138 protein-coding genes, 1 other RNA gene and 1 pseudogene are annotated in these 163850 nt (G+C 34.1%); 105 read left to right on the top strand and 35 right to left on the bottom strand.

Translation table 11 applies throughout. The annotated features are described in order from the left end of the window. Window positions 1–1030: 1030 nt before the first annotated feature. A complete protein-coding gene (locus tag QO200_RS03655) occupies window positions 1031–1369 on the top strand; it encodes a P-II family nitrogen regulator (protein WP_371536482.1) in 339 nt (112 codons plus the stop codon). 35 nt (window positions 1370–1404) lie between these two features. Next, window positions 1405–2607, top strand: coding sequence for an ammonium transporter (locus QO200_RS03650; RefSeq protein ID WP_371536480.1), 1203 nt, complete (start codon window positions 1405–1407; stop codon window positions 2605–2607). Between the two features lie 572 nt (window positions 2608–3179). Here QO200_RS03650 and QO200_RS03645 read toward each other — a convergent pair. After that, window positions 3180–3344, bottom strand: coding sequence for a DNA polymerase ligase N-terminal domain-containing protein (locus QO200_RS03645; RefSeq protein ID WP_371536497.1), 165 nt, complete (start codon window positions 3342–3344; stop codon window positions 3180–3182). Window positions 3345–3693: 349 nt separating this feature from the next. On the opposite strand from QO200_RS03645, the gene QO200_RS03640 reads away from it, so the two are divergent. Beyond that, on the top strand, window positions 3694–4797 hold the full coding sequence (locus QO200_RS03640) for a DUF3667 domain-containing protein (RefSeq protein ID WP_371536477.1): 1104 nt from the start codon (window positions 3694–3696) through the stop codon (window positions 4795–4797). A gap of 92 nt (window positions 4798–4889) precedes the next feature. On the opposite strand, the gene QO200_RS03635 is transcribed toward QO200_RS03640, so the two are convergent. Continuing rightward, a complete protein-coding gene (locus QO200_RS03635; RefSeq protein WP_371536474.1) occupies window positions 4890–5204 on the bottom strand; it encodes a hypothetical protein in 315 nt (104 codons plus the stop codon). A gap of 333 nt (window positions 5205–5537) precedes the next feature. On the opposite strand from QO200_RS03635, the gene QO200_RS03630 reads away from it, so the two are divergent. From QO200_RS03630 to QO200_RS03605, 6 genes are all read left to right on the top strand, one after another. Further along, window positions 5538–5798, top strand: coding sequence for a heavy-metal-associated domain-containing protein (locus QO200_RS03630; protein ID WP_371536471.1), 261 nt, complete (start codon window positions 5538–5540; stop codon window positions 5796–5798). A gap of 150 nt (window positions 5799–5948) precedes the next feature. Continuing rightward, window positions 5949–6281, top strand: coding sequence for an ArsR/SmtB family transcription factor (locus QO200_RS03625; RefSeq protein WP_371536468.1), 333 nt, complete (start codon window positions 5949–5951; stop codon window positions 6279–6281). A gap of 18 nt (window positions 6282–6299) precedes the next feature. Further along, window positions 6300–6770, top strand: coding sequence for a DUF6428 family protein (locus tag QO200_RS03620; RefSeq protein WP_371536466.1), 471 nt, complete (start codon window positions 6300–6302; stop codon window positions 6768–6770). Between the two features lie 18 nt (window positions 6771–6788). Next, window positions 6789–7421 carry a low molecular weight phosphatase family protein gene (locus tag QO200_RS03615; RefSeq protein ID WP_371536464.1) on the top strand — a complete coding sequence of 211 codons (633 nt, stop codon included), beginning with the start codon at window positions 6789–6791 and terminating at the stop codon, window positions 7419–7421. 1 nt (window position 7422) lies between these two features. Then, a complete protein-coding gene (gene arsB, locus QO200_RS03610) occupies window positions 7423–8493 on the top strand; it encodes an ACR3 family arsenite efflux transporter (RefSeq protein ID WP_371536463.1) in 1071 nt (356 codons plus the stop codon). A gap of 267 nt (window positions 8494–8760) precedes the next feature. Continuing rightward, window positions 8761–9189 carry a cytochrome c oxidase assembly factor Coa1 family protein gene (locus tag QO200_RS03605; protein WP_371536460.1) on the top strand — a complete coding sequence of 143 codons (429 nt, stop codon included), beginning with the start codon at window positions 8761–8763 and terminating at the stop codon, window positions 9187–9189. 22 nt (window positions 9190–9211) lie between these two features. Here QO200_RS03605 and QO200_RS03600 read toward each other — a convergent pair whose 3' ends face one another. Beyond that, complete coding sequence (locus QO200_RS03600) at window positions 9212–9586, bottom strand: hypothetical protein (protein ID WP_371536457.1); 375 nt, start codon at window positions 9584–9586, stop codon at window positions 9212–9214. Between the two features lie 242 nt (window positions 9587–9828). On the opposite strand from QO200_RS03600, the gene QO200_RS03595 reads away from it, so the two are divergent. The 13 genes from QO200_RS03595 to QO200_RS03535 all read left to right on the top strand — a co-directional run bounded on the left by QO200_RS03595 (window position 9829) and on the right by QO200_RS03535 (window position 25283). After that, window positions 9829–10872, top strand: coding sequence for a glycosyltransferase family 9 protein (locus tag QO200_RS03595; protein ID WP_371536454.1), 1044 nt, complete (start codon window positions 9829–9831; stop codon window positions 10870–10872). A 215-nt stretch (window positions 10873–11087) separates the two neighbouring features. Next, complete coding sequence (panB, locus tag QO200_RS03590; RefSeq protein ID WP_371536452.1) at window positions 11088–11906, top strand: 3-methyl-2-oxobutanoate hydroxymethyltransferase; 819 nt, start codon at window positions 11088–11090, stop codon at window positions 11904–11906. A 96-nt stretch (window positions 11907–12002) separates the two neighbouring features. Beyond that, entirely contained in the window at window positions 12003–12692 is a 690-nt protein-coding gene (locus tag QO200_RS03585) for an RluA family pseudouridine synthase (RefSeq protein ID WP_371536449.1), read from the top strand. A gap of 73 nt (window positions 12693–12765) precedes the next feature. Then, window positions 12766–14094 carry an aldehyde dehydrogenase gene (locus QO200_RS03580; RefSeq protein ID WP_371536447.1) on the top strand — a complete coding sequence of 443 codons (1329 nt, stop codon included), beginning with the start codon at window positions 12766–12768 and terminating at the stop codon, window positions 14092–14094. Next, entirely contained in the window at window positions 14085–14822 is a 738-nt protein-coding gene (locus QO200_RS03575; protein ID WP_371536445.1) for a nitroreductase family protein, read from the top strand. Before QO200_RS03580 ends, QO200_RS03575 begins: the two co-directional genes overlap by 10 nt. 42 nt (window positions 14823–14864) lie before the next feature. Continuing rightward, window positions 14865–15635: a hypothetical protein gene (locus QO200_RS03570; RefSeq protein WP_371536443.1), complete on the top strand. Its 771-nt coding sequence runs from the start codon at window positions 14865–14867 to the stop codon at window positions 15633–15635. Between the two features lie 792 nt (window positions 15636–16427). Beyond that, window positions 16428–19829, top strand: coding sequence for a PAS domain S-box protein (locus tag QO200_RS03565; RefSeq protein WP_371536440.1), 3402 nt, complete (start codon window positions 16428–16430; stop codon window positions 19827–19829). A gap of 83 nt (window positions 19830–19912) precedes the next feature. Next, the gene (locus QO200_RS03560; protein WP_371536438.1) at window positions 19913–20773 is read left to right on the top strand and encodes a neutral zinc metallopeptidase; all 861 of its coding nucleotides are present in this window, start codon (window positions 19913–19915) and stop codon (window positions 20771–20773) included. A 228-nt stretch (window positions 20774–21001) separates the two neighbouring features. Beyond that, window positions 21002–21400: a hypothetical protein gene (locus QO200_RS03555; RefSeq protein ID WP_371536435.1), complete on the top strand. Its 399-nt coding sequence runs from the start codon at window positions 21002–21004 to the stop codon at window positions 21398–21400. Window positions 21401–21673: 273 nt separating this feature from the next. Then, a complete protein-coding gene (locus tag QO200_RS03550; RefSeq protein ID WP_371536432.1) occupies window positions 21674–22960 on the top strand; it encodes a DEAD/DEAH box helicase in 1287 nt (428 codons plus the stop codon). A 376-nt stretch (window positions 22961–23336) separates the two neighbouring features. Next, entirely contained in the window at window positions 23337–23678 is a 342-nt protein-coding gene (locus QO200_RS03545) for a DUF3024 domain-containing protein (RefSeq protein WP_371536429.1), read from the top strand. A 236-nt stretch (window positions 23679–23914) separates the two neighbouring features. Further along, the gene (locus QO200_RS03540) at window positions 23915–24556 is read left to right on the top strand and encodes a hypothetical protein (RefSeq protein WP_371536426.1); all 642 of its coding nucleotides are present in this window, start codon (window positions 23915–23917) and stop codon (window positions 24554–24556) included. 439 nt (window positions 24557–24995) lie between these two features. Further along, window positions 24996–25283: a hypothetical protein gene (locus QO200_RS03535; RefSeq protein WP_371536424.1), complete on the top strand. Its 288-nt coding sequence runs from the start codon at window positions 24996–24998 to the stop codon at window positions 25281–25283. Window positions 25284–25369: 86 nt separating this feature from the next. Here QO200_RS03535 and QO200_RS03530 read toward each other — a convergent pair whose 3' ends face one another. Together QO200_RS03530 and QO200_RS03525 are read right to left on the bottom strand one after the other, a co-directional pair. Further along, the gene (locus QO200_RS03530; protein ID WP_371536421.1) at window positions 25370–26068 is read right to left on the bottom strand and encodes a pseudouridine synthase; all 699 of its coding nucleotides are present in this window, start codon (window positions 26066–26068) and stop codon (window positions 25370–25372) included. Between the two features lie 257 nt (window positions 26069–26325). Further along, window positions 26326–27861 (bottom strand): YifB family Mg chelatase-like AAA ATPase, encoded by a 1536-nt coding sequence (locus QO200_RS03525; protein WP_371536418.1) that lies wholly within the window; start codon window positions 27859–27861, stop codon window positions 26326–26328. Window positions 27862–28043: 182 nt separating this feature from the next. On the opposite strand from QO200_RS03525, the gene QO200_RS03520 reads away from it, so the two are divergent. The 10 genes from QO200_RS03520 (at window position 28044) to QO200_RS03475 (ending at window position 40968) form a co-directional block, all read left to right on the top strand. After that, window positions 28044–28328: an FAD-dependent oxidoreductase gene (locus tag QO200_RS03520; RefSeq protein ID WP_371536415.1), complete on the top strand. Its 285-nt coding sequence runs from the start codon at window positions 28044–28046 to the stop codon at window positions 28326–28328. A 5-nt stretch (window positions 28329–28333) separates the two neighbouring features. Further along, complete coding sequence (locus QO200_RS03515; protein ID WP_371536494.1) at window positions 28334–29224, top strand: NAD(P)/FAD-dependent oxidoreductase; 891 nt, start codon at window positions 28334–28336, stop codon at window positions 29222–29224. Between the two features lie 381 nt (window positions 29225–29605). Next, the gene (locus QO200_RS03510; protein ID WP_371536412.1) at window positions 29606–31078 is read left to right on the top strand and encodes a sodium:solute symporter; all 1473 of its coding nucleotides are present in this window, start codon (window positions 29606–29608) and stop codon (window positions 31076–31078) included. Continuing rightward, entirely contained in the window at window positions 31059–31493 is a 435-nt protein-coding gene (locus tag QO200_RS03505) for a GNAT family N-acetyltransferase (protein WP_371536410.1), read from the top strand. The genes QO200_RS03510 and QO200_RS03505 overlap by 20 nt, the downstream gene beginning before the upstream one ends. Before the next feature lie 6 nt (window positions 31494–31499). Continuing rightward, window positions 31500–32654 (top strand): amidohydrolase, encoded by a 1155-nt coding sequence (locus QO200_RS03500; RefSeq protein WP_371536407.1) that lies wholly within the window; start codon window positions 31500–31502, stop codon window positions 32652–32654. After that, window positions 32644–33795 carry an alanine racemase gene (gene alr, locus QO200_RS03495; RefSeq protein ID WP_371536405.1) on the top strand — a complete coding sequence of 384 codons (1152 nt, stop codon included), beginning with the start codon at window positions 32644–32646 and terminating at the stop codon, window positions 33793–33795. The genes QO200_RS03500 and alr overlap by 11 nt, the downstream gene beginning before the upstream one ends. After that, window positions 33795–34868, top strand: coding sequence for an alanine/ornithine racemase family PLP-dependent enzyme (locus QO200_RS03490; RefSeq protein ID WP_371536402.1), 1074 nt, complete (start codon window positions 33795–33797; stop codon window positions 34866–34868). Before alr ends, QO200_RS03490 begins: the two co-directional genes overlap by 1 nt. Before the next feature lie 169 nt (window positions 34869–35037). Further along, window positions 35038–38043, top strand: a complete 3006-nt coding sequence (locus QO200_RS03485; RefSeq protein ID WP_371536398.1) for an amidohydrolase family protein — start codon at window positions 35038–35040, stop codon at window positions 38041–38043. Window positions 38044–38074: 31 nt separating this feature from the next. Next, window positions 38075–39379: an amidohydrolase family protein gene (locus tag QO200_RS03480; RefSeq protein ID WP_371536394.1), complete on the top strand. Its 1305-nt coding sequence runs from the start codon at window positions 38075–38077 to the stop codon at window positions 39377–39379. A gap of 275 nt (window positions 39380–39654) precedes the next feature. Continuing rightward, a complete protein-coding gene (locus tag QO200_RS03475; protein WP_371536391.1) occupies window positions 39655–40968 on the top strand; it encodes an ammonium transporter in 1314 nt (437 codons plus the stop codon). A 212-nt stretch (window positions 40969–41180) separates the two neighbouring features. On the opposite strand, the gene QO200_RS03470 is transcribed toward QO200_RS03475, so the two are convergent. Genes QO200_RS03470 through QO200_RS03460 form a run of 3 tightly spaced genes read right to left on the bottom strand, consistent with a single transcriptional unit; the run spans window position 41181 to window position 45858 of the window. After that, window positions 41181–43214, bottom strand: a complete 2034-nt coding sequence (locus QO200_RS03470) for a cytochrome c biogenesis protein CcdA (RefSeq protein WP_371536389.1) — start codon at window positions 43212–43214, stop codon at window positions 41181–41183. After that, the gene (gene tilS / locus QO200_RS03465) at window positions 43214–44524 is read right to left on the bottom strand and encodes a tRNA lysidine(34) synthetase TilS (RefSeq protein ID WP_371536388.1); all 1311 of its coding nucleotides are present in this window, start codon (window positions 44522–44524) and stop codon (window positions 43214–43216) included. The genes QO200_RS03470 and tilS overlap by 1 nt, the downstream gene beginning before the upstream one ends. Window positions 44525–44571: 47 nt before the next feature. After that, the gene (locus tag QO200_RS03460; RefSeq protein WP_371536386.1) at window positions 44572–45858 is read right to left on the bottom strand and encodes an anthranilate synthase component I family protein; all 1287 of its coding nucleotides are present in this window, start codon (window positions 45856–45858) and stop codon (window positions 44572–44574) included. Between the two features lie 242 nt (window positions 45859–46100). On the opposite strand from QO200_RS03460, the gene QO200_RS03455 reads away from it, so the two are divergent. Beyond that, complete coding sequence (locus QO200_RS03455) at window positions 46101–46478, top strand: DoxX family membrane protein (protein ID WP_371536384.1); 378 nt, start codon at window positions 46101–46103, stop codon at window positions 46476–46478. Between the two features lie 70 nt (window positions 46479–46548). Here QO200_RS03455 and QO200_RS03450 read toward each other — a convergent pair whose 3' ends face one another. The 3 genes from QO200_RS03450 to QO200_RS03440 form a co-directional block, all read right to left on the bottom strand. Then, window positions 46549–47088 (bottom strand): lipocalin family protein, encoded by a 540-nt coding sequence (locus QO200_RS03450; RefSeq protein ID WP_371536382.1) that lies wholly within the window; start codon window positions 47086–47088, stop codon window positions 46549–46551. A gap of 142 nt (window positions 47089–47230) precedes the next feature. Further along, window positions 47231–48634, bottom strand: coding sequence for a dihydrolipoyl dehydrogenase (gene lpdA, locus QO200_RS03445; protein WP_371536379.1), 1404 nt, complete (start codon window positions 48632–48634; stop codon window positions 47231–47233). Window positions 48635–48789: 155 nt separating this feature from the next. Then, window positions 48790–49248, bottom strand: coding sequence for an Lrp/AsnC family transcriptional regulator (locus QO200_RS03440; protein ID WP_371536377.1), 459 nt, complete (start codon window positions 49246–49248; stop codon window positions 48790–48792). Window positions 49249–49407: 159 nt separating this feature from the next. Here QO200_RS03440 and QO200_RS03435 point away from each other — a divergent pair. Together QO200_RS03435 and QO200_RS03430 are read left to right on the top strand one after the other, a co-directional pair. Next, window positions 49408–50040: pseudogene (locus tag QO200_RS03435) on the top strand (MarC family protein). A 17-nt stretch (window positions 50041–50057) separates the two neighbouring features. Further along, entirely contained in the window at window positions 50058–51260 is a 1203-nt protein-coding gene (locus QO200_RS03430; RefSeq protein ID WP_371536492.1) for an aminotransferase class I/II-fold pyridoxal phosphate-dependent enzyme, read from the top strand. Between the two features lie 264 nt (window positions 51261–51524). On the opposite strand, the gene QO200_RS03425 is transcribed toward QO200_RS03430, so the two are convergent. Then, complete coding sequence (locus QO200_RS03425; RefSeq protein ID WP_371536374.1) at window positions 51525–52565, bottom strand: PLP-dependent cysteine synthase family protein; 1041 nt, start codon at window positions 52563–52565, stop codon at window positions 51525–51527. A 69-nt stretch (window positions 52566–52634) separates the two neighbouring features. Continuing rightward, window positions 52635–54695 (bottom strand): S9 family peptidase, encoded by a 2061-nt coding sequence (locus QO200_RS03420; protein WP_371536372.1) that lies wholly within the window; start codon window positions 54693–54695, stop codon window positions 52635–52637. Window positions 54696–54837: 142 nt separating this feature from the next. Here QO200_RS03420 and QO200_RS03415 point away from each other — a divergent pair, with 142 nt between their 5' ends. Further along, window positions 54838–55158: a YbaB/EbfC family nucleoid-associated protein gene (locus tag QO200_RS03415; RefSeq protein WP_091086995.1), complete on the top strand. Its 321-nt coding sequence runs from the start codon at window positions 54838–54840 to the stop codon at window positions 55156–55158. A 66-nt stretch (window positions 55159–55224) separates the two neighbouring features. Here the strand turns inward: QO200_RS03415 and QO200_RS03410 are convergent, their stop codons facing one another. Then, a complete protein-coding gene (locus QO200_RS03410; RefSeq protein WP_371536370.1) occupies window positions 55225–56244 on the bottom strand; it encodes a low specificity L-threonine aldolase in 1020 nt (339 codons plus the stop codon). Window positions 56245–56335: 91 nt separating this feature from the next. Here QO200_RS03410 and prfB point away from each other — a divergent pair. Next, window positions 56336–57437 (top strand): peptide chain release factor 2 gene (gene prfB, locus QO200_RS03405; RefSeq protein WP_371536368.1). Its coding sequence is split into 2 segments (ribosomal slippage): window positions 56336–56398 and window positions 56400–57437, totalling 1101 coding nucleotides; the frame shifts between segments, so codons are not numbered across the junction. A 125-nt stretch (window positions 57438–57562) separates the two neighbouring features. Here the strand turns inward: prfB and QO200_RS03400 are convergent. Then, window positions 57563–58279 (bottom strand): L,D-transpeptidase, encoded by a 717-nt coding sequence (locus QO200_RS03400; RefSeq protein ID WP_371536365.1) that lies wholly within the window; start codon window positions 58277–58279, stop codon window positions 57563–57565. A 454-nt stretch (window positions 58280–58733) separates the two neighbouring features. Between QO200_RS03400 and QO200_RS03395 the strand changes: the two genes are divergently transcribed. The 3 genes from QO200_RS03395 (at window position 58734) to QO200_RS03385 (ending at window position 62961) form a co-directional block, all read left to right on the top strand. Further along, window positions 58734–60116: an NAD-dependent succinate-semialdehyde dehydrogenase gene (locus tag QO200_RS03395; RefSeq protein ID WP_371536362.1), complete on the top strand. Its 1383-nt coding sequence runs from the start codon at window positions 58734–58736 to the stop codon at window positions 60114–60116. Window positions 60117–60171: 55 nt separating this feature from the next. Continuing rightward, window positions 60172–62136: an aconitate hydratase gene (locus QO200_RS03390; RefSeq protein ID WP_371536361.1), complete on the top strand. Its 1965-nt coding sequence runs from the start codon at window positions 60172–60174 to the stop codon at window positions 62134–62136. Window positions 62137–62262: 126 nt separating this feature from the next. Beyond that, window positions 62263–62961, top strand: a complete 699-nt coding sequence (locus QO200_RS03385; protein WP_371536359.1) for an energy transducer TonB — start codon at window positions 62263–62265, stop codon at window positions 62959–62961. Between the two features lie 72 nt (window positions 62962–63033). On the opposite strand, the gene QO200_RS03380 is transcribed toward QO200_RS03385, so the two are convergent. Next, window positions 63034–63945, bottom strand: coding sequence for a phospholipase A (locus QO200_RS03380; RefSeq protein WP_371536357.1), 912 nt, complete (start codon window positions 63943–63945; stop codon window positions 63034–63036). A 185-nt stretch (window positions 63946–64130) separates the two neighbouring features. Here QO200_RS03380 and lpxD point away from each other — a divergent pair, with 185 nt between their 5' ends. The 6 genes from lpxD to QO200_RS03350 all read left to right on the top strand — a co-directional run bounded on the left by lpxD (window position 64131) and on the right by QO200_RS03350 (window position 71787). Further along, window positions 64131–65129, top strand: a complete 999-nt coding sequence (lpxD, locus tag QO200_RS03375) for a UDP-3-O-(3-hydroxymyristoyl)glucosamine N-acyltransferase (RefSeq protein ID WP_371536355.1) — start codon at window positions 64131–64133, stop codon at window positions 65127–65129. A gap of 153 nt (window positions 65130–65282) precedes the next feature. Then, window positions 65283–66911: an acyl-CoA carboxylase subunit beta gene (locus QO200_RS03370; RefSeq protein WP_371536353.1), complete on the top strand. Its 1629-nt coding sequence runs from the start codon at window positions 65283–65285 to the stop codon at window positions 66909–66911. Window positions 66912–67230: 319 nt separating this feature from the next. Next, a complete protein-coding gene (locus QO200_RS03365; protein ID WP_371536350.1) occupies window positions 67231–68502 on the top strand; it encodes a hypothetical protein in 1272 nt (423 codons plus the stop codon). Between the two features lie 208 nt (window positions 68503–68710). Continuing rightward, window positions 68711–69226, top strand: coding sequence for an N-acetyltransferase family protein (locus QO200_RS03360; protein ID WP_371536347.1), 516 nt, complete (start codon window positions 68711–68713; stop codon window positions 69224–69226). An 81-nt stretch (window positions 69227–69307) separates the two neighbouring features. Next, complete coding sequence (locus tag QO200_RS03355) at window positions 69308–70888, top strand: S41 family peptidase (protein ID WP_371536344.1); 1581 nt, start codon at window positions 69308–69310, stop codon at window positions 70886–70888. Window positions 70889–71160: 272 nt separating this feature from the next. Continuing rightward, window positions 71161–71787 (top strand): hypothetical protein, encoded by a 627-nt coding sequence (locus QO200_RS03350; RefSeq protein ID WP_371536341.1) that lies wholly within the window; start codon window positions 71161–71163, stop codon window positions 71785–71787. A gap of 256 nt (window positions 71788–72043) precedes the next feature. Here QO200_RS03350 and QO200_RS03345 read toward each other — a convergent pair whose 3' ends face one another. Together QO200_RS03345 and QO200_RS03340 are read right to left on the bottom strand one after the other, a co-directional pair. Then, complete coding sequence (locus QO200_RS03345; protein ID WP_371536338.1) at window positions 72044–73090, bottom strand: AMP-binding protein; 1047 nt, start codon at window positions 73088–73090, stop codon at window positions 72044–72046. 15 nt (window positions 73091–73105) lie between these two features. Further along, window positions 73106–74041 carry a lysostaphin resistance A-like protein gene (locus QO200_RS03340; protein WP_371536335.1) on the bottom strand — a complete coding sequence of 312 codons (936 nt, stop codon included), beginning with the start codon at window positions 74039–74041 and terminating at the stop codon, window positions 73106–73108. Window positions 74042–74153: 112 nt separating this feature from the next. On the opposite strand from QO200_RS03340, the gene arsC reads away from it, so the two are divergent. Together arsC and QO200_RS03330 are read left to right on the top strand one after the other, a co-directional pair. After that, the gene (arsC, locus tag QO200_RS03335) at window positions 74154–74495 is read left to right on the top strand and encodes an arsenate reductase (glutaredoxin) (RefSeq protein ID WP_371536332.1); all 342 of its coding nucleotides are present in this window, start codon (window positions 74154–74156) and stop codon (window positions 74493–74495) included. 92 nt (window positions 74496–74587) lie between these two features. Then, window positions 74588–77062 (top strand): TonB-dependent receptor domain-containing protein, encoded by a 2475-nt coding sequence (locus tag QO200_RS03330; RefSeq protein ID WP_371536329.1) that lies wholly within the window; start codon window positions 74588–74590, stop codon window positions 77060–77062. A gap of 130 nt (window positions 77063–77192) precedes the next feature. Here the strand turns inward: QO200_RS03330 and QO200_RS03325 are convergent, their stop codons facing one another. After that, complete coding sequence (locus QO200_RS03325) at window positions 77193–77441, bottom strand: hypothetical protein (protein WP_371536499.1); 249 nt, start codon at window positions 77439–77441, stop codon at window positions 77193–77195. A 175-nt stretch (window positions 77442–77616) separates the two neighbouring features. On the opposite strand from QO200_RS03325, the gene fumC reads away from it, so the two are divergent. Further along, entirely contained in the window at window positions 77617–79014 is a 1398-nt protein-coding gene (gene fumC / locus QO200_RS03320) for a class II fumarate hydratase (RefSeq protein ID WP_371536327.1), read from the top strand. Between the two features lie 119 nt (window positions 79015–79133). Here the strand turns inward: fumC and QO200_RS03315 are convergent, their stop codons facing one another. Continuing rightward, window positions 79134–80336 carry an NAD(P)-dependent oxidoreductase gene (locus QO200_RS03315; protein ID WP_371536324.1) on the bottom strand — a complete coding sequence of 401 codons (1203 nt, stop codon included), beginning with the start codon at window positions 80334–80336 and terminating at the stop codon, window positions 79134–79136. 245 nt (window positions 80337–80581) lie between these two features. Between QO200_RS03315 and QO200_RS03310 the strand changes: the two genes are divergently transcribed. Further along, window positions 80582–81778, top strand: a complete 1197-nt coding sequence (locus tag QO200_RS03310) for a serine hydrolase domain-containing protein (protein ID WP_371536323.1) — start codon at window positions 80582–80584, stop codon at window positions 81776–81778. 94 nt (window positions 81779–81872) lie between these two features. Further along, window positions 81873–82269: a transfer-messenger RNA gene (ssrA, locus tag QO200_RS03305) on the top strand. 420 nt (window positions 82270–82689) lie between these two features. Here the strand turns inward: ssrA and QO200_RS03300 are convergent. The 3 genes from QO200_RS03300 to QO200_RS03290 form a co-directional block, all read right to left on the bottom strand. Further along, complete coding sequence (locus tag QO200_RS03300; RefSeq protein WP_371536320.1) at window positions 82690–85029, bottom strand: patatin-like phospholipase family protein; 2340 nt, start codon at window positions 85027–85029, stop codon at window positions 82690–82692. 337 nt (window positions 85030–85366) lie between these two features. Continuing rightward, on the bottom strand, window positions 85367–85837 hold the full coding sequence (locus tag QO200_RS03295; RefSeq protein ID WP_371536317.1) for an OsmC family protein: 471 nt from the start codon (window positions 85835–85837) through the stop codon (window positions 85367–85369). A 51-nt stretch (window positions 85838–85888) separates the two neighbouring features. Further along, window positions 85889–86458 carry a redoxin domain-containing protein gene (locus QO200_RS03290; protein ID WP_371536315.1) on the bottom strand — a complete coding sequence of 190 codons (570 nt, stop codon included), beginning with the start codon at window positions 86456–86458 and terminating at the stop codon, window positions 85889–85891. A gap of 309 nt (window positions 86459–86767) precedes the next feature. On the opposite strand from QO200_RS03290, the gene QO200_RS03285 reads away from it, so the two are divergent. Next, window positions 86768–87625, top strand: coding sequence for a DMT family transporter (locus QO200_RS03285; protein ID WP_371536313.1), 858 nt, complete (start codon window positions 86768–86770; stop codon window positions 87623–87625). A gap of 76 nt (window positions 87626–87701) precedes the next feature. On the opposite strand, the gene QO200_RS03280 is transcribed toward QO200_RS03285, so the two are convergent. Further along, complete coding sequence (locus QO200_RS03280) at window positions 87702–88469, bottom strand: XRE family transcriptional regulator (protein ID WP_371536311.1); 768 nt, start codon at window positions 88467–88469, stop codon at window positions 87702–87704. Between the two features lie 134 nt (window positions 88470–88603). On the opposite strand from QO200_RS03280, the gene dinB reads away from it, so the two are divergent. Continuing rightward, complete coding sequence (dinB, locus tag QO200_RS03275; protein WP_371536309.1) at window positions 88604–89761, top strand: DNA polymerase IV; 1158 nt, start codon at window positions 88604–88606, stop codon at window positions 89759–89761. Next, window positions 89761–92808 carry a DNA polymerase III subunit alpha gene (locus QO200_RS03270; RefSeq protein ID WP_371536306.1) on the top strand — a complete coding sequence of 1016 codons (3048 nt, stop codon included), beginning with the start codon at window positions 89761–89763 and terminating at the stop codon, window positions 92806–92808. The genes dinB and QO200_RS03270 overlap by 1 nt, the downstream gene beginning before the upstream one ends. A gap of 437 nt (window positions 92809–93245) precedes the next feature. Here QO200_RS03270 and QO200_RS03265 read toward each other — a convergent pair whose 3' ends face one another. Continuing rightward, complete coding sequence (locus QO200_RS03265) at window positions 93246–94823, bottom strand: GMC oxidoreductase (protein ID WP_371536303.1); 1578 nt, start codon at window positions 94821–94823, stop codon at window positions 93246–93248. A gap of 215 nt (window positions 94824–95038) precedes the next feature. On the opposite strand from QO200_RS03265, the gene QO200_RS03260 reads away from it, so the two are divergent. The 3 genes from QO200_RS03260 (at window position 95039) to QO200_RS03250 (ending at window position 96599) form a co-directional block, all read left to right on the top strand. Then, window positions 95039–95326 carry a hypothetical protein gene (locus QO200_RS03260; RefSeq protein WP_371536300.1) on the top strand — a complete coding sequence of 96 codons (288 nt, stop codon included), beginning with the start codon at window positions 95039–95041 and terminating at the stop codon, window positions 95324–95326. 87 nt (window positions 95327–95413) lie between these two features. Further along, window positions 95414–96001 (top strand): hypothetical protein, encoded by a 588-nt coding sequence (locus tag QO200_RS03255; protein WP_371536297.1) that lies wholly within the window; start codon window positions 95414–95416, stop codon window positions 95999–96001. A 37-nt stretch (window positions 96002–96038) separates the two neighbouring features. After that, window positions 96039–96599, top strand: coding sequence for a DUF1003 domain-containing protein (locus QO200_RS03250; protein WP_371536294.1), 561 nt, complete (start codon window positions 96039–96041; stop codon window positions 96597–96599). A gap of 57 nt (window positions 96600–96656) precedes the next feature. Here QO200_RS03250 and QO200_RS03245 read toward each other — a convergent pair whose 3' ends face one another. Further along, a complete protein-coding gene (locus QO200_RS03245) occupies window positions 96657–98540 on the bottom strand; it encodes a M1 family metallopeptidase (RefSeq protein ID WP_371536291.1) in 1884 nt (627 codons plus the stop codon). 419 nt (window positions 98541–98959) lie between these two features. On the opposite strand from QO200_RS03245, the gene QO200_RS03240 reads away from it, so the two are divergent. Further along, the gene (locus tag QO200_RS03240) at window positions 98960–103135 is read left to right on the top strand and encodes an MBG domain-containing protein (RefSeq protein ID WP_371536288.1); all 4176 of its coding nucleotides are present in this window, start codon (window positions 98960–98962) and stop codon (window positions 103133–103135) included. Window positions 103136–103219: 84 nt separating this feature from the next. On the opposite strand, the gene QO200_RS03235 is transcribed toward QO200_RS03240, so the two are convergent. Further along, window positions 103220–104800: an NADP-dependent glyceraldehyde-3-phosphate dehydrogenase gene (locus tag QO200_RS03235; protein ID WP_371536285.1), complete on the bottom strand. Its 1581-nt coding sequence runs from the start codon at window positions 104798–104800 to the stop codon at window positions 103220–103222. 60 nt (window positions 104801–104860) lie between these two features. Beyond that, a complete protein-coding gene (locus QO200_RS03230; protein ID WP_371536282.1) occupies window positions 104861–105172 on the bottom strand; it encodes a rhodanese-like domain-containing protein in 312 nt (103 codons plus the stop codon). Between the two features lie 297 nt (window positions 105173–105469). On the opposite strand from QO200_RS03230, the gene QO200_RS03225 reads away from it, so the two are divergent. The 3 genes from QO200_RS03225 to QO200_RS03215 all read left to right on the top strand — a co-directional run bounded on the left by QO200_RS03225 (window position 105470) and on the right by QO200_RS03215 (window position 108310). Then, entirely contained in the window at window positions 105470–106096 is a 627-nt protein-coding gene (locus QO200_RS03225) for a Crp/Fnr family transcriptional regulator (protein WP_371536280.1), read from the top strand. Window positions 106097–106170: 74 nt separating this feature from the next. Next, window positions 106171–106959: a sulfite exporter TauE/SafE family protein gene (locus QO200_RS03220; RefSeq protein ID WP_371536277.1), complete on the top strand. Its 789-nt coding sequence runs from the start codon at window positions 106171–106173 to the stop codon at window positions 106957–106959. A gap of 76 nt (window positions 106960–107035) precedes the next feature. After that, window positions 107036–108310 carry an FAD/NAD(P)-binding oxidoreductase gene (locus QO200_RS03215; protein WP_371536274.1) on the top strand — a complete coding sequence of 425 codons (1275 nt, stop codon included), beginning with the start codon at window positions 107036–107038 and terminating at the stop codon, window positions 108308–108310. A gap of 77 nt (window positions 108311–108387) precedes the next feature. Here the strand turns inward: QO200_RS03215 and cydB are convergent, their stop codons facing one another. Both cydB and QO200_RS03205 read right to left on the bottom strand, forming a co-directional pair. Then, window positions 108388–109464 carry a cytochrome d ubiquinol oxidase subunit II gene (gene cydB, locus QO200_RS03210; RefSeq protein ID WP_371536272.1) on the bottom strand — a complete coding sequence of 359 codons (1077 nt, stop codon included), beginning with the start codon at window positions 109462–109464 and terminating at the stop codon, window positions 108388–108390. A gap of 6 nt (window positions 109465–109470) precedes the next feature. Then, entirely contained in the window at window positions 109471–110802 is a 1332-nt protein-coding gene (locus QO200_RS03205) for a cytochrome ubiquinol oxidase subunit I (RefSeq protein WP_371536270.1), read from the bottom strand. A 228-nt stretch (window positions 110803–111030) separates the two neighbouring features. Between QO200_RS03205 and QO200_RS03200 the strand changes: the two genes are divergently transcribed. The 17 genes from QO200_RS03200 to QO200_RS03120 all read left to right on the top strand — a co-directional run bounded on the left by QO200_RS03200 (window position 111031) and on the right by QO200_RS03120 (window position 122973). Then, entirely contained in the window at window positions 111031–112449 is a 1419-nt protein-coding gene (locus tag QO200_RS03200; protein WP_371536267.1) for a rhodanese-like domain-containing protein, read from the top strand. A gap of 106 nt (window positions 112450–112555) precedes the next feature. Further along, a complete protein-coding gene (locus QO200_RS03195) occupies window positions 112556–112777 on the top strand; it encodes a DUF2892 domain-containing protein (protein WP_371536265.1) in 222 nt (73 codons plus the stop codon). Window positions 112778–112779: 2 nt separating this feature from the next. Beyond that, window positions 112780–113079, top strand: a complete 300-nt coding sequence (locus tag QO200_RS03190) for a DUF202 domain-containing protein (RefSeq protein WP_371536263.1) — start codon at window positions 112780–112782, stop codon at window positions 113077–113079. Continuing rightward, window positions 113072–113908 (top strand): methyltransferase domain-containing protein, encoded by an 837-nt coding sequence (locus QO200_RS03185; RefSeq protein WP_371536261.1) that lies wholly within the window; start codon window positions 113072–113074, stop codon window positions 113906–113908. The genes QO200_RS03190 and QO200_RS03185 overlap by 8 nt, the downstream gene beginning before the upstream one ends. Then, window positions 113905–114111, top strand: coding sequence for a hypothetical protein (locus tag QO200_RS03180; protein WP_371536260.1), 207 nt, complete (start codon window positions 113905–113907; stop codon window positions 114109–114111). The genes QO200_RS03185 and QO200_RS03180 overlap by 4 nt, the downstream gene beginning before the upstream one ends. Beyond that, entirely contained in the window at window positions 114104–114409 is a 306-nt protein-coding gene (gene trxA / locus QO200_RS03175) for a thioredoxin (RefSeq protein WP_371536257.1), read from the top strand. The genes QO200_RS03180 and trxA overlap by 8 nt, the downstream gene beginning before the upstream one ends. Next, window positions 114406–114600: a DUF6132 family protein gene (locus tag QO200_RS03170; protein ID WP_371536256.1), complete on the top strand. Its 195-nt coding sequence runs from the start codon at window positions 114406–114408 to the stop codon at window positions 114598–114600. The genes trxA and QO200_RS03170 overlap by 4 nt, the downstream gene beginning before the upstream one ends. Before the next feature lie 63 nt (window positions 114601–114663). Further along, entirely contained in the window at window positions 114664–115257 is a 594-nt protein-coding gene (locus tag QO200_RS03165) for a TetR/AcrR family transcriptional regulator (RefSeq protein WP_371536254.1), read from the top strand. Beyond that, window positions 115254–116510, top strand: a complete 1257-nt coding sequence (locus QO200_RS03160) for a TolC family protein (protein ID WP_371536252.1) — start codon at window positions 115254–115256, stop codon at window positions 116508–116510. The genes QO200_RS03165 and QO200_RS03160 overlap by 4 nt, the downstream gene beginning before the upstream one ends. A 45-nt stretch (window positions 116511–116555) precedes the next feature. Continuing rightward, the gene (locus tag QO200_RS03155) at window positions 116556–117431 is read left to right on the top strand and encodes an HlyD family secretion protein (RefSeq protein ID WP_371536250.1); all 876 of its coding nucleotides are present in this window, start codon (window positions 116556–116558) and stop codon (window positions 117429–117431) included. Between the two features lie 86 nt (window positions 117432–117517). After that, the gene (locus QO200_RS03150) at window positions 117518–118123 is read left to right on the top strand and encodes a DUF2202 domain-containing protein (RefSeq protein ID WP_371536247.1); all 606 of its coding nucleotides are present in this window, start codon (window positions 117518–117520) and stop codon (window positions 118121–118123) included. 8 nt (window positions 118124–118131) lie between these two features. Further along, entirely contained in the window at window positions 118132–118620 is a 489-nt protein-coding gene (locus QO200_RS03145) for a c-type cytochrome (protein ID WP_371536245.1), read from the top strand. 11 nt (window positions 118621–118631) lie between these two features. Beyond that, window positions 118632–118919 (top strand): cupin domain-containing protein, encoded by a 288-nt coding sequence (locus tag QO200_RS03140; RefSeq protein ID WP_371536242.1) that lies wholly within the window; start codon window positions 118632–118634, stop codon window positions 118917–118919. After that, window positions 118919–119830, top strand: coding sequence for an ABC transporter ATP-binding protein (locus QO200_RS03135; protein WP_371536239.1), 912 nt, complete (start codon window positions 118919–118921; stop codon window positions 119828–119830). The genes QO200_RS03140 and QO200_RS03135 overlap by 1 nt, the downstream gene beginning before the upstream one ends. 3 nt (window positions 119831–119833) lie before the next feature. Then, a complete protein-coding gene (locus QO200_RS03130) occupies window positions 119834–120568 on the top strand; it encodes an ABC transporter ATP-binding protein (RefSeq protein ID WP_371536237.1) in 735 nt (244 codons plus the stop codon). A gap of 74 nt (window positions 120569–120642) precedes the next feature. Continuing rightward, on the top strand, window positions 120643–121749 hold the full coding sequence (locus tag QO200_RS03125; RefSeq protein WP_371536235.1) for an ABC transporter permease: 1107 nt from the start codon (window positions 120643–120645) through the stop codon (window positions 121747–121749). 99 nt (window positions 121750–121848) lie between these two features. After that, complete coding sequence (locus tag QO200_RS03120) at window positions 121849–122973, top strand: ABC transporter permease (RefSeq protein ID WP_371536233.1); 1125 nt, start codon at window positions 121849–121851, stop codon at window positions 122971–122973. 30 nt (window positions 122974–123003) lie between these two features. On the opposite strand, the gene QO200_RS03115 is transcribed toward QO200_RS03120, so the two are convergent. Together QO200_RS03115 and QO200_RS03110 are read right to left on the bottom strand one after the other, a co-directional pair. Next, complete coding sequence (locus QO200_RS03115) at window positions 123004–125148, bottom strand: response regulator (RefSeq protein ID WP_371536232.1); 2145 nt, start codon at window positions 125146–125148, stop codon at window positions 123004–123006. Window positions 125149–125229: 81 nt separating this feature from the next. Beyond that, window positions 125230–128565 carry a chemotaxis protein CheB gene (locus tag QO200_RS03110; protein ID WP_371536230.1) on the bottom strand — a complete coding sequence of 1112 codons (3336 nt, stop codon included), beginning with the start codon at window positions 128563–128565 and terminating at the stop codon, window positions 125230–125232. 193 nt (window positions 128566–128758) lie between these two features. On the opposite strand from QO200_RS03110, the gene QO200_RS03105 reads away from it, so the two are divergent. Further along, window positions 128759–128926: a hypothetical protein gene (locus tag QO200_RS03105; RefSeq protein ID WP_371536228.1), complete on the top strand. Its 168-nt coding sequence runs from the start codon at window positions 128759–128761 to the stop codon at window positions 128924–128926. Window positions 128927–129161: 235 nt separating this feature from the next. Here QO200_RS03105 and QO200_RS03100 read toward each other — a convergent pair whose 3' ends face one another. Next, window positions 129162–130886, bottom strand: a complete 1725-nt coding sequence (locus QO200_RS03100; protein WP_371536225.1) for a response regulator — start codon at window positions 130884–130886, stop codon at window positions 129162–129164. A 132-nt stretch (window positions 130887–131018) separates the two neighbouring features. Next, the gene (locus tag QO200_RS03095; protein WP_371536222.1) at window positions 131019–137426 is read right to left on the bottom strand and encodes a PAS domain S-box protein; all 6408 of its coding nucleotides are present in this window, start codon (window positions 137424–137426) and stop codon (window positions 131019–131021) included. 514 nt (window positions 137427–137940) lie between these two features. Here QO200_RS03095 and QO200_RS03090 point away from each other — a divergent pair. The 17 genes from QO200_RS03090 to QO200_RS03010 all read left to right on the top strand — a co-directional run bounded on the left by QO200_RS03090 (window position 137941) and on the right by QO200_RS03010 (window position 153033). Further along, window positions 137941–138624, top strand: a complete 684-nt coding sequence (locus QO200_RS03090) for a DUF6799 domain-containing protein (RefSeq protein WP_371536219.1) — start codon at window positions 137941–137943, stop codon at window positions 138622–138624. A gap of 83 nt (window positions 138625–138707) precedes the next feature. Continuing rightward, window positions 138708–139595 carry a hypothetical protein gene (locus tag QO200_RS03085; RefSeq protein ID WP_371536217.1) on the top strand — a complete coding sequence of 296 codons (888 nt, stop codon included), beginning with the start codon at window positions 138708–138710 and terminating at the stop codon, window positions 139593–139595. A 46-nt stretch (window positions 139596–139641) separates the two neighbouring features. Continuing rightward, window positions 139642–141102 carry an NAD(P)/FAD-dependent oxidoreductase gene (locus QO200_RS03080; protein WP_371536214.1) on the top strand — a complete coding sequence of 487 codons (1461 nt, stop codon included), beginning with the start codon at window positions 139642–139644 and terminating at the stop codon, window positions 141100–141102. A 47-nt stretch (window positions 141103–141149) separates the two neighbouring features. Then, window positions 141150–141281, top strand: a complete 132-nt coding sequence (locus QO200_RS03075; protein WP_371536211.1) for a hypothetical protein — start codon at window positions 141150–141152, stop codon at window positions 141279–141281. A gap of 163 nt (window positions 141282–141444) precedes the next feature. Further along, the gene (locus tag QO200_RS03070) at window positions 141445–142758 is read left to right on the top strand and encodes a TolC family protein (protein ID WP_371536208.1); all 1314 of its coding nucleotides are present in this window, start codon (window positions 141445–141447) and stop codon (window positions 142756–142758) included. Between the two features lie 52 nt (window positions 142759–142810). After that, window positions 142811–143890 (top strand): efflux RND transporter periplasmic adaptor subunit, encoded by a 1080-nt coding sequence (locus QO200_RS03065; protein ID WP_371536205.1) that lies wholly within the window; start codon window positions 142811–142813, stop codon window positions 143888–143890. A gap of 182 nt (window positions 143891–144072) precedes the next feature. Beyond that, window positions 144073–147264 carry an efflux RND transporter permease subunit gene (locus tag QO200_RS03060; protein WP_371536203.1) on the top strand — a complete coding sequence of 1064 codons (3192 nt, stop codon included), beginning with the start codon at window positions 144073–144075 and terminating at the stop codon, window positions 147262–147264. A 75-nt stretch (window positions 147265–147339) separates the two neighbouring features. Beyond that, a complete protein-coding gene (locus QO200_RS03055; RefSeq protein WP_371536201.1) occupies window positions 147340–147645 on the top strand; it encodes a hypothetical protein in 306 nt (101 codons plus the stop codon). Window positions 147646–147660: 15 nt separating this feature from the next. Then, complete coding sequence (locus QO200_RS03050; RefSeq protein ID WP_371536198.1) at window positions 147661–147846, top strand: DUF2892 domain-containing protein; 186 nt, start codon at window positions 147661–147663, stop codon at window positions 147844–147846. Between the two features lie 275 nt (window positions 147847–148121). Further along, a complete protein-coding gene (locus QO200_RS03045; protein WP_371536195.1) occupies window positions 148122–148631 on the top strand; it encodes a hypothetical protein in 510 nt (169 codons plus the stop codon). A 175-nt stretch (window positions 148632–148806) separates the two neighbouring features. Further along, window positions 148807–149001 carry a hypothetical protein gene (locus tag QO200_RS03040; protein ID WP_371536192.1) on the top strand — a complete coding sequence of 65 codons (195 nt, stop codon included), beginning with the start codon at window positions 148807–148809 and terminating at the stop codon, window positions 148999–149001. 73 nt (window positions 149002–149074) lie between these two features. Continuing rightward, window positions 149075–149467 (top strand): hypothetical protein, encoded by a 393-nt coding sequence (locus tag QO200_RS03035; RefSeq protein WP_371536189.1) that lies wholly within the window; start codon window positions 149075–149077, stop codon window positions 149465–149467. Window positions 149468–149800: 333 nt separating this feature from the next. Then, entirely contained in the window at window positions 149801–150232 is a 432-nt protein-coding gene (locus tag QO200_RS03030; protein WP_371536186.1) for a hypothetical protein, read from the top strand. Window position 150233: 1 nt separating this feature from the next. Continuing rightward, window positions 150234–150692, top strand: a complete 459-nt coding sequence (locus tag QO200_RS03025; protein WP_371536184.1) for a MarR family winged helix-turn-helix transcriptional regulator — start codon at window positions 150234–150236, stop codon at window positions 150690–150692. 24 nt (window positions 150693–150716) lie between these two features. After that, window positions 150717–151349 carry a nitroreductase family protein gene (locus QO200_RS03020; protein ID WP_371536180.1) on the top strand — a complete coding sequence of 211 codons (633 nt, stop codon included), beginning with the start codon at window positions 150717–150719 and terminating at the stop codon, window positions 151347–151349. A 257-nt stretch (window positions 151350–151606) separates the two neighbouring features. After that, the gene (locus tag QO200_RS03015; protein ID WP_371536178.1) at window positions 151607–152146 is read left to right on the top strand and encodes a GNAT family N-acetyltransferase; all 540 of its coding nucleotides are present in this window, start codon (window positions 151607–151609) and stop codon (window positions 152144–152146) included. An 83-nt stretch (window positions 152147–152229) separates the two neighbouring features. Continuing rightward, the gene (locus tag QO200_RS03010) at window positions 152230–153033 is read left to right on the top strand and encodes an O-methyltransferase (RefSeq protein ID WP_371536175.1); all 804 of its coding nucleotides are present in this window, start codon (window positions 152230–152232) and stop codon (window positions 153031–153033) included. A 59-nt stretch (window positions 153034–153092) separates the two neighbouring features. Here QO200_RS03010 and QO200_RS03005 read toward each other — a convergent pair whose 3' ends face one another. Beyond that, entirely contained in the window at window positions 153093–153752 is a 660-nt protein-coding gene (locus QO200_RS03005; protein WP_371536173.1) for a hypothetical protein, read from the bottom strand. 418 nt (window positions 153753–154170) lie between these two features. On the opposite strand from QO200_RS03005, the gene QO200_RS03000 reads away from it, so the two are divergent. The 9 genes from QO200_RS03000 (at window position 154171) to QO200_RS02960 (ending at window position 163558) form a co-directional block, all read left to right on the top strand. Continuing rightward, window positions 154171–154857, top strand: a complete 687-nt coding sequence (locus QO200_RS03000; protein ID WP_371536171.1) for an ABC transporter ATP-binding protein — start codon at window positions 154171–154173, stop codon at window positions 154855–154857. 148 nt (window positions 154858–155005) lie between these two features. Beyond that, window positions 155006–155863, top strand: a complete 858-nt coding sequence (locus QO200_RS02995) for a RimK family alpha-L-glutamate ligase (protein WP_371536168.1) — start codon at window positions 155006–155008, stop codon at window positions 155861–155863. Window positions 155864–155917: 54 nt separating this feature from the next. Then, window positions 155918–156487: a cob(I)yrinic acid a,c-diamide adenosyltransferase gene (locus tag QO200_RS02990; protein ID WP_371536166.1), complete on the top strand. Its 570-nt coding sequence runs from the start codon at window positions 155918–155920 to the stop codon at window positions 156485–156487. A 163-nt stretch (window positions 156488–156650) separates the two neighbouring features. Beyond that, the gene (locus tag QO200_RS02985; protein ID WP_007138072.1) at window positions 156651–156872 is read left to right on the top strand and encodes a DUF2795 domain-containing protein; all 222 of its coding nucleotides are present in this window, start codon (window positions 156651–156653) and stop codon (window positions 156870–156872) included. An 84-nt stretch (window positions 156873–156956) separates the two neighbouring features. Next, window positions 156957–160304, top strand: a complete 3348-nt coding sequence (secA, locus tag QO200_RS02980; RefSeq protein ID WP_371536159.1) for a preprotein translocase subunit SecA — start codon at window positions 156957–156959, stop codon at window positions 160302–160304. Window positions 160305–160820: 516 nt separating this feature from the next. Then, entirely contained in the window at window positions 160821–161255 is a 435-nt protein-coding gene (locus QO200_RS02975; protein WP_371536157.1) for a hypothetical protein, read from the top strand. A gap of 162 nt (window positions 161256–161417) precedes the next feature. Further along, on the top strand, window positions 161418–162134 hold the full coding sequence (locus QO200_RS02970) for an endonuclease/exonuclease/phosphatase family protein (RefSeq protein ID WP_371536154.1): 717 nt from the start codon (window positions 161418–161420) through the stop codon (window positions 162132–162134). 215 nt (window positions 162135–162349) lie between these two features. Continuing rightward, a complete protein-coding gene (locus QO200_RS02965) occupies window positions 162350–162784 on the top strand; it encodes a hypothetical protein (RefSeq protein ID WP_371536151.1) in 435 nt (144 codons plus the stop codon). Window positions 162785–162961: 177 nt separating this feature from the next. Beyond that, a complete protein-coding gene (locus tag QO200_RS02960) occupies window positions 162962–163558 on the top strand; it encodes a transposase (RefSeq protein ID WP_371536148.1) in 597 nt (198 codons plus the stop codon). Window positions 163559–163850: the final 292 nt, after the last annotated feature.

Below are 163850 nucleotides of genomic sequence, written 5' to 3'. Positions count from 1 at the left end.
GGAATTCTTTCTTTTTAGGCTAACTAATATTTATGCCTAATTTTTATCGCTCCACAGGTTTTCGACTTGATCCAGTAGAACTTTAAAATTAGAGGAGAGAAACAACCAAACTGAATACAACAACCATCAGTATAAAATACAGGAAAAAGAAATTGAAGATCAGAAGAACTTTATTGCTGAACAAGAGAAAATAGAATCGGAAAGGATTGGAAAAGAAAGAAAGCTAGCCATCAATAATCGGCTTTCATCCATTAAAAATTTACTTACGGTCACACATTCCAATTTAAACAATTCCAAAAACGAATTAAATGATGCCCGAGAATTTCATTTTTTAAGAACAAATGGCGAACGCGAGGACGAAATTAGCTCAATAGCAAATAAAATTGTTTTTTGGCGGAATGAAATTGAAAAACTTGAAGATGAAATGAGTATGAAATATCTGGAACTTGAAAAAATACACTAATCCAATTCTCAACTTTTAGTAACTTCCTGTACTGCTATTTTTAAATCATAATCAAGAAACAGCCTTTATCCTAATCAGGATTAAAGGCTGTTTCTTTTTGCATTAAAATTTAAACAACACGATATCTTCACACCTAAAAATACACCAGAAGTCACAATTCCTAAAAATTACAATTAAAAAATTACTCACTAAATGTACTCATTTAAAAAAATATACTGTCCTTTAAAAAGCTTTAAAATAGTATATTTTATAAAAATAAAACATACGCCCCGTAAAAAATAGGGGGTATTGTTAAAAATATCAATTATGAATATTTCGATATTTCAGTCTAAAAATACCGAATAACTAAAATCAGGAAGCCATTTTTTGTAATTGATAATTCTTTCAAATATGGATCAAAAACATTTATTAATCTTTCTTCTCTTAAAGAAAAGTTAATAAATTCGTCAAAATCAATGACTGAAAATAGTATCAACAACGAATTAATTTAAGCTATTTAAAACGTTGGATCAAGAACAAAATAACAACCAAAACCAATTAATCAATATTAACTAAATTATTTATCTAATGAAAAAAATCGAAGCAGTTATTCGAAAATCAAAATTTGATGAAGTTAAAGAAGCTTTACACAAAATCGAAGTCAATTTCTTTACCTATTGGGATGTTACTGGAGTGGGTAATGAAAAAGAAGGGCATGTATACAGAGGAATAACCTATAGTACCACAGACATTCAACGAAGATATATTTCCGTGGTCGTTTCAGATCAATTTTTAGAGAAAACGATTGGTGCGATTTTAGAAGCGGCATCATCAGGAATGGTTGGCGATGGAAAAATATTTGTTTCTGAAATTCAAGAAACTTATAGAATCAGAACAAAAGAAAAGGGATCAGACGCTCTTAACTAACCAACCTCTATAACTAACTAATAAAAAAATATACTATGGATACGAATGCTGTATTAGACTTAATGTGGGTGTTAATCTGCGGAATTTTAGTGTTTTTTATGCAAGCAGGTTTTACGCTTGTAGAAGCTGGATTTACCAGATCAAAGAACACAGGGAATATAATAATGAAAAACTTAATGGATTTTTGTATTGGTAGTGTCGCTTTCTGGGCAATAGGATACTCATTAATGTATGGAGAATCAATACATTCTGTGATAGGAACTCCAAGTTGGTTTTTTGATACTGCTGCAGACATGCATAGTTTGTTTTTTCAAACTGTATTTGCCGCAACGGCTGCAACCATCGTTTCTGGTGCTATTGCTGAACGAACAAAATTCACTACCTATTTAATCTTCTCCTTATTAATGACTTTAGTTATTTATCCAATTTCTGGTAGTTGGGTTTGGAATGGAGGCGGATGGTTAGCACAAATGGGCTTTACTGATTTTGCCGGTTCAACTGTTGTACACTCAGTTGGTGGTTGGGCATCATTAGTTGCTGCTGCTTTAGTAGGACCTAGAATTGGAAAATATAATGCTGACGGAACCGTAAACGCAATACCTGGACACAATCTAACGATAGGAGCATTAGGGGTATTTATTTTATGGTTTGGATGGTTTGGTTTTAATCCAGGGTCACAATTAGCAATTTCTGGTGACAATGCTTTGAAAGTAGCTGCTATTTTTATCACAACAAATCTTGCAGGAGCTTCTGGTGCATTGGCTGCTATGTTCTTGACTTGGGCTGTGTATAAAAAACCAGATATCTCTATGACTCTAAACGGAGTATTGGCTGGACTTGTGGGTGTTACCGCTGGTTGTGCTGTTGTAAACCCAATGGGAGCATTCTTTATCGGACTTATTTGTGGTGGAACGGTTGTATTCTCAATTGAATTTATTGACAAAAAACTAAAAATTGACGATCCAGTTGGAGCTATTTCTGTACACGGTGTATGCGGCGCCTTAGGTACTTTATTAGTAGGTGTTTTTGCTACTGATGGTGGTTTACTTTACGGTGGTGGATTTGAAAAACTAGGTATTCAGGCTATCGGAGTGTTCTCAATAGCGGCATGGGCAATGGCTGCTTCCTTTATAGTTCTTTTTATTCTAAAGAAAACTATGGGATTAAGAGTTAGTAAAGAAGAAGAAATTGATGGTTTAGATATTCATGAGCATGGCTCAAATGTTTATAATGATTAACCCTTAAAAAAATGAAGTAAAACTCATATGTACAAAGCGCGAACTCTATAAAATACAACGCCAAATAATAAAAATAAAACCTGCAACAAACTACTTTTTTGTTGCAGGCTTTATTTTTTAAGATTCAGAATAATTAATGTGTTACTATTCTATCCGCTCTTTTTAAAAATCCTCTAACATAATATGTGACAACACCGTATTATCTTGTATCACTACATTGTTATAACTTGGATAGCCTTCGTTTTTTTATTAAAAGCCAGGCATTATCCTATGTTTCCTTAGTTTTACTAATGTAAATTTGCCTACAGTTTAAGTCCTTTCAGAATAATAGACAGCGCACTTTTTCAATATCAGGTATAAAAATGCTTTCTATCTAGCCTTCCTCAGGAGTACCAGTCAGCCAATACGTTCCTCTATCACATACTATCACTTTACCAACTCCATAATTTACTTTGAGATCCCGCCCACAAAATCATTGTAATCGTAAGGATGATTTTTTAGCCCCGCATTAGAGGCGTGAGAAACAATGAGTTTTTCTTTTTAGACTAACTGATATTTATGCCTAAATTTTGCTACTTCATAGGTTTTCGACTTGCTCCATGATCTCCTACCCTAATCGCTACTCTTTTATCAGACTGATTCATCGACAATCCTTTGGCTACAGCCCAAATTTTCAATACACCGTTCATTTTTAAACGGAAATCATAATGCAAAATTGATAAATCATGTTTTTGCACCACAAAGACCAACTTCTCTTTTGACTTTGCAATACCCCTTCTTGGCTCTAGTTTAGAACTAAAAGTAAGTTTTCGATGTGTTTTTTTCTAGAGACATATCACTTGCGATTTAGAATAAAACATTGATAAAAATTAAGATATTATATTTATGGATTAAAAATCTACTTTTGCATTATCTCTTAAGATCCAAAACATCACCTTCAACAATGCACTTTCATGAGGAATGTGCGACAGAATAGGTAGACTATTTATAAAAAATAACAGTATGTTAAATCTTGTGAAATTAATAAAAATACGTTTTAAAAGTTTAATAACTTTACAACTTGGAATTGATTCCTACTAATTGCCCATGTCAAAAGAAAAAATACGTCTAGATAAAATCTGCCTCAATTGCAATCATGCTGTCGATCAACGGTATTGTCCAAATTGCGGACAGGAAAACACCGTGAGTCGCAAGACTTTTCACCATATCTTTATTCATTTTTTTGAAGACTTAACACATTATGACAATTCGTTTTGGAAAACAATATTTAATTTGTTTTTTAAACCCGCCGCTTTAACTAAAGCATATATGGCCGGAAAGCGTTTGTCTTATTTGAATCCCATAAGACTTTATATTTTTATTAGTTTTGTGACTTTTTTAATGATCTCTTTGTTTCCTAATAATACGGAAAAAGAAATAACCACAACTGTAATAAAACACGAACAAATAATCATCCCTACAATTGACTCTTTACATATAGAAGAGAAAAGTGTGGATGGATTAACAAAAGTTGGAATATTATCGCAGCAGAATAATGATACCATAAAAAAAATACTACAGCAAACAGATAAAATTGATAAAATAAACCACAACCAGCCCAGTCCTTCGGTTCCTAAAAAAGAAGTGGCTGATTTTGGATATAAATCCATCATCGAATTAGATTCTATTCAGAAACATGGTAGTAAAAAGGCACAAGTAAGCGATACAGAATATTGGTTTCTTAAAAAGTGGCTGACCGTAAAAGAAGAAAATACAAACGAACAAATTATTGAAAAGTTCACTGATTCATTTGTACATAATTTACCAACTTTGTTGTTTATGTATATGCCAGTTTTCGCCTTTTTTTTATGGCTTTTTCATGACAAGAAAAAATGGTATTATTATGATAGTGGTATCTTTACCTTGCATTATTTTTCGTTTTTACTCTTACTAGTACTAACCCTATTTTATACCGATAAAATCTTTCCTTTATTTGAAAAAAACCAAGTTATGGAATGGGCTCACTTTAGTTTAAAGTCGCTAGGGATATTTTGGATGATCTACTATTTCTTTCCAGCGCACCGTCGTTTTTACGGAGACAAATTTGTAGTCTCCTTAGTCAAAAGCAGTGTGATTATCATTATTAATTTAGTTGTGATCACTTTTCTATTAGTACTTTTTGCATTGTACACCTACAATAATATTCATTAGTATCAGCAACTGACGTTTAGTTTTATGTGTGTCAATGTAATAAGTCAATATTAAGGACTAAGGTTCCACAAGCTATTTTGACTTTTAATTAATTATCCATTGTCTTCATCTAAATCATTATGATTATCACCACCAATGCTGTAATAGTTATTTTCTTCGTCCTCACTTCCTATCTTTTCTTGTGCATCGTCTAACTCTGAACCAGGAACATCTAAATCACTACCTGACATATCTTCCTCAAAACTTTTCTCGTTTAATTCTCTTTCGTTATTTATTTCAACTGGTATTTTCTTTTTGGTGATATCAGCAGGATTTATATCACCCTCTTTATGTCCCTTATTATAGATATCTTCACTTGGCGGATAGTTTAAAGATTCAAGATTTTTTTCTTGATCTGTTTCTTCCATTTTTAGAGATTTAGAGCTTGGTTTATTATCTTTATTTTCCATCTTTATTAAGGTTTAAACTTATTATTATTTAATATACTAAGTTAATCATTTTTTAATAAAACAGCTGTTCTATTTTTCTTTAAATAGTAACGGATAATTAACCTGCTACACTTAAAGTCTATTTGTTGCTAATTGAATAGTTACAAACTACTCCAATTTTCACAGTCATGCACAATTAAAAATAGCAGACTTATTTTTATAGTTTATACCTAATAAATCACTAATTTTAAACAGCCAAAAAAGTTCGTTTTCACGTGCTTTTATTATACTAATCTTAAAACAACAAAAAACATGAGTTTACTATCACAAAATATTATCCCAGGAAATCACGGTAAAATTTTTGGAACAAATGCTATGGAAGAAAAAGATTTAATAGAAATTAAAAATAGCCTATTAGAATTGGAGGGAATTAATGATGTAATCGTTAATATTGAAATTTTCCCAAGAGAATTTACGGTACATACTAAACAAATAGTTTCATTAACGGATATCGAAAATAAAGTAAAATCTGTAGGGTTCCATGCCATTCCAAAAGCCACGTTTGAGTTATAGTACTCAGTAATCAATTAAAACAGGACCAAAACCTGACTGTTTCAACACAAAAAAAGCACCTCCAAGTACTCTTTTTGTGTAAAAAAATAATTACTCTAAATTTGCTTGTCACTATTACTTATCGTAATATTGCAATATAAATATATAACGATGGGAATTACTAAAACAGAACATTTTACAGAAGAGCAAAATGAGCTAGCTATCTTAGCTAAAGCAATTGGCCATCCCGCTCGCATTGCCATCATTCAGCATCTGATAAAAGTAAATAGCTGTGTTTGCGGAGACATCGTAAATGAATTGCCTCTGGCACAACCCACCGTATCGCAACACTTAAAGGAATTAAAAAACGCCGGACTCATCAAAGGAAGTTTTGAAGGAAATGCTATTTGCTATTGCCTAGACGAAGAAGGCTTCTCTAAAATACGCGGTTTTTTCCAGCAAGTAAACACGTATTTAGAAAGCAAAAAAAATCAATGTTGTTAATTTTTAAATTATAAAAAAATGAAGTTATCAGAAATTAAAAAACAGCTAAGCACTTTAGAAAATGTTACTTTTCAATTGCCAAACGGCACTTATGTTCCAGAACATTTTCACGTCACTGAAGTAGGTTTGATCACCAAAAATTTCATTGACTGTGGTGGAAAAGTAAGAAACGAAACCGTGGTGAACTTCCAGTTGTGGGATGCTAACGATTTTGAGCACCGTTTAAAACCAAAGAAACTATTGGATATCATTACACTATCTGAAAAAGTTTTAGGAATTGAAGACTATGAAATAGAGGTCGAGTATCAAGCAGAAACTATTGGTAAATACGACTTAGGATTCAACGGAAAGGATTTTACATTATTGAACAAAAAAACTGCCTGCCTAGCAGAGGACGCATGCGGAATTCCGCAGGAAAAACAAAAAACAAAACTCTCTGAAATACCAACTCAAACGAACAGTTGTACTCCAGGAGGAGGTTGTTGTTAATTAAAACCTGCTTTTTATATGTCTCAATTAAAGACCAGCCTATTCACTTCGATAGAAAATGAAATTCGTTTTTTTAAATTCGAAACTATTTCTCCCGAACGTAAAACGGTACTATTACCTCTTATTGACTTTATCCAAGAGAAAGTGAGTAAGGAAAAAGAAGTCCGACTTAACTTTATTTGTACACACAATTCAAGGAGAAGTCATTTATCGCAAGTTTGGGCGCAAACAGCTGCAGCACATTTCAATGTGAAAAATGTATTTTGCTATTCAGGCGGGACAGAAGCTACGGCAGTATTCCCTATGGCAGCCAAAACATTAGAACAAGCAGGATTCCAGGTGAAACCCCTTTCTGAAGGTAAAAACCCCGTTTACAGTATCAAGTATAGTGAGAATGAACATCCTATTATTGGGTTTTCTAAAACTTATGACGACAGTTTTAACCCGCAATCCGCCTTTGCGGCGATACTGACCTGCTCACAAGCAGATGGTGGCTGCCCGTTTATTGCTGGTGCTGAGAAACGAATCCCAATTACTTTTGAAGACCCAAAGGCATTTGACAACACACCTCAACAAGAAGAAAAATACAAAGAAAGGAGCATCCAAATCGCAACGGAACTTTTCTACGTATTCTCACAAATAAAAAAATAATATGTCTGCAACTAATTGCGCTCCTGCAGTGAACAGAAAAAAACTTGGCTTTCTCGATAGTTATTTAACCCTATGGATATTCCTTGCCATGGCAATAGGAGTTGCCATTGGGAATTTTTTCCCTTCCAGTGGAGACTTTATCAATTCGTTTTCCAGCGGAACCACTAATATTCCCTTGGCAATTGGACTTATCCTGATGATGTATCCACCATTGGCAAAAGTAAAATACGAACAAATGGGAGAAGTATTTAAAAACACAAAAGTATTAGGTGCTTCCTTATTCTTGAATTGGGTCCTAGGCCCAATCTTAATGTTTGCCCTAGCGCTCATTTTCCTGAATGGCTATCCTGAATACATGATTGGCGTTATCCTTATAGGACTTGCTCGCTGCATAGCAATGGTTGTAGTTTGGAACGACCTTGCTGACGGAGACAGAGAATATGCAGCGGGATTAATTGCCTTAAACAGTATTTTTCAAGTATTGCTTTATAGTGTTTATGCTTATATTTTTATTACGGTACTTCCACCCTACTTTGGCTATACCGGTTTTGAGGTCAACATCAGTATTGGCCAAATTGCAGAAAGCGTTGGTATTTATTTAGGAATTCCATTTGCACTAGGAATCATCAGTCGATATGCTTTAATCTATTTAAAAGGCGAAGACTGGTTCCAGAATAAATACGTGCCTTTTATCTCCCCAATTACCCTTATCGCTTTATTATTCACGATTGTGATTATGTTTAGCTTAAAAGGAGAATTGATTGTTCAGATACCGATGGATGTGGTTCGAATCGCCATTCCACTAGTTATATACTTCACTTTGATGTTTGTTTTGAGCTTCATGGTTGGTAAATACTTTGGTGCCGACTATTCTAAAAGTACTGCTATTGCATTTACAGCAACAGGAAACAATTTCGAATTAGCAATCGCAGTTGCCATAGGTGTCTTTGGAATTAATAGCGGACAAGCTTTTGCCGGTGTCATAGGCCCGTTAGTCGAAGTCCCCGCATTGATAGCCTTAGTGAATGTTGCTTTTTGGTTTAGAAAAAAATACTATCCTACAACTGCATAATAATTAAATTATCCTAAAATATAAAGACCATCCTTTTATCGCAAAATAAGAGGGTGGTTTCTTTTTTAAGAGCTATTTCCCGTTATACGCTATATCTTTACACCTGCCGAAAAGGGCAGTTATAAAGGATGCCGCTTCTACCGGGGCTAGGGTATTTTGTATGAACATGACGCTTCAACTTATTCAAGCCCCAAATCTTCAATATAAAAAAACCGTTAAATTAGCACAACAGAACCTGTTTACTCAAATAAAACAAATTCAGTAATAATGGATAACGAATTAATTACTACAACAAGGTGGTGGAAAACAAATTGGAAATGGTTTTTACCAACTTGTATTATTACAATTGCCACCGCCCTGCTTGTAACAAGAACTATTAACGGTACTGTGACTGATTTTGCTCAAGCTTATTCTGACAATTCACTTTATAATAAAGCTATTCAAAAAGGTAATGCAAACCTAAGAGTAAAAGAAGTCCTTGGAGCAATCGAACCTATTGATAAGTTAGTCATTCTAGAAGGAGATACAAAATATACAAATGATAATACCGCTGTAACAATAACAATTAGAGTTAAAGGCAGCAAGGCAAATGGTAAAATGGATATTTCTGCTTATGAAAATGGAACAGAATGGGAGTACAAAAAAATAACTGTTCGAATAAAACAACCCAAAGAAGAAATTGCGATTATAAACTAATTTTATCGGGTTAAAAAAGCAATTACAGCTTTGTTGATTTACCCACCGTTAAATAGATGTGATTGTTGGGATATAGGAATTCCATCTTAGTGTTCTGTTTGTTAATTTTCATCTCTACATGACCTTCTGCATTTTCTAAGGAATAAAGCGTATAATTTGGATCTTGAGAATAGACCACAGCCTTGATGATTTTATATTTCAATTTCATATTGGTAAAAAAGAATACCACATCATCCTTTTTTCTGTCGACGAACACAAAGGAATATTCGTTTCCTGAAATGTCACATTCCCCTATCTTAAAAGGGAACTCGTCAACACAATAGCGCTGCACATTAAAAACCTGTTCTTGAGAATACACAGAACTAGACAGCAGCAACAGCAGGATAAAATACTTCATTTTTTTGATTTTTTTTCAATTGTACTATTCTAATACAATCCGCTGCAGTAATACAAAAGACATGCCATTAAAAAACCAAGCAGCAACAGAGCACTCTTCTTTTTTGCTTAAAGAGTCGGTTTACTTCTTTAGGATTTAAAAAAAAATCGTTTCTTTGAAAACTGTTTTACAACAGTTAAGAAAATTGTAAAACAACTGGAATTTGCATTAAAGTACAGATTAAAATAAATTTTAAATAAATCATGAGTTTAAAAAAAGACATTAACGTATTGAGACGAAAATTAATGCGTAGCCTTACTAAAAACGTTGGGAGTTCACAATTTGATAAAAATGTCGATTTGACCAAAGTGAAATTTAAAAAAATTTTAATTAGTAGACCAAACCCAAGATTAGGAAATCAGTTGTTAATTACTCCCCTATTACAGGAAGTCATTACAACCTTTCCTGATTGCGAAATAGATTTATTTGTGAATGGTGGATTAGCTCCCATTATATTTAAAAATTACACAAATATAAATCGAATAATTCAACTGCCTAGAAAACCTTTTAAGGATCTTACTAAATACGTTAAAGGATGGTTATCGTTAAAAAAGTACAGTTACGACATTGTTATTAATGTAGTAGAAAACTCTTCATCAGGAAGATTATCTGCTCAATTTGTGAGTTCAAAGTACAAATTTTTTGGCGATGATGTTGACGATATTCAATTAAAGCATAATCATTATAAACACATTGCAAAATATCCCGTTTACAACTTCAGACATTATCTAACCAAGCTTGGATTTAAAGAAAACAACAGTCCTATCCCTAATTTAGACTTAAAGCTAAGCGATTCTGAACTTGCTGAAGCAAAAAAAACACTGCAAAGTATTGTACAAAACAACAAAAAGACCATTTGCATCTTTACTTTTGCAACTGCAGATAAATGCTACTCTGAGTCATGGTGGGCACCTTTCTACGATCGTTTAAAAGCGGAATATTCAGACTACAATATCATTGAAGTACTACCCGTTGAAAATGTTTCTCAAATAGGCTTTAAAGCACCTACATTTTACAGTAAAGACGTTCGTGAAATAGGAGCTCTAATAGCAAATACAGAAGTGTTTATTGGTGCCGATAGTGGAATTATGCATTTGGCCAGCGCATCAAAAGCGACTACAGTCGGACTTTTTTCCCGTGATAATATCAACATGTACGCCCCTTACAATAAAAACAGTGTGGCCATAAATACCAACACTGAAAATATTGATAACTATATTACAGTATTAGACAAAATTTTAAGATAGTCTTGATTTTTAAAATTGACAAAAACTAGCAGAATCGATCTTCGCGAATTAAAAAAAACGAATTTAGTATTTGCTCTAGATTTGGAATTTCCCGATTTGAAAAACTAATTCCCTGAAAAGTTACTTTATAAAGATGGATTCGATGAAACTCGAATCCATTTTTTTGTTGCTTAATCATTTGTTTTATTACTTTTACAATTCATAAAAACATAACTATGTCTGTCGCAAAAAAAGATTATAAAAGAATTACCACTAAATCATTGATTGAAATGAAAGCCAATGGAGAAAAAATCTCTATGCTTACCGCTTATGATTACACCATGGCTAAAATTGTGGATACAGCCGGTATTGATGTGATTCTTGTGGGTGATTCTGCTTCAAACGTGATGGCTGGACATGAAACAACTTTACCTATTACTTTAGACCAAATGATATACCATGCCTCTTCTGTTGTTAGAGCGATAGAAAGAGCCCTAGTTGTGGTAGATTTACCTTTTGGAAGTTACCAGTCAGATCCAAAGGAAGCCTTGCGTTCATCAATTAGAATTATGAAAGAAAGTGGTGGGCATGCAGTAAAACTGGAAGGTGGAAAAGAAATTAAAGAATCTATTAAAAAAATATTAAATGCAGGTATTCCAGTAATGGGACATTTGGGTTTAACACCACAATCAATCTATAAATTCGGAACCTATACCGTTCGCGCAAAGGAAGAAGAAGAAGCAGACAAATTAGTTGAGGATGCTCAATTATTAGAAAGACTAGGCTGTTTTGCTTTAGTTTTAGAAAAAATTCCAGCACATTTAGCTGAAAAAGTTGCCAAAAGTATTTCGATTCCAGTAATAGGAATTGGTGCCGGTGGTGGCGTTGACGGACAAGTGCTTGTAATTCACGATATGTTAGGGATGAATAATGAATTTAGTCCGCGTTTCTTAAGAAGATACATGAATCTATACGAAGGAATGACGACCGCTATTGGTCAATATGTTGCTGATGTAAAATCGAGTGACTTCCCTAATGAAAAAGAACAGTATTAAAAACAGAATATCAACTCCTTAAACTATTAAGTTTAAGGAGTTGATATTTAAAGTCGATTATACTTTTCTTACAATACCTAAATTATAAAATTCATTTTGAAAATAATTTCAAACAAAAACAATCTCCAAGTCTTACATGAAGACAACCATATTATTGTGGTTAATAAACGAGTAGGCGATATTGTACAAGGCGATAAAACAGGAGACAAACCTTTATCTGAGGTCGTAAAAGAATATCTCAAAGAAAAATACAACAAACCAGGTGAAGTTTTTCTTGGTGTGGTGCACCGTTTAGACAGACCCACAACTGGAATTGTAGTTTTTGCCAGGACCAGTAAAGCACTACCTCGCTTGAATGAGTTATTTAAAAACAGGGAAACGCAAAAAACCTATTGGGCCATTGTAAAAAATAAACCTGCCAACTCTCAAGACAAGTTAATCCATTTCATCAAAAGAAATGAAAAAAACAATACTTCAAAAGCGCATATAAAAGAAGTTCCAGACAGCAAGTTAGCCAGCTTGGACTATACCGTTTTTAAGGAATTAAACAATTACTTTGCGCTGGAAATTAACCTTCATACGGGAAGACACCATCAAATTAGGGCACAACTTTCTGCTATAGGCTCTCCTATAAAAGGAGATTTAAAGTACGGTTTTGATCGAAGCAATCCTGACGGTGGCATCCATTTGCATGCTAGAAAATTAGTCTTTGTACATCCGGTATCTAAAGAAACATTATCAATCATTGCCCCAGTGCCTAATGAAGTAATCTGGAATGCACTATAATTTTAGTTGATTAAAAAATCATTATTAAAATTTAAGAATTAACTTGCATATAAATTAATTACCCCTATTTATAATGAACTATAAGACTAATATAGAATATAGAAAAGAGACTTTAACAAAACTGCTCAATAACATTATAATCCATGAAGATGATATCATTAAAGCATTGTATGATGATTTCAAAAAGCCTGCTTTTGAAGCAGTCTTAACGGAGACCAGTTATGTTATTTCTGAATTAAAAGACACTATTAAGAACTTGAGTAAATGGGCGAAGCCAAAAAGGGTTTTTCCATCGCTACTCAATTTTCCGTCCAAAGATTATATTTACAAAGATCCCTATGGAAAAGTATTAATTATTGCTCCATGGAATTATCCGTTCCAGTTGGCTCTTTGTCCTTTGGTTTCTGCAGTTGCGGCAGGAAATCAAGTCGTACTTAAACCATCTGAATTAACACTTAAAACATCTGCTATTATTGCTGAAATAATAGCAAAAACATTCCATGTCAACCATGTGGAAGTTATTCAAGGTGGTGTGGATGTGTCCAAAAATTTACTATCACAACGATGGGATTACATCTTTTTTACTGGAAGTGTTCCTGTTGGAAAAATAGTTGCGCAGGCGGCAGCACAACACCTGACTCCCGTTACATTAGAACTTGGTGGAAAAAATCCATGTATTATTGATGAAACTGCTAATTTGAAACTAGCAGCTAAAAGAATTGTTTGGGGAAAATTTATAAATGCGGGACAAACTTGTATTGCTCCAGATTATATCATGATTCAGAAAGACATGAAAAGCAAGTTTATCGACTATATGAAAGAGGAAATAACCGCTGCTTATAGCAATAAACCCGAAGAATCCCCTGATTTTGCCAGAATTGTAAATACTAAAAATTGGAGTCGACTAACAGAAATGATTGACAACGATAAAGTAATTTTTGGTGGACAAACGAACGAGTCTGAATGTTACATAGCACCAACGCTTATTGATGAGTCTGATGTTGACAGTCTTGTTATGAAAGATGAAATATTTGGACCTTTATTACCCATACTTGAATATTCCAGTACTGCAGACATACATGCCGTGATTTCAAAATATGAGAAACCATTATCCTTATATATTTTCACTGAGAATAAATCATTTGCAAATAAAATCATTCAAAATTACTCTTTTGGAGGAGGTTGTATAAATGATACAGTAGTTCATTTTTCAAATAAACGCTTACCTTTTGGAGGCGTAGGCCATAGTGGTATTGGTGCCTATCATGGATCCTTAAGTTTTGACACTTTTTCACATAAAAAGTCAATTGTAAAAAAAGCAAACTGGTTAGATTTACCAATGCGATATGCGCCTTATAAAGACAAACTAGCAACAATCAAGAAATTATTGAAATGGATCTAATCAAAGAGAAGTCAGTAAGCGAAGCAATAGAATACAGACGTTCTGTACGTGTCTTTAAAAAGGAAGCTCTTGATGATGAGAAAGTAAAAGAATGCATTCGTCTAGCTACTCTTGCTCCTACAAGCAGTAATATGCAGCTGTGGGAATTCTACCAAATTACTACAGCCGAAGTTTTAGAAAAAATTACGGAGGCTAGTTTTAATCAAAATGCAGCCAAAACTGCAAGCCAAATGATTGTCGTGGTAGCTAGAAAAGATTTATGGAGAAAAAGAGCACAGTCAAATGTAGCCTTTTTAAAATCTCAGTACGGAGAAAAATCACCTGTAGACTATTCGAAAAGAGAAAAATTTGCCCTGAACTATTATCAAAAAATTGTTCCTACGCTCTACTTTGACTTCATAGGAATTCTGGGTGCTCTAAAGTTTCTTATTTTTCAAGTCATCGGACTATTTAAACCTATTTATAGACAAGCTAGAAGAAGCGATATGCGAATAGTAGCCCAAAAAAGTGCTGCTTTAGCCGCGCAAAACTTTATGATTAGCATGGCCTCCATAAATTATGACAGCTGTCCTATGGAAGGCTTTGATTCTCTAAGGGTAAAAAAAATATTAAATTTACCAGCCGCAGCTGAAATAAATATGATTATAGGCTGTGGAATACGGGAAGAATCTGGCGTTTATGGTGAACGCTTCAGGGTTCCCTTTGAAGAAGTCTATTTTAAATTATAACCTCACTTTACAATTTTAAACCAATATAAAACCAACCAAAAAATGAATCAAAAAAAAGACCGAATAGAAGAAATAATACGCAATGGATATCAGTTGGATTTCGAAAAAGTTTTTAATAAAGCATTTGAAAATTATAAAAAAATAGCCCTATATGCGGGGCTTATGATATTTGTATTTACCGTTATCTTGATGACAATCGCAGCAAGTATAACTATAAGCCTTTTAGGGCTGGCAGCACTATCTCAGGAGTCTATGAAAGAGTTGAGTCTAAATCTAGAAAGCCTTAGCGGATTGAATCTAATTATCTACGTGGGAGCATCTGTTTTGTTTTCATCTTTAACTAGCCCATTAACTGCAGGTTTAATAAAAATGGCTTATTGCGCAGATCGAGATGAGGAATTTCACGTTTCAACCGTTTTTAGTTACTACACACCAAAGTATTTCTCTCAAATTTTTACAGCAACATTTCTAATTTTGCTAGTCAGCAACGGAGTATCAATGTTATTAAACTATAGCGGAGTTATTCTGGTGGGTCCTATGATCTCTGTTGCGGTATCTTTTTTTACAATGCTAACCATACCACTTATCATTTTCAGTGATTTAACAGCGGTAGATGCGATACAATATAGTTTTTCAATTGTACTAAAACAACCCCTAATCCTTCTTGCCCTGATAATTGTAGCTATTATAGGGGCAATGGTTGGCTTTATTGGATGTTGCATCGGAGTATTTTTCACAATACCCTTTGTTTACTCTATGTACTATGCAATGTACAGCGAAATTATCGGTTTTGATCATGAGGAGGAATTATAGAAAAAATTACAGACAACTAATTTGTTTTAAATAATAGGAAACGCGATTTTATTTATCATAAAATCGCGTTAATGTCATAAAAAAAACATTAAATTACCACTCTGTTATTTTCACTTCCTCAATTCAAAAAAAATATTCTCTATGGTGTTTTACTATAGCTTTTTTCATACGATTCTTTCAAACCATACCTCTTATTGCTGGCTATCCTCACCAAAAGCCATACTGTCTACTGCTGGCTTGATTGAAATGATTTTTTCAAATAAAACATCTTTATTGTGGGTTTTTTTATTAATTTTTATTGCCTTCTTATTTTTTACTCTTAACAAAACAAAAACAAAATTAAAGAGCACATTAATAGAAAAAAATAATGAAGAATATATACGCAATAAAGAATATCAACTCTATCTTCTCTTCTTTGGATTTGTAAATATTATAGCTGAAATTAATTATGAAATTTTTAGTGTAAGACCAAAAAGCTTATTCTTTTTTAATATCAGTACCGCTTTATTTTTTTTAATTATATATGTAATTAGTACCAAATCGGCTTTCCTTTTCCGGAACATACAAAGAATCTTCATTGTATTTTACCTGCTCTATTTTGGTTTGATATGTAAAAATTTACTTTTTGCACCGACCGATATCATACCTATCCTCGCTTTTATTGTAACTTTTTACTTTGCTTATACCGTTTTTAAACCTATAAAATTATATTGGTTTTTTGTAGCCTCCACTTTTTCATACATTGTCATTGTTACTTACTTAGAAATATTACCCATTAAAACAACTATTGCATTGTTCAATTTTTCTTTAATTGTTTTTACCATAAATTATATTCAGCATATTGTAGGATTAAATGTTAAAGACAAATTCCGTTTTTCTGATCAAATAATAAATAATGGAAACTCTCTTATTGTTGTATCTACTAGAAAAGGGGAAATTTTATTTTGCAGCGAAACGATTACTCCTATTTTAGGATATTCCGTAGATGAAGTTATGGGAATGTTATTTTGGAAGGTAACTGAAGATCCTGATTTCATTGGGGAAAAATTTCATACAAATACGACTTCCGAAAGAGTCTTTGTACGGAAACTAAAAACTAAAAGTGGAGCATACAAGCACATAGAATGGCATGATAAAAGATATTCTGAGGATCTAATAATTGGTATCGGGCATGAAGTAACGCAACAAATAGAAACACAAAAACGATATAAAAACATTGTTGAATCTGCCTATGATATAATTTATGAGCTAGACCGTGATGGTGCTTACGTTTTTATAAATAAAAATTCTGAAATAATCACTGGATTTAGTTTAACAGAATTGTATGCCTCGAAATTTAATCATTTAATCAAAGATAGTTTTAAACAAAGAGTTCTTGAATTCTATTCTAATCCCTCATTAGAAATGGAAAACTTTCCTACTTTAGAATTTCCAATTACTACTAAAGATGGAGGTGAAATATGGCTTTCTCAAAAGGTAACAATCAATAGAGATGAAAGCAGAAAAATAACTGGATATTCAGTTATAGCTAGAGATATTACCTTCTTAAAAAATATTGAAAAAGAAAAAGCAGAAAGACAACTAAAAAATCTAAAATACAGCGCTGCTTTAAAAGGGTTCACGGCAAAGAGTTATTCTAATAATGAAAGTTTAGAATACAAATTGCAAACAATTTTAGAAATCAGCTCTAAAACAATAGGAGTCAGTCGAGCAAGTTATTGGAATTATTTTGAAAACAGAATCAGTTGTGTACAACTATATGATTTTACAACTAATAAATTTTCAAGTGATCAGGAAATAACTAAAAAATCATCCCCAAAATACTTTTTAACGGTTGAAAATAAAATACAAATTGTCGCTTCAGATATATGCACAAATGAAATCACTATGGAATTATGTGGTGATTATATTTATGAAAACAATATTGTTTCACTGATCGACACTCCCGTTTTTATTAATGGTGAACTAAAAGGAATTCTTTGTATTGAAGCTACAGAAGAAACGAGACAATGGGATAATGAGGATATTAATTTCTCAAGATCTGTTTCTGATATCATTGCAATTGCGTTTGAGTCAAAAATGAGATTAGATATCGAAAACAGATTAACCTATAAAAGTGAATTGCTGGCAGCAATGACCAAGTGCACGGAGAAATTTTTAAATAGTAAAGATATCGATGCTATTTTTTCTGATGTATTGATCATTATGGGTAATGCCACTAAATCACATCGTGCCTATTATTATGAAAATGATTCCGCTACTAAACTAATAAGCCAAAAATACAGATGGATATTTAACAATACGTGTTTAACGCAAAATAATCCTAACCTTCAAAATATGCCTTATGCCTTTTTTGAAGAATTAATTGAACCCATATTAAATAATGAAATTTATGAGGCTACCGTATCAAAAATAAATAATTTGTCATTAAGAAATAAATTATTGAATGTCGATGTAACTTCGTTAATCCTTTTCCCAATTTTCATACATAATAGATTTCATGGCTTTTTAGGGTTTGATGACACCTCTGAAGAAAAGAAATGGACGGAAGATGAAGTTAACATTCTTCAAACATTAGCTCGAAACATTGCATCATCTATCGAACGTATCGCAGGAGAAACAGCAATTTATGAAAGTGAAGAAAAGTTCCGTTTGTTAGCTAATAATATACCGGGGACTGTTTATCTTTCAGAGAACGACGAAAAGTTTACAAAAATATACCTCAATGATGAGATTAAAAAATTAACAGGCTACGATAAAATCGAATTCTTGGAAAAAAGAATTTTTTATATCGACCTAATTCATCCTGAAGATTACCATAAAATACTTAGTGAGTCCAGAGACCATTTATCCAAATCTGAACCTTTCCATTTCACGTACCGAATCATTACTAAAACTGGTGAAATTGTCTGGGTAGAAGAATTTGGTGATGCTGTAATCAAGAATGGTAAAATCACTTACATTGAAGGTATAATGCTGGATATCACTAAAAAAAGAAGGACTGAAGATGCCATAAAAGGACTTGAATACGCTGAAGCGGCTAATAAAGCTAAATCAGAATTTCTAGCTAATATGAGCCATGAAATCAGAACTCCACTAAATGGAATCATTGGCTTCACCGATCTATTAATGAAAACAGAACTTGGAGAAGTTCAGGAAAAACATATGATTACCGTTAATCAATCAGCTCATTCATTATTAGGGATCGTAAATGACATCCTTGATTTTTCTAAAATTGAAGCAGGAAAACTTGATTTGCATATCGAAAAACATAAAATTAAATATATTTTAGACCAAATTATTGATCTAATCCACTATGAGTCCAATCAGAAGATGCTACACTTAGAACTCGTACTAGCTCCTGAAATACCAACCCATTTATGGATAGACAATATACGTTTAAAACAAATCCTAATTAACCTTTTAGCTAATGCAGTAAAATTCACGGAAAAAGGCTTTGTAAAATTAGAAATTTCAGTGATCAAAAATAATAAAGCCACTACTACAATCCGTTTTGCGGTGCTTGATTCTGGAATAGGGATTTTACAAGAAAATCAAAAGAAAATTTTTAAAGCATTTTCACAAGAAGATAGCTCCACAACTAAAAAATTTGGTGGTACTGGCTTAGGCCTTACAATTTCAAATAAGTTATTAGGACTAATGGACAGTCAGTTAAAACTCAGCAGTGAAATTGGAATTGGTAGTACTTTTTATTTCGATTTGGATTTAAAAACGTCTAATGATGTAGAAGTAGAATATACTCCTATAGATAATAAAGATATAGTTGATATTTTTACTATTCAAAACAATAAACGTTTGGAAGCATTGAAAATAATGTTAGTTGAGGACAATAAAATTAATATGTTATTGCTCAAAACAATTATTAAAAACGTCCTCCCCAAAGCAATTATTCATGAAATTCCGAATGGGCAGGTTGCTGTAAATGAGTATGAAAACATTATGCCAGATATTATCTTTATGGACATACAGATGCCATTAATGAATGGTTATGAAGCTACAAAAGCAATAAGAAAATTAAATACAGGCGCATCAGTTCCCATAATCGCTATAACAGCAGGAACTGGCTTAGAAGTAAATGAAAAATGTATTGAAGCAGGTATGAACGATTATATATCAAAGCCAATTATAAAAAGAGTAATAGAAGACGCAATAATAAAATGGACTTCATCATAGAGTTATGAAAAGTTTATTTTTGATTAAAAAATTAATTATCTTCGGTTCCTCTTTTATAAAAAAAGAATAAAAATTGAAATTATATGAAATGGCAAGGTAGACGTAAAAGTGATAATTTAGAAGATAGAAGAGGAATGTCTTCTGGTGGAAAAACAATTGTAGGTGGTGGAATCATCGGGATTGTAATCTTATTGTTAAATGTTTTTGGAGGTGAAAACGGTCAAATGGTGGGTAATATCTTAGAACAAACTCAAGGAAAACAGACTGCACCAACAGAACAAAGAGACCTAACAGCAAAAGAACTAGAAGAACAAGATTTTATTAATGCAATTTTAGTTGATAATGAAGATGTTTGGACGAAAATATTTAATAAAAACAACCTCAACTATAAAAAACCAAATTTAGTCTTGTTTACTGGTGGCGTTGAAACTGAATGCGGTAATGCAACCTCAGATTCTGGCCCATTCTATTGTCCTGCTGACCAAAAAGTATATATGGATTTAGCATTCTTTGAAGAATTAAAAACTCGATTTGGAGCTCAAGGTGGAGATTTCGCCACTGCTTATGTAATTGCGCATGAGATTGGACACCATGTTCAAACCTTACTAGGAACATCTAATAAAATGCGTGAAATGCAACAAGGAAAAAGTAAGGCTGAAGCCAATAAACTATCAGTAGCATTAGAATTACAAGCTGACTTTTATGCAGGCGTTTGGACACATTACAACCAGAAAATGAATGATATCTTAGAAGATGGAGATCTTGACGAAGCCCTGAGCGCTGCACATGCAGTAGGCGATGATGCTATTCAATCTAAAATGCAAGGGCATATTGTGCCAGAATCCTTTACACACGGAACATCTGAGCAAAGAAAATACTGGTTTATGAAAGGCTATAAAACGGGTGACATCAAACAAGGAAATACCTTTGACGAAATAAGATAAATTGTAATTATTCAATTTAAAGTTAAAAATCGGGACTCACTCCCGATTTTTTTTGTTTTTGAACTACTTCAAATGATAACAAATTTCATTTAAAACAAAATATCATACTATTCAAAATACCATTCCTCGACACTTTTCTTCCAATCGTCTCTATCAAAATACCTGTTGACTTATAAAAATCATTGCACTTGTTTATATCGATAATTTTATATCAAATAAGTGAACAATATGAAAAACACAAATCAACTAGGATTATGGATGGATGACACTGTTGCCTATTTAGTTCAATTTACCACAAAACCTTTTACAATTCAAACAATTGTGCGTGAGTTCCATACAGAAGATAAAAAATCAAATCTGATAAAAAAAATTTTATTGCTGAGTAGTTATAAAAAAACCGGTTTAAACATACACTATAATAAAATTGGGAAGGAGCTATTAAAATATGAGAAAATAATCCTCTTTGGTCCTTCTGAAGCAAAGCTCTATTTTTTTGATTTTTTAAATAAAGACGAACGTTTTTTGAACTTAAAAATAGAAGTCAAGGATGCTGATAAAATGAGTGTAAATGAACAGCATGAGTTTATAAAAGAATACTTTGGGAAACTTGATATTCTTAAATTATAATCCCATTTCATAGCTATACTGAAGTCCCAAAACAATTGTAACAAACTACTTTTATAATTACATTCTCGATAAAGTAATACTAAAAACAACTCCCCTATTTGATTTGGTATGACCATTCTGCTGCTTGCCTTTCTTTTATTAGATTGAAACGAAATAAATTTTATATTTAAACAAAGTCAAACAATCAAAAGCAGATGGGAAAAATAAGCAGTACCTTCGCGCCAACTTAAAGAAGTACTCAAAATAATAGTGTTTACTTCATAAACACAATTTATGTCATTCAACTCATTAGGCTTATCTGATGCTTTATTAAAAGCAATCAGCAAAAAAGGGTACACAACCCCTTCTCCAATACAACAAAAAGCGATTCCACCTATTTTAGAAGGTAAAGATGTATTAGCATCTGCACAAACAGGAACAGGAAAAACAGCAGGCTTCACGCTACCCATTTTACAGACATTATCACAAGGAAAACACTTAAGTCACAGACCTATTCGTGCCTTAATATTGACACCTACAAGAGAATTAGCTGCTCAAATATTGGCTAACATAAAAGAATACGGTGAATTTTTAGATTTACGCTCTGCAGTTATTTTTGGAGGTGTGAATCAAAAACCACAAGTGGCTCAACTAGGACAAGGGGTAGATATTTTAGTCGCCACACCTGGTCGATTAATCGATTTACAAAATCAAGGCCTACTAACACTATCTAAAGTGGAAATTTTAGTTTTAGATGAAGCAGATCGTATGCTAGACATGGGGTTTTTAAGAGATATCGAGCGCATACTGAAAGTATTACCTGTAAAAAGGCAAAACTTAATGTTTTCGGCAACCTTTTCAAGAGATATTAAGAAATTGGCGATGGGTATTTTGAATAAACCAGTTCAGGTTGAAGCTACACCAGAAAACACTACTGTCGATGCCATTACTCAAAAAGTGTATCCTGTTGCAAAAGAGAAAAAAACAGAGTTAATCATCAAGTTGATTACAGAAGGAAACTGGAAACAGATTTTGGTCTTTACACGTACAAAACAAGGTGCTAATAAACTTACTGAAGCTATGATTGGCGCTGGTATTCAAGCAGCAGCCATTCACGGAAATAAAGGACAAGGCGCGCGTACCAAAGCTTTAGCCGGCTTTAAAAACGGAAGCCTAACCGCTTTAGTTGCGACAGATATTGCAGCTCGTGGTCTAGATATCCCTTTATTACCACATGTTGTTAATTTTGAATTGCCTAATATTCCAGAAGATTACGTTCACCGCATCGGTAGAACAGGAAGAGCTGGAGCAAATGGAGAAGCGATTTCTTTATTTAGCCCAGACGAAACTACTTTTTTGCGTGATATCGAGAAATTGATTGGCCTGAAAATACCAACAGAAAATATCGCAGGTTTTGAGCCAGATCCGAAAGCATCGACTCAACCTATTAAACAAGGTCAAGGTAGACCACAACGCAATTCCACGCCAAGGAAACCAAAAACAGATTCTACAAACCGTAGCAGCAATAATAGCTTTGGCCCAAGACGTCCTAGTCAAAATAATGACAGACGTTCCAACTAAGAAATTAAATTTCCTTTTTTTAGGAGCAGAATGATTTCGTTTTTTTAGACGTCTTCTCCCGCTATACACTACAATCCTTGTGAGGGCTAAACGCTAGCCCACACAGGGATTTTCGTTTCTATCGGGGCTATGTAGAGCGCTTAATTTTCAATAATAACATTTTGCAAATACATCTCACAATTCTAAAACACTTAGATCATTTGCAATAAAAATATTATTTATATATTTGATACTAATTCGCTATGCTATAGCGGTTTTCTACCCTATGTTGGATGAATACTCGCTATAGAATATTGATTATTTGTAATTTAGGCGCAAGCTGCGAGACTGAGCTGAACTCAAAGAATAATGCAATATTTATAAATATGAATATCATATGAAAAGTACAATTGACAATGTAGAAATAGATGAAATTGAAAATTATCTATCCTACATTCGTCCGCCAAAAGAAATTAGAGAAAAACTTGACATTTCTTATCGAATAGAAAAACAAAGTGTAATTATTTTTGAAATTCGACCAAATTGGCAAGACGCAAATATTAAAATGCATATCGACATGGTTAAATCTACTTTCGTAAAAAAAGATAATAACTGGAAAGTTTATTGGAAACGAGCGGATTTGAAATGGCACTTATATAAACCAAATCCAATTGTTCCAAACTTACTCGATTTTATTAGACTAATTGAGAAAGATGAGTATGGTTGTTTTTGGGGATAATACGCCAACACCTAACATCGCATTTCCGTGCCCATTCCGATAATAAATCCCATTACATGAGCAAATAATGTGACTCCACATTCTTCGGAATGATAAAATAGTGTGTATTTATACTTAACTCTTAATCACCCCAACCATCCATCGCAATCCAAACTTCTATACTGAATCGCTTCCGTCGATTAAATTAAAACCTACTTATTTCTTAGTAGGCTTTTTTGTACATTTAAAAATTAAATTTGAAAAAACATATGGAAATTTACGGTGTACTAAAGTTTTTAAGTGATAATGCTAATTTAATCACCTCTTTTACAGCAATTGGTGCATTAGTTATATCAACTATTGCAATAATTAAGGCTAGTCAAGATAACAAGAAACAGATTATTGTTGGTAAATTAGAAGAAATATATGAACTAGTTTGCTACTTAATAGTAGAGTATGAAGAATTATATGAACTACTATTAAAGCTTGAAACTTGTGGTGCTGAAGACGACGATAACTATCTTGAAGCAATTGAAAATTATAAACTAGAACTAAAAAAAGTTAAGAAAAAAATAGATTTAAATGAATTATTCAACAAAATAATTCGGTTACACGTACTCGGCAATTCATATCTAAGTAAAGAATTAAGATTAGAAATACTTGAATATAACTTCCTTTTCGAATGTTTAATTACTACAGTTCAAAACTGCAAATTAACTAGAAAGAATAAAGACTATAACGAAGGTTTTCCGACAACTGAAAATATAAGAAGCTTAGCTAGTCAATTAGCTACTAAGTTAATAGAAAAAATTAACCTTGGTGATAACAGAAGAAGTAAACGTAGCGATTATAAAAAATATCGTGATAATGTATTTAAGCAAAAATTAAAAATAATATAAAAAATGAATTGTAAAACCACTCACCGGCTGCCGCGAGCGTCCCGCCCGTGAACACAATCTAAATTAATTTATATCTATCTCTAAAACAGTCTGGTCATCATTACCATAATCTCGTGCTGGCGCGATAGTGCGAATTTTCAATGCGTGCCCATTCCAATAATAAATCCCATTACGTCAGCAAATAATGTGATTCCACATTCTTCGGAATGACAAAATAGTGTGTACTCATCCTTAACTCTAAATTACCCCGATAGCGCGAGCGTCCCGCTCGTGAACGCTAACAAAAGTAAATAATTATAAATTTCTGATAGGCACGAGGAGGAAAGAAGTTGAAAGGTATTTTGAAAATCTGATATTCAATTAGCCCCCGTTTTTTATTCTAAAATATTTTGAAAAAGTGAATTTCAAATAAAAACAAAAATGAACTTAAATAAGAAAGATGAATACGATTATAAAATTAATTAGAAACAAAAAATTAGCTTTTAAAATCTCTTTATTTTACGTTTCATTAGGAACTTTATCGGTTTGTTCAATTTATCCAAAAGATTTATTTTATGGAGATTGGTCACTTTATGGATTACTATTTACATTTCCGGTATCAGTAGTTAGTTTTAGCTTTAGATATACAGAATCAAATTTATTATATCCAGTTTTTATAATACAGGTAATAATGCTTTTTACAACTTTCTTTTTGCTAAGTTTATTCATAAAAGACAAGAAAATCTGAAATCTGAAATCGGTTCCTCTTTATACTAAAAACAGTAGTTTCAAAATACAACACTAATTTAAAGCATCAATTTACAAATTAGTATTCTATTTATACTTATTCAAATCTAGCTCAAGAATAGTACCTACTCTGCTAAACTCTTCATTAATCTTTGCATTCAAGATTAGTTCTTCATTTGTTATTGGATGGTTAAAAATTAACTGATGTGCATGAAGCATCATCCCTTTCATGTCAAAATTCTCCAACCATAATTTATTTTGTTTGTTGCAACCATGTGGACGACTTCCTAAAATGGGATGAAAAATATGTTTGAAATGTTTTCGTAATTGATGCATACGTCCAGTTTCAGGAATCGCTTCTACCAAACAATATCGTGACGTTCGTTGATTATTAAATTCTAACTCAATTTCGGTACTTTGCAATCGATGAAAGTATGTTATTGCATTTTGTGTAATGCCATCATCATTGGTTAAATCATAATCAATCGTTAGTTCTTCGGGTGACCAACCACGTAAAATTGCTAAATATTTTTTTTCGACTTCGCGTGTGGCAAAACGATCATTCATAATTTTTAAAACTGCTTTATCCAACGCAAATAACAAGACACCAGATGTTTTGCGATCTAACCGATGAATAGGATAAACGTGTCGCCCTCCTATTTGATTTCTCAATTCTTGAATAGCAAAAACTTTTGCATCGCGCGCGTAAAATGATTTGTGGACCAACAATCCACTTGGTTTATTAATTGCTATAATATATTCGTCTTGGTAAAGAATTTCTAACATTTGGCAAAAATAAAAGAGATTTCGATAGAAATCTCTTTTATGACTTATTTATTTCTATACTTTTCTTTTTTCATTTTAGTTCGAGAAACAAAATAGAAGATTACAATTACTAAAACTGTTATTAAAATTGTACCCCCCGCTGGCGCAGATTTTCTATCCGTGCCCATTCCAATAATAAATCCCATTACGTAAGCAAATAATGTGATTCCTCATTCTTCGGAATGATAAAATAGTGTGTATTTATACTTAACTCTAAATCAACCTAACCATCCATCTCGATCCAAACTTCTATACTGAATTGCTTCGGCAATATGAGACGAAACTACGGTAGGAGCAGCATCAAGATCAGCGATAGTTCTAGCTACCTTCAAAATACGATCGTAGGCCCGAGCAGAAAGATTCAGTCGCTCCATCGCGGTTTTTAAAAGTTGTTTAGAAACATCATCAAGAGCACAATATTCTCTAATGTGCTTGGTGTTCATTTGAGCATTGTAATGTATGTTGTCCATTTGCTCAAAACGTGCGGATTGTAATTCTCGGGCTGCAGTCACTCTTTTTCGAATATCAACACTGCTCTCCGCCTTTTGATCATCGGATAATTTTTCGAAAGGAACAGGAGTCACTTCGATGTGAATGTCTATTCGATCCAATAACGGCCCTGAAATTTTACTCAAATAGCGTTGCATTTCGTGTGGTGAAGAAGTTTGTGGAGAATCTGGATCATTAAAAAAACCACTAGGACTTGGATTCATACTCGCAACCAACATAAAAGACGAAGGATAGGTAACCGTGAACTTCGCTCTGGATATAGTCACTTCCCTATCTTCTAATGGCTGGCGCATCACTTCGAGAACATCGCGTTTAAATTCAGGCAATTCATCAAGAAATAAAACTCCGTTATGAGCCATCGAAATCTCGCCTGGTTGTGGGTAACTTCCACCGCCCACTAAGGCCACATTTGAAATCGTATGATGCGGACTCCTAAACGGCCTTTGATTCATCAAGCCTACTTCTTTCAACTTTCCGGCTACACTATGAATTTTAGTAGTTTCTAAGGCTTCTCGTAAGGTCATAGGTGGCAATATACTAGGTAATCTTTTGGCAAGCATAGTCTTTCCAGCACCAGGAGGTCCTATTAAAATAATATTGTGTCCACCTGCCGCAGCGATTTCCATACATCTTTTTATAGACTCTTGTCCTTTAACATCGGAGAAATCAAATTCTGGAAAATCTAAATCTTTATAAAACTCGGCTCTGGTATCAATGGTAGTTGGTTCTAAATTTCCTTTTCCTTCTAAGAAATCGATAACCTCCTGAACATTCTCAACACCATATACGTCTAAACCCGCAACGATAGCCGCTTCTTTTACATTTTGCTTTGGAAGAAAAAAACCTTTAAAACCCTCTTCTTTGGCTTTGATGGCAATAGGTAAAGCACCGCGGATAGGTTGTAAACTACCATCTAGCGAAAGCTCGCCCATAATGATATATTTGTCGACATCGATCGCTTGAATTTGTTGAGATGCAACAAGGATTCCTATAGTTAACGTTAAATCATAAGCAGAGCCTTCTTTCCGCAAATCTGCAGGAGCCATATTGATTGTAATCTTTTTACCAGGCATGCTATATCCATTATTTTTTAATGCAGCAGCAATTCTATAGCTACTTTCTTTAATAGCATTATCAGGTAAACCCACTAAGTGGTAGCCAATTCCTTTATCAATATTCACTTCTACTGTGATAGTTGTGGCCTCAACGCCAAACACAGCACTCCCAAAAACTTTTACTAACATAAAGGATAATTTTATTAAAAATAATGAATTTTCGAATACCAAAATAAAAATTAATACAACTTATCTTCTAAATATTTAATCGCTCCATACTATCAATTTTGTAACAAATAAACATTATTACAAAACACGCACTTTCAACTTTTCATTAATTTTATAACTGCTAATTATAATCAAACGACATCATGGACTTAAAATCAGGATTACCATTTTGGCTCATAAAAAACGGGCTTAGTAAAGACTATTTGACTTTAGACAATGATATTGAAACTGAAGTACTAATTATTGGTTCTGGAATTACTGGAGCACTCAACGCACATTTTTTATGCGAAGCGGGTGTGAAATGTGTCATTGTAGATAAAAGAATGTCTTCTACAGGAAGTACTACAGCCAGCACGGCCCAGTTACAATACGAAATTGATACTTTTCTCTTTGATTTAATTGAAAAAGTAGGTGAAGAAAATGCCTAGAATCCATCTACACTTTAGAAAAAATCATAAAAAAGCTAAAAATTGATGGTGACTTTAATTGGAGATCCAGTTTATATTTAGCTTCAAATGCTGCTGGTTTAAATGATTTGGAAAAAGAATACGAAATTAGAAAAAAGCATAAATTACCCGTTACTTTATTAAACCAAAAACAGCTAAAAAGTAAATTCAATATTGACAAAAAAGCAGCGCTTTATAATGACTGTTCGGCACAGATAGACACCTTTAAGCTGTGCAATGAGATTCTAGATTACCATAAAAGGAATTCTGGCCTAGTAGTTTACAGCCATACCGATGTGGTCAAAATCGAAAATAAAAAGGATTACATTCTTGCCCATACAGCAAAGAAAAACACTATAAAGGCAAAAAAAATAGTCGCTGCTCCGGGGTTTGAATCTGAAAAACTATTAAATCAGAAAGTGATGCAACTGAACTCAACCTATGTTCTGGTAAGCAAACCTCTAAAGCCAGAGGATTTATGGGAAGAGAAATGTCTAATTTGGGAAACTGCCAGACCGTATATTTATATTAGAACTACTGAAGATAATAGAATAATGGTAGGTGGTTTTGACGAGCCTTTTCAGGATCCTGAAAGGAGAGACAAGCTCATGGAGAAAAAAAACGAAGCTATTTTAAAAAGATTTAAAAAATTCTTTCCCGACAGTAAGATCGAAATTGATTTCTATTGGTGTGGTACCTTTGGAGAGACTAAAGATGGGCTGCCATTTATCGGGGAGCACAAAGATCATCCCAATATGTATTTTGCTCTTGGTTATGGAGGTAACGGAATCACTTTTAGCGTTATCGCTGCCGAAATGATTAAAGACCTTTATTTAGGAAATCCTACAGATTCAGACTTATTTGCCTTTGATCGATAATCAAGATAATACAAAAATAACTTTAGTAAAAAAGGGAGTTAAAAACTACACTTAGGGCTATAAATCTTTATCATTTACAGCCCTGAATATTCTTCTGAATTCTCTATTTAAACTGCTGGAAATAAAATTCACAAAAGACTTTCCACAGCAGTTAATGGCTTTTCTATCGATTTTTGGATATATTTTCTTATATTTGCCGCTAATTATTTGCTTTTTCAGGGTTAAAAACGAATTATTATCAATAATTCTTACGACCAAATCTACGATTTCATATTCCTGAAATCAACTAGAAAAAACATACCTTTATTGCAGTTTGCTGCATCTTTTGCCTTTTGGAAAAATTCCATTTACAGGCTACTTAATAATCTGAAATAACAAGAAATGCACATTATAGATTATATAATCTTTGTCGTTTACATGCTGGCAATGTTAGGTGTTGGTCTCTACTTTTTTAATAAAAATAAAACTGCCGAGGATTTTTATGTTAGTGGAAGAAACATGAGTAGTTGGCATATCGGTTTGTCCGTAGTAGCTACTGATGTAGGGGGTGGATTCTCAATTGGTTTGGGAGGACTTGGTTTTACAATGGGAATATCAGGATCCTGGATGTTATTTACAGGACTGCTTGGTGCTTGGTTAAGTGCCGTTTTTCTGATTCCGAAAGTAAGCCAGCTGGGGCACAAATATAAATTTTTCACTTTCCCACAAATCTTTGGTCATTTCTACAATGGAAAAGTCGCTCTTTTAGCCGGAATTATTTCTGCCATCGGGTACATCGGATTTACTAGTTCTCAGGTTTTGGCTGGAGCCAAATTAGCATCGGCAACAATTGACGGTTTGAACATTCAGACTGCCTTAATTGTTATGGGAGTTATTGCAGTGGCTTATACTTCCATAGGAGGATTAAAAGCAGTGATTTACACCGATACGATTCAATGGCTAATCCTTATAGGTGGATTAGTTTTTATAGGAATACCAGTTGCCTACAATGCAGTTGGAGGTTACGATGCCATCAAAGCAACTTTAGATCCTAAATATTTATCACTGACCAATGTAACCTGGTACCAGTTACTAAATTGGTCTGTCACCATTATTCCTATTTGGTTTGTTGGAATGACGCTATACCAAAGAATTTATGCTAGTAAAGGGGAAAAAGAAGCAAAAAAAGCCTGGATAATTGCTGGAGTTTTCGAATGGCCCATAATGGCTTTCATGGGAGTTATTCTTGGAATGTTAGCCAAGGTAGCTGCAACCAAAGGAATGTTTGACGGAATTACAGATGCGGCCTCAATGGACAGCGAAATGGGATTACCTATATTACTGGCTACCATTTTACCGATTGGATTAATGGGACTAATGCTTTCCTCTTATTTTTCGGCTATACTTTCCACTGCTGACAGCTGTTTAATGGCTGCCTCTGGAAACATCGTTACTGATATTATTTCTAAATTTTCAAAAAAAGAGTTAACTCATAAAAAGGAACTTCAGCTTTCACAGATCGTAACACTACTAGTTGGTGTTTTTGCAATCTTATTGGCTTCCCAAATGCAAAACGTACTGGAATTGATGCTGTACTCCTACGCCTTTATGGTTTCTGGATTATTCATCCCCGTCTTAGGTGCTTTATTTTGGAAAAAAAGCCACCCAATAGCTGCTTTTTGGAGTATGCTTTTTGGAGGAGCAACGACAATTTTACTTATAATTACCGAAAATAAGTTACCTTTAGGTATAAAATTACCCGAACATTTAGACGCAAATATTTACGGAATCAGTATTTCTCTATTATTGTTCGTTACAATATCAATTTATCATCATAACAAAAAAGAAAAACAAAATGGAATTCAAAATAATTAATAGTACTTCAGGAGAAGACAAAACATATACAAATCAAATCATTGCTCAGTTTCTTTTTACTCACTTAGAAGAATACGGAGATAAAGTGGAAGACATTCTAAAATGCATCGCTTACGTTATGAATCCTGACAAAGGAGGAAATATAGTCGTAGGTTTAGACGATGATAAGATTGTTGGTGTCGTTATTCTAACCAATACAGGCATGAAAGATTTTATCCCAGAGAATATTTTAGTGTATATTGCTGTTGACAATAGCCAACGAGGTAAAGGATTTGGAAAGAAATTAATGCAAAAAGCAATCTCAATTGCTGAAGGAAACATAGCACTTCACGTAGAGCCAAACAATCCTGCTAAAGGACTATATGAAAAATTAGGTTTTACTAATAAATACCTAGAAATGCGTCTTATCAAATAGTCGAAAATGGAGAATTTAAACCCACGCTTAGAACGACTTGTTCTACTGCGAAAGGAACTACATAAATACCCGGAAGTTTCTGGAAAAGAAGTGGAAACTGCAAAAAGAATCACTTCTTTTCTGGAAAATTATCCTCCAGATGAAATCATAACAAATATTGGAACAACTGGAGTTATCGCCATTTACAACGGTGAAAAACCAGGAAAAACAGTATTATTTAGATGTGAGCTAGATGCCTTACCCATTGAAGAAATCAATACGTTTGAACATCGTTCGCTGAGTGATGGAGTTTCTCATAAATGTGGCCATGACGGTCATATGGCTATTTTATGTGGTTTAGCAACCCAATTACATCAACATAAACCGGAGACAGGTAGAGTCATTCTGTTATTTCAACCTGCGGAAGAAGATGGTAGCGGTGCGCAAAAAGTGTTTTTAGATACAAAATTTGAAAGATTTAAACCAGATTATGTTTTTGCCTTGCACAATTTACCTGGATATCCAAAAAATCAGATTGTTGTTAAAAACGACACTTTTACTTGTGCCGTGAATAGCATGATCATAAAACTGGACGGGGTAACCGCTCATGCCGGCGAACCTGAAAAAGGAATCAATCCTGCCTTAGCGATAGCATCGATTATTACTCAATTCAATACTTTTATTCAGGCTGATATTTCAAAAGAAAATTATTGTCTGATCACTCCTATTTATACTAAAATGGGTAAAAAAGCCTATGGCGTTTCTGCAGGAGCCGGAGAAGTCCATTTTACGGTAAGAAGCGACAGTAATTCTCAGATGAGAAAGATAGAAGCTACTTTAGAAAATATTGCCCAGGCTGTCGCAGATGAATATCGATTGAAATGCAGCATACAATGGACACAAAGTTTCCAGGCCAACGAAAATGATGAAACGGCCGTTAACTTCATCAAAGAAGCGGCCAAAGAAAATAAATTTGAACTAGTGGACAAACCTACCCCTTTTACCTGGGGAGAAGATTTCGGATTGTTTACTCAGCACTTTAAAGGAGCAATGTTCGGACTGGGATCAGGAACAAACACGCCAGCCTTACACAACCCAGACTACGATTTCCCTGACAATATTATTACAACAGGAGTATCTATTTTCCACCACATAAGCAAACAGATCACAAATGCATACTAATTCAACAATTGAACTTAATACCAGCGCTTATCAAAAGAATCTTTCTTTTCTTCGAACTACTTTTGGAAAAAAAGTACAAATTTCATGTGTTGTAAAAGGAAACGCTTATGGACATGGAGTTAAGGAAATTGTTACGATGGCCTATGCTAATGGAATAACTCATTTTTCTGTTTTTGATGTTCAGGAAGCGAAAACCGTAAAAGAAGAGTTAGAGAATAAAGCCACTGTTATGGTGATGGGACTCGTTCAAGACGAAGACATGGAATGGGTGGTCGATAATAACGTAGAGTTTTTTGTTTTTGATAAAGCCAGATTGACAAAAGCAGCTAAAACAGCAAAAAAACTCAATAAAAAAGCAATTGTACATATTGAGGTAGAGACAGGAATGCACCGTACCGGTTTTGAAAAAAACGAACTCAATGCAGTAATTGCTTTTCTAAGAAAAGAAAAAGAACATATTCTTTTTAAGGGACTTTGTACACATTATGCGGGTGCCGAAAGTATTGCAAACTATTATAGGGTCGATAAGCAAATTAAACGATTTGATGATATTTATCAATATCTTTGTAAGATTGACTTAAAGCCAGAAATTAAACATTCAGCTTGTTCAGCGGCATCAATTATGTTTCCCGAAACCAGAATGGATATGGTACGAATAGGAATCATCCAGTACGGATTATGGCCAAGCCCTGAAGTATTTGTCAATTATTTGAGTACAAAAAAGAATAAAATTGATCCTCTTCAAAGAGTTATTACTTGGAAAAGTAAAATAATGAGTGTAAAAAAGGTCAAAATTGGAGAATTTATAGGATATGGAACTAGCTTCCTTGCAGAAAGAAATATGAAAGTTGCAGTAATTCCCATTGGCTATTCTCATGGTTATAGTCGTTCTTTAAGTAACCAGGGAAGAGTTCTTATCAATGGACAACGCTGTATTGTAGTTGGATCTGTAAACATGAATATGATGACTGTCGATGTAACAAATATTGAGTCAGTGAAGAAAGACGATGAAGCAGTTTTAATTGGCTCCCAAAGTGACCTTTCAGTATCTGTAGCTTCTTTTAGTGATTATAGTAATCAACTGAATTATGAATTATTAACCAGAATTTCAAAAACGATTCCACGTAAAATTATAGAATAATGGCCTTTATAAAACTATACCGAAAAAAATTAGAGGAAAATTACACTTTCTTGAATAACATTTTTGAATCCAGACATATAGAATGGGGTGTTGTTACAAAGCTTCTTTGCGGTAATACAATTTACTTAAAAGAAATTATTGCATTGGGTGTAAGAGAAATGCATGATTCTAGAATTAGCAACTTAAAAAAAATAAAGGCGCTGGACCCTACCATACAAACCGTCTATATTAAACCACCGGCAAAACGAAGCATTGAAAATATTGTACGTTATGCAGATGTTAGTTTCAATACTGAAATCGACACCATAAAAATGCTCTCTAAAGAAGCACAAAAACAAAACAAGAACCATAAAATCATCATTATGATAGAAATGGGCGACTTGCGTGAAGGTGTAATGGGTGAAGAGCTAGTTGAATTCTACGGTAGCATTCTAAGCTTACCTAATATTGAAATTAGAGGTATTGGTACCAATCTTAATTGCTTGAGCGGGATAATGCCAACGCAAGATAAATTAATTCAGCTGAGTCTATACAAACAATTGATTGAAGCTAAATTTAACATTATAATACCATGGGTTTCTGGTGGAACTTCTGTAGCAATCCCTTTGATGCTGAAAAATGCACGTCCTCTGGCAGTGAATCATTTCAGAGTTGGAGAAGCATTATTTTTTGGTAAAGACCTTTTCACTGGCGAAACTATGAAAGGAATGCATAATGATGTATTCAAGCTGTACTCGGAAATTATCGAGATTACTGAAAAACCAGATACCCCAACAGGCGAATTAGGAGAAAGCGGAGTGGGTAATACCTATGTAATGGATGAAAACGCTGATTTAGGAGTTACTTCTTTACGTGCAATTTTGGATATTGGACTCTTAGATATGCAACCACAATATATTGAAGCAGAAGATCCAGATATCACTATCGTAGATGCTAGTTCTGATATGTTAGTAATAGACATTTCAAACTCAAAAAAGAATTATAAAATAGGTGATCTAATCTCTTTTAAGATACAATATATGGGAGCCTTATACCTTTTAAATTCAGATTACATCGAAAAAACTATTGGTTAGTATACCATTTAAAAATAACGAAGGGAAGATAAACAGCAGTTGTCTTCCCTTTTTTATTGGAATAAGCAGAAATTAGCCCTTAGATAAAATAAACAAGTGTTAATTGTTAGGTTTTTTAACATTTAAAGACAATTATTCAATACTTTTAGAAAAAATTAACAAAAAACTTATGAAAAAAATAGTTACCCTCATCTTTTTATTAATTTTTATACCAAAAATTAATGCTCAAGAATACTTTCCCACTAACGAAGGTGTTCGAAACAAAAACAACAATTATACTGCATTTACCAATGCCAAGATTTTTGTAACTCCAACACAAATAATCGAAAAAGGAACTTTGCTCATTCAAAATGGGAAAGTTATTGCGACTGGAACTTCAGTAAACATCCCAAAAAATACGATTACAGTAAACTTAGAAGGAAAATCAATTTACCCTTCTTTTATTGATATGTATACAAGTTTTGGAATGGAGAAACCTAAAAAAACAGAAGGTAATCGACAAAGTCAATCGTACGATACCAAGCGAGAAGGCTATTACTGGAACGAGCACATCCGTTCAGAAGTCAATGCTTACGATAATTTTAAATATGACCAACCAAAAGCCGAAGAGTTACTGAAAGCTGGATTTGGTGTGGTGGGCACGCATCTACAAGATGGTATTGCCAGAGGAAGCGGTTCATTAATTGCTTTAAACAACGATGATCAAAGTAATCGGTTATTAGCCGCTAAGATTTCTAATCATTTTGGTTTTACCAGAAGTGTTACTTCTAATCAAGCCTACCCTAGTTCATTAATGGGAATGATGGCATTATTAAGACAAGTGAATTACGATTTAAAATGGTATAAAAACGGTAATGCTGATACTAAAGATTTATCATTGACTGCCTTGGCTGAAAACGAAAAACTAATTCAAATATTTGCTACCGAAGACAAACTAAATAGCTTGCGAGCTTCAAAGATAGCTAAGGAGTTTGGTTTGAATTATATTATGAAGGGAATTGGTAATGAATTTGAAAGAGTTGAAGAGATTAAAAAAACTAATGCTCAATTTATTATTCCAATAAATTTTCCTGAAGCTTATGACGTATCTGATCCCAATCAGGCTAATCAAATGGAATTAAAAGATCTGCGCTTTTGGAATCAAGCCCCTACCAATCTTAAGGTTCTTACAGACAACGGAATCGTATTTGCCCTGACTACTGATAAATTAAAAAAAACAGAGGATTTTAGAACAAACCTGCTTAAAGCTATAAAATATGGTTTTGATAAAACAAAAGCATTAGAAGCATTAACAACAGTACCTGCTTCATTATTAGGAAAAAGTAATGAAATTGGAAGTTTGAAAACTGGAAACTACGCCAACTTTATTATCACCTCAGGCGAAATATTTAATGATGAAACTAAAATCTATGAAAACTGGGTTCAAGGGTCAAAATATGTTGTCAATAATATCAATGTTATAGATATTAGAGGAGAATACGATTTGGCTATCGCCGATAAAAACTACAAATGGAAAATTACTGGTGACATCAATTCTCCTAAATCTGAAATTAATTCAGCAGATTCTAAGAAATTAAGTTCTAAACTTTCGATTTCGAATAACTGGATTTCAAATGTGATAAAGTCAACAGATTCTACTCTAACAACTTTCACACGATTAATAGGATATGTAGAGGACGTTCAATCTCTTTCTGGTAAAGCAATTTTATTTGATGGAAACGAAGTAAAATGGTCCGCTAGTAAAACAGCCCCATTTGTGAAACAAGTGGATTCATTAAAGCTGCAAAAAAACAATGTTATTATGCCTATAACATTTCCTAATGAAGCTTATGGTAATCTTAAGAAATTAACTGCCGCAACTTTACTATTTAAGAATGCAACGGTATGGACAAACGAGAAAGAAGGTATTCTTGAAGAAACAGATGTTTTAGTTAAGAATGGAAAAATCGCCTCTATTGGTAAAAATATTTCAGATGCATCGGCAACCATCGTTGATGCAAAAGGAAAGCATTTGACTAGTGGAATTATCGATGAACATTCTCATATAGCCATTTCTAATGGAGTAAATGAAGGAGGGCACAATTCTAGTGCTGAAGTATCAATTCAAGATGTAGTCGATTCTGAAGACGTAAATATTTATAGAGAACTTGCCGGCGGAGTCACTACTTCACAGTTACTACATGGCTCTGCAAATCCTATCGGTGGACAATCTGCGATTGTAAAATGGAAATGGGGACAAGATGCAGATGAAATGTTGTATAAAAACCAACCAAAATTCATCAAATTTGCACTAGGTGAAAATGTAAAGCAATCCAACTGGGGAAATATAAACCCGACTCGTTTTCCTCAAACAAGAATGGGAGTTGAACAAGTTTTTACAGATTATTTTCAACGTGCAAAAGAGTATGAATTAACATGGAAAAACTATAATTCAAAAAAAGGCAAAGGAAATGCTCCAAGGGTAGACTTAGAATTACAAACCTTAGTTGAAATACTTAATGAAGAGCGATTTATTAGCTGCCATTCTTATGTTCAATCAGAAATTTTAATGTTGATGAACGTTGCTGATAAATTTAATTTTAGAGTCAATACCTTCACTCATATTCTGGAAGGTTATAAGGTAGCCGACAAAATGAAGGAACATGGAGCGGGTGCTTCCACTTTTTCAGACTGGTGGGCTTATAAATTTGAGGTAAATGATGCAATTCCTTATAATGGACCAATAATGCACAATGCTGGATTAGTGGTAGCTTACAATTCTGATGATGCTGAAATGTCAAGAAGATTAAATCAAGAAGCGGCAAAAGCAGTAAAATATGGAGATATTTCTGAAGAAGATGCTTGGAAATTTGTGACTCTTAACCCAGCGAAGCTATTGCACATTGATGATAAAGTAGGAAGTATAAAAGTGGGTAAAGATGCTGATTTAGTATTATGGAATAACAATCCATTATCTATATATGCTAAAGCAGAGAAAACTTTAATTGAAGGTATAGTATATTATGATGTTCAAAAAGATGAGCAAAAAAGAGTAGCTATTGCCAAAGAAAAAAACGAGTTAATCGGTCAGTTATTGCAAGAGAAAAACAAAGGTGCAAACACTCAAGAACCAAAAAGAAAAGAGAAAAAAGAGTACCACTGTGATAGTTTAGAACTTGAATTAATTGAATATTAAGAATCACGATTATCTAATAAATTAGAGCCAAATGAATACAAAAAGATATATAATAGTATTGGTATTAAGTTTATCAATCTTTGCAAATGCACAACAAACTCCTGCTCCAAAACAATCAAAATCAATATTGATTCTAAATGCGAAAGCGCATATTGGTAATGGACAAGTTATAGAAAATAGCGCTTTAGCTTTTAAAGACGGTAAAATTACCATGATCACTGATGCCACAGTAATCAGAATAGACAAAAGCGCCTACGATATTACTATTGATGCTAGTGGTAAAGAAGTTTACCCTGGTTTCATAGCTCCAAATTCTACATTAGGATTAGTTGAAATTGATGCCGTTAAATCATCTGACGATGAAAATGAAATTGGGCAATTTAATCCTAACGTACGAAGTATTGTAGCCTACAATGCAGAATCAAAAGTTATTGAAACCGTTAGACCTAATGGTGTTTTAATTGCTCAAATTACACCTCGTGGAGGGCGAATATCAGGCACATCATCTATTGTTCAGCTAGATGCGTGGACTTGGGAAGATGCGATTATGAAAGAAAACGATGGAATTCACCTAAATTTCCCATCAAGCTATAGTAGAAGTGGATCACGGTCTGAGCCAGGTAATATTGAAGAAAATAAAGATTATAAACCTCAAATCAATGAAATTCTTACATTCTTGGCAAATGCGAGAGCATATCAAGTCGATAATGTGAAAGAGAGAAATTTAATTTTCGAATCCGCAAAAGGATTATTTGATGGTTCTCAAACTTTATTTATTAATGCTAATGAAGAAAAACAAATTATCGATGCTGTTCAATTAGCTAAAAGTAACGGCATTAAAAAAATGGTAATTGTTGGTGGATATGAAGCTTATAAAACTGCCGAATTATTGCACGAAAATAATATCGGCGTACTTTTAAAAAGAGTTCATGATATGCCAGAACATGACGATGACGATGTTGATCTTCCGTATAAAGCAGCAAAATTATTAACAGATAAAGGAGTTGTTGTAGGACTAGAAAATAGCGGTTCTCATGAAAGAATGAATACTAGAAACCTACCCTTCTTAGCAGGTACCTGTGCTGCCTACGGTCTAGACAAAGAGCAAGCTTTACAATTAATCACTTCTAATACTGCAAAAATATTAGGAATAGATGCTCAATGTGGTACACTTGAAATAGGAAAAGACGCCACTTTATTCTTGTCTGCAGGTGATGCCTTAGACATGAGAACTAATAAAGTATCTCACGCTTTTATTCAAGGCAGAATGATTAGTCTAGAAACGCATCAATCTGTATTAAATAAAAGATACAAAGAAAAATACCACCAAAACTAGCTGTATCACAACAGCTTAGACTTGAATTCTAAAAACAGACACTTTACACCATAGTAAACTGTCTGTTTTTTTTAATTTAGAGCAAAACGATAAATTTCGGAATCACTTATTTCCGAATACATTAGTAAATCGTAAAATTTACTACTCAAATCAACCATACCGTTAAAAAAACAGGGGGTAAAACACCAAAAACATAAAAATAAACAGAATTACTTCAATATTATAAGGGATATTGAATGATTTTATACTTTTGTCAAAATTTAATTCTAAATAACATGAGAAAAATCGTTTTAAGTATACTACTGATTTCGCTTTTAGTAGTTACTCTATTTTCAACTTCCCTTCTATCTACAAATCCTCTTCCTGCACAAGCAACAGCTTTCGACACTGGGGATACAGCATGGATGATAGTTGCTACGGCACTTGTTTTAATCATGACGCCTGGTTTAGGATTTTTCTATGGTGGAATGGTAGGTAAAAAAAATGTAATCAGTACCATGTTACAAAGTTTTATGGCTATGATTATTGTAACAGTGCTTTGGGTTGTAATTGGATTTGGTTTATCTTTTGGGCCTTCAATTGGAGGTATTATTGGTAATCCTTTGCCTTACCTATTTTTCCAAGGCGTCAATATAAGCACCGCTTGGGTTACTGCGCCAACTGTACCATTTCTATTATTCGCTTTATTCCAAGCAAAATTTGCAATAATCACACCTGCATTAATCACTGGAGCCTTTGCTGAAAGAATTCGTTTTTGGGCTTATTTACTGTTCATGGTTTTGTTCATTATATTAATTTATGCTCCACTATGTCATATGACTTGGCATCCAGAAGGAATTCTATATAAGTTGGGAGTTCTCGATTTCGCTGGGGGAACCGTTGTACATATGAGTGCTGGTTGGGCAGCTTTAGCTGGTGCAATGTTTTTAGGAAAAAGAAAAACTCAGAAATCAAACCCGGCACGTATTACTTATGTATTGCTAGGAACTGGTTTATTATGGTTTGGATGGTTTGGTTTCAATGCAGGTTCTGCTTTAGGCGCTAATGGATTAGCTGTACAAGCTTTAGGTACAACAACTGTAGCTGCGGCCGCTGCCGGAATGGCATGGGTATTCTGGGATAAAATTCTAGGACATAAATTATCAGCAATGGGTGCTTGTATTGGTACTGTAGTAGGTTTAGTAGCTATAACTCCAGCAGCTGGATTTGTAAGTATGCCACATGCAATATTCATTGGTATTTTTAGTAGTATTGTTAGTAATATTGTAGTTAGTAAATTTCCAAAAGGTAAAATTGACGATGCTTTAGATGTTTTTGCTTGTCACGGAGTAGGTGGTATGACAGGAATGTTATTGACTGGAGTTTTTGCTTCAAAAGCAGTAAATTCAGCGGTAACAGATCAAGGACTTATTTTTGGTGAGACAACTTTATTTTTCCATCAATTAATTGCATTGGTAGGAGTATCTGCTTTTGCTTTTATATCCTCATATATATTATTCTTTATTGTGAATAAAATCACGCCGCTAAGAGTAAGTGAAGACAAAGAAGAGTTAGGTTTAGACATCTCTCAACACGGAGAATTTTTATAATAGTAATTATAAAAGACTTGTAGTAAGATAAACCTAGTGCAGAAAAAAATCCCAATCTAAATTCAGATTGGGATTTTTTACTTTATAGCGGTTATGTATTCTAATATAGTCCAATTAAAATCGCGCTACTTTCATGTTATACCGAAAAAACCGGCACAAGTTATAGGTATTATGCTAAATGAATTTAGACTACTTAATAAGTATAAATGATATTATTTCTTGAATTTAGAAATTCCTGCTTTTAGCCAAGTTCCATACTCGTCTATACTCACATAACTAATAGTTGGTTTTTCTTCATTTAAGCTATTACCCTCTAAATCCGTTAAAACATATAAAGGCTGTGTATTAGTTTTGTATTTTGATATCATAAAATCAGTCCACTTATCCCCTACTGTTTCAATTTCTGATCCAGTTGTTTTTGAGATAAATTGTTCGTCTTTAGGCAAATCTCGTTTGTCATCAACATATAATGATATAAGTACCACTTCATTGTTTAGAATAGGCAAAATCATAGTATCAGACCACACATTGTTTTCCATTTTTCTACAATTTACACAGGCATATCCTGTAAAATCAAGCATAATGGGTTTATTTACTGTTTTGGCATAAGCCAAACCCTTTTCATAATCATCAAAAACTACTATGCCATGAGGTCCACTTTTAGCACCTTCTGGCAAAATGATACTCGTAGCACTACTTCCTGATCCTCCTAATCCCGTAGGACTTTCACTGTACTCTAATGTAGGCGGGAAAGCGCTAATCATTTTTAAAGGTGCTCCCCAAAGCCCTGGAATCAAGTATATAGTAAAAGTTAATACTAACAATCCCATCATCAATCGCCCTACAGAAATATGCGTCAACGGACTATCATGTGGTAACGTAATTTTCCCGAATAAATAAAAGGCCAGTGTTCCAAAAATAGCAATCCAAATCGCTAGAAATACTTCTCGTTCCAATAAATGCAATTGCAATACTAAATCAGCATTCGATAAGAATTTAAAGGCTAAAGCCAATTCTAAAAATCCTAGAACTACTTTTACCGTATTCAACCATCCACCTGATTTTGGTAATGAATGTAACCATCCTGGGAACATGGCAAAAAGCATAAACGGTAAGGCTAATGCCAATGAAAAGCCAAACATTCCAATGATGGGAGCAATTCCCCCTTTGGAAGCGGCTTCCACTAATAGAGTACCCACTATCGGACCCGTACAAGAGAACGATACAATTGCAAGTGCCAAAGCCATAAATAAAATCCCAATAATCCCTCCTCTATCGGCTTGACTATCTACTTTATTTGCCCAAGAATTAGGTAACATAATTTCGAATGCACCTAAAAATGAAGCTGCGAAAACAACTAATAAAACAAAGAAAATAATATTAAACCACACATTAGTTGATAGCGCATTCAACGCATCAGCACCAAAAACCCAGGTTACTACAAATCCTAGAAGCACATAAATAACAATAATTGAAATCCCATAAATAATGGCATTTCTAATCCCCTTTGCTTTTGTTTTACTTTGCTTGGTAAAAAAACTAACCGTCATGGGTATCATAGGAAAAACACAAGGTGTCAGCAAGGCAGCAAATCCTGATAAAAACGCAATAAAAAAGATAGACCACAATCCTCTTTGTGTATCTGACTTAGGTTCTGCAGCCGCTTCTTTCTCAGGTGTAGCAACGACTATGTTACTTTCACCAAGACTCGGAGCTAATGAATCTGTCTTTATCGTTTCTGTTTCAGTAGTAGCTACAACAATAGCAGCGTCTTTTGGCACCGCGACCATAGCTGCGCTAACAGGTAGGCTAAAAGTAAATTTCTTTTCTAAATTGATACATACTTCTTTACAAACCTGATAATTCAACTCGGCTTCAATAGTTGAAGTCTTTGCATTCGTAACTTTAATAAGTTGTTTAATTTGAGCTTTATTTTGAAAAAAAGTTTCATTCACTTCAAAAATATCGTTGTAAGCCGTTTTAGTTTTACTTTCTTTCGCTTTCCCTACAAGAGTAAAATTACCTTTTTGGTTTTTAAAAAGAACTTCTAATGGCAGTGGCCCACCATCTGGCGTAAACTGGGAATACATATGCCAGTCCTTTTCTATTATTCCATCAAAAGTCAACAAATAGGTATTGTCTGATGTTTTTTCGATTTTTGTCGTCCATTTTACCGGATCCAGAATTTGAGCATTTACATTGGCAAAAGCCAAAAAAGTGATAAGGATAACTAATATTTTCTTCATTATTCTAATTCTATTTTTAATATATTTTGTGTTTTGTTATCAATTTTAAATCGCTCATCTTGCCTCACACCAACGACCCAAACAATTTCAGTTCCTGACCATAAGATCCAGACATTCTCTTTTTCTAACAACGATAATTTTTCATCTTTAAAAAGCTTACTCACCTTTTTAGATTTACCGTCCATACCAAAAGGTTGAAAATTATCTCCTTCATTCCACCTGCGTAAAACCAAAGGAAATTCTAATTTGTTTTGATCAACAAATATAGCCGTATTTGTAGGAATGTAAATGGCATCTACCTTACAAAGACTAAGTTTTAAGGGAATCTTAACGTCTTCAGTTCCTTCATCGATAAAATACTCCTCGTTACTATTACTTAAGTCAATTGGACTCAAGATTAATAAATCTCTATCTTTTAACAATCGAAACTCGGCCGAAAAAACATATTTCCCTGATTGGCTTTCGACTAAATCATAAATATCATCCCATGCAGAAAATCCAAATTCATGCAACCACTGGTATAAATAAGAGGTATAATTGGGTAATTTTCGCAATTGATTTAAATCAAAATAGATACCGTCCTCTTCTTGCTTCGCGACCTGCTGGTACACCATAATCGAAGCATCTTCAACCATGGCTTGTGATTCCTGCAAATAAGATTGCGTTTTTTGAAACGAAGAAATAAATTGTGGGTTTAGCTCTTTTAGTAAAGGAACTAAATCATGACGGATCTTATTGCGTAAATACTTATCGGAAGCATTGCTGCTGTCTTCTCTCCATTCTATGTTATTTTCATCGGCATAGTTTGCAATTTCTTCCCTAGAAAAAAGCAATAATGGACGTATAATTTTGTCGTTTTGTGCGGGTATTCCAACCAAACCTTCCAGCCCTGTACCTCTACTTAGGTTGATGAGGAATGTTTCTATATTGTCATCTGCATGATGAGCAGTAAGAACATAATCAAACTCTTCAGTTTCTAATAGCTCGTAAAACCAATTGTAACGCAAATCACGAGCTGCAACTTGTGTAGAAAGCTTGTAATCTTTGGCGAAAGCCTCAGTATCAAATTGGGTCAAAAACATTGGAATATTATTAGCACTAGCAAAATCTTGAACAAAATTTTGATCTCCGAAACTTTCTAATCCCCGTAATTGAAAATTACAATGAGCCAAAGCAACTGCGTAGTCTAGTCGCTTAAATAAATGAGCCATGACAATACTGTCTAAGCCACCACTAGTAGCCAAAAGAAGTTTTTTATTTTCTAAAAAGGGGAAGTTTTGAGCAATATGATTTTTGAGTCTATCTAACATAGTTCAAAAATAAAGATTAAAATTCAATATCGAATTATGAATGTCAATTATTGCAATACTTCACGCATTGCTTTTGCTTTAAGCAAACACTCTTCATACTCACTTTCTGGAATTGACAGCGCTGTTATGGCGCTACCTACAGAAAAGGACATATATTGATTTTCTTGATTGTATAAAATACTTCTGATGATCACGTTAAAATCGAAATCTCCGCTAGGTGTAAAATACCCCACTGCTCCACTGTACAATCCTCTTTTTGTTTCTTCTAAATCTTCAATAATTTTCATAGCCGAAATCTTAGGTGCACCCGTCATACTTCCCATGGGAAAAGATTTCTTTATAGCATCAACAGCGCCATATTGATAATCTAATCTGGAAGTAACAGTAGAAATCATCTGATGTACTTGCATAAAAGAATAAACACCACATAACTCAGTAACTTGTACCGATCCTTTTTGTGCGGTATGCGATAAGTCATTGCGCACTAAATCTGTTATCATAATATTTTCGGCCCGCTCTTTTGGATCTGCTGCCAGGAGATTCTTCGATTCTTCGTCTTTAATAGGATCTAAAAATCGTTTTGAGGTTCCTTTTATAGGTTGTGAAATAAGAAGTTCCCCCTCTTTTTTCAAATACCGTTCTGGTGATGCCGAAAGTAAAAACTGCCGGTTATTTTTAAAGAAAACGGCAAATGGAGGTTGAGAAATTTCGTTGAGTTTAAGAAATTTATCCAATGGATTTATAATCGTTTTTTCAGCATAAAATTCCATACAAAAATTAGCTTCGTACAAATCCCCCTGTTTAATATGGGTAAGCATTTTTGAAACCTTATCGAGATACTCTTCTTTTGAAATTCTTTGTTTAATTTCAACTGCTGCTGTTTGCAGTCCCAGGTCTGTTGTTTGCTGATGTATCTCATTGAAATCTTCCTCTAATTCATCATCACATAGGCTTAGATATTGAATTTCGACCTCATTCCCTTTCAACAAGAATATTTTCTTTGGTTGAAAGAAAAATAAATCAGAAAAATGCAAACCATCAAAATTATTCGATTGCAAAACCTCTACATTATTTTTTAATTCATAAGATAGATAACCAAACAACCAGTCTTTTGTCGTTTGCTGGTATTGTTTGAAATCCTCAAATGCATTATGATAGTCTGTTCTTATCGATGTAAAAGCATCTACTGCCACAACACAATCAAAACTGGAGTGTTGATGAGGATAATCATTACTATCCATAAAAACGACTTCACGAAACTGTTGCGACCAAATAAGTAGTTGTTTTTTAAACAATTTAGGATCTGAAATGGGCTTATGAATGGATGTTCTCAAGAAAATTTTGTCTTTAAAATTCAAAATTACAATAAAAAAAACCCTTTAATATGGCGTTATCAGAAAAATCAGTTGTTTTTTTCGTAAATTTACAATAACGCACTAGTATTAAAGTACTTAATAAAATTACGATTGTTTTTTTTCTGATAGAGACGGTAATAAAAGGGGAATATAGGGTTAAAATAAATGAGCTGTACCACATCAGAATATTTTAAATATTTAACCAATAAAACCTAGATATTATGAAAATTGCTACCATCATTATTCGAACTCTACTTGGACTACTATTTCTATATACTTCTATCAGTTATTTTTTCCACTTAAGCCCCGAGCCTGCATCAACAGGAGAATTCAAAGCATTCCAAGTTGGCTTAGTAGCCTCGACGTATTTATTTCCGTTAGCAAAAAGCGTTGAGCTATTGTGCGGATTATCGTTTATAACAGGAAAGTTCACGACATTAGCTAATCTTGTCATTTTCCCTGTAACCTTAAATATATTATTAATTAACTACTTCCTGACTCCAGAAAATCTTCCGCTCGCTATTTTTGTGTTTGTGGGGAATATATTCCTGATTTTTTCTCATTGGGAAAATTATAAAGGCTTATTTAAAGCTGACTAATTTTTTTATATAAAAAATAAAAACCGACTCTAGCTAAAAGTCGGTTTTGTTATTTGATGAATTCCTATTATTATTTAGTATGTTGCACCCATATTAAATCAGATGTTTTGTAACCAATACCTTCTGCTATTTTCAAATAGTCTGAGGTAACTTCTAACGGAATTGACTTTTCACGTGACAAAATCCATAAATATTTAAGGCTTTCTCCTGCGACCAAAGCGTATTTATACTCTTCATCAATAGCAATCACATTATAACCTCCGTAAAATGGCCCAAAAAACGACACTTTTAGCATAGCTACATCCTCGTCTCCCACAAACTTCGCTTTTCCGATGCTTTGTTTCCATTTGTCATTTTTCACATCATAACCTTTATTATCCACTTTTATCGTTCCATTGTCCTTTAATGAATATTCAGCTGTGGTATTGTTTAATCCTTTCTCAAATTTAAAATCCAATCTGGCGATTTCATACCACTTTCCCAAATATTTTTCTTTCTCGAAATTTTGAACTGCCTTTGCTTTCTCTGGAATCGTTTTACGTGAGCAGGAATTAAGAAAAACTCCTACTCCAACAAGTGCTAAAGCACCCACTATATGTCTCTTTTTCATACTAATTTGTTTTTATTAAAGATATTATGTAAACACCATTATGCTTTTATATAATTTAAATTAAAGCTTATAAAATTTAATCATTAAACAAAAAACCCGTCAAACATAGTTTGACGGGTTCATTAGTACAAAATCGTATAAACTATACGTGTAATGCTCTATTATCTGTAGCTGCTAATGCCGCTTCTTTGATCGCTTCCGCAAAAGTAGGATGCGCATGTGACATTCTTGAAATATCTTCAGCTGAAGCTTTAAATTCCATTGCAACAACTGCTTCAGCAATTAAATCAGCACAACGAGCTCCAATCATATGAACTCCCAGCACCTCATCTGTTTTTTTATCAGCAAGGATTTTTACAAATCCATCTAAATCTCCGCTTGCTCTAGCACGACCTAATGCTTTGAAAGGAAATGTTCCAGATTTGAAATCTACTCCAGAAGCTTTTAACTGTTCTTCTGTTTGTCCTACAGCAGCCACTTCTGGCCATGTATAAACTACACCAGGAATCAAATTGTAATCAATGTGTGGTTTTTGTCCAGCCAAGATTTCAGCTACCATAGCTCCTTCTTCTTCCGCTTTGTGCGCTAACATAGCTCCACGAACAACATCACCTATTGCATAGATATTAGGAACATTCGTTTGTAAATGATCATTTACTTCCACCATTCCTCTATCTGAAATTTTCACTCCTGCTTTATCAGCGTTTAATCCATCAGTGTAAGGACGACGACCTACAGCAACTAGAGAATAATCTCCTTCTAAATTGACTGTCTCTCCTTTGGCATTTTCTGCCTGAACAGTTACGATATCACCGTTTCTTTCCACAGACTTCACTTTATGTGAAACGTAGAATTTCATTCCTTGTTTCTTTAATACTTTGGTCAGTTCCTTAGACAATGAAGCATCCATTCCAGGAATGATTCGGTCCATGAATTCCACGACAGAAACTTGAGCTCCTAAACGTAAATATACTTGACCTAATTCAATACCAATCACACCACCACCAATGATGATAAGATGTTTTGGTACTTCTTTTAATTTTAATGCTTCAGTAGAAGTTATAATTCTTTCTTTATCGATTTTGATAAATGGCAAATTAGAAGGTTTAGATCCTGTTGCAATAATTATATTTTTAGCTTCCACTGTTTCGCTAGTTCCGTCCGCTTTTGCGATAGCAACGTGAGTAGCATCTACAAAAGAACCCAGTCCTTCTAGAACAGTGATTTTATTTTTGTCCATTAAATATTTCACTCCGCCAGATGTCTGGTCAACAACTGCTTGTTTACGAGCAATCATTTTCTCTAGGTTAATTTTTACGTCACCAGAAACTTCAATTCCGTGATCAGCAAAATGTGCTAATTCAGCATAATGATGTGAGGAAGATAACAATGCTTTTGAAGGAATACATCCTACGTTAAGGCAAGTTCCGCCAAGAACTGAATACTTTTCGATAATTGCTGTTTTGAAACCAAGTTGTGCACAACGAATTGCTGATACATATCCGCCTGGGCCAGAACCAATAATGACTACGTCAAATGAATTCATAGTATATTTATTTTTGTTGTTTTATTATAAAATGTTCCACAAAATTAAGGAATTAAGTTTTGTTTAAACTTTAATATTAAATATATTTTGTTAAGATTTTGTACAACAACTCATTTAATATTATGAAAACGATACGATCTTGACACTAAAATTCACTAAACTTCAACCACCGTTGTATTTTTAACTTCACTAATCATAAAAGTACTTTGAGTACTGCCAATATGCTGAAGGGTAGTCAACTTTGCAACTAAAAACTCTCTATAGGCTTCCATGTCTTTCACCACAATCTTAAGAATATAATCATAATCACCACTTACATGGTAACATTCTAAAACTTCTTTTAATTGCACCACCTCACTTTCAAATCTGGTTACAAATTCTTTGGTATGCTGGATGAGTTTTAGGTGACAAAAGACCACAAATCCTTTCTCAACCTTACCTTTATTAAGCAATACCACGTATTTATCAATAATACCTTCTCTCTCTAATTTTTTAATCCTTTCATAAACTGCAGTAACTGATAGATTCAATTTTAATGACAATTCTTTTGTTGTCTTTTTACTGTCTGTTTGTAATAATAAGAGAAGTTTTTTGTCTATTAAGTCTAAAGTCATTTTGTAGTTTTTTTGGCGAAAGCATGAAATATTCCATAAAAATAGAAATTAAATCTACACAACCTCATTTTAGCAACATAAAAAACTGAGTTTAGTCCCGATTATTGACAATAAAAACTATATAAACGTCCTTTACATTATAAATAGCACTGTTATATAATGGATGATTTTATCACTTTTAGCCTTTTGTGCCTTACTTCTTTCTTTACCCTAATCAATCCATTAGGTACGATGCCTATTTTTTTAACTATGACCACTGATTTATCAGAACAGGAGCGCAGAGTCACAGCAAAAAAAGCTTCCATAGTTTCCTTTATCATTATCGTTTGTTTTGCCCTATCCGGACAATTGCTTTTCAAGTTTTTTGGAATCTCCGTAAACAGTTTTAAAATAATGGGTGGCGTCATTTTTTTCATGATGGGAATGGACATGCTGCAGGCTAGATTAAATACTGTAAAAATCAAAAAAAATGAAGTAAAGAAATATGTAAATGACATTTCCATTACGCCTCTCGCAATTCCTATGATTTGCGGGCTAGGTGCGATAACAAACGCTATTGTTTTAATATAAGATGCTAACTCAATGTCTAAAATAGTGATTCTACTAGTTTCTATCGCGCTTGTAGTCTTAACCATTTACATCATTCTATTGAGTTCATCTAAAATTATAAAAGTAATAGGACAAACAGGTATAAATGTAATGATGAGACTTATGGGACTTATCGTTACGGTAATAGCAGTTGAATTCTTTTTTAGTGGCTTAAAGCCAATCATACACGATCTAATGCAATAACTAACTTAAAAAAAAATATTATGAAATTTAACCCCGCAGACAACATTCAGGACTTACAGTATTTTGGTGAATTTGGTGGTGTAAACCCATCTATTTCTGACTCTTCTACCTATACTTTTCTTTCGGCAAAAACTATGTTTGACACCTTTGAAGGCAATATGGAAGGCTGTTATTTATATTCCCGCCATTCCTCTCCCAGTAATTTATATTTAGACAGAGCCATGGCCGCAATGGAAGGTACAGAAACGGCAAACGTATCGGCTTCTGGAATGGGAGCCATCACACCTACTTTATTGCAACTGTGCGGTGCTGGAGACCATATTGTATCAAGCAGAACAATTTATGGAGGAACGTATGCCTTTCTAAAAAACTTCGCACCAAGGTTTGGTATCAAAACGACATTTGTTGATATCACAAAACTAGATGTGGTTGAGGCTGCTATAACTCCGGAAACGAAAGTATTGTATTGTGAAACGGTAAGTAATCCGTTACTAGAAGTGGCTGATATAGCTGGTTTATCAAAAATTGCTAAGAAACACAATTTGACATTGGTTGTAGACAACACCTTTTCTCCTTTATCTGTTTCTCCAGTTAAATTTGGTGCCGACATTGTAATTCACAGTTTAACAAAATACATTAACGGAAGCAGCGATACTGTGGGTGGAGTAACTTGTGCTTCACAAGACTTTATTAATCAGTTAAAAGACGTAAACAGTGGCGCCAGCATGTTACTAGGACCAACAATGGATAGCATGCGCTCTGCAAGTGTTATGAAAAACCTTCGTACGCTACACCTTAGAATCAAGCAACACAGTCATAATGCCGCGTACCTGGCAGAACGTTTTGAAAAAGACGGAATAAAAACGGTATACCCTGGTTTAAAAAGCCATCCAAGTCACGACTTATTTGCATCGATGATTAATCCTGAATATGGTTTTGGAGGAATGATGACATTAGACATTGGTTCTTTGGCGAAAGCCAATGCTTTGATGGAGCTTATGCAATCACGCAACTTAGGGTATCTGGCCGTAAGTTTAGGATTTTATAAAACATTATTCAGTGCTCCAGGAACCTCAACTTCGAGCGAAATTCCTTTAGAAGAACAAGCCGAAATGGGATTAACTGATGGTTTGATTCGTTTTTCAATTGGATTAGATAACGACATTGCAAGAACATACGAAATGATGAAAACCTGTATGCGAGAATTAGACCTATTATAGTCTAAGACTACTATAAAATAATTTTTTTAGTTTTTTTTTTACCAAAGCCTGCTTAAACGCCATTTAAGCAGGCTTTATTTATTTTGCCGCCAATTTTGCTTCCCTTTTACTAAGTTCTCAACAAACATACTTTTGTCGTGGTATAATATGACCATCCTGATTTACAATTGAAGTAATAAAAGCTTGCATTTTTAAAGTAACTCTAATTTTAAATACAAAAACTCCAGATTTCTCTGGAGTTTTGTTATCTATAATTGTAATTTTCTATTTTATAAGTTCGATTTTCTGAACCTCTTCTTGGTTTACACTATCAAAAAATCCTTGCTCGTGCATCCAATCATCACTATATACTTTACTCATATAACGAGAACCATGGTCAGGAAAAATGGCAATTACATTGCTCTTTTCGTCGAATTCACCATCTTCAGCATATTGTCTTATCGCTTGCAAAACAGCCCCAGAAGTATAACCTACAAATAAGCCTTCTTTTCTGGTTATTTCTCTTGCACAATGCGCACTTTCTTCATCGGTGACTTTCGTAAACTTATCGATAGTATCAAAATCTGTAGCAGATGGAATCAAATTTTTCCCTAAACCTTCAATTCTGTATGGATAAATCTCATCGTTGTCAAATTCTTTTGTTTCATGATATTTTTTCAATACGGAACCAAAAGCATCAACAGCAAGTACTTTAATATTAGGATTCTGCTCTTTTAAGAATTTTGCAGTTCCTGAAATTGTTCCTCCAGTACCACTACAAGCAACAAGATGAGTAATTTTACCATTCGTTTGTTTCCAAATTTCAGGTCCTGTAGAGTTATAATGTGCGTCAATATTTAACTGATTAAAATATTGATTGATATAAATTGACCCTTTTGTTTCTTCGTGTAATCTTTTTGCTACATTATAATACGAACGTTCGTCATCTGCAGAGACATGTGCTGGGCAAACATAGACTTTAGCGCCTAAACTACGTAGCATATCAATTTTATCTTTGGATGATTTTGAACTTACGGCAAGAATACAGTTATATCCTTTTATGATACTAACCATTGCAATACTAAACCCAGTGTTCCCAGATGTCGTTTCGATTATGGTATCACCCGGAGATAATATCCCTCTTCTTTCTGCCTCTTCAATAATGTATAAAGCGATTCTGTCTTTCGACGAATGTCCTGGATTAAAAGCTTCTACCTTTGCATAGAAATTACCTTCTAACTTTTCTGTGACTTTATTTAGTTTAATAAGAGGTGTATCACCAATTAATTCTAAAACACTATTGTAAGCTTGTATTTCTTCTTTCATAAAAAAATAGTTAGTCGGGGCGAATTTTATTACACCTCGAAACGTTGCAATTTAACAAAATTTTTTGAATTACTTTTTAATTTTCTCTAAATCTAACAAAAAACTAAATTCTTTTGCCAATTCTTTAAGCGCTTCAAACCTTCCAGATGCTCCTCCATGACCTGCATCCATATTCGTGTCTAAAAACAAAAGATTGTTATCTGTTTTCAAAGTTCTCAGCTTAGCCACCCATTTAGCGGGCTCCCAATATTGTACTTGTGAATCATGTAAACCCGTAGAAATATACATATTAGGATAAGATTGGGCTTTTACATTATCATAAGGAGAGTATGATTTCATGTATTTATAATACCTTTTAACATTTGGATTCCCCCATTCGTCATATTCCCCCGTTGTTAATGGAATTGTTTCGTCCAGCATCGTGGTTGCAACATCTACAAAAGGAACTTGAGCGATAACGCCATGGTAAAGTTTAGGCGCCATGTTTAAAATAACTCCCATCAATAACCCACCGGCTGAACCGCCTTCGGCATATAAATGTTTTGAAGAAGTGTATTTTTGTTCAATTACAAATTTAGAACAATCTATAAAGTCCTTAAAAGTATTTTTCTTTTTTAATAATTTACCACCTTCATACCATTGTCTTCCTAAATCTTCACCACCGCGAATGTGCGCTATGGCGTAAATAAAACCTCTATCCAACAATGATAATCTTGTCGATGAAAAATAAGCATCCATGGAATGCCCATAAGAACCATATGCATAAAGCAATAATGGATTTTTACCATCCTTTTTCAACCCTTTTCTGTATACCATAGAAATAGGTATCAGAGTTCCGTCTTTTGCAGTAGCCCAAACACGTTCTTCGATATAATTATTCTTATCAAAGTTTCCACCTAGCACTTCTTGTTCTTTCTTAACTTCCTTTTCTTTTGTTTTCATATTGAAATCAATAATCGAAGCAGGCGTCGCCATGGATTGATAGGCATATCGTAAAATATCTGTATCAAAATCAACATTTGCAGAAGCATGAGCAGTATAGGTCTCGCTTTCAAAAGGCAAATAATACTCCTCTTGCCCAGTCCAAGGAATGATTCTAATTTCACTCAAACCATTACTACGCTCTGAAACCACCAAAAAGTCTCTAAAAATATCAATATCCTCAAGTAAGACATCTTCTCTATGAGCAAGAACATCTTCCCAATTCTCCATAGCAGTCTTAGATTCAAGCGTTTTCATCAGTTTAAAGTTAGTCGCCTTGCCCTTGTTTGTAAGGATATAGAAATGATCTCCAAAATGAGAAATACTATACTCTAAACCTCTTTTTCTTTTTTGAAAAACCTTAAACTTCCCATTTGGATCGTCTGCTAATAAAGTCATAAACTCAGTAGTCAATGTGCTTGAAGAGCTAATCAAAATGTATTTCTTTGATTTTTCTTTCCCTACAGCGACATCAAAAGTATCGTCTTTTTCAAAATAAACTACTTCATCTTCTGACGTATTAGTTCCTAATTTATGTTTTAGAACCGTATCAGAACGCAAAGTCTCAGCATCCTGAGTGGTATAAAAAATAGTCTGATTGTCGTTTGCCCAAGTGGAATTTCCAGTTGTATTTTCAATTTTATCGCTTAAGATTTCGCCTGTTATTAGGTTTTTTATCTCCAAAGTATAAATTCTTCTTCCCACTAAATCTATTGCATAGGTAGCAAGCTGATTGTCATTACTGATACTCAATCCGCTTAGTTTGAAATATTTTTTGCCGTTTGCTAACTCGTTGCAATCAAGCATAATTTCTTCTTTTGCCGAAAGGCTTTCCTTTTTACGAGAATAAATAGGATAGTCTTTACCAGTCTCAAAACGGGTAATATAATAATAGCCATTATATAAGTAAGGAACTGATTCATCGTCTTCCTTGATTCTGGCTTTCATTTCCTCAAACAGGTCTTTTTGCAAATCCTGTGTATGAGCAGTCATTTTTTGGTAATATTCGTTTTCTTTATTTAGATAGTCAATAACTTCCGGATTTTCTCGATCCTTCAACCAATAATAATTATCAACCCTTATATCCCCGAATTTCTCTAGTACTGTTGGTATAATTTTAACTACTGGTGGTTGTATGTTTTCTGTCATTTTTTGAGTTTTCATATTTGTAAAGAAGGCACAAAAATAAACAAAGCCACTCTATAACGTATCGGTTTTTCATCTTATTTAACATTGCTTATTCCTTCAAAATGCGTAATTTCGTATTTCAATAATTTTTAAATTATCAAAAATGGATTTAATGGGAATGATGGGTAAGCTTAAAGAAACCCAACAAAAAATGGAAGAAACTAAAAAACGCCTGGATACTGTTCTCGTTGATGAGCAAAGTACAGACGGTTTATTAAAAGTTACGATTACCGCTAACAGAAAAATAAAATCAATCACTATTGCCGATGACTTATTGCAAGATAAAGAGCAACTAGAAGATTATATGATTTTAGTAATGAACAAAGCAATCGAGAAAGCAACTAAAGTGAATGAAGCAGAACTTGATGCTGTTGCAAAAATGGATATGCCAATGATTCCTGGGATGGATAATTTGTTCAAATAATCCAACATAGTTATAAGAATATGAATTATGAGTTAATTTAAAAACTCATAATTCATATTTCATCATTTACATCTTTGACAAGGTTTCTAATACATAAGTATGCATGACTTCTCTATAATCAAGATGGGTTACCATTCTCAATTTCCCCTGTCCCATAGAACTAATGGATATGTTTTTTTGTTTTAGTTTCTCAATTAAAACTTTCTCGCTGTAATTAGGCGCCAACGTAAATATCAAAATATTTGTTTCTACAGGCTCTACCTTTGCAACCCATTCTCTGGTATTTAATACAGACGCTAATTCTTTTGCACGTCTGTGATCTTCTGCAAGACGACTGATATTATTGTCTAAGGCATATAATCCGGCTGCAGCCAAATAGCCAACTTGACGCATTCCGCCTCCTAATATTTTTCGGATTCGTAGCGCACGATGAATCGTTGCCTTATCTCCTAATAAAACAGAACCTATTGGCGCACCCAAGCCTTTGGATAAGCAAACTGAAATCGTATCAAATAGTTTTCCAAATGACTTTGGGTCTTGTTTTTTGGCAATTAATGCATTCCAAATTCGGGCACCATCAAGATGGAACTTTAAATTATTAGCTACACATACTTCTTTTATTTTTGTTAATTCGTCTAATTCATAACAAGCACCACCACCTTTGTTGGTCGTATTTTCAACACAAACCAAGCTCGTTAACGGATTGTGATAAAATTCAGGGTCATTGATAGCTCCTGCTACCTGATCAGCAGTGATCATTCCGCGATCACCATCAAGCAAAGAAAAAGACACTCCACTATTAAAAGACGCACCGCCACCTTCATAAAGGTAAACGTGAGCATATTTATCGGCAATAATTTGCTCTCCTGGATTTGTATGTAGTTTTATTGCCGTTTGATTAGCCATCGTTCCTGAAGGGAAAAATAGCCCTGCCTCCATCCCAAAAATTTGTGCAATAGTATCTTCTAATTCTATTACCGTGGGATCCTGTTTGTACACGTCATCACCTACTTCAGCATTGAACATATACTTCAACATTTCATGTGTAGGCTTAGTAATTGTATCGCTAATTAAATTTATTTCCATTGATTTATTTTTTATTTCTAACACGGATAAGTCTTGACTTGTTCTTAAGTAAAAATTTTTCTTATTTTTGTCCCACAAAATTACATAATTTATGACAACTACCGAACAAATTAAAGGTATTGTAGAGCGCCTTGGTGCGTTGAGGAGGTATCTTTGACGTTGATGCCAAACTAATTGAAATTTCTAACGAAGAAGAAAAGACTTTTGCTCCAGATTTCTGGAATAACGCAAAAGAAGCTGAACTAATTGTAAGAAATCTTCGAAATAAGAAAAAATGGATTGAAGATTACGATAAAGCAGTCGAAATGACTGACGAATTGCAGTTAGCCTATGAATTCTATAAAGAAGGAGAACTCACTGCAGAAGAATTAGATGAACAATATAGTCTCATTGCAAATCATATTGAAGCCATCGAATTCAAGAACATGCTTTCAGACGAAGGTGATTCTTTAAGTGCTGTAGTACAGATTACTGCGGGTGCTGGAGGAACTGAAAGTTGTGATTGGGCCGAAATGCTCATGCGCATGTACATGATGTGGGGAGAAAAATATGGGTATAAAATAAAAGAACTGAATTTTCAAAAAGGAGAAGCAGCAGGTATCAAAACGGTCACACTCGAGTTTGAAGGGGATTATTCTTTTGGATACTTAAAAGGGGAAAATGGAGTACATCGTTTAGTACGTATCTCTCCGTTTGACAGTAATGCTAAAAGGCACACTTCCTTTGCATCCGTATATGTATATCCGCTTGTAGATGATAGTATCGAAATTGATATTAATCCTGCCGATATTGAAATTACGACTTCCCGCTCCAGTGGTGCTGGTGGGCAAAATGTGAATAAGGTAGAAACTAAAGTACAGCTTTTTCACAAACCCACGGGAATTCAGATTCAATGTTCAGAGACTCGCTCACAACAAGACAACAGACAACGAGCCATGCAAATGCTCCGTTCCCAGCTGTACGAAATAGAATTAAAGAAACAATTGGCTCAGCGCGCTGACATCGAAGCCGGAAAAATGAAAATAGAATGGGGATCGCAGATTCGCAATTATGTGATGCAGCCTTATAAATTAGTAAAAGACGTGCGTACTGGTTATGAAACTAGCAACGTCGACGGTGTGATGAACGGTGAAATCGATGAATTCTTGAAAGCTTATCTAATGATGATGGGACAAAGAGACGAAGAAGAATAATTTTTACTTCTATTAATCACGTTTACTTGTTTAAACTTAAAAAATCCTCTTACTTTCGTTTTTCGAAATGTTTAGAGGATTTTTTAAGTTTAATAGCTCTTTTTCAGCCGATGCTTTATTACTGTTTACAAACCGTTTTGTAAAACAGTAAAATTTCCCATAATAATTGAAGGGTTCAGTTTGGGATCTAACCAGTTTACTATCGACTTCATGTTGTCTTCATCAATTGCAACACAACCAGCAGTAAAATAAGGCTTTTTTACACCCAAATGAAAAAATATAGCACTCCCTTTCCCTTTTATAATTGGGTTTGTATTGTATTCGACAACCATACAGTATTTATAAGCATCATTCTTTAGAAATAGATTTTCATACGATTTCGCATTGGTAGCGCCTTTTACATAGGTGTTGTAATCCTCTGAATTAGGGTCATCAATCCATTTATCGTCGGCAGTGGTTTGTTGATTTTCAAGTAGCGTATTTAATTGCTTTTCATAAGAAAATAATTTACCTAAACGAAATACTCCGGTTGGAGACTTTCCGTCGCCTTCCTTTTTATTAAGTGGCGCTGCAAATCCATTTTTACCTATACCCACTTCTACGGGATCAAATTTCAATACCCAATTTCCATCCTTTTTCTCTAAGGCTACAAAAACAGCACTATAGCTTTCTGGCTGATAATTGTAAACTACCAGCAATTGCTCTACGTTTTCTAGTTTATCCCTATTATTCTCGGTGATTACTAATGCATTTTTAACTGTAATAGTATTGTCCTGAGCCTTTGAATGATTAGACGAAAACAATACTAAAGGTAAAAAGAAAAACTTATTTAAAAATCTCATGTCATTTTTGTTTTTTAATCTCAAGATTCAAGATTCTAAAAATACCTTTTTTTGATTAATCTAAACTCCTTTGATTACAATTTATCCTTAAAAATTTAATTGGAATTTTTGATAAAAATAAATACCAGCCACCCAGAAGCAAAAACTGTAAAAATAAATAAAACAATACCCATAAAGGACCTATTATTCTTGTTATCAAAACGTTAATGTTATAATGATGTAAGTTATTTCTAAAATTGTGTAACACTTTCTCTTAAATATAACGCTATCTTTGATATTCAACGGTTTTGCTTTACACTGTACAGCAATTTTATTTTAAAATAAAAACAACCTGCTTCGTAAAGCCCTCTAGTTAATTGTTGAATATTATACATGTTAAAACTATCTGTTTTGCATTATAAATTACTTTGGCAGACGCCAAAAAAATTAATCTTCTTTAAATATAAAAAAGATCATGTCAATACAAACAACAAATCCCGCAACAAACAAAGTCCTGAAATCATTTGATGAAATGACGGATAAACAGGTCGATCATGCTATTGCACAATCTTCAAACACCTTTCAGGACTGGAAAAAAACATCTTATCCAGAAAGAGCGGCTGTTTTAAGCAAAGTAGCTTCCTTGATGAGAGAGAATAAAGCGGCTTTATCAACTTTGATTACCTTAGAAATGGGGAAAATCCTTTCTCAAGCAGAAGGCGAAGTTGAATTAAGCGCTAATATTTTAGACTATTATGCCAAAAATGGCGAAGCGTTTTTAGCAGACAAAAAATTAGAGCCAGAGCTTGGCGAAGCCTTAATCCGATCAAGCCCAATAGGCGTTTTACTGGGTGTTCAGCCTTGGAATTTCCCTTTTTATCAAGTAGCACGTTTCATAGCACCAAATATCATGGTCGGAAATACCATCTTATTAAAACACGCCTCTATGGTTCCTCAATGTGCTATTGCAATTGAAGATCTATTTAAAGAGGCCGGAGCGCCAATTGGATTATACACTAATTTGTTAATTTCTGGGAAAAGAGCTTCAGGAATTGTTTCTGACAAAAGAATTAAAGGGGTTTCACTTACTGGTAGCGAAGCTGCTGGCGCAAGTTTAGCTACAGAAGCTGGTAAAAACATCAAAAAATCAGTTTTAGAATTGGGAGGTAATGATGCCTTTATTGTTTTAGAAGATGCGGATATTGACAAAACTGTTGAATGGGCGGTGATTGGTAGAATCAACAATAATGGACAAAGTTGTATTGCTTCAAAAAGAATTATAGCTGTTGAATCTATCGCCGATGAATTTATCGAAAAATTTACAGCCAAATTAGCGCAGTTAAAAGTAGGCGACCCAATGGATCCAAAAACAGAATTAGGCCCTTTGAGTAGTGAAGAAGCATTATTGCACTTATTAGACCAAGTCGAAAGATCAGTTGCTGCAGGAGCTACCGTATTATTAGGTGGTAAAAGAGTAGACGGACCAGGAGCATTTATGGAGCCGACCATACTAACAGATCTAAACCCAATAATACCAGCATATTACGAAGAATTATTCGGACCGGTTGCCTCTTTTTACAGAGTAAAAGATGAAGCTGCAGCAATTGTGCTAGCAAATGATTCCGATTTTGGTTTAGGAGGTTCCGTATTTACCAAAGATATCGAACGCGGAAAACGAATTGCAGATCAAATTGATTCTGGAATGCTATTTATCAATCACCCAACTTGGACACAAGCTGACTTACCTTTTGGTGGAACAAAAGGATCTGGCTACGGAAGAGAACTTTCTGAAATTGGAATTCATGAATTTATAAATAAAAAACTAATCCGTGTTAGTGGGTTATCTGATCCTTTCTAGAATGAAACAATACCTAGTATTTTTAATCATCTGAAAGCACATAAAAAACCAAAACATGTCCAAATTAAACGTAAGTCAAAAATTAATTCAGTCGCATCTTTTACATGGTGAAATGATTGCGGGTCAGGAAATTGGAGTCCGAATAGATCAGGCATTATTGCAAGATGCTACCGGAACATTGGTCCAATTAGAATTAGAAGCCATGGGGCTAAAAAAAGCCAAAATAGAAGTTGCGGTGCAATATGTGGATCACAACCTACTGCAAACTGATTCTAAAAATGCTGATGACCATTTATTTTTACTTTCGGCAGCACAAAAATTTGGCCTTTGGTATAGCCGTCCTGGAAATGGCGTAAGTCACCCGGTACATATGGAACGTTTTGGAAAACCTGGAAAAACACTTGTTGGATCTGATAGTCATTCTTGCGCTGCAGGATCTTTAGGAATGCTTGCCATCGGAACCGGTGGTTTAGATGTTGCCGCTGCTATTGCTGGTCAACCCTATTTTGTCAAAATGCCAAAAGTATTAGGTGTAAAACTCATGGGTAAATTACCAGATTGGGTTAGTGCGAAAGATGTTATTTTAGAAATGTTAAGACGCTATGATGTAAAAGGTGGCGTTGGAAAAATTATAGAATATTATGGTGAAGGGGTAAAAAATTTAAGTGTGATGGATCGACATGTTATTGCTAACATGGGTGCTGAACTAGGCGCTACAACCACTGTATTTCCTAGTGATGCTGAAACCAAACGGTTTTTAATTTCCCAAGAAAGGGAATCTGATTGGGCGGAATTAATTGCCGATTCAGAAGCAACTTATGATGAATACGCTGAAATTAATTTGGACGATTTAGTTCCTTTAATTGCCCTTCCTACGAGTCCCGGGAATGTTGTCCCTGTGAGCGAAGTTGCCGGTAAAACAATTGGACAGGTCGTTATAGGATCTTCAGCCAATCCAGGATTAAGAGATTTTTGGATTGCAGGAGCCATCGTAAAGGATAAAACGATTAACAGTGCTGTTTCTTTTGATGTCAATCCTACTTCAAGGCAAACGATTCAAAACATGCTGAAGAATTTTACTTTTGCTAATTTGATTACTGCCGGAGCACGGTTTCATCAATCGGGTTGTATGGGTTGTATAGGAATGGGACAAGCACCCGCTACCGATACAATAAGTTTAAGAACGATGCCACGAAATTTCCCAAGTCGATCTGGAACAGAAGATGATCAGGTTTATTTGTGCAGTCCTGAAACGGCTGCCGCATCTGCCCTAACGGGAAAGATAACCGACCCCAGAGATTTAGAAAAAATCTATGGCATGAAGTATCCTAAGTTTGAGAATCCTGAAATAGAAATCATCAATACCGATATGCTCGTGGCGCCATTAGAAGATGGATCAGGAGTTGAATTACATAAAGGACCAAATATCAAATCGATTCCTGAAATCGAAGCTTTACAGCAGGATTATCGAATTCCTGTCTTATTAAAAATGGGAGATAATGTTTCGACGGATGAAATTTTGAAAGCAGGAGCTGACGTACTGCCTTTAAGAAGTAATATTCCTGAAATCAGTAAATATTCGTATAGCGTGATTGACCCTAGTTTTTATGATCGAGCCATGAAGTCTAAAAAAGAATTTGGCGGACATATCGTTGTTGCGAAAGAAAATTACGCCCAAGGTTCCAGTCGGGAACATGCTGCTCTTGCTCCTAAATTTTTGGGACAAGTGGCTGTTATCGCTCAAAGCTATGCACGTATTGCTTGGCAAAATTTAGTCAATTTTGGGATTGTGCCTTTAGAATTCATAAACGCTTCTGATTACAACAAAATAGATCAGGGAGATTTAATTCGTTTTAAAAACCTCCGTGATGATGTCGTGAATAGAAATAATGTAATAGTAATAGTCGAAAAAGCGGACGGAAGCACTTTAGAATTTGAAACCAAACACAGTTTAAGTGATCGTCAAATTAATGTCCTTGCAAAAGGAGGAATTATAAATGATTTCAGAACGAAAATATAAATTTGTTGTAAGCAAATCATACCTATAATAAAACGAATCTTAAAAAAAATTATAATCCTACAGAAAAATTTATCTTTTTCTGTAGGATTTTTTTGTTATTTTTGAATATTAAATTAATCTTTTTTTATGAAAAAATCACTCGCCCTTCTTGTTTTATTATTGTCAGTTTCTTTTTACGGACAAAAAAAAATATATTACACTGAAGATTTTAAAGAATTGCGCTCAACTGAAGGGGCTACGTATTACAGCACTTATGAAGATACTAAAGAAGGCACTACCAGAACCACTTATTTTATAGATGGAACAAAACGTAATTATGATGAATTTTCAAATTTAAAAAAACGTATTAAAGATGGTAACTCTATAACTTGGTTCAAAAATGGAAATAAAGAAAAAGAGTTAATTTACAAAAAGGGGAAAATTGATGGTGTTTCAAATCTCTATTATGAAAACAGCCAAATCAAACGTAGTGAAAATTACAAAAATGGTGAGTTTATTGACGGGAAATGTTTTAATGAAAACGGAACTGAAATTACTTTTTTTCCTTATTACGTACAACCTGAATTCCCAGGAGGAATAAAAGAATTTTATAAATATGTAGCAAAGAATTTCAAAAGCCCTAATACCTCAAAAGGTATTATGAAAATTGAATTTGTTGTTGAAACAGATGGGACTTTAAAAGATATTAAAATGGTACAATGGATTAATCATGGCATGAGTACCGAAGCCTTAAGAGTTTTAAATAATAGTCCGTTATGGATTCCGGGAAAAATAGATGGTAAAGACGCCCGTGTTAAATACGGCATCCCAATTACGATTAATTAAAATTCAAATAAACAACTCTTAATGTTTAACTCATTTAATTTTAGCTCCTAAAATTAAATGAGTTATTTTTTTTTATAACCATTCAATTAAAGAAACTCCAACTCCCACAGTAGTTTGGAGATTGTTGTAATCAATCAGTGTTTCACCATAGCCGTGAGAAACTAGCAAATACCCCTTTAAATTATTTCTAATAGGGTATGACCATGAAAAGGCAGCATTCCCCCTTGATTTTGAATTAAAGTTGAGATTATGACTACCTACAAAAGATAAGATATTACCGTTTTTGGTATAGATTACATTCACATCTCCCCTACCTACGTAGTCTGCGATATCAGGATTGTCATCAATCGAAGCAGGCAAACGAAACCAAGGTCTCACTAACACAGTCAAATTGTTACGTTCAAATCCTGCATGCAGTATAATTCTGTTCCAGCTTCGGGAAAAAGGATCACTTTTACCATTAGATTCATGATTCAATGCAGCTCCCACCATTCTTGTTTTAAAACCAAACAACTTAAACTTCACAGGAAAATTTAAAATAAGTTCAGGCTCATAATTAACTTCTCTAAAGGGGCGAGAAAGTGCATTATTATATATTTGCCAATGCGATTTCTGAGTATATGCCACCCATAAATCACCATGTCCCCAGAAAATACTCTGCAAGACTTTAGTCTTAAAACTCAATTGAAATTTAGTCTCTACACTATTGTATTCAATACCTACAGGCGCTACGTAATCTGGATCTGTATTTCCAGATTCCGGCCGGTTATTAGGGTTATTCGACCACCGCGCAGGCAATACAAACATAGGTTTATAAGGAGTGATTAAAAAGGTACCTCTTACTGAAGTGGTATCAAGCTCCCATCTTTCCGTTAAATTTCGAAGTTGTGTTTTACTATTAAACAAGGCCTGAACCTGAGCATTTACGGTAAAACAAGAAAAAAGAAGCAGGAAAATAGAGAGTTTAATTTGAAAATATTTCATATTTTAGAATCAAAATTTAAGGTACAAAAATAGTAGTTTAGGATCTGATTACGTTATACTTTTATTGTAAAAAGTTATATAACTACTACTTTTGACGTTGTTAAAGTATTAGCAAACATTTGGAAATTTAAGTCTAAATCACTTTATTTGAGAATTGTACCATAACCCTTTCTATCACTAGCACTATGAAATCTTATACCGTCCAAGAAATAAATGAAGTCCTTAAAGGAGTCATTTCTGGAAGCACCTCACAAAAAATCACGGCACCTGAGCAACTAGAGGTTGCAACCGACTCTGAAATTTCATTTATTGGAAATAAAAAATACGAGAAACTTTGGTCATCATCTAAAGCTTGCGTTGCAGTTGTAAACGAGGACATTTCGATAGAACCGGGAGAAAACAGAGCTTTCATTAAAGTAAAAAATGCTGATTTAGCAATGTCTCAGGTTTTGGAACTTTTTGCTCATCCAATGCCCGTGTTTCATGTTGACATTCACCCAACGGCAGTAGTTGACAAATCAGCGACCATCGGAATTGGAACGAAAATAGGCGCTGGAAGTTATGTTGGGCCAAATGTAAAAATTGGAGAAAATGCAATCCTTTATCCTAATGTCACTATTCTAGATGAATGTACCATCGGTAAAAACACGGTATTATGGTCTGGAACAGTGGTTAGAGAGCGTTGTCACATTGGTAAAGATTGTATTATACACCCTAATGCAACTATTGGAGCAGATGGATTTGGATTTCGCCCTTGCCCTGAAAGAGGTTTGGTAAAAATACCCCAAATAGGAAATGTAACAATAGGTAATAATGTCGAAATTGGCGCCAACTCTTGCGTGGATCGTGGGAAATTCAGCTCTACGGTTCTAGGAGATGGTTGCAAAATCGATAATTTAGTTCAAATAGGTCACAACAGTAAATTGGGACGTTTTTGCATTATGGCAGGACACAGCGGATTAGCTGGTTCTGTAACTTTAGGAGATGGAGTAATTATTGGCGGAAGCGCCTCTATAAAAGACCATGCAACATTAGGTAGCGGAGCAATCGTAGGCGCTGGATCTGGCGTTACCTGTGATGTTCCTGCTGGTAAAACAGTGTTGGGTTATCCAGCAGTTGAGGCGCGTGATGCGCTGAAACAATGGGCTATTTTAAAACGATTAGTTAATGATTCCAAAAAATAAACAAGTAGATTTTATCATATTCATAAAAAAACAGGAGTTCGCTTCTGTTTTTTTTATTTTATCTCGAAATTAATTACAAAGTAACCAAAATAATAAATTTTATTTCGTTCGATTTTGTATTTTAGCATTAACTATTTATAACATTATTAAAACATGGATTTAAACTTCAATAAAAACGAAGATCACAATAAACTTTTATTGTCTCAATTAAAACAAAAAATTTCTAAAGTAAAATTAGGAGGAGGCGAAAAGAGGATTCAAAAACTGCATGGTGAAGGGAAAATGACAGCGCGAGAACGCATTGATTATTTACTTGATCCTAAAGCGAAGTCTATTGAAATTGGAGCTTTTGTTGGTGAAGGAATGTACGCGGATCATGGCGGATGTCCTTCTGGAGGTGTTGTAGTAAAAATTGGCTATATCGGCGGAAAACAATGTATTGTTGTCGCTAATGATGCCACTGTAAAAGCGGGTGCTTGGTTTCCTATTACCGCCAAGAAAAATCTTCGTGCACAAGAAATCGCAATGGAGAACCGCCTGCCAATCATCTATTTAGTAGATAGTGCTGGTGTTTATTTACCGCTTCAGGATGAAATTTTTCCAGACAAGGAGCATTTTGGACGTATTTTTAGAAATAACGCTCAAATGAGTAGTATGGGAATTACCCAAATTTCGGCGATAATGGGAAGTTGTGTTGCCGGAGGCGCGTATCTACCTATAATGAGTGATGAAGCCATCATCGTTGAAGGAACTGGTAGTATCTTCCTTGCAGGTAGTTATTTGGTAAAAGCAGCTATTGGAGAAAGTATCGATAATGAAACTTTAGGAGGTGCCACCACGCACTGTGAAATTTCAGGAGTGACAGATTATAAAGCCAAAGACGACAAAGACGCGCTTGACAAAATAAAAAATATAGTTGATAAAATTGGGGATTTTGATAAAGCAGGGTTCAGCCGAGTGAAACCAGCAAAACCAGCCTTAGATGAAAAAGAACTCTACGGTGTTTTACCAAAAGCCAGAAATGAACAATACGACATGATGGAGATCATCAACCGTCTTGTTGACAATTCAGAATTCGAACCTTATAAGGATGGCTACGGCCAAACCATAATTACAGGTTATGCCAGAATTGATGGTTGGGCAGTAGGAATTGTTGCTAATCAACGAAAAGTGGTAAAAACCAAAAAAGGGGAAATGCAGTTTGGAGGTGTTATCTATTCGGATAGTGCTGACAAAGCAACTCGTTTTATAGCCAATTGCAATCAGAAAAAAATACCTTTAGTTTTTGTTCAGGATGTTACCGGTTTTATGGTAGGATCTAAATCAGAACAAGGCGGAATCATAAAAGATGGTGCCAAAATGGTCAATGCAGTAAGCAACTCTGTAGTGCCTAAATTTACGGTAATTGTGGGGAATTCTTACGGTGCTGGAAATTATGCGATGTGTGGAAAAGCATACGACCCAAGGTTAATCTTTGCTTGGCCAAGTGCTGAACTTGCCGTTATGGGAGGAACACAAGCCGCAAAAGTACTGGCGCAAATCGAAGCTTCCTCATTAAAGAAAAGCGGTGAGGTCGTTGATGAAGCCAAAGAAAAAGCACTATTTGACAAAATAAAAGCAAGATACGACGAGCAGGTTTCTCCATATTATGCCGCTTCCAGACTGTGGACAGATGCTATTATTGATCCTCTGGACACTCGAACTTGGATATCTATGGGTATCGAAGCCGCGAATCACTCTCCAATAGAAAAACAATTTAACTTGGGTGTAATTCAGGTATAAAAAAACATTTTATATTTTTAGGAGCAGAACTACTTCGTTTTCAAAACAAGATTTCTCCCGCTATTCGCTGTATTCCCGCCAAAAAAGCGGGAGATGTCGCTACTATCGGGGCTATGTGATTACGGACTATTTTCAGAACCTACATATTTAAAAGAAAATAGACGCTCCATCTTTTATTGGAGCGTTCTTCTGTATATGTGAGAAAAGAATAACAATCAAGTAAAGTATTTTGTGTATTTCAATTTTAGAGTAGCTATACGAAGGTTCCTTTCGTAAAAAAAACATGTTAGTAATAATGTTAACCCAAAATCGTATATAATTGAAAAACAAAATTTTGAAAGGAATTAAATACTTTTTTATTCCTTTACTTTTATGTTTGCTTTACTCCTTCTCTGTAAAAACATACGACAACTACTCAGACAAAGAATATGTTCAATACTGGGAAGAAAATAAAAATTTGTTTGAGTCAGTTAGCCAGAATAAAACTTTAACCTTTAGAAACTTAGATGAGTATGTAAAGACAAACGATTTGTTCCTTTATGGCGAATTTCACGGAATAAAAGAAACGATAAAAATTGATTTTGAACTCATTGAGTATTTAAATAAGAATGCCGGAATGAAAATTCATTTGGCCGAGATCGATTTTAGTCAAGCTTATTTTTTAAATGAATATCTACAAACTGGAGACGAAAAACTTATTGATTACGTTTTAAACAGTTGGATAATCAATCATGGACACAATAATCTCGATTATAAAAACAAATGGATTCACATTCGTAAACTAAACGGTATAAATTCTAAAGATTCACAAATTAGAGTTTATGGAATTGATAAGGTTCAAAATATAAATATTACCAAGAATCACTTAAAAATTCTATTGTCTAAACTAAATCTTTCATCTGACATACCCCACGACGAGAATTTATTTTTAGAATGGGCAGAATATGAATTGCCAACACTGATTTCTTCAATAAATCTAAATTCCTCAACCATAGATTATGAGCGAGATATAGAGCATATAAGGAAAAATCTAGTTGACTATTCTAAAACAATGACAAGAGAAGATGTAATGTTTTTAAATTTCATTGACTTATACAAAAGATATAATTTTCAAGGACAAAAAATTTATGGGTGTTTTGGTGAAGCACACGTTTTACAAAAAGGAATGAATAAAAAAAATAATTTTGGAACACTTGTAAAAAATTTAAACTCACCTATCAAATCTAAAACGTATACTATTATATCACGGTATCTAGATAGCTATATGGATGCTCCATCAAAGTATTTACCCTTCTTTTTGAGAAGTAACAAAGAACACACAAAAACAGCCGTTTCTTGCGACAATCCTTTTTTTTTTTATCACTTCGGAATTTCCGATTTAAAAAAGATAACAAATGAAAATACTAATACATTTTTTGATATAAACAAACCAAAATCTCCTTATAAAAGTTCATTAAGAATAATTGAAAGCACAGGTTTATTAAGTCTAGTTTCGGGAATGAAAATTACAGATAAAAATACTTCAGCAACTGATTATGCACAAGGAGTAATTTTGATACGGAATTCTGATTGGGCTGAACCTTCGAAATAAAAAAACAAAATGAATGCTATAGTAATAATTACTTTATGTTTTTGTTCACTTGTAACAACTTTTAGAGCAATTTATCTTATTCTTACAAAAGAATTTAGAGGCTCTAAATCGAGCTGGATTCTTATTGTTATGATTGCTTTCGTTGGTCCTGTTCTATGGATTTTAAAAGGTAAAAAATTAGTTTCATCAACAAAAACCTCTCTTACTAATGACTCATCACTTTAGAAAAGCTACAACTTCAGAAATCCCTCAAATATGGGGCATTTTACAAAAGGCAATCGCACGCAGAAAAGAAGACGGCAGCAATCAATGGCAGGACGGTTATCCTAATCCGGACGTAATAGAAAATGACATTGATAAAAATGCCGGATATGTTTTGACCGAAGGAGATAGCATCCTTGGCTATTGTGCGTTATTAATCAATGACGAACCCAAATATCAAAAAATAGAAGGAAAATGGCTTACGAATGATGATTTTGTAGTATTTCATCGTGTAGCTATTTCGGAAAAACATTTAGGGAAAGGTTTAGCAAAAAAACTAATGAACTTAATAGCAGATTTTGCAATAAGCAACAACATCTATAGCCTTAAAGCAGATACTAATTATGACAACTTTGCCATGATGGCAATTTTTGAAAAATTAGGTTATAGCTATTGTGGCGAAGTGTATTTTAGAGGAAGCCCTAGAAAAGCATATGAGAAAGTACTACCAAAAACGAATTAGGATAAATTCAAGCAGACACGCAAAATTGCCGTTTCTTTGCATAATAGAACAACAAAAGACCGCAACCCTTTTTTAAAAACCATGAGAAAAATAATCCTATTCGTTTTTATTCTCCTATTTTTCGTCCAATGTAGTTCTGTAAAAAAACACAATAACCATTTAATGGCGCTGATACCAGTAGATCAGTTGAAATCGGATGTCGATTTTACGTATACGAAATTAAAAAATTTACATCCCAATCTTTATTGGTACATCAGTAAATCAGCTTTGGATTTTAAATTCGATAGTATAAAATCAACTATCACTCAACCTATTACTCCTCTTGCTTTTTATAAAAAACTAAGCCCTGTTGTAGCTGCAGTTAGACAAGGTCACACCTATCTCTATCCTGCTTCAAAACGAATGACGAAAAAGGAAACAAAAGCACTTGTAAAAAAAGGAATAGGCCCATTTTCTCAATTTGACTTTGATTTTTTTGACAACAAGTTGTATGTCGTAAACAATAGGTCCTATGACAAAAAAATACAATTAGGTTCTGAAGTGATTGCCGTAAATGGCACAAAACCATTGGATTTAATTCAGGAATACAACCGCTACTATAGCTCAGACGGTTACAATACCACTTTAAAAACCGCTACTTCAGGCAAACGCTTTACTTCTTATTTTACGGTAGAAAATGGCATTAAAGACAGCTTAACTTATACTTTAAAATACAACGACAGCGTTCAATTCATTACCATTAGACGTTACAAAGAAGATTCGATTAAAAAACAGGAACCAAAAGTTCGAAAAAGAGTGAGCAGCCTTGATAGAGCAAAATCAAGAGAAACCAGAAGAAAGAAAAGAGTAAATGGGTATAATCCAGATTTAAAAAATTACAACAGAAATCTGCATTTCATGGAAAAAGACAGTAGTGTCGCCATCATGAAAATTAGAAGTTTCAACAAAGGAGATTTCAGACCTTTTTACAAAGAAAGCTTTCGCAAAATTGACAACTATAAATCCAAAACCTTAATTCTGGATTTAAGAGACAATGGCGGTGGACGATTAAATGAAATTGTTGATTTATACTCTTATCTAGCCGACTCTACTTTTGTCTTTTTAGACAAGTCTGAGATAGTTTCCAGATCAAGTCTAATGGAAGGCGCTTATTTTAATGGCGGTTCCTTTAGCTTAAAAGTACTAAAAGCGATATACGCTCCGCTGCTCTACTCTTACTTGCTATTGACAGTTCATAAAGACGACACTGGCAAAAACTGGTACGCCACACATACAAGAGATCATAAATTGAATGCAAATCGCGTTCAGGGAAGAATTTATGTTCTGATAAACGGAGGGAGCTTTTCGGCTTCAAGCCTTATTTCTTCCAACCTAAAAAGTTCTAAAAGAGTAACTTTTGTAGGAGACGAAACGGGAGGAGCTTTTAATGGAACCGTAGCTGGATTTACTCCTGTCTTAAAATTACCCAATTCAAAATTAAAAATCAGAATCGGGATAATGATGATGGCTCCTCATCACAAAACTAAAATTAAAGGTCATGGCATTTTTCCAGACAAGGAAATCAGTTCTACCCTTGAAGATCGCCTGAAAGAAAATGACCCCGAACTCAACTGGATTTTAAAGGACATAAAAAAAGAGTTCTTAAAAAGCGATTCACAATAAAATAGTACTGATATTCGACCAAACCACTTCTTTTATAGTTGAAAGGCTAAAATACTACACACCTTCTTCAAATAAAATTCAAAAAATATTATTTTACAAGCTAAATTAACCCCCTGTTTACAAGTTGATTACAATAATATTTTCTATCTTTATGTACCTCAGTCTACCTTTTAAAGCACAAATTCTATTTTTGCTTTAGCCAATTTCATACTTTATTTTATGCAATACTAAAATCATAAGTGATTAATTTATTGAACTTCTAATATATAAAAATGAAAAAGTCAGCACTTTTATCCGTAATTACAATCCTACTATTTACACATTTAGCTGTTGCACAACAATTAGAGCATCAAACAGCAGTTCCTGATTATTCTAAAACATTGCTACTAGAGGGTGGATTAAACTTATCTCTTCCCGTTCATATCCAAATGTATCGTACTCATAGAGTTGGCGTTGGTATCAACATACGAGCTTCAAAGAAAATTTCTCCAAAAACAGAACTAGGTATTAGGGGAGAATATGATTATAGATTTGTAAGAAACATAGGATCAGACACTACTGGCACGGCTGAAGGAAGAGCTTTGCACAAAAATTTTAGCCTATTTGCTCTTAAACCAAACGTGCAATTTAGTTTTGGGCGAAATTGGTTCTTGGGTGCTGAAACAGGCGTGGGTTTTGCTATTTCAGATGAAAATAATAGAATTGGTCTTGGCTTTATATCCGAATATAATGGTGAAGCGCAGTTTGGCTCTTGCTCTGGAATATATCTTGGAAAATATTTTATTACTGGAACGAACGATCGAAAATTAGGCATATCGCTAAACCTAACCAACTTTATAGCTAAAGGTCATGCCGAAAACACACTCGGCTTGAAATTTAATTACTGTTTCTTGAAATAAGTTTCAAGAACAAAATAAGGAAAAATGCTATCGTAAAATAAGATCATTGTGATTCAAAGTTTAGAAAAAGCTATGTCTATATTTACGCACGTAGAAAAAATTGATACGATTAAAATTTCAACACAGATTAAATCATTTTAATGATAGGTAGAAAAAATGTAGAAACTAGAAAAACAAAAGACTTTAACTGGTTTTTTGACAAATAAAAAAGCATCATGAGTAGTACTCATAATGCTTTTTTTTATCAGAAATAAATTTAGATACTTTCTAACATTTCTTGTCTTTTTATTTTTCCGTTTTCTGTCTCGAAGAATTTATCAATATAAAAAACTTCTTTTGGCTTTTCATACTTATCCAATGAACTGTAAACATCCTCATCTAAAGGCAACTTTTCCCCTTCGATAACTAAAACTAGTTTTTCTCCTAAAATGGCATCTGCAATTCCACCCACAAAAAATCGGGAATGAATTCCATGTGATAATTTTTCTTCGATTTGCTCCGGAATCAATTTAATTCCACCGCTATTAACTACGTTGTCGATTCTCCCTAAAAGAATAAATTGATGGTCATTTATCAATTCTACTAAATCATTAGTGACAATAATTTCATCAGAAATTTTTGGCGCATCAATTACTAGACAATTTTTATCATTTTGTGAAATTTTAATGTTAGGTAAGATTGAAAAAGCCTTCTCTCCTACTTTTTTGGCAGCAATATGTGTTACGGTTTCAGTCATACCATAAGTTTCATACACTTCTGTCTTTCCTTTCAAAAGTTTTTTCTCCAGCGCCTTACTCATTTTTGCACCACCAACGATCAGTTTTTTTACATCTTTCAATCCTGCCAATGAATTTTCAGCTTGTAAAGGAACCATGGCTGCAAAATCATATTTAGTTTCATTCTTTGTTAATGGATGTGAACTTGGTGCTATAAAATCTACATCTAAACCCAGAATAAAACTACGAACCAGCATCATTTTTCCAGCAATATATTTAGTAGGCAAACAATACAATGCTTTATCTCCAGGACTTAATTGAAAAAAATCACCCGTAGCCAAGGCAGAATTTACCATCATTTGCTTGTTTGTTCGAATCATTTTAGGAGTACCTGTAGTTCCAGAAGTTTGTAAATCTATATAGGGTTTATCATCAAACCAATCCAATAAAAAATCACCTATCGACTTCTCAAATTCATCTCCTTCTTTTATTAAACAGTAAGACACTCTGCATAAATCTTGTTTATCCATTTGAAATCCATTCAATTTAAAATGATTGTGTACGTTTTTATAAGTTACTTCTTTCATTGTTAGGTTGTTATTTTAAATAGTGTTGCTTTCTTGTGTTTTTATTTTTCCAGTCAATTTTTCTTTCCAACCAGTCCACTGGTATTTCTTACTAAAGATATATAAAAGTATTGGGTAAATAACAATCACAGGTAATATTACGTCCAGTCCAGCTTCAGGTTCTGAAATATCTTTAAATATAGAATGTGTTTGAAAAGCAGACCAATCTGAAGTAACTAATAAAGCGCTCACTAGATTATTAGCCGCATGAAATCCTAAGGCCAGCTCCATTCCTTCATCCATCAATGTCAGTACACCTAAAAATAGTCCAGTTCCTATATAATATATAAAAATGACATTTCCCATTTTTGAAACCTCTGGATTAGAAAGATGCATCGCACCAAAAATAACTGAAGTCATTATTAAAGGAAACCATTTATTCTTCGACAGATTTGCGAAACCCTGCATTAAATACCCTCTAAAAACGTATTCTTCAGTACTAGTCTGTATCGGAATTAAAAGTACCCCGATAACGACTAATATCGCAAAAGGGACGGGTTTAAAATTCAATACAAAATCACCTGGATTCGTATAGTAAAAAAGTAAAGTTGAAATAATCGTAAAAGCAGACCATAAAGAAAAAGAGAAAAACACCCTTTTCCAATCTATTTTAGGCCTTGATGTTGTCACGGAACGCATCGTTTGTTTATGTACATAACGCACTACAAAATAGATACCAACCATGGTAAAAACAAATGAAATCAGAATGAGAAATAAAGTAAAATTGGGATCAAAAAATTGCATCAATTCTTTATTACCGCTCGGATAAGGTACTCCTTTTGTAACTGTTTCATAAATAATTGCCAACAGCAACGGAACCTGACCAACAAAGGAACACGTAATTATTATAACTGAACCAATTAAATATTTCCAAAATTTATTCTCTGAATTTACTCCTTGTTCTATAAACATGTATTATTTTAATTTAATTATATATGACTAGTTAGACGATCAAAGTTTACTTTTGTTCCCTCGAAACTACTTTATTTATTTTAATTTTCATTAACAAAGAAAAAACAATAAGATGATACAAATATACCATAATCCCCGTTGCGGAAAATCAAGAAACTGTCTCGCCTTTATAGAAGAGACAGAAAAAGAATATGAAATTATAAAATATCTAGACAACCCTCCTACCCTCAAAGAGCTAGAAGCACTGCTGAAAAAACTAAACCTTAAACCATTAGATTTAGTACGACAAAAAGAGAAAATTTGGATAGAAAACTTTAAAAATAAAGAAATGACAGAAGAAGAAATCTTAAAAGTGATGGTCGAAAACCCCATTCTTATAGAGCGCCCTATTGTGATAAATGGAGACAAAGCGATCATAGGCAGAGACTTAGATAAAATGGCCGATTTCCTATAATTAAGACATCGCTTTTTTTAACAGATTTTTGTGATTTGCACATTAAACCATATCAAAAAATTGTAGTCAAATTTGCATAACTAAAATTAGTAATGATGCAGCACTCTTTAAAAACCTTTTTTACTCTCACTTTATTTCTAACCTTTTTAATGAGTTTTGCTCAGCAAGGAGGTCCAATGGTAGAAAGAATTAAAATAACAGGAACTGTTATTGAAAAACTAAGCAAACAACCTCTTGAATATGCAACAGTTACCTTTATCAACTCTAAAAATGCTAAGGTTGTAGCTGGAGGTATTACAAATCCAAAAGGAGAATTCAATATTGATGTAAATCCAGGCATGTATACCATTAAAATTGAATTCATTTCATTCAAATCAATTGAATTAAAAGATAAAGCACTTAAAGCAAGTAGTGATTTAGGTACAATCGCATTAAGTGAAGATGCTGCTCAATTAAATGAAGTAGTTATTCGTGCAGAGAAATCTACTGTTGAGATTAAACTTGATAAGAAGGTCTACAATGTAGGTCAAGACATGTTGGTTAAAGGAGGAACAGTAAGTGATGTTTTAGAAAACGTTCCTTCAGTTACTGTAGATGTTGAAGGAAACGTAAGTTTAAGAGGAAGCGACAATGTTCGTATTTTCATTGATGGTCGTCCTTCAAATGCATTAAATATGGCCGAAGCTTTGCGTCAGATTCCCGCAGATGCTATTGATAAAGTAGAAGTAATCACTAATCCATCTGCTCGTTATGATGCTGAAGGTGGTGCTGGAATTTTAAATATCATCCTTAAAAAAGGAAAAAATCAAGGTTTTAATGGTTCATTCATTGCTTCAGTCGGAATTCCTGAAACCTATGGTTTAAGTGCAAACTTAAATTACAAAACTGAAAAGTTGAACTTCTTTACCTCAACAGGATATAGTTACAGAACAAATGAAGGAGCGGGATTAACTAATTCGCAATATTTCAATACTGACGGTTCTACTAGTAAATACATTGACGAAGAACGCGATACAAAAAGAACCCGAGACGGAATTAACACAAAAACTGGTGTAGAATGGTCAATCACTCCTACTACTTTTTGGACCAACTCTATAAGTTACAGAGAAAATGGTGGTAAGAATAAAGATTTAGTTAGCTATAATGCTTTTGATAGCAATAGAGCTTTCACTTCGACAAGCTACCGTTTAAATGATGGTAATGACGAAGGTAACGACTTTGAATACTCATCTAACTTAATTAAAAACTTCAATGATGAAGGGCACAAGTTAACGGTTGATGGATCGTATTCTAAAAGTAATGATAAAGATGATTCTACTATCAATGGAGTAAACACTACTTTTCCTGATCTATCTACCTACAGTACAACATTCAACAAAGAAGTTCAAAAACAATTTCAATTTCAAGCAGATTATGTTTTACCTATTGGTGAAGGAAGTCAGTTTGAGGCAGGATACAAAGGGAATTTCAATAACTTGAATAAAGAATATGATATCTTCTCTAGTGAAAATGGAAATAATGTTGGTAACTTTTTATCTAATACATTAGAATACAAAGAAAAAATTAATGCCCTTTATACCCAATATGGTTTCAAAGTAAATAAATTTTCTTACCTATTCGGTTTACGTTGGGAAGACACTAACATCGATGTGAACTTATTGGACACAAAAGAATACAACAATAAAAAATACAATAAGTTTTTTCCAAGTGCTTTTGTTAATTACGAAATTTCGGACCAAAGTAGTATCTCTTTGAGCTACAGTAAACGTTTATCTAGACCAAGAGGACGCTTTTTAGACCCTACTCCAAATATTTCAAGTAACATCAACATCTTTAGAGGTAACCCTGATTTAAATCCTTCTTTGACTGATAAATTTGATGTTGGTTATATCAAACGTTGGAATAAAGTTACTTTCAATACCTCTATGTATTTTGAAAACACAACAGATGTATTTTCATTTGTACGTTATGAAAGTGGTGAATTTGTAGATGGTACTCCAGTAATTCTTAGTACACCTATCAACATTGGAAAAGAGCAAAAATTTGGATTTGAGTTTACTTTAAATTACTCTCCAATAAAAAAATGGAAAATAAACAGCAGCTTCAACTTGTATAACACAAAAACAACAGGTGATTTTGTGTACACTAATTCACAAGACATTGTAATCACTGAAAATCTTGACAACAAAGCCTTTTCTTGGTTTTCTCGTGTGAACTCCCGTCTAACATTGCCTTACAACATTGAATGGCAAGCAAGTGGAATGTACTTTGGACCTAGTAACACAGCACAAGGTAAAAGTTTAGGTCAATATATGATCAATACTGCATTTAGCAAAGACATCTTAAAAGACAAAGCGACAATCGCTTTTAACGTAAGTGACATATTCAATTCGAGAAAAATGAAATCCGAAACTAATCTGTCTACTGTAAGTAACTATAGTGAGTTTCAGTGGAGAAAAAGACAATTCAATTTGTCATTCACCTACCGTTTAAATAAAAAGAAAACAGATAGAGATAAAAATGTGCCAAAAAACAACGAAGAAGAAGGTGGTGGGTTTCCTGGATAATAAATGATTTAATTGGTTAATTAATTCGATAAGTACGGGTTCGTTTCAATACGGGCCCGTATTTTTTTTCAAAAAAAGGCATAAAAAAAAGGACTCGTACAAACGGGTCCTATTTTATGAGTCAATCAAACTAAACTGATTGTTCTTTCTTTGCTTTTCTTTTCTCTTTATATGCTTCCCAAGTTGCGCCACCTACCCAATAGGATACGAAACTAACTAGAAAAAACATTAACCAAAATCCCATTGTTAGGATGGTTAAAAAAAGTAAAAAACCTAAGTACTGTGAAAATTCAAACATGTTTTCCGGAATTTTTGAATGTAAGTACAAATGTATGTTTATTATTTTTTCTTCGCAATAAAAATCCAATTCAATTTTCATAAAAAAGTATTTATCCGTATTTTTGAGCTGAATTTAAGGAGCTATTCCCGCTATCCGTTACAATCTTATATGCCAAACAATGGCATATAAGGATTTTCACTGCTATCGGGGCTAGCACATCAGGTTCATTTCCACAAATTAAATGTTAAACTAACACATACAAATCAACAATAAAATGAAATTCAGAATAGAAAAAGACACCATGGGTGAAGTGCAGGTTCCAGCTGATAAATACTGGGGAGCACAAACAGAACGTTCTAGAAACAATTTTAAAATAGGCCCATCAGCTTCTATGCCTAAAGAAATCATAGAAGGTTTTGCATATCTAAAAAAAGCAGCTGCATATGCTAACTGCGATTTAGGTGTTTTGCCTGTTGAAAAACGTGATGCTATCGCAGCTGTTTGCGACGAAATTCTGGCTGGCAAATTAGAGGATCAATTTCCATTAGTAATTTGGCAAACGGGTTCAGGTACGCAAAGTAACATGAACGTAAATGAAGTAGTTGCAAACCGCGCTCAAGTTCTTAAAGGATTTGAAATTGGCGAAGGCGAACAATTCATTAAAGCTAATGATGATGTCAACAAATCACAATCTTCAAACGATACTTTCCCAACAGGGATGCACATTGCAGCTTACAAAGCAGTTGTAGAAGTTACTATTCCCGGTGTTGAAAAATTAAGAGACACACTACACGCAAAAGCAACCGAATTCAAAAACGTAGTAAAAATAGGTCGTACCCATCTTATGGATGCTACCCCACTTACAGTAGGTCAAGAACTTTCTGGTTATGTAGCGCAATTGAATTATGGTCTAAAAGCAGTAAAAAACACCTTAGCTCACTTATCAGAAGTAGCATTAGGAGGAACTGCAGTTGGTACAGGACTAAACACTCCAGCTGGCTATGACGTAACAGTTGCAAAATACATTGCTGAATTTACAGGACATCCTTTTGTAACTGCCGAAAATAAGTTTGAAGCACTTGCTGCTCACGATGCGATTGTAGAATCACATGGTGCCTTAAAACAATTGGCTGTTTCATTAAATAAAATAGCTAATGACATTCGTATGTTGGCATCAGGACCACGTTCAGGAATTGGTGAATTAATCATTCCAGAAAACGAACCAGGTTCATCTATCATGCCAGGAAAAGTGAACCCTACACAATGTGAGGCTTTGACGATGGTTTGTGCTCAGGTAATAGGTAACGATGTAGCAATCACTGTTGGAGGGATGCAAGGGCATTATGAATTGAATGTTTTCAAACCAGTAATGGCAGCAAACTTTTTACAATCAGCACGTCTATTAGGTGATGCTTGTATGTCATTTGACGAACATTGTGCTCAAGGTATTGAACCAAACTACAAGCGTATTAAAGAATTGGTTGACAATTCATTGATGTTGGTTACCGCTTTAAATACTAAAATTGGATATTACAAATCGGCAGAAATCGCTCAAACTGCTCATAAAAACGGAACAACTCTTAAAGAAGAGGCTGTTCGTTTAGGGTACGTTACTCCAGAAGATTTTGATGCTTGGGTAAAACCAGAAGATATGGTTGGAAGTCTTAAATAGTTCTAATTGCAGTCATAAATTCAAAACCCTGCAATGTAACATTGCAGGGTTTTTTAATTTAATTTTATCTGTAAGCTAAAAGTATTGGAAGAAATGACCAGCCACTCTTAATTCAGAATCTATTTACCGTCTACATAATCCTGTAAATAGCTGAATCTTGGGGTCAATTTTCCTTTTTCAGTCATTTTGGCTCTAGCCAAAATCCCATCTTTATCATTATTAAAAAAGGCAGGAATAACATATTCCATAAACATTGTTCCAAAACCTTCGCTGGCATCCTTCGGCAATTCACAAGGTAAATTATCTACTGCCATAACTACAATCGCAGCAGGATGAAAAACATCTACTTCTTTATGTTCAGAAGGTAAATAACCATAAAATGGTTCCGCAATTGTGGATGATCTTAGCGTACATGCAACTGGGCCATTAATGTCACAAGACACATCCCCTACTACTTTTATTTTACAATCTTTTGATTGCAGTATGTCTTTGGTAATAATATTTGGCGCATCATTTCCATGAAAATGCCCTGTAATAACAATATCCGAAACTTTAGCAAATCGCTCAAAATTACTAACGTATTCTGTTGGATTTTGATAGAAATCATTGCAGTCTAAAACTTGCCCGTCTATCCTTTTATTATAATCTAACACTTCAATCTGTGTGTAAACAGGCTGCGCATAATTTTTAGATAAATAGTTTTCAATGGAAACCTCCTTAATCTTCATAGCATCCAGAATCTCCTTGACACCGCCACCTACTTTTCCTGTTCCCGTAATTACAAATTTTAACGGAGGCAAAACCAGTCTTTTCAAATGATTGATCAACTCCTCTTTTCCAGATAACGTTTCCGCTTTTGCTAATTTAAATAATCCAAACTTTAAACCGAAAGCACGAATCGTATTATAAGCACCTACAATTCCAGCATACCTACCAAAACCAATTAACCTACGGTTATTCTCGTTAACTATCGTTTCGTGATCATACAAATCAATGTTTTTTTCAAGAATAGCCTGTAGCAATTCTCTATTGTATGGCTGCTTTTTGATCGTATGTGAAAAAAAGAAATAAGACTTCTCAGGAATTAAATAATCCATTGGAACTTCTTTAACACCAAATAAAACAGCACAATCATTAATGTCATCAGCAACTTCTATTCCCAAGTCTTTATATTGCGCATCGGTAAAAATTCTAATGTCTGAACTCTCCACTTTGATGGTAGCCTCCTGATAAAGTTCCTTTAAACGCAGTAATTCATTAGGTGAGAAAACAACTCTTCTGTCTGGCGGACTTTTTCTTTCTTTTATAATTCCGAATTTCATATATATTTAAGGCTTTCGTTTTGACTTATTCTAATTTCGTAAAATCTAATTGTTACAAATATAACACTTTAAACTAAAATTGTTTGATTTTTATAAATTAAATAATCCTTCCATGTATTAAAAGCTGAAGCCCAAAACGATAGTAATAAATAGAAAAAAACTTTAATAAAATACTGTTAAGGTTTAAAAAAAACAATAACAACAAAGTTTGATTCTATATATTTGCGTTTCAACTCCACCATATAATGATCTTTATAAAAAAAGCAAATATACTACAAATACTCATGCTGACATTGGTTTTGAGTTCCTGTAAACAAAAGAATGAATCGACCAAAGTATTAGACCAAACAACTAAAACTAAAAAAGCTGAATTAATAAAAAAAGGCCCAAAACTTTCAGAAAGCTATATAGCTTCTAAGAAAACTTCAATCACTCATTTTTATAATAAAAACTGGCCCCATAATAGTCTCAACGGAGGCTTTCTGGTAGCTAAAAACGGGCAAATCATTTTTGAAAAATATGAAGGCTTAGCAAATAACAAAACTAAGGAGGCGATGAGTAGCACTACTGCACTCCATATTGCATCCGTCAGTAAAGTAATTACCGCAACCGCAGTCTTAAAATTAATAAATCAAAAAAAATTAAGTTTAGATCAAAAGGTAAATACCATCTTAAAAGAATTTCCATATCCTGACGTAACCATAAAAACGCTCTTAACCCATAGATCAGGGATGCGTAATTATGCCTATTTCACAGAAAAAAAAGGAATTTGGGACCGACATAAAACACTTACGAATCAAGATATTTTGACCATTATGGCGACAAAAGGGATTGATTTAGAATTTAAAACAGATACCCGCTTTAGTTATTGCAATACTAATTATGCCATGTTGGCATTAGTTATTGAAAAAGTGACTGGACTTCCTTATAAAACGGCAATGGAGCAAATTATCTTCAAACCTTTAGGAATGAACGACACCTATGTATTTGATTATGAAAAAGACAAAGAAACAGCTACTCCATCGTACAGAGGTAATTTTTCTAAAGTAAATTTAGATTATTTGGACGGTATATACGGTGATAAAAATATTTACTCTACACCCCGAGATTTATTAAAATTTGACATGGGGAGAAATTCTCCTGAATTCTTTCCCGCAAAACTTTTGGAAAAAGCCTTTATTGGGTATAGCAACGAACATAAAGGAAAAAATAATTATGGCCTAGGAATACGAATGATTAACTGGCCAACAGGACAGAATTTTTATTTTCATAACGGCTGGTGGCATGGTAACACTTCTGCCTATATTACCTTACCAAAGGAAAAAGTGACTATTATTGCGTTATCAAACAAATTCAGTCGTATGACTTATAAAGTACGAAATCTCTCCGCACTTTTTGGTGATTATCCTTTCAAATTAGATGATAACGGAAAAGAGGAATGATATTTGATGTTTAATATTGTGAATGCAAATGGCAGATTTCAGTTAAAATAGAATACCTTTGCACTTTCAAATTAATCCTTTGAATAATAAAAAAGGGGTCGACTGGTTTTGACAGCAAGTCGAATTGAAAAGTAAGCACGTGGAGAACTGGGACAATTCTCGTTAATAAAAGGTTCCAAAACACATACACGGCGAAGGAAACTACGCTCTTGCTGCATAATCTGAATTATAGTAAGATTAGCCTCGTCCCTATCAGATAGGGAAGCAGGATTTACCTCGAAAGCTTTGGTTTATAGCGGTCGATTAAGGTGAATCGTAAATTTAAACCTAGATTTCCATAAGCTTCGGGTGGACTTCGAAATAAAGGAGATAAGTATTGAGTGGCTGTTCCTGGCCTGGCTCACTATCGAAAATTCAATCAGGAAATAAACGTGTAGAAAGCCTTTTAGTTGCTTGTTTGGACCCGAGTTCGATTCTCGGCGACTCCACAATAACCTTTGTAAACGCAGTGTTTACAAAGGTTATTTTTTTTTAAGGGCCATAATGAGGGCATAGTTTTTAATATTACTTTTAGTATTAATCTCTAAATTATATAACGCTATTCTTAAAAATATACTCTTTCGCTTTACGATTTATATCTTCTTAAGTACTGACATCAATCTAGTTATCCAGCTATCAATTTCTGATTTATTAGAATACAAACGTTTTCCAGTTTTAAAATGCGGGATCGATTTCCCATGTACTAAAAATATAAATTGTTGCAACAACTAAGCTAAAGTACATTATCACTTTGAAGTATTTATTAAATCATTATAATTGCTTGCCGAGGCCCAATTCAACTTTTCTAGAGCTATTTCAATTCAATGTCGTTATTCACAAATATATACTAACTAAAGCTTCTTATAAAAAAATTAATTTGAACGATTTAATTGAAAACCTACACCAAAAAACAAACGTATTTTATTGACATCATTGACCCAGGAAATATCAAAATTTACAGGTCCTAAAATCGAATTGTAACCCAAAGTTACTCCTGATGAAAGTAAATAACTCTCCTCATTAAGATCTTGCCACTTTCCTTTAGCACTACCTACATTACTGATATATTCGTTGAAACTGTTAAATCCTAATACTGCAAAATCAACATGAGGAATGACATACAATTTTGTTTTAAAATTATACTGTAGTCCAAGGTTAAACTTCATAAATTGAGTAACCGAAAGCTCGGATTCATTAAGACCGGGTAAAATGAAATTATCGCTTCTGGGTGCTAGTTGGTTGCCACCAAGAAAATATTTTGCTCCGAGGCCAAAGTCAAAGAAAGATACGTCTTTATCCTTTTTATGATCCACTACGATAAAATTTGCAGAACCTCCAAATATAGCAGTGGCAGTGCTAGAAATAGACATGCGTTTTTCATAGTTAACTCCAAATTTAGTATAATTACTAGTAGAACCATCTTCAAGTGGTAAATTAGAATCCGAAAATTTAACCTCTATATCATTATATAAAGACCGACCAATATTAGCTATAAATAAAACTCCTTCTGTAGCATAAGAAGATTTGTTTAAAGTATTGTATATATAATGCGCATTCAACTGAACGACATTGAACGAATACGATTTAAGCTTGAAAAAGTTGTCTTCTAATTCTGGATCTACTTTGGGTTTTAAATGTGTATTTTGATAGTTCAAACCAAAACCAACGTAACTCGTCATGGATGTAATATTCCTATTAACTTGATTTTCAAACTCAAAAAAACGGAAACGGATGTCATCTACTTTTTCGCCACCAATGTAAACCTGCTGTGTTATACGTTGTCCTAAAGCCTCAGTACGCCACCACCAATCTCTATCACTTCCGAAATTTTTCTGGTGTTGTATTCTAAAGCGTGGTTGTTCTGCAATATCAAGAGTTAATAAAGAACGAGAGGCTGCACCTATAATATTTCTACCAGTATAATTCACTAATATACCTACACCATGGTAATCATCATAGTGTAGCGATCCTTTTACTTGATGTTTTGAACGCTCAAAACCGTTTAATTGCAGCCCTAATTTATCCTCATCAACTAAAGGCTCAAACGTTATCTGACTAAAAATTGTAGTTCCCATCGCTCTACTCACACCATCAACAATATCTTGTCTCTTATATTCTTTATTGGTTTGAATATTAGTTCTTGCTTTAACAAGAGCTAAATTAGTCTTACTTATGTCATTGTAAATAATAGTGTCTAATACAATTTTATCTTCTACGTGCGGCAATTGCACGCTACGCTGATTGTATTTTTTTAAGCGAATAGATAAAGCTACTAGCGCGTCAAGCTTATCAGCTACGGCTAACTTTCCTTCTTCATAAATTAGTTGACTTTTTTGAAAATCACTTGTGGTATAAGTCAGATGCTCTGTGTGATCTACAAGAATATCACATAATGCGCGGTTAGCCGGGTTTTTGATGTTACTACTTAACATTCCGGCCTGAAATAGCAAAAATGAAATATTTTCTAATTTGTCTTTGTCCATCATACCGTTACCCACGTCACTTCCTATTATTATTTCGGCTCCCATTTCCTTTGCAATATCAACTGGAAAATTGTTGAGCACGCCCCCATCGATTAATAGCGTTTCATTATAAGGAACTGCCGAAAAAACACCTGGAATTGACATACTTGCGCGCATTGCAAAAGCTAACGAACCACTTTTTAAAACCACTTCTTTTCCTTTAACAATATCTGTCGCCATTGCCCTAAACGGAATTTGGAGTTTATCAAAATCAGTGATGTCGTAACTTGGAAATGTTAACATCGAAATGAATTGTCGTAAATTTTGGTCGTTTAGTATAAACTTTCCTAACTTAATTTTACCTTTTACCCAATCTTGTTCGATTAAGTAGCGATTAAATTCTGTTTTCTCTTCAACACTCACATTTTTAAGAGATACACGTCCACCAATAAGTCTCTGCCATGAGATATTTTTTGTTAAAGTAGCAATACTATCTCCAGAATAACCCATGGCATATAATCCACCCACCACGCTTCCCATACTATTTCCTACTACTAAATCTGGAACGATTCCTAGTGAGTCTAGTTTTTGTAGTAAAGGAATATGCGCTAAACCTTTGGCACCGCCACCACTCAAAACCAAAGCTACTTTTGGTTTTCTATCTTGCGCTAAGCCTTTAGATGAAAAAGCGATAAAAGAAAATAATACAAAATAACGGATATATTTTATTGAGAATAAACTAATTTGCATAAGGTGTATTGCTTATAAATAAAAAAAGTCAGAGTAATGAAATTCAATGCGCATTTTTATTACGGTAATTCATTTTGGTAAAGAAAACAAATTAAAAATTAAATAGCACAAAAACTAAAAATTTACATCATCGAAACAAACAATATTATTTCATTTTTTGTAGAAGTAGTGATAAATACCATCCCTTTTTCTATTATATACAAGTAATCCTTTTCCCTACATTAACAATTTGTTAATAACATTATGTCTATTATAGCTGGGGTTCGATTGACAATGATCCCATTCACGCCACAAAAATAATTATAACCATTTGATTATTAGTCTTTTTTTTTACAATCTACACTACTTCACAACTAGAAAAATGCACAATGGGGAAATTGCAAGAATTAGCAATAAAGCAAAGTTCGTTTGCTTTTTTATGTAAACTTACTGCTTCGGTAACTTGTTCTTTATTTCGAATGATAACCTGAGGAAACAAGCGCACTTCAATAAATCGACCTGAACCATTCTCTGAAACCTCAAGCGTTGCCTCAGCCGCATCGGTATAAGACACCACTTCGATTCCGTTTTGAGCACAAACATATAAATACGACATCATATGGCAGGAAACGACGCTGCTTAGCAGCATATCTTCAGGATTATACAACGCAGGATCTCCTTTGAATGCTTTGGCAGCAGAAACATTTAAAATCGGTTTCCCTTCGATTGTTATGCTATGGCTTTTACTGTAAATTTTAGAAGTTGAAACCTCCTGATTTTCATTGGAAAACCAATTCAATTTTGCTTTAAATAGATGCTTGAATCCCATTGCCTTATTTTTATTTCAAAAGTAATAAAAACGGAGCGTTTTGTCTCCTTATTAGTTTTTTAGTAAATCATCTAATTTTAATCTGAACGCATCACTGTTCCAATCTGCAGGGCCTATTTTTGCTATTATCACATTCTTATGCTGATCAATTACATAAGTTGCGGGTATCGTTTCAGACTCCATATCTATAGGTGGATTAGAAACCGATTGAAATATAGGTAGCTGTAAATTTTCTTTAAGCAAAAAGGCATTCGCTTTTTCGAATGAATCAGTAGTCACAAATAAAAAGACTACTTTGTCCTGATAATCGGCATATAGTTTGTCCATACTTGGCATTTCGGCAATACAAGGCGGACACCATGTGGCCCAAAAATTAACGAAAATAATTTTTCCTTTATATTCTTCTAAGGAAACTGTATTTCCATTGCTATCGAGCAATTGCCATTGGTAAGTTGAAAGCTTTTTTTGTTCGCTTACTTCTATCGTTTTTGGAGAAAAGGACAGTAAACGACTAGCTTGTATTTTTAAAAAAGTCCCTAATGGACTAAACAAAAGCAAGCCTAAAAAGACAATAAAAGCAATATTTTGAAGCGTTGATTTTTTAGGTGTTTTAAAGCGCATTTTTTATTTTTTAATAAAGTTTAATGAAAGATTCCTTCAGAATATTTTTGGATTTGTTAAGAGCAATAGTATACCTAAAATTTTAGATTCAATAAAAATCATCAATGCCGTACCTATATTCAAAGCCGCAAATAACTTCTGTTTTATAGACTATCAATTAGCATGCTAATTTAGACTTTCTATTGTTTTTTTGTCGGTGATATATTTTACATAGTATCGTTCTCTTTTACTATTTAATCATTTATTACAAAGCCAACTGACACTATCATAAATTATGTATTTTTGCTTAGCAAATATCTGAAAAATAAAGTGAAAAATAAACTACTCAACATACCTCCAATACCAGCCGTACTTTTTGCAATAATAAGTGTTCAGTCTGGTGCCGCAATTGCAAAAAGTCTTTTTCCTGCTATTGGTGCAGCTGGAACCGCTTCCCTGAGAATTGGTATTTCAGCGATTATACTCTTCGCAGTTTACAGACCCAATTTATTCAAGATTACCCCTAAGCAATGGAAAGTTGTAATTCCCTATGGTTTGTGCCTAGGAGCTATGAATTTAATTTTTTACATGTCAATAGAAAGAATTCCCATTGGACTGGCAGTCACACTAGAATTTATAGGTCCTTTACTGGTGGCTGTTTTTGGTTCAAAACGTTTCATTGATTATTTATGGGTACTTCTGGCGGCAGCAGGAATTGTTTTGATTGCTCCATGGACAAATAACGGAATAAACGTTTTAGGTGTTTTATTGGCTTTACTGGCAGGAGCCTTTTGGGCTTTTTATATCGTTTTGGGAGGAAAAGTTTCAAAAGTAATGAAAGGCGGAGAGGCCGTTGCGACTGGAATGCTCTTTGCTTCGCTATTGATTGTCCCTTTTGGAATTATGGGAAACGGACTCAGTAATATCACACCTACATTTCTCTCTTTAGGAGTAGCGCTTGCCCTTCTATCCAGTGCTATTCCTTTTACATTAGAAATGAAAGCACTTGGCCAACTTCCTGCCCGTACATTTAGTATTCTAATGAGTTTAGAACCGGCAGCAGCTTCTATTTGCGCGCTGATATTCTTACAGGAATACCTTGCTCTTAACGAGGTAGTAGCTGTTGTATTTGTAGTAATCGCTTCCGTTGGATCCACACTTACGACCAAATCCCAAGCTAATGTATAGCTCCAAAAAAGAAATTTTTTTATTTATTTTTTTAAAATTGACATAAGCCAAGGCATCATTCTGGCGGTTCTGTTCTTTAATTAATTTTATTTCCCACTTCTCGAATTTCTTTCCGCAGTTCCCTAAACATATCCTTTAAACTCTCCGCACTCAAATCATCGGGTATAAATTCATTAGTAGCAATACTGCAGGCATACTGCCAAATTTCCAGAATCTCCGAAGCTTTAATCTCATAAGGCAAATAAATCGTATTGTCAGAATGCAGCATCAGTGCATTTTTTCCGTTTTTGTTCAATCGCTTGTACACTATTCCCTGACTTTTAGTGATTACGATATACGTTTTTCCGTCCATTACATCACCCAATCGTTCTACATATTGACCTACAATAAACGAACCTTTCTTATGTGGCGGCATGGAATCTCCATCTACAGGAAAGGCCCGGAATTTTCCGTTCCGTAAAAAAGGAAGCGAAATATGCTGCAGGCTTTCTATAAACTCCGGATCTGCATAACCGCTAAGATATCCTGCCTGTGCTTTATGAGGAACGATTTCTATAATATTTTCCCCTTGCTGGTCAACGGTTATCGGCAACAATATCCTGTTGTCTCCCAGTTTCAACAAGTCTTCAATAGGTATTTTCTGCACGTCAACCGAGAGTAAAATATCAATACTGACATGAAAATAATACGATATTCTCTTCAAAATATCATACGGAGGTTCAGAGCTGCCGTCTTCATATTTAACATACCTTCCTCTTGTTATTAAAAGATTTTGAGCCAGTTTTTCCTGAGAAATACCTTTCTTAATTCTTAGCTGTCTGATGTTGTCGGAAAATAAAGACATAGTAATTTTGTTATAATTTGTAACAGCAAATATACTTTATTTTGTTATAATCTGTGCTAATTTTGTAAATCAAATTTGCTAGGGAAGTTTTAGAATGAAATGGATAGATGTACAATTTGAAAAATAAAATCAGTATGACAAGGTCAATAGTACACATGGATATGGACACTTTTTTTGTGTCCTGCGAAAGGTTAACCAATACAAAATTAAATGGTTTACCGCTAATCATTGGAGGTGGTGATAGAGGCGTGGTCGCTTCTTGTTCCTATGAAGCCCGAACGTTTGGTGTTCGCTCTGCGATGCCAATAAAAATGGCACTGCGTCTTTGTCCACAGGCAAAAGTAATGAAAGGCGATATGGAATTATACTCTAAATTATCCCATGATATTACCCAAGTTATCGAAGAGAAAGCGCCTATTGTAGAAAAAGCAAGCATCGATGAATTTTATCTGGATATTACGGGAATGGATCGGTTTCACGGCTGTTACCAATGGACTAACGAACTCGCACAGTCAATTACAAAAGAAACAGGATTACCACTAAGTTTTGCATTATCTGTTAACAAGACAGTTTCTAAAATTGGAACTGGAGAATCTAAACCAACAGGGAAATTAGAAATTCCGGAAACGATGGTGAAATCTTTTTTAAATCCGTTGTCCATCCAAAAAATTCCCATGGTAGGCGATGTTACTTTTCAATTGCTGTCGCGCATTGGTATTCGAACCATACAAACATTATCAGAAATGCCGGCAGAAGTACTCCAGCAAATGATTGGTAAAAATGGTATTGATATCTGGAAAAAAGCAAATGGTATTGACAACAATCCGGTGGAACCTTATACGGAAAGAAAATCCATTTCGACAGAACACACCTTTGGGCAGGATACTATCGACATTCAAAAATTAAAATCAATACTGGTAGGCATGGTGGAGAAACTGGCTTTTCAATTGCGTTCCGAGGAATGGCTTACCTCAACGGTAGTGATAAAAATACGCTATTCTAATTTTGATACCGAAACAAAGCAATGCCGAATCCCATACACTTCGGCTGATCATACTTTGACAAGGAGCGTCACCGAATTGTTCGACAAACTATACCAGCGTCGCATGCGGTTGCGGCTAATTGGTATTCGCTTTAGCGGATTGGTTCGCGGAACTTACCAAATCAATATGTTTGAAGATACGGAGGAAATGCTGTCGCTGTATCAGGCGATGGATCGAATGAAAAAACGCTACGGTTTTGATGCTGTGGCTCGTTGTGCCGGCGCCACTCTCAAAGTAAAAAACAAGTAATGTACCTCAACTGCCACTCTTATCACAGCTTGCGTTATGGCACTATTCCCTTAACCGAATTAGTGCAACTGGCCGCCGCATGCGGTGTAAAAGCCATGGCCTTAACAGATATCAACACCGTTACTGGTATTTATGATTTCATCAAAGAATGTAAAGCTGTTGCTATAAAACCAATCGTCGGAATTGAATTTAGGTACAATAACAAACTGCTTTATATTGGCTTAGCCAAAAATGCTCTAGGTCTTGCCGAAATGAACCGATTTCTGACGCAACATAATTTCGATAAAACGCCCCTACCCGCTCAAGCACCAGAATTTCTTAATGTAAGTATCATCTATCCAGTCGAGAATGCTCCTGACGTATTTAGGGATTTTGAATTTTTGGGTATGCGTCCAGAGCAGCTTCCCTTGCTATTTCATAATCAATGGAAAAGCAAACTGGAGAAAATGGTCATTTTGCAGCCAGTGAATTTCAGGACAAAGAGAGAATTTAATCTGCATAAAATACTTCGGGCAATTGATACCAATGTCATTTTGTCAAAACTTACCGAAGCCGATTATTGTAGAACATCTGAAACGATGATTCCATTAGAAGAACTGCTGGAGAAATTTAGCGATTACCCCCAAATTATTGAAAACACCGAAAGCATCATTACCGAATGTAATTTTGAATTCGAATTTAAAACACCCAAAAACAAAACACATTATACAGAAAGTGGAGAAAATGATATCCAACTCCTAACAAGCCTTGCAAACCAAGGGTTAATAAAGAAATACGGCAACAATAATCTTCCAGCACGTGCCAGAGTAGAGAAAGAATTAAAAGTCATCCATGAATTGAAATTTAGCGGTTATTTTTTAATCACCTGGGACATTATTAGATACAGCAACAGCATGGGATTCATGCATATTGGGCGAGGGAGTGGTGCAAACAGTATCGTGAGTTATTGTCTGGGCATTACAGACATTTGCCCGCTAGAACTGGACTTGTACTTTGAACGTTTTTTAAACCTGAATCGCAAAAGTCCGCCCGACTTTGATATTGATTGGAGCTGGAAAGAACGGGATATTATTCTCGAATACATTTTTAATCGCTACGGTCGAGATCATGTGGCTTTTTGTGGTACCAATGTAGAATTCAAATACCGCTCGATATTTCGGGAAGTGGGTAAAGTTTTTGGTTTACCCAAAGAAGAACTGGATGCACTGGCAAAAAATCCAATGCAGCTGCACGATACTAATTCGGTAGTTGCCCTAGTACAGAAATATGGCATGCTACTAGAAAAATATCCCAATCAACGCAGCATGCATTCTTGCGGAATCTTAATTTCGGAAGAACCTATTACAAATTATACGGTTTTAGAAATGCCTCCAAAAGGCTTTCCCATTGTTTTGTTTGACATGCACGTGGCCGAAGATATTGGTTTTGAAAAATTTGATATTTTAAGTCAACGCGGCATCGGTCATATTGATGACACGGTAAAATTGGTTAAGAAAAACCGCGGAATTGAAGTCAATATTCGAGATACGGCATTGTCAAAAAATGAAGCAAAGTGCAATGAATTTTTAAGCACCGGAAAAACCATTGGCTGTTTTTATATCGAAAGCCCTGCCATGCGTGGCTTATTGCGAAGACTAAAATGTGACAATTATAAAATATTGGTCGCTGCTTCCTCCATCATTCGTCCTGGTGTGGCACAAAGTGGTATGATGAAAGAGTACATTTTTAGACACAACCACCCCGATCAGTTCGAATATTTTCATGAAACATTCAAAGAACATCTGGGAGAAACCTATGGCGTTATGGTGTATCAGGAAGACGTTATCAAAATTGCACTGCACTTTGCAGGAGTCCCTGCTTCTGATGGGGATATTCTGCGTCGGGCGATGAGTGGCAAAGGACGCTCCATGGCAGCATTGCAGAAAGTAAAAGACAATTTTTTTGCTTGTTGTGCCCAAAAAGGACATCCTCTAGCACTCAGTCAAGAAATATACCGACAGATAGAATCCTTTGCGGGCTACTCTTTTTGCAAAGCCCACTCAGCCTCTTATGCGGTCGAAAGCTATCAAAGTTTGTACTTGAAAGTATATTACCCCGTAGAATTCATGGTGGCTGTAATCAATAACCAAGGCGGTTTTTACAGAACGGAAGTGTATGTGCATGAGGCCAAAATGTCCGGTGGTATCATTCATACTCCCTGTGTAAATAAAAGCGAATACGAAGCTACCGTTTATGGAATTGACGTCTATCTGGGTTTGATGCAACTTGAAGGGCTCGAATCTAAAACAGCGCATCGTATCGTTGCAGAACGCAATACGAACGGAGAATACCAATCACTCGAAGATTTCATCAATCGCATTCCGATAGGAATAGAAGGAATCCAAATATTAATTTTCATCGGTGCCTTCCGCTTTACAGCCAAGACAAAAAATCAATTGCTTGTAATCGCCAGATTGATACTAGTGAATTTCAAACCGGAAAACCGGAATTTAATGCTGCTTCAGGAGCCAGTCAAAGAATATACGCTTCCCGTATTAGAACGTTCTCCTTTTGAAGATGCCTTCGACGAGATAGAACTACTCAGTTTTCCAGTCTCCTGCTCCCCTTTCGACTTATTACAGACAAAATACCGCGGTGATGTATTGTCCAAAGATTTATTGCAGTATCATAAGAGAACCGTAAAAATGCTGGCGTATCTTATTTCTCGAAAACACGTGCCTACTAAAAGGGGAACTATGTATTTTGGAACCTGGATTGATGCCGAAGGAGAATTCTTTGACACAGCTCATTTTGCTGATAGTTTACAGAAATATCCTTTTCAGGGCGGAGGTTGCTATTTGTTATTGGGAACTGTCGAAGTGGATTACCACTTCCCCACTATTACCATCACCAAAATGGCAAAAATGCCGTTCATCCCCGATCCGCGTTATTCTAATTCTAAAGACAGACAGTACAAAGCGCATCAACAAATTAAAGAAGATGTGAGCATGACCCATCGAGCCCCTTATCCACAGGAAGTCAATCTGCCAAGGCATAAGATGTCTTAGAAACTTTTATGATGAAATTTTTAAAGTGGAATTTGTAATTAATCTAAATGATAAAACTTTAAAATCAAAAATTTCAAAACAAAATAAAGCACGCTTACAACCACTACAAAAGAAAGTAGGAAGCTAATCAGATTCACTACAATATTAGGAATAAACTTCAATCTGGGGTGCGTAAAATAAGGCTCACGATGTAGTCTTTCGTGGATGTTTTCTTTTACTATTTTGATTTTTTTCTTGATAACAATGTGTTTTTACGAGCTATGATTACCGTTATTAATCGACAGAACAATAATAACTTTACAGCTGGATACTATTTACAAAATCCTTTTTGATCCTACTAAATTAAACAATTAATTCAATATAAAGAGTAATTAGGAAACGGAAAGAACATGGCGTTTACATCTTCATTTTATCCTTTAATCGAATTCTCTGTTGTTTCAGACTGTTATTTCATTGGAAAATGGAACTTGAGCCATCGCTCTTTCGGCAATTGCTGTGATTGATAAGGAAGGGTTGACACCTGGGTTTGCTGATATCATAGCGCCGTCAATGACAAACATATTTTCATACCCAAAAACTTTGTTGTTTTTATCTATCACTCCTTTTGAACTGTCTTTTCCCATAACCGCACCTCCTAATACATGAGCGGTTGTTGGAATACCAGCAACGGCTTCTAAAACAAAAGAGGTGGCTTTTCCATTAATTATCTTGCTGTATTTATCAGTCAAATCTCTCGACTCTGGAATATCAGCAGTTGGTTTCACTCCTGAACTGACATTGGAAGACATTCCTCCAAAAAAGTTATTTTTAAATTTCAACGTGCTGTCTATCGATTGCATGAATAACAAAACGGTAGTGCTTTTTGACCAACTATTTCTAAAGTAAATCTTGAAATAACTCAAAGGATATCTTAGCAGTTGTTGTATCATATTTACAAAACGCGTTGCTGCATTTTTTCCGTGAGAAATAGGGAAATGAAGTAATTTCCAGAAACCAGATCCCTCAGCATAACGCACAATTTCTAAATGACTATTATCATCTGTATGCAATAAACTTCCTATCGCCACCCCTTTTGACAAATTTTTATTTTTATCCAAAGTAGAAACGCTAATCAAGGTTTCATTGTTTGTCCTAATGTCGTCTCCTAATTTATCTGACAATAATGGAAGGGACTTCATTTTAAGTTTAAGCAAGAGTTTTACGGTTCCCAATACACCGCCTGAGAAAATCACCCCTTTTGAAGTGAATTCCTTTTTCTTCTTAAAAAATTGAGTGCTGGATCGAACCGAAATTTTAAATCCTGTTGCTCCCTCCTTATTATCTAAAGGTTTTACATCATAAACTTCATTTTCGGCTAGAATTGTAGCTCCTAGGTTTTGAGCTAAATAAAGATAATTTTTGTCTAAAGTGTTTTTTGCATTGTGCCTGCAACCTGTCATGCAGCCTCCGCAAAAAGTACATCCTGCTCGATCTGGACCTTTGCCTTCAAAATAGGGGTCTTTCACTTTTTGTCCTTCCTTGCCAAAGAAAACAGCCACATCTGGATGTTCAAATTGATCTTCGCGTCCCAATTCTTTTGCCAATTCTTTTAAAGCAATATCACCATCAAATAATTTAGGGTTTTTAGAAGCACCTAGCATTTTAAGCGCTTGTTGGTAGAAAGGTTTAAGTTCTATTTCCCAATCCTCGAGCTCACTCCAACTTCCTGTCTTATAAAAATTAGTTTTGGGAATGGGCAAAGTATTGGCGTAGACCAAAGAACCACCACCAACTCCTGTACCAGATATAATCACAACATGCCTGAAAATACTCATTTTCATGATGCCAAAGAAACGCAAATAAGGCATCCACAACCATTTCCTTAGATTCCAATTGGTCTTGGCAAAATCATTTGCTTTGTACCATTTTCCTTTTTCAATTACTAATACTTTATACCCTTTCTCTGAAAGTCGTAAAGCACTTACTGAACCGCCAAAACCGCTTCCTATAATTATATAATCAAAATCGTATTGCATATTTTTTGCTACTGTTTTAAACGGATTTTTTTATTTTCTTTTTTGGCTCGGTCTTTATGTAATTTAGAGAATAGATTTCTGCTAAAACCCCTAACTTTTTCATAGTAATTCATTTTTCATAACTACTTCATATAAAAACTGATAATTGTAATAAAAAGACCTGCTGGCTATAAAAATAAAGCTTTTCGTATAATAAAAAAACTTACATTTATAAAATGCTAAAAAAATTACTTAGTTTCCTGTTTTTAATAGCCCCGCTACTAAGTAATGCACAAGAATATGTGGATCTCTTAAACATAAGCTATTCTAAATCAGGAGATACTTCTTTTGAAAATAGTGCTAAAAACACTACTATTTCTATTTTTGACTCTAAAGTAACTTTGCCAATTGTTTTAAATGAAAAAACGGCTATTATCACTGGATTTGATTTTAACATTAAAAAACTACAATTATTTCCTTATTCTAATTACAGTGAACTATACTATACCCCCGCCTTAAATTAGGCTTTACTACTCAGCATTCTGATCGTTGGACAGGAACGTATATCTTACTTCCCATACTCGCTTCTGATTATAAAAACATAGGCTTAGATGATATTTATGGGGGGAATTGCGGTATGGACGTATAAAAAGCGCAAAAACTTTAATTATAAATTTGGACTATATACAGGAAATGAAGCCTTTGGTTTTTATATTACTCCCTTACTAGGCATTTATTACATCAGCCCTGATTCTCGTTTTGAAATTAGTGCTTTACTGCCGGGACTTTTTGATATGAATTTTGGTGTTTCCAGTAAAACGAGACTGGGAATCGACTACAAAGGAAACTCTGAAACATTCAAAATTAAAAATGACAACGCGCTAACAGCTTATTCAGAAAACAACTCCTTAGAGTTTTCATCCTACGTCCAAAATAATTCATTGGACAAAAACCTTCTTTTACGTTTAAAAATTGGGCATTCCACAAACAGTTATGATCTATACGCCGTTAACGATAAAATTGATTTATCAATTACTCCTTTTAAGTTTGGAAACCACAGAACTAAATTAAACTCTGAATTAGATTACAGTCCTTTTTTAAAGGTCGAAGCGATTTATCGATTTCCTATTTCCAAGAAACAATGCAGAAAATCTTTTTCTATAATAAATAATCAGAATTCTTTTTATAATCTTGTTTAGAATTATGAAGCATGTAAAAATTTAAAGCTTAATTAAAATGAACAAAGACTCAAAAACACTACTGAATTCAGAAGCAGCACAATTAGCAAAACTTCAAAAAATCGTGCAACAAACTATAGAAGACGAGAAGCTGATAATTAATAATTTGCTAAATCCACCAGAAGATGTACTTACCAAAGGTCAAAAAATATCTGACAAAGTAGCCCGTTTTGGTGGAAGCTGGGCATTTATCATCTCTTTTTTTGTTATTTTATTTGTGTGGATATTACTAAACACCATTACTCCCATAAGAGATAATTTTGATCCCTATCCTTTTATATTAATGAACTTAATATTGTCCTGTATTGCTGCGCTTCAAGCTCCTGTAATTATGATGAGCCAAAATAGAGTAGAAGAAAAAGACAGGAAACGCAGCGAGAATGACTATTTAATCAATTTGAAATCGGAATTAGCCATTAGAGCTTTACATGAAAAAGTCGATCTATTAATTGAAGAACAAATCAAAGTTTTATTTGACAGTCAAGCAAAACAATTAAACATATTGAAATCGATTGAAAAAAAATTAAATATTAGTAAACCAACAAGTTTAGAACCATAATTCTGTATTTGAAAGTTCATTTTAATAATAGCTTATATTACTTTAAATTGGGAGCTACTATTTAGAAATCCAAGTATTATCCTTTGGTGTGGCATCCATAAAAAGTCCGCCATCTAGTGTTACCGACTTAATTTTTCTAGTTCCTTTAAAACTAATTGTTGCCATTTTTTGGTTGGCTTCCCAAACCGCAGGCGTTTCATGAACTACTTCTTTAGTTCCATCTGTATAGATAATATTTACATCAAATGGAATCGCAAAACCGCCTTCGTTTTTTATCGAAATTGTTTGTGTTTTGGTATTCGAATTCACATTTGCAACAGCGATATCAATATAATTATTAGTGAAAAACCAGTTGTTAAAGAACCAATTTAAATTTTTACCTGAAGTCGAATTTATCGAGTTGAAATAATCCCAAGGAATTGGGTGTTTACCATTCCAATCTTCCATATAGGTATGTAATGTTTTTTTGAATAAATCATCCCCTAATAAGTCTTTTAAAGCTAAATAAGAAAGAGATGCTTTCCCATATGAATTATTACCATAACCCGCTCCTGACAGTTGAGTTGACATCGAAATTATAGGCTGATCTTCTTCGGCTGATTTATCATTTATATAGCGATTTACTCTAAATTGCTTGTAAAATTTATCAGCAGCTTCTTTTCCGTGCTCTGAAATTCCAATAAGGTACTCTAAGGTCGTTGCCCAACCTTCATCCATAAAAGCATAACGGCTTTCATTAATTCCCATATAAAAAGGGAAATAGGTATGTGCGATTTCGTGATCTTGTACTAACTGCGCAAAAACAGCATCTCCTGTCTGAGAATCGTTTACCATCATTGGGTATTCCATATCAGCAAATCCCTGAAAAGCAGTCATTTTAGAATAAGGATAAGGAATCCCTGGCCAGTTGTTAGAAAACCAAGCCAAAGCATAATTATTGTTTTTAACCGAGTTAATAAAATCAGTACCTTTTACATCATAAGCTGCTTGCGTACTTACACGACGATTGGTCTTATTGTCTACGATGACGCTTCCTGAATCCCATAAATAATGATTACTCAAACCAAAACATACATCTGAAATGTCATTCGCTTCAAATTTCCAAGTATTCCAATCGTTTTGCAAAGTAACTTTACCTTCTTTCATTTCTTGCTCATTTGCAATATGAATAACGGCATCAGAGGTATAGGATTTTTTCAATCTACTTGAAAACTCAGCTTGCAAAACTTCATCAGGATTTAGTAAATCTCCCGTCGCATAAACCACATAATTTTTAGGTGCTTTTATCGAAAAACTATAATCATTAAAGTCATTGTAGAATTCCTGACGATCCGTGTGTGGCAATTTATCCCAGCCATTATAATCATCATAAACCGAAACTCTAGGGTAACTATATGCTACAAAAAATGTAGTTTCATCAATTTGTCCTTCACGACCACTTTCCTTAGACAAAGGATAATTCCAGTCGATATCTAAAGTAGTTTTGCTATTAGGTGCCAATGCTTTTTTTAGTTTAACGGTACCAACAGTTCCCCATTTTTTAGCATTTTCATTATAAACTTCGCCATCTATTTTAAAAGAGGTAATTGTTAATCCTGCTGATAAAAAGTCAGGACTTACTTCGCCTCCTCTTGGTGAGGTAGGTTTATGGAGATTGTTTACAAAACGAATAACTATCGTTTTTAAAGTATCGTTGCTATTATTTTCATAAACAATACTTTCAGTTCCACTTACCATTTTTGTAGTTGGATCAACACTAATTTCCATAGTATATTTTCCGTGGTTTTGCCAATACTTTTTTCCTGGCTTTCCGTCTTTGGAACGACTAGCATTTGAATAAGCCTCTTTTATATTTCGTGGAGTATAGAGCTCTTGAGCAAAACTATTTTGTGCAAAAAATGAAGCTACAAACAGTACTAATAAAAATGATTTTTCTCTCATGATTAATTTTTTAGAAATAAACAAATACTAATGTACTATTAGTAGCAATCAACCCTATTTTGTAACACTAATTACCTGAAAATAAAAAACAGCCTAAAAATCTATAGAGCGTAACTCCATAAAAATACCTAATCTTAGAAAATTAGGCGGTAACTCAGTTAATTAATCTGAAATCCTGAAATAATAATCGCCCATAAACTGTTTCTATTTAAGAATGACATGATACAATTAGCTCCAAAAAACAATTTACAGTAAAATAATTTCATTCCTTTTTGGCAAAAAGACTAATAATAGTCTCCGAAAAAGCTCTTTTAACTGCGCTAAATCATCAAAAAAAGACTGTTAATTTTTCAATTCAATAACGTTCCCATAACAGTAAATAATGTACTTTTACTACCGATAAATTCAAATTTTAATATATGAAACAATTTTACAAATCAGCTTATTTATTGGCTTTTCTAAGTGTTTTTTGTTGCTTTTCCTTACCTGTATTTGCACAAGTAACATCTCCAGTAGCACAAACATTACCTTACTTACAAAATTTCGGTGATCTAACAAGTACTTCAACAACTTATCCACCTGGTTTTCAAGGCTGGTCTACTAATAGTTATCCGGGAGCTTCTTATAACACAAGCGCTAGTTTAGCTGCAGACAAACCACTGACTGCTAATAGCACTGCTTCAACCACAAGCGGAAACATCCACAATTATAATGGTAAAATTGGTTTTTTAAATACCGGATCTCTAGATTTGACTATTGCGTTTGCTTTTAGTACCTCCGATAAATATGGAATTGAGTTAAAATACGATGCAATGGTCATTCGTAACCCTTATGATGGGAACTCCAACAATAGAATCTCTGAGATGATAGTTCAATATCGTATTGGTAATGACACTCCTTTTACCTCACTGCTTCAAACAGCTTATTTAAACGATGGAACTAAACAAGTAACAGGAACTTCAGGATTAAATTTGACTCCTATTAAGGTTATTTTACCAGCAGAATGTAACAATCAGCCGCTTGTACAAATCAGATGGATTTCTAAACAGAATTCAGGAGCAGGTTCACGACCATCATTTGCGATTGACAATATAAGTATTAAGAATGATACAGCACCTCCGGTAAACGATACAGATTATCCAAAAATAAGTAATATCCTATCTAATGATTTTGATTTTTCTACCAAAATAAATGAAACTGGTAAAACGTATTTTGTATTATTACCTTCAGGAAGTGCTAAACCAAGTGCTAGTGAGATAAAAGCAGGTCATGATGCGAATGGAACTCCAGCTTTACAATCGGGAGTTTTGAATATAACCGATGAAAGTTTAGTGTATACAATAACAATTAGCGATTTAATATTAGGTACAAATTATTCTTTATTTTCAATTTCTGAGGATAATTATGGTAATCAACAAGCAGATAGTAACCAAATAGATGTAAAAACATCTAATACCCCAGTTCCTTCATTAGTCACTACGACTAAAACTCTTGATTTTAATTTTACTGAACAAAATTTTGATTCACAGCTTTTGAGTTATAAAGTTCAAGGAACTAATCTAAACACCTCTGTCACCCTAACTACCACTACAAATTTTAGTTTATCTAAAAGTGCAGATGGAACTTTCCAATCATCAATATCTTTTGCTAAGGAGGATTTTGACAACGAGAACAAGCCTACAGTTTATGTGCGTTTTAGTCCTACTACTACAGGGGATTTCACAGGGGAAATTGCCCATCAATCTACGGGAGCGAGCAATAAAAAAATAGCTTTGTCTGGTACAGGAATTAATCCGTATTTTCAAAATTTTAATGATGTAAATGTGCTTAGCAACAGCGGTTGGACTTCCTACAGTGTTGCAGGAGATAAAATTAAGTGGGAGAGCACAAGCGTCAAATTTAATAGTTCTCCAGCTGCAGTACAAATTAATGGTTACGCCGAATCTGGTCCAAGCAAGGACTGGTTAATCTCACCTAATTTAAGATTAGACAATTTTAATAAATTCCCATTAGTTTCTTTTTACTCCCGCAAATATTATGAAGGTACCGTTTTAAAATTAATGGTTTCTACTAATTATGATGGAAAAAGTAGTCCTGAAACAGCGACTTGGACTACGTTAGATGGAGATTTCCCTACCACTACTGCTGTGTTTAAACAGTCACAGTATATTAATTTAGAAGCCTATAAAACGAACCACACTTATATAGCTTGGGTTTATGAAACTCCTACAAATGGAGGTAATAATGCAGCAGAATGGACTGTTGATGATGTTAGCATTACGAATGAATCTACATTTTTAGCTTCAAATCCAAATTTGAATTTTGGCGAAATAAATCCTAATGCAACCTCAGAGAGCCAATCATTTGTATTTATGGCCGGAGGATATGGAGACATTACTATCTCAGCGCCGCAAGATTATCAAATATCTACAGATAATGTAACCTTCAAATCCCAAGTAGTTGTTGCAGCCGCTGCTGCAATTGCAGGTAAAACACTTTATGCGCGCTTTTCGCCATCAGTAAAGGCCTTAAATATTACTGGAGCTCTTAGCATTCTTGGAACCGGACTAGACCAAAAAATTGGATTTTTTACTGGTTCTTCCTTACCTAAAACTGAAACCTTTGATATAGTGAGCTACAATTTAGAATTTTTTGGTAGCGATATAATAGGTTCGACTGGAACAGAATTTGGTCCAATAGATGATGCTTTACAGGTTGAAAACGTGGCTAAAGTAATGAACAAATTAAACGCCGATGTTTATGCGGTACAGGAAGTGTCTGACATGGCTTCTTTGGATAACTTAATTCAAAAAATAAGTGTTAATGGTAAGACTTTTGACAAAGTCATTTCACCAGTTTGGTCTTACTCTTTTAACCCGCCATCAGCTGATTTTCCTGATCAGAAACTAGTGGTTATCTACAATACTCAAACTGCTAAAGTAAAAAGCACTAAAGTTTTACTGAACACTTTATATAATGACATTCGCGCAGGAAAAACTACATTGTCAAATTATCCTGGCGGAAATAGTCAAAGTTTCTTTTCATCAGGTCGTTTGCCTTACTTGGTTACTTTAGAAACTAATATCGCTGGCGTAAAAAAAGAAATCAATATTATAGACATTCACGCTCGTGCTAATAGCGGTGCTGACATCAGTAAATACAACATGCGTAAATATGATGCTGAAGTATTAAAAGACAGCTTAGACGCTCAATATCCAGATGCTAATTTTATGATTCTGGGAGACTATAATGATGATGTGAGCACCTCTGTTATTGCAGGAAATCCTTCATCATATCAAAAAATCGTTGAAGATACCGATAGATATAATGCGCTAACTTTAGAACTCAGTAAAGCTGGAGCCTATAGTTATTTATCCTCAGGAGGATTTTTAGACCATATTATAATTTCTAATGAATTAACAAAGGACTATGTCCCTAATTCAATAGCAGTTTATGACCCAAGAGTAGACATATCTAATTATGTAAATACAACTTCAGATCACGGACCAGTTATTGCCCGTTTTGACCTTAAAAAAGCAGAACAAACTGTAAGTTTTAGTGCCATTGATTCTAAAACTTATGGAGCGCCTAGTTTTGACTTAAGTAGTTCATCGACTTCAAATTTAGACATTACCTATTCAAGTTCAGATGAAACTGTTGCCAAAGTTACAAATGGAAAAATTCAAATTATTGGTTCGGGAACAGTTTCTATTACTGCTTCACAATCAGGAAATGAATATTATTTGGCTGCGGTCGATGCAAATCAATCATTCACGATAAACAAAGCAGCTTTAACTGTAAAAGCAGATGATAAAACAAAGTTCTACAAAGAGGAAAATCCAACACTGACGGCTGCTTATAATGGTTTTGTATACCAAGATAATATCACATCAGTAAGCAAGTTAGCTGTTTTGAGCACTACTGCAAATACAAATTCTATTGTAGGTAGTTATCCTATTACTGCTGACTTAGCCGAAGCTAAAAATTATACATTCACTTATAGTGCTGGTACTTTAACAGTTCAAAAAGAGAACCAGTCACCAATTGTAGAACAAACCATTTCAAACCAGTCATTAATAGTACCAGATCAAAAAAACATTAATCTTTTAGAAGTTTTTTCTGATCCGGATTTAGATGTGCTAACGTATGAAGTAACAAATGAAAACAGTACGGTTGCAGAAGTGACAATTAACGCAAGTACTTTGACTATTTTATCTAAAGCTACTGGAGGTACTTTAGTTACTGTAATTGCGAGAGATGGTAAGGGTGGAATGATAAGTACATCATTTAGTGTAAATGTTAGTACTGTTTTATCGATAACAGATCAGGAATTAAAAGCTTTTTCAGTAAAAACATATCCAAATCCAGCTAAAGAAGAAACTTATGTATCAATTAGAACTGATAGTCCAAAAGATATAGAATTGAGACTCTATAGCGTATCTGGAAAAATGATTGGAAATCCATTGGAGATAAAAGGAACTTTAAGTGAAAACATTACAAGGTTAGAGTTAAGCAATTTACAATCTGGAATTTACTTTTATACCTTGAGTGTCGATAACAAAATCGTATTCAAAGAAAAAATTGTAAAAAAATAGAACTTAACACTGCATACTTTTCTATCCGTAAAAAAACCGTCTCGTTACAATCAACGAGACGGTTTTTAATTTATGAAAACTTAATTACAAAATATAATCGGTCGTAATGAAATTAGACTGATCACTGTTCAACAAAGCTTGTAAAATTTCATTATTATAGTCATTGTCTTTTGAAGCTACGAAAGTTCTAATAGAGAATGAACGCAAGGCATCGTGTATACTTAAGGTTCCTACAGCCGAATCTTTACGTCCTGTAAATGGATAAATATCCGGTCCTCTTTGACAAGAACTATTTAGATTTACACGACATACCAGATTAACTAAAGTATCGATAAGCGGTGCAATGGTTTTAATGTCTTTTCCAAACAAACTTACTTGTTGACCGTAGTTTGACTCGGCCATGTCATTTAAAGGCTCTTGAATGTCTTTAAAAGAAATAATAGGCACTACAGGTCCAAACTGCTCTTCGTGATACACACGCATCTCTTTGTTAATAGGATATAAAACCGCAGGAAAGATATAATTATGAGAATGCTCCCCTCCTTTTTCATTAATTACCTGAGCTCCGTTGTTTAGAGCGTCGTCAATTAATTCTTGGATATAAGCCGGTTTTTCTTTTTCTGGTAATGGAGTCAGGGAAACAGCTTTGTCCCATGGATTTCCAAAAACAAGTGCATCCACTTTGGCAGCAAAACGCTTGTTGAATTCTTCTGCAATACTTTCATGAACGTATAATATCTTTAAAGCGGTACAACGTTGTCCGTTGAAGGACAAACTTCCAGCAATACATTCTTGAATAGCTAAATCTAAATCGGCATCCGGCAAAATTATCGCAGGGTTTTTGGCTTCCAAGCCTAAAATTAAACGTAATCTATTTTTATTAGGATGTTGGTCTTGCAAAGCAATAGCCGATTTACTATTTCCGATTAATGCTAAAACCGCTACTTTTCCAGATTTCATAATGGGAGCTGCCACTTCTCTACCACGACCATAGACAATATTGATTGCACCTGCTGGAAAACTATTTTTAAAAGCTTCTAATAAAGGTGAAATTAATAAAACTCCATGCTTTGCAGGTTTGAACACTACAGTATTCCCCATAATTAAAGCAGGAATCAGTAATGCAAATGTTTCGTTTAAAGGATAATTGTATGGTCCAAGACACAACACAACTCCAAGCGGTCCACGGCGTATCATAGCATTTACACCTTGACTTTTAGTAAAGTGGGCACTATTGCGGTCTAATTTTTTATAATCTTCAATTGTATCATAGATGTACTCTACTGTTCTATCAAATTCTTTTTGAGAATCAGGAAGTGATTTCCCTATTTCCCACATCAAATACTTCACGATCTCGTCGCGAGTAGTTTCCATTTGAGTAACAAAACGAGTCATACACTTGATACGATCAGCTACTTTCATTGTAGGCCACAATCCTTGACCGTTATTAAACGCTAAATCAGCTGCTTCAACGGCTTCAAGACCTTCCTTTTCTCCCATAAATGGAATAGATCCTAATATGGTTGGTTCGTATTTTTCAGTAGATGAAATTGTGGAGAAAACGGCTGATGTTTGACCGTCCCATTTTTTCAACTCACCATTCACTAAATAAGTATCTTGATTTAATAATGTCTTAATCTGAAATTCTTCTGGTATTGCGTTCATTTAGTTCTTTTTGATGTTATTTTTAATAAGGTATAGCAATAGATTTTGCGCTCTAAAGTATCAGGGTGATACAATTTCGCCGTCCCAAGCTAAAATTCCGCCTGATAAATTAAAGGCATTCTCTATTCCTAATTCATTCATTATTTCACACGCTTTGGCACTTCTAGCTCCAGAACGGCAATAAACGTAATAGTTTTTACTCTTGTCCAAAGTCTCAATTTCAGAAACAAAAATAGGTCCTTGATGAATATCAATATTTATGGCATTAGAGATTATTCCGTCATTGTATTCATCCTCTGTGCGTACGTCCAGGATAACTGCATTGGCATCTCCTTCAAGTTGAGAGATCCAATCTTCTTGTGTTAAATTCATAATACTGTTTTTTGTAAATTTACAATGTTTTTTGATAACAATAAACTTACGAATTTAGAATTAAATAATAAATCCGTGAAAACGTTTTCGCGACTATTTAATAATCAGTCAATTATACATTTCACTATTAATCATCAAAAATAGCCCACTAAATCGATAGGAAAATTGCCGAATCTTCATAGAGTATGACGTGAAAAATAAGAAGGCTAACTACTACAGCTGTTCCTTTAACTTAAACAATAATTAACGTACTTTTACATTATTGCACACAAAAGCTAATTCAAACTAAAACTCAAAATGCAAGATTCTCTAAAACAAACGTTCCCTACTTTTTCTAATGAGTTGATTCATGATATTCAAAACAATGCATCAATTCAATCCTTTAAAGCTGGAGATGTAATCATGCGAACTGGTCAGTATATCAACTATACTATGTTGATTACTAAAGGTCAACTCAAAGTTTTTAGAGAAGGTGAAAATGGCGGGGAGTTCTTAATGTATTATTTGCAACCAGGACAAGCTTGTGCCGTTTCTATGATATGTGCTACTAAAAGTCAAACCAGCCAGATAATGGCTAAGGCAGTTGATGATGTAGAATTGATTATGGTTCCGCTTTCTTTAATGGAAAAATGGATGATGGAACACCGCAGTTGGTATGAATTTGTAATTTTCACTTATCGAATCCGATTTGAGGAATTACTGGAAGTCGTAGATAGCATCGCATTTAGGGCAATGGACGAGCGTTTAGAATTTTATTTGAAACGCCATTCAGACGCATGTGGCTGCAAAGATTTAAAATTATCACACCAAGAAATTGCAACAGAATTAAATACTTCCAGAGAAGTGATTTCGCGATTGCTAAAAAAAATGGAACAACGTGAATTAGTAAAGTTACATCGCAATCACATCGAACTTTTGACCTAAAAAAAATGGGCTATGTGACAATTGTTACTGTTTGTAAAATAAATAGGAACAACCTTTGTAAGAAAAATTAAGAGATGGAATATATTGGTTATTTAGCTTCAATTATTATCGGTCTTTCTTTGGGGCTAATAGGTGGTGGTGGATCAATACTGGCTGTTCCAATTTTAGTTTATCTTTTTAAAGTACATCCAGAACAAGCAACTAGCTATTCCCTATTCATAGTCGGGTTCACCTCTATGATTGGTTCATTTAATCATTATAAATTAGGTAATTTAAAAATTAAATCTGCTTTGGTTTTTGCAGTTCCGTCTATTTTATCTTTACTTTTTGTTCGAAAAATTATTCTACCGCTACTTCCCGACATTCTATTTTCATTTAATGATTTTGACATCACAAAGAATTTGTTGATCATGATTGTATTTGCTTTTCTTATGATTGCAACTTCGGTTTCTATGATTCGAAAATCAAAAAAAGTTAAAGAAGCAAAAGAAATTAATTTTTTAATACTTGCTGTAATTGGATTATTTGTCGGGTTGATAATAGGATTTTTAGGTGCTGGTGGAGGATTTTTAATTATTCCTGCTTTACTGTTTTTTGCTAATTTACCTATGAAGCAAGCCGTAGGAACTTCATTATTTATCATATTTATAAACTCTCTGATTGGATTTGGCGGTGACTTACTAGGTGGTATCCAATTGGACTACAAATTATTGCTCATCATTTCAGCTATGGCGATTCTTGGATTATTTATAGGAACCCAATTGTCTAAAAAAATTGACGGGGCAAAACTGAAACCTGCTTTTGGCTGGTTTGTATTAGTAATGGGAATCTATATTATCGTAACGGAACTTTTCTTTAAATAAGATGTCATGTAACATATGTTACTGAATTTCAGCGATTAATGTTGTATCATTGTAGTAACTCTAATACTTATCAATCATGCAAGAACATTTTCAAATACTAATTATTGGTGGCGGCAACGCAGGACTTTCTGTTACTTCGCAACTACTTCGCAAGAAAAGCGACCTGAAAATAGGAATTATAGAACCCTCTGAGAAACATTATTACCAACCCGCTTGGACATTGGTAGGTGCTGGTATCTACGATATAAATAAAACTAGAAGAAAAGAAAAAGATTATATTCCAAAAAACAGTACCTGGATTATTGATTCGGTTACTGAATTCATGCCCGCGGAAAACAAAGTGATTTGCCAAAGCGGAAAAGAAATCAGTTATCAATATTTAGTTGTAAGCCCAGGTATCCAATTAGACTGGGACAAAATAAAAGGCCTTAAAGAAACCTTAGGTAAAAATAATGTAAGTAGTAACTACTCCTTTGAATTTGCACCTAAAACTTGGGAGTTCATCGAGAACTTTAAAGGAGGGACTGCCGTTTTTACAAATCCTTCAACACCCATAAAATGTGGTGGAGCTCCTCATAAAATAATGTATTTAGCCTGTGATTATTGGAGAAAAAAAGGAATTATGGATAAATGTGACGTTCATTATATATCTGGAGGAGCTGGTATCTTTGGCGTACCCGAATATGCAGAAACACTTAAAGAAGTACTACAAAAATATAAAATACATACTCATTTTGGCGCTAACGTAACAGCAATTGACGGGGCAGCAAAAACAGTTGAGTACGAGACTAAAGATACTGATGAAACAATAAAACAAAGCCTATCCACAATTGACGCTTCTTGTTACGCAATTGCTACTAATGATGATAAAGCCGAAACAAAAACAGTTTCAATACAATTTGATCTCTGTCATGTAGTACCTCCACAATCGGCACCCGATTTTATTAAAAAAAGTCCGTTGGCTGATCCCAACAGTCCTTTAGGGTTCGTGGAAGTTGATAAATTCACTTTGCAGCATTCCCGTTTCCCCAATGTGTTTGCCCTAGGAGATTGCATCAACGCACCTGCCAGTAAAACTGGAGCGGCCATACGAAAACAAGCTCCTGTAGTGGTTGATAATCTTTTATCTGTAATACAAGGCAAAGCTCCTTCAAAAAAATATGATGGCTATAGCGCTTGCCCTATTCCTACAGAATACGGAAAATTAATGCTGGCTGAGTTTGATTATGATAACAAACCAAAAATGACTTTTCCATTCGACCAAGCAAAACCGCGTTGGTCGATGTGGATATTAAAAACTAAGATATTACCTTGGTTATACTGGAATAAAATATTAAAAGGAACAGCGTAGTATTATAGTTCTCCAATAAAAAACTCCCTTGCCATAACATTGACAAGGGAGTTTTTGTATTTAGCCTTTTAGATAAATTAGTGTTCGCCATAGCCTACGTTATCCATTTTTCCACTAAAGACTTTATATTGAATAATAAAATATGTGATTACCAAAATCAAAGCGATTACAAACCAATATACGCCTACTGATAGCCCATAATCATCTGCAGCCACATTGTAAATAGTTAAGGAAGGATTAACACTATTCGTAGAAGGCAGAACATTAGGAAAAATAGAAGCTGCAGTTGATGTAAATCCTCCCAACAAGAATAAGCTTGAGAATAAAAATCCCGCACCGTCATGTTTAAAACTCCTTACTTTAAATAATCCAAAAATACCGATAAAGCACAATAAAGGAAAAACCCAAAGTATAGGGTTATCTATATAATTATGAAAAGGATGTGGCTCAATATTATGCCAAATTAATAATGAAATTATCACTAAAGCCAGCAATACAAAATTGAGTTTAAATACAACTTGTTTTAACTTCGGATTCAAATCTGAATTGGTTTTGTAGATAATCCAATTGGCTCCATGAATCATTAAGGCCACCACACTTACAACCCCTAAAAACAAGGTAAACCAATCGATAATCCCTAACTGATCGGCTTTAGGGCTAAATGTAGGGTTCCACAAGGGTAAAAAGAAAAAGTGCGCTTCCTGAGTCGAAACTCCGTTTGTTACCATTCCTAGGTTTACACCACGAACCACATTTCCTAAGGCAACGCCAAAAAATAATGCCAACAGTAAACTCGCTATCCCAAAGGCTTTGTCCCAGACCACTTCCCACATAGGATGATGTATTTGTCCACGTAATTCTAAACCGATCGCTCGAAAGATGAGCAACCATAAAATCATCATTAAAGGCAAGTAAAAACCACTAAAAGAAGAAGCATATAGCGTAGGAAAAGCAAAAAACAATACTCCTCCTGCTGCTATTAACCACACTTCATTAGCATCCCAAAAAGGGCCAATGGCATTCGTTATTGCTTTTTTATCTTTCTCCGTTTTGGCAAAAAATAAATGAATAATTCCTGCCCCAAAATCATAGCCATCCAAAATAACATAAACCGCTAAAATTCCCATTAAAACAACATACCAAAAGAACTCCATAATCATTTATTTTTTTACAGTTTCAGGACCATTTTTAATTACTTTTCCAACCAATAGTAGAAATAATAAGCCTAACAACAGATACAAACCTACAAATCCCAACAAGGTAAACAAGGTATTCCCGGAAGAAACCGTGGGCGATATACCTTCTGATGTTCGTAATAAATTATATACTAACCATGGTTGTCTCCCTAGCTCAGAAGTATACCATCCTGTAGTATTGGCAATATATGGAAATGGCATCATGAAGAATATAGCCCATAAAATCCATTTGGTCTCAAATAGTTTTTTTCTAAATAGCTGTAAAACCGCCAAAGACATTAAACCAATAAATAGCGTTCCCAAGCCTACCATAATATGATAAGCATAATACAGTCCTGAAATATTAGTAGGATATGTATTTTCATCATATTGATCTAACCCTTTTACGGTAGTATCCCAATTTCCATAAGTCAAAAAACTTAAAACATTAGGGACAGCGATCTTATTATCTAATTTTTTATCTTTTACGTCAGGTTGCCCTATCAAAACAATTTCGGCTCCTTTTTGTTCAGTATGAAAAATCCCCTCCATGGATGCAAAAGTAACGGGCTGGTATTTTACCACATTTTTAGCTAACAAATCTCCCGTAGGCACTGCCACAATTAGACTAGATATTAATCCAAAAATGACTCCCGTTTTTAGAAATAACTTACCATAATCCTCATTGCGTTTACTCAGAATATACAGAGCACCAATTCCTGCTACTACAAAAGAGCTAGTTACCAGAGAAGCTGCCTGATTGTGCAAATAAGAAGGCCAAAGCCAAGGGTTTGTAAACAAAGCGGCAAAATGAGTCAGCACAAATTTACCATTAGCCAGAATCTCATAGCCTACAGGATTTTGCATCCAGGAATGGGTAGCAATAATTAGAAAACCACTCGCCCATGACCCTAAGAAAATGAGGAGTCCAGTTACAAAATGCCATTTATGTCCTATAATTTTTTCTCCAAAGAGAAACATGCCTAAAAAGGAGGATTCTAAAAAGAAGGAAAACATGCCTTCCATTGCTAATGTCTGCCCAATAATACCTCCTGTCAATTCTGAAAATTTAGCCCAATTCGTTCCAAATTGAAACTCCATTGGAATTCCAGTGACCACGCCCATAGCAAAATTCAAAGCAAAAATCCTCATCCAAAAATGAGTCGCTTTATTGTATTTTATATCGTCAGTTTTTAGAAATTTCCATTTAAAATAAACAATGATTAAGGACAAGCCCATCGTTAATTGCGGAAAAAGGTAGTGAAAAGTAATCGTGAATGCGAACTGCATTCTATCGTAAAAAAGCATTTCTTCCATACTGAAGTATTTTTTATAAAGATACCCGTAAATTTAAGCAGTTTAGGTAACCGAAGGCACATAATTGTTCTTTTTATCTCCTGATATTTATCATAGTTTTTAACAAGTAACGTTAATAACTTTGTTATGAGCAATTTATATTAATAAACGGTAATTATGTAACATTAGTCACTGTGAAATAGAAATACAAGAATTACCTTTGTATAAGAATATTAAAAAAATACTATCATGCAAATAGAACAAATATATACAGGATGTTTAGCACAAGGTGCTTACTATATAACTTCAAATGGTGAAGCGGCAATTATTGATCCGCTTCGTGAAGTACAACCTTATCTGGACAGATTAGAACGCGATAATGTAAAACTTAAATATATTTTTGAAACGCATTTTCACGCTGATTTTGTTTCGGGGCATCTCGATTTAAGTAAGGCGACTGGAGCACCTATTGTCTATGGAACAACTGCTAAGCCTACATTTGAAGCAATCATTGCAACTGATGGTCAAGAATTTCTTCTTGGAGACATAAAAATAAAAGCACTGCATACTCCTGGACATACTATGGAAAGTACCACCTATTTATTGATTGATAAAAATGGTAAAGAGCATGCTATTTTTTCTGGGGATACTTTGTTTATTGGTGACGTAGGAAGACCTGATTTAGCGCAGAAAGCAGCTTCTATGACACAGGAACAATTAGCTGGAATATTATTTCATTCCCTAAGAGACAAAATCATGACTTTGCCAGATGATGTTATTGTATATCCTGCTCATGGTGCTGGTAGTGCTTGTGGTAAAAATATGAGTAAAGAAACGGTTTCGACTATTGGTAACCAGAAAGAAACTAATTATGCTTTGAGAGCAGATATGACTGAGGCCGAATTCATCGACGAAGTAACGGATGGTTTATTGCCTCCCCCAGCCTATTTCGGAATGAATGTAGCCATGAATAAGCAAGGATACGAAAGCTTTGAGACTGTTTTAAACAACGGTATGAGAGCTATCGAGGTAAATGATTTTGAAGCGATAGTCGAAGAGACTGGAGCTCTAATCCTAGACACTCGTAAAAATGGGGCTTTCGCCAAAGGATTTATTCCACAATCAATAAACATAGGAATTGATGGTGATTTTGCTCCATGGGTAGGCGCTTTAATTGGTGATGTAAAACAACCAATTATTCTAGTAACAGAAATTGGTCAGGAAGAAGAGTCGGTAACCCGTTTAAGTCGTGTAGGATTTGACAACTTAGTAGGTCATTTGAACGGTGGTTTTGAGGCTTGGGAAAAAGCAGCGAAAGAAATTGATACCATCAACAGAATAAATGCAGAAGAATTTGCCAAAGAAGTAAAAATAGGAGAAAGCAAAGTTATTGATATACGTAAAGACAGTGAATATAGCGCAGAACACGTTGAAGATGCCTTTAGCAAACCGTTATCTAGCATAAATGATTGGATCAAAGATATCGATCCTAAAGAACCGTTCTTTCTACATTGTGCAGGCGGATACCGCAGTATGATTGCTGCTTCGATATTGCAAGCTCGTGGCTTCAGAAATTTCAAAGAAATTGAAGGCGGATTTAATGCTATCGCTAAAACAGAATTGCCTAAAACCGACTTTGTATGTCAAAGTAAGATTTTATCAAAATAACAATTTGACACAACTGCCTGTTAAAGTACTTGTTTTTCAAATATTTATACTGTAAATTCATACTTACTATTGTAACTCAATAATTTTAATTTTTTAAAAAAATATCATGAAAAAGAATTTAGGTACGACGGACAAAATTATTAGAGGAACTATAGCAGCTATTATTGCATTACTGTATTTAGCAGATATCATAAGTGGCACTTTAGCAATTGTTTTTGGTAGTATTGCCGTTATTTTATTCATTACAAGCCTTATCAGCTTTTGCCCAATGTATTCAATATTTGGTCATAGTAGTAATAGCAACAATAAAAGTAAAACGCAGTTATAATTATGAAAGAAGCAGTCAACAAAGACTTAATCTTAAGAGAGCGTCTCGCATTACAGCGAACTACCTTAGCAAATCAAACTACTGTATTAGCCTTTATTCGCACCGCGATGTATTTTTTTGTTGCTGGTTTAAGCACCAGAAGTTTGTTGAAGATTGATAATAGCATACTAATCGAAATTTCGTTTTACACGATTTCATTTGCTATGCTAATCTTTGGTCTGTTGAATTTTTTTAAACACAGAAAGATGATTACTGAAAACAGAAAACACATTGGGAATTATAAATTAGATTATTATGAATAACGAATCTTGTTGTACTGTATCCTGTGACAAGCCCTTAGATCAAGATTATTGGGACGCACAGTACAAAGCAAATGCTACTGGTTGGGATTTGGGTTTGGTGTCTCCACCAATTAAAACCTATATCGATACTTTAAAAGATAAAGACATCGCTATTCTAATTCCAGGTTGTGGGAACACTTATGAAGCGGCATACCTTCTAGAACAAGGGTTTACTAATATTACGGTAATAGATATTGCTCCAACATTAGTAAAAATTATTGAACAAAAATTCATTAGTAATACTCGTATACAGGTACTATTAGGTGATTTTTTTAACCATAAGGGAGAATATGACTTGATTATTGAACAAACATTTTTCTGTGCTTTACCGCCTGTAATGCGTCAGAAGTATGTTTGGAAAATGCACGAGCTTTTAGCAAACGACGGAAAAGTTTCAGGTTTGTTATTTAATCGAAAATTTGAGGTAAGCCCTCCTTTTGGCGGAAGCCAAGAAGAATATAACTCTCTTTTTAAAAATGCATTTGAATTTATCAAATTAGAAAAGAGTGACAACTCAATTGCTCCCAGAAGTAATTCAGAATTGTTTTTCGAATTTAAAAAGAATAGGGCTACCCATGTGAATCTTTACAGATTTGAAGGAATTACTTGCAGTGGTTGCATGGATACCGTTACTAAAAAGTTTACAGCAATTAAGGACGTTCTTAATGTAAGTATGAACAGCATTTTTACAGAAGTTCTAATTGTAAGTACCATAGAAATTCCATTAGAAGAACTACAAAAAATAGTTTCTTATGATGATAAGTACAAAATAAATAAAATAACACAATGAAACAATTACTATTAACAAATTGGCATAGCATGCGCTGGATTCGGCTTGCAATTGGACTTTTTTTAATACAGCAAGCAGTACAATATCAACAGGTATTATTCGGTTTCATGGCTGCATTTTTTCTATTCCAAGCGATTTTTAATACCGGATGCAGTCTAAATGGATGCGCAGTACCACATTTAAAGAAAAATAAAAATGAATAATAGTTTTGATAATCTAATAAAATCAGAGAAACCGGTACTAATCGATTTTTTTGCTACGTGGTGCGGCCCTTGTAAAGTCCTTGGTCCAATTTTAAAAGAAGTGAAAGACAATTTAGGAGACCGGATTTCCATCATAAAAATTGACGTGGATAAAAACCAACAAATAGCATCTCAGTATCAGGTGCGCGGTGTTCCTACAATGATTCTTTTTCAAGAGGGGAAACAATTGTGGCGAGAATCAGGTGTCTTAGATAAAAATGCTATTATCAAAATCATATTAGAAAAGAGCAACAAATGACAAAAAAAGCCATGATTCTTACCGGCATAGGTATACTTATTGGTGCCATTTCAGGATATGCATATTACCACTATGTAGGCTGTGCCTCAGGAACCTGCGCAATCACATCTAAACCGCTTAACTCCACTTTATATGGAAGCCTGATGGGTGGTTTACTATTTAATATGTTTGTAAAAAAAGAAAAAAAGTAACTCTAGTTGCTTTTTTTTTCTACCTTTGTTAACCAAACGGTTAAACTATAAAGTTAATACCTAATGAATACAGAAGAAAAAATTTTTAATGCTGCCAGAACTGTGTTCCAAAAAAAGGGATTCGCGGGAGCACGCATGCAGGAAATTGCAGATGAAGCAGGAATAAATAAAGCTATGCTGCATTATTGTTTTAAAAATAAACAACTTCTTTTTGAGGCCGTTTTTATGAATGCTTTCACCCAATTAGCTCCACAAATCAATGCCATTTTTAATTCTGATGAATCCGTTTTTGAAAAAATAAAAAAGTTTACCCATAACTATATTTCTTTCGTAATCGACAACCCTCATTTACCGCCCTTTATAATTCAGGAAATGAACAACAACCCTGAATTTGTAATGAAGTTTTTAAATCATGAGAACAGACCTAATCCTAGTATGTTAATCGCTCAAATCAAAGAAGAAATAACAGCCGGGATAATAAAGCCAGTGAATCCGAAGCAACTTTTAGTGGATATCTTTTCATTGACCGTTTTTCCATTTGCAGCTCACATGTTGACGAAAGGATTAATTCAAATTTCAGATTCGGAATTTAACGAAATGATGGAAGAAAGAAAAACCAGTATAGCTACACAAATTATAAATTCGATAAAAAAATGAGACGAATAAACATCCTATTTCTACTGCTGTTACCACTATTGTCTATAGGTCAGCAAACATTGTCTCTGGAGGAGTGTTATGCTTTATCTAATAAAAACTATCCTATTGCCAGACAAACTAATTTACTGCAACAAAAATCTACTCTGGAAATTGAAGCCCTTAATAAAGCAAAACTACCCAAGGTGGACTTAAATGCACAAGCGACTTATCAGTCAGATGTAACATCCCTGCCAATTAGTTTACCAAATGTCACAGTAAATCCACCCAACAAGGATCAATACCGTGCTACCTTAGATGTCAACCAACTAATCTATAACGGCGGACTGATTGATGCCAATGCTAAAATCAAAGAAGCGCAGACTAAAACGCTACAGCAACAAACTGCAGTCAACCTCTACCAGCTTAAATCCAGAATTAACCAACTGTATTTCTCTACCTTTCTTCTACAAGAGCGCAGTACTATTTTGGTGTCAAAACAAGAACAATTAGATTCTAAAATTAAAGAAATCGCTTCCGGAATAAAATTTGGCGCTATCCTTCCCGCCTCTGAGAAAGTCCTTGAAGCAGAAAAACTAAAAATAAAACAACAGCTAACAGAAATTAAATTTGACAAGAAAAAAGCATTAGAGAGTCTTTCTTCTCTTACAATGTCTACTATAAACGAAGATGTAACTTTAGTAAAACCAGTGATTAATTGGGAAATCAGTACTGTAAACAATCGCCCAGAATTACAGTTATTTGATTTACAAAATGAACAAATCGAAATTTCAAAAAACACGATTTCAAAAAATAATTTACCCAGAGTAAATGCTTTTGGCCAAGCAGGTTATGGAAACCCAGGATTAAACATGTTAGATAATTCATTTCAAACTTTTTACATGCTTGGTCTAAAAGCCAATTGGAATGTATTTGACTGGAATAAATCCAAAAAAGAGAAAGACGCTTTAGTTATTTCTGAGGCCATCGTGACTACAGAAAAAGAAACCTTTTTGCTTAATAATAATCTTCAATTACAGGAAATGGAAAACGAAGTAAATAAATTGAAGGAAGTTATCAGTACAGATACAGATATCATTTCCTTAAGAGAATATGTAGTGAAATCATCTGATGCACAACTAAGAAATGGCGTAATAACGTCCTCTGATTATTTGGTCGAATTAACAAATCTATACGAAGCCAAAACGAATCAGAAATTACATGAAATTCAATTGCTTTTGGCGAAAGCCAATTACCAAGTTATAAAAGGAAATTAAAAAAACATTTCGGCTTCTAAAGCAAACATCAATAAACGAAGTATTATGAAAAAAATGATTATCGCTCTAATTATAGTAAGTCTGGCGGCTTGCAGTAAAAGTAACGAAAAAGCAGATGGCTACGGTAACTTTGAAGCTACTGAAGTTACAATTTCGGCGGAAGCCAACGGGAAAATTGAATTCTTAAATTTAGAAGAAGGAGAAGTTCTTGAGCCCAATGCTTCAGTAGGATTAATAGACACCATCCAATTGTACTTGAATAAACAACAAATGCTCGCTTCTAAAACTACCATTTTTTCGAAATCAAGAAATGTCCAGTCCCAAACTACTATTTTACAAGAGCAGCTCAAAACGACATTGATTGAGCAAAAAAGAATTCAGAATATGTTTGCTGAAAATGCAGCTACCAAACGCCAAGTGGACGAAGTAGAAGGCAAAATGAATGTCTTAAAAGAACAAATAAAGAGTGTCGCAACGCAAAATGCGCCAATCCTAAATGAAGCCAAATCGATAGATGTTCAAATCCAAAAAATTAACGATCAAATCCAGAAAAGTAAAATCACAAATCCCATTAAAGGGACGGTTTTGGCCAAGTACGTGGAGCCAAATGAAATAACGGCTTTCGGGAAACCACTTTACAAAATTGCTGATATTTCTGAAATGACGTTGCGTGTATATGTAAGCGAAACCCAACTGTCCAAAATAAAAGTGGGACAACAGGTCAATGTCAAAATTGATACGGATACCGAAATGAAATCCTATCCTGGAACCATTTCTTGGATTGCATCCACGGCAGAATTCACGCCAAAAATCATTCAGACTAAAGAAGAACGAGTGAGTCTCGTATATGCCGTGAAAATTGATGTGAAAAATGACGGCGGTCTAAAAATAGGAATGCCTGCTGAAATGTGGATTAAATAAATTAATTGTTGGTTATGTAACCTATGTCACTTCTGTCTGTTAACCAAATGGTTAATTTTACAGAACAACCATAAAAAACAATTATTATGAAAAAAATCTTATTGGCTACTGCAGTAACATTAATGATGTTCAGTAGCTGCTCTAACGACAATAATATCGCGTCTTTGGTTTCGCTAACACCAAATGAAGTTGCCGATTTAAAATTTTTAAGAGAAGAAGAAAAATTAGCTAGAGATGTCTATATGTATTCCTTTGACAAATACCAAATTACCATTTTTAATTCTATTACTCAAAGCGAACAACAACACATGGATAGTGTCTTGAATTTACTGAACAAATACGGCATTACTGATCCAGCATCAATGCAAAGAGGCGTTTTTCAGAGTACTGAATTGCAAGTATTATACAATAGCCTAACCGCTCAATCTGCTATTTCTTCTACTGAAGCATTAAAAGTAGGAGCTACAATTGAAGATTTAGACATTAAGGATATTGATGATTTTATAAATAACACGACAAAATCAGACTTGTTGAGTGTTTATGATAATTTAACCTGTGGTTCTAAAAATCACATTCGAGCTTTTACAAATCAGCTTGCATTAAGTGGAGTAAATTATATTCCACAATACATAACAATCGCATATTACAATACGATTTTAAGCGAGTCTAATGGTGGCTGCGGAACCAAATAAAAAAAAACATGAAATCAAGAATCCTAAAAATGCTCGTTTTGGCAATTGCTTTTAGCAGTTGCAATAAAAAAACAAAACTAGACATAGCTGAAAACCATAGTCCCTCTGAATCTATCATGCAAGATAATGAAGGATTACAATTAATGACCCAAAAATGTTATACTTGCCATAGCGTTACCACAAAATCGCATGATGCTATTATTGCTCCTCCTATGATTGCAATTAAGAAACGATATTCCATGCAATATAGTAACAGAAAAGATTTCATAAATGCATTAGCAGCCTACGCTAGTGATCCTAAAGAAGAAAATGCTTTAATGATGGGTGCAATAAATAAATTTAATGTTATGCCAAAACAGAATTTTAAAAAAGAAGATTTAACGAAAATTGCTGCCTATATTTATGACAATGAAATAGAAACCCCAAAATGGTTTGACGCTCATTTAAAGCAAAATCATAAAAATGGCCAAGGAATGAAAAATTTAAATAAAACATAAAAAAAATCATAATGAACTTAAAAAACCTCCACACCGAAAATAAACCTGTACAAACCAAAATGCTTTTCTCTACTGTCGAAGGCAAAGTGATTTCACTACAAATTGGTGCGGGAGAACATTTAAAAGAACACTTGAGTAAAGTTGCAGTTTTATTAGTTTGTGCTTCAGGAAATGCAATTTATAAAGAGGAGAATGGTACAACTATCGAATTAAAATCAGGTGACTTTGTCAATATAGAAGCTGATGTCAAACACAGTGTGGATGCCATAGCAGAAAGTAATTTTTTATTGATTAAATAATGAGTATTCAAGTCCAAAATATTTCCAAATCCTACAAAGACAATTTAGCCGTTGCGCCTATTTCTTTTGATGTAAAAGAAGGAGAAATATTTGGATTGATTGGTCCAGACGGCGCGGGAAAAACAACTCTTTTTCGGATATTGACTACCCTTTTACTGGCCAATGAAGGAACGGCAACGGTAGCCGGTTTTGACGTGGTTCGGGACTATAAATCCATTCGAAATAGTATTGGTTATATGCCCGGCAGGTTTTCATTGTATCAGGATCTAACCGTAGCCGAAAATTTAAAATTTTTCGCCACTATTTTTGGAACTACGCTAGAAGAAAACTATGATGTAATCAAAGAAATTTATGTTCAAATTGAACCTTTTAAAGACAGACGAGCTGGTGCTCTTTCTGGCGGAATGAAGCAAAAACTAGCCTTGTGCTGTGCCTTGATTCACAAACCGAAAGTTCTATTTCTAGATGAACCCACCACAGGGGTTGATCCTGTCTCCAGAAAAGAGTTTTGGGAAATGCTGAAAAGACTGCAACAACGAGGAATTACAATATTAGTTTCTACACCTTATATGGATGAAGCCGCTCTATGTGACCGGATTGCACTGATTCAAAAAGGGACTATTTTAAAGATTGACACGCCCGCCAATATCATCTCAAAATACGACAAAACGATTTACGATGTCCGCAGTAGGCAGACCCATCAATTGATTCAGGATTTAAAAGAGTACCCAAGTCAATACAGCGTGTATGCCTTTGGTGAGTACATTCACTACATTGACAAAAAGGATGATTTTAATCCAAACGAATTGGAGAATTACCTAAAAGAACGAAACCATACCGATATAGAAATTCGTGTTTCAAAAACTTCTATCGAAGATGTTTTCATGGATTTAACAACCTTAAATCAATAAATTTTGAGTCAGGAAAAAATCATAGAAGTAAAAAACCTCAGCAAGAAATTTGGCAGCTTCACTGCTGTTGACAACATTTCTTTTGAGGTCTATAAAGGGGAGATCTTTGGTTTTCTAGGAGCAAATGGCGCCGGAAAAACAACGGCTATGAAAATGCTCATCGGGATATCAAGGCCTAGTTCAGGAGAAGCGACTGTAGCCGGTTTCGACGTAAAGACTGCGACAGAGATGGTAAAGAAAAGCATTGGTTACATGAGTCAACGATTTTCCATGTATGATGATCTGACCATCAAGGAAAATATTACTTTTTTTGGTGGAATCTATGGTTTAAGTCGAAATAAAATAAAGGAGAAAACAGCTCAGTTAGCTATCGAACTGGGACTTGAGAAGGCTCTTAACAAACTTGTAGGCGATTTGCCTCTAGGCTGGAAACAAAAACTGTCGTTTTCAGTGGCTTTATTGCATGAGCCAAAAATTGTGTTTTTGGACGAACCAACTGGTGGTGTGGATCCTATTACAAGAAGACAATTCTGGGAAATGATTTATGCTGAGGCTCATAAAGGCACTACCATTTTTGTAACGACTCATTATATGGATGAAGCTGAATATTGCGATCGGGTATCGATAATGGTGGAAGGGCATATTGAAGCCCTCGACACACCCAAGAACTTAAAACAACAATATAATGTAGATTCCATGAACGACGTATTTTTAAAACTGGCGCGGAATGTAGAATAGAAGTGTGAAAATAGAACAAAGAGAAAAGACTAAAAAACACCTTTGCGAACCTTGTGGTTAAATTATAAGAAAACATGAAAAGATTTATCGGTTTTGTAACAAAAGAATTCTATCACATTTTTCGCGATAAGCGCTCGATGTTTATCCTTTTTGGTATGCCCATTGCTCAAATCATGTTGTTTGGTTTTGCCATTACTAATGAAATCAACAATGTCAATATTGCCATTCTAGACAAATCTAAAGACACTGAAACCAAAAAAATAATCAATAAAATTAGTGCTTCTAAGTATTTCCATATCGAACAGGAAGTCAGTTCAGAGGCCCAAATAGAATCCATATTCAAAAAAGGAAAAGTCAAAGCAGTATTGGTTTTTGAAAATGATTTTATAAAAAACCTCCAGACCCAAAAACAAGCCAAAGTACAAGTAATTACCGATGCTACAGATCCTAATATTGCCAATACAATAACAAATTACGTCAATGCTATTTTGCAAAATTATACGCAAGAATTAAATAACGTAAACCAAGCAAGCTATCAAATTCAAACGCAAACACAACTGTATTACAATCCAGAACTCAAGAGTGTTTTTACCTTTGTGCCTGGAGTAATGACCGTTATTTTAATGCTGGTTTCGGCAATGATGACCTCCATATCGATTACCCGTGAAAAAGAACTTGGTACCATGGAAGTACTGCTTGTATCGCCCTTAAACCCGTTACAGGTTATTCTGGGAAAAGTATTTCCTTATATCTTCCTTTCTATAATCAATGCCACCGTAATCGTAGTTCTAGGTGTTTTTGTCTTTGGGATGCCCATTCAAGGAAGTATATTTTTACTCGCTCTGGAAAGCATTCTATTCATTATCACCGCACTTTCACTGGGAATACTAATCTCAACACTTTCTAATTCGCAGCAAACCGCCATGATGGCTTCCCTAATGGGATTAATGCTGCCTGTAATTATCCTTTCTGGTTTCATTTTCCCAATTTCAAGCATGCCACTACCATTACAGCTAATCAGTAATATAATCCCTGCAAAATGGTTTATAATCATCATTAAAGCCATCATGCTAAAAGGAGCTTCGATTGAAATTATTTGGAAAGAAACATTAATACTTATTGGTATGACAGTATTTTTTATTGCATTAAGCATCAAGAAATACAAAATAAGATTAGAATAAAGCAGATTGATAATGAAGAGTATAGAGAAAAGAATAGAGAGAGAGAGAGAGAAACTCCACATCAATCCATTATTTCTCCGTGCTAAATAAAAACGAAAAATGAAAACAATACTATTCATCATACAAAAAGAGTTCAGACAAATCTTTAGAAATAAAGCGATGCTGCCTATTATATTTGTTTTGCCCTTTATCCAGTTGTTAATCTTATCTAATGCAGCCAGTTTTGAAGTAAAAAACATAAAATTCTCGTATATAGACAACGACCATTCGGCGGCGTCAAGAGAATTAATCAGTAAATTTCAATCCTCAGACTATTTCAAAATAATTGACAATTTTGAATCAAAGAAGGAAGCCAATCTGCAAATGGAAAAAGGTAACGTGGATGTTATTCTAGAAATACCAAATCACTTTGAACGCAATTTATTGACTGATAAAAAGTCGACTCTTTCGATTAGTATCAATGCGATTGACGGTGCAGCAGCCGGAGTCACAAATGTATATATTACCCAAATCATTGCCACTTTCAATCAAAAAATTCAAAGCCAGCTCTCCCAATACAATGGTAGTTCTTTTGTACAGCCGCAAAACATAGTAACCATACCCTCCTTTTGGTACAACAATACCTTAAATTATAAAACCTTGATGGTTCCCGGTATTTTAGTGCTTTTAGTAACGATGCTTACCTTGTTTTTATCGGCCATGAATATTGTACGCGAGAAAGAAATTGGGACCTTAGAACAAATCAATGTTACGCCTATAAAAAAGCATCAATTCATAATTGGGAAATTATTTCCTTTTTGGGTATTGGGTTTAATGATTTTAACGGTTGGTCTAATTATTGCCAAACTCGTATTCAACATTCCAGTATTAGGAAATTTAGGACTGATTTACCTGTTTACTTCAGTATACTTACTAGATATACTTGGCATAGGCTTATTCATCTCAAACTATACTGAAACCCAGCAGCAGGCCATGTTTATTGCTTGGTTTTTTACGGTTATTTTTATACTGATGAGCGGATTGTTTACCCCTATTGAAAGCATGCCTACTTGGGCACAACAACTTACTTTGTTCAACCCCATTCGCTATTTTGTGGAAATCATTCGAATGGTTATGCTTAAAGGAGCGACCTTTTCTGATATTTCAAGACCGTTTTTTATAATTACCTTTTATGCCTTTGCAATCAATGGTTTTGCCGTTTGGAGTTATAAAAAAACGAATTAGCTTTTGAATAAAATCTCAAAAACAAACCTACTATTTTACCCACCTTTGAAGCACCGTTTCTAAATCTACGATATTAATGGGTTTAGAAATATAATCATTCATACCACTTTTTAAACACTTTTCTTTTTCTTCAATAAGAATTCCTGCTGTCAATGCTATAATGGGTAAAGATTGAGAATGACTCAATTTTCTAATTGCGGCCGTAGTTTCAAATCCATTTTTCTTAGGCATTTGGATATCCATTAAAATAATATCGAGTTTTTCTTTTTTATAAATCTTTATAGCTTCTTTTCCATCCACTGCTTCAAAAATGATGCAATTAGGAATGATTTTTTTTATCAGCTTTTTTACTAAAAGCATGTTAATTCTATTGTCCTCTACAATTAGTATTTTCGTACTATTAAGATATTCTTTGTGGGGTTCTTTGTTCTTATCTATCTGATGAAGAAATGGAATAGTATTCGATTTCTTCTTGTCTGACTTCTTAAAATCTATTGTAAAATAAAATTCACTTCCTTCCTTGTATTTACTTTTAAGCTGTAGTTTACTTTTCATTAACCCTAACAACTGATTTGAAATTGCTAAACCTAACCCTGTTCCACCAAATTTCTTTGTAGTGGAGAGATCCTCTTGCACGAAAGAATGAAATATTTTTTCTTGATTATGATGCTTAATTCCAATACCAGTATCCTTAACTGAAAAATGTATCGTAGAAATCAAATCGTCATGTGAGTCTACTTTACTAACATTTAACCGTATCGAACCATCAGTTGTAAATTTTAAAGCATTTCCTATTAAGTTTACAATGATCTGTTTAAGCCTTAGTGAATCAGCAAAAATAAATTGAGGCACGGCATCATCAATATTTAATACTAAATCAATACCCTTTAAATTTCCCTGGTACTTGAAAAGACTAATCACCTGATTTGTAAGCGAAAAAACATCAACTTCTTCTATATTTAATTCTAATTTCCCTGATTCAATTTTAGAAAAATCCAAAACGTCATTGACAATTTCCATCAATATGACTGCAGACTCATTTACAATGTTAATATATTCAGACTGGTTAACGTCAAGATCTGTTTTTGTCAACAAATAAGTAAAGCCTATTATTCCGTTTAAAGGAGTACGAATTTCATGACTCATGTTAGTCAAGAAACTAGACTTAGCTTCATTCGCTTTTACAGCCAAATTTTTCGCTTTTGTTAATTCTTTTTGCATTAGTTTTATCTCTGTTATATCAGTAAAACTAATTACAATTTCTGTTAAATTAGCCGTTGAGTCGAATACAGGAAATCCATTTACTAAAAGTAACATTATCTCTTTATAATGTGGTCTTTTAACCCCTACTGTAAAATTCTTAAGTGGTTTTTTGCTTGCTAAAATTTGCATAAATGGATATTCATCCTTATGCAACGGTACATAATTTTCGTCCAGAAGTTTCCAGTCATGGTGTGTCATTTGCTTTCCTTTCATCTGGCTTTCATTCAAACCAAGCAATTCAGAAGCTTTAGGATTACTTAGTAATATAGATGAGTCTGATGCATGAACAATAATACCTTCGTCTAAATTATTCAAAAGATTGCTGTATTTTTCCTTACTGCTACGCAGGGCAAACTCAGCCTCTTTAAGTTCTGTAATATCAATTAATGTTATGTTGCACTGCTCTGCATTTGCTGCAACGACACCTGATAGGTAACCAAAAAAGGTTTTCTTGTCTTTGGTTATAAGATTCACTTCACATGATTCTCTAACTTTAGTTTTAAATAACTTTTCTAAAAAAGCATTAAATATATTTTTTGTGTCATCAGTAATAAAAAAACCAAATTGACTATTAAGTATACTTGAATGCCGTTTTCCTAGCATATCATACCCAGTCCTATTAGCTTCAATAACTTTCCCATCCTGAGATAACGTAAAATATCCACAAGGTGCATAATCATACAATTCTGTGTATTTTTCAATTGCCTGTTCTGCTTGCTCTTTTGCTAAAAGAAGCTCTTCGTTCTGCATTTCAAGCTCCACTTGATAGACTTCTAATTCATGAATGAGTTTCAAAGTCGTCACGTCACAACGTTTCTCCTCAAATTTCAATTGATATTTGTTTTTTTGTAATTCTTCGGCTTTTTGCCTAAGAAGTCCACTAACTATTGAACTGTTTGTCTTATTTGCCATATGTACTAACTACTACAATTAGAATCCCATTACTAAAACGGATTTTTATTAATGTGGTATTTAATAATCAATTCGAAACACTTATTTCGAACCCTCTATAGCAAAGTTACGAATAAAACATTGTACTACCTCATGATTATCAACCATATACGTATTTAAAGTAAAGTCTACATTAATTTTTTGCCCATTAGCTGTTTCAATTTGGACATTTTCATAATTTACGGGTTTCTTCTTTTTTAATTGTTTGAACTTATCCTTATTGGATATTATATTTTTAAAAAAATTGATTTCCCAAATTGGTTTTTTAACAAACTCTTCTTTTGGATGCCCTAATAATTTTGTCAAAAATGGATTTATATCCGTTATTTTCCCAGTCATGGTATCAATAAAAAAGATTCCCTCTTTTGCTGATTCAAAAAGATGATGATAGCGCATCTCAGCAAAAGTTAGTGCTTCTTCGATTCGTTTACGGTCTGTAATATCTCGAATGATACATTGAATTACTTTTTTATTGTTCATCAAGTACATCGTACTTACAAACTCTACTTTAATCTCTTTTCCATCAGCTGTTTGAAGTGGTAAATTGGCATAACGGACAAATTCCTTTTTCTTTAACTCCGAGAATTTTTCTTTATTAGCCACTATGTCTTGAAGGGAGCCTATTTCCCAAATTGCTTTTTCAACAAATTGCTCATAAGAATAGCCTAACATTTCAATTAAAAATGGATTAACATCAATAATATTACCTGTTTCTCCATTGAGTATAAGAATACCATCTTTAGCCGATTCAAACAGTCGTCGGTACCTATTTTCCTTTAGTAATGTTTCTTCTGCTTTTTTTGAAACAGTTATGTCTGTAAATGTAATAACAAGGCCGTCAATGCGATCATCAAGGGTTCGATAGGGCATAATCCTAACGTTATACCACCTATCATCCTTTGTACTTATTGTATTTTGAACAGGGGTTAAGTTTTTAATTACGTTTCGTGCATCATTACCCATATCAGGATAATTCAAGTCATTAACTAGGTCCGTAAAAGGCCTACCGGCATCACCTGATCTGACTTTAAATATTTTCATTACAGGATCAGTAAACCTGCGTATGTTTAACTCTTTGTCTAGAAAAAGTGTTGCGATTTCAGTACTGTTAAGCAAATTCTTCATATCGTTATTTGCTTGTTCAAAGTCACTCAACTTATTTTGAAGTTCTGCGTTTACGGTCTGCAACTCTTCATTTAAGCTTTGCATCTCTTCTTTTGAAGTCGTCAATTCCTCATTTGTTGATTGCAATTCTTCGTTTGTTGATTGTAATTCTTCATTGATAGACTTCAGCTCTTCCTGCGAAGCTTGCATTTGTTCGCGTGAGTTCAGCAAGTCTTCTTTTGATTGCTGCAATTCAGACTCAAGTTCTTTCTGCCTCCCTGACAACTGTAGTTTGCTATTTTTCTGTTGCGATAAATGTGGTGGTACAATCTCTCGTTCCTCCTTAAAGACGATCAGGACCATCCCCTTTAACTGATCAGGACTTTCAATCTGTTTAATTGTTATGGTCGCATAGTTAAAATCTCCGTTATTATTTCGAATTTTAATATTTCTCAGCTCAACCGGCTCACTACTGCGCAGTGCTCTTTGAAAGCCGTTAGGTAGTTCATTACGCAAGCCATCTCTTGCCATTGCATGGATATTCCAATTTGCTTTACCGGCAACAGGTTCTAGATATTTACCAGTTCTTCCTGTGATGTATATAATGTCTCCTTTGTCATTTACGAGCACACTGGCTGGCGCAAATTGTTGAAGTACAATCTGATCTGCTAGATTTTGAATATTTTCGACCACTTTAGGGGTATTAGTTATTTCTTTATTTTCTGTTTTACTTCTTGAAAAAGAACTAGGAAAATCTGTTAATTCTGATGATAAAGAGATATTGGTACGCTTATAAAACTTTAATTTAGTATCTAAGACCTCAAACCCTTCATTATTATGAGATATGGCTTCAGCAGAGCCTAGTATCATGATACCTCCTGGGAGAAGGCTATAGTTAAATAATTCAATTAGCTTCTTTTGTAAAGGCGCCTCCATATAGATCAACATATTGCGACACATCACTATATTTAGCTTAGTAAAAGGAGGGTCTTTGATGACATTATGGGGTGCAAAAATAAGCATTTCTCGAATGCTTGAATTCACGCGATAACCACCAGCTTCTATATTGAAGAACTTACTGATTCTTTCCGGTGAAACATCTACAACAATATTAGAGGTAAAGAAACCACGGCGGGCTTTTTCTATAGCATCAATATCTAAATCCGTAGCAAAAATTTGTAACGTTAAATTTCTATGTTTACCTGTACTTTCTAGAACTTCCTTGAAAGCTATGGCAAGCGAGTATGCCTCTTCTCCTGTTGAGCAGGCGGCAATCCATGCCCGAAGTACATAGCCATCTGGTAAACCTTTAATAAGGTCAGGAAGAATAGTACTTCTTAGTTTGTTCCATACACTTGCGTCACGAAAAAAACTAGTTACCCCTATTAATAACTCTTTGAAAAGCAGCTGAATTTCATTAGGGTTCTCCTGCAAAAAACGAACATAATCTTGCGTGTTATCTAATTGATGGACTCCCTTACGCCTTTCGATACGACGCATTAAAGTCGTTTTTTTATACAGTAAAAAATCATGACCAGTCTCTTCTCGAAGTAAGATTATAATTTTTTCGAGACTAGTTCTGTTTTTGCTATCTATACTTGACTCATTTTCTAGTACTAGTGTGTGTTCAAAAAGTGCAATCAGTTTAGCGGGTAATTGTTCTACCGGCGCCACAATATCAACTAAAATTGCTTGAGTGGCATGCAGTGGCATCGAGTCAAATTTTGCCGTAGCTGGCTCCTGAACCAGAACAAATCCAAGCTGTTCTTTAATCGCCTTAATTCCTAGACTCCCATCAGACCCCATTCCTGAAAGAATAATCCCAGCACTTTTATTTAGCTTATCAAGTGCTAAGGAACGAAAGAATATATCGATTGGTAATCGCAACCACCTGCTTTGAATAGGAGCAAACAGATGCAATACTCCATTTAATATTGTCAAACTTTTATTTGGGGGAATTACATAGATGTGATCAGGTAGCACTTTAAGTCTATCTGTTACCTGTAGCACTTCCATAGCAGTATTGCGTTGCAATAGTTCCGGTAAAATTCCAACATGAGTAGGATCGAGATGTTGAATAACAACGAACGCCATACCAGGATTTTGCGGCATGTTTTTAAAAAATAATTCCATTGCCTCTAGTCCTCCTGCAGAAGCTCCTATGCCAACTATGGGAAAGTCACGAGTCCGGTCCCTGCTAAGTACATTCTCGTTGGCTGTTTTAGAAACGGTACCTTCTGCTGGCACAATTTGCTTATGTTCTCTGTTTTTCATTATGATATTGCACTGTTATAAAGCACTCCTAATATTTAAAATAAAGCATTACGCTAATTCACGCTAAATATAATTTATTATTTCTTAAAGGTCTACTTTTACTTTCTAAAAACAGTTAATTATCATATTGATACCGATTGTAAATTTAATATAGTCCAATTGCATTGTACTATTTTCATATCATGCCGAAAAATTGGCACAGGCTATAGGAATGGGAGCGGAACGCTTTGGACTCAAACATAAATTCAATTGGTCTAATTTAACCCAAGAAAAATGCTTAACCCTATCATTAGAATTTAAAAAAGAGAAAATGATGATTATAGGTTTTAAAGAACATGCAAAAACTCCGCTCGCTGTATAGTAATTTAGGATGTCTCTGGTATAATTATATCCATTTCGCACAAGCTATACACTATTGAAAAAACAGCTATCACCTTGGAATTAAGTAATTCATACTCCTTAAATCAAAACCTATTAATAAATGCATCCGCCTCCTATTCAATTAACAGGCTTTTTCAATTAATTTAATGTTACAACTATTCATTGAAAACTACTTTAAGACGGTTTTTTTAGATTCAAAAGTCTGAAAATAGGTGTTATTTAGTTAACCATTTGAGTAATACTATTTCCAAATCTGATACGGTAATGGGCTTTGCTAGATAATCGCTCATTCCTGACTCAAAACATTTCTCTTTATCTTCAGTCATTATTCCGGCTGTTATGGCAACAATTGGAATTAGCTCACCATTAGTCAATCGGCGAATCTCTTTGGTTGCTTCGTGTCCATCTTTATTGGGCATCTGAATATCCATTAATATGATATCTAGTTTTTCTTTTTTAAATTGCAACACGGCTTCATTTCCATCGCCTGCTTCAAAAACACTAGCGTTTGGCAATATTTTTTTTACCAATATTCTTGCTAATAACATATTTGTTTTATTATTCTCAACTATTAAAACCTTCTTTTTAGAAAGCATTTTAAAAGGAATAATACGGTTACTAATAATTGAAGAGTAATTACTTTGATTAGCGTTTAGCTTCTTGAATTGAATGGCAAAAAAGAAATCACTTCCTTCACCTACTTTACTCTTTAATTGCAACTTACTATCCATTAAGACTAAAAGTCTATTTGATATGGATAGACCTAAACCATTGCTACCATATCGAAGACTTGTAGAATTATCGTCCTGAATAAAAGACTTAAATATTTTTTTATTATTACTCTCTTTTACACCAATACCTGTGTCTTTTAAAGAGAAATTAAGTATACAAGAATCCTTGTTAGTAGCAGGAGTTTCAGAGATATTAAAACTAATTTTCCCTGTATCAGTAAACTTCAAAGCATTGCCTATTAAGTTGACCAATATCTGCTTTAGCCGGGGCGCATCTGCTTGAATATAATGTGATACGTTGTAATCAATATTGAGTACTAAATCGATCTTCTTTACTATCGTTTGGCCTTTAAATAAATCTATAACCTGCTTAGCTAGTTCGTAAATATCTGTCTTTCCTATTTCAAGTTCTAATTTTCCCGCTTCAATTTTAGAAAGGTCTAAAAGATCATTCACAATATGCATTAATATGATAGATGACTCGTTAACCGTAGACATATACTCCTGATGATTCTTTTCCAAATTTGATTTCATTAACAAATCAGTAAAACCAATTATTCCATTTAAGGGTGTTCTAATTTCGTAACTCATATTAGCCAAGAAATTAGTTTTGGCCATGTTTGCGGCTTCTGCCTCTTCTTTTCCTTTAATTAATTCAATCTCCATCAACTTTCGTTCGGTAATATCAAGTACTGATATATGACAATGGTTTGTATTTTCCCCTACTCTAGCTGTAAGGTAAACATAAGTAGTTGCTCCTTCATCATTTATAATCGTAACTTCACAAGATTCTTTTTTCAAATGTTTAAATACGTTCTCTAAAAAAACATTGAAAATTGGTTTTGTATCATCTGAAACAAAAAAACCGAACCGGCTATTTATTAATTTAAATCGATTTTTCCCTAATAACTCAGCCCCAGCCCAATTAAGTTCGATTACATCGCCATCCCTATTTAAGGTAAAATAAGCCGAAGGTAAAAAATCATATAACTCCGTATATTTATGAGTAACTACTTCTGCCATTCCTTTAGCTAATAGAAGTTCTTCATTCTGCATTTCTAATTCAATCTGATGAACTTCCAATTCATGAACAAGCCTAAACACTTCATTATCAGATAAGTTAAATGCTGAATTTCCGTTTTTTTGTTTAGCCTCGGCTTTTTGACGTAGATTTATTACCCCTTGTATTTTGACTTTTTCATTTTTCATAAATACGTGCTTTATTTTCAACTAATTTAAACAAAAATTATCAAAAAAAAAAAGAAACCTTTAGTCTTGCTCAATAAATGAGAACATATAACTGACTTTGATATATCGAAGAAATAATCATAAAAAAGCACTCTATTTATTCAGCCATTTAATTAATATTTGTTCTAAATCAACTTCAATAATTGGTTTTGATAAATAATCGTCCAACCCTGCCTCCAAACATTTTTCTTTATCACCACTCATTATACCTGCGGTTATTGCGATAATGGGCGTACTTGAACCACCTTCTAACTCCCTGATGTCATAGGTCGCTTCGTATCCATTTTTAGTAGGCATTTGAATATCCATTAGAATAATATCCGGTTTTTTCATTTTATATTGTTCGACTGCTTCATTCCCATCCTTAGCTTCATAAATCGTACAATTAGAAATTAATTTTTTGACAAGTGTTTTTGCTAAAAGCATATTTATTTTATTGTCCTCAACAATTAAAACTTTTTTATTTCTAATACTTTCCATTACCACAACTTCACTTGCAATAATGTTTTCAGCAGCTATCTCTTTCTTTATTTTGAATTTTTTAAATTTAATTTCAAAGAAAAAGTCACTTCCGTCTCCATATTTACTAATCAATTGCAATTTACTGTCCATCAATGCCAACAATTGATTTGAAATAGCTAATCCTAATCCTGTTCCTCCAAATTTTCTATTGGTTGAATTATCTTCTTGTACAAATGAATTAAATATTTTATCCTTGTTGGCTACTTTAATTCCAACACCAGTATCTTTTACGGAAAACCTCAAAGTTGTGATTTTCTTTTTTGGCACCACTACCTTATTGATATCAAGACATATTTCTCCAAAACTGGTAAATTTTATTGCATTACTCAGTAGGTTTACAAGAACCTGTTTTAGTCTCACAGAATCTCCAAATACATGCTTTGGAACATTCTCATTTAGATTCAATACTAAATCAACATTTTTTTGTTTTGCCTGATGACTGAATAAATCAATAACCTGACGTGTCAACTGATACAGATTTACTTGTTCCATATGCAGTTCTAGTTTCCCAGATTCAATTTTAGAGAAATCCAAAACATCATTTACAATCTGCATTAATGAAGCGGCCGACTCATTAATGGTGGCCATATATTCTGACTGATTCTTTTCCATTTTTGACTTCATCAACAAATGGGTAAATCCGATGATTCCATTCAATGGAGTTCTAATTTCATGACTCATATTTGCCAGAAAATCAGTTTTGGCTTTGTTTGCTGTTTCAGATTGTTCTTTTGATTTCAACAATTCTCTTTCCATCAATTTTCGCTCCGTAATATCTATAAAGCTGATTACAATTTCAGTAATTTCATCACTATGATTTAAAACTGGAAAACCATTTACTAAAACCCAGACTATTTTACCACTATTAGGGTGATTAATTCCTAGTGTAAAATTTTTGACAGCTTGTTTTGTTTTAAGGATAAGGCTAATCGGGTGTTTTTCAACATCGATAATCGAATTGTCTTCATTTAGATATTTCCAAATTGGATCTATAGCCTTTTTACCTAAAATTTGTTCGGTACTTAAACCCAATAATTCTGATGCCTTCTTATTACTCATAATTACAGAAGTATCTGCTGCATGGACTACAATCCCTGCGTCCAGATTATCTAACAAACCTCGGTATCTTTCTTCACTTTTCTGTAGTGACTCATCAATAAGTTTGACCTTTGTTATATCACGTGAAAGACAAATAAAATGGGTATCATGTTCATCCGTTTCCTTCATAGGTGCTATTGACAGTTCGTACCACCGTAATTCATTTTTCTTTTGTAAGTTGTATTGACGCCCAGTTGAAAAACCATTTTCAGCAGCTTCACGGAGTGCAGAGAAAGCTAAATTTGCTGCATCTGAAGGTACTATTTCTGAAATTTTCTTACCGATATATCGATCAGTAGATTCCATAAATGAATCTTTAAGATGCGAATGATAGTTATAAATCGTACCGTCTAAACCTACTTCAAGCATTAAATCTGGAATAGCATCAATTATTGCCTCCATCTTTTTATTGGCGTTCTTCAATTCTTGTTCAGCCTTTTTTAGATCAGTAACATCTAACATCGATCCAATAAAACGTGTCACTTTTCCTTGATCATCTCTTACAATTAAAGCACGTTCGTAAAAATTGCCATAAGTACCATCTACTCTTAAAAACCGGAATTCATCTGACCAGGAATTTGAAACTCCAGTATAACATTCTTTAATACTTTTAATAATTCTATCGCTATCGTCAGGATGTAGATTAGATCGCCACAATAATTTATTTTCCTCACTTGACAAATTTTCATTATAAGAATTTAGATTCTCATAAAACACTTTATTATGCCAGTTTTTACCGTTAATAAAATCCAATTCAAACAAAGCCTCATTTGTTGCCGATGAAATCATTTCAAATCGTTCATTTGCTTTCTTAATTGCTTCTTCGGCTTTTTTACGATCCGTTAAGTCTAAGCCCATGCCCAGAAGGCATTTTTTTCCTTCATATTCTATTGCTAAGGAATTGATATAATAGTATACTTTCTTTTTCGCTTTCGTATAAAACTCAACCTCAATTCCAGGAGATTCTTTTTCGAAAACAGTACGAATTCTTGTGCTGATCTTTTCCTTCTCATCTTCATCAAAAAGATCCAGTGGAGTCATTTGACTTATTTCATGGCCGCTGTACCCTGTAAGAAGCTCAAAATTTCTATTCCACTTTACAAATTTCCCAGCTTCATCATAGAGATAAAATATCCCTGGCAAATTATTGATTATCGTCTCTGAAAGTAGTTTTTCTTTAAAAATTCTACCTTCTGTCTCTTTACGTTCTGTAATATCTGTAATGGTTCCAATGTAGCCCACAATCTCATTATCACTATTTTTTTCTGGAATGGCTTGTCCCATTACCCAAGCAGTAGTGCCGTCAGGCCTTACAAAACGATATTCAATCAATGACTTTTCATTCTCTATCGTTGCATTTTCCCAACGATTAAGAATGGTTTTCCTGTCTTCTTCATGAACAGCATCTAACCAACCATTACCTAATGCTTTTTGATAGGACAACCCTGAAATTTGAGTCCAACTGGGATTAACATAAGTAGTATAACCTAAGGCATCCGTTCGAAAAATACCTACAGCTGCAACTTCAGTAAGTGTATGGTATCTTCTTTCACTCTGAAAAACAGCTTCTTCTGCTCTTTTATTTTGAATTTCCTTTTCAAAAACTTCAAGGGCAAATCCTACATCACCAGTTGCTTCTTCGAGTAAGGCAATTTCCTGATCATCAAAAAAGTTCTTTTCACCTGAGTAGAGCGTAAAAATACCTACTAACTTTCCAAACTTTTTAATAGGCAATGACATAAGTGAATGATAGCCACACGCCAAAGCTTCATTTTTCCACCTTTTCATTAAAACATCATTTTCAATATCATTACAAACGACATGTTTTTCATCTCTGAATACTAAAGCCCCCGGACCGCTGCCATTAACAACATCCGTTATAGAAATTGATTTAACAATATCAAAATATTCCGACTCTTCACCAGCAATCATTATTGGAGTTAGTTTTTTAGAATTTTCACAAAACAAACCAATCCAACTCATTTTAAACTGACCTACATTAACCGCTATATAGCAGGCTTCACGAAAAAGTGTTTGCTCATCAGTTACACGAACAATCATTTGATTTATCTGGCTAATAAAAAGATAAAGTCTATTAGCCTTCGCTATTTTTTGATCCGCAACTACTCTTTCAGTAATATCTGTAATAATTCCATGGCAAATCACAGTGCCCTCTGGTTCGACCACCGGTAACGAATTTACCTCATGCCATACTAACCCCTTAGTAGGATGAAAATAACGATAGGTCCCTTTTAGCGGGACTAGTTCCGTTTTAGTTTTAGTGATTTTTTCAATAACCCCTGCTAAATCATCAGGATGGATCAGTTTAAAAATGCAATTAACATCTTTTTCGACTTCTTCAAGTTCAAGGCCATAAATAGCTATAATAGCATCACTCGCATACGGATAAATTAGCGAACCATCCTTATTTTGACGCATTGAATAAATTAATCCTGGGGAAGTCTCAGCAATTTTAGCAAAAACATCACGCTCTTTTTCTAAAGTTTTATTTGCTTCAATTCTATCCGTAACATCTCTTAAATTAACCACAATTCCTTGTAGATTTTGGTCGTGAATCATGTTCTTTAAAAATCCTTCCACCCAAATATAATGACCCTTTTTATGCTTAACTTGAAATAGCGCTGGTATTGATGCACCCGGAGAGCTCAATACTTTTCGTTTTACATCCTGCCAATGCAACATGCAATCAGGGTGAATAAATTCATTTTCAAGAAGACCATCAAATTCTTCAGTCGTCCATTCCGTTAATCGCTTAGAAGACTCGCTGCGGAATAAGCTTTTCTTATCCTTATCCAATAATAAAACACTACCTTCATTATTTTCTAATAATGCATGAAAAAGCTGCTCTCTTTGTTTTAATTTTAGTTCCGTATTTTTTTGTGCTGTAACCTCCCTAAAATTTGCAATAATTCCTTTTATACTGCTGTCGTGAAACCTATTATTGATAACACCTTCAAGCCAGATATAATGTCCATCTTTATGTTTAACCTGAAATAATAAGGGACGTAATTTCCCTGGATTTGCTATAGCGTTTTGAATGTTTTGATATATATAATCTAAATAATCTGGGTGAAAATACTCTTTATCAGGTATAGCATTAAATTCTTCATCAGTGTAACCTGTTACTCGCTTTGAGGAAGGGCTACGGAATAAAACATTTAATTTTTCATCAATAACAGTGATAATCCCTTCGTTATTTTCAACCAAAGAACGGAAGCGTTTTTCGCTTTTTTCAATTAATTCTTGGGCAAGTTTACTCTCGGTGACATCCCTTAGATTGGCTACAATACCACTCATACTAGTATCATTAAGCAAATTATTTAACATTCCTTTCAACCAAATATAATTTCCGTTTTTGTGTTTCACCTGAAATAAAACTGGATTTTGGATACCGGGATTGTTAAATGTTTGCTGGATAATATCCTGCATGTAGTCCACGTAATCTGGATGATAATATTCTTTATCAGAAATTGAACTGAAATCTTTGTTACTATATCCAGTTATTCTTTCTGCTGAGGGGCTACGAAATAAAATTTTTAAGTTTTCATCAAGTACTGTAATAATATTTTCATTATTTTCAACCAAGGCACGAAAATATTTTTCGTTATGAGCGATGGAGTCAAATGCTTTTTTAGTTTCTGTTATATCTTTAACAAAGGCTACATAGCGATTCTCCAAAAGTTTTACAGCTTCAATAGAACACCATTTCAGCTCTCCTTTTTTTGTAGTAATTTTAAGTTCTTTCTTTCCTACTCCTTTCTCTACTAGATTATAGAATTCTTTAATGGAATCTTGGTTTAACTCGGCTCCTGACAAATCATCAAAGTTCATCTTTAAAAGTTCATCCTTTGAATAACCCGTCATAAAAATTGCGGCAGGATTCGCATCTAAATAGTTTCCTTCTTTATCTACAACGAATATTCCATCAGGTGCATTTTCAATATAGTTTTTAAACTTACGATTACTTTCTTCTTCTATTAATTTTAGTTTTAATTCCGTTTCTGTTTGTCTTCGTAAATCAAGTTCATCCCTACTTTGCCTTTTTTCAGTGATATCTTGCGTATTCCCTCGAAGCGCAATCACTTTTCCATTTCTATCAATTACTGGAACAACGATTACATGAAGCCATTTTATTCTATCGTCAGAAAAATGGCCTGACTTTTCAATTTCAAAAGACTTCTTATCCTGTACACATTGATTTATTTTATTTTGAAATTGAACAACTTCTTCGTCTGAAAAATACTTAAAATAGGATTGAAACAAATCCTCCTTCGGATTCTTTTTAATTTCATAGATGGAATATAATTCTTCCGACCAAATCATTTTATTATTGATTATATCGAATTCCCAACTTCCTATTTTAGCAGTTTTTTGAGCATCATTTAACAGTCTCTCGCTGGTAATTAAATTTTGTTGCGCTTCTCTTATTTGGGATATGTCTCTTCCAATTCCATAAATAAGTTTTCCGGCACGGTCGACACTAGTAGTCCATTGCATAATTACAATATCTCCATTTTTTTTAATACATCTGTTTTCGAAATTTAATGAACCCTCCCCTATCGACAATCGCTCTATTTCCAGGTTGGTTTTTAGAATATCTTCAGGATGAATAAATGAAATCAAACTAGTGCTGAATAACTCCTCTTTTGTATACCCTAATTTTTTGAAAAATGCTGGATTAACCTCTTTAAAAAATCCATCCATTCCCGCTACGCATAACAAATCTTCGGATTCTTTAATATAGAATTCAAAATCGGCTAAGGCACTACGTCCTTTACTTAGGCTATTTATCTCCTTTTTTTGATTTGCTATAATCTTGAGTAAGTCTTCGTAAGAAGGTTGGGGGGAATTCGTATTCATAAAAAATTAAACTAAACATTAAAAACTTCTATGCCTTTTAAATATAATTATTTACAGTCTTTAAACTAGTATACTTGAATATATTGCTATTCTATTTACTATTAATTTCCATAAAGGCAATTGAGTCTGGTTTGTGTTAGGCAACCAGCTCTTGATAATTGTGATTTAAAAATACTATTTAATTCTTTACAAATCGAAAAATTAAAATTTCTTTTATTCAAAACAAAGAAAATCGCAATTTCATCCCCAAAAAATAGTCAGACAAGTAATTCTGAATATTTAATTCAATAATTTCTTACACTGAAATACGCTACTATTTACACTTAATTAAATCCAATCGGATTATTTGTAAAATATTCATTTTAAATTAGTTACGTTTTAATGATTTTTTATAACTTTATGTAACTATAAATAAAATAGCAAATACAACTTATTGATTAACTGATATTTATCATATTCAAAATCTCAAAAAAAATATAAATTCACATAATTATTAATTACTAAATAAAACAAAATGAAAAGGATTCTTTTATTACTAGTTTTTGCAGTTTTAGGAAATACTGCATTATTCGCACAAGATCAAGACAAAGATCAAGATCGCGACCGAGATCGCTTAATGTTAGTTGATGGTGATCTTTTACAAATTAGAGATCGTGATCAAATAAAATTACAGGACAAAATTACATTAACAGATGGTACAATAGTTAATCCTGATGGTACCTATCAGAAAAAAGGCGGTGATAGATTGCGTTTACGTGATGGAGAATGTTTAAACATGGATGGAACTGTATTTTCTAATGAATATCAATACAGATCAAAAATAAAACAAGAAAACAAAAACCTTACACAAAGCCAAATGATGGAACGCAATCAAAACCGTTCCCATTTAACAGTACTAGATGGAAGTGTTTACCAAATACGGAATCAGGAACAAAAACGTGTACAACAAAAACTTAGCTTGGGTAATGGAGTTGTCGTTAATCCTGATGGTTCTTATCAAAAAGGAAACAGAAAACTAAAACGTCTTCAAGAAGGAGAGTGTTTGAATATGGATGGTAAAATGTTTAAAAACACCTACCAACAAAGAAAAATGAGTATTCAAAAAAACATGAAGATGAACAAAAACAGGAATAAAACAAAAATGCAAAAAAAACCAACAATGCAAAAAATGAATAAGAGTCAAAAAAGAGGATATTAATCCTTTGATAAAATAATATAAAGGAGCTTATGTATAAAGAATGCATTCGCTCCTTTTATTACTAATACTTAAATTTATTCAAAATGAAAAATCTAAAAACAGTATTTTTCTTGCTATGCATTAGTACTCCTTTTTTTATAATAGCACAGAATAATAAGAATATTGAGAAAGCCCAATCCTATATATTAACCGATATTAGTTTTCAAAATGACGCTGTATTTATGGGACGCCGTGATTCTATCACTGCACCCTATATTGTTCCTTCCTTAGGCTATTACGACGCCTCCGGTTTTTTTGCTGACGCGTCCTTATCCTATCTTACTAAATCAAATGAAAACAGAGTTGATCTATTTTTACTAACAGCAGGATATCATTTTGATTCTAATAAATTAAGTGGTGCTATTTCTGGAACAAAATATTTTTTTAATGATAATAGTTATAGTATTCAATCAGAAATAGAAGCAGATGTCTCAGCATTTATAAGTTATGATTTTGATATACTTGAAGCTTCCATACTGGCAAGCAGTTACTTCAGTAAAGACAGTAATACCGATTTTTTTGTAGGTGCACAACTCGCTAAATCATTATATACAACTGATAAAAGTCTAGAAATAACACCCACTATCGCTGCTCATGCAGGATCTCAATATTTTTATCAGGAATATTACCAGTACAATCGCGTAGGAAATAGAAAAGGTAATGGAACTAACGAAAATCAGCAAATTGGAACTACAATAGTAGGGATTGATGAAGTAAACAAGTTTAATTTATTAAATATAGAGCTGAGTTTGCCAATACATTACTATTCCAAATCATTTATATTTTCTTTTTCACCTCATTTAGCATTCCCTCAAGGTAATGCTACTATTGTAACTGAAGATGCAATTATAAAAGAAGATCTGAAAGAAGTATTCTATTTCTCAGCAGGTATTAGTTATTGGTTTAATACTTCCAAATCAAAAACAAATTAGAAGTTTAATTCAAAAGCAATTAGACCAACTAAAAACAAAATAAACTATGTCTAAAATAGTAGTATTAGGAGCCGGAATTGCCGGTCATACAGCTGCGGCTCATTTGAGGCGTAAACTTTCAAAGGAACATGAAGTATTAGTAGTTTCTCCTAACAGAAATTACCAATGGGTTCCTTCTAATATCTGGGTTGGTATTGGTAAAATGCATGCCAAAGATGTCATTTTTCCTTTAGAACCTTTATATGCAAAAAAAGGAATTGGTTACAAACAAGCCAAAGCTGTTGCCTTTTACCCCGAAGGAGATGCCGAAGAAAAGGATCCTTATATTCTAGTTGAACATATCTATGGCATAAATGAAGGAACTCAAGAAAAAGTGACCTATGATTATCTAATTAATGCTACTGGACCAAAACTGGCATTTAATTTAACCGAAGGCTTAGTACCCGAAACAAATAAAGTGTACTCCGTATGCACTTACGATCATGCAGGACAAGCTTCCATAGCATTACATGAGTTAATAAAGGAAGTGAAAACTTCCAATAAAAAGGCCAAAATACTAATTGGGACTGGCCATGCAAAAGCAACTTGTCAAGGTGCAGCTTTTGAATATATATTGAATGTAGAGCGAGAATTAGTGAAACTAGGAATTAGAGACAAATTCGAAGTTACTTGGATATCTAATGAATATGCATTGGGTGATTTTGGTATGGATGGAATGACGCTTTCTTTTGGGAAAAATGTTATGAAATCAAGCGAAATGGTCGAAATGGTTTTTAATGATAGAGGCATTAAATGGATTCTGGGTGCAGGAGTTACCAAAGTCGAAGACGGAAAAGCGCACTATGAAAACCTTGACGGGGAATACAAAACGGAAGAATATGATTTTGCTATGTTAATCCCTGCCTTCTCTGGTCATGGATTTAAAGCATTTGATAAAAACAATACTGATATTACTGATAAGCTGTTCAAAGGTTTTATGATTGTAGATGCTGATTATACCCCAAGACCTTATGAGGAATGGACAGTACAAGACTGGCCAGAAACGTATCAAAATCCAAGTTACTCAAATATTTTTGCGCCAGGAATTGCTTTTGCTCCGCCTCACAGCATTTCGAAACCCCGAAAAAGTAAAAACGGAACTGATATTTTTCCTTCACCGCCCAGAACTGGAATGCCATCAGGAATCACCGCAAAACTAGTTGCTGATAACATTATAGATACTATAAAATCAGGAAAAATGAGCTTGCATCATAAAGGATCTATGGGTAACATGGGAGCTGCTTGTATTGCTTCTGCAGGGTACGGAATGACCAAAGGAAACGGAATAAGTATGACTACCTTCCCTATTGTTCCTGATTATGTCAAGTTTGAAAATACTGGCGGTAGGGATTTAAAGAAAACGTTTGGTGACATGGGACTTGCAGGACATTGGGTAAAACTGACATTGCATTATGCCTTCCTTTATAAAGCTAAAATGCGACCTTTTTGGTGGTTAATTCCGGAGTAAATTCAGAATTAACTTCAAAAGTTTTCCTCTATAAAAATTAAAAAATTATGATGCCAAAAATAACCAAATCACAACGCGACAGAATGCAAAACATTGTCATACAGTTTTTTAAATATTTTTATCTAAACTTAAGAATATTAAAAATTGTTGCTGGTGGACATGGGAGCACCAGAGAATAAGATAAGGTATTTTTAAAAATGTTTAAATACTTAGTATTTAACCAGGAGCATTTTAGAGATTAATCTGAAATGCTTTTTTACTTTTTTCCTCGAGTGTGACATTTGTTACTGTGTAGCCCTTATTGCGAAAGTATCTTTGCCTTAATAATTAGAAATAAAAATTATGAAGAAAATAAATTTAATAGCACTCTTAGCAACCATTTCCATCTCTGCTTTTAGTTATGGTCAAGATACATTGGCTATTTCTAAAACTGATCTTTGGCAAAAGGTGGCCGACAAAAATTTACAAATTAAGATTGCAGATCAGGAGTTTAAATCGGCACAGGCAGATTACAGACAATCCAATTCTTTGTTTTTACCTAGTATCACCGCTTCACACACGGCTATTGCAACTACTAATCCTTTAATGGCTTTTGGTTCTAAATTGAATCAAGGTATTTTGACGGCCGCTGATTTTAATCCGGAACTATTAAATAATCCACATCGAACTACAAACTTTGCCACTAAAATTGAAATTCTGCAACCCATCATCAATATCGATGGATTGTATGAAAGACAGGCGGCAAGAGCAAAGATGAGTTCTTATTCGCTACAAACGGAACGCACCAAAGAGTACCTAGAACTAGAAGTCAATAAATCTTTTATGGAATTGCAACTTGCCTATAAAGCTGTTGCCGTTTTAGAAAAAGCGAATGTAACTGCTGCCGAAAACTTGAAATTAATAGAAAACTATTTTAAACAAGGAATACTTCAAAAAACAGATTTGCTATCTGTAAAGGTTCGTGTAAGTGAAATAAAAAACCAATTGCAATATGCAAAAAGTAATGTGCAAAATGCCTCTGATTACTTGGCTTTTTTATTGAATGAAGATCTTGGAGATAAAGTATACAAACCTGCAGAAGCATTAGAAAATAACATTAACATACAAACAATTAACACTACCCTTTCAGCAAACAGAAAAGATATTCAAGCGATGGATCAATCTACTGAAGCTTATCAAAAAATGTTGTTATCAAGCAAAATGACTTTCTTGCCTCGTTTAAATGCTTTTGGAAGTTATGAATTGTACGATGACACCCTTTTTGGGACTAACGCAAAAGGATATGTGGTAGGAGCGCAATTATCTTGGAATGTATTTGACGGTTATAAATCAATTGGAAAAATGGAAAAAGCGAAAGCGGATTTCCAAAAAGCGGAGATTGAAACACAACAGTATAAAGCTAAAAGCCAACTGGAATTGAATAAAGCAAATCGCCAGCTGAATGATGCCGAGAATAAGGTCAATCTTTCTAAGTTGGATCTTGAACAATCACAGGAAGCATACAGAATCAGAAGCAATCGTTTTGAACAAGGTTTAGAAAAAACAACAGACTTATTACAATCTGAAACTCAAATGTTCAAAAAAGAATTGGAATACTTACAAGCTGTTTTTGAATACAATTACACACAACAGTACTTACAATTCTTAACGAAATAAGAGTTCCGAAATAGAGTAAAGAATAAAGACAAAAATAATCAAACGAAAAACCATGAAAAAAATAATAACACTAATTTCAATTTCCCTTTTTATTTTAACATCCTGTAATGGAGAGAAAAAAGAAGCGGTAGCTGAATCTCCTGCAATTGCCGTTAAAGTAAGTGGCGTTTCTGAAAATGACAACAGTCCATTTGTAAGTGCAAGTGGGAAAATTGAAGCCGAAAATAGTGCTGATTTGAGTACTAGAATGATGGGGTATGTAACTAAAGTATATGTTCAGATAGGACAAAAAGTAAATGCAGGACAAACATTAGTAAGTATTAATAATTCTGATTTACTGGCTAAAAAAGCGCAAGCAGATGCCAATATTCTTCAAGCAACTGCAGGTTACAATAGTGCCAAAAAAGATTACGATCGTTTTGTGACCTTATTCAAGCAACAAAGTGCTTCACAAAAAGAATTAGATGATATGACCGCTCGTTATGAAATGGCCAAAGCGGGACTTGAAGGTGCTAAACAAATGCGTAATGAAGTTTTGGCACAGTTCAATTATTCTAATATTACAGCACCGTTTTCTGGTGTGGTGACTAATACTTTCGTAAAAGAAGGTGATATGGCTAATCCTGGAATGCCATTAGTAAGTATTGAAGGTGCATCTAAATTAGAGGTAAGCGCCATGGTTTCTGAAACTGATATTACTAGTATAAAAAAAGGAATGCCAGTAACCGTTTTAATAAAATCATCAAATGAAAAATTGACGGGTAAAGTAAGCGAAGTGAGTTTATCTGCAAAAAACACGGGTGGACAATATCTGGTGAAAATAAATTTAGATAAAACGGACAGTTCAGTCTTGTCAGGAATGTTTGTTAATGTACAGTTTCCTGTTGAAAACAAATCGAATATTTCCAAAAGTGATGTGATTTTAGTTCCAGAAAGTGCTTTGATAAGACAAGGTCAACTTACTGGAATATACACTATAGGAAATGAAAATGTAGCCCTTTTAAGATGGTTGCGTACTGGAAAAACTTATGGTGACCAAGTGGAAGTATTGTCTGGATTATCAGCTGATGAAAACTATATTATCTCTGCCGAAGGAAAATTATTCAACGGAGCGAAGGTAAGTGTTAAGTAAAAAAAGTTTAAAGTTTAAGGTTTAAAGTTCAAAAATCAGAACACCTAAACTGAAAATGAATAAAAAAGTAGTCCTTAATACTGCGTGAGGGATAGCAGTGGAAATCCTTTTTGTTTTTTTTAACAAAAAGATTGAAACGAATAGCCCGACCCTTGTGGTCACGCCCAAATAAATAAAATATTATGCAAGAAGGAATTTCAGGTAAAATTGCCAATTTTTTCATCAATTCAAAACTAACTATTTTGATGATGATCGGTTTGATGATCATTGGTGTGTATAGTTCTTTTCTTATTCCGAGAGAAGAAGAGCCACAAATTAATGTTCCGATGGCTGACGTCATGGTGGGTTATCCAGGAGCGAGCCCTACAGAGGTAGAAAGCCGTGTGGCCAAACCTTTAGAGAAAATCATCTCAAATATTAAAGGGGTTGAGCACGTGCATACAATGGCTATGAATGGTCAGGCGATGCTTATCGTTCAATTTTATGTAGGTCAGGATGTGGAGCGTTCGTATGTGAAATTATACGACGAACTGGCAAAGCACGAAGATATGTTCCCAAAAGGAGTGTACAAACCAATGGTAAAAACACGTTCTATTGATGACGTGCCTATGCTTGGAATCACGCTTTGGAGCGATAAAATGGACGATTTTCAATTGCGCCAAATTGCCGAAGAAGTAACATCTGAAGTAGAAAAAGTAAAAGATGTTGCGATTACCAAAGAAATTGGTGGAAGAAGCCGAGTGCTAAAAGTGATTTTGGACAAAGATAAAATGGCAGAGAATGGCATCGACCCTATGGGTATTATGCAAATGATTCAAGCGAATAACAGCAGTTCTCAATCAGGGAGTTTTGTCAATAACGATGAGGAATATTTAGTTACGACAGGGAAGTTCTTAACCTCAGCTGACGATTTAGAAAATCTGGTTATAGGGATTAATAAAAACATGCCTGTTTACTTAAAACAAGTGGCTACAGTTCAAGACGGTCCGTCTACCGCAAAAAGTTATGTATCCTTTGGGTATAGTAAATCAAACGAAAAATACAAAGACGCAAAATCTGAATATCCTGCTGTAACGATATCTGTAGGTAAGGTAAAAGGTGCGGATGCGATGAAAATATCAGAAAAAATCATTGACAAAGTAGAACATTTAAAAACGACTATCATACCTAATGATGTTCATGTTGAAGTAACTAGAAATTACGGTGAAACGGCATCAGATAAGGTGGGTGAATTATTACTACACTTGGGTATTGCTATTTTGGCGGTAACGTTTTTAGTGATGCTTGCCATGGGTTGGAGAGGTGGACTAGTTGTTTTCTTCTCGGTACCATTGACTTTTGCATTGACCTTATTCAGTTATTATATGCTGGATTATACATTAAACCGAATCACGCTTTTCGCCTTAGTTTTTGTGGTGGGAATTGTCGTCGATGACAGTATTATTATAGCCGAGAATATGCACAGGCATTTCAAGATGAAGCGATTACCATTTAAACAAGCCGCTATTTACGCGATAAATGAAGTAGGAAACCCAACGATTTTAGCAACATTTACGGTTATTGCCGCTATATTACCTATGGCGTTTGTATCTGGAATGATGGGACCTTATATGAGTCCGATGCCTATTGGTGCTTCGATTGCCATGATACTATCACTGTTTGTTGCCTTGACTGTTACGCCTTATTTAGGGTACCATTTATTACAAGAAAAAGATACGCAAGAACATAAAGAGAATGAAGGACTAGAAACTAGTTTCATCTATAGAATATACAGCAAGCTGGAGCGTCCTTTACTGGAAAGTAGCATGAAGCGAAGAGTACTTGTGGGAGTGACTGTGTTATTATTGTTTGTTTCTGTTGGTATGTTTTTTACCAAATCGGTTTTAGTAAAAATGTTGCCTTTTGATAATAAAAATGAATTTCAAGTAGTAATTGATATGCCTGAAGGAGCGACTCTGGAAAGAACATCAGCAGTTACTAAAGAAATTGCGCAGTATTTAACCACAATTCCAGAGGTTGTTGATTATCAAAACTACATTGGAACATCGGCACCAATCACTTTTAACGGATTAGTTCGTCATTATGATTTGCGTGGTGGAAGTAATATGGCTGATATTCAAGTGAATTTATTACACAAAGAAGATCGAAAATTACAAAGTCACGACATTGCTAAAAATGTGCGTCCTCAAATTCAGAAAATCGCTAAAAAATATGGTGCGAATGTAAAAATTGTAGAAGTTCCGCCTGGACCTCCAGTACTATCAACATTGGTTGCTGAGGTTTATGGACCAAATTATAAGGGCCAGATTAAAGTGGCCAAACAAGTAAAAGACATTCTACACAAAACGGATGGTATCGTAGATATTGACTGGACTGTAGAGGACAATCAAACAGAATACAAACTAGAAGTGGATAAAGAGAAAGCAATGCTTAACGGGATTGCACCACAACAAATAGTGGGAAATTTGACTTATTTATTGAAAGAACATCCTATTTCTAATTTGTATGCTGAGAATTCTAATGATAATGTAGGTATTGTTCTTTCGCTTGACGATAAAGACAAAACAAGCTTACAAGACATTCAGAATCTAAAAATAAAAGGAAGCCAAGGGAATATGATTCCGATAAGTGATTTAGTAAAAGTAAAAACAGATACTTTAGAAAAAACCATTTATAGAAAAGATCAAAAACGCGTGGTTTATGTAACAGCTGATATGGCTGGTGCAATGGAAAGTCCTGTGTACGCCATTTTAGGAATGACTGAAAAACTGGATAAAATAAATATCCCAAAAGGCTATAAACTCAATGAATTATACATGGACCAACCAACAGATGAAAGTGATTTTACCGTAAAATGGGATGGTGAATGGCAGATTACCTTGGATGTCTTCCGTGATTTAGGTATTGCCTTTGGGGTAGCCATAGTGATCATCTATATGTTAATTGTAGGCTGGTTCCAAAACTTTAAAACACCCATCGTGATGATGCTTGCTATTCCGCTTTCGTTAATCGGGATTGTGTTTGGACACTGGTTGTTAGGTGCTTATTTTACAGCAACTTCTTTCATTGGTATGATTGCCTTGGCAGGAGTTATGGTAAGAAACTCAGTTCTACTGATTGACTTTATCGAAATCCGACTGGATGATGGCGTACCGTTAAAACAAGCGATTATTGAGGCTGGAGCAGTAAGAACCTCTCCTATTCTATTGACAACCGGAGCAGTTGTAATAGGAGCTTCCATTATCTTATTTGATCCACTGTTTCAAGGATTGGCGATTTCATTAGTATTTGGAGCTATCGTTTCTACTATTCTAACATTAATTGTAGTGCCGTTGATCTATTATGTGACGGAGAGAAAGAAATGGGAAAAATAAAAATTGTTCAAAGTTTAAGGTTTAAAGTTACAGCACTAAAACCTTAAACTTCAAACCTTAAACAAAAAAAAACAAATGAAACTACTTATCATAACAGCCATAGCGGCATTTGACCAAGACATCAAAAAAATGCTAAAACAAGCAGAGGTGAAAAACTTTAGCTACAAAGATGTAACAGGATTTAAGGATATTTCTGAAGTGTCAATGGAAGGGAATTGGTTTGGAAGTGAAATGAGCCAAAACGAATCCATACTGTATTACGCCTTTATAGACAATAAAAATGTAGATACACTTATCGAAAAAGTAAACGAATTCAATACGCAGCAAGAAAGTTTATCAAACATTCATGTGGCAGTATTAAATATTGAAAAACACAATTAATAAAAATTATAAAAAATGAAAAATAAAGTTTTTAGAATTACAGTAGGCTCTTTTATCCTAATCAGTTTGTTATTGGCAATCTATGTAAATATAAATTGGTTGTGGTTTACCGCTTTTATAGGCGTTAATTTAATTCAATCTGGTTTTACTAAATGGTGTTTATTAGAGACTATTTTAACTAAATTAGGATTGAAAGACTAATTCTACTTTTTATATAAAATTCAGAACCCGAGCTGCTTTTGCATCTCGGGTTTTTTTATGCTTTTGAGTGAAGTAAACTGGGGAAGCAATCCCACTTCATGAAGTAAAAAGTAAAATTAAATACTAAAGAAAATGATTACAAACCTTAAAATAAAAAAAGTTGTATATATTTGATGGTATGTAGTAGTTGGATACAATGATACAGTGGAATAATAAATATCATACAATTTTAAATCAAAGTTAACTACGAAAATTGAATCACTAAAAAAATTGAAATGACACATTGGCGAGAAATGGATTATAGAGTTGAAAGTTTGACTTTAATAATAACTGGACTTGAAAATTCAATTCAAACAATAGTTAAGAAAAATAAAGAATTTGATTGGTATGATGGAATTTGGATGAGAGAAGAAAGCGAACCAATTTATGGACTCGCTTTTATTGCTTTTCAAAATTATATAAATGGTAGTATCAACGATTTATTTGACAAGCCTGAAAATAAAGTACAATATTATAAAAAAGATAATAAGTATAAAGATTTTGAGAGAAATCAGATTGAATTAATAATTGGACTTGCTAATTACTACAAGCATAAAGATGCAAAATTTCATAATGGAACAGCTGAAATATTAAAATCATTTAATTTAGATATTAATAGTGAGAACGTCGTGGATAATTCTCCAATTTTTGAAGGTTTAGAACTTCTTAATTTTGAATGGAATCTATTTGAAATCAAAAAAATAGTTACAGATTACAGAAAAAAACTTTTAGAAATAGCTCCATAAAAACACAGCATAAACCAGCTATTACAACGGATTTGAGCAATAGGTTTAATGGAAAGATGGTTTGCATTTGGGATGATTGGGCAAATCCGAAAATTGGGCTTAATTTAGTCCTAAACCCGCTCTATTATCAGAACGTTTTAGCCAATTTCAGGAAAAACCCTGTAAATAAATAGAAATGACAAAAGAGGAGATTTTAGAAAAAGTAAAAAAGGTAGATGGACTCGGAGGAATGACCGTCAACGAAAGATTATATGTGTCTGGATTAATGGAAACGTTTGATAAAGCAAAAAGGAAAGACAAAGAATTCGCACGATTTATTTTAGAAACTATTCGGCTTGACAAGCAATCAATCGATAAAATTTTAGGTTAATATGAGCCCTGAAGTCCCCATAATAATATTGATACTGGCATTTCCAATTTATTTTATAACTAATTGGTTTTTAATGCGATTGAAACTAGGAAATGAGAATAATAGAAAATATTTAGCCATCATTCCTACAGTTATATTAAGTCCTCTATTATATATTGGAATTATAATGATTTGGATTTTTTCAATTTCTTATTATCCCAAGACCGACTTTAACAAGCAAGAATGGAATAAAAATAAGGAAGAGAGATACAAAATGTCAAATGACATCATTAAAGGCGAAATATTGATTGGAAAAACAAAGGAAGAAGTAATCGAACTTTTAGGTGATGATTTTTATTTTTACGATGAAAGCCATATTGCGTATGATTTAGGGTTTGTGCCTGGATTATTCAATATTGACCCAGATGTTTTGGACATCTATTTTGAAAAGGGTAAAGTAACTAAAGTTGGACAACATGAAACTTAAAAAAAAATTGGCTACAGCCGCCGTTTGCCTATATGGCGGGTTTAGGCTTAACTTAAGCGTGGTTTTGTAATCTAAAAACTGACCAATAAACACCTACTCCATTCTTAAACTAAAATTTAATCTTTTTAAAAATTAAGGAACGCAAATGATCCTAAATATTACCAACTAAGCTAGAACAGATTTATAATCTTTATCAATACGGAGGAGGACCTCTAAATAAAAAACCTCCTTCGTCAAAATAATAAGTTTACCCGCAAATAAATCGCAAGCACAAAACAATTAACTACATTTGCATCGCACGCGACACAAACGCCTGCGATAAAAATAAAAACAATGAGTAAAACTATAGAAACTACGTTAACGCAAAATATTTTTAGAATACTACTAGCCTTTTTTATGGTCTATGCTGGATTCAGTCATCTTACTTTTAATAGAGTCGACTTTCAAGCACAAGTACCAGACTGGCTGCCGCTAAGCAAAGACTTGGTGGTGGTACTATCAGGTGTAGTAGAAATGGCATTGGGTCTCGGTTTGGCTTTTTGGAAAAAAGAACGAGCAACATTTGGTTGGGTACTAGCGCTCTTTTTCGTTTTAGTGTTTCCTGGTAATATTGCGCAATACCTCGACCACAAAGATGCCTTTGGAGCTTTAGATTCAGATAACGCACGTTTAATACGTCTGTTTTTCCAACCCGTACTGATTGCCTGGGCTTTATGGTCAGCAGGTTCGTATCAAGCTTGGAGAAATAGTAAAACAGCCGACTAATATGGATGATGCTCAATTAAAATTAAGCAGTCAAGTCTGTTTCCCGCTCTACTCCGCTTCCCGTTTGATCACTAAGGCCTATAAACCTTACTTAGACGAAATGGGGATTACCTATCCGCAGTATTTGGTATTAATGGTACTCTGGGAAAACGATACACTTTCTGTAAATCAGATTACAGAAAAGCTGCTCCTGAATACCAACACTCTTTCGCCATTGCTAAAACGCATGGAAAAAATGGAACTGCTACAACGCAATCGCTCTGAAACAGATGAAAGAAGTGTTATTGTAACGCTTACAGAAAAAGGGAAAAACTTAAAAGACCAAGCAAAGCCCATTCCTGACAAACTCATCAAAGTATTACTTACGGAGAACGTCAACGTTGACGATGTGATTCAGTTAAAAGAGATGCTGAATAAATGGATTAAAGTACTCACAGAAGACAACAAAAATTTAGAATAAAACAATAAAATAAAAACAGACACTATGGAATTATTAGACAAATTAGAGTGGAGATACGCTGCTAAAGCGATGAATGGTAAAAAAGTACCACAAGAAAAAATTGATAACATAATTGAAGCAATATCGCTTGCTCCTACCTCAAGTGGTTTACAACCGTTTGAAGTAATAGTAATTACAAATCAAGAAGTAAAAGAAAAAATTAGACCTATCGCTTGGAATCAATCTGTAATCACTGATTGTTCCCACTTATTTGTATTTGCAGCTTGGGATACCTATACAGCAGAACGCATTAACAAAATGTTTGATTTGACAAACTCAGTTCGTGACATGAAAAACGAAGGATGGGAAAATTACCGCCAGATGTTATTAAACAGTTATCCGCAAAAGGATGCTGAAGAAAACTTTAACCATGCTGCTAAACAAGCTTACATTGCATTTTCTCAAGCTATTGCTGCTGCCGCTTTTGAAGGAGTTGACAGTACGCCATTAGAAGGTTTTGATGCTGATGCATTAGATGAAATATTAGGCTTAAGAGCTAAAGGACTTAGAAGTTGCGTTATGCTTCCTGTGGGCTATAGAGATACTGAAAATGACTGGTTAGTTAATCTTACTAAAGTGAGAAAAAGCAAGGAAGATTTGGTTACTTTAATTGATTAGTAATAGCAAATTTATCATAATAAAAAGCGGTGTGGGTATTAACTCAAACCGCTTTTTTTTTCGAACATTTGTACTTCCTAAACACAGTATCGCGGGAATACCATGGTGTAAAAATCGTAACGTACGATTTAAAAAATCCCTCTCAATACTTCGACGTCCTTTTACCTTCGTCAAAAAAGCAAGTCTGTAGATAAATAAAATAGGGTTCTGTATAACCAAATTTTAATTATATTCGTTCATTACAAAACTAAATCAAAATGAACTTCAACCCATTTCCAGAAATAAAATCAGAACGCCTTTTACTAAGAGAGATTGAGGAATCAGATGCGGCAGTTATCTTATACTTACGCTCTGACGAAACGATTAATCAATTCATCGAAAGACCAGAAAATAGAAAAACGAAAACTATCGAACAAGCGCTTCAATTTATCGCAGGAATAAACGAAAACCTTCACAATACTAAGTCGGTTTCTTGGGGAATCAGTTATAAAAATGATCCCCAAATTATTGGAACAATCTGTTTGTGGAATTTCTCAGAAAACAACACAATAGCCGAAGTGGGCTATAATCTAATTCCTGATTTCCAAAATAAAGGAATTATGAGTGAAGCACTAAAATGCGTTATTGATTTTGGATTCAATGAGTTAAACCTTGATAAGATAGAAGCTTTTACGCACAACAAAAATGAGCATTCTAAAAAATTATTAGAAAAAAGTGGCTTTCATTTTATGGAACACAGAAAAGAGGAGGACAATGCTGCTAATAGCATTTATGAACTTAGTAATAACAATCGCTAACCAATTGCAATATAAAATTCCGCAATTATAAAATGCCTTTGTATCTTCGCGCTTCCTTTGTGACAATTTGTGTAATAAACGCTATGCTATTCCAAATCAAATCTTACCTAAAATTCCTTTGGCACTCTAAAAACGAGCATGCCGTGCACTCTCCTTTTGTATTCACTTTGATTACTAAATGTTTTTATGACCACAAGCCAAAACCGGAGTACCAAGTTTTAAAAGAATATAGGAAGGCACTTTTAGAAAATAAAAACACCATAGATGTAACTGATTTTGGCGCAGGTTCTAAAGTCTTTAAATCAAACACCAGAGAAATCGCTAGAATTGCTAAAACAGCAGGAATCACACAGAAACGAGGAGAACTATTATTGCGAATTATAACTTATTTCCAGCCTGACACTATTTTAGAAATCGGTACGTCTTTAGGACTGGCTACTTCTGCCCTAGCCTTAGGATCTCAAAACAGCGAAACGAAAACAAAAATAACAACGCTTGAAGGCTGTCCAGAAACATCAAAAATTGCCCAAGAGCAATTAGAAAAATTTGGCTTAACCAATGTCGAATTTGTAATAACTGAATTCAATAATTATTTCAAAAAATGGAATCAATCACTGAATACTGCAACGCAAAAAATTTCCTTAATCTACTTCGACGGAAACCATCAAAAAAAAGCTACCCTAGATTACTTTGAGCAACTATTGCCCACAATAACAAATGACACGGTGTGGATTTTTGATGATATTCACTGGTCTCGACAAATGGAGGATGCTTGGGAAACGATAAAAAAACACCCAAAGGTTACGGTAACTATTGATACTTTTCAATGGGGATTTGTTTTCTTTAGATACGAACAGCCAAAAGAACATTTCATCATCAGAGTTTAGTAAACAAAAAAAAAGACAGCCATCTCTGACTGTCTTTTCTAACTTGAATAAGTAAAACCTTATTGTTTAGCTTTTTCCATTTCTTCTGTTTTTGCTCCCATTCTGTTCAATGTGTACATTGGTGCAAATTTCAATTTTAATCCTGCAATTTTTCTGTTATCTTCAGAAGAAAGTCCTTCTTTTTCAACAGTATTTTTTCTACTATCTAATGCTTCATACATCAATTTGATTTCATCCCAGTCTTCACGAGAATACTTGTCTTTATTATCTTCAACTGTATGAACAAATTGTTGGTATACACTATGAATGTTAGCAGCGTTTACCCAACCAAAATTCATATCCTCACCAATTTTTCCTTCACCAAACAATGAATTTCTCATTTGTTGTTTAGAACTTGGAGCTGATGCTGCCATTTCTGCTTGCATTCTAGCTTGTAATGCAGCATATTTTGCTTTACTTGCTTCTATTTTTGCTTTAGCTTCTTCATTTTCTTTTAAATCTGAAAGTGCCGTTTCAGCTTGACTGCTTCTTACTTCATACGTAGCCTCTATTGAAGACCAGTTTGCTTTAGCATCCATTGAAGCTACATTTTCTAATGAGTCAACATAAACAACATAAGACTCTACTGTTTTATTCGCTGCTTCTGTTTTCTCATCTTTACAAGATGTAAATCCTAAGGCTATAACCGCCATACCTAATACTAAATTTGTACTTTTCATAATGTTTGATTTTATATTTGTTAAATATTATGAAGCGAATGTACTGCGGATTGTATTGCATTCAATATAAACATGTTAATTATATAAACTATTTACACAATTATGAAATAAATCAAAACCAACAAGAGATTGAGACCAAATAAGCAGTATATCAGCCTGTAAATTCTAAACTATCCTTCAATCAAACAGCTACTATTATATGGAGCAAATAGTAAGGTAGTATCTAGTGCCTATTTAAAGAACAATTAGGACTAGTTAAAATTACCTTACCTATAAGGAGTGGTTCCCTTTAAAGATAAAGATTGCTATATATTATTTTTTTTGTAACAAAAATGTATTTTAGGCAACTTACCTTTAATTCAAAAGTGTTTTGTACTTTTAAAATTCAAAAAACATAAATCATCAATTGCAAATAACAATGTCAGATCCATTAATAAAAATAACCAATATCAAAAGAGATTTTGTCCTTGGTAACGAGATTATTTATGTCCTAAAAGGTATTGATTTAAAAATTAATAAAGGCGAATATGTAGCACTGATGGGACCTTCTGGTTCTGGAAAGTCCACCTTGATGAATCTTTTAGGTTGTCTAGACACACCCACATCTGGTACTTATATTTTAAATGGTAAAGATGTAAGCAAGCTGAAAGATGATGAATTAGCCGAAATTAGAAATAAAGAGATTGGTTTTGTTTTTCAGACTTTTAATCTATTGCCTCGCACCACTGCGCTGGCTAATGTCGCTTTGCCTATGATTTATGCTGGATATTCTAAATCAGAACGAACTGCTCGCGCCGCCGAAGTGTTAGAGCAAGTCAACCTAGGGGACAGAATGGATCACCAACCCAATCAATTATCAGGTGGACAACGCCAGCGTGTAGCCATTGCCAGAGCCTTAGTCAACAAGCCCTCTATCATTCTCGCAGATGAACCTACAGGAAATCTAGACAGTAAAACCTCTGAAGAGATTATGAAGCTTTTTAATGACATTCATGAACAGGGCAATACCGTTATTTTAGTAACTCACGAAGAGGAAGTTGCCGCTTACGCCCATAGAATAATTCGTTTACGCGACGGTATGGTGGAAAGCGATATCACAAAATAGTTTTTTTTTTCAGGAGCTTTTTCCGGCTATCCATTACAATCTTTTTTATCCTGAACTGCATTCAGGATAAAAAAGGATTTTCACTTCTATCCGGGCTAGGAGAATCATTTCCAAAATAGCATCCACTAACCCATTACACTATTCGAAAATGAAAATTGCCTTACTAACCTGCAAAAAACTGCCTGAATTAACGCCACAAGACCAACTTTTAATTCCAGAATTGGCTAAGCACGCTATTACTGCAACCGCTGAAATTTGGGATGATGCAAATATAAATTGGACTGATTTTGATTATCTAGTTTTTAGAAATACCTGGGATTATTTCGAAAAAGAAACCGAGTTCAACCTTTGGCTTGACCAAATAGAACAATTAGGAATTCAAACACTCAATCCTATTGCAATTATAAAACAGAACAAACACAAGTTTTATTTGCGTGAAATGGAACAACAGGGAGTCAAAATACTTCCTACGGTATTTATAGACAAAACCAATACCCTCAATCTAAAAGAATTGATACCATCCCACTGGAAAAAAGCGGTACTAAAACCAGCCTTTTCTGCTGGATCCTATCTCACTGAAGTCTTTGAAACAGCCGAAGTTGATAAAATAAACACTCAATATAAAATCATAGCTGCTGAGAAAGAATTACTGTTACAGGAATTTATGCCTGAGATTCAAACCGTAGGCGAAACTTCTTTTGTATTCTTTAATAAAAAATTCTCGCACGCAGTCAATAAAAAACCCGTACCCGGTGATTTTAGAATTCAAGTACAGTTTGGAGGAATATATAGACTAAGATATCCTGATGCCGAATTGATCGCCAAAGCTCAAAAAATTGTAGACACGTTTAAAGGAAAATTATTATACGCCAGAGTCGACGGAATTGTAATTGACAATGAACTACATCTCATGGAGGTAGAATGCATTGAACCTGATTTATATTTTAACCTTAGTGAAGGTTCCTTAGAACGATTTGTTAACGCCATAGTGGAATTAATAAAGTAAATTTGGTGTTCCTTGGAAAACAAGAAAATCCACGAATAAACAAATAAACAACAAATGAAAGTATATACTAAAACTGGTGATAAAGGAACCACTTCCTTATTTGGCGGAACGAGAGTTCCAAAAGACCATATTAGAATTGAAAGTTATGGAACTGTAGACGAATTAAATTCACATATTGGATTAATTCGCGATCAAGATATGGATGCACACTATAAAAAGATACTAATCGAAATTCAAGATCGCCTTTTTACCGTAGGTGCTATTCTAGCCACTCCTCCAGAAAAGGAAGTGATGAAAAATGGCGAGTTACGCCTTAAAAATCTTGGTATTGCTGAAACTGATATCGAATTATTAGAAAATGAAATTGACTCAATGGAAGAGGCACTTCCGCAAATGACTCATTTTGTATTGCCCGGCGGACATACTACTGTGTCATATTGTCACATAGCAAGATGCGTCTGCCGTCGCGCAGAGCGACTTGCCGTTCATTTAAGCCATAATGAGCCGGTAGCTGAAATCGCAATTAAGTACCTGAACCGCCTTTCTGACTATCTTTTTGTATTGGCACGAAAATTGTCTCATGACTTGCAAGCTGAGGAAGTTAAATGGATTCCGCGCAAGTAATCAGTTAGCAAAAAAATAGTAATCAGTGACAAACTGAAGACTAAAAAACGATTACTGAACACTAAAAATAAAACGTTCTTAAATTTTTTTATAAAATAAATAGATTTTTACTTGCCTTTTTCGGTAAAATTTTTATTTTTGCACAAAACTAAACCGACAAAAAATGTATTGGACATTAGAATTAGCATCTTATTTAAGTGATGCACCGTGGCCTGCTAACAAAGACGAACTTATTGACTACGCTATACGTGCAGGAGCTCCGTTAGAAGTGGTAGAAAACCTACAGTCAATTGAAGACGAAGGTGAGATATATGAGTCGATGGAAGAAATTTGGCCGGATTACCCTACAGACGAAGACTATCTTTGGAATGAGGATGAATATTAAAAAATAATCAAAGAAAAAGTCTCAAAAGAGGCTTTTTTTTTGGTTAAGTTTACATTTTAAATAAATTAGAAATACAAATATATTATGAGTTTCATAAATAGCATTATTAAAGCCTTTGTTGGAGACAAGTCCGAGAAAGATGTTAAGGCTTTGCAACCTTACCTTGACAAAATCAAGTCTTTTGAAATTAGCCTTATCGCTCTTTCACATGACGAGTTAAGAGAGCGTACTTACTTTTTTAAGGAAAAAATAAAACTAAACCGTGCAGGAATCGATGCTAAAATAGCAGCGCTTAAATCTGATGTTGAAGCGGTTGAAGATATTGATAAAAGAGAAGATATCTATCTTGAAATCGATGCTTTAGAAAAAGAAGCTTACGAATTATCTGAAAAAACTTTAATGGAAATCCTTCCTGAAGCCTTTGCAGTAGTAAAGGAAACAGCAAGACGTTTCAAAGACAATTCAGAGATTACTGTAACAGCAACTGCTATGGACAGAGAGTTTTCTGCAACTAAAGCTTACGTTAGCCTTGAGGGTGACAAATCAGTTTGGCAAAACAAATGGAATGCTGCTGGGAAAGAAATTACCTGGGATATGATTCATTATGATGTTCAGTTAATTGGTGGTATGGTTCTTCACGAAGGAAAAGTAGCAGAGATGCAAACGGGTGAAGGAAAAACATTAGTAGCAACTTTACCAATATACTTGAATGCATTAACTGGAAACGGAGTGCATTTAGTAACGGTGAATGATTACTTAGCTAAACGTGATAGCACGTGGAAAGCACCTTTATTCGAATTTCACGGTATGACTGTGGATTGTATTGACAATCACCAACCAAGTTCTGAAGGAAGAAAAAAAGCATACAATTCTGATATTACATACGGTACAAATAACGAATTTGGTTTTGATTATCTTAGAGATAACATGACACATTCGCCAGATGATTTAGTACAAAGAAAACACAATTATGCTATTGTCGATGAGGTCGATTCTGTATTGATTGATGATGCAAGAACTCCGCTTATTATATCTGGTCCAGTACCACAAGGAGATCGTCATGAATTCAATGAATTGAAACCAAAAATTGAAAACTTAGTTAGTTTACAACGTCAATTAGCGAATGGTTTTTTATCTGAGGCTAAAAAATTACTTAAAGAAGGAAAAACTAAAGAAGGTGGGTTCTTACTTTTAAGAGCATACAGAAGTATACCTAGAAACAAAGCTTTAATTAAGTTTTTAAGTGAAGAAGGAATCAGACAATTGCTTCAAAAAACAGAGAACACTTACATGCAAGACAACAATCGCGAAATGCACAAGATTGATGAAGCCTTGTATTTTGTAATTGAAGAAAAAAACAACCAAGTAGAATTAACTGATAACGGAATTAAATTCCTTTCAGGAGATACGGATTCTGACTTTTTCGTTCTTCCAGATATCGGAACTGAAATTGCTGCTATCGAAAAGAAAAAATTAGACAAGGATGCTGAAGCAGAGGAAAAAGAAAAATTATTCCAAGATTTCGGTATAAAAAGTGAACGTATTCACACTTTGACTCAACTTTTAAAAGCCTACAGCCTTTTTGAAAAAGATGTAGAGTATGTAATCATGGACAATAAAATCATGATTGTTGATGAGCAAACAGGTCGTATCATGGATGGTCGTCGTTATTCTGATGGATTACACCAAGCGATTGAAGCTAAAGAAAATGTAAAAATCGAGGCTGCAACTCAAACTTTTGCTACCGTTACTTTACAGAATTACTTTAGAATGTACAACAAACTTGCTGGTATGACGGGTACTGCTGTTACTGAAGCAGGTGAGTTATGGACAATATACAAATTGGATGTAGTAGAAATTCCTACTAACAGACCAATGGCAAGACAAGACAAAGAGGATTTTATTTATAAAACGACTCGTGAAAAATTCAATGCTGTTATTGAAGATGTAACACAATTATCAAATGCAGGAAGACCAGTTCTTATTGGTACTACTTCTGTTGAGATCTCTGAATTATTAAGCCGTATGCTTAAAATGAGAGGTGTTACACACAATGTCTTGAATGCAAAAATGCACAAACAAGAAGCGCAAATCGTAGAAGAAGCAGGAAAAGCCGGAGTGGTAACCATTGCAACTAATATGGCTGGTCGTGGAACCGATATCAAATTAACTCCCGAAGTAAAAGCAGCTGGCGGACTTGCAATTGTGGGTACAGAGCGTCACGATTCACGTCGTGTTGACAGACAGTTGAGAGGTCGTGCTGGTCGTCAAGGTGATCCAGGAAGTTCTCAATTTTATGTTTCTCTTGAAGATAACTTAATGCGTTTGTTCGGTTCTGAAAAAGTAGCCAAAGTAATGGACAGAATGGGACTTGAAGAAGGTGAAGTAATTCAGCATTCTATGATGACTAAATCTATTGAGCGCGCACAGAAAAAAGTAGAAGAAAATAATTTTGGTGTTCGTAAACGTCTATTGGAATACGATGATGTTATGAACGCACAACGTGAAGTAGTTTACAAACGTCGTCGTCATGCTTTATTTGGAGAGCGTTTAAAACTAGATATTGCTAACATGTTATACGATACATGTGAGTTAATTATTCAAAACGCAAAAGCAACTAATAACTTCAAAAACTTTGAATTTGATTTGATTCGTTACTTCTCCATCACATCTCCAGTTAGTGAGGCTGATTTCATGAAAATGACTGAAATTGAATTGACAGGAAAAGTATATAAAGAAGCTTTAAAATACTATCAAGAGAAAACAGAACGTAGCGCAAGAGAAGCATTTCCTATTATCAAGAATGTATACGAAGATAAAAACAACCAGTTTGAACGTATTGTAGTTCCATTTACTGATGGTGTAAAATCATTGAGCGTAGTTACTGACTTGAAAAAAGCATACGAGACTGAAGGAAAACAACTTATTGCTGATTTTGAGAAAAACATCACTTTATCAATTGTTGATGAAGCCTGGAAAAAGCACTTACGTAAAATGGATGAATTGAAACAATCAGTTCAACTTGCCGTTCACGAACAAAAAGATCCTTTACTTATCTATAAATTTGAAGCATTTAACTTATTCAACGCGATGTTGAATGGTGTAAATAAAGAAGTGATTTCTTTCTTATTCAAAGGAGATTTACCACAGCAAAGTGCTCCCGAAATTCAAGAAGCTAGAGAAGAAGTTCGTCCAAAAGAAAATTTGCAATTAAGCAAAGACGAAATTCCAAATAGTGAAAGTGCAAATCGTGAAGCTGGTGAAACGCAACAACGTCAAGTTACGGAAACTATCGTGAGAGATATGCCAAAAATTAATCGTAATGACACCATTACCATTCAAAATGTTGCTAACGGTCAAACACAAGAAATGAAATACAAAAAAGCCGAAAGCTTAATTGCTACTGGCCAATGGGTTGTTGTAAACGGATAATAACACTATTTCATTATAAAATTAAATTCCTCAATTACGAAAGTAGTTGGGGATTTTTTTTATCCTGAATTTATCCTGAATTTATTTCAGGATCTCTTTAAGGATCTCTTTAAGGATCTCTTTTATGAGCTATTTTATGAGCTATTTTATGAGCTATTCCCGCCATTCGTTACAAGCTATTTGGCTTCAAACCCTTTTTCTAAGCGCTGGTAGGAGCTTCCTTTGGTCGCTCTGCCGCCACAAGAAAAAAGTAGTTTTCAACCAGCATAGGCTTTTCACTACTGTCAGGGCTAAATGTTATGTGCTAAAATGAACTTGATTGTGGTTTCCCGTAATAATACTGCTGTAAAAGAATATATCTTTGAGTATAACTTATTTACAAGATGTATTTTCCCACTGATTAAGTTATATATTTGATAATAGATAAAGTCTAACTCTAGCCAGACATATCTACCCAAATTAGGGTGGCTTTGTGCAACTTTGTCACTCATACATCCAAGTTGGCAATAATATTAAATGAAAAAAATACACTTCAATCAATTAACATTTAAAAACTGGACATCACTTTTGTTGGTAATCTCGTTGGTTTTTATTCTTATCGGTAGTTTTGAAATTATTGACTTTGAATATAAAAAACCTAATAAAATTTTAGCTTCAATTGGTTTTCTTTCCCAAGGGATATACTACAGTAAAATGTTTTGGTATAAAAATTATGTTGAATGGAATAAAATCGGGATGAATCTAAAAATAAATAGAATAATTGCGAAATCGATTAAATTTGATGATGTACAAAAATTAGAATTAGACAAAAATAATTTAATAATAATTCAGAAATCAGGACGCAACAAAATATTTGAAATAAATAATATTGAAATAAGTGATTTGGAAAAACTCCTGAAAATAATTAGACAAAATAGTGGAATTGAAAGCACTGAATTCTGTACAAATTGAAAAAAATAATAAAATACTATCGCTAACCACTTTGAGCTAGCTGGAATTTAGTGGAATTATCGTCTCGCATCAAGTTTCCGTTAAGCCGAAAAATGAGCGGTTACGAACTTCCAGCCATCTCAAAGTGGCATAACGTCAGGCTGTGAAAAAAACGACACGGAATTGAAAATAATCACTTGGAATTGTAACGGTGCATTTAGAAAGAAATTTGACAGTCTATTGGACTATCAAGCAGACATTCATATAATTCAAGAATGTGAAAATCCAACAGAATCTAAACATACTGAATATCAGAATTGGGCAGAAAATCATCTTTGGATTGGTGACACGAAAAACAAAGGACTTGGAGTTTTTGCAAAACCCGAAATCATTCTTGAAAAATTAGATTGGACAAATAATTTTAAGAATCACTCTGTAAAACATTTTTTGCCTTGTAAAGTAAATAACGACTTTGACCTTCTTGCTGTTTGGACACATAGAAATAACTCACCAAATTTTGGTTACATAGGTCAACTATGGAAATATTTACAAATAAACAAAGACAAGCTAAACGGAACTTTGATAGCAGGAGATTTTAACAGCAATGCCATTTGGGACGAATGGGATAGATGGTGGAATCACTCTGATGTTGTAAGTGAATTAAAAGAATATGGTATTGAAAGTATTTATCATAAATTCAATGGAGAAGAACACGGAAAAGAATCTATACCAACGTTGTATTTTCGAAAAAACATTGCAAGACCTTATCATATTGACTACATTTTTGGACCTGAAAAATTTACTGAACGGACAAAAAAAATTGAAATCGGACAAGCTGACAAATGGCTAAAACTAAGTGACCATATGCCCATATTTTATGAAATTGAGGCAACTAAATAATAACAACGACCCCGCTCCGCAAAGTGTAGCTGCTGCGCAAATGTCTCTGACTTTGCGCAATTTTACTGTTTTATTATAAACGAAATCGTCTTAAAAGTCTCCTGACTTTTACACAAAAACAAGCTGCGACAGGTTCAGGAAATCTAGATCTTGAAGAAAAATTTTGTTTTATAATTATGAAAATATAAACTAATAATGTTGTGAAAACCCTTGGAATGAAAAATGTTATTTACATATTATTCTTACTCTTGAGCCTATCTATAATTGGGCAAACTAAAAACATAAAAAAGAATTTTAGAGTTGAATTATTAACTATTGAGAAAAAGACTAAAGACACTTTAATTGGAACATTTACTGAAATATATTCGGGTAATAAAAGAATTGAAGCAAAATGTTGCACTGATTTTGATGGGATTGACATTTATTATATTGATCCTGAAAAAATTGTCGACAATAGAATTTATATGAAATTTTATGGACGAAGATGCAAAACATACAAAAAGAAATTTATAATCAAAGGCGACCTAAAAGCAACAATTTATCTTAAATATGGAAAAACATTATATAATAGTAAAATAGAGGACTTTGAAATGATGTTTAAAAAGTTAAAAATAGAACCTTACACTTTTAAGTGTGGAACAATTGATTAACTCTCCGCCCCCGCTCCGCAAAGTGTAGCTGCTGCGCAAAGTCTCTGACTTTGCGCAATTTTAGAATCTTATTGTATACGAAATCGTCTTAAAAGTCTCCTGACTTTTACATAAAAACGTTCTTATTAAAAGTCAAGACAATCCATTTTTAATGTAATTTTATTAAAAATTTCACAAATGAAAGAAGGTTACGTGATTAGAGACCAGACATTACCACATTTCATAACAGCGACCGTAGTGGACTGGATAGATGTATTTACTAGACCAACATACAAAAATTATGTTATTGAATGTCTAGATTTTTGTATAAAAAATAAAGGAATGATTTTATATGGTTATGTAATTATGAGCAATCATATTCATCTCATTGTACAGTCAGAAAACGGTCATTTATCTGACTTGATACGAGATTTTAAAAAATTTATTGCCAAATCAATTTTAGATAAAATTCAAACAGAACCAGAAAGTCGTAGGGAATGGATGTTAGAACGATTTAAACTAGCAGCCGAAAAACATACTCGCAATAAAAATTACCAGTTTTGGCAATATGGCAATCACGCTGAAGAAATATATTCAAATCCATTTATGTGGTCAAAGTTAGATTATATCCATCTTAACCCTGTTAGAGCAAGAATTGTGGAAAAAGCATCTCATTACATTTATTCAAGTGCTACTAATTATGTAAATGATGAGGGAGTAATAGAAAAAGCGACTAACCCTATTGTTGACGTTTTGAATCCTAACGCATTTACAAAGTATAATCAACAATATTAGAATAAAGTCAGGAGACTTAGTGACGTTTTATTTCATAAGAACATTTTTAGAATTTCGCAAAGTCAGGAGACTTTGCGAAGCGGGGGTTAGATTATATTCATTTAATCCTGTTAGAGCAAGAATTGTCGAAAAAGCATCTCATTACATTTATTCAAGTGCTACTAATTATGTAAATGAAGAGGGACTAATACAAATAGAAAAAGCGACTAATCCTGTTGTTGACGTTTTGAATCCTAACGCATTTACAAAGTATAATCAACAATATTAGAATAAAGTCAGGAGACTTAGTGAC

It is taken from the genome of Flavobacterium sp. Arc3, from assembly GCF_041431375.1.
GTDB lineage: Bacteria > Bacteroidota > Bacteroidia > Flavobacteriales > Flavobacteriaceae > Flavobacterium.
The sequence above is the reverse complement of the archived record's forward strand: the minus strand, read 5'-3'. Positions and strand labels throughout refer to the sequence as shown.

Excerpts from the sequence above, each read along its gene's own strand:
- QO200_RS03655 (WP_371536482.1), top strand. The coding sequence starts at position 1,031 with ATGAAAAAAATCGAAGCAGTTATTCGAAAATCAAAATTTGATGAAGTT.
- QO200_RS03650 (WP_371536480.1), top strand. The coding sequence starts at position 1,405 with ATGGATACGAATGCTGTATTAGACTTAATGTGGGTGTTAATCTGCGGA.
- QO200_RS03640 (WP_371536477.1), top strand. The coding sequence starts at position 3,694 with ATGTCAAAAGAAAAAATACGTCTAGATAAAATCTGCCTCAATTGCAAT.
- QO200_RS03635 (WP_371536474.1), bottom strand. The coding sequence starts at position 5,204 with ATGGAAGAAACAGATCAAGAAAAAAATCTTGAATCTTTAAACTATCCG.
- QO200_RS03630 (WP_371536471.1), top strand. The coding sequence starts at position 5,538 with ATGAGTTTACTATCACAAAATATTATCCCAGGAAATCACGGTAAAATT.
- QO200_RS03625 (WP_371536468.1), top strand. The coding sequence starts at position 5,949 with ATGGGAATTACTAAAACAGAACATTTTACAGAAGAGCAAAATGAGCTA.
- QO200_RS03620 (WP_371536466.1), top strand. The coding sequence starts at position 6,300 with ATGAAGTTATCAGAAATTAAAAAACAGCTAAGCACTTTAGAAAATGTT.
- QO200_RS03615 (WP_371536464.1), top strand. The coding sequence starts at position 6,789 with ATGTCTCAATTAAAGACCAGCCTATTCACTTCGATAGAAAATGAAATT.
- arsB (WP_371536463.1), top strand. The coding sequence starts at position 7,423 with ATGTCTGCAACTAATTGCGCTCCTGCAGTGAACAGAAAAAAACTTGGC.
- QO200_RS03605 (WP_371536460.1), top strand. The coding sequence starts at position 8,761 with ATGGATAACGAATTAATTACTACAACAAGGTGGTGGAAAACAAATTGG.
- QO200_RS03600 (WP_371536457.1), bottom strand. The coding sequence starts at position 9,586 with ATGAAGTATTTTATCCTGCTGTTGCTGCTGTCTAGTTCTGTGTATTCT.
- QO200_RS03595 (WP_371536454.1), top strand. The coding sequence starts at position 9,829 with ATGAGTTTAAAAAAAGACATTAACGTATTGAGACGAAAATTAATGCGT.
- panB (WP_371536452.1), top strand. The coding sequence starts at position 11,088 with ATGTCTGTCGCAAAAAAAGATTATAAAAGAATTACCACTAAATCATTG.
- QO200_RS03580 (WP_371536447.1), top strand. The coding sequence starts at position 12,766 with ATGAACTATAAGACTAATATAGAATATAGAAAAGAGACTTTAACAAAA.
- QO200_RS03575 (WP_371536445.1), top strand. The coding sequence starts at position 14,085 with ATGGATCTAATCAAAGAGAAGTCAGTAAGCGAAGCAATAGAATACAGA.
- QO200_RS03570 (WP_371536443.1), top strand. The coding sequence starts at position 14,865 with ATGAATCAAAAAAAAGACCGAATAGAAGAAATAATACGCAATGGATAT.
- QO200_RS03560 (WP_371536438.1), top strand. The coding sequence starts at position 19,913 with ATGAAATGGCAAGGTAGACGTAAAAGTGATAATTTAGAAGATAGAAGA.
- QO200_RS03555 (WP_371536435.1), top strand. The coding sequence starts at position 21,002 with ATGAAAAACACAAATCAACTAGGATTATGGATGGATGACACTGTTGCC.
- QO200_RS03550 (WP_371536432.1), top strand. The coding sequence starts at position 21,674 with ATGTCATTCAACTCATTAGGCTTATCTGATGCTTTATTAAAAGCAATC.
- QO200_RS03545 (WP_371536429.1), top strand. The coding sequence starts at position 23,337 with ATGAAAAGTACAATTGACAATGTAGAAATAGATGAAATTGAAAATTAT.
- QO200_RS03535 (WP_371536424.1), top strand. The coding sequence starts at position 24,996 with ATGAATACGATTATAAAATTAATTAGAAACAAAAAATTAGCTTTTAAA.
- QO200_RS03530 (WP_371536421.1), bottom strand. The coding sequence starts at position 26,068 with ATGTTAGAAATTCTTTACCAAGACGAATATATTATAGCAATTAATAAA.
- QO200_RS03525 (WP_371536418.1), bottom strand. The coding sequence starts at position 27,861 with ATGTTAGTAAAAGTTTTTGGGAGTGCTGTGTTTGGCGTTGAGGCCACA.
- QO200_RS03520 (WP_371536415.1), top strand. The coding sequence starts at position 28,044 with ATGGACTTAAAATCAGGATTACCATTTTGGCTCATAAAAAACGGGCTT.
- QO200_RS03510 (WP_371536412.1), top strand. The coding sequence starts at position 29,606 with ATGCACATTATAGATTATATAATCTTTGTCGTTTACATGCTGGCAATG.
- QO200_RS03505 (WP_371536410.1), top strand. The coding sequence starts at position 31,059 with ATGGAATTCAAAATAATTAATAGTACTTCAGGAGAAGACAAAACATAT.
- QO200_RS03500 (WP_371536407.1), top strand. The coding sequence starts at position 31,500 with ATGGAGAATTTAAACCCACGCTTAGAACGACTTGTTCTACTGCGAAAG.
- alr (WP_371536405.1), top strand. The coding sequence starts at position 32,644 with ATGCATACTAATTCAACAATTGAACTTAATACCAGCGCTTATCAAAAG.
- QO200_RS03490 (WP_371536402.1), top strand. The coding sequence starts at position 33,795 with ATGGCCTTTATAAAACTATACCGAAAAAAATTAGAGGAAAATTACACT.
- QO200_RS03485 (WP_371536398.1), top strand. The coding sequence starts at position 35,038 with ATGAAAAAAATAGTTACCCTCATCTTTTTATTAATTTTTATACCAAAA.
- QO200_RS03480 (WP_371536394.1), top strand. The coding sequence starts at position 38,075 with ATGAATACAAAAAGATATATAATAGTATTGGTATTAAGTTTATCAATC.
- QO200_RS03475 (WP_371536391.1), top strand. The coding sequence starts at position 39,655 with ATGAGAAAAATCGTTTTAAGTATACTACTGATTTCGCTTTTAGTAGTT.
- QO200_RS03470 (WP_371536389.1), bottom strand. The coding sequence starts at position 43,214 with ATGAAGAAAATATTAGTTATCCTTATCACTTTTTTGGCTTTTGCCAAT.
- tilS (WP_371536388.1), bottom strand. The coding sequence starts at position 44,524 with ATGTTAGATAGACTCAAAAATCATATTGCTCAAAACTTCCCCTTTTTA.
- QO200_RS03455 (WP_371536384.1), top strand. The coding sequence starts at position 46,101 with ATGAAAATTGCTACCATCATTATTCGAACTCTACTTGGACTACTATTT.
- QO200_RS03450 (WP_371536382.1), bottom strand. The coding sequence starts at position 47,088 with ATGAAAAAGAGACATATAGTGGGTGCTTTAGCACTTGTTGGAGTAGGA.
- lpdA (WP_371536379.1), bottom strand. The coding sequence starts at position 48,634 with ATGAATTCATTTGACGTAGTCATTATTGGTTCTGGCCCAGGCGGATAT.
- QO200_RS03440 (WP_371536377.1), bottom strand. The coding sequence starts at position 49,248 with ATGACTTTAGACTTAATAGACAAAAAACTTCTCTTATTATTACAAACA.
- QO200_RS03425 (WP_371536374.1), bottom strand. The coding sequence starts at position 52,565 with ATGAAAGAAGAAATACAAGCTTACAATAGTGTTTTAGAATTAATTGGT.
- QO200_RS03420 (WP_371536372.1), bottom strand. The coding sequence starts at position 54,695 with ATGACAGAAAACATACAACCACCAGTAGTTAAAATTATACCAACAGTA.
- QO200_RS03415 (WP_091086995.1), top strand. The coding sequence starts at position 54,838 with ATGGATTTAATGGGAATGATGGGTAAGCTTAAAGAAACCCAACAAAAA.
- QO200_RS03410 (WP_371536370.1), bottom strand. The coding sequence starts at position 56,244 with ATGGAAATAAATTTAATTAGCGATACAATTACTAAGCCTACACATGAA.
- QO200_RS03400 (WP_371536365.1), bottom strand. The coding sequence starts at position 58,279 with ATGAGATTTTTAAATAAGTTTTTCTTTTTACCTTTAGTATTGTTTTCG.
- QO200_RS03395 (WP_371536362.1), top strand. The coding sequence starts at position 58,734 with ATGTCAATACAAACAACAAATCCCGCAACAAACAAAGTCCTGAAATCA.
- QO200_RS03390 (WP_371536361.1), top strand. The coding sequence starts at position 60,172 with ATGTCCAAATTAAACGTAAGTCAAAAATTAATTCAGTCGCATCTTTTA.
- QO200_RS03385 (WP_371536359.1), top strand. The coding sequence starts at position 62,263 with ATGAAAAAATCACTCGCCCTTCTTGTTTTATTATTGTCAGTTTCTTTT.
- QO200_RS03380 (WP_371536357.1), bottom strand. The coding sequence starts at position 63,945 with ATGAAATATTTTCAAATTAAACTCTCTATTTTCCTGCTTCTTTTTTCT.
- lpxD (WP_371536355.1), top strand. The coding sequence starts at position 64,131 with ATGAAATCTTATACCGTCCAAGAAATAAATGAAGTCCTTAAAGGAGTC.
- QO200_RS03370 (WP_371536353.1), top strand. The coding sequence starts at position 65,283 with ATGGATTTAAACTTCAATAAAAACGAAGATCACAATAAACTTTTATTG.
- QO200_RS03360 (WP_371536347.1), top strand. The coding sequence starts at position 68,711 with ATGACTCATCACTTTAGAAAAGCTACAACTTCAGAAATCCCTCAAATA.
- QO200_RS03355 (WP_371536344.1), top strand. The coding sequence starts at position 69,308 with ATGAGAAAAATAATCCTATTCGTTTTTATTCTCCTATTTTTCGTCCAA.
- QO200_RS03350 (WP_371536341.1), top strand. The coding sequence starts at position 71,161 with ATGAAAAAGTCAGCACTTTTATCCGTAATTACAATCCTACTATTTACA.
- QO200_RS03345 (WP_371536338.1), bottom strand. The coding sequence starts at position 73,090 with ATGAAAGAAGTAACTTATAAAAACGTACACAATCATTTTAAATTGAAT.
- QO200_RS03340 (WP_371536335.1), bottom strand. The coding sequence starts at position 74,041 with ATGTTTATAGAACAAGGAGTAAATTCAGAGAATAAATTTTGGAAATAT.
- arsC (WP_371536332.1), top strand. The coding sequence starts at position 74,154 with ATGATACAAATATACCATAATCCCCGTTGCGGAAAATCAAGAAACTGT.
- QO200_RS03330 (WP_371536329.1), top strand. The coding sequence starts at position 74,588 with ATGATGCAGCACTCTTTAAAAACCTTTTTTACTCTCACTTTATTTCTA.
- QO200_RS03325 (WP_371536499.1), bottom strand. The coding sequence starts at position 77,441 with ATGAAAATTGAATTGGATTTTTATTGCGAAGAAAAAATAATAAACATA.
- fumC (WP_371536327.1), top strand. The coding sequence starts at position 77,617 with ATGAAATTCAGAATAGAAAAAGACACCATGGGTGAAGTGCAGGTTCCA.
- QO200_RS03315 (WP_371536324.1), bottom strand. The coding sequence starts at position 80,336 with ATGAAATTCGGAATTATAAAAGAAAGAAAAAGTCCGCCAGACAGAAGA.
- QO200_RS03310 (WP_371536323.1), top strand. The coding sequence starts at position 80,582 with ATGATCTTTATAAAAAAAGCAAATATACTACAAATACTCATGCTGACA.
- QO200_RS03300 (WP_371536320.1), bottom strand. The coding sequence starts at position 85,029 with ATGCAAATTAGTTTATTCTCAATAAAATATATCCGTTATTTTGTATTA.
- QO200_RS03295 (WP_371536317.1), bottom strand. The coding sequence starts at position 85,837 with ATGGGATTCAAGCATCTATTTAAAGCAAAATTGAATTGGTTTTCCAAT.
- QO200_RS03290 (WP_371536315.1), bottom strand. The coding sequence starts at position 86,458 with ATGCGCTTTAAAACACCTAAAAAATCAACGCTTCAAAATATTGCTTTT.
- QO200_RS03280 (WP_371536311.1), bottom strand. The coding sequence starts at position 88,469 with ATGTCTTTATTTTCCGACAACATCAGACAGCTAAGAATTAAGAAAGGT.
- dinB (WP_371536309.1), top strand. The coding sequence starts at position 88,604 with ATGACAAGGTCAATAGTACACATGGATATGGACACTTTTTTTGTGTCC.
- QO200_RS03270 (WP_371536306.1), top strand. The coding sequence starts at position 89,761 with ATGTACCTCAACTGCCACTCTTATCACAGCTTGCGTTATGGCACTATT.
- QO200_RS03265 (WP_371536303.1), bottom strand. The coding sequence starts at position 94,823 with ATGCAATACGATTTTGATTATATAATTATAGGAAGCGGTTTTGGCGGT.
- QO200_RS03260 (WP_371536300.1), top strand. The coding sequence starts at position 95,039 with ATGCTAAAAAAATTACTTAGTTTCCTGTTTTTAATAGCCCCGCTACTA.
- QO200_RS03255 (WP_371536297.1), top strand. The coding sequence starts at position 95,414 with ATGATATTTATGGGGGGAATTGCGGTATGGACGTATAAAAAGCGCAAA.
- QO200_RS03250 (WP_371536294.1), top strand. The coding sequence starts at position 96,039 with ATGAACAAAGACTCAAAAACACTACTGAATTCAGAAGCAGCACAATTA.
- QO200_RS03245 (WP_371536291.1), bottom strand. The coding sequence starts at position 98,540 with ATGAGAGAAAAATCATTTTTATTAGTACTGTTTGTAGCTTCATTTTTT.
- QO200_RS03240 (WP_371536288.1), top strand. The coding sequence starts at position 98,960 with ATGAAACAATTTTACAAATCAGCTTATTTATTGGCTTTTCTAAGTGTT.
- QO200_RS03235 (WP_371536285.1), bottom strand. The coding sequence starts at position 104,800 with ATGAACGCAATACCAGAAGAATTTCAGATTAAGACATTATTAAATCAA.
- QO200_RS03230 (WP_371536282.1), bottom strand. The coding sequence starts at position 105,172 with ATGAATTTAACACAAGAAGATTGGATCTCTCAACTTGAAGGAGATGCC.
- QO200_RS03225 (WP_371536280.1), top strand. The coding sequence starts at position 105,470 with ATGCAAGATTCTCTAAAACAAACGTTCCCTACTTTTTCTAATGAGTTG.
- QO200_RS03220 (WP_371536277.1), top strand. The coding sequence starts at position 106,171 with ATGGAATATATTGGTTATTTAGCTTCAATTATTATCGGTCTTTCTTTG.
- QO200_RS03215 (WP_371536274.1), top strand. The coding sequence starts at position 107,036 with ATGCAAGAACATTTTCAAATACTAATTATTGGTGGCGGCAACGCAGGA.
- cydB (WP_371536272.1), bottom strand. The coding sequence starts at position 109,464 with ATGGAGTTCTTTTGGTATGTTGTTTTAATGGGAATTTTAGCGGTTTAT.
- QO200_RS03205 (WP_371536270.1), bottom strand. The coding sequence starts at position 110,802 with ATGGAAGAAATGCTTTTTTACGATAGAATGCAGTTCGCATTCACGATT.
- QO200_RS03200 (WP_371536267.1), top strand. The coding sequence starts at position 111,031 with ATGCAAATAGAACAAATATATACAGGATGTTTAGCACAAGGTGCTTAC.
- QO200_RS03195 (WP_371536265.1), top strand. The coding sequence starts at position 112,556 with ATGAAAAAGAATTTAGGTACGACGGACAAAATTATTAGAGGAACTATA.
- QO200_RS03190 (WP_371536263.1), top strand. The coding sequence starts at position 112,780 with ATGAAAGAAGCAGTCAACAAAGACTTAATCTTAAGAGAGCGTCTCGCA.
- QO200_RS03185 (WP_371536261.1), top strand. The coding sequence starts at position 113,072 with ATGAATAACGAATCTTGTTGTACTGTATCCTGTGACAAGCCCTTAGAT.
- QO200_RS03180 (WP_371536260.1), top strand. The coding sequence starts at position 113,905 with ATGAAACAATTACTATTAACAAATTGGCATAGCATGCGCTGGATTCGG.
- trxA (WP_371536257.1), top strand. The coding sequence starts at position 114,104 with ATGAATAATAGTTTTGATAATCTAATAAAATCAGAGAAACCGGTACTA.
- QO200_RS03170 (WP_371536256.1), top strand. The coding sequence starts at position 114,406 with ATGACAAAAAAAGCCATGATTCTTACCGGCATAGGTATACTTATTGGT.
- QO200_RS03165 (WP_371536254.1), top strand. The coding sequence starts at position 114,664 with ATGAATACAGAAGAAAAAATTTTTAATGCTGCCAGAACTGTGTTCCAA.
- QO200_RS03160 (WP_371536252.1), top strand. The coding sequence starts at position 115,254 with ATGAGACGAATAAACATCCTATTTCTACTGCTGTTACCACTATTGTCT.
- QO200_RS03155 (WP_371536250.1), top strand. The coding sequence starts at position 116,556 with ATGAAAAAAATGATTATCGCTCTAATTATAGTAAGTCTGGCGGCTTGC.
- QO200_RS03150 (WP_371536247.1), top strand. The coding sequence starts at position 117,518 with ATGAAAAAAATCTTATTGGCTACTGCAGTAACATTAATGATGTTCAGT.
- QO200_RS03145 (WP_371536245.1), top strand. The coding sequence starts at position 118,132 with ATGAAATCAAGAATCCTAAAAATGCTCGTTTTGGCAATTGCTTTTAGC.
- QO200_RS03140 (WP_371536242.1), top strand. The coding sequence starts at position 118,632 with ATGAACTTAAAAAACCTCCACACCGAAAATAAACCTGTACAAACCAAA.
- QO200_RS03135 (WP_371536239.1), top strand. The coding sequence starts at position 118,919 with ATGAGTATTCAAGTCCAAAATATTTCCAAATCCTACAAAGACAATTTA.
- QO200_RS03125 (WP_371536235.1), top strand. The coding sequence starts at position 120,643 with ATGAAAAGATTTATCGGTTTTGTAACAAAAGAATTCTATCACATTTTT.
- QO200_RS03120 (WP_371536233.1), top strand. The coding sequence starts at position 121,849 with ATGAAAACAATACTATTCATCATACAAAAAGAGTTCAGACAAATCTTT.
- QO200_RS03115 (WP_371536232.1), bottom strand. The coding sequence starts at position 125,148 with ATGGCAAATAAGACAAACAGTTCAATAGTTAGTGGACTTCTTAGGCAA.
- QO200_RS03110 (WP_371536230.1), bottom strand. The coding sequence starts at position 128,565 with ATGAAAAACAGAGAACATAAGCAAATTGTGCCAGCAGAAGGTACCGTT.
- QO200_RS03100 (WP_371536225.1), bottom strand. The coding sequence starts at position 130,886 with ATGAAAAATGAAAAAGTCAAAATACAAGGGGTAATAAATCTACGTCAA.
- QO200_RS03095 (WP_371536222.1), bottom strand. The coding sequence starts at position 137,426 with ATGAATACGAATTCCCCCCAACCTTCTTACGAAGACTTACTCAAGATT.
- QO200_RS03090 (WP_371536219.1), top strand. The coding sequence starts at position 137,941 with ATGAAAAGGATTCTTTTATTACTAGTTTTTGCAGTTTTAGGAAATACT.
- QO200_RS03085 (WP_371536217.1), top strand. The coding sequence starts at position 138,708 with ATGAAAAATCTAAAAACAGTATTTTTCTTGCTATGCATTAGTACTCCT.
- QO200_RS03080 (WP_371536214.1), top strand. The coding sequence starts at position 139,642 with ATGTCTAAAATAGTAGTATTAGGAGCCGGAATTGCCGGTCATACAGCT.
- QO200_RS03075 (WP_371536211.1), top strand. The coding sequence starts at position 141,150 with ATGATGCCAAAAATAACCAAATCACAACGCGACAGAATGCAAAACATT.
- QO200_RS03070 (WP_371536208.1), top strand. The coding sequence starts at position 141,445 with ATGAAGAAAATAAATTTAATAGCACTCTTAGCAACCATTTCCATCTCT.
- QO200_RS03065 (WP_371536205.1), top strand. The coding sequence starts at position 142,811 with ATGAAAAAAATAATAACACTAATTTCAATTTCCCTTTTTATTTTAACA.
- QO200_RS03060 (WP_371536203.1), top strand. The coding sequence starts at position 144,073 with ATGCAAGAAGGAATTTCAGGTAAAATTGCCAATTTTTTCATCAATTCA.
- QO200_RS03055 (WP_371536201.1), top strand. The coding sequence starts at position 147,340 with ATGAAACTACTTATCATAACAGCCATAGCGGCATTTGACCAAGACATC.
- QO200_RS03050 (WP_371536198.1), top strand. The coding sequence starts at position 147,661 with ATGAAAAATAAAGTTTTTAGAATTACAGTAGGCTCTTTTATCCTAATC.
- QO200_RS03045 (WP_371536195.1), top strand. The coding sequence starts at position 148,122 with ATGACACATTGGCGAGAAATGGATTATAGAGTTGAAAGTTTGACTTTA.
- QO200_RS03040 (WP_371536192.1), top strand. The coding sequence starts at position 148,807 with ATGACAAAAGAGGAGATTTTAGAAAAAGTAAAAAAGGTAGATGGACTC.
- QO200_RS03035 (WP_371536189.1), top strand. The coding sequence starts at position 149,075 with ATGCGATTGAAACTAGGAAATGAGAATAATAGAAAATATTTAGCCATC.
- QO200_RS03030 (WP_371536186.1), top strand. The coding sequence starts at position 149,801 with ATGAGTAAAACTATAGAAACTACGTTAACGCAAAATATTTTTAGAATA.
- QO200_RS03025 (WP_371536184.1), top strand. The coding sequence starts at position 150,234 with ATGGATGATGCTCAATTAAAATTAAGCAGTCAAGTCTGTTTCCCGCTC.
- QO200_RS03020 (WP_371536180.1), top strand. The coding sequence starts at position 150,717 with ATGGAATTATTAGACAAATTAGAGTGGAGATACGCTGCTAAAGCGATG.
- QO200_RS03015 (WP_371536178.1), top strand. The coding sequence starts at position 151,607 with ATGAACTTCAACCCATTTCCAGAAATAAAATCAGAACGCCTTTTACTA.
- QO200_RS03010 (WP_371536175.1), top strand. The coding sequence starts at position 152,230 with ATGCTATTCCAAATCAAATCTTACCTAAAATTCCTTTGGCACTCTAAA.
- QO200_RS03005 (WP_371536173.1), bottom strand. The coding sequence starts at position 153,752 with ATGAAAAGTACAAATTTAGTATTAGGTATGGCGGTTATAGCCTTAGGA.
- QO200_RS03000 (WP_371536171.1), top strand. The coding sequence starts at position 154,171 with ATGTCAGATCCATTAATAAAAATAACCAATATCAAAAGAGATTTTGTC.
- QO200_RS02995 (WP_371536168.1), top strand. The coding sequence starts at position 155,006 with ATGAAAATTGCCTTACTAACCTGCAAAAAACTGCCTGAATTAACGCCA.
- QO200_RS02990 (WP_371536166.1), top strand. The coding sequence starts at position 155,918 with ATGAAAGTATATACTAAAACTGGTGATAAAGGAACCACTTCCTTATTT.
- QO200_RS02985 (WP_007138072.1), top strand. The coding sequence starts at position 156,651 with ATGTATTGGACATTAGAATTAGCATCTTATTTAAGTGATGCACCGTGG.
- secA (WP_371536159.1), top strand. The coding sequence starts at position 156,957 with ATGAGTTTCATAAATAGCATTATTAAAGCCTTTGTTGGAGACAAGTCC.
- QO200_RS02975 (WP_371536157.1), top strand. The coding sequence starts at position 160,821 with ATGAAAAAAATACACTTCAATCAATTAACATTTAAAAACTGGACATCA.
- QO200_RS02965 (WP_371536151.1), top strand. The coding sequence starts at position 162,350 with ATGAAAAATGTTATTTACATATTATTCTTACTCTTGAGCCTATCTATA.
- QO200_RS02960 (WP_371536148.1), top strand. The coding sequence starts at position 162,962 with ATGAAAGAAGGTTACGTGATTAGAGACCAGACATTACCACATTTCATA.